The organism is Halosimplex rubrum, assembly GCF_013415885.1.
Classification (GTDB): Archaea; Halobacteriota; Halobacteria; order Halobacteriales; family Haloarculaceae; genus Halosimplex; species Halosimplex rubrum.
On sequence record NZ_CP058910.1, the window covers coordinates 1054525 to 1285210 of the forward strand.

Genomic DNA, 230686 nt, shown 5'->3' on the forward strand with positions numbered 1-230686 from the left:
GTCCCGGGGTCGGACGGAACGCCGTTGCGGGTCCTCCTCGGCCTCCCGTTCGTCCTCCTGGCCCCCGGGTACGCGCTCGTCGCGGCGGCGTTCCCCGCCGCTCGGCGCGAGCGGGCGACGACCGGCGGGCGGGACCGCCGCGGCCTCGACGGCCCGGAACGGCTCGCGCTCGCCGTCGGCGCCAGCGTCGCCCTCGTTCCGCTGGTCGGACTCGCACTGAGCGTCGCCGCGGTCGGGATCAGCCCCGTCCCGGTCGTCCTCTCGCTGAGCGCGGTCGCGCTCGGGGCGACCGCGGCGGGGGCGCGACGGCGCTCGGCGGTCCCGGTCGACGAGCGACCGGTCGGGTCGGTCGCCGACTGCGTCCGGGCGGCGCGGGCTCGGCTCGCCGGTCGGAGCGGCCGGTCGGGCGGGGCGGGCGACTCCGACGACCGGTCCGACGGGCCGTCCGACTCGGGGAGGCGCCCGGTCGCGACGCTCGACGTGGCCCTCGTCGCGGTCCTCGCGCTGGCGGTGACGGGCGGGGGGTACGCGGTCCTCGGACCGACCGGAGGCGGCGACTACACCGAACTGTCCCTCCTGACCGAGACCGAGTCGGGCGAACTCGTCGCGGACGACTACCCGCGGAACGCCACCGTGGGCGACGCCGAGCGGTTGACGCTCGGGGTCGGGAACCGCGAGGGCGAGCCGGTCGACTACACGGTCGTCGTCGAACTGCAGCGCGTCGCGTCGGGGGCCGACGGCGGCGCCCGGACCGTCGCGAACGCCACGGCTACGCCGGGCGCGGCGGGCGGCCTGACGGTGCTGGAGGAGGCCGAGCTCCGGCGGTTCTCCCCGCGGGTCGAGGCGGGCGAGACGCGGCTGGAACCGCACGCCGTGACGCCGACGCTGGCCGGCGAGCGCGTCCGGCTCGTCTACCTTCTGTACGTCGGCGAGGCGCCCGCCGACCCCTCGACGGCGAACGCCCACCGGGCCGTGTGGCTGTGGCTCTCCGTCTCGGAGTGAGCCGCCCGTTCGGCGCGGCGGGCGCGGGTCGCTCGCGGCGGCCCGTCCCGACGGTCAGCGCGGGTCCGGCTCCTCGCCCGACGCGGCCGCGTGCTCGCGCAGGTGACCGGCCGCCATCGACCACTTCTGAAGGCAGGCGATCAGGTACCAGCCGGCGGTCTCGGCGGGGTCGGCCGCGGCGTCGGCCAGCCGCGTCCGAAACGCGAGGGGGTTCACCGGGAGGAACTGCCGGAGCTCCAGCGGGTGGCGCACGTCGAAGCGGTCGCCGTGAGACGCCCGGAGCTCGGCGCGACCGCGTCCGATACGCGCGCTCTGGGAGAGCACGTCGCCGAGCGTCGACCGGGCGGGGTGGTACACCGTCACGTCGGGCGCGTAGTCGAGGTCGAACCCCGCCGCGTCCACGCGGCGGCCGAACTCCAGGTCGCCGTTCGACCGGAGTCGACCGTCGAAGCGGCCGACGGCGTCGAACACTCGCCGGCGAGTCACGAGACAGCAGGTCGGTGCGAACCGCTTCTCGCGGACGTACGTCTCCACGTCGAAGCCCGTCGCGCGCCGGTAGCGGGCGACGGTGCCGTCGTCGGCGACGAGTTCGACGCGACAGCCCGCGTAGTCGCGGTCGCGCTCGGTCATCAGCCGGGTTATCGACTCGACGTAGTCCGGATCGACCCACATGTCGGCGTCGAGGAAGCCGACGATATCGCCGTCGGCGGCTTCGACGCCGGCGTTGCGCGCGGCGTAGGAACTCTGGACCTCGTCCTCGACGACGTGACGGACCCGCTCGCGCTCGGCGAACCGCCGGGCGACCGCCGGCGTCCCGTCGGTCGACCCGTTGTCCGCGACGACGACCTCGTAGTCGGCGGCCGTCTGGTCGGTGAGCGACGCGAGCGTCTGCTCCAGCCCGCCGGGGTCGTTGTACACCGGCACGACGACGCTCGTCGCCGGGCTCACGCCCGGGTCACCGCCCTGCGAACGTGGTACGGCCGGGACCGAACCGCCTCCATGGTCCCGTCTTCGAGACCCGGGCGCTATCAACGCCCCGGTTCCGGCAGTTTTCCTTTGGCTGGCCTAAACAACGGCGTTCTGGCCCTTATTCGGCAGATGTGTGGAGATGAGTGGATTTATCCGCTCGAACGAGAACCGTCGTTGTACGAACGATCTCTCGGCACCCACAATGACAGATCCCGACACGCCGACCGCGTCCCGCGGCGAGAAGCTCGAGGCCCTGCGCAGCGTGCTCGACTACGACCCGCGGCTCACGGGACTGATCGTCGGCGTCGGCATGGTCGCGGCCGTGCTGGAGGGGGTCGGGCTGAGCTTCATCCTCCCGATCATCGAGCTGGTCCAGTCGGGCGGCGGGTCGCTCGAGGGCGACGGCGCCGCCGGGCTCTTCGCGACGGCCTACCGCGCGCTGAACGTGCCGCTGACGCTGGCGACGGCCGTCGTCGGCGTCGCGGTCGTGATGACCGTCCGCTTCGCGGCGAGTTTCCTCGTCGCGTGGCTCCGCGAGCGGCTCCGGATGGCCTACATCGAGCACCTCCAGACCGAGGCGTTCGCGAACGCCTTCCGCGCGGAGATCTCCTATCTCGACGAGACGGGCTCGGACGACGTGCTCAACGCGATCATCACCCAGACCTACCACGCGGGCCAGGTGATCCGCCGGCTCGTCCTGTTCATCGAGCAGACGTTCCTCGGCGCCGTCTACGGGCTCATCGCGCTGTTCATCTCGCCGCGACTCACGCTGCTGACCGCCGCGGTCCTCGGCGGCGTGACGCTGCTGTTGCGCGGATTCGTCGAGCCGGACGACGACCTCGGCGACCGCGTCGCCGACGCCAACGAGCGACGACAGGCCGCCGCCCAGGCCGGCACCCAGGGGATGCGCGAGAGCCGGATCTTCGGGCTCACCGACGAGCTGTACGGCGACTTCGTCGACGCCGTCGAGCAGTACACGAGCGCCCGCGTCGAGCTCCGTCGCAACCAGGCCGCGATCAACAACGCCTACCAGCTGACCGTGGCGGTGTCGGTGTTCGTGCTCGTCTACGTCTCGCTGACCTACGTCGAGCTGACGCTGAGCTCGCTGGGCCTGTTCCTGTTCGCCATGTTTCGGCTCGGGCCGAAGGCCAGCCGGGCCAACGAGCTGTACTACCGGATCGGCCAGGACCTGCCCCACCTGGTGCGGACCCGCAACTTCACGCGGGAGCTGGCCGACAACGCCGAGCCCGGGCGGGCCCGCCGCGAGGTCCCCGACCGGGTCGAGTCGGTCACCCTCGACGACGTGACCTTCTCCTACGACGGGGAGACGACCGTCCTCGACGGGATCGACCTCTCGGTCGAGCGCGGCGAGTTCGTGGCCTTCGTCGGCCAGTCGGGCGCCGGCAAGTCGACGGTGGTGTCGCTGCTCGCGCGCATGCACGAACCGACCGACGGCGAGATCCGCGCCGACGGCGTCCCCATCGGCGAGATGGACGTCGCCGGCTGGCGCGACCGCGTCGCGGTCGTCGGTCAGGACCCCTACGTCTTCGACGACACCCTCCGGTACAACCTCACGATCGCCGACCGGGAGGCCTCTCGCGAGGAACTCGAGCGGGTCTGTGCGATCGCCCGCGTCGACGAGTTCCTCGACGACCTCCCGAACGGGCTGGACACCCGCGTCGGCGACGACGGCGTCCGGCTCTCGGGCGGACAGAAACAGCGCGTCGCCATCGCCCGCGCGCTGCTGGACGACGCCGACGTGCTGTGTCTCGACGAGGCGACGAGCGACCTGGACGCGAACCTCGAACGGGAGGTCCAGCGCGGCATCGAGGGGATGGACCGGGAGTACATCACCGTCACCGTCGCCCACCGGCTGTCGACCGTCGAGAACGCCGACCGCATCTACACCCTGGACGAGGGCCGGATCTCCGAGGTCGGCGGCCACGACGAACTGCTGGAGCGCGACGGGGAGTACGCCGACCTCTACGCGATGCAGCGGCGGTGACCGCGACCGGACCGGCCGAGACGGCGCGCCTGACCGTCGCCCCTCGTCGCCGTCCCCATTCCGTCACCGAACATAACAACATTTTAGGTCGGCCAAAAACCATCTCGATCCATGCACGAGGACCGGAGCGGCGAGGGCGAGGGTGGCCACCGGAGACCGGCGAGCGGCCGCCGGACGACGCCGGGTCGACGGCGGTTCCTGAAAACGGTCGGTTCGACGGCGGGTCTGCTCGCGCTCGCGGGGTGCGGGAGCGACGGGAGCGGCGGTGGCGGGACCGCCACGCCCGCGCCGGGCTCGACCGACGACGGGACGGCCACGTCGGCCGGGACGGTCCCGGAGCCGCGGACCTACGCGGCCGACGAACTCTACAACATCGAGGAGTGGCGCGGGTCGGGCCCGCTGATCGAGAACCGGCCCGACGAGTACACGGGCATCTCGATGCTCGACCTGCCCGACCTGCGGGGCGAGCTGACGGTGTATCTCGGCGGCGGCGAGGGCGGCCTCTACGAGAACCTCATGTGGCGGATCCAGAACACCTACCGGGATTTCACCGTCACCCCCCGCAAGGCGTCCTCGTCGCAGCTCGCCAACACCATCATCGAGGAGGCGACCGCGGGGTCGAGCCCGGCGGACGTCTTCTGGGCCATCGACGCGGGGTCGATCGGCATCGTCGCGGAGAACGACGCGACCGTCGAGCTGCCCGAACGCGTCGTCCGGAGTATCCCGGACACGTTCCACCCCACCGACCAGTGGGTCGGGACCATGGGTCGCGCCCGCAGTGTCCCGTACAACACCGACGAGTTCTCGGCCGAGGACATCCCGAACGATATCTCGGCGTTCCCCGACGACGACCGCTTCGGGGACGCGATGGGGTGGGCGCCGACCTACGGCGCCTTCCAGTCGTTCGTCACCGCGATGCGGCTGCTCGAAGGCGAGGACGCGACGCGGCAGTGGCTCGAGGGGATGCAGGAACAGAACACCGGCACGTACGACAACGAGCTGGTGGTCGCCAACCAGGTCGCCAGCGGCGAGCTCGGCGCCGGCTTCGGGAACCACTACTACTCGCGGCTCGTCCGCGAGGAGCGGCCCGACGCCCCGCTGGAGCTGGCGTTCACGCAGGGCGACGCCGGCGCGCTCATCAACTGCTCGGGCACGGAGATCGTCAAGGGCACGGACAACGAGGAGCTGGCCGCCGACTTCATCCACCACCTGCTCAGCATCGAGGCCCAGGAGTTCCTCGGGACGCGGGGCTACGAGTACCCGCTGTTGCCGAGCGTCCCGCCGGTCGGCGACCTGCCGCGCATCGACGAGCTGAACCCGCCGGACCTGAACCTGGCGAAGCTGTCGGACCTGGAACCGACGCTGCGACTGCTCCGCGAGACCGGCGTGCTGTAAGATGTCCGTCGTCGACCGGCTCGTCGACCCGCTCGACCGCGAGGAGACCGACGGCCGCCCGGTCGGACTGGCGTTGCTCAGCGCCGCGATCGCCGCCGCGGTGCTCTCGCCGCTCGCGTGGATCGTCGTGCGCGTCCTCCAGGTCGACACCGACTACGCGCTGTCGATCCTCGCCCGGCCGGCGACCGTCGAGATCCTGCTGACCAGCCTCGGACTCGTCGCCGCCGTCACGGGCTTCTCGATACTCCTGGGCGTCCCGCTGGCCTTCCTGACCGTCCGGACCGACCTCCCGTTCCGCCGGTTCTGGACGGTCGCCGTGGCGCTGCCGCTGGTCGTCCCGAGCTACCTCGGCGCCTTCACGTTCATCATGGCGTTCGGCCCCAGCGGCGAACTCGCCGACGTGCTCGCGCCCCTCGGGATCGCGTCGATCCCCTCGATCTACGGGTTCCCCGGCACGGCGCTCGTGCTCACGCTGTACACCTACCCCTACGTCTTCATCACGACCCGCGCGTCGCTGCTGTCGTTCGACCAGCAGCTCGTCGAGGCCGCCCGCACGCTGGGGATCTCCCGCTGGGCGGCGTTCAAGCGGGTGACGCTTCCGCAGCTCCTCCCTGGGATCACCTCCGGCGCCCTGCTGGTCGCGCTGTACGCCCTTTCGGACTTCGGAACGCCGGCGCTGTTGCGGCTGGACGTGTTCACCCGGGTCATCATGGTCGAGTTCAACACGTTCGGCCGCGAGACCGCCGCCCTGCTGTCGCTGCAGCTGCTGGCGATCACGGCGGTCATCCTCGCCATCGAGTCGCGGGTCGGCGACTCGACGCAGGGCGCCTACGTCGGGGCGAGCCCGAACCAGGGGAGCGACACGACGGTCTCGCTCGGCGCCTGGAAGCTCCCGGCGCTTCTGTTCTGTGCCGTCGTCGTCGCCCTCTGTCTCGTCGTCCCGATCGGCGTCTTGGTGCTGTGGCTGGTCCGCAGCCCCGAGACGGCCGCGCGGATCGGCACCGAGTTCCAGTGGGGCTTCGCGCTCAACTCGACGAAGGTGTCGCTGGCGACGGCGCTGGTCTGTGCCGTCGCGGCGGTCCCGGTCGCCTACTTCGCGGCGCGTCACCGATCGCGGCTGGCCGAGCTGTTCGACCGGGCGACCTACGTCGGCTACGCGATGCCGGGGATCGTCCTCGGGCTGGCGCTCGTGTTCTTCGGCGTCTGGTACCAGTCGGCCGCCGGCGGGCTCTCGACGGACCTCTTCGGTGCGGACTACTCGCCCCAGCTCTACCAGGCGCTGCCGCTGTTGATATTCGCCTACGTCGTCCGCTTTCTCCCCCAGTCGGTCGGCGCGACCCGGTCGTCGGTGCGCCGCGTCGACCGGAGCCTCACCGAGGCCGCCCGCACCCTCGGCCGCACCCGCTCGGCCGCGTTCCGCCGGATCACGCTCCCGCTCATCGCGCCCGGCGTGATCGGCGGCGCCGCGCTCGTGTTCCTCACGACGATGAAGGAGCTGCCGGCGACGCTGTTGCTCCACCCGACGGGCTTCGAGACACTCGTCACGTATATCTGGGGCCTCCGCGAAAGTGCCAACTACGGAGCGGTCGCCGTCCCCGCCCTCGCGCTGATCGTCGTCTCCGGCCTCTCGATGGTCGTCATCCTCTCACAGGAGGACTAACGCATGTCACGTGATATCCACCGGAACCCGGCCGCCACGCCCGCGACGTCGACCGCCCCCGACGCGACCGACGGACCGGTCGGCGAGCCCGTGCTCGAACTCGACGGCGTCGTCCGGTCGTACGCCTCCGAGACCGCGGTCGAGGAGCTGTCGCTGACCGTCGGCGACGGCGAAGTGCTCACGCTGCTCGGCCCGTCGGGCTGTGGCAAGACGACGACGCTGCGGCTGGTCGGCGGCCTCGAACACCCCGACGCCGGGTCCATCGAACTGCGCGAGACGCCGATCGCCGACGCCGACAACGGGACGGTCGTCCCGCCGGAGGAGCGCGGTATCGGGCTCGTCTTCCAGGACTTCGCGCTGTTCCCGCACATGACCGCCGCGGAGAACGTCGGCTTCGGCCTCGACGACTGGGACGAGGCCGACCGCCGCGAGCGCGTCGCCGACCTGCTCGAACTGGTCGACCTCGCCGACCACGGCGAGGACTACCCCGGCGAGCTCTCGGGCGGGCAGAAACAGCGCGTCGCGCTCGCCCGCTCGCTCGCGCCCGAACCGGACGTGTTGCTGCTGGACGAGCCGCTCAGCAACCTCGACGTGAGCCTCCGCGTCTCGATGCGCGAGGAGATCCGCCGGATCATCGACGAGACGGGCGTCACCGCCATCTGGGTCACCCACGACCAGGAGGAGGCGCTGTCGGTCGCCGACCGCGTCGGCATCATGAACGACGGCCGGCTCCGGCAGGTCGGCCGCCCGGAGCGGATCTTCGAGCGCCCCGCCTCGCGGTTCGTCGCCTCCTTCCTCGGCCGCACGGGCTTTCTCTCGGGTGAGCGCCAGGCGGACACGGTCGCGACCGACCTGGGTCGGATCGACGCCGACCGGATCGCCGACCTCGACGCCGTGCAGGGGGAGACGGTCGACGTCCTCGTCCGCCCGGACGACCTGCGGGCGACGCCGACGACCGAGGGAGAGGCCCACGGCCGGATCACGAGCCGGCAGTACCAGGGCCCCTCGTTCGTCTACCGCGTCGAGACGGCCGGCGGCGACACGGTCCACTGCCTCCAGAACCACACCGAGGTGTTCGACGTGGGGCAGCCGGTCGCCGTCGACCTCGTCGCCGACCACCCGCTGCAGTGGTTCCCCCGGGACTGACGGGCCGCCACCGCGGCACGGCTCTCAGGCGCGAACCGTCTCTTCGTCTTCGACGGCCTCGCTATCGCCGTCGAGCACGCGCCGCGTGAGCGGCATCTCGAGGACGCTGACCAGCCGGTACAGCTCCTCGGCCGCGTTCGTCTCGCCCGCGCGATGGCGGCGGTACGTCTCGCGGGCGGCTGCGGCGTCGACCCCCGGGAGCCGGCGGAGCAGGGCGTCGTTGCGGTCGAGGGCGCGACCGACGAAGTCGTCGGTCCGGACGACCTCGTTCTTGTCCTGCCAGGGCCCGTCGGTCCGGTAGTCGGCCCCGCCGAGCTTGTCGAGCTGGTTCACCACGCGGTTGCCGACCGCGTGGGCCGCCTTCGGGTACGTCAGGGGCACTCGCGTCCCGGCGTGGGGGATCGCGGCCAGCGAACCGTCGAGCCGGTCGATCGCCCGGTGGAGCGGGTCCGCTCGCAGGCGGTACCGCAGCGGCATCGAGCAGTGTAACTCCACCAGCCGGCGGTCGAGGAACGGGTTGCGCGTCGGCGCGATCTGCACCGCGCTGTAGAGGTCGAACCCGATCCCGTTCGTGATGGGGTACAGCGTCGAACTGAGGCCGAGCTGTTCGACCGACTCGTACTCGACGCCGTGGTAGTCGACCCGGCCGTCCCGCGACGCGATGTTGTCGGCGAGGATCTCGCCCAGCGGCGTCGCGTCGAGGAAGGCCGGCCGGCGCGTCGGCCCCGCTGTCACCTGGCCGTCGACGAACGCGGCGGTCGTCGACGGCAGCCGCTCGACGGGGAGCCAGAACCGGACGCCCGCCGGGAGGTCGAGCGTGGCCTGGGGGACGCTCCAGGAGCCGAAGAGGTCGTCGCTGTACAGCCCCGTCAGCAGCGTGTCGGCTTCGCCGCGGATCTCGTCGGCGAACCCGAGCGCGTGGCCCGTGTGGAACGGGCCGACGAACTCCTGGATCGGGCCCGCCCGGTCGAGCAAGTCGGCGTGATACGCCGGCCCGCGGTCCAGCCGGTGAAAGTCCGCACCGGCGGCGTCGGCCGACCGCTCGGCGACTCGCGCCTCCCGGGTGTCGCCGTCGCTCAGGTGGAAGGCCGAGAGCGGCCCCTCGGCGGCGGCCAGCACCGCTCGGGAGTCGCTGCCGCCGCTCAGCAGGAGGCCGTGGTCGCGGTCGTCGCTCGTCCGGTCGGCGACCGCCCGCTCGAAGCGCTCGGCGAGTTCGTCCACGAAATACGACAGCGGCTCGTCGACCGGCCGGTGTCGCGGCTCCCAGTAGGTCCGCCGTTCCGTGTCGCCGGTGTCGACGTCGTAGGTCAGCGTCGTCGCCGGCGGGAGCTGTCGGACCCCCTCGATGGGCGTCGTCGTGCCGAGCGTCCGCCGGCTGTAGACGTACTCGGCGAGCGCCCGCTCGTCGAACCGGGGCTCGAACCCGGGAACGACCGGGACCGTCTGGACGTTCGTCGAGACGGCGATACCGTCGCCGGCGACCGCGTAGTACAGCGGCCGCGCCCCGAGTCGGTCGAGGAAGAGCGTGACCGTCCCCGCGGCCGGCTCGTACACGAAGCCGGCGAACTCCCCGTCGAGCCGCTCGACGAACCTCAGCCCGCGTTTCGCGTACTCTCGCGCGCACGTGCGAGCGGACTCGTTCGGGTCGACGGTCGTCCGGTCGCCGTCGCCGTCGGTGACGCTGTACACCTCGCCCCACAGCCACACGAGCGCGCCGTCGGCGGTCTCGGCCGGCTGGTCGGTCGCCGTCCCCGCGTGGAACGCCGACCGGACCCGAACGTCCCGGTCGCGGTAGCCGTCGGTGACCTCGTCGTCGACCGTCGGCGGCACCGTCGCCACCTCGCAGCTGCCGGCGCCCGCGCCGAACACTCCGGAGAGCCCGACCATCTCAGTCGTCGCCCCGGAGTCGCGGTCGCGACTCCGGGATACGGCGGGCCCCCCGCTCGGCGACGAACTCGTCGACGGCGAACTGCTGGAAGGTGTCGGCCCGCGAGGCGTCGTACACCTCCTCGCCGACGATCCCGTTGACGATCGTCGCGTTGCGGTACGGCCCGAGCCCGAGGTCGGGGGCGTTGATCCCGTGGGTGTGCAGCTCCGCGTTCTGGACGAAGATCTCGCCGGGCAGGTCCGTCTCCAGCCGGAAGTCCTTCGTGATCGCCAGGCGGCCCTGGCCGTCGCGGCGGATACGGTCCTCCAGCGGCGCGAGGAAGGGCGGCTCCGTCCGGGCGTAGCCCGTCGCGAGGACGACCACATCGCTCTCGTGGAGGAACCGCTCGTCCTCCTGCCAGTGGTGGCAGATCAACTGGTAGCGGTCACTGACCGAGCGGTCGGGCCCGACGTCGACGGTGCCGATGTCCGCGACCTCGGTCGCGGCGAGCATGCCGACGTCCGGGTCGCCGTCGCCGACGGAGCGCCGATACAGCGCGTCGTAGATCCGCCCGCTCGTCCGCTCGTCGATCCCCTTGTACAGCAGGTCCTGCCCGTCGAGCAGCTCGTCTTTCGTCCCCTGGTCGAGGTCGTAGAAGTACTCCGTGTAGTCGGGCGTGTAGATCATGTGGCCGAGCTTGGCGTCGGCCATCTGGAAGAAGCCGCGCGAGCGGGTGATCCAGTCGAGGCCGAACTCGCGGTCGGCCTGTCGTTCGAGGAGGTCGCGGAACACCTCCGCGGCGCTCTGGCCGGAGCCGACGATCGTGACGGAGTCGGCGTCGAGACAGCGCTCGCGGTTGTGGAGGTACGACGCCGAGTGGAACACGTCGCCGCCGAGGCAGTCCTCGAACTGCTCGGGGACGTGTCGCTGGGTGCCGATCCCCATCACCACGTCCTCGGCGGCGTAGCGGTCGCGCTCGCCCGTCGTCGGGTCGACCGTCTCGACGACGAACAGGTCCCCGTCGACGCGCACGTCGGTGACGCGGCTGTCGAATTCGAGCGACGGGAGCCGGTCGGCCACCCACCGGCAGTACTCGTTGTACTCGCGGCGCGGGATGAAAAACTCCTCGTAGAAGTAGAACTCGTAGAGCCGGTCCTCGGCCTGGAGGTAGTTGAGGTAGCTGTAGGGGTTCGACGGGTCCGCCATCGTGACCAGGTCGGCGAGGAACGGCACCTCCATCGTGGTCTCCTCGACGAGCATCCCCTCGTGCCAGTCGAACGCCGGCTCCTGTTCGAGGAACCGGACGTCCAGGTCGGCGTCGGCGCCGTCGAGCAGCGCCGCCAGCCCGAGGTTGAACGGCCCGACGCCGATCCCGACGACGTCGTGGACGCGGTCGGTCACGCGTACTCCTCCTCGAAGCGCTCGCGGTCGCAGACCATGAGCTGGCCCGTCTTGTCCGGCAGTTCGACCTCGCGGACGCGCTCGAAGCCGCTCTTCTCGAAGACGCGGATGGCTCGCTCGTTGCGGGCGTCCGGCTCGGTGACGATCCGGTCGGTCTCGGGGTGGCGGAACTGGAAGGCGACCATCGCCCGCACCAGCGGCGCCCCGTAGCCCTCGCCGAGGTACTCCTCCGGCCCGACGAGCAGGTGGATCCCCTGGTCGGCCGGGTCGGCGTCGTAGTAGCCGGCGATGCGGTCGTCGGCCGCCCAGTACGACTCCCAGTAGCTCATCGGCACGTGGTCGAGATAGCCGATGTACAGCGTCTGCCCGTTGTCGTTCGCCCGCCGTTCGATCGTCTCCCGGACCTCCGGCAGCGGGTCGTCCTGCGTCCAGTACGGCAGGACGTGCTCGCTGTTCAGCCAGGCGTGGAGCCGGCCGAGGTCGCGCTCGACGTCCACCTCGCGGAACCCGATCGTCTTCCCGACGGCCTCGTCGTTCGTGACGTAGCTGTAGCCCGAACCGACGACCTCTCGCGGCCCGGTCATGCCCGGACCAGCCCCGTCCCGGCGCTTCCCGGAGTCGCCGGATCCGCACGTTCGATTGATTGCCTCATTCGCGTTGCCCTCGTTGGATGAAGTAATTTTAGGCGACCCTCAAAACGATTCCGATTTTTAGGGTGGCCGAAAGTAGGGTGACGAGTCGGACTCGTCGCGGAACCGACGCGACCCGGTCCTCGTACCGGTGCGTTCGCGGACCGGGCGAACGGCCGAGAGCCGTTTCAGGCGCCCACGTCGACCACGGTCCCGTCGACGGCGACGGTCCGGAAGTCCAGCAGCACGTTCGAGCCCTCCCGGACCGGTCGGGTGCGAAAGCGGAGGCCGTCGTCGGTGCGGCGCACGCGCAGGTCGACGGTGAGGTACACGTCCTCGTTCCGCGGGTGCTCGCGCTCGTAGATGTTGCCGTCCTCGCTGGTGAGGACGACCGACGCCGGTTCCGACCGCACGTCGGTGATCTCGGCGAGGGTCGTCCCGTCGCGCCGCTCGACCATCCCCGCTTCGAGGCCGTCGGCGATGTCCGGCTCGACGCCGTCCAGCCGGACGACCGCGGTCGCGCTCGCCGGTTCGCCCGGCAGCGAGGCGTTGCCCCACCGCGTCACCGACCCGGACAGCGCGTAGCGTTCGGTGCGGAACGGGACGGTCTGGCCCACGAGGACCCGCCTGTCGCCGAAGTAGGTGCCACCGCCGTAGCGGACCGTCCGCAGCGAGAGGCCGAGCATGGCGGTCCGGTTGCCGCCCCCGGCGGAGGCGACGGTGGTCTCGGTGACCGTCGCGACCGTCCGGTCGTCGAGCCGGTAGCCGTCGCCGCGGTCGACGAGCGCGGCCGTCGCCGGCGGCACGCTCGCCTCGACGAGGACCGGTAGCCGTCCCGTCTCCAGGGTCGTGTTCGCGGCCCCGAGCTCGACCACCTCGCCCTCGGCGTCGTAGGCGGCCGTCTCCAGCGTCAGGTTGTCGCCCCGGCGCAGGGTCTCGCCGCCGAACTCGAAGACGGAAGCGTCCGCCGCCGGGTCGTCGACGAGCGTCCCGTTGACCCGGACGCGGACCACGACCGACGCCGTGTCGCCGTCGCCGGGGCCGACGTACGCGTCGGTGACGGCCAGCGCGCCGCCGGAGTCGTTGCCCTCGGCGATCCGTGCGGCCGTCGACAGCGGCTGCTGGCCCAGGTCGACCGTCGCGTAGCGCGCGGCCGGGTCGCCGCCCTCGGGGAACGGGTCGACGAACAGGACGCCGGCGCCGAGCGCGCCGACGAGGACGACCACCACGAGCGCGTCGTAGACGTTGACCCGTCCGAACAGGCGCCCGGACTCGTCGATGATCGTCACTGGAGCGCGCCTCCCGGGGGCGACCTGTCTGGCGTCGTTCGCATCGTTCGATTCAGCGTGCCCGCACCTCGTCGGTCGACGGTAAAAGGCTTTCACATATTGTTTGGCCGGCCTAAAGACGCGCGTTCGAGAGTCCTGCGTGCCGATCTGACGGGATGCACGCCGTCCCCGAACCGGCTCCGTCCCGAATCACGCCCGTCGCCGGACGTCGACCGCCGGCCGAGCGGGGCCGCTACCGCTCGACGGCGTCCGACCGCTCGACGGCTCGCTCGTACAGCGCCTCGAACTGCGGGACGACGGCGTCGGCCCGGTAGCGTTCGACCGTCCGGTTGGCCGCCGCGGAGGTGGCCGCGGCGTCGCCGTCGAACAGCGTCCGGACCGCGTCGACGAACCCTTCGACGGAGCCGTCGGTGGTCACTCCGCCGTCGCCGACGATCGCGGCGACGCTGCCCACGTCGCTGGCGACGACGGGCGTCCCGGCCGCCAGCGCTTCGAGGAACACCCGGCCGAACGGCTCGTCCCACCGACCGGGGTAGAGGAAACAGTCGTGGGCGGCGTACAGCGCCGGGAGGTCGTCGTTGTCGAGCCAGCCGGTGAACGTGACCGACTCGCCGAGGCCCCGCTCGTCGGCCGCCGCCTCCAGGTCGGTCCGGAGCCCGCCGTCGCCGACGACGGTCAGCCGGTACCGTTCGCCCGACCCGTTCAGCCGGTCGAGGACCGGCACCAGGCGGTCGACGCCTTTGTGTTCGTCGAGCGACCCGACGTACAGCAACTCGTAGGGCTCCTCGAAGTCGCTCCCGTGCGCTCGGTCGAACCGCTCGTCCAGGATGTTCGGGATCACCGTCAGCCGGTCGCGCGGGAACCCGAACTCGGCGTAGGTCTCGCGGATGTGCGGCGAGAGGGCGTGGTAGGCGTCGATCCGGTCGGCGACGCGCTCGCCCTCGCGGACCAGCTTCAGGTAGCCCAGCCGGCTGGCCGACCGATACAGGGGGCCGTCCTCGTCGTGGCCGCCGCTGGTCGCGACCGAACAGGCCGCGCACTTCGCGAGCCCGTTGCTGGTACAGGGCTCGCGGTCCATGTACCGGAGGTCGTTCTTCGGGCAGACCGCGCCGTAGGCGTTCAGCGTCAGCACCGTCGCCGCGCTCGTCTCGGCCGCGACCTCGCCCAGCGCCGGGAGGCTGTTCAGCACGTAGCTGTGGACGACGTCGAAGGCGTCGAACTCGGGGACGCGCTCGCGTAGCGCGGCGTCGAGTTGCAGCGCCGAGTGGTACGGGGAGCCGTCCGCGTCGAGCGAGCGCACCGAGATATCCCGCTCGAACGTCGCGTCGGCCGGCGGGTCCGCCCAGCAGTAGACCGTCACGTCGTGGCCGCGGTCGGCCAGCTCGAAGACGATCCGGGAGGCGCTGTGGGTCGCGCCCGTCCCCTCGCCCTGCGGATACGTCGGGTGGACGAAGCCGACCCGCACGATTACTCCGCGTACCCGAGGTCCCGCAGTCGGTCGGCGACCACGTCGTCGTCGAGCGATTCGCTCGCGGCGGCGGGCGCCGACGCGTCGACGGTCCGGCGCGGGCCGTCCTCGTGGACGAGCCACGGCACGTCGACGAGTTCGGGCGTGTAGACCCCACGCGGGTGACCCCACTCCCGGAACGGGATCGGGAACGCCCGCTCGCCGACCATGTTCCCGTGGTCGGCCGTGACGACCGTCTTCCCGTCGAACTCGCGCAGCAACCGCTCGACGTGGGGCAGCGCCCGGTCGAGGTTGGCGTCGTACAGCTCCCAGACCGCCTCGCGGTCGACGTCGAGCCGACCCTGCAGCAGCTGGACCCAGACGTTCTCCTCGGTGGCCTCGGGGTCGGTGAAATCGCCGCCGTCGAAGTCGGTCTCGCTGCCCACGAACGGGTAGTGCGGTTGCATGTAGTGGACGACGAGCCGCTTGTTCGGGTACTCCTCGTTCGCTCGTAGCGCCGCCTCGGTCATCGTCTCGGGGAGGACCGTCCCGTGTTCCTCGCTCCAGCCCTCGCCCGACCAGATGTCGACGATGTCGGCGAACTCAGCCCGGATCGACTCGCGATGTTGGTGCAGCTGCGGGTTCGCGGTCACGTACACCGTGTCGCGCAGGTCGCGGCCGTCGACGTTCGCTCGCAGGAACTCCACGGTCGTCGAGGCCCGGGACCGCCGGCGTTCGAGGTCGCCCGGGAGCGTCGACCGCCGCTCGAACATGTCGTACCGACAGGCGTCGAGCACGACCAGCGTGTCCCAGTCGGCCTCGAACGGGTCCGTCCCCGCGTCGTTGCACTCCCGGAGCCCGAGCCGTCGGTGATACAGCCGGTTCGCCTGCCGGCAGAACAGCACGGGCGTGGCGAGCGCGCGGACCAGTCGCGACCGCGTGTCCATACGCCCCCACTTCGCGCGACCCACGACATATTTGTTCCGACCCGCGCCCCTCGAAGGGGTGTCGACGGGACCCTGGGGCGGTCACCGGAGCGCCGAGAGCACGAGCGCGACGCCGACGAGGAGGACGACGACGGCGACGCCGTCGGTGGTGGTGTCGACGACGAGGTAGGAGGCGGTTCCGAGCAGGGCCGCCGCGGTCCCGACCGCCGCGGTCGCCGCCACGTGAGCGAGTTCGAGGCGCGTGGTCGACGCCTCGCGGCCGAGCTGCTCGCCGACGGTGATCCCGTAGCGGCCGGTGTCCCACGCGAGGAGTGCGCACAGCGTCGCGCCGACCAGCGCGAGCGGCGGCGCGCCGGCCAGCCCCGCCGACGCGACGCCGGCCACGAGCGCGACGGCGCCGGCGGTGACCCTCCTTCGACGGCCCCGCAGGGCACCGACCGCGACGAGGGCCGTTCCGACGAGGCCGAACGCCCGTCCGCCGATCGTCGGGAGCCACAGCGTGGCGACCGCCGCCAGCGCGACCGCGAGCCGGGCGCTCGTCCGCGCGGGCGAGCGGTCGACCGATGCGGCCGTCGCGCGCGTTCCGGCCGCCGACCCGCCCGTGCGCCGCTCGCTCGCTCCCGCTGTGGGGTCGGACCCCGCGGTTCCGCGCCCCGCGAGCCCGCCGTCGTCCGATCCGACCGATTCCGGGTCCGTTCCCGACTCGTCTTCGGGGGCGGCGACGGGGCGGTCCGCGGCGGGCGCCCGGTCGGTCGCGTCGCTCACGCCGACCACCGCCGTCGGGCCCGCGCCAGCGCGGCGTCGAACCGCTCGTCGTCCGTCCAGTCGACGACGCGGACGCCGGCCGACCGGAGCGCCGACAGCCGCTCGTCGCGCTCGTCGGCGGCGCGCTCGTGGGGGCCGGTGTCCCGGACGGTCGGGTCGGGGCTCACGACGGTCACGTCGCGGCCGTAGGCGGCGAGCCGGCGGGCGACCCGCCGCGGGTAGTCGTCGCAACAGGGCGAGACGAGCATGATCTGCGCGTCAGGGTCGAGCCGCCGGTGGATCCGGCGGATACGCCGCAGCCGGAGGGTCGTGCGCCGGTCGGGCGGGTAGCGCTCGTGGAGCTTCCGGGCGGGCGGGACCGGCGACAGCGCGGGGTGGACGTTCAGCAGCTCGCGGCCCAGAGCGCGGTGGTCGCCGCCGGCGCCGGGCGCGAGTCGACAGCCGTCGCGCTCGCGCCCGAACGTCTCGAAGCCGACGCGGTCGCCGGCGTCGAGGAGCGCGTCGAACACGCGGTGGGCGGCGTCGACGCCGCGCTCGACGGCGTGGTAGCCGTCGGGCGCCGACGCGCGGTAGGCGGCCCGCCGCGTGTCGACGACGAGCTGGACGACCGCCGACCGCTCCTCGCGGAACTCGACGGTCGCCAGCTCGCCCGTCTTGGCCAGCTGCCCCCAGTCGATCCGCGAGAGGGGGTCCGAGCGGCGGTACTCGCGGGTGGCGTGGAACTCGATGCCGGGGCCGCCCTCGTCGGTCTCGACGCGGCCGGCGAAGCCGGCGGTCGTCCCGCCGACCGGCACCCGCTCGCCGTCCAGCACGGGAAGCGTACATCGAAGGGTCGTCGACGCCGCGACGGTCGTCTCGTACTCGACGGCGCCGCTGGGGTCCGCGACCGTCAGTTCGGCGCGCGTCCAGTCGTGTTCGCCCCGCGTCGCCCGGACGGTGTAGGTGAACGTCGTCCGGCCGCCGGGGGCCAGCGGCGCGCCGTGGCGGGCCGAGCCGTCGATAACGGCCACCTCGTCGGGGACGCCGTCGACGACGCGCACGTCCGTCAGGTACTCGTCGCTCTCGTTTCGCAGTTCGACGCCGACGGTCACCGAGTCGCCCGGTTCGGGCGACTCGTCGGCGAGCCGCCGGCGGACGCTCACCGCCGGCTCGCCCGTCTCGGCGTCCCGGAGCGGCGGTTCGACCGCGCCCGCGTACCCCGCGACGGCGGCGCCGACCACCCCCGAGAGCACCAGCCCCGGCGCCCGCGAGACGACGCCGAGCCCGCCCAGCACGAGCGCGACCGCCACCGCGCCCGTCCAGTGCCCCGTCGCGTGAGCGAGGACCGCCGACCCCTCGCCCCCCTCACTGTCCTCGCCTTCTCCACCGTCTCCGTCGCGAGCGGCGGCCGCGTCGCCGCTCGGCCGGCTTCGGTCACGAGCCCCGGCGAACGCGGGGTCCTCGTCACCGGGGACGGGGACCAGGAAGCCCCGTTCGGGGTCCCGCGGGCGCCAGCGGTCGGGGTCGACGAAGCGGCGGCCCGCCGCAGCGGCCAGTCCCGCGACGACCACCGCACCGGCCCCGAGCGCCGCGAGCGCGGCCGCGACCCGGGACGTTCCGGGACCGCCGCCCCACGCGGCCAGCCCCAGGCCGACGACGACGGCGCCGACGCCGACCCAGCCACGGCGCTTCATCGGCGCCCCCCTGCGGCCCCGTCGCCGGCCGCTCCCGAGTCGTCGCTCTCGTCGCTCCCCACGCTCTCACCGCCAGCGCCGTCGCCGTCGTCGGCGTAGGCCGCCTCGATGCGGCGCATGGCGGCGACGGCGCGGTCGGCGCGGTCGGCGGGGTCGCGCCCGCCGTAGCGCACCTCCGCGAACAGCTCGGTGAGCTCGGCCACGTCGTCGGGGTCCATGCCGGCGGCGACGGCGGCGTCGGCGAACTCCGCCGGCGCGGTGGTCTCGGGGTCGGGCGGGTCGACCAGGGCGCGCATCTCGTCCCAGGCGCGGTACACCTCGTTGTCCACGTCGGCGTCGGCGTCGATCCGGTCGGCGGCCGCGCCGGCCGCCCGTCCGACCGCCGAGAGATCCACGTCGCCGCCGCCGACGCCGGTCTCGTCGTCGTCGCCGAGCCCCGCCAGCGACACGCCCGTCTCCGACCGATACCAGAGTGCCGCCAGTCCGGCGGCGAGCGCGGTGAGTACCAGCGCGGGCCCGGGGATCGGGACCGAGCTACCGCCGGGAACCGAGAAGGGGAGGTCGATGTAGAATCCGCTCCCGCCGCCGCCGGGGCCGACCAGGGGTTGGCGCTCGACGAACGTCCCGTTTCTTTCCCGGTCGACGCCCTCGGCCGGATTTCCGGGGTCGACGGCCGCGACCGCACCCATGCCGACGACGGCTGCCGCGATCAGCAGCGCGGTCCCGAGCGCCCGGCCGCTCATCGTCGCCTCGCCGCGGCCGAGTCCGCCTCGCTCGGCCGTGACCGCGCCGGAGTCGCGACGAAGCGTCCGCGGCCGGCCGACGTTCGGTCGCGTTCCGGTCCGGTTGTGTGTCCGATAGTCCGCATCTATCGACACGAAACGTCTCGACAGATATTGTTCTTTGGGTGACAGAGTCGCGGATCGGGGGGATCCGGCGCCGCTCGCGTCGGCGGGGCCGACGATCGGCTCCGATACCTGACAGACAATATAGTTATCTCGTCTACCAATAAGGTTTACATAACCCCGGTTCGATGTGGGAAGTGGAATGGCGTCAGGAGCGGTCACGGCCCCCGACACGGTCGCCGGGTAAGCAGCGGAACACGGAGCCGTCAGGCTCGCGAGCCCGCGGTCGACCGTGCCGGGGGAGTCCCGGCCGAGCGGTCGGGGCGCCCGCTCGGCACACACCATTCCACCGCGGTCCGAACGCTCACCCGTTCGGACTCGCACCCGAACCACCCACACCCACCCACCCGAACCCACGCCGTCCGGACATCGCGTCCGGATTTTCACGCCCGTGATCGCGGCCGACGCTCGGCCGCGGTCGCCCGTTCCACAAGAGACTTCCCACCGATAGGCGAACGTGTAGCCGAATGACGACAGCCCCGGACAGCGCCCGCGACGAGGTGACGCTCCGCGAGTCGGTCCCGCCGGTCCGCGAGTGGGCGAGAACGTTCGTCGTCGGTCTGTTCATGGGGACCGCCGACGGCGTCCCCGGCGTCTCCGGCGGCACCGTCGCGCTCATCGCCGGCATCTACGAGCGGCTCATCGCCGCGATCAACGCCGTCTCGCTCGGCCGCTTTCTCGACGGGCTCCGCGCGCTCACGCCCCTGGACGGCGGCGTCTCGCTCGACCGCGCCGCGGCCGTCCTCGAGGAGGTCGACGGGTGGTTCCTGCTCGCGCTACTCGGGGGCATCGGGACCGCCGTCGTCCTCGTGGGGCAGGCCGTCGAGTACGCCGACGAGCACGCGCCGGTCCTGATGTTCGGCTTCTTCTTCGGGCTGATCGGCGCCTCGGCGCTCGTGCTCCTGCGGGCGGTCGCTATCCGAACCCTCCCGGAGGCCGTCGCCGCCGTCGCCGGTGTGGTCGTCGCCTTCGTCGCCTCGGGCTACTCGGAGTCGCTGCTGGGCGGCGGCGGGCTCCCCGTCGTCTTCGTCGCCGGCGCGGTCGCCGTCAGCGCGATGATCCTCCCCGGCCTCTCGGGGTCGCTCTTGCTCGTGATCCTCGGGCAGTACACGTACATGTACGCACAGCTCGGGGACTTCCTGGACGGGATCGTGGCCGTCGCGACCCGGGGTGCGGTCGCCGAACTGACCGGTCCCGGCGTCGTCGTGACGGTGTTCATCTGCGGCGGCCTCGTCGGCCTGTTCACCATCGCTCGGGTCATCCACGCGGCGCTCGACGCCAACCGCGAGGTGACCTACGCGTTCCTCGTCGCGCTCGTGCTCGGGGCGCTCCGGGCGCCGATCACGGCCCTGAACGACCCCGTCGAGTACCCGTCGGTCGTCTGGGACGCTCCCACGACCGAAGCGTTCGCCGCGCTGGCGGTCGTCGGCGCCGCCGTCGTCTTCGTCCTCGACTACTACGCCGTCGACATCGACCTCGACTCGGTCTGAGCCGCGCCGTCGGACCCCGAATTTCGCCGCTCAGCTCAGGAACAGCCGCCGCTGGGCCCGCTCGTGCTCCGCGGAGCGCACGTCGACCAGCGGGGCGAACGGCGCCATGTCGTCGACGTCGCCCTCGGCGCTCGCCTCGACGGCGTCGACCATCGCCGGTCGCAACTCGTCGAGGACGCGTTGCACCTCGGTCGAACCCAGGCGCACGAGTCGCTGGGCCGCGCCGAGTTGCGCGGTGGCGAACTCGTGACAGGCCAGCAGACACGCCTCGCGCTCGGGCACGTCCGCCAGCGCCGCGACCGTCCCGAGGACGACCGCGTAGTTACCGGGCGCCTCCTCGGCATCGACCGCCGCGCCGTAGGACGCCAGCAGGTCACCGTCACGCAGGTCCCGCTGGAGCGTCAGCAGTCGGTCGCCCGTCCGCTCGGAGCTCTCGCGGAACTCCGCGGGGAGCGTCGCCGCGGTGAGCCGCCGGTCCGCGCGCTCGATGCCCGACAGGTCGCCCTCGTCGGCCGCGGCGTAAGCGGCCCGCAGGGCCACCAGATCGGCGCGGCCGTGCTGGCGACGGAGGACCGTCCCGACCAGTTCTCGCAACTCGTCGGCGCCGGTCACGGCGTCGTCGGCGACGAACTGCTCCAGGGCGTAGGAGACGCTGTCGGTCCCCACCGGGAGGAACGAGTCCGCGAGCCGCAGCGACTCCAGCGTCGCCTCGTCGCTCACGACTCCTCACCTCCGGCGTCGTCGCCCCCCGATTTCGGGTCGAGCGCGCGCACGCCGTGGTCGCCGTGGTCGTGGCCGTCCTCGCCGTGGTCGTGGCTGTGGTCGCCGTGGCCGTGGTCGTGGCCGCCGTCGCCGTGACCGTGGGAGTGGTCGCCGTCGCCCTGACCGTGGGAGTGACCACCGTCGACGCCCCTCTCGTCGAACAGCGTCGGCGGGACTGCCTCGTAGCCCACCGTGGCGCCGTCGGGCAGGTGCGGGTCGACCGTGCTCTCCATCCGATCGCGGGTATCCGCCAGCGGGAGGTACGCCCGCTCACCTTCGACGGCCAGATCCCAGTGACGGTTGCCGACGGCGTGGCCGAGTTCGAGCGCGGCCGTTACCGCCGCTCGGTCCGGGTCGGCGACGCCGCCGAAGTCGAGCACCATCGCGTCGACCGCTTCGAGCGAGACGACGACGAGCCGGTCGCCCGTCGAGAGCACGTCGCCGTCGCGCAGTTCGCGGGCGACGACGACCCCGAGGTCGGTGCCGTCCTCGGCGGTCGTGCGGAACCGGGAGCGACGCCGTTCGGTCTCGTCGACTTCGATACGGAGCGGGTCGCCCCGTTCGACGCGCTCGGCGACGGACTCGTCGTCGAGCCGTCCGACGAACGTCTCGGCGACCAGCATCAGGGCCTCCGCGAGTCGGGCGCGCCGGCGCCCAGCAGGTCGGTTCTCGCCTCGTCCCACGCCGCCCGGAGCGCCGCCGTCACGGTCTCCGCGCGGTGGCCCAGCGCCCGCACGACACAGCCCGCGTCGTTCGGGAGGCGCGTCGCGCCCGCGCGGACGGTGTCGTCGCGGCGGTCGTCGGCCGCGGAGGTACCGTCGGCCTCCGCGACACCCGTCGCGGCCGCGTGGAGCCGGTCGCTCAGGTCGTCGAGCGCGTCCGACTCCCCGACCGGAACGAGGACGTACAGCGTTCCCACGACCGCGAACTCCCCCATGACGCCAGCAGCGGAGGGGTCGGCGTCGGCCGGTCGCAGATGGGTCGCGTCGTCGACGAGCAGGGCGTCGTCGCGGCGGACGCGCAGCCGCGAGAGGTAGCGTTCGAAGTCGAAGCGTTCCCCGCGGGCCAGTCGGCCGGGCACGACCACGTCGCCGACGACGGCGCTCGCGTCGGCCGCGAGGTCGAGGTCGATCGCCTGGAAAAAGCGGGAGTCCTCGTGGAGGATCGCCGGCTCGGGCACGTAGTCGAGGTGGCCGCCCCGACCCACGGACAGCGACACGTCCGCGGCGGCGTAGTTGCGCTCCATCGAGAGCACCTTCTGGGAGCTCTGGGTGGAGACGTGCGCGACGGCGCCGGACCCGACCTCGACGTCGATCCGGTGGCGGTCGCCCTGGGCGACGCCGCCGGTCGGCGACTGGACGTAGACCGTCTCGGCCTCGGGGAGCGGGTCGTGGCCGAGCGTGCCGCTGACGTGGAAGGGCGCACGGGCCAGATCCCGCACGAGGTTCGTCTCGCCGCCCTCGTCGGCGGCGAAGCGGAGTTCGAGCCGACCGTCCTTGCCGGGCGAGCCGACCGCCGCGGCCGGGAGCGATTCGGTCGCGTAGTCGGCGAAGGCGGGGTGGGGCGGCTCGTCGGCCGCGTCGCCGTCGCGCCGGCTCGGTGGAACGGGCGGACCGTCGGGTGGTCCCGCCGGTTCCTCGGGCGTGTCGGCGGCCATTATGCGAACAGCACGCCCTCGCTGACGTACTCCTGTACCGCTTCGATCCCGTCGCCGGCCTTGCAGTTCGTGAAGACGAACGGACCGTCGCGCACGTCGTCGGCGTCGGCCTCCAACACGTCGAGATCCACGTCGACGTGAGGCGCCAGATCGGTCTTGTTGATCACGAGCAGGTCGCAGTCGACGACGCCCGGGCCGCGCTTGCGCGGGATGTCCTCGCCCTCGGCCACCGAGATGACGTACAGCGAGTAGTCGGCGAGTTCCGGGTTGAAGGTCGCGGCGAGGTTGTCGCCGCCGCTCTCGACGATGACGAGGTCGAGGTCGGGGTAGTCGGCGAGGAACTCGTCGATCTGCGCGAGGTTCATCGAGGGGTCCTCGCGGATGCCGGTGTGGGGGCAGGCGCCGGTCTCGACGCCCGCGACCAAGTCCTCGGGGACGACGCCCGAGAATCGCTCCCGGAGGGCGTCGGCGTCCTCCTGCGTGAGCACGTCGTTGGCGATGACGCCCACGTCCAGGCCGGCGTCTCGAAGCCGGGGAACGAGTTCGGTCACGAGCGCGGTCTTGCCCGAGCCCACGGGACCGCCGATACCGACCGTCGCCACGTCGCGGTGGGTGAGGCTCACGAGTCGGCCTCCGCCCCAGCGTCGCCGCCGTCCTCCGCGGTCCCGGTCCCGTCGTCGCTGCCGGGGTCCATCGCGCCCGAGGACCGGATCGGGTCGTGGACGGTGACGAGTTTCGTCCCGTCGGGGAAGACGGGCTCGACCTGGATCATGTCGACCATCTCGGGGACGCCGGGCATCACGTCGTCGGGGTCGAGCAGCTGGGAGGCCTCGGCGCGGATCTCGGCCACGTCCCAGCCGTCGCGGGCGCGCTCGACGCACCAGTCGGAGATGAACGCGACCGCCTCGGGGTGGTTCAGCCGGACGCCGCGCTCCTTGCGGCGCCGGGCGAGCTCCGCGGCCATGAAGACCGTCAATCGCTCCTGCTCTTTGGGTGTTAGATTCATTCTGGGGCTCCTAGAGCATGTACCGCTGCGCCAGCGGCAGCTCCTCGCTCGGTTCCGCCGAGACGACCTCGCCGTCGACGTTCACCTCGAAGGTCTCGGGGTCGATCTCGACGTCGTCCGGGCAGTAGTCGTTGTAGTGCATGTCGCTCTTCCCGGGCGTGCGGGCGCCCGAGACGGGAACGACCGGCGCGTCGAGACCGTACTCCTCGCCGACGCCGGCCTCGGCCGCGGCGGGGCTGACGAACGACAGCGAGAGGCCGTGTTTGGCCTTGCCCATCGCGCCGGCGCGGGGCCGCTGCTTGATGGGCTCGCAGGTCATCAGCGAGCCGTTGGCCTCGCCCATCTCCGAGTAGACGGGGAAGCCGCCCTTGAACGTCATCGCGGGCTTGATCCCGAAGAAGGCCGGATCCCACAGCACTACGTCGGCGAGCTTGCCGGGTTCGAGCGTCCCGACGTAGTCGTCGATGCCCGCCGAGATGGCGGGGTTGATCGTGTACTTCGAGAGGTAGCGCTTGACCCGGAAGTTGTCGGCGTCGTCGTGGGTGTCGGCCGCCTCGTCCTCCGGGAGGGGGCCGCGCTGGGCCTTCATCTTCGAGGCGGTCTGCCAGGTGCGACAGATCACCTCTGCCATCCGCCCCATCGCCTGGGAGTCGGAGGTCATCATCGAGATGGCGCCCTCGTCGTGGAGCACGTCCTCGGCGCCGATGGTCTCGGCGCGCACCCGCGACTCCGCGAAGGCCACGTCCTCCGGCACGTCGGGGTTGAGGTGGTGGCAGACCATCACCATGTCCAGGTGTTCGTCGAAGGTGTTGACCGTGTAGGGCATCGAGGGGTTCGTCGAGGAGGGGAGCATGTTGGGCTGGCCGACCATCTCCATGATGTCCGGGGCGTGGCCGCCGCCGGCGCCCTCGATGTGGAACAGGTGCATCGTCCGCCCGTCGACGGCGGCGAAGGTGTTCTCGACGAACCCGGCCTCGTTGAGCGTGTCCGTGTGCATGCACACCTGCACGTCCTCCTCCTCGGCCACGTCGAGGCAGGTGTCGATGGCCGCGGGCATCGATCCCCAGTCCTCGTGGAGCTTCAGCCCGCAGGCGCCCGCTTCGACCTGCTCGCGGAGGGGACCGGGCTTGGAGGCGTTGCCCTTGCCGTAGAAGCCGACGTTGACGGGCCACTCCTCGGCGGCCTGCAGGAACCGTTTGATGTTCTCGGGGCCGGTCGTCGTCGTGGTCGCGCCGCCGCCGTAGCCGCCACCGAGCATCGTCGTGATGCCGGAGGCCAGGGCGTGCTCGTGCAACTGCGCGGAGTTGAAGTGGATGTGGATGTCCAGCCCCCCAGCGGTGGCGATCTTCCCCTCGGCGGGGTAGACGTCGGTCGAGGGGCCGACGACCATGTCGACCCCGTCCATCGTGTCGGGGTTGCCGGCCTTCCCGACGCCGGCGATCTCGCCGTCGCGGATGCCGATGTCGGCGGCGACGATCCCGAGGATCGGGTCCATCACCAGGGCGTTCGTCAGCACCCAGTCGAGCGCGCCCTCGGCCTGGGTGGTGCCCGGCGACATCCCGAGGCCGTCGCGCAGCGTCTTCCCGCCGCCGAACACCGCCTCGTCGCCGGGCGTGCGGAGGTCTTCCTCGACTTCGACGAACAGTTCGGTGTCGCCCAGGCGCACGCGGTCGCCGGTGGTCGGGCCGTACAGTTCGGCGTAGGCCTCGCGGTCGACCTCGCGGGTCACGAGTCGCCCTCCGTCCCGTCGCCCGCCGCCGTTCCGTCCTCACTATCGAGCTTCCCGGCCTGGTCGGGGATGCCGCCGAAGCCCTGGCGCTCGGCCCGTTCGACGGCGGCCGCGGCGTCGCCGTCGACGCTGCCGTTCACGAGTCCGTTCATCCCGTGGGCGACGCGCTTGCCGCCGATGGCAACGAGTTCGACCGTCTGCTCGTCGCCGGGCTCGAACCGGACCGCGGTGCCCGCGGGGATGTTCAACCGCATCCCGAAGGCGGCCTCGCGGTCGAACGCCAGGGCGGCGTTGGCCTCGAAGAAGTGGAAATGGGACCCCACCTGCACCGGCCGGTCGCCCGCGTTGCCGACCGTCACCGCCGCCGTCTCGCGGCCCTCGTTGATGGTCACTGTCCCCTCCGCCGTCCGCACCTCGCCGGGGACGAGATCCTCGCTCATACAACCACGTCCGTCGACAGGATCGGCCGATAGTCGATCATCTGCGCGATTATTTGGATAGCCGTCCCAAGGCGGTTCGCTTCGGCGCAAATAGCACCGTCGGATCTCGAACTCTGCACGGAACGTTTCGTTTCGGTCGATTCTGCCGGACGATCGATCAGATATCGTCGTCGAGTCGGTCGCGAGCCGCGTCGACGGTCAGCGGCGGGTCGTCGGCCAGCCTGTCGAACAGTCGGACGACCTGCGGGGGCCGCAGGTCGCAGTCGGTCAGCAGGGCCGTGTCGGTTAGAATCTCTCGAGTCGAACCCCTCGCGACCACGCGGCCGTCCGCGTCGAGCAGGACCACGCGGTCGGCGACCCGGGGGACCAGCTCCGTGTCCGGCGTCGAGACGACGAGCGTGACGCCGGCGGCGGCCAGCTCGTCGAGCAGGGCGAGGACCGTCTCGCGGTTGGCCGCGTCGATATCGCTCACGGGTTCGTCCAGCAGGAGCGCGTCGGGCTCGACGGTGAGCGCGCTCGCGAGCGCCGCCCGGCGCTGCTGGCCGCCGCTGAGTCTGAAGGGCGGTTTCGACAGCAGTTCCGTCAGGTCGAGCCGGTCGGCGACGCGCTCGACGCGGGCCTCGGCCTCGCCGTCGGCGAGACCCTGCTGGGCCGGACCGTAGGCCAGGTCCTCCCGAACTGTGGGGTTGAACAGGTAGTCGGCGGGGTTCTGCGTGAGGACGCTCAGCCGGTCGCGGACGGCGTCGGCGTCGGTCGTCTCTCCGAAGTAGCGGACCCGCCCCTCGTCGGGGTCGATGAGGCCGCCGAGCAGCTGCAGGAGCGTCGACTTGCCGGCGCCGTTCGGACCGAGCAAGGCGACGCGTTCGCCCCGATCGACGGTCACGTCGACACCGTCGACCGCGGGCGTGCCGTCCGGGTAGGCGTAGCTGAGGCCGGTCGCCTCGATGGCCGGCGCGTCCGCCGCGTCGCTCGCTGGCGAGCCCGAGGGGTGTGCGGCGTCCTCGTCGCTCACGCCAGTCCCACCCCGACGACGGCGGCGAGGACGACCAGCGCGAAGACGGCGTCGGCCCGGCCGAACGGCGTCCGGCCGGCGGTCGGCCGCGGGCCGCCACCGCCGCCGCGGGCGCGGGCGGCCCGTTCGACGCGCTCGCCCCGTTCGACGCTGCGCAGGAGGAAGGTCCCCAGGAAGTTCCCGGAGTCGCGCCACGTGCGCCGCAGGTCCGGTTCGGCCACCGTCCGGCTGCGCCGGGCACGGGCCATCCGTTCGAGTTCCGCGAAGAAGAGCAGGAGGTACCGGTAGGTGATCGCCAGCAGCGAGACGGCGATGACCGGCGCGCGCAGGCGGGCGAGCCCGGCGAGCAGGTCCGAGAAGCGCGTCGTCAGCAACAGCAGCGAGAGGAAGGCGACGCAGACGCCGACGCGGGCGGAAAAGACCGCGACGTAGCCGACGCCCGCGGCGGAGAGGGGCGTCCCGGCGAGGGTGGGGCCGCCCATCAGAAGCGTCTGGGGGGCGACGGCGACGAGCGCGAACGCCGGCGGGCCGGCAACGCGACCGAGGAACGTCCGCGCGGGGACGCGGGAGGCGACCGCGAGGCCGCCGGCCAGCGCCGCCAGCGCCGCCACGGTCGGCAGGTCCCGTCGCGTGACGGTCAGCGCGACGAGCGCGACCAGGCCGACGAGCTTGACGCTCGGCGCGACGGCCTGCAGGAACCCGGCGCGGGCGGGGGTGTCCTCGGCGAGGAGGAACCACCGGGCGCGCTCGGAGAGCCCGGCGAGCGTGCGGTCGAGCAGATCGGTCCGACTCATTCGCGGTCGTCGGTCACCGCACCGCGTCGGTGTCGGCGTCGCCGTCGTTCCCGAGGACGCGACCGATACCGAACGCGAGGAGGAGGGTCAGGCCGGTCCCGACGAGCGCCGAGACGAGCGTGCCGGGAGCGGACCCGAGCCCGGGGACGCCGTAGTCGGGGAACGGCGCCGAATCGACGGGTTCGGCGTCGTCGGTCGCGCCGGTCGCCTCGGCGGCGTTCTCCAGGGGCTCGGCGTAGCCGACCTGCCCGGCGGCCCACCCGAAGACGGGCGCCAGCAGGGCGAGCGCGACGAGGACCGCGACCGCCTTCGGGAGCCAGTCGGGGGCCATCAGGCGCTCACCTCCGGTTCCGGCGCGGCGGCCGGCCGAAGGTCCGGCCGCGCCTGCGCGAGGTAGCGGTAGACGACGGCCGTGATGGCGCCCTCGACGAGCCCGAGGACGAGGTGGCCGACGCCCATGATCGCGAGCGTCGTCAGGAGCTCGTACTGGAACGCCGAGGAGAGGCCGAGCTGGAGCCCGGCGGTGACGGCCCCGGCGGTGATGCCGAGCCAGCCGGCGGCGAAGGCCGCACGGAACTCGCCGTAGGGCGCGACCAGCCGGTAGACGGCGTAGCCGACGTACACCTCGACGACGGCCATGTTGAACACGTTCGCGCCCAGCACCACGAGCCCGCCGTCGCCGAACACGAGCGCCTGGACCGCGACGACCGTCGCGACGGCGAGCGCGCCGAGGTGGGGACCGAGCAAGATCGCGGCGAAGGCGCCGCCGACGAAGTGGGCGCTCGTCCCGCCGGGGATCGGCCAGTTGAGCATCTGTGCGGCGAACACGCCCGCGGCGACGACGCCGAGCAGCGGCGCACGCGTGTCCGAGACCTCGCCGCCGACCCGCCGCGCGGCGTAACTCAGGACTGCCACCGACAGCGCGGCGAACAGCACGGCCAGCGGCAGGTCGACGTAGCCGTCCGGGATGTGCATACTCGGCGGTCGCCGTCGCACCGGATAATACTTTCTCATCGTGCAGTATTACTCGACCCCCGTCCGCGGTCGGCGACGGGTGACCAGTCATATTACGCCGAGCGTCGTAGGCGGGGGCATGAGCGACGACATCGACCGCATCAGTCTGACGCTCCCGGCGTCGATGGTCGAGCGGCTGGACGGAATCGTCGACGACTGGGAGTACGACAGTCGGTCCGAGGCGGTCCGGGACTCGCTGCGCGACTTCTTCGCGGACTACGAGTGGGAGACCGGCGGCGAGGGCCACCACCACGGGACCGTCGTGATCGTCCACGACCACCACGTCGACGGCATCGCCGACGACCTCCAGACGATCCAACACGAGATGGCCGAGGCGATCACCTCCGTCCAGCACATCCACCTCTCCCACGACACCTGCATGGAAACCTTGGTCGTCGAGGGGTCGGCCGGCGACATCACCGAACTCGCCAACCGCCTGCGCGCGCTCGGCGGCGTCCAGCAGGTGAAAGTCGTCGTCGTCGACGAGTAGGGCGCGCCGGCGTCTCACACTCACGTGGAAATCGGCCGTTCGTTCTGATCGTCCGGTCACTGTTCCGTTTCGACGGCGGGACCCGGACTGACGCGGAGATCGCGCTCAGCTGGCACACTCGATATAACTGCGGAACTGTGGTTTTCTCGTTGCTATCGTTCGAATGTACACCATTTGCGTGCCGTCCTAACATACCCTAATATTCAAGCGAGGGGTATTGGACATCTATAATACGCGAGTGCAAACCCTTATTTGCCGTCTGCGAAATCGAAGGTACGTACGCATATGATGGACGTTCATGCGGTGTCGAACGGGTATTGTGGTGGAAACAACGAAGTTTCGGACAGATTTAGTGACATTTCTGTATCGGAGGTCGCGGCATGAGCGACGACGGGATCAGCCGTCGTCAGTTCGTGACGGCGGGGGGTGCGGCGATGGTCGCCGGGCTCGCGGGGTGTTCGAGCACCGACGACGGCGGTGACGGCGGTGACGGCGGTGGCGGCAACGGCGCGACGGACACCATGAGCAGCGCCGACACGGTGAAGATCGGTGTGCTGGAGGACCAGTCGGGCAACTTCGCGCTGAACGGCACGCCGAAGTACCGGGCGTCGATGCTCGCCATCGAGGAGATCAACAACGACGGCGGCATCGGCGGCCGCCAGATCGAGCCGGTCACGCGGGACCCGCAGTCGGACAACCAGCGCTATCAGGAGCTGACGCGGGAGTTCATCAACGAGGAGGAGGTCGACGCCCTCTGGGCGGGCTACTCCTCGGCGACGCGGGAGGCCATCCGGCCGATCATCAACCGCAACGAGCAGCTGTACTTCTACACGACCCAGTACGAGGGCGGGGTCTGCGACGAGACGACCTTCGCGATGGGGCCGACCGCGCGACAGCAACTCGGCAGCGTCCTCCCGTACCTGCGCGAGGAGTTCGGGGAGGACATCTACATCATCGCGGCCGACTACAACTTCGGGCAGCTGTCGGCCGACTGGGTGCGCGTGCTGGCCGACGAGAACGACGCCAACATCGTCGGCGAGGAGTTCATCCCGCTTTCCGAGTCCAGTTTCGGCTCGGTCATCAACAACATCCAGGCGGCCGAGCCGGACTTCGTGATGTCGATGCTGGTCGGCGCCAACCACGCCTCCTTCTACGAGCAGAAGGCCTCGGCGGGGCTGGACGTGCCCATCGGTACGTCGACGGCGATGGCCCAGGGCTACGAACACAAGCGCCTGGACGCGCCGGCGCTGGCCAACGTCTACGCGGGCGTCAACTACATGGAAGAGGTCCCGACCGAGAGCAACGCCGGCGACGGCGGCCTCGTTGACCGCTACTACGAGAAGTACCCCGACGAGGGCGAGTACGTCAACGAGGAGGCCGAGACGAACTACTTCTCGACGTACATGTACAAGGAGGCCGTCGAGCAGGCCGGCACGGTCGAACAGCCGGAGGTCATCGAGGCGCTCGAATCCGGCATCAGCCTCGGCACCGAGCGCGCCCCCGAGGCGCCGGAGGGCGAGACGATCGAACTCGACGGCGCGACCCACCACGTCGACCACCACATGTGGGTCATGCGCGCCGACGAACAGCACAACCTCGAGGCGATCACCGACCGCAAGATCCCCGAGCAGTTCCTCTCGAACACGGTCGGCTGCGACCTGCGCGAGGAGTCCGAGCAGACCCAGTACACGCCGGTCGACTACTTCGAGGAGGCCCAGTAGGGATGGTCAACGGCCTGAACCTCGCGTTCCAGTTCCTCGATAGCTTCGCGTTCGTCGTGCTCGCGGCGGCGGGGTTGGCCGTCATCTTCGGGATCATGGGCGTCATCAACCTCGCGCACGGGGAGTTCATCCTCTTCGGCGCGTACGCGACGACCAAGTCGGTCACCGACCTGGGCCTGCCCCTGCCGGCCGCGATGGTCGTCGCGTCGCTGCTGACGGCCGGCTTCGGTGTCGTCGTCGAGCGGACGATCATCTCCGGGTTCGTCCCCAACTGGATCGGCCAGCGGACGGTCGGGCGGGACCTGATCGAACCGCTGTACGACCGGCTGGCCGACTCGATGGTCGCCACCTTCGGCCTGAGCCTCGTCATGGTCCAGAGCGCCCGGATCCTCTTCGGGAACTCCATCGACACGGTGGGGACGCCGTTCGGCAACGTCGCCTACGGCGCCTTCTCCTACTCGACCTACCGGCTCGTGCTCGCGGGGATCAGCATCCTCGTCCTCGTCGCGGCCTACTACCTGTTCACGCGCACGACCTTCGGCACGCGCGTCCGGGCGACCATGCAGGACGAACAGACGGCCAAAGCCCTGGGTATCGACACCGAGCGGACGTACATGCTCACCTTCGGAATCGGTTCGGGACTGGCCGGCCTGACGGGCGCGCTGTTCGCGCCGGTCCTGTCGATGCAGCCGACGCTGGGCGACCAGTTCCTCATCGAGGCGTTCGTCGCGGTCGTCGTCGGCGGCCCCAGCGTCGTCCTCGGGACGGCGCTGTCCGGCGGCGTCCTCGGCGCCGTCAGCGCGACCGTGACGAACCTCACCGACTCGACGACGTTCGGCCGGATCGCCCTGCTGGTCGCGGCGATACTGGCGCTTCGGTTCCTCCCCGGCGGGATCACCGGGCTCATCGAGCGGGTGCGCGCCCGCCGACAGGAGGCGACCGATGGCGACTGAACCGACCGGGTCCACCGGGACCGACGGCGGCGCAGTCGCGCGGATCCGCGGCCGACTGGAAGGTCCGAACACCGTCGGCAACTCGCGGGGCTTCTGGCTCGGCTTCGCCGTCGCCGTCCTCGCGCTGGCCGCGTTCCCGGTCGTCGGCAGCGGCGAGTCGTTCTCGCTGTTCCTCGTGCTCGCGCTGTTGGGCCTGTCGCTGTCGCTCGTCTGGGGCTACTCGGGCGTGCTCAGCTTCGGGCAGGTCGTCTTCTTCGGCGTCGGCGGCTACACCTTCGGCGTCGTCTCGATCAACTTCCCCGACGCGACGGGGATCACCGCGGCCGCCCTCGCGGGCGTCGTCGTCGGCGGCGGCGCGGCCGCGCTGCTGGGCTACTTCATGTTCTACGGCGGCGTCAGGAACGTCTACGTCACCATCATCACGCTCGTCACGACGATGGCGATGCACACGTTCATGGCCCAGACCGCCGGGTCGGAGTGGACCATCGGCGAGGCGCCGCTCGGCGGGTTCAACGGCATGCCCGGCATCCCGCTGCTCGAACTCGGTATCGAGGGCGTCGCCTCCTTCCAGTTCGTGTACAACGAGATGTCGTTGCTCGGGCTGTTCGCGTTCGACCCGTTCTACTACCTCGCGCTCGGACTGCTGTTAGTGACGTACCTCGGCCTGCGCGCGCTGGTCAACTCCGACTTCGGCCGCGTGATGGTCGCCGTCCGCGAGGACCAGGACCGCACCCGAATGTTCGGCTACGACGTCAAGCGGATCAAGCTGCTGACCTTCACCCTCGGCGGCGCGCTCGCGGCGCTGTCGGGCGTGCTCTACGCCGCGCGCAACGTCTACATCAGCCCGCCGGTGTTCGCGCTGTGGTTCGCGACGCTGCCCGTCATCTGGGTCAGCGTCGGCGGGCGCAAGAGCCTGCTCGGCGCCGTGATCGCCACGATCGCCATCGAGTACTTCCGCCTCTCGGTCGAGGGCGAGATGGCGCTGGTCGTCCTCGGCGCCATGCTGCTCGTCTTCATCCTCGCGCTGCCCGGCGGGATCGTCCCCTGGGTCGCCGGGAAGCTCTCGGGGAGCGCCGTCCCCGTCTCGGAGCTGGACGACGCCGACGCGCCCGCGGAGGTGAGCGAGTCGTGAGCAGCGAGACCGAACGAAGTGAGGTCTCGGGGAACGCGAGCGGGGAGGACCGACCCGCGAGCAGCGAGGCGCCGGTGAGCGACCCCGCTTCCGACCCCAACGTCCGCGAGACGCCCGCCGGCAAGGCCACGGGCGACCGCACGGACACCCTCCTCCAGACCGACGGCCTCGTCAAGCGCTTCGGCGGGTTCACCGCCACCGACTCCGTCGACTTCTCCGTCGACGAAGGGGAGCTGCGCTGTCTCATCGGCCCCAACGGCGCCGGCAAGTCCACGCTGCTGAAGCTGATCGTCGGGACGCTCGAACCCACCGCGGGACACGTCTACTACGACGGCCAGGAGATCACGGACATGGAGCCCAACGAACGGGTCCAAAGCGGGATCAGCATGAAGTTCCAGGTCCCGTCGGTGTACGGCGAGCTCTCGGTGCGCGAGAACGCGCGCCTGCCGGTCCAGCAGCTCGCCGACGGGGCCGAACGCCGCCGCCGCGTCGACGAGGCCATCGAGAACGCCGGCCTCGCCGGCTACGAGGACGTACAGGCCAGCACGCTCTCCCACGGCCAGCAACAGCAACTGGAGATCGGCATGGCCGCCTCGCTCGACCCGGATCTGCTCCTGCTCGACGAGCCGGTCGCCGGCCTCTCGGTCGACGAGCGGACGGAGATCGCCGAGCGGATCCGCCGACTCAACCGCGAGGAGGGCATCGCCTTCGTCGTCATCGAACACGACACCGACTTCGTCGGCGAGATCGCCGACTCGGTGACGGTGTTGCACCGCGGTGACGTGTTCCGCGAGGGCTCGATCGAGGAGATCGAGGACGACCCGGAGGTCCGCCGCATCTACCTGGGGGGCGAACAGTGACGCTCCTCGAACTTTCGGACGTGACGGTCGGCTACGACGCGCCGGTCCTCCGGGACGTGGACCTCTCCGTCGAGGAGGGCGAGATCGTCGGCGTCGTCGGCAAGAACGGCGTCGGCAAGACCACGCTCATGAAGACCGTCATCGGCCTCCTCGAACCCGATTCGGGGACCGTCGCCTACCGCGGGACCGACGTGACCGACCGGTCCGCCGACGAGCGCGCTCGCACCGGGATGGGGTACATCCCGCAGGGCCGGGACATCTTCCCCGGGCTGACCGTCGAGCAGAACCTCAAGATGGGCGAGCACGTCAACGCGGGCAGTTCGGAGACCCGGTACGAGGAGGTGTACGACCTGTTCCCCGTCCTCGAGGAGCGGGCCGACCAGGACGGCGAGACGCTCTCGGGCGGCCAGCAGCAGATGCTCGCCATCGCGCGGGCGCTGGTCGCCGACCCCGACCTGCTCCTGCTCGACGAGCCCAGCGAGGGCGTCCAGCCCTCCATCGTCGACCAGATCAGCGAGGACATGCGCGCCATCAACGAGGAACTCGGCACGACCATCCTCTTCGTCGAACAGAACCTCGGCGTCATCCGCTCGATGGCCGACCGCTGTTACGCCATGGAACGGGGCGAGATCGTCGACGAACTCGGCGAGTCCGCGCTCGAAGACGAGGACACCATCGCCGGCTACCTCGCTGTCTGATCCCCGCTATCAATCGCTAGCTATCGTCGAATTTGAGAGCGTTTGCACGGTCGACCGCACGACTGCGTGCGGTCGTCCGAGCGATGTCTTTCGAACGCTACGACACCTCGCAGTCCGCCCGCCGCCATCCCGTTCTCGGTACCGTTCGACCGTGTGTGTGTGCGAACCTATTTCACGGTTCTGGAGACGCTACCGATTGATAATGGGCAAAAGGGGTTTTCAGTATCGAGCGTCTATCCCCGGGTACGATGAGCGTACGCGCGCCGTCCACTCCCGATCGAGACCCGCCTCCGAAAGCGACGCTGTTCTGTCCCGACTGCGGCCACGAGAGCCCGCCGACCGGCGACTGGGTCGTCCGCAGTGCCGGTCCGGGATCGGACCGGGCCAGCGACGGTGACGCGGTCGTCTCCTGTCCCGACTGCGGGACGGAGATCGCGACCCGCGGCGGGTCCGAACTCCCGGCGTTCGCCTGACCGACCGCGACAGTTCTCCCTCGGTTCGCCGACCTCCCCGGCATCACGGCCCTTATCACGACGGGCGGCCGTAGCCACGGTATGAACATCGTTCCGGACACGAGCGTGGTCATCGACGGCCGCGTGTCCGAGCAGATCGAGGCCGACGCCGACCCCGACTCGGAAGCGGTCGGCGAGGGATTCGCCGGGGCGACCGTCTACGTCCCCGAGGCGGTCGTGGGCGAGCTCGAAGCCCAGGCCAACGACGGCCGCGAGAGCGGCTGGGACGGGCTGGGTGAGCTCCAGCGGCTCGCCGAACTCCACGACGAGGGCACCGTCACCGTCGAGTACGTCGGCCGCCGGCCCGCCGAGGTCGAGCAGCGCGAGGCCGGCGAGGGGAAGATCGACGCGATCATCCGCGATCTGGCCGACGATAACGACGCCACCCTCGTCACCAGCGACGTGGTTCAGAGCGAGGTCGCGAAGGCCAAGGGCCTCGACGTGGTGTACCTCGAACCCGTCGGCCGCGACACGGAGTCGCTCGACATCGAACAGTTCTTCGACGAGACGACGATGAGTCTCCACCTCAAAGTGGGGGTCGCGCCGATGGCCAAGCGCGGCGAGATCGGCGACATGCACTACGAGACCATCAGCGAGGAGGTCTCGACGGAGACCGACCTGAAGGAGTGGGCCCAGGACATCGAGAACTCCGCCCGCGCCAGCGCCGAGGGGTTCGTCGAACTCGACGAACCGGGCATGACTATCGTCCAGTTCGGCCAGTACCGCATCGCCATCGCGCGGCCGCCGTTCGCCGACAAACTGGAGATCACGGCGGTCCGCCCCATCGTCAAGACCGACCTCGACGACTACGACCACGCCGACGAACTGCGCGAGCGCCTGCTCGAACACCAGCGCGGCGTCCTGATCTCGGGCGCCCCCGGTGCGGGGAAATCGACGTTCGCCCAGGCCGTCGCGGAGTTCCTCGCCGATTCGGACTTCGCGGTCAAGACCATGGAGAAACCGCGCGACCTCCAGGTCGGCGACAACATCACTCAGTACACGGAACTGGGCGGGTCGATGGCCAAGACCGCCGACTCGCTGCTGATGGTCCGGCCGGACTACACCATCTACGACGAGGTCCGCAAGACCGACGACTTCGAGGTGTTCGCCGACATGCGCCTCGCGGGCGTCGGCATGGTCGGCGTCGTCCACGCGACGCGGGCCATCGACGCGCTCCAGCGCCTCGTCGGCCGCGTCGAACTCGGGATGATCCCGCAGGTCGTCGACACCGTCGTCTACATCGACGCCGGCGAGGTCGACACCGTCTACGACGTGACGACCGAGGTCAAGGTCCCCGAGGGCCTGATGGAGGAGGACCTGGCGCGGCCGGTCATCATGATCCGCGACTTCGAGACGGGCCAGCCCGCTTACGAGATCTACACGTTCAACCGCCAGGTCGTCACCGTGCCGCTGGGCGACAACGCCCAGAACGGCGGTGGCTCGGGCGCCGAGAGCGGCACCGAGCGCATCGCCAAGCAGGAGGTCGAACGGGAGATCCGGTCGATCGCCCACGGCCACGTCGAGGTGGAGATCAAGAACCCCAACACCGCCGTGGTGTACGTCGACGACGACGACATCTCCGCGGTCATCGGCAAGGGCGGCGGCCGCATCACCGACGTGGAGAACCGCCTGGGTATCGACATCGACGTGCGCACGTTCAGCGAGCGCCCCGAGGGCGCCGGCGGACCCGGTGGAAGCGGCGGCGGTGGCGGCGGTGGGTCGAGTGGTGCCGGCGGAGGCGGTTCGGGCGGCGGCGAGATCGTCACCCCCGAGATCACCTCGCGACACGTCCTCATCCCGATGGACGGCTACGAGGGCGACACCGTCGAGGTGCAGGCCGACGGCGAGTACCTCTTCACGGCGACGGTCTCCCGAGGCGGCGAGGTGCAGGTCTCCCGCGGCTCGGCCATCGCCGAGGAACTCGAACGAGCGATCGACCGCGGGAAGACGGTCACCGTCAGCCCGTCATAGCGGGCCGTCGACGCGTTCACTATAGTTGCGAAACCATCTTTTTCCGCCTCGGGTTTCCTCGCTCACTCCGTTCGCTGCGGGAACCACTCGGCGCAAAAACATGGGTGAAAAAGGCCGCCTCCGCCGTCTTCGACGGCTCCGGCGGTGAACCGCTCGCTTCGCTCGCGGACGATCGACTAGGGATCGACCACTAACTGCACCACCTGTACTGCGTATTTGAGCGGGGCCACCGGGCAAAAGACTTACCGGTCGTCTGGGTGACCGTTCGCTATGTCACCCGCGGACCGCCAGGCGCGACTGCGAGCGCGCCTCGCCGCGGCCGTCCCCGGCCGGGAAGCCGTGGTGTTCGGGAGTCTCGCGGGGTTCTGCGCGTTCGTCGCCGGCTCCGCGGTGACGGTTCTCTCGGAGCGCCACTGGGTTCGCGACCCGACGAGGCCGGTCCTCTCGTATTTCAGCTACGGGATCGACGCGGGCCGAGAGGTGAACGTCGGTCCCGACGGCGCGCTCCCGAGCGCGTGGCAGTTCGCGGTCTGGCAGTATCATCGGCTCCACGGCGTCCGGCTCGACCCGTGGTTCGGGGTCGTGGGTAACGTCGCCCCGCCGCGCCGCCTCCTCGTGATCGCGGTGCCGCTGCTGCTGGTGGCGGCGGGGTTCCTGCTGGTCGCTCGAACCCGGGCCGGCGGCCCCTGGGCGGCTGCCGGCCGCGGTGGCCTCGTCGCGCTCGGGTACTTCCCGCTGGCGGTGCTTTCCGCTCGGCTGTCCGCGTGGACGGCGCCCGACAGCGTCCGGGTCGTCGTCTCGGGGGTCGGTGCGACGACCCATCCGCTCGGCACCGTCCGGCTTCCGCTGGAGCCGGCAATCGTCCTGACCGGCGTCGCCGTCCCGCTCGCGTTCGGCGCCCTGGGCGGCTATCTCGCCTTCGCCTGGCGAACAAGCGAGTGGCCCCGTTCGCTCCTCGCTCGCGGCGCCGTCGCCGGCGCGGCGGCGTTCGCGGTCGGGTGGGCGGCGGTCCGGCACCTGACCGAGCGCCACCTCGCGACCGAGCGTCACCCGGACCTCGAGGCCGGCGGATTCGCCCGCGGCGAGTACGGGGGGATCGCACCGGGGAGTATCGACCCGGGCCTGGACACGCTCGCGACCTGGCAGTACCACCGGCTCCACGGCGGGTCGATGGAGGTGCGGTACCTGCGGGCGGTCACCGACGGTGTCGATCGCATCGATATCTTCGAACTGGCGGGGGTCGCGCCGCTCGTCCCGAGCGTCGTCCTCCTGCTGGCCGGCGCGGCGCTGGTCGCCCTGGTCGGCGCGTCGGGTCCCGGATCTGCGGCGCTCCGCGGCGCCGCCGTCGCGGTCGGCTACCTCCCGGTCGCGGCGGCGACGGCGCTGCTGTCGGCGTGGACGCCGCCCGCCGCGCCGGACCTGGTGCTCGCGGTGTCGTTCCTCGACGCCGTCCAGCGGACGGGGCTGGTGTACCCCGTGTCCTGTGGCGCCGTCGGTGGGATCGGCGGGTTCGCAGTGAGGGTCGCGACCGACCACGCCGGTCGTGCGCTATCGCGAATCGACCCGCGTGGAGCGTCATAGCGAGCGCGGCGTCGGTCGGCGGAGAAAGCGTATCAGTCGGCGGAGGCGGCGGCCTCGCAGTCGCCGTCACAGTCGGGTTTGTCGATCTCGTAGAGGTTCTGACGAGCGTCGGCGAAGTAGACATCCTCCTCGACGACGCCGACCTCTTCGAGGCGTTCGAGGGCGTAGCGGACGGTCCGCGCCGAAAGCATCGACTCCTCGACGATCCCCTTCTGGGTGAGCGGACCGTCGTACTCCAGTACTTTGAAGACGAGTTTCGCGCTCGGCGGCAGGTCGCTGAGGTCGTCCCCGTCTGTCTCGGGCATCGATAGATGGGTAGGGCGCGCGTACAATAAAGATTCACACTGGCGACGGCCGAGGCCCGGAGTATCGCCGGAACGCGAGCGAACGCGGTGGCTGGTCCGCCGCCCCGCGGGGCCGCGATCGGGAGCGGCAATCCCCCGCCCACCCCGGGCTCGCACGGGGGCAGGAACGAACGGCTTTTGGGGCCGCGCGGCCGAGACGAACGTATGGCTACCGAAACCGCCGAGGGGTGGGACGACCACCTGCGGGGGCTGACGGTGACGACGTTCGCCTCCGTGCTGGGGATCGGCGCCGGCGTGGCCGCCCAGGCGCTGGCCGCCGGCCCGAACGACCGGCTGGGCCTGTACCTGCTCGGTGCGGCGGTGCTCGTCCAGCTGCCCGTCTACATGGCGATCGGCATCGACGTGGACGACTTCGGCGTGAAGGAGTACCTCTACATCGCCTTCATCACCTTCTCGCTGTGGTTCGTCTCCTGGGGCATCCTCATGACTGCGGGGACCTCGCTGTAACGATGGCGGACGATTCGATCGCGGTCGTCGACCTCGACAGATGCCAGCCCGACCGCTGTAACTACGAGTGTGCGAACTTCTGCCCGCCCAACCGCTCGGGCAAGGAGTGCATCGTCACCCGGGAGGAGCGCTTCGAGGAGGGCGAACCGTTCGAGGGCGGCCCCGACCAGATCCACATCTCCGAGGAGATCTGCCTCGGCGAGAGCTGCGGCATCTGCGTCAACAAGTGCCCCTTCGACGCCATCGAGATCATCAACCTCCCCCAGGAACTCGACGACGAGCCCGTCCACCGCTACGGCGAGAACGCCTTCGCCCTCTACGGGTTGCCCGCCCCCCAGGAGGGGCAAGTGACGGGTATCCTCGGCCCGAACGGCATCGGGAAGACCACCGCCGTCCGCATCCTCGCCGACGAGATGTCGCCCAACCTCGGCCAGGTGTCGGGCGACCCGCCCGCCTGGGAGGCTATCATGGACGAGTACCGCGGGACGGAACTGCAGACCTACCTCGAAGCGCTCCGCCAGGGCGACGTGACCGTCGCGCGCAAACCGCAGTACGTCGACCAGATCCCCGACCAGTTCGACGGCACCACCCGCCAGCTGCTGGAGCGGACCGACGAACGCGGCGCGCTCGACGAGCTGATCGACCGGGTCGGCATCCGCCCGGTCGTCGACCAGGACATCGACACGCTCTCGGGCGGGGAACTCCAGCGGGTCGCGCTCGTCGCGTGTCTCGCCCGCGACGCCGACTTCTACTTCCTCGACGAACTCACCCCGTACCTCGACATCGGCCAGCGGATGACCGCCGCGCGACTGGTGCGGGAACTCGCCGACGAGGGCGGCCGCTCGATGCTCGTCGTCGAACACGACCTCGCGATTCTGGACCTGCTCGCCGACACCATCCACGTCGCCTACGGGACCTCTGGCGCGTTCGGCGTCATCACGAGCCCGAAATCCACGAAGAACGGTATCAACGAGTACCTCGGCGGCTATCTAGAGAACGAGAACATGCGGGTCCGCCAGGAGTCGATCACCTTCGAGGAACACGCCCCCCGCACGACCGCCGAGGGCGAGGTCGTCGTCGAGTACCCCGACCTCACGAAGTCCTACGGCGACGGGGAGTTCTCCCTCGAAGTGGAGGGCGGCGAGATCCAGGAGAACGAAGTCCTTGGCGTCGTCGGCCCGAACGGCATCGGGAAGTCGACGTTCGCCCAGATGCTCGCCGGCCGCCTCGAACCCGACGAGGGCGAGGTCGACGCGCGCCTCGACATCGCCTACAAGCCCCAGTACGTCGAGATCGACCAGCCGATGCGCGTCGATGCGTTCCTCTCCTCTATCACCGACGATTTCGGCACCTCCTACTGGAACACGGAGATCGCCGACCCCCTGCAACTGGACCGCATCATGGAGCAGAACCTCACCGATCTCTCCGGCGGGGAGCGCCAGCGCGTCGCCATCGCGGCCTGCCTCTCCGAGGACGCCGACCTGTACCTGCTCGACGAGCCGTCGGCCCACCTCGACGTGGAACAGCGGGTCCGGGCCACCTCGGCCATCCGTCGCTACGCCGAGAACCACGACGCGACCGCGCTCGTCATCGACCACGACATCTACATGATCGACCTGCTGGCCGACCGCCTGCTGGTCTTCGACGGCGAACCGGCCGCACACGGCCACGCCTCGCCGCCCGTGGGCATGCGCGACGGCATGAACGAGTTCCTCGCCAACCTCGACATCACCTTCCGCCGCGACGAGCGCACCGGCCGCCCGCGCATCAACAAGCCCGGCTCGCAACTGGACCGGGAGCAGAAGTCGGCCGGCGAGTACTACTACAGCGACTGACCCGAGTCACAGTCGCCGACTACCCGCTTCCCTCTGACGCCAGCACACGCGCGACGTAGCTCCCTCGCCAGACAAGCCACGCGCCGAACGACACCGAGAGCAGTCCGAGGGCGGTGATGGCGACCGCGTCCCAGTGAGTCACCGCGAGCGCGCAGGACAGCGTCTCCCGCGCACACGCCCCGAACAGCGGCCGTGCGACCGCCCCCAGATTGACCAGCCAACCCCCGACCGCCACGGCGGTGACGCCAGCGAGACTCTTTAGCGCCAGCACCCGCGCGCTCGGCGGATCGGCGACGATCGCCTCTCGAACGCCCTCGCGCGGACCCGAAACGTGCGAGAACCCCGCCGTCAGGACCAGCAGGAGCGCGACAGGGGCGACGAGGAGTCCGATCGACATCATCCCCACGACCGCCAGGCCCGTCGTCAGGAGAGCCGCCACCCAGACGAGCGGCGGCCGGTTCGTCCACGCGCCGACCGCGCCGGCGACGGCGAGGCCGACGAGCAGCAGCACCCACCCGGCGAAGAAGGCGTCGGCGAACGGGTCCGGGACGAGCAGGGCGACGGCGGCCGCGCTCGCGACGACGACGGCGAGCGCGCTCGTCAGGCGAGCCGCCCGCTCGGGCGACGGGACGCCGATCGCGGGGGTCACGGGCGCGGAACACCCCAGTACTCGCCGGTCGGTTCGAGGGCCCCCCTCGCGTTCGATGGGAGGGTCACGTCCGATCGTTGGCCGAGCGGGACCGTTACGTCACCGCCGGTCGCCGGCGACGACCCCTGTCGCGTCGCCGCCCCTGTCGGTCCCGGTCGCAGAGGTGTCGAACTCGATACAAAAACGGCGTTCAGCGATCGCTTTAGTGCTGTCCCGGCGTTCGATCGACCATGCTCCTCGCCGGCAGCGACGACGGCGTGTACCGGCTCCCCGATCTGGACGGCCCGGCCGACCGGACGGCCGAGCAGATCCTCGACAGCGGCCGCGTGATGCGACTGCGAACGTTCGACGCCGTCGACGGCGGTTCCGCGAGCGAGCGGAGCGAACCCTCGTCGGACTCGCCCGACGGCGCGTTCGCGGCGACGACGACCGGCCTCTTCCACTCGCCGGACGGCGAGACGTGGGTGGATCTGGGCGTCCCGACCGAAGCGGTCTACAGCGTCGGCGCGCTCCCGGACGGCCGCCTCTACGCCGGCACTCGCCCGGCTCGCGTCTACGTCGGCGAGTTCGAGTACGGGACCGACGCGGGCGAAACGGACGACATCGGCCCGGCCGTCGAGTGGCGCGAGTGCGAGGGGTTCCAGGCCCTCCCCTCGCGTGAGGAGTGGCGGCTCCCCCGCCACGACGACCTCGCGCAGGTCAAGGACCTCCACCGCGACCCCGCTGACCCCGACCGGCTCGTCGCCGGCGTCGAGGTCGGCGGCGTCCACGGCAGCGACGACGGGGGCGAGACGTGGGTCGAGCGGCGAGGAGACGACTCCGACGGCGAGGGCGTGGACGACGACATCCACGAGTTGCACGTCGTGGGACCCGGCGAGTACGTCGCCGCGACGGGCTTCGGCCTGTTTCGGACGACGGACGCGGGCGAGTCGTGGACCCGGCTGGACGAGGGGGTCGACCAGCGGTACTTCCGGACGGCGTTCTCGCTGGACGGCGTCGTCTACGCCGGCGGCGCGCTCGCGAACTCCTCGACCTGGGACGACCCCGACGCCGACCCGGTCCTGTTGGCCGTCCGCGACGGGTCGGTCGAACGAGTCGAGTTCCCGGCCGCCGACGAGACGGTCACCGGGATGACGGCGGTCGGCGGTGACCCGGTCGTCGCGACCCACCGCGGGTCCGTCCTCGTCCGCCGCGGCGGCGAGTGGGCGTCGGTCGGCGACCTGCCGGTGCCAGGGGAGCCGACGGGTCGGTACACGCCGCTGACTCGGCTGGCCTGACCGTCAGCCACCGATGGCCCGCCGGTCGGTCCGGCGCGAGACGCCGGCGGCACCGTCGTCGGCCCGCGGTAGCTCGACGACGACGGTCGTGCCGTCGCCCGCCCCGACGCCGCCGTCGTCGTCGATCCGGAGGTCGCCGCCGTAGCGCTCGACGAGCGTGGCGGCGATGCGGAGCCCGCCGCCGTCCGTCCCGTCGCCGTGGCGATAGGCGGCGGGGCGTTCCTCGGGCGGGATCCCGGGGCCGTCGTCGCTGACGGTCAGGCGGACCGTCTCCTCGCGGCGCTCGACGGTCAGCGCGACGCGGGGGTCGTCGCCCTCGTCGTGTTCGACGGCGTTCTCGACGAGGTTGTCGACGACCGACCGGAGGCCGGCGTTGGCGACGACCGGCGCCCGCTCGGGGAGGTCGGTCGTGACGGTCGCGGCCGTGGCCGACTCGACGCTCGCGGCCGCGTCGTCGGCGATCGCGACCAGATCGACGGGCTCGTAGTCGGCCTCGCCGGCGACGGTCTTGGCCAGCGAGCCCGCGGTGTCGATGCGCTCGAAGGCCTCGTCGGTCTTCTCCCGGACGACCGTCGCGTGGTCGGTCACCGCGGCGTCGGTCGGCGCGTCGGCGTCCTCGATCTCCTCCGCGTAGGCGCGGATCACCTGCATGTCGTTGCGAAGGTCGTGTCTGATGAGGCCGTTGACGAACGCCAGCGCGTCGCTCGCCCGCTCGGCCCGGGTGGCGTCGGCGACCGCCCGCGCCCGGTAGTAGCCCGCGAGCGCGCCCGCCAGCCCGCCGAACGACGCGGCGACCAGCAGCGTGAACGCCGGCTCCGTGACCACCCTGTCCTCCAGGAGTCGCACGGCGACGGTCAGCCCGACCGCGCTCGTGAAGACCGCGACGCCGCCGAGCGACCAGACGGCGACCACCCACCGGTACTCGGCGCCGAGGTCGGCGTTCCACAGCCGGTAGCCCGCGTAGGCCAGCACGACCGCCGGGACCCCGTCGATCAGCAGCGCGAGAAGCGGGCCTCCGAACGAGCCCAGCGCCGCCGCTTCCGCCCCGTGATAGACAAGCGCCGTCGCCGCGAGTACGAACCCCACGGCCCCGATCGCCAGCGGGCCCACCCCCCACCGGCGGTCCGTGTCCATGTCCATTGATTACGTCTACTCCTTTTTCAATCAGGTGCCTTACAGACCGAGAGCCGCGCCGCTACGGGCCCGTCCGTCCGCTCCGAAACTCCCGTCTCTCCGGTGTCGCGGCGACGGACCGCGCCGTCCCGAGAAGAGGTGACCGTCGGGCGTCGATGCGACTGCGCTCTCACCGGTCAGTTCGACGCGCCGTCCAGATCCGCGTCGATGGCGCCGTCGAGGCCGTCGTCGCCCATCGCGTACTCGTCGTCCTCCGAGTCCGAGACCTTCTCGCCGTCTTCCTCCTGGGACTCCGTCACGGTGTCGTCGCCCGTGACCGAGACGAACAGTTCGCCGAGCTCACGCGTACGCTCGCGGTTCTGGGATTCGCTCATCACCGTTGCTTCGCGGGGATTGGAAATAGCGCTGGTGCCTAACCACGTTGGTACGTCGCCGAGCGGGCGAAGAACGGACGGTAGCACCCGTCACGGACGGACACGGCGCGTCGCGGTCACATAACCTGGCGCTGACAGGTGCCACAGAGCGCCTCGTCTTTGATGTCGACCTCGCGGACGGTGGGCGAGAAGCTCATGACGCAGCGTTTGTTGTCGCAGTGTTCCAGGCCCATGGTGTGGCCGATCTCGTGGATGACCTCCTTGCGGACGCGGTCGGAGAACACGTCCTCGTCGGAGCGCCGCGAGATGCCGCCGTCGGAGGAGGTGTTCAGGCGATAGGTGGAGATGACCGACCCCTTGCCGTCGAGGTAGGCGAGCCCGAAGACGTAGTTGCGCCGGTGGTAGAACAGGTCCTTGGGGGTGATGGCGATGTTCTTGTCGCCGTCGCCCACGCGGGTGGCGAGTTTGATGAACGATTCCGCGCTGTACTGGTCGCGACTGCGGTCGTACGCGCCGGAGGGGATCGACTGCGTGTCGTGCATCGTCACGTCGCTCTCGTAGACGGCCCGGAGGCTCGCCGAGGATTCGCGTTTCACCTCGGCGCGGACGTCGCCCACCGGCACGATGTCGACGTGCATACGGGGTGTTTATGCGGGCGGGCATGATAAACTCCCCGACGTGATCCCCGAGACGCTGGACGCACTCGTCGCCCGCTTCGCCGAGTTCGACGCCGCCGTCGAGGTCGGGATCGGCCGCCGGCCCGTCGTCGCCGACGCGCTCGCCGAGACCGGTACCGACGTGGTCGCCACCGACCGCCGAGTCCGGACGGTCCCCGACTCCGTCCGGTTCGTCGTCGACGACGTGACCGACCCCGACCCGTCGGTGTACGCCGGCGCCGACCTGGTCTACGCGCTGAACCTCCCGCCGGAGCTCCACCGGCCGGCGCTGGCCGCCGCCCGCGAGGCCGACGCCGCGTTCATGTTCACGACCCTCGGCACCGACCAGCCGCTCGTCGCGACCGAACGCGAGACGCTGCCCGCCGAGACGCTGTTCGTCGCACGCGGCTGACCGCGGATCGACCGCTCGGGCTTCCGCGTCGCGCCACCCGCCGGGAACGGGCTACTCCGCTCGACCCGCCAGGAGCCGGCGCCTCTCCGCGACGCCGTTCGGTTCCCGTTTCGAACCCGGGCGGGAGACCGGTCTAGAAGTCGTCGAGCGTCGTCCGTCGGAGGCCGCTGCCGTCGGATCGGACCGTCGTCTCCTCCGCCGGCTCCGCCACGGCGCGGCCGCCGTCGGGCTCGAACTCGCCGAGCGAAGACTGCGAGACGGCGGCGAGGGCGTCCTTGCTGGTCTGCCAGGACGCGCGGGCGCAACCGGGCAGTTCCTCGTGGTCGGCGACGTAGGCTTCGAGGAACTCCCTCGTGGTCTCGTCGCCGGGGTAGCCGCTGCCCACGTCGCCGTACTCCTCGGCGAGCGCCTCGACGTGGGCGTCGCGGGCCACCTTCGCGACGATGCTGGCGGCGCCGACCACCGCGTAGGTCTCGTCGGCGCCGTGCTCGGCGCGGGCGTCGATCGCGGCCTCGGCGGCGTCCTCTACGCGGCGCTCGAAGCGGACGGCGTTGGTGTCGCCGGCGTCGACGTAGCCGTCGAGGGGGTCCTCGTCGGTCGGTGTCGCCCCGGCGGCGTCGGCCAGCGCGTCGACGGCCTCGGCGTGGGCGGCGACGGTCAGCGAGTTCATGTCCGTCTCCTCGTCGTCGATGCGCTCGACGGTGACCTCGGCGACGCCGACCGCCCCGACCTCGCGGATCGCCGCGTCGAGTTCGCGACGGCGCTCGGGGGCGATCCCCTTCGAGTCGCCGACGTCGTCGGGCAGATCGGCGGGGTCCACGGCGACCGCCGCCGCGAACATCGAGCCCAACACCGGCCCCTTGCCGGCCTCGTCGACGCCGAACTCGTGCATGGCGACGGCTTGTCTCTTCTCGTATTTAAACTGTCGCGGTCGAGACGCCGACCGTCTGACGCGCGTCTGCCGTCTCGGGGTCGCTCGGGGGCGTTCTGGGGGTTCGAGCCCCGAGACTGGTGGGTTCGGACGCGGTCGATAGGCTCAAAAAGCGGAGCGGACGCGTTCGCGCGCGGTCGCTGGGCGCCGTTAGGCGATCCGCTCGTCGAGTTCGCGGGCCAGATTTCGCCCGATCTCCTCCATGCCGGCGTCGCCGGGGTGGAGGATGTCCGCGGAGTAGCCGGACACGTCGGTCAGGTCCGTGCCCTCGACGACGGAGATGTCGGGGTGGTCGGTGTCGGCGACGATCTCCCGGAGCGTCGCGCGGTAGGCTTCGGCGCGCTCGCGGTCGCCGTCCTCGATCACGTCGGGGTAGTACGGGAACAGGGTGATACAGACGATCGGTTCGTCGGGGTGGGCTTCGGCGACGGTCTCGACGAACGCCCGGGCGCTCTCCTCGAACTCCTCGACGGGGAACTCCTGGTTGGCCATGTTGATCGACAGCGCGAGCGTGGCCACGTCCCAGTCGTCGCGCTCGGCGATGTACTCGCCCATCGGGGCGTCGGCGTAGGCCGACCCCGAGCAGCCGAAGTTCAGCACGTCCCACTCTAGGGCGCGAGCGACCCGCGAGACGTAGTTCAGGTGAGTCGCCGAGGAGGCGGCGCCCTCCGTGATCGAGGTGCCGTAGGCGAGATAGCGCGTGTCCGGCAGCTCGCCGGGTTCGGGCGGCCGGCAGTCGCCGGTCACGTCGTGGACGGCGACCGCCGGAGTGCGCTCGAACAGGATCCGACAGACGCGCGGGTCGAACCGGCCGTCGACCTCGGTGTCGAGTTTCCGCACTCGCTCGGGAACCGCGAGCGTGTGCGTCTCGGGCTCGGGGCCGATGTCGGTCGGTTTCCAGGGCTGGAACGGCCCCCAGAACACGCGGAACTGCCCCGATTCCTCGGCGGAGAGCGTGACCTCGATCTCCGCGTCGTCGGTCTCGGGCACGAAGCGGAGCTCGCTCCCGGACGGTTCGCGGACGCGGCCGTCGGCCATCTCGTTCAGTCGCGAGGCCACGTCGGCCGGGAGTCGGTGCAGACGGTCGCCGTCGTCCGCCCAGTCGGCGGGCACGAGCTCCGAGACGTTGTGCAGCGACACCGAGGGGTACTCGTCGATCGTCGGCATTCGCTCAGATCTCTCGAACCGTCCCCCTTGGCTTCGTCGGTGTCGGCGGCGTCCGCCGCCTGTTCGGTCAGTCGCCGTCCGCGCTCGCCGACTCCGCGTCCGAGTCGTCGCCACCGTCGCCGTCGCCGCCCTCCTCGCTGTCGGCCGCATCCGCCGGTTCGTCGCGGAAGAACGCCTCGTCGGCGAACGGCTCGCCCTCGCCCTCGACGTTCAGCACGTCCAGCGCGGTCACCACGCTCTCGACGCCCAGCAGGCCCGCGAGACTCGGTTCGGTGCGCCCCTCGTCGCTGGAGACGAGTTCCTTGACGTAGAGGCCGCCCTCGCCGTGGAGTTCGACGGTCGCCGTTCGCTCGCCGTCGAGTTCGCCCTCGATGTCGTACACCTCCCGGGTCCGCTCGATGTCCGCGCGTCGGTGGTCGACCCGCTGGGGCGTGCGCTGTTCGATCGTCGCACCCGCCAGTTCGTCGAGCGCCGCCTCGAAGTCGGCGGTCTCGACCGCTTCCGCGAACTCGATCTCCATCCGGTAGGTCTTGCTGGCCGCTAGTTCCTTGACGCGCTCGACCATCTCGTAGGTGGCCTGGCGCAGATCGAGCACCTCGACTTTCCCGTCGGCGAACTCGTTGATCGCCGGTTCGAGCGCCGCGGCGTCGACCGTCCGCTCGCGGGGCTCGTCGATCTCGATGACGAACGGCCGTCCCCCCTCCAGCATGAGCGCGTCCACGTCCTCGCGGCCGGCGCCGTGGAAGGTGGCCGACTCGCCGTCCATCGCCTCCTCCACGACGGGGGCGGTGAGCTGCTCGACGCTCTCGTCGTAGCGATACCCCGAGCCGTCGCAGCCCTCGCAGATCTCCCCGCGGTTCAGGCCGGTGCCGTTGCAGTCGCTGCAGGGCCACTTCGTCTGGGGGATGTCCCGTTCGAGCTTGCGGTAGCGGCCGTAGACGAACGCGGAGTTGACCCCCGCGTCGACGGTGTCGTCGCCGAGGTTGAGGGTGATCTGCACGTCCGGGCGCTGGAACTCCACCTCGCTGTCGGTCTCGCGGCCGAAGCGCTTGCCGACTTCGCGGTTGAGTTCGGACTTGAGCGCCTCGCCGGCGTCGTCGTCGAGGCCCAGGTCCGCCCGGAGCAGGGCGTCGTTCTCCTCGAACAGCGGCGGGACGCGCGTCCCGACCTGGAAGGTCTCGAAGTCGTAGTCGGAGACGGCGTAGGCGGCCCGTTCGGCCCACTCCTGGGCGCGCTCCTCGGTGGATTCGCCCTCGCAGACCCAGCAGGGCTCGTCCGGTTCGAGGTCGGCGACGGGGCGGTCGTCGGCGAGCGCGACGGCGACGCGGAGGCTCCGGCCCCGTTCGCGGTTGGTGAGGCCGAAGCTCCGCTCGGCGACGAGCCGGCCGAGACAGGGGTCACAGAGCGGCCCCGTCTCGACGGCCCGCCGGGCCAGATCGAGGACGTCGTTGGTCATGGCAGTGAGTGGGCGACGGGCGCGTAATTCCCTTTCGACACGGGGCCAGCGGCGGTGTCGTCAGATCTCTCGGAGCCCGAGGCTGTACTCCAGGGCGCGATCGACCGTGTCTGCGCCGTCGCGGTCGCGGGGTCGATCCAGCCGGGGTCGGTCGTCAGCAGTCTCGTCCCGAGATAGCCGCCGGCGGCCAGGACGGTCGCGTACAGCGCCGGGTGGACGCTCCGGAGGACGACCCGGTCCACGTCGCCCGGGATCGTCCGCGTGAGCCGGCGGATGGCCGCGTCGCCGCCGACCTGTATCAGCCGCGCGGCCAGCAGCGAGGCGCCGACCACGAGGCAGACGCTCCACCAGCGCGGCAGCGCCTGCGGGTCCGCCCACAGATCGGTCGCCAGTTGCGTTTGCGTGTGGCTCCTACGTCGGCAGTATTCATAACTATGCTGTCACCATCCGTGACACGGGCACACAGCGGGCACCGTCCGACGGAGTCGCTCTCGGAAACCCGAACGCCTTTGCCCGCGAAGCACGCCCCTGCCGCCATGGATCCGCGGGCGACGCTGCTGGCGCTGCTGGTCGGGCTCGTCCAGGGCGTCCTGGAGTGGCTCCCCGTCTCCAGCGAGGGCGGCGTCGCGCTCGTCGTCGCGCTATCGACCGGCGAGTCGGCGTTCGACGCGACGCAGTTCGCCCTCTTTCTCCACGCGGGGACGGCCGTCGCCGCGCTCGCGTTCTACCGCGAGGAGGCCGTCGGGCTCCTCGGGTCGGCCCCCGAGTGGCGCCCCCGCGACGCCTTCGGCGCCGACCGCGCCGACCTGACCTTCTACGGGGTCGCGTCGCTCGTCTCCGGCGTCGTCGGCCTCTCTATCTACGCCGCGCTCTCGGAGGCCGCCACGGAGCTGGCGGGGGGCGCGTTCGTCGCCGCCGTCGGCGTCCTGCTCGTGGCCACAGGGGTAGTCCAGCGGGCCGCCGACCGCTGGGGGCTTGGCGAGCGCGCGACGCCCGACGCCGTCGACGCCGTCGTCGTGGGAATCTGCCAGGGCCTGGCCCTCCTCCCGGGGGTCTCGCGGTCGGGCACGACCGTGAGCGCGCTGCTGTTGCGCGGCCACGAGGGCGAGCGCGCGCTGCAACTGTCGTTCCTGCTGTCGATCCCGGCCTCGCTCGGCGCGGGCCTGCTGGTCGCCCTCGACGAGGGCGTGCCGACCATTCCGGTCCCCCAGGCCGTGCTGGCGCTGGGCGTGAGCGCGGTCGTCGGCTATTTCACCGTCGGCGCGCTGGTGGCGCTGGTCCGCCGCGTCGCCTTCTGGGGCGTCTGCGTCGGCTTCGGCGCGCTGGCGGTCCTCGGCGGCGGGTTGCTCGTGGCCGCGGAGAACGGGTGGCTCGCGGTGGTATAACGAGGTTCGATGTTCGCGAGTTCGTGACCGACGCGAGTCACGAACGCGAGGGAGGGTGAAGCGCTTGCTCAGCGGGACCGCAGTCGTTCGCTCGCGTCAGTTCGCCGCGGGTCGCTCGGCGGTCAGCCGCTCGTGGGCGCGCCGCGCCACCGGAACGGTGACCACGCGCCGGTAGCGGACGACCGCCGCCGCGACCGCGACGCCGACGGCGACGGCGGGCTGAGCGACGACCGCGACCATCGCGACCGCAACCGCCACCGCGACCGCGCTGACCGCGGCGACCCGGGCGACGGAGTGGGACGCTACGGAAGCCGATACCGGGGCCGAACCGTGGATGGGTTGGCTCATACTCGATCGAAGGGCCGGGCCCACCATAAGCATAATCTGAAATACATTTCTGTAAGCCGGGATACCGAAACGCAGTCCAGTACGATGACTGTCACGATGCCGTCGCAGCGGGCTGGGCTTGTGGGCCCACCCAGACGAATTTATATGCGTCGCGCCGTCATCTGTCGATAGCTGCGTCATGAGCGGGGACGAAGCCAAACTCGTGGACACCTCGGGCGACTACGCGTTCGTCGTCAGGGACGGCGAGCCGGTCGCGGAGCCGCGCTGGCGCTCCTCGCGGGTCGTCCTCACTAGCGAGCGACTGGTGTTCGCCGACGCCGACGGCAACCAGTCGTTCCCCCACGGCGCCGTCGAACTCGTCGACGACCCCGAGAGCGTGGTCCCCGAGGGGTTCCCCGCCGACGGCGCGACCGCGCTCCGCGCGGGCGACCACGCGCTCCTCGTCGACGCGCCCGACATCGAGGCCTTCGACCGGGAGTACTGCCGCGCGGCGCTGGACACCGAGGTCATCCTCGTCAAACACCCCGCGGTTGTCGGCGGCGTCGTCCAGGACACCGAGTGGTCGAAGGCCCGCTTTCGCTTCGCCGACGACACCGTCAAGCTCGCGCTGCCGGGCGGCCGGAGCACCGCCTTCCCCGTCTCGGACGTGGGCACCGTCGAGACGACCAGCCAGGGCGTCATGGGCACCCGGCGCCAGGTCGTCCAGCTCGAACACACCGACGAGGAGGGTCGCAGCGTCGAGACGCACTTCTCGGGCACCGAGGCCCACTGCCACGCGCTCGCCCATCTGTTCGAGGCCGTCGTCTCCGACCGCGGGAGCGAAGAGCACGAACTCACCGAGACGGAGAATCAGGTGTTGATGGCGCTCTATTCGGGCGTCTCGCCGTTCGAGATGAGCGACTTCGTCGGCATCAGCGTCGAGGAGGTCGAAGAGATCTATCAGAAGCTGCTGGAGATGGACGCCGTCGACGAGGTGCGCGTCCGAACGGAGGTGTCGCTCAACGCCCACGGCCGGAACCTGGCGAGCGAAGCGATGAGCGAGCAGTAACTGCTATACTTCCGAGAGATAGTCGTCGACGACTTCGACGAACTCGACGTATCGTTCGAGACTGTTCTGGAGCGCGTCGAACACGATGTCGTCGTTGACGATCGGGCCGTACGTGTGCGAGAGTTACGTCTCGGAACTCGATATCCTCGACGGCGTCGGCGATCCGGGTCGCGCGCTCGGCCGGCATCTCGTCGGTATCGTCCATGCTGTTCAGACGGTCCTCGAATCCGCCCCGGCGTCGCGGCGGAGTCGCTCGACGGCCGCGGTCACGCGGTCTTTCGCCGCTTCCGTCGAAAGGGACCCCTCAGTGAGTTCCGACTCCAGCTCGGCCCGCTCGGCTTCCGACCCGAGGACCGTCACACCGTGGTCGAAGGCGCTCTCTGCGAAGGTTTCCGGCATCGTCCGGACATCGACGATGTCGACGTCGAACGGGACTGCATCGGCGATCGCCGAGCGGAGGCGGAGGTATGCGTCGCTGTATCCCTCGTCTTCGGGATCGAGGTCCTCGAACGAGACCGCGAGGTCGAGATCGCTGTTCGGGCGTGTCCCGCCGCGTGCGACAGACCCGAAGACCATCGCGAACGAGACGCGGTTTCGCGAGAACTCCTCCCGGATCCGGGATAGCTCCGCCTCGTCGAGCGCGAGATCGGTTTCGGCACCGTCCATCGTCCTTAGTTCGTTCCTGTCGGTGTATTAGTGTTGGGTGCAGCAGTCGGACGGATTCGTCCGAGTTCCGTCCCAGCTATCGTCGACGGGGTCCGCGCCCGCACCGAGGTGTCGCTCGACGCCCACGGGCGGAATCTGGCGAGCGAAGCGATGAGCGAGCAGTGACGGTTCGTCGCGAAATTAAACTGGGCAGTACAATTATTTACCGCGTGGCCGGATGATCGACTATGGCGAAGTCGGGTAATCCGGAACTGCCGGGTGTCGACCTTGACGGGATGCGCGAGTACCTCGCGCAGACGGACGTGATATTTGCCGTCCTGTTCGGTTCTCACGCGCGTGGCACGCCGACCGACTCCTCGGATATCGACATCGCACTCCGCTTCCCCGACGACATGGACGACTACGAACGATTCAAACGACGAAACCGGATCGATGCCACGCTTCAGCAGTACGCTTCGGGGTTCGTCGATGTGAGTAATATCGATGATCTGCCGAACCACGTGGCACACGCCGCGCTGCGCGACGGAATACCCATCGTCGGTGACGAACAGGCGATAGAGAACTACGAGGAACGAATCGCAGCCGAATACGAACGCGATCGGTCGGAGCGAGAACAGGAACGACGGGCATTCATCGACCGATTAGCACGAGGCGATGTCTGAATGGCCGACGAATCAGTCGTCACCGACAAACTCCAGCACGTCAACGAGTACACGTCTGATCTGAAGGAAATGCGGGGGATGTCGAAAGACGAGTACATGTCCGATGTTGTCGTTCAACGCGCTGTCGAGCGAACTTTCATGAACTTGATCCAGTCCTGCATCGATCTCGCACAACACATCCGGGCATCGGAGAACCTCGAACCGAGCGGGACGGCCAAACAGGAGATCGAGGCGCTCGGGAACGGCGATATCATATCACGCGGGACGCAAGAAAAGGTGGAAGAAGCTGTCGGGTTCCGGAACGTCCTTGCTCACCGCTATGGAGACGTTGACCACGATGTCGTCTACCGAACGCTCCACGACGATCTGCTGTGGTTCGAACGGTTCCAGCAGGAGGTCGCGCAGTGGTTCCAACAGTATCACAACTAACTCTCCCGTCGTCTATTTGGACGGTTCCAAAGCCGACACACTTCCGTGAACGTCCGCGGTCGCAGGTTCGTCAGTCCGCCCCGGCTGCCGGTTCCGACTGAGAGTGGCTCTGCTTTCACTCCGCGGCGTCGGAAGTCGCTGGCGGGTTCGAACGCTTTGCGCGACGACCGATTTCGCGAGGCGATAATCGGCCCGCAATGCCTATTGTCGACGGCCGAAAAGCCCCGACAATCGCGGTCGATCTCTCAGCATGAGTAACTCGGAGAAGAAGGTGACGGACATGCAGGGGCGGTACATGCAGGCCGTCGCCGACGGGCGCCAGCGCGACGACGCCGGCTGGCAGTCCTGTCGGATCGTCCTGACCACCGAGCGGCTGGTACTCGTCGCCGAGGAGAAGCTGACCGTCCCGCTCGCCGACATCGACGAGATCGGCGAGCGCTACGACGTGAACCAGCGCGCCGCCGGCGTGGCGAGCTACCTCGGCCTCCACGTCGGCGACGACGTGGTCCTCGTCTCCGGCGCCGACCACGACGAGTTCGAGACCGACTTCTACCACGCCTGTCTCAACGGGGAGGTACTGTTCGTCGACCACCCGGCCGTCGAGGGCGGCGTCGTCCAGGGCACCGACTGGACGAAGGCCCGTATCCGCATCACCGACGACGACATCCGACTGGCGCTGGCCGACGGCGAGCGCGTCGTCATCGAGCGCGACGACATCGGCGAGGTCGAGGAGGACGAACGCCAGGCCGCCGGCGAACGGCGCCGCGTCATCGAGGTCGAACACAGCCAGGACGAGATCAGCGTCGAGACCCACGTCACCGGCGGCGAGTACGATCTATCCGTCCTCTGGCAGGTGCTCGAAGAGGGCGTCGAGCGCAACCGCGCCGACCTGGATCTGGGCCCCGTCGAGGAGCAGGTCGTCATGGCCTTACACTCGGGCGTCTCCCCGTTCGAGATCCCCGAGTTCGTCGACAGCGAGGTCGAGGACATCGAGGCGATCTACGACCGGCTCATCGACCTCGACGTGATCGAGGTGGTCCGCGAGCGCACCGAAGTGGAGATGACCGCTCGCGGGCGCTCGGTGGCCGGCGACACGATGGGCGAAAACTGACGGCACTCAGGGCGGATTCTCGGCGTCGTTGACTCCCTCCAGACTCTCGCATTCGTACGCGTTTCGCCACAGTTGAACGACTGCACGAGTGACCAGCGACAGTTCGGAGACGCCGATACACGAGGGTTCGACCGGTCGACTCGCGGCGTCCGGGGGCGGATGGAAGTGCCGTGTCGGCGCGTCGGGTTTGGGGTGGCAGTCGAAGCGGAAATTCCGATCGAGAGCGTCCGTGTAGTGGAACGCGTAGTTGCTTGACTGGCTCCAGCGCACGTCGAACCTAGCAGTCGACGCCTCCCCGATGCCGTCGGCGAGCTCGATCGAGAGTGTCCGCGGATTGAGCGGGTCGTCCAGCGACGCGGTCTCGGCCAGCGGTTCACGATCGACGAACAGACCGCGGATCTCGCGCAGCGCACTGGCGTCGATCGGTCCGAATGCTTCGGAGCGGTCATCGGTATCGTCCCTCGTCGAACCGTCGTCAGTCATACGGGTAGCGACGAATCACGCTGGCCGCCGTCCTCGTCGTCCCTCCCCGTGAGGTGGCCGTCGCGTCGCGCATCGGCGATCGCGAGCGCCGCCTGTGCGAGCGCGAGGTTGCGACGGGTCGTCTGCCACTCGGTGAGTACGGAGCCGCGTTCGCTGTCGGCGTCGGCCACGGCGAGTTCGCGGGCGAACTCCTCGGGCGAGTCGACGCCGTACGCCTCGCGCCACTCCCGGATCGTCGCCTTCATGTCGGCGATCCCGGCGCTGATCTCCTCCGTCGAACGGTCCTCCAGGAGTGACTGGGCGTGTTCCGTCACGATGGCCGTCTCCGACCGCCGATACAGCGTCGTCCCCCCGTCTTCGGTCGTCGCGACCTCGCCGGCGTCGGCGAGCGTTCGCAAGTGCTTGCGTGCGGTCGTCGGCGACGTGCGAGCACGCTCGGCGATTTCGTCCGCGGATTCGTCGTCGTATGTCCGTCGAACGACCCCGTAGACCCGTTCGAACGGCGTCGTCTCGTCGACCCACTCTTCCTCGACGGCCTCGTTCACGTCCCGGAAGTCGCTGGCTCCGTCTCCCCGCGGTCGATCCAGTGGGTCGTCTTCGGTCATCTACCGTCCCGTTGTTCGCACAAATATAAGAATGCACGGACCAGTATACTGATCCCGATCGCGCCTTCGCCGGCAGACCCGTACCATAGGGTCGGTTTCGACGTGACCGAAATGGTCCGCGAGCGCACCGAGATGGAGATGACCGCCCGCGGGCGCTCGGTAACCGGCGAGACGATCGGCGAGCAGTAGAAGATAGCAACAGCGTACGCGGTATTGGATTCTGAACCGCTTCAATCATCGTCGGCAGTGTATGCACCGCTCCGATGTTCGATCCGGTGTACTTCCAGTATCTCCCCATCGCGATCGAGAACACAACCCAGCCGATACTGGCCGATTCGCAGTTTCGAAAAGGGACCACCGGTCAGTGGTTCCAGATGGTCGGCGGGACTTCGCCATTTCGATTCCACGATTTCGTCCAGTTTCGAGGAGATCCGATCCTGCGCGTGAGTATCGAGTTGCTGGAACTGGTCCGCGGCCGCTGCTGTGAACTTCCACGTCTAGTCGTCTTCAGTCGCCATCTTCGTCCATCATTGCGAGGACTTCCTCGCGGGAGACGAATTCGGTATCGTTCCGAAGTTCGTGTTCGCCCGCCGCGATCTGTTTCCAGCTCTCCCGCGTGAAGTCCGGGTGCTTCACGGCGTCGCGAGCGGCGTGTCTGAGGAACTCGCTACGGGAGTTGAACCCCTGTTCTTTCCACGTCGCGTCGATGTCCTCGAGGAACGTCTCGCTCAATCGGAGATTGACCTGCACCATCTCCGGGTCACTGGCCCCGTCGTTCGTGTCTGCGTCAGACATGCTATACAGATGCTTTACTCTCGTATATGCCTAAGGCTTTCCCCGACGGTAGTTCGTCGCTGCCAGCAGGGATTGGGCGCTCGAAACCGCCCGCGGGCGCTCTGTCGCCGGCGACACGATGGGAGAGCGGTAGAGGGCTACGAGGTCGACAGTAGTGTTTTGTGTGTGCGTGACCGACGTACGTGCGTATGTCAAAAGCCGATTCGGACGAGAACGATCCCGAGATCGACCGGATCAATCTCCGGATCTCCCGGTCGTTTCTCGACGTGGTCGACGAGACGTGGCGCGAGCGCGGGTTCAACAGCCGGAGCGAGTTCATCCGATACGCACTACGCGATTCGGTGAACCATCTCGAGGGCGCGGGCGTCTGGAAAGACTTGGCGATTAGCGAAGCGCAATTTGACGAGGGGGAGGGAATTTCGAGCGACGAGATGCGGGAGAAGTATGGGACAGACGAGTGACGACGAGTGGGACTGGACGTTCTCTCCACGGGGAGAATCTCAGTTCGCACAGATAGATCCGTCCACCCAAGAGCGGATAATGGACAAGCTCGACGAGGTTGTCTCGTCGGAGTGGCGAGAGCCAGAGGATTTTCTCGAACCGCTGACGGGTTCGCCCTACCGGAAACTTCGGGTTGGCGGATATCGAGTGGGCTGTCGCCTGCTTCACGAGACGAAGACGCTCCGCGTCGAGAGCGTCCGGAAACGCGAGGGCGCGTACAAAGGCGATGACGACTGAACATCGGTCACGGGAATCCGGACGTAGCAACCGGTCGATTCTGAACGAAACGGCCGAACGGGACCACGCGCGTCAGATCCGCCGCCCAGAAAGTTGAAAGTGGGCGACCACGACGATTACGTATGAGCATCGATACGGCGGTGGTCCTCGCGGCGGGTGAGGGGACGCGGCTGCGGCCGCTGACGCGCAACCGGCCCAAGCCGATGTTGCCGGCGGCCAACCGGCCGATCCTGGAGTACGTCTTCGACGCGCTGGTCGCGGCGGACGTACGGCGGATCGTGGTCGTGGTGGGGTACAAACGCGGGCGAGTGCAGGACCACTTCGGGCCGACCTACGAGGGGGTCGACGTGGAGTACGTCACCCAGCACAAGCAACTCGGCAGCGGGCACGCCCTCCTGCAGGCCCGCGGGGCCGTCGACGGGCCGGCGCTGGTCGTCAACGGCGACCGCGTCATCGACGACAACATCGTCCGCGACGTGGTCCGGGAGTTCGAGGCCAGCGGCGAGCCCTCGATGGCCGTCCTCGAACGGCCCGAGACCAGCCAGTACGGCGCGGTCGTCCTCCACGAGGGCGACGTGTCCGAACTCGTCGAGAAGCCCGAGACCGACGAGTACCGACTGATCAACGCCGGCGTCTACGCCTTCGAGTCGTCGGTGTTCGACGCCATCGACGCGACCGACCGCTCGGACGGCGAACTCGCGCTGACCGACACGATCGGCCGGCTCATGGACGACGGCCGGGTTCGCGGGGTCAGGACCGAGGGGATGTGGGTCGACGCGACCTACCCCTGGGACCTGCTGACCGTCGCCGACGAGGTGCTCGCACGCGGGCACGTCGACGAGCCCGCTCGCGCCAGCGGCGGCAACGACGCCGACGTGTGGGTCGACCCGGCCGCGAACGTCCACGACGCCGCCGTTCTGCAGGGCCCGACCGTGGTCGGTCCGGACTGTGAGGTCGGTCCCGGCTCCGTCGTCGGCCCCAACGCGGCCCTGGGCCAGAACGTCACGGTCGGTGCGAACGCGACGGTCAGGAACTCCGTGCTCGACACCGACACCCGGGTCGAGTCGGGGTCGACGCTCATCGACGCGGTGACCGGCGAAGACGTGACCCTCGGCGCCGGGACGGTCGTGCCGGGCGGGCCCGCCGACGTGCGCGTCGGCCGGGAGGTATTCCGGGACCAGCGCCTCGGCGCCGTCGTCGCCGACCGCGTGACCGCCGAGGGCGACGCGAGTTTCTCACCGGGGACGCTCGTCGGCCCCGGCGCCCACATCGGGACCAGCGTCCGCGCGAGCGGACGCATCGCCGGCGGCGCGGAGGTGGTTCGCTAATGTGTGGCATCATCGGCTGTGTGGGTCGCGAGGACGAGACGCTCGACGTGCTCGTCCACGGCCTCTCGAAACTGGAGTACCGTGGCTACGACTCGGCGGGCGTCGCCCTCTCGGGCGACCGCGTCGACGTCTGCAAGAAATCCGGGAAGATCGAGGACCTCAAAGGCGCGCTCGAACCGCGCTCGATCGGCGGCGCGGCCGGCATCGGCCACACTCGGTGGTCGACTCACGGCCCGCCGACCGACGCCAACGCACACCCCCACCTCGACTGTTCCGGCGACGTGGCCGTCGTCCACAACGGCATCATCGAGAACTACCAGTCGCTCCGGGACGAACTCGTCTCCGCCGGTCACACCTTCAAGAGCGACACCGATACCGAAGTCGTCCCCCACCTCGTCGAGGACGCGCTGGTCGACGGGGCTGACAACGAGGCCGCCGTTCGCGAGGCGATCTCGCGGCTTGAGGGAAGCTACGCCGTCGCCGTCGTCGTCTCGGGCGACGACACCATCTACGCCGCGCGCAACGACTCGCCGCTCGTGCTCGGGATCGACGAGAGCGAGGCGCGCAGCCCCTCGGAAGACTCGAGCGGACGGAGTCCGCGAGAGAGCAACGACGAGCGTGGCCCCGCCTACTACCTCGCCAGCGACGTGCCCGCCTTCCGTGATTTCACCGACCGGGTGGTCTACCTCGCAGACGGCGAGTTCGCGACCCTCTCGGCCGATGGCTGGCGGGTATCGGACGTCGACGGGAACACGGTCGACAAGGACGTCGATACCGTCGACTGGGACCCCGAGGAGACCGGCAAGAGCGGCTACGACCACTTCATGCTCAAGGAGATCAACGAGCAACCGCGGGCCATCCGCCAGTGTTTGCGGGGGCGCGTCGACGAGATGGCCGCCCAGGTCGACATCGGCGATCTCGGGGACCTGGCGCCCACGGGCGTCCAGTTCGTCGCCTGCGGGACCTCCTACCACGCCGCGCTCTACGGCGCGCAGTTGCTGCGCAGCGCCGGGATTCCGGCCCAGGCGTTCCTCGCCAGCGAGTACGCCACCTCGCCGCCGCCGATCGGTGATGCGTTAGTGGTCGGTGTGACCCAGAGCGGCGAGACCGCCGACACGCTGTCGGCGCTCCGGGAGGCGCGCAAGCGCGGCGCGCGGACGCTGGCCGTGACGAACACGGTTGGATCGACCGCGGCGCGGGAGTGCGACCACGCGCTGTATATCAGAGCCGGCCCCGAGATCGGCGTGGCCGCGTCGAAGACCTTCGCGTCGCAACTGGCCGCGCTGAATCTCTTTACCCTGGGGACGACGCGCGTCGACGGGAAGCGCGACATCATCGGCGCGCTGCGTGACCTGCCCAGCAACATCCAGGCGATCCTCGACGAGTCGCGAGCCGAAGCCGTGGCGGAGACCTACGTCGACAGCGGCGCCTACTTCTTCATCGGCCGCGGCCTGCAGTACCCGGTCGCGCTGGAGGGGGCGCTGAAGATGAAGGAGATCACCTACAAGCACGCCGAAGGCTTCGCTGCGGGTGAGTTGAAACACGGGCCGCTGGCGCTGGTGACCGAGGACACGCCCGTGTTCGCCGTCGTTACGGGTGACGGCGAGATGGCGCGCAAGACCATCGGGAACGTGAAGGAGGTTGAGGCTCGTGACGCGCCCGTGGTTGCGGTTACTGATGGGCAGTCCGACGTGGAACGGTATGCGGATCACGTGTTGGAGGTGCCCGAGACCCGCCCGCAGGCCGCTGCGGTGTTAGCGAACGTGCAGTTGCAACTGGTGTCGTACTATGTGGCCGACGAGCTGGGGCGATCGATCGACAAGCCGCGGAATCTGGCGAAGAGCGTGACGGTGGAGTAACCGTCAACTCTCGGCAGCGATAATTCGACCGCGTTTGTTTTATATCGTCGTTCGCGACTACAGATCAGCACCCGTGCGCAGGTCGATCCAGCGATGAGCGACGAGATATCCCTCGACGAAAAAATCCGGGCGCTTGTCCAGGTTGCACGGTTCCGGCCGCTGTTCACCACCGGGATCATCGGGCTGAGCGTATTCGCTGCGTTGTTGGAGGGGATCGGACTGAGTTTCCTCTATCCGATCATTCAGCTGGCTCGTGGCGGGGCCGGTGAGGCGGACGGCCAGTATCTGGAACTGTTCGTCACCGTCTACGAGGCGACAGGCGTCCCGTTCACGCTGGAGTCTGTGGTCGTCGGCGTCGCGGTCGTGATGACAGTACGGTACACGTCGAGCTTCCTCGTCGACTGGCTCAAGGCCGCGTTGCGGACGAACTACGTTCGACACCTACAGGTCGAGTCGTTTGACCATGCGTTGGACGCTGAAGTAGCGTACTTTGACGAAGAGGGGTCAGACGATATCTTGAACGCGATCGTGACGCAGGCAAGCTATGCAGGCCGGACGATCGATCGCGTGGTCAAGCTCGTTGAGCAGGGGTTCCTGACGGTGATGTATGGCCTTGTTGCGCTGGTAATGGCGCCGGGCTTGACTGTCGCATCGGTCGCCATCCTCGGTGCATTCGTTTTCGTCTCGCGAACGGTTCTTGAGTCCGGATACTCGGTCGGTGACCGCGTTGCGGAAGCCAACGAGACCGTTCAGATGGCTGCCCAGGCTGGCACGCAGGGGATCCGGGATGTCAAGCTGTTCGGCCTGAAGACCGAGTTGTTCGACCAGTTCCAGGACGCGACGGGTCAGCGCGTGACCGCCAAAGTGAAACTCCGACGAAACGAGGCGATACTCGACAACTTCTATCAGCTCGCGACGGCGATCGTCGTCTTCCTCCTGATCTACGTCGCGCTCCGGATATCGAACCTCTCGCTGGCGAGCCTCAGTGTATTCTTGTTCGCGATGTTTCGGCTCGCGCCGCGTGCGAGCACGCTCAACAACTATTTGTACCAACTCGAAAGCGATCTCCCACATCTCGTCCGAACACAAGAGTTCATCGACGAACTCGCAACCCGTGCCGAACCGTCGACGGGAGTCGAAGCGGTTCCCGACCGGATCGACCGAGTTGCCTTCGAGGATGTCTCGTTCAGTTACGACGGTGACGAACTGACGGTTCGGGACTTATCATTCGCGGTGGACCGCGACGAGTTCGTCGCCTTTGTGGGACCCTCTGGTGCCGGGAAGTCGACGATCGTCTCGCTGTTGGCGCGACTGTACGAACCTGACGAGGGGGCGATCACCGCTGACGGAATCCCAATAGACTCGTTCGACCTCAGAGAGTGGCGTGAGAACGTCGCCGTGGTCCGGCAGCAGCCGTTCGTCTTCAACGATACGCTCCGATACAACGTGACTCTCGGCAATAGAGACGCATCCCGGACGGAGGTCGAACGAGCTTGCGAGATTGCGCAGGTAACCGAGTTTCTCGAGGAGTTGCCGAACGGATACGATACTGTCCTCGGTGACGACGGCGTTCGGCTGTCGGGTGGCCAGCGCCAGCGGATCGCCATCGCTCGCGCACTGCTGAAAGACGCGGACCTGCTCGTGTTGGACGAGGCGACGAGCGACCTCGATACCGCACTGGAGGAGCGTGTCCACGACGGTATCGAGTCGATGGATCGGGACTGCCTGATGTTCGTCGTCGCGCATCGGCTCTCGACAGTTCGGGATGCAGACCGAATCTACGCGATGGATGACAGCGAGATCGTTGAAACCGGTTCCCACGCAGAACTGATCGAGGAGGATGGGACGTACGCCGATCTCTATCAGCGGCAACTCCAACAGCACTAACCACCACTCCGACAGATTGATACCATAGATGGGACACGCCAGGACAATGATCGACGGTAGAAACGTGCTACTCACGGGCGGCGCCGGTTCCGTGGGGCGGATACTGATCCCTCGATTGCTCGACCAAGGCCCGGAGGTATTGAGAATCTTCGATAACAATGAACCGGGACTTGCGTCACTCAAGGCCGAGTTCGGTGACGACCGGAGATGCCGGTTCCTCTCGGGCGATGTCCGGGAGAAAGATCGTCTGGAACGGGCGATGGAAGGCATTGATGTCGTCATCCACACGGCGGCGATGAAACACGTCGATGTCTGTGAGTACAACCCCTTTGAGGCGGTCAAGACGAATACCCTGGGATTGCAGAACGTCGTTGACACCGCAATCGATGCGACTGTTCAGCGTGTTGTCTTCACTAGCAGCGACAAGGCGGTCAACCCTGCGAACACGATGGGGACGACGAAACTGCTCGGCGAGCGGTTGATCACGGCCGGGAACAAACACCGCGGTCGCTCCGATCTCCGACTCGCGTCGGTCCGATTCGGGAACGTCCTCAACTCCTCGCACTCGGTCGTGCCGCTGTTCGAACGCCAGATCCGCGACGGGGGGCCGGTGGAGTTAACGGACCGACGGATGACTCGATTTTTCCTGACACATGACGATCTCTTCGAACTGGTCACCGGTGCGCTCGAACTGACGAACGGCGGTGAGGTGTTCCTCGCGAAGATGTCCGCGATCCGTATCGAAGACCTCGCGACCGCCATGGTCGAGACTGCCGCTCCGAAGTACGGTCAGGATCCCGAGGACATTGAGATCGATATCGTCGGAAAGCGACCTGGAGAAACGTTCCACGAGGAGATCATGACTCCCAGAGAGAGAGACCGAGTCATCGAGAACGAGAACCTGTATGCGATCCCACCTGAGAGCGGGGGGTATTTCTCCTACGAGAAGATCGAATCGTTTGAGCCGGCAAGCGACGTGGTCAGATCCTCAGAGGACGCGGAGACGCTCCCGAAAGACGAGATCGTCGACCTGCTCAAAGCGAACGGAGGTCTCAGAGCATGAGTGAGGTGCTCGTGACCGGTGGTGCAGGGTTTATCGGCCGCTGGGTCGTCGCCGAGTTCCTTGATCGTGGATACGATGTCCACGTGCTCGACGACCTCTCGAACGGGTCGCGGCGAAATATCGCCGCTTTTGAATCCAATGACGGATTTCGCCTGACTGAGGGGAGTGTTCGCGACTCTGATATCGTTTCGGAGTGTTTCCACGATGACCTTGAGGCTTGTCTCCATCTCGCCGCGGAGATTGATGTTCAGGAGAGTCTCGACGACCCTGAATCGCACTATGGGGCAAACGTCGCCGGCACGCAGAACGTACTGGAGTACTGCCGGCGATGGGATACGCGACTCGGCCTCGTCGGGACCTGTATGGTGTACGATGTTGCGAGTGCAGTCGACGACGCGGACGGGATCGACGAGTCCCACCCCGTCAAACCGGCGTCGCCGTACGCGGCGACGAAACTCGCTGCCGAGAACCTTGCCGAGGGGTACTATCACGGCTACGACCTCCCGGTGGTGACGCTCCGTCCGTTCAACACGTACGGTCCCTTCCAGCAGACAGGGATGGCCGGTGGTGTCGTCTCCATCTTCACCGACCGTGACCTGCGAGACGAACCGCTGAAAATCTTCGGCGATGGCACCCAAACACGTGACCTCTTGTATGCAACCGATTGCGCGCGGTTCGCCGTTGAGGGAACCCTCCACGACGACGCCGTCGGTGAAGTGATCAACGCTGGAACCGGCGAGGATGTCTCGATCAATGAACTCGCGGAATTGATCGCGAGTGAAGGGTCCGATATCGAACACATTGAACACCATCACCCGCAGAGTGAGGTACAGAAACTCCAGTGTGACCCGAGCAAGGCCCGCGACCTGCTCGGGTGGGAACCGGAAGTGAGTCTGGAGGACGGTGTCGACCGCTTACGGACGTGGCTACGCAAGAACGAGGCGGACGGAGAGAACCAGTGACAGACATGGGCAAACATGTACCAGCCCGTTACGGTGGCGATCCGATCCGAGAAGAGGTACTGGGCTACGGTGGACAAAGCATTGGTGACGGGGAGAAACAGCGGGTTCTAGATGTCCTAAACGGAGACTACATCACTCGTGGACCGACGGTCGATGAATTCGAGAACCGGGTCGCCGACTTTCTGAACGTCGAACACGCCGTCGCGACGACTTCCGGGACAACGGCGTTACACCTCGCAGGCGAAGCGGCCGGGTTCGGCCCTGGCGACGAGGTAATCACGACGCCGCTGACGTTCGTGTCGACAGCTCACACGGCGACGTATGCGGGCGCTGAACCTGTGTTCGCTGACATCGATCCTCACCGGCGAGCGTTGGACCCCGACGCAGTCCGCAAACAGATCACCGACGACACTGCGGGGCTAGTCCCGATGCACTACGCGGGCCACCCGGCCGATATCGAGGGACTGCTCGAAGTCGCCGATGAGCACGACCTTACGGTGCTGTGGGATGCTTGTCACGGGTTCGGCGGCACTTGGCGGGGCGAGCCGCTCGGATCCCAGCGGGATCTGGCAGCGTTCAGTTTCCATCCCGTAAAGAACATTACGACCGGTGAGGGTGGAATGGTCGTTACCGACGACGACGAGATCGCAGAGCGCGCACGGCAACTGCGCTCGTTCGATATGGACTATGACCCGCCAGGCCACGAGGACGAACCTTGGTACCAGATCGTTGAGGGCGTCGGTTACAACTACAACGTCACCGACATCCAGGCGGCACTTGGTCTGGAGCAACTTGATCGACTCGAGGAATTCAAACAGCGCCGGGACGAGATCATCGCTCGCTACGACGAGGCCTTTGCGGAGATTTCGGGGATACGGACTCCGCCCGACCCTGTAGAGTCGGACCCGATGTACCACCTCTACGCGGTTGAGATCCGAGACGGCTTCGGCTGTGACCGCAGTGAGTTCGTCAACGCGATGCACGACGAGAACATTGGAGTGCAGGTACACTACGTCCCGCTACACTACCATCCCCTGTTTCAAGAGGAGTACGGGTACGAGCGTGGTGACTTCTCCGATGCCGAGCGGGTCTACGAGGGGCTGGCGAGCCTCCCGCTGTTCCCCGGAATGAACGACAGAGACGTGTCCGATGTGGTCCACACGGTCGATCGCCTCTATTCATATCACTCGTGAACCGCAACTGTCTCGGTTATGTGGGTCGATTTCTGCACCAGCGAGTCAATTGAAATTCTTGGTGATTCCCCGAATAAGATTATTCAATAGAAAGATAGATTACATACTGGGAGAAGACGACGCAACCTCGCTTCATTCGGCAGTCGCAAACAGTGTACAATTGCGCCCGAGGCCCACACTAGCCAAACTGCTGTAGAACATTCGCCGGTGGTCATCATCAATGGCGAGTTCAAATCGAACCCGTTGGTCGTGGCAATCGCGGCCCATTTCGTCGTTTTCGACGTAGTTGTGGCCCATTAGGAGGAACTGAGACATCGGGAAGTCGGCAAACCGTGCCTGGACCTCGAAGCCAAGATCCGATAGCAGTTTAGCTAGCGAGTCAAAATTAAAGTAGAAGATGTGCGTCGGTGGGTCGACCCACCAAGTGCCGAGGTTGAGGGCCGCGCGGGCAGCCATCTGAAACGGATTGAATTCATTCGGCACTTTGACGATGAGCATCCCATCGTCTATAAGAAGTTCCCGACACGCTTCGAGTACTTCGATCGGGTTCGGAACATGTTCGAGTACATTAAACATAGTGATCAGGTCAAAGTTAGTGTTTTGTGACTCTGCATACTTCTCTACGGTTGTCTCGTGGACATCGAACCCTTTCTCCCGGGCGGTGTCCCCGATTCGGCCTGAAGGCTCGATACCGACCGCGTCGTACCCCTGATCCATTACAAAAGATATGAACTCGCCAGTACCACATCCTACGTCAAGTATCCGGTGACAATTTGGAAACTCTCGTTCGATGATGTCCATGTGATCGGCATACCATGTGGAACGTCGCCAGATTCGCTCACGCTTCGCTTCGTCATCGTCTCGGAGCAACCGCGAGACATCCGCAGCGAGTTCGCCGTTCTCGAGGAGTTCTGGATACTCGCTTTGGTAGAACTCAGAGAGTGTTTCGTCAGACGGGATTGGATCGAGTCGGAAAAATCCGTACTCGTTGTCTTCGATTAGATCGTACCGTTCGGCGTCCATCATACACAGGTGCTCAGGTTATGAATAAAAATGCTCTGTACTTGCTATACAGATTATCATCGGTTTCTGACTAGAGGAAGCGTTTTGTACTGTCGCCCGTAGGTTCGCGCTATATGCTCACTGTTCTAGTGACCGGTGCTGGAGGCAATATTGGTGCGAGTATGATACGGGGACTTTGCGACTGGAACCGGTCAGTACATATTGTCGGAACAGACGTTAGCAGGTACTACTGCTTTCTTTCCCAGGCAGATGCTACATATCGCGTGCCACCGGCGTCTGACGAAGCGTATTTTGACCGCCTCTCCGAGATAGTTGAACGAGAATCCGTTGACGTAATAGTACCATCGAACGGGTGGGAAGTGAGAGCCCTCAGTCAGCACTCGGAGACCGTTCCTGCAGTGACAGCGCTCCCTCAGGGTGGTGCAGTCGCCCAATTTCAGGACAAGTGGAGGCTGTCACAGGCGTTCGCGGATAAGAACGTCCAGACGCCGAAGACAATTCTTGTCGAAGACCCATCAGATGTCAAGAGAGCTGTGGACAATATCCCGACGGACTATATATGGGTTCGCGGTATCGGTATCAAAGATTACCCTGGTCGAAAGATGCGCGACCTGAGTCGGATCGTCGATTGGATTGACTATCACGACGGGTGGGGGAGCAGTACGGTGTCGACATATCTGCCTGGCGACGATCTTACTTGGCTTGGTGTATACGACGACGGCACGCTCGTATGCAGTCAGGGACGCAAACGCCTTGAGTACGGTGAATCGCGATCGTGGGGAACTGGCGCACCGACCGTTTCGCGGACTATCCACCGAGAGGACGTGAACGAACTAGGGAAGCGGTCGATCGAGACAGTTGATAATGCCCCTCACGGCGTCTATTTCGCCGACTTCAGAGCAGACGAAGACGAGGTGCCTCACTTGACGGAAGTGAATCCTGGCCGTCTTGGAACGACTTCGTCCGCATTCTACCTGCACATGGGACTCAATCTGACCGCTTTACTTGTCCAAATCGCGCTGGAAGAAAGCTACGATGCACCGCCAACTTTCAATGCTCTTCCAGCGGGCTTCCACTATATCTCGAAGGCGAATTGCGATCCAGTCGTGGTAACCGACGAAGAGATTGAGTCCGAAGGGTTCGAGCCATGACGTTGGATCTGGTTATCTTCGATCTTGACGGAACACTTGTTCAACTTGACTTTACAGGCAACGGGATGCAAAACGTCCGAACGAATCTTCAGTCGGTATTCGCAGAGGAAGGCATTAATCGAGAGTTTAGTCCACTACTCGTAGATCTAGAGGATGCACTTGAAACCGTTTCGGAGGTCGCCGACGAGAACACAGCGGCCCGTATCCACCAAGAAGCTTTCCAAGTGGTGGCAGAAATGGAGTGCGACGCAGTCTCGAGACAAGAGGTATACAACGACGCAAAGACAGTCCTGAAACGGGTCGCCACCAGTGATTCGACGCTCGCCGTCGCGACAAACAATACCCGTGGGGCGGCGGAAGCGGCGATGGATGCAGCGGGATTTCCGGAGCCAGATTATCTAATCACGGTTGACGATGTGAATAAGCCCAAACCAGATTCCGCCATGATCGATGCGCTCTTAAAGCAGGTTGACCATTCACCAACAACCCTGGCCATCGTCGGAGACAGGATAAGTGACGCCGAGAGCGTCCGTCGATCATGTGTAGATACTGATATTACCACTCATACGGTACTCGTCGACCGGTCAGGTGAGAATCCTGAGGATTCGGAGATAGTAGATCACGTTGTTACGTCACTCACAGACGCGTTGGACATACTCCCGATTGAGTCGTCAAAAACGAAATAACGTGCTTTCACCCGGTCTACGAGGGACCCTGGCCACCAGCAGTGTCGGTAACATCATCTAGCGTAATGCCGGCGTCTTTTTCGATTGCTTCTACTACCGTTTTTCCGAGCAAATCGTCGTAGACCGACGGAGGCGCTCCTTTATCTCGCATTCCGGAACGGAGTACAGCGATGTTTTCCTCTGTTAGCTGTTCGCCCGCAATGATATCTCTCGTTGCGTGGATGGAGCGACGTGCTACCTCGTAGGTATGGCTTTCAATATCCTGAACCCCAACTTCTCCGTCACCCAGTGCGCTCTCGGTCTGGCGTACCGCTGTTACCATGTCGGCGAGTTCGTCCGGTTCAAGGGCGAAAGGATGATCGGGGCCCTCCATCTCTCTGTCGAGCGTGAAGTGTTTCTCCACAACCGTCGCTCCACGGCTGACCGCGGCGCAAGGGGCAATGATGGGGTCCATCGTGTGGTCGGAAAGGCCGACTGGCAAAGAGAATGATTCGCGGAGAGTGTCGATAGCTTTGACGTTAATCTGGTCGATCGGCGTGGGATAAGATGAGACGCAGTGAAACAACGCAAGGTCAGAAACGCCTGCCTCTCGGAGGGTTCGAATCCCTGCTTCTATCTCCGGTAGTTCGTGAGCACCGGTGGACATGAGTATCGGCTTCCCAGTTTTGGCGACACATTCAAGGAACGGGAGGTGAGTGATACTCGAAGATGCGATTTTATATGCAGGCACGTATTCGTCAAGCACATCGATAGCCCGTTCGTCGAACGGGGTTGAGAGGAAGACGATGTCTCGGCGTTCACAGTGGGACTTTAGTTCAGGGATCCACTCCCGTGGCAGTTCAAGTGTGCTGATTATATCATGAATTGACTGGTTCTCGTCGAGACTTTCGTCGGTGCCGCTATCTTCGACATAAAGGCTGTCTGCCTCGAACACTTGGAACTTCACCGCATCGACTCCTGCCTCGGTCGCCACGTCGATAAGTTCCTTCGCTGTCTCTAAGTCGCCGTTGTGGTTCGATCCCGCCTCGGCAATGACGAATGTATCCTCATCCGGACCGATCCGGTGGTTCCCAATTTTCATTGCCTGAGTGTTCCGTACCTGAATAATTAAAACTCTCTGGGTTCAGGAGAGATCGCATCCAAACATGAAAACTAATTCTAGGGGGGAGTTCTATAGGCATTCAATGAATATCGTCACCATAATTCAGGCCCGTATGGGTTCAACGAGACTTCCTGGCAAGACTATGCTGCCCTTAGACGGCAAACATGTCTTGGAGAGAGATATCAAACGCGTATCTCGAGCGGACTCTATTTCCGAGACTATCGTCGCAACCAGCGGCTCGACAGCCGATGATATTATTGAACGCTACGCTGGCCGGGCCGGTGCCACGGTGTTTCGAGGGTCCGAATCTGACGTGCTTGGACGGATGCACAAGGCCGCTACTGCGGCGTCAGCTGACGTAGTTGTTCGCATCACAGGTGATTGTCCCCTTATTTCGCCGAGAGGAATTGACGCTGTCGTCAAACGCCTTCGGAAAACAAATAATGATTACGTAACAAATACACTTGAGCAAACACTCCCACGCGGCCTTGATGTGGAGGCGTTCACGTACGAGACATTTACCGAGGTAGAGAATCGTGCAACGGTGAACGACGAACGAGAACACGTCACTCTCCACTATCGACGAAACCAGAACCGCTTTGATCTCGCCAATGTGACCGACAGAGAGACGTTCGATACTGAAATCCTCCATGGTCGTGACGATTTGCGCCTGACTCTAGATGAGGCAGACGATTACGAACTCCTCCGCCGAGTCTACGAGGGCTTGGAACCAGACGGGCATCTAGACATTGAAGACGCTATTGCCTATATCGATCAAGAGGACTTAGGGTGTCTCAACCAGGATATCCAGCAAAAACATACGGAGGACTAGAAGAATGACGAGTTTAATTTTTTTCCGACGGTTCGTATTCTCAATTGACTGGAGTAAATTATTCTTTGAGGAACAGAGTAAAACAGTGGACCGAAACGGGAGTCGAACATGACTGGGACTCTCCTCATTCGTACTGATGGGAGCGCTGAAATAGGGACTGGCCATGTGATGCGTTGCTTGACACTAGCCCAGTCGTGGCATCGGAACGGTGGCAGCGTCAAATTTGTCGGAGCTAACATCCCCGATGGCCTCAGAGACCGGATTGACGAATACACCGAAGCAGTACACGTTCTTGATTCGCCCCCCGGTACACAATACGACGCATCTCGTACTACGTCTCTAGCGGTGAATCATGACGCCGAGTGGATTGTCGTGGATGGTCCGCACTTCGGTGAAGAATTCCTCGCGGAACTCATTACAGGCCCTGCCAGAGTACTACTAATCGACGATATGGGGAAACTCGATTATTACGGGACTGATATAGTACTCAACCAGAACCTCCACGCCGATCAAGAGATGTATGCGAACCGAGGCACGGGGACAGAACTACTGCTCGGTCCCGAATACGTCTTGCTCAGGGACGAATTTATCGAGTGGCTTGACTGGACTCCGGATGCCGTTAAAAAACCGGAGTCCTTGCTTGTTACACTCGGAGGGAGTGATCCCAACGACGCTACAAAAACAGTTGTCAATGCACTCGACCAGGTCAGTACTGACCTTGAGACGGTAGTGATTGTCGGTGTAGCGAACGAATCGCTGCCGGATTTAGCCGATAAGGCGGCAAACGTGAGACAAGAAATTACTTTAAAATCTAATGTGAGAAATATGTCAACACAGATGGCTCGGGCCGACTTAGCTGTCTCTTCGGGTGGAACTACCTGTTGGGAACTCGCTTTTATGGGAGTGCCGACGGTTGTGGGGACGATTGCGCCTATCGAAGAGCATCTTGTTTCCGGGCTGAAAGACGCTGAACTGTTCAATCATGTTGGTGACTTCGCTAGCGTCTCCGAAGCCGAAGTCGCAGCTGCAGTCACCAAATTAGTGCAAGAGACTGAGTATCGAGTACAGATGAGTACTCATGGACAGGAGATTATTGATGGCTATGGTCGGCAACGAACGATTGAGGCCATGCGTGACTACTAACCGTGGTCGCCTGGAGATAGTGATCATATGAGCCATTTGAGTGGTAAACGAGTACTCGTTACTGGCGGTAGTGGTGTCATCGGACAGGAATTGCTCCAAATTCTCATTGACAAGGGCGCGATCGTGAGGTCAGTTGATAAACGGCCGTATTCCGGTGCCGGTGTCGACGATGTCGAGGCCGTAAAACTTGACCTCGCTGAAGATGACCTAAACACAGTTACCGAGTTCGAACCAGAGGTGGTCTTCCACCTCGCTGCGTCTTTTGAACGGACAGATGAATCCACGTCGTTTTGGACTGATAACTGGGCGGACAATATATTGGCAAGCCATCGATTAATCGACGCTCTTCACGGACTCTCTTCATTGGAAACTGTGGTCTTCGCGTCAAGCTATCTTGTGTACGACTCTGACGTGTACCTTTCGCCTGTCGAGCCCGATAGACCAACACTCATCGACGAGCAGACGGCGATAGCCCCACGTAACCTATGTGGTGCTGCGAAGTATTACACTGAAAAGGAACTGTCATTTATGGCAGAGAGTGAAGAAGACCTCCGCGTTATTTCGCCCAGGATCTTTCGTGTGTATGGTCAAGGGTCAAAAGATATCATCTCGCGCTGGGTTCGTGCAGCCCTCCGTGGAGAACCGATCACGGTCTACAATAAGCAAAACATGTTCGACTTCATTCATGCCCGTGATGTCGCACAAGGCCTATCTCGACTTGTGTCAACGGATGCGGCCAGCGGCCCAGTCAACCTTGGTCGGGGTACACAATGTCAGGTTTCGGAGGTCATCTCGATTCTTGAAAACGAGATACCCGGAACGGGGGAGAATATTACGAGTGATGGCGTCAAAGACCTCTATGAAACCAGTTGTGCAGATATTTCTCGACTAATTGACCTAGTCAACTGGCGCCCAGCCCTCGGCATCGAGTCGGGAATTCGCGATGTCGTCAAGTATGAACGGTCACGTATGAATGATAACTGAAACGATATCAGAAAATTCCTTCTGAGTGGCCGTCTGCTCAACCTGATCTGTGAGGTGCGCAGATAATGAATGTGGAACCCATGTATTTGACCAGAGAACCACTATATACCATATTTGACTGAATTTAGCGAACAACGCATAACCACCTCTGATTTCTTATTTACAGTGGTTCAAAATCCAATTATTATTTAGATTTCGTCTCTTCCAAATTTTGGATTATGGTTCTATGCATGAAAGAAATTCATACAGTAATATAAACCGCGCTCGAACCTGTTCGGTTGACGGTCATAAGTTATATGAGAGCCAATCTCAGCATTGTTCCAGTGGGCGTACCGAGGGCCTTGTAATAATTGCTTCAACAATCGTGGATCAACACTGAATTTCACATATGGCTCAGACTGAGTCGCAATCTCTTGAGGGACAAATTCAAACCCCTCCCCTTCCATTGAAATTCTTGCACAGTGATCACCTACAAGTTCAATTATCACATCCATATCTGATTTAAACCCGACCTGCTGTCGAGTCTCTTCCATCCGTTCATATGCGTTTGGAATATACTGTTTTAGTTCATCTACTGTTGGCTGTTCAGTGGACTCATAGGGGAATTCCCTGTCACAAAGTTCGGTCGAAATGTACTTTTGAAGCCAATCTTCATCTATAGGAGTGAATGACTCCGTTTGAATTCCCGTTTCTAAATTGAAAGTCGTTTGGCTGTTCAGGAGGACACACTCATGTTCATCTGAATCAACCTTAGAACTTTTTCGTAGATATTCTGCCGCCTCACTCCGTGTAGGTACACCTCTGTATTCGTTGAGATCAGCAAGATCGCCAGTAAGGACATATGTACCTGCAAAAGGGGTATAATAGGTTGGCTCGAATAAATTTATATAATTTTCCGCCTGCTTATAATAATTTTGTTTTTTCACTTTGGCTTCCTGGCGTTTTTCATCGATAGAGAGATTTTCGAAACACTGAGGGTACGGTCCTGCACCAGTATACGGCAGCAGAAGGTGGTCTATGTCTTCATATTGATCAATAACATCTCTTGCTGCGGATTGTGATAGTTCATAAGGACAATCATTAATATTTACCAGTGACGTGTCGCCGTTGTCAAAGACTGCCATCGTATCTATCTGTGAAGACCCGTATCCATCGGTTGAATCATCAAGCCAATCGCAACCGAAAAATGAACCACAGGCGTCTGGATTACAGTTGTCTGCAGCTAGAATATTGATATGAAGGGCCCCTCCGAGATGGGTTCTATGATTATGTTTGAGTTCTATAACATCAAACCCCATGTTTTCTAGGTTATTCTTTAGGAAATCGAATTGAAAATCGTGTATAAGTATTGGTATATCTGTATTAAATCTTTCAAATGTTTTATTATGGACGTGATCTGGGTGGATATGACTAACATAGATATAATCCACGTCATTATATTCCTCGATGTCGAAATCAACCGGAGGATAATGTCCCCAAGACCCGTAATATGCACCGTCAATTAACCATGGGTCACATAATACTTCAGTTTCTCCTTCCTCCACGCGGACTGTGGCAGATTTAATGAATTCCAATTCCATACGATAACGTGAGAGGGTGATACGATTTATATCCTATTCCCTTACTATCAGCCTTGATTGTGGCTGGTCAATCATAAACCCCCACTCATCTACTGCCAGTTAGGGGGGTTAGGAAGTAAGACAGTTGTATCGAAAGGCCTCTGTGACATCCGCAAATCGGCACAAGAGCAATACCTATCTTTTTGAGATTTGTTTGGAAACTATATTGATCCTGATACCCATGCGCTGCTTCTTACTCCCCACCAATTTATAGATTTGTCTTACGTGAACTCAGAGCTGTCTCAATTGACCAAGTACTACTTGTTGATTTTTAGCGGTCTGGAATCTAGTAGTGAAATATTCCCCGCTCAGAGTATTCCGCCGAGATCGATTCCGTCGGTGGGTCACATTGGTGGGAAACAAATCAAGACAGACGTAAAATGAATTATTCCATGCCTCCTCTGATTCAGAGCCGCAAATTAATCTAAACGCTCTGGTGAAACACGTTGCTGATTTTTAGAGTGCGGCGTCGAGAGAATGTTTGAACGCTTCGTTATCTGGTTTTCTATAGAGTTCACGGCGGAGTTCGAAGGCTCTGAGATGGGGTATTGGTTTGTCTTTTGACGCTCCTCGGTGAGGCGAGAGTCATCGTCGCGCCAGCGACGCATAGCTCTCGCAGCCGTTGACGTGTTCTCGCTATCAGCGTATTTATTGTCGTCGCGGACGACGTATTTACGGGTAAATGAGTCGTCGTCCTCTAGCGGAGCGTACGCTCGAAATCCTCTGTATGGACGGTCAGCGACTCCTATTCGTGATCAGCGAGCAGAAATCACAGGTCGATTCGTCGGCGGATTTCGCTGGCACGACCTACCGCTCGTCCAAGCCGCGATCAACCAGCGTGAACACCGGCGGTTTGCCGCTGCCGTACGATCCTCGGCTACGCGTGAATACCACGCGAGCGCGACTTCTGGTCGCGCTCGCAGCCTTTGAGGGCGACAGAGACGTACACTTCGGCAATTTTGACCGGACCGGTCAGCGTGGCCGAAAACGCTATCTCGGTCATCCAGCGTTGCCCGTACAGCTCGCTGTCCAACCGTGCGTTGTGAGCGTGGCCGTAGTGTGCGAAAAGCCGGTGTTTGATCAGGGGTCGGACATCCTCTAAACGAAGGGTGTCCCGCAGCGATTGGTCGTCGTAACCTTTGTCATCAGGGAGGCTCTTGAGTTTCTCAGAGTTACGTAGCGCTATCTGACGGCCCACTTGTGTATCGTGAGATCAGTGTGCCGAACAGTGGATGTCGAGGATGGCACACGGGTTTGTATCGACCAGGGCCGTCGTTTTCAACGTCCGTCAATGGCAATCCGAGCGATCGGCGTAGTGGCTGGATGCCGCTTGGCGGTCGAAAAATATAGCATCCACAGCGCCGTGGTCGCTAGGATCGCAGGCGGTTGCAGCCCGATTGAGCAGTTGACGCCAGACACGAGTGGACACCCGTTCGAACGACCGCCACAGCGTTGAGGGTGCCGGAAGTCTGAACGGGCCAACCTGCAAAACAGCACGAACTTAGTCCATCTCACTCGCCCAATCAACGATCTCCGCGTAGCTCGCGTCCATTTGAATCCGCAAAAAGTGTATCGTCAGGCGCTTCCAGCTGTCAAAACCGTTGCCAACCGGGTCGCTTACCACCGCCATGGGACTGGCGGCACAGCGCTTTTGAGTGATCTATGCGGCTTGTTTAACGAAGTAGAAGAGGAGCTTAGTCACATTCACTTCTTCCGCTTCGCTCAACCATTATAGCGACGCCATCCCACCGCCGCATTCGAATTCAATAGAGGAGGTTAGTCGGAAATAATGCGTGTTTCGGTTCAAGAATCGCCACAACCAAAATCGGTAGAAGTAGAAATGATGACTATATCTCTGTCCGTGATATTCTGAATTAGAGTTGATCTTTTAAATTCATACAGTTTGGCGATAATATCTCTTCACCGTCAATAGCTTGATTCACGATCTCACTATACGGTCCTTTTTCACGTGCTATTTTATCATGTTCCACTATAACACCACTATTCGATCCATTTTTATTTGAGATGTATGGGAATTTTAAATGTTTGCATTCAAATAGGAAGTGCGCAAATCGTTCTGCACGCAATTTCATCTGATTGTGGCATTTTAGATCATCGATTTCGCGGATCTTTTTCCTAAATTCTGCCTGACTAGATGGGTCATAAGTGAGCCCAAATCCATGATACGGAGGGAATCCGCCAGTAATAACAGGAACCCCATTGAAGGCCATTTCCAATCCAACAGTTGATGCGTACACTATCCCTGCATCTAGTTTCCGGATCAATGCATACGTGTTCACATTTGTATCCGGTTGAAGGACTACAAAGTTATCCGGAAGCGGATGGTGATTTTCGTCTAGCCAGTCAAGTACACTCTCGTTAGTGCCTCTGAAGCTCTCAGCCGGATGGATTTTGATTACGAATTGGACATCATCCATCTCAGCGCCTACTCTTATCGTGTCATCAAGCCAGTCGTACAAATTCCCGTAGATCGCCTGATCTGGTTCCAGCGCCCCATCCCAAAGGAGGTGAGAAAACACACCTACCATCTTTTTCCTTTGTGTATCCATGGAGTTGCCGTCTTCCGGTGTGTATTGTACTTCTGTAATATCGCCAGATTCCCTCTTCTCCATAATCTTCTGTATGTGTTCCCTCTCTTTATCCGTGAGATCAGTCTCGACTGCTTTAGTGGTCAGACGTTCATCCGCATACTGGCCCATTGGATGTCTGTTTGTGCTTCTACCAAACAACATCTCCCCTTCATGGTACCCTCTTTTTTGAGTATAGACTTTGGTTCCTGCCGCCTGACAAAGTTCGAGTGGAACTCCTCCTTGAATATAACATGGTTCGTTTACGATTGTATAGTCCGGGTCGTATCTGTCGATAACCTCACAAACTGCGTCTGCAAGGATCATCCCACTTCGAAGGAATCTCTCGTACGTGGTCCGAGTATCCTGGTTAGTGAGATCAAGACTATATCTCTTCAGATATTTTCTTGTGGAAGCTGCGGCATATCCGGAAATATCGATACCACGGTATGTGTATGGCTCTATCTGTTCTGATTCGATCGTTTTCGCTGGCTGCTGATAGTCATTGTCAAGAGCGGTACTCACACTCACGCTTTTCAGTCCAAATTTTTCACAATATTTCTTAGCTCGATACCTATGTATCTCCCTTTTCGCCCGTTCATTCTCTGCTTGTATTGTTGTCCCAGTTCCGACAGGTAACGACAAGTCATCATACATCATGACGGGTTCGAAGCCGTATATTTTGAATGCGTGCCCTAGAACACCGAAACGAAGGCATAATGTGCGATATGCGGGTATCAGCGGAAAGAACACATACCCCCTACGCTCCTGTTTTCTCAGACGGAATCGCTGAACCTTATCATCAACTTCAATACTATAACCTGCTGGATTTTTACCGGAAATAGACTCGTACGCGGTCAACAGATTCTGAGCTTGGCCCGCTCTAGAAGCTAATTTTAGAATATCTCTTTTGAGACCCACTGTTGTTCTTAGTATAATTGGTGATGTGAATATCTTTATCGATTCTATCCCATCGCGTTAAACATATGCGGATCAGCCATTATGCGTTTGGGTAAATCACTGGAACCAATGTCTCTCTCACTGAGATTGAAAGCGGCCGTCAACTACACGATAATCCTAATGAGGCCCCGTGTTCGGTTCGATCGACAGCGAAATCTTTGGGATAAAGGTAGTGTACTGGCGCTTCTGGAATTCGTACGACGATAGTACATCGACGGTCACCTCATGTTCATAGCAGAGACCGAACTTGGGGATATCTCCTGTAACGAGGACCACGAACGGGGTCCGTGGTCGGTATTCATGTCCCTGATCCCGCCGGGAGACACCATCGCAGATGTAGGAGTTAACTCTGTAATGATACTTTTCCCGCGGTATCCGCCGTTGGTCCGAAAGGAGAGGGTTTGCGTTCGAGCCATCGGACCGGGTTGAGACGCTCGCACGGAACTTTGAAGTGAACGGTTACGAGGACGTGTGGATCGAAAACTGCGCCGTCTCCGATTCTTCCGGTGAGACGGCATTCATTGAACGGAACGGCCCCGACAGAGAAGCGGTCCGTATCGATCGACGAGTCCTTTGAGCGGCCTCCTGATGTCGTGAAGATAAATGTCGGGGGTCACGAAGTGAGCACTCTCTGTGGTATGAGAGAGATCCTCGAACGGCGGACTACGGACGTGTCTGTGAGACCCACCCAGAGAAATGCGGAGTGTTCAGTGACGACCTTGTCGAGGTCAACGACATCCTGTCCGAGTACGGGTACGAGATGTACGCCGTCTCGGACGACGGAGAACTGACCCCGATGACATCAGCGGTAGCAAACAGTGCTGTCTGTTCACTCCCGTGTCGGATGAGGGGCGTCCAAGTGATTACGTGCGTCTTGCCCGGCATGACTACGGGCCTTCCCGGGCGACTCGTCCGGACCGACACGGCTCCGGGACCTCGGGTCACAGATATCCCAGGTCCTCGAGGTGGGACTCGGCTCCTGAAGGGACGCGGTCGGTCTCTCCACCCGCCCGTGGTAGCCGCGCTCTGTGGCGATCGAGCCGTTCCGAGAGGTTCTCGACCGTCGTCGAGCCGCGCTCCTCGAAGCCGTCAACCGTGTCGTACCCATAGTAGCCAGGGGGGGCCGCGACACCGCACAGCGGCTTGCTGATGTCGGTCATCCGGTCCCCCGTCTCCAGCCGCTCCAATCGGTCCTGTGCGACCCCGTGACACTCAGTGAACGTCGGATCGTCCGGCGACAAGGTGCGGAGGTCGCGGCCGGCGGTCTCCGTCGAGACACCGGCCATCTCGGCGACCGTCGCGTGGATGTCGAGCAGACTGACGGTATCGGTGCTTGTCTCCGTTCCCCGCTCCCCGGACCAGACGACGAGCGGGACGTTCGTCAGTTCAGGGTCCAGACCGTAGAAGTGGCCCCACAGTCCGCGTTCGGCGAACAGTTCGCCGTGGTCTGCGCAGGTGATGACGTGGTCGAACTTCGTCCGCAGTTCCGAGAAGATGGGGCGGTATACGTCGGAGAGATACTCGACGCAGTCGTCGTAGCACGAGCGGATCCGTTCTGGGTCGAACGATTCGGCGGTCAATGATGCCTCGACGGTCGACGGGAACTCCCCTAGGTCTACCGATCGATACTCTGACGGCGCGACGTACGGTTCGTGCGCCTCCATGAGATTGACGAAGAGGAACCGGTCATCCCTATCGTTGAGGCTGCGGACCAACGACAACACCTCGCTGGCGCCGTCCCCTCTCGAATTCGAGGTTATGCGCCCATCAAGCCACATGTCGAGGCCGACCCTGAGCGATTCCAGCGACCGAGAGTCGCTCCGAAGACAGGCAGCGACCGCTCGCAGGTACTTCGAGACGCCTTCGTCGTCGGTCCGTTCGACGAACGCTCCCCAGTCGAAGATATCGTCGCGGAGTGTCGCCAGGTCCGAAGAGAGATGAAACCGGTCGAATCCCCTGTCGTACCCGAAAGACGGCGAAATGTAGGGATTAGCACTGAATCCGACTGTCTCGTATCCTGTGGCTCCAAGCGCCTCGGCGATGGTCTCTCTGCCCGTATCGAGGGCGTCGCTGTTGCTGTACACACCGAGCGAACTCGGATAATCACCACAGAACAGCGAGGCGTGCACGGGCGGCGTCCGGTGGCTCGGTGACCAGGCCCGCTGGAAATGGACGCCCGGAAGCCAGTCGAAGTGCTCGTCAAACGCGTCCTTCCTGACGGTGTCGAGTACAACGACCGCGACCCGTGCCATAGCTAACGTTGCGGACTCGATCACATAAACCCTTCAGCGATACGCTCACTGCAACGATCGCGATGGCCCCGTCGTCCAGTCGAAGATAGTCGTTCACGCTCGGGTAACGGCGTCGTACAGTTCGGCTGTCTGTTCGGCGACATCCGACCAAGAGAGCGACTCTGCTCGCCGCCGGTTGTCTACACCGATCGCGTCGAGATTATCCGATTTGAGCCCGTTCTGGAGTGCATCTTCAAGCTCATCGGCGTCTTCCGAGTCATACAACAGCCCGCCCTCCCTCTGGACGACTGCCGGGACACAGCCCATCGCGGGGGCGACGACCGGCCGACCAAATGAAGCGGCCAGCAACGCCGACCCGGAGGTGAGGATGTCACGATACGGCAGCGCCACGATGTCGGCTGCGTTCATGTACAGCTGTACCTCGTCGTTTGGGATGAACTGTAGATCACTTGTGATATCTGGTTCCATATTGGTCCGCCGGAGTACATCTTGTCGTATCTCCTCGTCCATTGGTGATCCAGCGATCAGGAGGTGGCTGTCCACTGTTCGGACCGTCTTGTACGCCTTCACGAGCTGTGGGACCCCCTTGTAAGGACGTATCCGTCCGAAGTTGACAATCACCGTCGCGTCGCTCGGGAGCCCGAGCCGCTTGCGCGCTTCTCCGCGAGTCACGTCGTTCGGGTACGCGTCGATGTAGTTCCCTTCTGGAATAACCGATATCTTCCCTGCCTGAACACCAAACGCGTCGCTGACGATGGTCTTAGCATGTTCACACTCGACGGTGAGCGCATCACAGGCTGTTGCGAATAGCTTGTTTACCGCAAGGTTGATCGTTACGTGATCCTTCTCGTGGTTATACTTGTTATGTACCGTCCAGACGATGCGGATACCGAAGAGCCGGAGAACGTATGCGTTGAGTATCAGTATCGTACCACGGACGATGGAGAGCGCTCTATTGACTGTCTTTGACGGCGTATAGCCCGCCTGGAGGAACAGGGGGCCTGTCCAGACGACGTGAACGATGTCGATGTCTACCTCTGGATCGAACGCGAACCGTACAAGCGGAAACAACAGCCCAAGGAGTTCCTCGCGCGAGCCGAATCCGGCGCGAGTGGTTCCCTTGTGGGTCTGGACATCGTGATCGGCCAGCGCAGCGGTCAGGAGATTATGGTATTCATTTTGTTCGCTGTACGGAACGAACACGACGTCACGCATGGGTCAGTCGTTCGTACTCGGTCTCGATCAACTGCTTGAGGCCCGCTCGTACCTCGTACGACGGCGACCAGCCGAATTCCTCCTGGATACGTCGTATGTCAGCACAAAGATACGGGCGGTCGGATTCGCGGAGTCGTTCGTCATCCTGGTCAATCCCGAAGTCCGTCGAAACAAGGTCACGAATCACCTCTACCAGTTCGGCGACGGAGTGTGCGGTCCCCGTCCCGACGTTGTACCGGTCGAACGATCGGGTGGCCGAATCAAGCGGGAGTAACAGGGCATCAACCACGTCCGAAACGTGGACAAAGTCGCGTTTCGGTCGGAGGTTCCCAAGCGAGATCGATCCCTCTTCGTCGTCGATCTGGTCTAGTATCGCCGGGATGACGTGCGGGTTCGTCTCTCCCGGGCCATAGACATTGAACAATCGATACATCACCGACTCGAAATCGTATCTAGTTGCGAACCGCTCGACAATATCCTCACCGACGAGTTTTGTCTGGCCGTAGATGTCGGTCGGTCGCGGCCGCTCGGACTCTACGTGTGGTTCTTTGGCTGGCCCATAGACCGCTGCGGAAGAGGCATAGACGACCGTCTCGACGCTCGCCCGCCGGACCGCCTCCAGAACGCGTCGCGTCCCGATGACGTTCACGTTGAACGTTTCTCTCGGGTTCTCGTTGCAGTACGGGATGTAATGGCGAGCCGCGAGATGGTAAAGAGTATCGGGATCGAACTCTGTGATGGTCTCGGCAGTCTCCGGGGCACAGATATCTCGTTGGGTGTACGAGATTCTCTCGTGCTGTGGCGTGTGCGACCCCGACGAGCAGTCGTCGACGATCAGCAGCCTGTGGCCGCGGTCGGAGAGTGCCCGCGCTAGGTGAGATCCGATGAACCCTGCACCACCGGTTACGGCGATCCGTCGTCCTGAATCACTCATCACCGGAGAATGAGCAACTAAAGTCAAGAAGGTTTCTCCCCGATACCGGGGGCGATACGCGATGCCGATCGCAGAGAGGAGCCGTTCGGCGACGCTCGAGCACGTATGGTTCCAGCTAACGTACACCCGTCCGTGCCGGTCTATCTCCAGACGCGCCGCCCGCCATCGGTCACGCAACGAAGCGATGGAGTCCGAAACTACCGGGATCTCTCGCATAAAATCTCAAACGCGTGTCGCTGCCGCGGGGACTCCTAAACAAACACCGCTTCGCGGTAGTCCGGAGTGACACGGCCATAGGCCGAGTTCAGGATTGCGCGTGCGTCCGACGAACCCCATCGCATACTGCCGGATTTTGCGGCCTGGGTAATAGAAGTGGCCACTGTTCCAGGGGCTGGCCAGACAGGTTACTTCACGGATACGGCATTCATCAAGTACTGTCCTCAACCTGTGATAGTGGTTATTCTGGATATATTGAATACGCCAGATTATCGTCGTCATATCCCGCGAGCAAGTCTTCAGCGTGCGATGCCTGCCGGGCAACCGTCAGGACAACGGAACCGCTGTCGGTATATCTCCGTGATTGTACTTGATGACGATAACTAACCAATCCAGATAGATCGGTAACGATATCTCGGAAACGAACCGTCGCGATCCTATGTTATAAGTAGCCCATATCCTCGAGCTGGCGCTGCAAACGCTCATCTGAGACCGTCTCATCGTATATGCGGTCGCCGAGCGGAGTCACTGACGACTCTAGGACCGATGCCAGACGGTCCACTTCGGACGATGTCGCGGCAAGATCTGTAGTCTCGTCTGTGTCCTCTCGCCAATTATACAGCTCCTGGGTATCGTCCGCGCGACGGATAAGTTTCCAACTGTCGTCGCGAACACTTTGAAGGGGGCCGTTCTGCGGCGTGTCTGTAAACTCCGTGTGATGACGACGGACCGGACTAGCGGGCTTGCGGCCGACTTCGGCGAACAGGTATTCGTGATCAGTGGCTGAAAACAGATCTTCTGCGAACCGTGGGCACTCGAATTCGGCTTTAGCTAGGTTGACTATTGTCGGGAACAAGTCGATGAGCGATACCATCTCCGAGCGACGTGTTACGGACTTCCCCACTGGCGTTCCATCTTTGGACTGGCCTTCGGCTGACGCCTGGATGTCGGTCCTCTCAGGCAGGCGGACAACCAATGGGACACGCAGCAGTTCGTCATACAGCGAGTAGCGGTGTTTGCCGAGACCGTGGTCGCCGAACTGCTCGCCGTGGTCTGCCGTGACGACGACACAAGTGTTCTCGAGTAGTCCGTGTTCTCGCAGATGGCCGACGATGTCTGCAACGCGATCGTCCATGTAGCGGATCGCACCGTCGTACCAGGCTTTCACGGTCGCGAGTTCTTCGTCGGTTGGGTCTATGGTATCCGCGATGAGCGGGTACTCTTGGGAGATCCGTCGAACACGGTCGATGTCGCCCTCCGGGAGGGACTGTGGTTCACGCCCTAACTTCTCCGCTAGTAGTTCGATTACGTCGATAGGCGGCCGATCAACATCTGAAAACAGTGATTTGTACGGCCGCGGCGGATCATAAGGATGGTGTGCTGTCTTGAAATTCACGAAGGCAAAAAACGGATCGTCCCCGGGGTCAGTTCCGATCCACCGCTTCAGACGCTCGGTCTTATAATAGGTATAGTTATCGTGGCCACGAACGAGCGAATAGACCAACTGTTTTACCGCTTCCGAGTCGGCGAGTGCACGGCGAAGAAATCGCGCTGAAGGACGGATACGAAACGTCTCGTGGAAGGCATCGAATCCGCGTTCGAACCCGCGGCCACTGCGAATATGTACTCCTGCTGCCGTGCCGAAGGTTCGATAGCCTGCCGACGAGAGACGCTCCGGAATGGTCGGGTAGTTTTCGGGGATCGTGAGGGTGTCACCGTAGACACCCGTTTCGGAGGGGAGGCGGCCGGTGAAAAGCGCTGCATGGGACGTCGGCGTCCAGTTGGAGTTAGCAAAGGCGTTCTCGAAGACGAGCGAGTTTTCGGCCAATGTGGAGAGAAACGGGTCCGTTTTGCGGCCGTAGCCGTACGTTGAGAGGTGGTCGGGCCGAACGGCGTCGAGGACGACAAGCAAGACGTTCGGCCGGTCCATACCCACAGATGAGTCCGGTACGGTTGTTTGTTTTTTGGTCACTCCGATCACTCCTCGGCCTCTTCAACGTGTGCTCTCGGTCGCTGGAGCGTGTCAGGGAGGACGCGTCGGGCCACCGTCGCCCAGGTATGGTTTGCGAGGACGTACTCGCGGCCGCGGACCCCCATCTCGCGGCGTCGGTTCGGGGTGGAATCGCGGAGTTCGCGAACGGCATCGGCAACGGCAGCGGGCGTTACCTCTTCGATGACGACACCGGCGTTCTTGTGTTCGACGAAGGTCATTTCCGGGGAACGACTTGTTAAAACGGGTCGCTCGCAGGCCAGATACTCGTATACCTTGATCGGGTTCGATGGGCGCTTCGGATTGACGACACCGTATGCAGCATCACAGGCCCCGATGTAGGTCGGTACCGCGTTGTATGGGACCTGCCCGACGAACGTAACCTGTGACTCGATAGTCAGGTCTGCCGTGAGCGTACGTAGGCGGTCACCAACGGGACCGCTTCCGACGACCAAGAGATGCACGTCCGGTACGTCCGAGAGGGCCCGAAACAACGCCGGGAGCATCTGGCGCTCAGCGAGTGTCCCAACGAACCCGAGAACAAATGTATCCGGCGGCAGGTCCGCTTCGCACGCGACGCGTGCTTCTTCCCGGTTAACGGGGGTGAACCGCTCTGGATCGACGGCGTTCGGAACGATTTCGATGTGCGATTGGTCGAGACGGCGGTAGTCTCCGATGGCCTCACGAACGGCCTCGAAGGCAACGGTTACCTCGTCGGCCAATGAAACGTTGAGGCGCACCACCTGTTCGACGATGGCCGAGAGTTTCGTCCGATCGTATTCGTCGTCGCGGTTGACGACACCGCGGACCATGAGAAGATACGGGATACTAAGCGCCCGGCAGATGGGCGCAGGAAACAGAGTGCTCTGGGCGAGGCGCGTGACGACCGCTGCCGGGCGTTCGACACGGATAGCGGCCAGTAGATGCCAACCCAATGCCGTTTCGATTTTTGCGTGCCAGAGTGGATGGCCAGGATTAGTTTCGGCCGGTAGGAAGCGAAACCGGTCGACGACTGCCCGCAGGTCCGTGGATAACGTCTCAGCGGGGTCGGGACAGATGACACAGAGGTCGGCCGTCGTCACCGAACCGATGGCGCGGACTATCTCTCGGGTGGCGACGCCGCTACCGCTTGTTTTCGAAAGGTCGTTCGTGCTGACGAAGATGAGCGAAGTCATAGGTAGCCGAGCTGTTCGAGACGGTCCGCGACGACATCGTCAGTTGTCTCATCGTCTCTGCTGGTCGGCGCTTCGGCTACGATGTCCCGTCGCTCGCCCTCGACAACCAACCATGGGACGGTGACGAGTTGGTCTGTGTAGATACCACGTGGGTGTCCCCACTCGCGGATGGGGAACGGTCGGGCACGTTCACCCACCATGTTGCCGTGGTCAGAACTAACGACCGAGCGGCCATCGAGATCTGCCAACAGGTCGACGACGTGCGGGAGCGAGCGGTCGAGGTTGTTGCGGTAGGCGCACCAGACTGTTTCGGTCGACGCCTGTAGGTCCCCAGTGAGCAGCTGGTTCCAGCTTCCCGCCTCGTCGGGCTTGAGAAATGCCTGGTCAGGGTCGAACGGCTGTGATCCGTCCCCGTCGATGATGAATGGATAGTGTGGTTGGATGTAGTGGACGAGCAGTCGCTTGTCCGGGTACTTTTCGGCAGCTCGCAGGGCCGCGGTTGTCGTCGTCTCAGGGAGGACCGTCATGTGCTCGTTGTCCCATCCCTCCTCCATCCAGACGTGATCGACGGCGTGGAAGGAGGTGTTGAGCCAGTCCCGGTGGCGGTATAACTGTGGATTTGCGGTGACGTACACCGTATCATGGAGTTCTCGACCCTGGAAGTTCCCCTTGAGAAACTCTCGTGTGCTGGACCCGCGTGAAACACGACTTTCTAGACGCCCGCCAAGGTCCGCTTGTTCCGCGAACATGTCGTACCGGCATGCGTCCAGAATCAGGAGATTGTCCCAGTCCTCCGCGAAGATGTCGACGCCGTCGGTGTTGTAGTCTCGACTGTTGAGTCGCCGGTGATACAGCCGGTTTGCCTCCCGAAGAAACAGCGCGGGCGTCGCGAACCCGCGCTTCAGCTGCGAGAGGGAATACATGGCCGCACAAAGATGCTGATGGGTTTATACCCTTTCGGTGGCGCAGTAGGACACGTCGATGGAGGTCTGTTATCTCATCAATCAACTGGCACCCGGCGGCGCGCCGACGCTCCTTCTCGATCTCGTCAGGCGGACCGACGACCCCGCCGTCTCATACACAGTCTGTTTCATCGAAGGCGACGACAGCCTCGTCGAAGACCTGCGCGAGGCCGGCGCCGAAGTGGTCGACTTCGGTGCATCGTTCAAGTTCGATCCCCGGGCACTAGTCCGGACTGTATGCTTTTTCCGCCGTCACGAGTTCGACGTTCTCCACGCGCATCTCCCCTACTCACAGACGCTCGGACGGATCTCTGCGCTCCTCGGAACCGTCGACGCAGTCGTCAGCACACAACACAACGTCCCGGAGAACTACCACCCGATAACCCGGGTCCTCGAACGCGCGACGCGACCGCTCGACGACGCGACGGTCGCTGTTTCGACGGGCGTCGAGCGAGCGTTCCGTGGCGCGGCCCACCGCTACGACGGGACCCTCGATGACGGCTGGTGTACGATCTACAACGGCGTCGACGTCGGCGAGTTTGAGGTTGCGGTCGAGGCGGCCGACCCCGGATCGCTGGATATCGCGGTTGACGACGACGCGCTTGTCTATCTGAACGTCTCGCGGTATGTCCCGGCCAAGGATCAAGGGACACTCGTCGATGCGATGGCGACCGTTGTCGACCGCGAACCGGCGGCACGGCTGTTCATCGTCGGGTGGGGGCCCAAAGGGCATTCGCTCCGGGAGCGTGTCCGTCAGCGCGGACTCGACGATGCCGTGACCGTCACTGGCCGCGTCCCGTCCGTCCACCCGTACTACGCGCTGGCGGACGTGTTCGTCTCCTCATCAGTGTTCGAGGGGCTACCGATCGCCCATCTTGAGGCGATGGCTGCCGGGCTTCCAGTGGTTGCGACCGACATCCCCGGTGTTGACGAAGTCGTCGTTGACGGCGAGACGGGACGGCTCGTTCCGCCAGAGTCGCCCGACGCGCTCGCGTCGGCGATGTGCGAACTGACTGACGTGAACCGCCGAACTGACTTTAGCCGCGCGAGTCGCCAGCGAGTCAGCGAGGAGTTCGACATTGCTAGTACCGTCGAAGCCCACCGCCGGCTATACGAGTCTCTTTCTACTGGGGGCGGCGACGGATGAATTCACGATACGTCTGTCTGGATAATCGAACACGGGCTAACTGTTTTGTCGACGGACGTGAGTCACAGGAACGATGACCCGTCGACGACGGTCCCGAGTCGGTGTGGCGGTCTTCCTCGTGGCGCTCGCGGTACGACTGGCCGGCGTCGCAATTACGAGTCTGACGGCGCTGAATCCGTACGCCAAGGCGGATGCCGGTCGATTCGCGGCCAGTGCCGCCGAAACTGCCGCAACGCTGGCCGCCGGCGGTTTTCCGGTGATCCCGACGAACCCGAATCGAGTCGTCACACTCTGGGGGCTGTTCCTCTCGCCGCTTTGGCTGTTGCCGGGACCGAACAGATTGTACGGGCGGCTGTTCGCCGCACTCCTCGGTACAGTCGCCGTCTACGGACTATTTCGACTGGGTGAGGCCCTTCACTCCCAGGAGGCCGGCCTTGTAGCTGCGCTCCCGCTCGTCTGTTATCCGAGTTTTGTCTTCGTCCACAGCACCGTCCTCCGTGAGTCGTTTGTCCTTGCCGGGCTCGTATGGGCCACGATACTGTTGGGTGGCACCGAAGCGGTGCCCTCGCGGCTCCCGGAGCGGTTGGGGCCCGCGTGGGTCCCTGACGGGAGTATTCGGTTGATCGCCGGATTCGTCACGTTGGGGCTTATATCGGTGGTCCGATGGGAGAACCTGCCGTTGTACACGGTCGCGGTAGGCACGGGTTTCGCGGTCGGCCACCGTGAGGAGTTCACGCGCCTTCGTCTCGCCGCTGTCGGGAGCGTGGCCACAATTTCCGGCCTGATCGTCGGCCGTCCGCTGGTCCGGTCGGCGCTCGACTTTCTGGTCACCAAGCGCCGGCGTCGAAGCGAGGGGCGGACGGTGTACCTTCCCGAATTCCGATCCGATACGATCCCTAAAGCTGTCGCATTCGCACCGGTCGGAGTTCTTTACTTCCTGTTCACGCCGTTCCCCTGGATGGTCGAGACGGTGGCCGACGCGGTCGTGTTTCCACAGGCGATCGGGAATCTCGTTGCGGCTGTCTTCGCGGTCGCGGGCGTCCCGTTCCTGTGGCGACGCGCCGAGCGAACGACCGGCGCGCTCGTCGCTGCCTTCCTCCTCGGGACGATGCTGTACGGGCTCGTCAACGCGAACGTGGGTACGAACGTCCGACAGCGACAGATGTTCCTTTGGGTGCTCTTCCTGTTCGCCGGTGTTGGCATCGCGGCACGGTTCGATCTCGCCGACCGCCTTGACCAGCTCGGATGACTGTCCGCGCGCTGATTCGGGGCGACCTGACCGACATCGTTAGGGGTCTGAACAGTCGTATGGTGAACGATGACCGCGGGCCTGCTTGGTCGTGATGATAGGCCACCTAATTCCTCGGGCCGGCGAGCGCCACGGCGGTGTCCTCGCGGCGACGGACCGATACGTGACCGCAACGCCAGAACGGGTGGCCGCCGATGACCCAGAACGTCGTCGTGGTGATGGACACCGTCTGCTACCGGGACGTGTTCCCCGACAATGAGACCGCCACGCCGACGCTCGAACCGTTGGCAAGCGAGGGCACCAGCTTCGACCGTGCGATCGCACCGGTACCGTGGACACTCCCCTCCACGCCTCGCTGTTCATCGGCACGTATCCGTCGAAACACGGCGCCCACGCCGGCCACAAGCACCCCGGCGACGACCTCGCGACGCTCGCCGAGGCGATTCCGGGGGAGTCGTTTCGTCTCGTCGGACCACCCGGACAGGACGAGATGTGCAACGAGCAGGTGCGATCACGCGTCGGCAACCTGGACAACGTTGAGCACTGCGGTCACGTCCCGCCGACGGAGATCCATTCCTACTACCTAGAGGCCAAGGCACTCGTCAATACCTCGGCCTACGAGGGATTCCCGAGCACGTTTCTCGAAGCGTGGCGGTACGATCCACCAGTTGTGGCACTCGACGTACCGCCGAGTCGGTTCGCCACCGATTCAGCCGATGCGGGTTACGCCGAGGGGGATTTCAACACGCTGGTGGAGTTGGTCTCGGCACTTTCGGACGAACCTCACGCTTGACGCGGTCGCCGGTCAGTATCGGACGCTCTTCGACGAGATTCTCTTGGAGGGGTGAGTCGAATTACCAGCGTTCGACACGAGCATTGGAGGGCGATCGGAGACCGATCTGTGAGCGGTCAGTAGCCACTCAGGCTAGGGTTTCGACGTATTTATTTCAGGCTGCACAACATCGACGACAGGGGATGTCACGGGCTCGTCGACGAAAACTGTCGGGACAGCTGTCGGCGCTCGATGACCGTCTGGACGACAATCTCCCCGCGGTGTACATCGCACTGTTCAGTATCGCGATTCTGGCGCGATGGAGCTACTGGCTTCAGGATCGCACTCGGATCAACCCATCCTCGGAGGTCTTTCTCGGGATCTGCCGTGGTCTCTCCACGTCGCCACTCGAAGCCCACCATACAATCCTCGCACAGGGCAGCGGCGGTTACTGGTATTTCTTTTCCGGATACTGGGTCCCGATGTGCGGAATCCATTCGGTTAGCGGGCCGGACGCGGTCGTCATCGCCCAGATTCTCCTCTCCTCGGGGACGGTCCTGCTCGTGGCGGATACGGCCCGCCGCTACCTCGACGTTCGCACGGCGATCGTCGCTGGACTGCCTATGTCGGCGCTCGCTGACACGTTCGCCTGGACGACGCGGTTGCTCTCCGACACGGCGTTCACGTTCGCGGTCGTGGCCGCGGTCTGGCAACTGACGCGGTACGACGAGCGACCAACCAACCGAAATCGCTTTCTCGTGTATGCCGCGCTCGGCTACTTGGCGGTCGTGAAGGTGCAGGGACTTCCCATCGTGCTCGCGTACTTGGCGTGGGATCTCCTGCCCGACCGATACGACCTCTCCTACGGGCTGTATCCGTATCAGCGCGCGGCGCTCGTGATCGCTGCGTTGGCCGTCCCGCTCGTAGCGATTATCGCCGTCCCGGCCTGGGTGAACTACGTCTCTCACCACCTCTACTCGGGGACTGTCGTCCAGTTCGACGACACGTTCCGGTACGCGTACACTCCTCGTGGGACTGGATCGGAGTTTCGATTCGTCGCGCAGAATCTCGACCATCTGTTCGTCCTATTCGTGTTGAAAGTCACGTTCCTCTGGTTACCCGTCATCGACCGTTTCTCGCTGCTCCACAACGCCGTGAACGTGGTGACGCTCGCCCCGACGATCGGGCTGGGATGGACCGGTTTAGTACTCGCTGCCCGCGAGCGACCTGCTCTGGCCAGAACGGCCGGTACGCCGCTCGTCGTGCTCACGCTGCTGGTCGGAGCGACGTTCGTCGACTTTAGCTGGGGATACCGGGCACCGATGACTCCTCCACTGGTCGTACTTGGGTCGTACGCCCTCCACCGAGCCGCTCGTGAAGTTCGCGTTCGAATGCTCTCAACTGGCACGACGTGAGAAATTGGATCAGACGTATCCGAGCTGTTCGAGACGCTCGCTCACTATCTCGTCCGCTGTCTGCTCCTGTTCCTCTCGGGGTGTTCGTCGGCGATTTCGCGACGCTCACTGGGGACGATTAGCCACGGTACTTTCACTAACTGCTCCGTGTAAATCCCGCGTGGATGCCCCCACTCGCGGATCGGGAAGGGGGGCGCGCGATCACCGACCATATTTCCGTGGCCGGCGCTGACGACGGACTTCCCGTTCAAATCCGTTAACAGGTCGGCAACGTGGGGAACTGCTCGATCCAAATTATCGCGATACGCTTGCCAGACAGCTTCGGCGGGGACTCGAAGATTGCCGGTGAGTAGCTGGTTCCAGCTACCAGCCTCATCGGGCTTGAAAAATGCCTGGTCAGGGTCGAAGGGCTTCGATCCATGGTCGTCGATGATAAACGGATAGTGTGGTTGGATGTAGTGGACGAGCAGTCGCTTGTCCGGGTACTTCTCGGCAGCCTCCATCGCGGCAGTCGTCGTCTTCTCGGGGAGAACGGTCATGCGCTCCTCGTCCCACCCTTCTTTCATCTAGACGTGCTCAACAGCGTGGAAGGAGACATCAAGCCGGTCGCGGTGCCGGTATAACTATGGATTGGCGGTGACGTATACTGTGTCGTGGAGGTTACGGTCACGGAAGTTTCCCTTCAGGAACTCCCGCGTGCTCGACCCCCGAGAGCTTCGACTTTCCAGGTCACCATTGAGCGTCGACTGCTCAGCGAACATATCGTACCGGCACGCGTCCAGAATCAGGAGGTTGTCCCAGTCTTCGGCGAAGATGTCGACGCTGTCGGTATTCCCGCGAGTTCAATCATGAGCCGAATGCCCGACTGTTCATCGTCGGTTGGGGGCCTCGTGAAGATCGACTCCGCGATCGGATCCGCCAACGCGGGCTGGGTGACGCCGTAACCGTCACCGGTCGCGTTCCGTCGGTCCACGAATACTATGCACTGGCCGACGTGTTCGTCTCTTCGTCGGTGTTCGAGGGATTGCCGATCGCTCACCTGGAGGGGATGGCCGCAGGGCTTCCGATAGTTGCGACCGACATCCCTGGTGTCGTCGAGGTCGTCGTCGACGGCGAGACGGGGTTGCTCATCCCACCGGAAGACCCAGGGGCGCTGGCGTCGGGAATGTGCGAACTTGCGGACGCTACCCGCCGGACCGAATTCGGTCACGAAGGGCGCCAACGGGTCGAAAGCAAATTCGACATCGGTGCGAACGTCCGGCAGCGCCAGATGTTTCTCTGGGTCTTCTTCCTGTTCGGTGGTGTCGGCGTCGCCGAGCGCGTCGACCTCACCGAGTGGTTCGACTGGCTCCGGTGACCGCACCACCACCCTATCCGGTCCGTTCCGACCGACATTGTTAGGGGCCTGAGCGGACGTGTGGCTAACGATGGCTGCCGAACCCTCCGTTCGCGAAACAGTCTACCCTCGGCTCTTCGGTCGAGTTCGGGCGGGGGAGTCCGACAGCGATGTCGCGACGACACTCACAATGGGGGAGCGGCAGTGACACGAAACGTCGTCGTCGTGGTGATGGATACGGCCCGCTACCAAGACGTCTTCCCTGAGGACGAGACCGTCGCACCGACGCTCGAATCGCTCGCCGCAGAGGGAGCCAGTTTCGACCGCGCGATCGCCTCAGCCCCGTGGACGCTCCCCTCACACGCCTCGCTGTTTACCGGTACCTATCCGTCGAAACATGGCGCCCACGCCGGCCACAAGCACCTCGGCGACGACCTCGCGACGCTCGCCGAGGCGTTCGCGGGCGCCGACTACGAGACCGTCGCCGTCTCGAACAACACCTGGATCAGCGACGAGTTCGGCTTCGCCCGCGGGTTCGAGCGCTTCCGCAAGACCTGGCAGTACCTCCAGGCTGACACTGACCTCGGTCGGGTCGCTCGCACGAACGAGGGACGAGAGAAACTTCGCGAGGTCACCCGGGCGCTGTTCGACGGCAACCCCGTCGTCAACGCGCTCAACGCGGTGTACGGGCAGTTCGTCCGTAAGCGTGAGGACAGCGGCGCGCATCGGACCAACGAGTGGATCCGGGAGTGGCTCGCCGACCGCGACGGCGAGCGGCCGTTCTTCTGTTTCGTGAACTACCTCGAACCCCACCTAGAGTACCGGCCGTCCCGCGAAACCACCGAGCGGTTCCTTCCGGAGGGGACGAGCTACGACGAAGCGATGGCCGTCCCGCAGGACGCGTGGTCGTACGTCGCGGGCGATCTGGACCTTTCCGGCGGGGACTTCGAAGCGTTGCGCACGCTCTACCGCGGCGAGATTGCCTACCTCGACGACCGGATCGCCGAGCTGCGCGACGCGCTCGAAGCGGCCGACGAGTGGGAGAACACGGTGTTCGTCGTTACGGGCGACCACGGAGAGAATATCGGCGATCACGGGCTGATGGACCACCAGTACGCCCTCTACGAGACGCTGCTCCACGTCCCGCTGGTGATCCACGGTGGCCCGTTTGCAGGTGGAGCCGACGACCGGTTGGTGTCGCTGACCGATCTCGCGCCGACGCTGCTCGATGCCGTCGATGTCGACGCGCCGGCGTTCCGAGAACAAGCACAGGGAGAGTCGCTGCTTGACGACGACCGCGAGGAGCGCGAGCACGTCTTCGCCGAGTACCTCGCACCGCAACCGTCGATGGAAGCGCTCTCCGAGCGCGTGGGCGGCCTCTCCGAGGACGTGTCCCGATACGACCGGCGGCTGCGCGCCGTCCGGGGCGACGATTGGAAGCTCATTCGGGGGTCCGACGGCTCACGGGAGTGTTATCACCTCGGCACGGACCCGACGGAGACAGTAAACCGTCTTTCGACCGACGACGAGGAGGGAGCCGACGACGGGCTGAACGAGAGATCGATCGACGCCACGAAGCAGGCGGAAACCCTCGACGGCGCGCTCGACGACTGGCTCGACTCCTTCGACCATGCCGACCCCGAGAGTGAGGCGACGATGTCCGACGGGGCGGCCGAACGACTCGAAGATCTCGGATACCTGCAGGAGTGACCGTCGGATCCGGTCGTCCGCGTCCATCGTCTCTCCAGTTCTTTTCCAACCGACCGCTTGCAGTGTCAGTACCACTCCGAAGTTACCGGTTTCTCGGCCGTCTTGGCCGTCTCGACCGGGATCGACTGCCGACGTTTCGACTGCACTGGCCGTCTCGATCCCAGACCGATGAAAAAACATATAATCGAGCGCAGTTACTCACAATCTGAGTAACTCAATGACGATCCTCGTCACCGGCGCCGATGGGTACATCGGCTGGCCGACCGCCCTGCGTATCGCGAACCGGACGGACGACCGCGTGCTGCTCGTCGACAACTTCGCCCGTCGCGAGTGGGTCGAAGAGGTCGGTTCGAAGAGCGCGACGCCCATCACGGGTATCGACCAGCGAATCGAGGCCGCGGAGGACGTGTTCGGCATCGGGAACATGTCCTTCGTCGAGGGCGACCTCGTCGAGAAGGACTTCGTGGACGAGCTGCTGGCGGTCCACGAACCGGAAGTCGTCGTCCACGCGGCCGCCCAGCCCTCCGCGCCGTATTCGCAGATCAACGGCGAGCGGGCCAACTACACCCAGCACAACAACATGCAGGCGACGCGGAACCTGCTGTGGGGGCTGGAGGAACACGACCTGACGGACACGCACTTCATCGAGACGACGACGACGGGCGTCTACGGCGCGCCGGAGTTCCCCATCCCCGAGGGCGGCGCGACGATGGAGAATCAGGGTGACAGCGACGAGGTGCCGTTCCCGGCGATGGCGGGTTCGTGGTACCACCTCACCAAGAGCCACGACGCGGCGAACATGCGGCTGGCCCACCAGCAGTTCGACATCCCGATTTCGGACGTGCGCACGGCCATCACGTACGGCACCGAGACCGAGGAAACCCGCGAAGATGACCGCCTCAAGACCCGCTTCGACTTCGACTACTACTTCGGCACGGTTGCCCACCGCTTCGCCGCCCAGGCCGTCGCGGGCTATCCCGTTACCGTCTACGGCAAGGGCGAGCAGCGCAAGCCGTTCATCTCGCTGGAGGACGCCGTCGAGGGCCTCGCGAACCTCGCCCTGCAGGACCACGCGGAGCGCCCGGACGACCTCACGGTGTACAACCAGGTCACCCGCGCTATCTCCATCGTCGAGATCGCCGAAACCATCGCGGGCGTCGGCTCGGAGTTCGACCTCGACGTCGCCGTCGAGCACTTCGAGAACCCCCGCGACGAGGACGAGACCCACAAGATGGAGATCGAGGACGACAACTACGCCGCCCTCATCGGCGACCAGGCCCAGGACTTCGAGAGTGGTATCCGCGACGTGTTCGAGTCGCTGACCGCGCAGGCAGACACGATCAAGGCACACGAGGATCGGTTCCTCCCGGGCGTCCTCGAAGACTGGGACAGCGAGGAGTAAGCCGTGGACGTGCTCGTCACCGGCGGGTGTGGCTACATCGGCAGCCACCTCGTCCCGAAGCTGCAGACCGACGACGACGTCGACCGCGTGGTCGTCCTCGACAGCCTCGTCTCCGGCTCACCCCGGGCGCTCTTTGGCTGCTTCGACGACGGCCTGGACTTCCGCCGGGGCGACGTGCGCGAGTACGGCGACGTTGAGAGCGCGATGCGAGACGTCGATCGCGTGGTCCACCTCGCGGCTATCACGGGCGCGGCGAGCACCCACGACCGCCGCGACGAGACCTTCGCGGTCAACTACGACGGCACCGAGAACGTCCTCACCGCGGCGGGCAAACTCGGCGTCGACCACGTCGTCTTCGCTTCCTCGTGCAATATCTACGGTCGCGCGACGAGCACGGACATCGACGAGTCCGTCGACCCCGACCCGATCAACCCCTACGCCGAGACGAAGTACCAGTCCGAGGACCTACTCGCCGAGCACTGCGAGGAGTACGACATGACCGGCACCGCCCTGCGGATGGCCACGAACTTCGGCTACTCGCCGGCGGTCCGGTTCAACCTCGTCGTCAACCACTTCGTCTTCCGCGCGGTGACGGGCCGGCCGCTCACCGTGTACGGCGACGGCTCGAACTGGCGTCCGTTCGTCCACGTCGACGACGCCGCCCGCGCCTACGAGCGGGCCGTTTGCGAGCCCGACGCCTGGGACGAGTTAGTTTATAACGTCGGCTCCAACGACGGCAACTACCGCATCGAGGAGATCGCCGAGGTCGTCCGCGACGAGGTCGGCCCCGTCGACATCACCTATCTCGAAGACGAACATCCCGGCCCATCCTACCACGTCAACTTCGACCGACTCGACGAGACGAACTTCGAGACCGAACACACCCTCCGCGAAGGCGTCCGCGACCTGGCCGCGCGGTTCCGGGACCCCGAGGCGGCCGCTGGCAATTCGGTTGGGGTGGGGGACTCGGAACAATGACCGACGGAATCCGCGTGATCGACCAGACCGGGCGGACAGCAGCACGGAGCTATACACCCCCCATTACGTCGGTACTGATACGACGTAATGTGGGGCGACTCACGATCGCTGTGGACGCTGGCGAGCGCGAGACAATTCACGACCGTACTTCGGGGAAACGGAACAGCGTGCAGAGTTGCGTCCCGAGTGCGAAGGCAAGTTTATCCGTGAAACCGACGAATCAGAACGTATGAGCGATATCGTCCATACCGACGGAGTACTCGGTGGAAAACCGCGCCTGGAAGGCCACCGTATCTCAGTGCTCCAGATCGCCGACATGGTTCTGGATGCGGGCCACTCTCCGGAGTACGTCGCGGATCAACTCGGTATCTCGCTGTCTGATGTTCACATGGCGCTCTCATACTACTACGACAACCCCGACGAGATGGACGAGATCCGGGACCGGAACGAACGACTTGAAGACCAACTCCGCGAACAGGCGATAACGCCCGATCACGTGGAGCAGTAATGGCTCGCTTGGAGTTCTGCACCGACGAGAACGTTCCGAGAGCCTTCGTGAGTGCATTAGAATCGAACGGGTTCGACGTTGTACACGCAACCGAGGAACGCGGCGAAGACACTGTCGACGAGTCGCTTCTTCAATGGGTGGCTTCGGATGACCGGGTTCTAGTCACAAACGATCGGGATTTCGCGGACCTGCACACGGAACACGATCACGCGGGAATCGCAGTGTACTCGAATCAATCGCTTACCCCAGGTGAGTTCGTCACGGCGATCCGACGGGTTGACCGACAGCTCTCCCCAGAATCCGCCCGAAACGAACTCGTCTGGCTCGATAGCTGGACACAATAATACACATGACAGACCAACGCACCGTCGCCGTCACAGGCGCGGCGGGATTCATCGGCAGTCGCGTCGTCTCCGAACTACAGCAGGCCCACCCCGACTGGGAGATAACCGCGCTCGACAACTTCTACCTCGGCGACGTTCGCGAGATCGGCGACGTGACCGTCGAACACGTCGACGTACGTGACCGCGACCGGTTGGAGGAGGCGCTGTCGGGTGCCGACATCGTAATGCACCTCGCGGCGATTTCGGGCGTCGACGACTGCGAGGAGAACCAGGACCAGGCCTACGAGGTCAACGTCCAGGGGACGAACAACGTCGCGTGGTTCTGCCGGAAGACCGGCGCGGCGCTCGTGTTCCCGTACTCGATGGCGGTGCTGGGCGACCCCGTCGAGTTCCCGATCACCGCCGACCACCCGCGCGACCCGATGAACTGGTACGGTCGGACGAAACTGCTCAGCGAGCGCGCCATCGAGACGTTCGCCGAGGGGGAGTTCCCGGCCCACCTGTTCCTCAAGTCGAATCTGTACGGCGAACACGAGATCGACGGTCAGACCGTCTCGAAGGGCACGGTCATCAACTTCTTCGTCGGCCGCGCGAAGGCCGGCGAGAACCTGACCGTCTACGAGCCCGGCGACCAGGCGCGCAACTACATCCACGTCGTGGACGTGGCTCGCGCGTACGTCCGCAGCGCCGAGCGACTCGACGACCAGCTCGACGCGGGCGAGACCGGCGTCGAGAAGTACGAGATCGCCAGTCAGGAAGACCCCGGCATCACGACCGTCGCCGAGCTGGTCCGGGACATCTCGGCCGAGGAGCTCGACTTCGAACCGGAGATCGAACTGCTGGAGAACCCGCGCGACGAGACGCTCGTCAGCGAGTTCGAGGTTGACACAACCCGTGCCCGCGAAGAGCTGGGCTGGCGTGTCGAACACTCTGTCGAGGAGAGCATCCGCGAGTTACTGCGTCGCTGAACTCGAGTTTGGATCCGCCTCGTACGGGACTCCCGCCGTTACCGCGGAACTATCACTTTGTCGAACTGTCGTACATTGCTTCGAACGTCTGCTCGCCGCGGATCAACTCGTCGACACCGTCGGTAAGCGTCACCTCGCCGAATACAGTTGCTCGATAATATGTGTACAGGCCATCCTGTCCGCGCTCGGTACGCTGGCGTTTCTCGACGAGGCCGACATCGACGAGCTCGTTGAGGTGGTAGTGAAGGGTGCTATCGTCTATATCGAGGGCCTTCTCGAGTTCCTTCGGACTCATCTCGCCGTTGTGGACGAGCCGATAGAGGATCTCGTAGCGAGTGCGATGGCCGACGGCAGCGTGCATCGCGAGATACTCGTCGAGGTCGAACACGCTCTTCTCGGGCAGCAGGTCCTCCGGGTCGTCCGGGGAGTTTCTGTCGACCGTCCGCGTTTGATCCGTCGGCATCGTACGTCGCGCTACGAACTTGGTACGCTTAGTCGCTTTCGAGCCGAAAGTTCTCGAAGATACGCCTTTTTATCTGATGGTGCTGGACGTGACACCGATGATTCGTTCGGCGCCAGTTCGGTGGGAACTGCGCGTCGAGACCTACGAGATCGAGGACGAACTCGTGGCCAAACTACGCCGGTTCTCTGGGGATCATTCTGTATTGGTTTGAGAACCAATACACCTATTGCATTGGTCTCCATACCAATGAAGTGAGGATGGCCTCACCGACTGGTGATGACTTGGACGGTGTGAGTGAGAGCGCGACGTACTCCGATGGGACTGTCGTTCGCGTGTTCTGCATGCGAACTGACCGTAACGCATACCCGTCCGGATGGGCCTACAAACTTCACTACGGTACGACGGAACCCGACCCACCGGACACGCTCGACGATGGCACGATTCGTCGGTACGACAACTCACATGAGGATACGAAAGGCCACGAACTGCACGCCGCACCGGAACCAAGACCAAAGACAGTCGAGTTCCCAGGGATGGTCGAACTGTGGGAACGATTCTGGAGCGAGATACCGAAAACCGAATTCGAGGTTGAGTGACCCTCACGACGTTACTACCAATGGATACTACGCCACCACTGCATCCGATGGAGCGGGAACAGCTGCGGACCGAATCGACGCTCGTCGTAACCGTAAAATCATCCGAAGAGTTCCACGATGATGTCTCCGCTGGCATCGAAGCGCTCGAACGAGACGAGACGGTCGATTCCACGCCGACGCTTTCGTTCGCGAGTTACGACGACCTCATGGACACACTGACGCCGCGCGTTCTCGATCTCATCGAGGCCATCCAGCGGGAAGAACCGACTAGCATCAACGAGACCGCCAGGGTTGTCGACCGGGACGTGAAGAACGTCCACGAGGAACTCGGCCGACTGGCCCGGCTAGGTATCGTTTTCTTCGACGAAGACGGCCAGAGCAAGCGGCCGATCGTCTGGTTCGACGAGATGCTCATCAATCTCCCGTTCGACCCCGACCTCGACGAGACAACAGCTGCTGCACCGTGAGGAACTACCGTGGCTCCTGAAAGACTACAGCCCCGAGATTCATGCTGCTGGGCCTCCGGAGGATATCTATGACAGGCATCGTCGATTCGCTTCCCGACCGGCCGCTGAATATGAAAGACTACGAGGCACTCGACGAGTCGTCGGCCCCCATTCAAGCGTTACCGGTGAGTTGGTTCGACGAGGAACTGATCTACTCGCTGGCCGTGTTTCTGACTCGCGGCGAGGAGCCGACCTCTGTGATCGTGGCATTCGACGAGGCCAACGAAGCGTGGGTCGTCGTCGACAGACCCGACCCGGATCGCGGCTTCGACGAACTCGGCGAACTGCTCTACCCGTGGTTCGAAGAGACGTACGAGGAGATACCCGACGAACTCGCCATCGTTCCGCCGGACTACGACCGCTTCGACGAGTTCGCGTAGCCGTCGGATCTCTCGTCACCCGGCTGAAGCAGTCGGCGCTCAGACGGGCAGGCTGACGACTGCGATGGCGGCGCAGAGGCCCGCAAACGTGAGCGCCCTCTCCGGTCGAGGCCGTATTGCACGATATCCCCGTGTTCCACAGCGTGCAAAATCCTGCACCGCTCGTCCGCTGAATGCACTCATCGTCCTGCCGCGATCCGCTGGAACTGCTCGGTCGTCTGCTCGACGGTCGTCGCCCAGTCGTAGCCGTCTTCGACGACCGCACGCGGCGAGTACGCCGCTCGTTCCTCTGTGACGGCCGCCAGCGCGTCCGCGAACCTATCGACATCGCCGACGGGGACCGTCTCACCGCCGCCGTCGACGACGCCGGTGAGCTGGTCGAGCGCGCTCGTGACGACGGGCACGTCGGTCGCCATCGCTTCTAACACAGTCCGTGGCAGCCCCTCGGCCTCGCTCGGCAATACGAGCGCGTCTGCGGCCCGGTAGACCGCTGGCATCGTCTCGTAGGAGAGATGGCCCAAGAACCGAACCGCCTCGTCCAGTCCACGGTCGCGGACCCGCTCTTCGAGTTTCTCGCGCAGCGGCCCGTCACCGCAGATCGTGAGCCCCGCATTCGGTGCCCGTTCTCGAAGGCGTTCGAACGCCGCGAGCGCGTCGCCCGGCCGTTTCCCGTCGACGAGACGGCCGACGAAGAGGATCGCGGGATCGCCGGCCAGGTCGTCGCTCCGGGGGCCGTCCGGGGTGAACCGCGCCGTATCGATCCCGTTGGCGACGACTTCGACCGGGACGGAAACACCTAGGTCGCGGAGCCGGTCGCGGTCCTCGTCGGTGTAGCAGAAGGCCACGTCCGCGCTGTCGAAGGTCCAGCGCCCGACGGTTCGGAGGTAGGCGTCGAAGACCCACTTGGGGGCCGTCTGGGAGTACAGGCCGTGGTTCGTGACCGCCAGCGGCGTCCCCGACAGCCGGCGGGCGAGCGCCGCGAGATTCGTCGAGAAATAGAGGTGCGAGTGGGCGTGGACCACGTCGTACTCGTCCGTTCGCCGGAGAAACTGCGCGACGCCCGCGGAGACGGCGTTGCCGAGCGGCTCCGCGGTCGGGGGATAGCGGACGACCGTGTAGCCGTCGCGCTGCTCGACGTGCGGTCGGTCTCCGTCGCCGTCGGGTGCGACCGCCAGCACCGTCACGTCGTGGCCCATCGCGGCCTGGTCGCGACTCAGCGCGTGGACGTGGTAGGCGCCCCCGCCCGCCACGTCGGGGTAGACCTTCTGTGCGACCCGCAGGATCCGGAGCGAGCGCGGCGTCGCTTCCGACGCCTTCGATCCTGTGCCCGCCGCCCCGCGATGGTCGTCGGTCATCGAGTACGAGGACTCATCGGTCGGTCTTAGGCCGGACGGTTCGAACCGCGTCGGCGCCGACGTCCCACAGCTGGCGGATCACGATCTTCAGGTCGAACCAAAAGGACTGCCGGCGGATATACTCCACGTCGTAGCGGAGCTTCTCCTCGGGGTCGTGGCCGGTGGCGTCGTTGATCTGGGCGAGGCCGGTCAGCCCGGGTCGGACGAACCAGCGTCGGCGCCACGTGTCGGCGGTCGTCTCCATCTCCGTGTCGAGTTCCGGCCGCTCCGGGCGCGGGCCGACGACGCTCATGTCGCCGACGAGGATCGACCACAGCTGGGGGATCTCGTCGAGGTGGGTCCGCCGGAGGAACCGACCCACGCGAGTGACCCTGGGGTCGATCTCGCCCGCGTCTTCCTCGCTCAGTTTCGGTCCCGTGGCGGATTCGGCGTCGACGACCATACTCCGGAACTTGTAGACCGGGAAGCGGTCGCCAAACTCGGCGGTACGCTCCTGGCGGTACAGGACGGGCCCGGGGCTGTCGAGTTTGACGGCGACGGCGACGGCCGCGATCACCGGCGCGAGGGCGACCAGTCCCGTCGCGGCGAAGGCGATGTCGAACGCGCGCTTGACGACGTAGTCCTGGGTGTCCCACGGTTCCAGGTCGATGTCGAGGAGGTCGCTCTCGGAGACGCCGCTGGTCAGCACGCTGTCGGCGTGGTCGCGGTGGACCTTCGCGACGACCCCGTGTTCGTAGCAGGTGTCGAGCGCGCCGAAAAACTCCATGCGGTCGGCGTCGCCGAACGCCAGCACGGCCGTGTCCACGTCGTAGGCGACGAGTATCTCCTCCAGCCGGGAGAGGCCGCCGAGACACTCCAGCTCGGCGAGGGGGTCCTCCTCGAGGACGACGCCCCCGTCCGTGACGCCCGGCCCGCCCGGGCCGGTCCCGCTCTCCCGGCCCGCGAACGGCGAGACGTAGCCGACCACGTCGGGTTCGGCCGTCGCGAGCACGTCCGCCATCGCGGCCGGGTCGTCGCCGACGATGACGGCCCGTTCGGTGCCCGGCGGCCGACGGCGGATCGCCGCCATCGTCACCGGCAGGCCGACGAAGAGCAGTCCGGTCACGATCATCAGCGTCGACCGCGGGAGCCTGTAGGTGTAGTTGTAGTAGCCCAGCGCGGCCAGCCCGACCATCGCCAGAAGGACCCGCTTCTGGGTCAGGAGGATGGTGTCGAGGATCCGTCGCGGACGCGGCTTGAAGACAGGCCACATCGCCGCGCTCACGACGCCGATCGTCGTCGCGATGGCGACCGCGAACTGCCCGCCCGTCAGGACCGACGGCGCCGGCCCCCCGAAGTAGGGGACCAACGCGAACAGGTTCTGGACGAACGGGTGGTTCGCGACGACGAGCACGAGGAGCGTCAGGACGACGGTCGCCCCCACGCTCGCGACTCGATACTGCCACCGCGAGTTCATCGTCCTGTATTCTCGAACAAACTGATATAAACGCTGTGTCGTAATTATCGGCGGTGAATACAGCCAGGGACCGGTGACGACCGATCTACTGCCGTAGGAGGCGTTCACTCTCGAATTGACAACTAACACACTTGTAACGATACCTGCTAAGAGCGTGGAGATAGATTCGGGCTCGTCTATCGCCATCGTTTAGCTAATGGAATTGTCATGTCGAAAGATAGTTTAAAGCCGTGAATCGACGGTACCTGGTTCGACGTGATTGAAGCAGTTCGAGAACGACGACATTCGACGCTTGAGTTCTCGAAAGACGCGTTCGATAGCGGTTCGATTTCCGTGGCGACGCATCTGAAATCGGCGTCCAACTCGTTGGAGTACGGTTGGTGGTGTTGAACGCCGTCAACGAGAAAGGCAGCGTTTTCGACATCGTGTTTCTGTCACAGTTTGTGGAGGAAGATTTCGGTGAGTACTGTCGCGGTCGTTAAAATGAGCCGGCCGTGAAGCAGATTGTTGGTCTCGGTGTCTGGAGCGTTCACAAGAGCGACGCTCTTGTGCAGCCAATCAGAACGCCACAGCCGTTCTGAAGGCGGCGTACAGCCGGAGTTGCTGGTCGTTGATCCGAATCACCGTTTCGTCGAGAGAGGTCTGATTCGGTGATTGACCAAATTCGGGCTGTAGATCAGATCTCTGGACCAGATCATGGATCTCTTTTCGACTTCGCTCGACGCAGACCTCCGAGTAATTCGACGGTATTCGACAGGAACAGCCCCGAAACGTGCGACTAAATACCTAGCGCCATCGCCGGTTCGGATGTCCGCTTGCGCTCCACAAAACTCAGATCAAGCCAGTATATACACCCCACTGAAGCGGCTGATCTCTGGCATGAACACAAAGAAATCCGTCGGCCTCACGATTCATGCTTAACTGACCGGAATTATGAAGAATGTTCACGAGCGCGTAGATAGCCAGCGGTTCTCAGTAAGTAGATATCCGGTTGCGAGTGCCAGTGAGGGGATTACTGGTGGCCGATATCCCCACGAATAGTCAATAAATGTCGCAGCGACGATAGCTGTCAGAACTATTACCGGAACGCCAAGATCACGTGCAACATGTTTCCGGTTCCGGATCAATTTTACAAACCCAGCGAACCCGAACAGTGTAACTGGGAGTAATGTCACCATATTGATCGCGTTGTGAAGTAGTGAAAAGCGGCCGACAACGGGAAGATAGAATAAAATCGTCTTGAGCGCAGCCATTATTATCATATAATCAATGTTCACGAGAAGAAATTCAACTGCACCCGTAGCAGCACGGGGAACGTACTCGTAGGTGAAAGTCGGATCGAACTGAACGAGTAGCCCGTCTCGCCAAGATTTAATGCCTTGTTCAAGGCCCCATGGAATCGTAATTGCGAGTAATGGTACCATGAGAACACCAGCTAAGAGGGCTGAAACACGCCGGTACGGAATAATATCGTACCCAAGGTCGTACCGACGAGGCAAAAGATCAAAGGTCAACCAGACCACCACGACGGGCAGCCCCTGTGGCTTCGTAAGTGCAAGCCACAAGAGTATTCCAGCGAGGATGAACTGATTCGCCCGTGAGCGGTGAGTCCTATATCGGTGGAGTTGCCAGAGAGAAAGCGTAATCAAGAAGGTAAACATCACGTCGCTGAGAAGCCGGGTCGTCCAAGCAAAGTTATCGAGCATCCCGGCCATGAATAGCCCAGCGATGAGCCCGGCAAGTGGTGTGAAGTAGCGCCGTCCGAGATCAAAGATTAGCACACACGTGGCTGCAGAGAGAAAGATCTGCCATAAGACAACAGCGGTGACCGATCCACCGGCTACTTTGTAGACACCACACATCGGAACCCAATAGCCCGAAAACAGTGTCCAGTATGGTCCGAAATCAGAGAGTATTGCGAAAAATCCGCTAAAATCGGCCGGTAACGGTTCACAGAGGCTGAGAAAAGTTTCCGAACTGGGTACGATTTTATCACCACTCATCTGCCAATAGGTGGCTCTGATAGCGGTTGCTATTACAAATAGCGCCCCATAGGCAGCACCCGTATGCGTTAAGAGCTCGGCGTTCGCTCGGCCAACGACATCGTCGATAGACATATTCCCCACTCTCATTCTGCTGGTAATTCAATCTGCTGGCAGCTGGTTTCCGTTGTAGTTTCTCATGTAACAGACGAAAGTGTTACAGAGACGATCTGCTACATAAGACTACGGACTACTGCCGGATTCATGAGGACCTGACTACGCGGGATTTACGCCTCGTCACCGTCGCGGTCGTCGCCGCCGTCGCTGACGGCGGGCGCCCGCTGGGCGGCCTCGCGACTCGGGGGTTCGACCTGCTCGACGATGTCTTCGACCACGTCCTCGGGCGTCACGTCGCTCAGGTCAGCCTCGGTCGAGAGGACGAGCCGGTGGGCGAGGATCGGTTCGACCAGCGCCTTCACGTCGTCGGGGATGACGTAATCGCGACCGTGGATGGCGGCCCGAGCCTTCGAGGTGTTGAGGAAGGCCAGCGACGCGCGCGGCGAGGCGCCGTGAGTGGTGTCCGGCGACTCCCGGGAGGCCGCCACCAGATCGAGGATGTAGTCGTTGACGCTCTCGTCGATGTACACGTCCTCGACGACCGCCTGCGCAGAGAGGATGTCGTCGCGGTCGACGACCTGCTCGGCGGAGTCGGGGCCCATCTCGGGCTCGGAGTCGAAGCGATTCAGGAGCTCGGACTCCTCGTCGCGGTCGGGCAGCCCCACGGTGAGTTTCAGGTCGAAGCGGTCGCGCTGGGCCTCGGGGAGCTCGAAGGTGCCCTCCATCTCGATGGGGTTCTGCGTCGCGATGACGATAAACGGCGTCGGGAGTTCGAGGGTGTCGCCCTCGACGGTGACGTGACGTTCCTGCATCGCCTCCAGGAGGGCCGACTGGGTCTTGGCGGTCGCGCGGTTGATCTCGTCGGCGACGACGACGTTGGCGAAGACGGGGCCGCGCCGGAGTTCGAACTCGCCGGACTGCTCGCGGTAGACGTAGGTGCCGGTGATGTCTGCGGGGAGGATGTCCGGCGTCATCTGGACGCGGTTGTAGTTGAGCCCGGTCGCCCGCGCGAAGAGGTTCGCGACCGTCGTCTTCGCGACGCCGGGGACGCCTTCGAGGAGGACGTGCCCGCGGGTGAGCATCGCGATGGTCAACCCCTCGACGGCGTGGTCGTTGCCGATGAGGACGGATCCGGCCTCCTCACGGATGGCCTCGTAGAGGGCGGCGGGCTCAGTCATCGTTCCGTGGTCCCTCCCGCTGGCGTATAATCGCTTCTGTTACGCGGTCGGCGTACTCCTCGTCCCAGTCGGGGTGACGGTCCTCGATGAGCGCCTTGACAGCGGCCTCGTCGAGCGTGATATCGTCGATATCGAACTCGTCGCCGTCGCGACCGAGCGCGGACTCCGCGGCCGCGAACAGCCGCCCGCGGTTGACGTACGTGCCGAAGGCGCCGAAGGCGAGGACGCTGACCAGTAGCTGGAGCGGCGCGTTGGTGCGGACGGTGATCAGGGCGTAGACGAGCGGCGGCAGCGACGAGTGCTGGGAGTAGTCCAGCAGGACGTGTTCCCGGCCGTCGAGCAGCGCCGCGAGGAAGGCCTGATTCCCCTCGCGGTCGAGCATCGCGTTCGTGAAGGCGCTCGGGTCACTGACGGCGACGATGTGGCCCTCGCCTTCCGGTTCGACGGTCGCGACCGGGAGCGACCCGAACGGTTCGCCGGTGTCGTAGGTCTCGTTGCCGTTCGAATCGAGGTACGCGACGGTCGAACTGTTGATCAGCGGCGTCACGTCGCTCTCGTTGAACGAGGGTGCGTCGCTCGGTTCGAGAGCCGTCCCGTCGTTGAGCGTGACCGACTCGACACCCTCGGTCAGGTTGTGGTCGGAGACGTTGTTCGCGACCGGCAACTGGGGTCCGCGGTAGTTGTTCTGGTCGTCGCGGAGCTGGGTGCCGTTCACGCGGACGCTCGACCCGACGGCATCGAGATAGGGGTCGGTCGCGTTCGGGCTCTCGCCGGCGACGACGAGCGTCCCGCCCCGGGAGACGAACGATTGGACCTGCGCGGCTTCCCCGTCGGTCGGTTCGCTCGGCGCGAGGACGACGGCGAGCGACTCACCGGCCGAGAGTTCGCCGTAGCGGTCGGTCGTCGTCGCCAGGTCGACCTCGGCCGACTCGCTCGCGCTCGTCCGGAGCGTGTCGGCGCCGTCCCACTCGCCATTGTACGGGCCGTACGCGGCTGACGAGGTGGTCATCGCGCCGACTAAGGCGAGGTTCACCGCGACCAGGAGCACGAGTACGGCCACCCGCGGGTAGTCGTAGTCGTCGAACGCCATCGGTCAGTCGCTCCCTCCCGGGGTGGTTCCCGTGGACTCGTCGACGAACGAGTCGACGGTTTCGATCGTCGACCGCGCTGCGTCGGTTCCGACCCCCTCGGCGGCGTATGCGACCTGCTCGTAGCGTTCGGTCACCGCCCGGAGCGTCTCCAGCGTCTCCTCGTCCACGTCGGCGGCCTCGCAGTCGCGGTAGAACTCCCAGTGGGTGCGGCCGTCGCCCGGGACGGCGTTGCGCCGTTCGATCCGGTCTCTGAGTGCCGCGTATCCGACGCGGATCGCGGTCTCGGGGTCGGATCCCAGTTGCTCGCGTGCCGCCGCGAGAAGCGATGTCGTGTCTTCGTCGCTACGTCCGACCTGCCCCGTCGAGACCATCGGTTCGTCCAACCCGTCGCCTCCCGCTTCGCCGCCGCCGGCTTCCCAGGGGCGGCGACGCGCGAGGAGCGCACCGCCGCCGAGCGCGATGACCAGAGCTGCGAGTCCGCCGAGCAGGACGGGCTGGCCGCTCGTCCGCACGGTGAGAGAGTCGGTGGCCCGCGAGGGGGCGAGGTTGCTGCCGGTGTCTTGGTACGACGCTTCGACGCCGATCGTTCGCGATCCACCGAGGAGCCCCCCGTCGAGTTGTGCGCTCGGCACGGCGACCGCCGTCGCGAACGACCCGTTCGCGGTCGTCTCCGTCGTCGCGACCGACGTGCCGTTGACCGCGATGTCGGCGGTCTGGTTGGGGATCCCGCCGCCGTTCAGCCGCGAGAACCGCCCGGACACGCGCACCGTCTGTCCGTCAACGTCGGTCGCTGCCGCCGACAGGTTCGTCCCGAGTTCGACGATGTCTACCGTCGTGTTCGCGCTCGTGCTGGCCAGTGTCCTGTCTTCGAGCGGCACGAGCACGCGGACCGTCCGTTCGCCGTCGGCGACCGAACTCGAAAGTGGCTCGGAGGCGTCGAATCGACCTGTTTCGTCGGTCTCGTTGCGCGCGAACACCTGTCCGCCGACGAGGATCACGTAGGGGGCGTCCGGAACACCCGTCCCCTCGACGCTCACCCAGCCGCTCACCATGAGTCGGTCGTCGTAGCTGAGCGACTCCGGCTCGGCGGTCACTTCCGCGTGCGGCGTTTCCCGCGTGAATTTCACGTTCAGCCGCTCGCTCACGGGGGCGTGTGCGGAGTCGTTTTCGGGAACGTACGCCACGGTCACGCTACTGGTGTTCGCCGAGACCAGCGCCGGTCGGTAGCTGACAGCGAACGAGCCGTTCGGCCCGGTCGTCGCTTCGAGAGTTTGGTTGCCCGCGGTGACGTTGAGCGTTCCGTTCTCGACTCCCGACCCGTTCGCGGTGACCGAGCCCCTGATCGACAGCGGGTCCGAGAACGACGCCGTCCGCGAGTGCTCCGCGACGGTCAGGTCGGTCGAGACGAACGTCTGATCGCGGACGGTTTCCTGTCTCGTCGTGACGTTCCCGACGCTCTCGTTGATCGAAGCACGTGTCGTCGTGAAGTTCCGGTTCGAGAGGTTGCTGAGCCGCTGGTACCGTCGGTTGAGCCGGGTCCCGCTCTCGTTGACTGCGCCGGCGAGCCGCGAGAGCCGGTGGGCGCTTCGGTAGATCTGCGTCTCGTCGACCGGCGACGGTTTGTCGCTGCCCGCCTCGTACTCGCTCAGGTCTGGCCGCGTCCGGGCATCGGCCAACTCCACCGCGGTGTACTCCGCGTCCCGAAACGCTTCGTAGCGGTCGTGGACCCGATTGTATCGGTCCAGCGAGTCGATAAACGTGGCCTGCGCTTCGAGCATCCGTCGGTAGGCGATCGTTTGTTCCGTGTTACCGGTCTGGTTGGCGACCGACGAATACTGCTGCAGGAGCGACTGGTACTCCGTTCCGTTGACCCGTTCGCGGGCCTGTTCGATGTCGCCGCTGCTGAGATTGACGGCGCCGCTTCGGGCCCGTTCGGCGAGGCGCTGGGCAAGTTGTTGCTCGACCGCGCTCAGGCTCCCCTCGCTCCCGACTTCGGCGGGGTCAACCTGTTTCGGCTCGCCGACACTTCCCGTCGATCCGAGGCCGGAGATGCCGGCTACGGGAGCGATAGCCCCAACCACCAGTCCGACGACGAGTATCGCGACCCCGAGGGCCACGAGCGCCCGCGAGAGCCCGTCGTCTGGGAGGAGGGCGGGGCGGTTCATACCCCGGTGTATCCCGCCGGCGGATTTAATCCCTTCCTCTCTGGCTGAAACGCCCTGTGATCTCGCTGGACAACAGTAGCTTGAATGTGGTCGGTCCGCTCGCTCCGGTATGGATCCGACGCCCCGGTTCTGGTCGATGGCCGGTATCGGTGCTCTGCTGGCGGTGTTGGGCGTGGTCTTCGCCCGGCCGGAGCCCGTCGTCGGTGCCGCCGGGGTCGGGGCGATCGTTCTTTCGCGCCAGTATGCGTTTCTGCGGGATATCCGGCAGCTCGACGACGACATCTCGGTCGAGATGACGACCGATGCGCGGTTCGTCAATCGCGACGACCGAATGGAGATCACACTCACGGTCTCCGTCCCATCGAGAACTCCGATACCGCTGTCGGTCACGGCTGGGATGCCCGTTATCGCTGGGAGCGTCGACCGCGACGATCGGACGGTTATACTCGATGCCGGCGATGAGTCGGCAACGACCACGTTTTCGGCGGAGTGGCCAGTAGTTGGTCGAACAACGATTCCGGAACCGACTGTCTCCGTCGTCGATACGTACGGGATGTTCACCGAGTCGGTCCAGCGTGGGTCAGAGACCGGGGTACAGGTCGAACCACGACAGCCGCGGAACATCCACGTCGGCGAGGGTGGTGACGCGGTGGCAGCGCCGTTCGGTGGACATCGAACGGACCAGTACGGGCAGGGGACCGACCCCGCGGAACTGCGTGAGTACATGCCCGGTGACTCCGTGAGCAACATTGACTGGAAGGCGACTGCGAGGTTGGCGTACCCGCATGTTCGACAGTACGAAGTCGAAAGCGACCGACAGACCGTGCTGGTGATGGATCATCGGAGTCGGATGGGCGAAGGTCCCGAGGGCGAGACAAAGTTCGACTACCTCCGAGAGGTTGCGCTGACAATCGCAACTGCCGCGGAATCAGCCGACGATCCGCTCGGTTTCTATGCCGTGGGTGACAAGGGCCTGACCGTTGAAGAGCGACCGTCGACCGCATCGGACCACTACCGAGACGTTCAAACGTTGTTACACGATCTCGAACCGACTACGAGTAGTGCAGTGAGCCGGGGTCAACTACAGACAGGGAGAATGCTTGCAGCGAGGCGTACAGCGACTACTATTGAGAATGACGACTCGGCTTTCGGTCGGATGCTTCGGCCATATCTCAGTACGGCGGAGCAATATGTTCGCAAGATAGACGATAATCCGCTGTTTGGCACGATGCACACCTATATTAACCGGCTTGGAAGCGATCACTGGGTGCTACTGTTTACTGATGATAGTGATCGGGCAGGCCTTCGAGAGACAATCCGGGTAGCCCGGTCGAATGGCAATCATGTCGTCTGTTTCCTTTCGCCCACTGTCCTCTACGAGACTGGGAGTCTAGCCGACCTGGACGATGCTTATGACCAGTACAGCAATTTCGAATCGTTCCGGCGGGAACTCGCTCGGATGGAGCAGGTGGCCGCCTACGAGGTCGGACCCGGCAGGCGGTTGTCGGCATTGCTCTCGGATGATCGACGGCGGTAATTCCAGAAAGTTGAAATCCGACGGGTGTCGAGTTACGTCGATGACAGCGTCCACCGGGCCCTCTCCTCGCCGTCGCGCCGCCGGCGAGGGCAGGTCCGACCCCGCTCCGGTTGCCGGTGCGGCAGAGATGTGGTCGGCCGTTGCCGCCGTCTTCGTCGCCCACTTCGCCTTACTCATCGCCAACCCTTTTGACGGCCTGAGTCTCCTGGCTGTCGAAGGAGGGTTGGTTATTCTTGTCGCCGCCGTCACGTTCCTCTCTGGGGACCGTTCGACCGGCCCCGTCGCCGCCCTGTGTCTAACCTGGGTTGCCGCAGTTAGCGGAACGTGGGCACTGACCCGTCTCTGGGACCTGTGGCTTGCCACCCTCGGAATCACCGCGCTCGTCGTGCTCGCTGTTTACGCGCTCCACCGCATTGAACTCGTCGCGCTTGGACTCGTGGAGGTAGCCGATGAGCATGAGTGAGATTGCCGAAGAGACAGTGTCGACCGATGTCTCCGAGACCGAGCGATTACGGGGCGAACTCGCAGTCCTCCGTGAGGAGAACGAACGGCTGCGCGCGGAGTACGTTCGCGCGCGACAGTCCCAGTACCGCCAGAGTGCCACGACGCTGGTTCTCGTTGGCGTCTTGGTACTCGCGGCAGGGGCGGTTGTCGCGAGCGCGCGGACGGTGCTGGTCGCGCTCGGCGGGACCGGCGTCTTTCTGGGAGTGCTGATCTACTTCCTGACGCCCGAGCAGTTCATCTCTGCGTCCGTAGGCGAGGCCGTCTATGCCTCGCTGGCGCGCAATGAGTCACAGGCTGTGACGGAGCTGGGGCTGACCGACGAGCGTGTCTATGTGCCTCGTGGGGCCGGCGAAAGCGGCGGGGTCTCGGACGTGCGCCTGTTCGTTCCACAGCATCCCGAGTACGAGGTGCCCGCGGAGGCGGCGCTGGACGACCGGTTTGTCGTGGTCGACGATCCCAAGGGTCGCGGGATGGCACTGCGGCCGAGTGCCGCAGATCTGTATGCCGATCTCGAAGACGCGGTGAGCGGCGAGCCCAGCGAGGAGGTCGGGGAGCTGGCGCGGGAACTGAGTGACGCGCTGGTCGAGGAGTTCGAGCTCGTCGAGAGTGCGTGGGCCGAGACGGTCGGCGAGAGCCGGGTCGCGGTACGCGTCTCCGGGAGTGCAATGGGCGGAGTCGACCGATTCGACCATCCCGTCGCGTCGTTGCTGGGCGTGAGTGTCGCGCGGGCCGTCGAAGAAGCGACGGCGGCCGAGACCGTAGAAGATGGGGACGAGTTCGTGGTAACGTGCTCGTGGATGGTGGACGAAACCGATTGAGGCGGATGACCAAAGAGATCTGGGCGAATGAACTGCGTGACCGATACTTCTTAACGTGCAGGTCGACAACCCGGCAGTAGTGGCGATGGCGCACCGACAGCAATTCATCCTCGGGCAAGCCGTGTGGATGCTCGCGACGCTGGTGATTCTCGTCGTCTTCTCGGCACTATCCTTTGACCTGTACTTCGTCGTATCGCTGATCGGCTTTCTGATCGTCGTCGAACTTACCGCTCCGTTCAACGTCACCCCGCAGTGGCGTCGGCGGCTGAAGTGGATCATTCTGGTCAGCCTCGTCGGATTCGCGTACGTCGTTGTCCGGCGGATACTGGCGATTCTCCCCCCCGGCGTGTTCTGAACGGTCAAGCGCCGATTCATGGCCACGGCGACCTGGGCGCTCGACTCCGGTATCAATAGGCTTTTACCCGCCTCGGATCGTCTCCGTTTATATGGCGCATGAGGACCAACCGGCCCGCTCATGGCTGTTGCTCCTCCCAAGGCAGGTACGGGACCTCCCCGGCGACTTGGCCGCCGTCTTCTCGTTCGTCGCGCTGGCGAACCTCGCGGTTGTCCTCCCGGTCGTTCGGAACTCGCCGGTCCGCGTCGCGCTCGGTCTGCCGTTCGTTCTGTTCGTTCCCGGGTATGCCCTAATCGCGGCGCTCTTTCCCGAGGCGGGCGGATCGCCGGCCGAATCCGCCGGCGAAAACGGTGACATCGAAGAGAAATCGGCCAATGACTGGTCGGAGATAGACGGCATTGAGCGTATCACGCTCTCGTTCGGCCTCAGCATTGTCGTTGTTCCGCTGGTCGGACTCGTGTTGAACTTCACGCCGTGGGGGACCCGGATGGTCCCGGTTATGCTGAGCGTCAACGGCGTTACCGCAGTTGCGGCGGCGGCGGCCGCGCGACGTCGCTGGGCGCTCCCCAAAGACGAGCGGTTCACCGTCCCTTACCGGACCTGGGTCGCGGCCGGCCGCCGGGAACTGTTCGAACCCGACTCGCGGGCCGACGCGGCGTTGAACGTCCTGCTAGTCGCAAGCGTCCTCCTGGCTGCTGGGAGTGTCACTTACGCCGTCGGCGTCCCAAAACAGGGCGAGTCGTTCACCGAGTTCTACCTCCTCACCGAAGACGAGGAGGGCGACCTGATCGCTGACGAGTACCCCACGAACGTCACGGTCGGGGAGTCGGCACCAGTCGCTGTCGGCGTCCGCAACCGCGAACACCGGTCACAGAACTACACTGTCGTGGTCGAAATCCAGCAAATCCAGCACACGAACAACGAAACTATCGTCCAGGGGGCCAGAGAGATAGAGCGGTTCGGCGTCGCCCTGGACCACAACGAGACCAGCCAGCGGTCAGTCCGGATCACACCGATGACGGCGGGTCAACGAGTTCGCGTAGCGTTCATGTTGTACCGGGGCAGCCCGCCGGCCGACCCGGGTCTCGACAGCGCCTATCGCTGGACATCATTGTACGTGAACGGCAACGGTTAGCTCGTCCCGTTTCCGGCGAGCCGCTCGACTTCGGCAGCCGAGAGTGCCCGGTCGTAAAGTCTGACCTCGTCGATCGTGCCCGTGAAGTCGCCGTCGCGGTTCGTTTCACCACCGATCGACAACGGCGGCGTCCACTTGGCTGGTCCCCCTGACGGCCTGTCGCTGGCGACCTCCGTGCCGTTGACGTACAGGGTTCGTTGCGCCCCGTCATAGGTGACGGCCACCTGTGTCCACGTACCGTTTGGAACCTTCCCACCCCTGAGCGGTTCGTCCGACACACCAGGCAGGTCCACGACGAGGTTCCCATCGTTGAGCAGCACGAAAACACCTTCACGTCCCCGCAGGAGACTCTGGAAGCCGTCGGCCTCAGTCCCCGCCGGCTTGACCCACATACTCACGGTGAATTGATCGACGGGATCGACATCCGTCACGATGTAGCCGTCCCCGTCGAACTGAACCGCTCTTCCGCGGTAGCCATCAACAACAGTCGTCACGTTAGTGCTGACACCGCGGTGTCCGCCAACCCGATCGTACACAATCGTGTCATTAGCCTCGTCAAACGGCCAGTGGGCCAGGCCAGTCCGGCTGTGGAGCACCTCGCGCCTCCCGTCGACTATCGCGCGCTTGGTCACTGTCACCTCGGTATCAGCGACTGTGTACGTCCCTGAATAGGGTACCCTCACCGAGTACACGCCATCTGGATTGACCCGTACCTCCCGCTGGTACGTCCGAGTTTCGCTTCCGACGCTCGCTTGCGTCCCAGCGGTCACAGTCCCAGAACTGTTCGCGACGCCCACGATGGTCGCCCCCTCGACGAGCTGGAACACCTTCTGTGGCCCGTCGTTGGCGTCGTACACCAGCCGGTAGTGACCGAAGCTCGGTAACTGTCCCTCGCCCATCATTCGGTTCTCTATAGTCGGCCCCTCGGTATCGTTGCGCTGGCCGGCGTAGAGGACGAACCCATAGCGGCCGCGCAACCGCTCGTACCAGCCGCCCGGATCGGTCGATCCAAGGAACGGGCTGTAGAAATTCCGTTCATAGAAGTACGAATCCGACTGTCCATTGACGAAGTAGTTGTAAAAGCGGGTGGTGTCCCACTGGCTGAACACCCCATTGTCGGGGTAGTCAAGACCATTGTCCTCGGCGTACTGGTCGATCCATCGAGCCGTATCGTAGGTGTCGTCGCCGATGGCTAGCTGGTCCTGTTTGATCGGGGTCTGTATGAGAGCGAGGCTGGCGACCAGTAGAAACAAGACGGCGACTGAGGCGACTTGCCGACCGGATAGACTGGGGAGGTTGTCGATTCCGGTCTGCTCGCCGAACGCCTGAACGGGCCGGGCCAGATCGACCAAGGCGGCCAGACGGAGGAAGCCGACGCCCGCGAACACCGCGGTGAACAGCGACAGTGGCCCCGCAAACCTGACCTTCACGAGCGACCAGAACAGGAAGTAAACGCCGTAGACGGCCGGGATTGCCCATGTCGGGTCATTATCGGTGAGCGCGCGGTACAGCCCGACTGCGACGAACGGGAGCGCGAGAAAGAGGATGAACCCGAAAAACGGCAACGGCCCACCCAACACACCAAGCTCTGTAGTGAACAGGCTGGCTGACTCGGCGATCGTCTGCTCCTGGAACAGTCCGCTGGCCTGCTTGAGCGCCGTCGCCATCCCGGGGACGAATGTGACGGCGAGGACACCAGCCAGCAGCGTCGTCGCGGCTCCGCTGGTGAGCGCGGCCCGCGGCGATAGCGACGACCGGCGGGTCGCTTCCAAGTAGCCGACCCCGACGGTAGCGACGACCACTGCGACCAGCGGAAACAGCGCTCGAAACCCAGGCAGCCATCCCAAGCTGGCGTGGACTAGAAGAACCAGCACACCCGCGAACAGGCCGCCGCCTATGTACGGGAGAGTCGCGACCAGCGGCGACGTCCCACCGCGCAGCGCGAACGCACCACGGAGGACGGTGTAGAGGACGAACGGGACGAGTAGCATCGGGGCGCCGACCCAGGACAGCGACTGGATTGCGAGCAAAACGCCAAGGGCGACGGTCGTCAGCTGGAAACGCCACTCACCCAGCCGGTCGCGGGTCGGCGGGGTAGTCCCAGCGACGAGCCGTTCCCAGCGGACCATCACCAGCACCGTCAATCCCAGCCAGATGTAGTCAAACGCGTGGTGATCGCCAAACCCGAGTACCGTCCGATAGGCGTGGACCGGCGTGACTGCCAGCATGAGGACGCTCGCAAGCGCAACGCGGATGTCGTCGGTCAGTTGTCGGGTAATCTCGAATACCGTCACCGCCGTCACCACCGCGGCGAGGACGGGGTACCACGCCAGCACGGTCCGGGCACTCGTGACGGTTCCGCCAAGCAGTTCCGAGGCCCACCACGCTGCGACTAGCATGAGCGTGTCGCCATCGAGACTGACCCCCTCGGGAAGCGAATCGAGCGCCACCGGGCTGTACTCCGCCTGGAGCTGTTCGATCCAGTACAGCCGCTTGTAGGGATCGTTTCCGACCAGGGTTATCGTCTCCCGATAGACCGAGTCGTAGACGAACACGACCCGCAGGACCACGACGAACGCCAGCAGGCCCGCCAGCGACAGGGTCGTCCGCTTCGACAGAGGCCAGGTGAAATCCGGAACTCCGAGCGCAAGCGCACTGCTCACCCCGTCTCCGGTATCACTGCTCTCAACCGCCGCTTCCGGCGAGTCTAGCACCGCACCGAGCGCTTCCGGGTCGGCGACCCGGTAGCCGTCGCCGGTTTTCTCGACGACCCCGCTGGCGACGATCTTACCGAACTGACCCGTGTCGACCGGCACGTCGTCGAACTCCCAGGGACCGTCGGCGTCTACCTCCAACATCTGCCCGAGTGGCCCCTCTAGCTCCGGGTACTCCTCTAATAATCGCTCGGCGTCGTCTCGTGCCGTCGGCATCCAGGTTCTCAGACCACCGCTTCGGGTTAAGTTCTGTTGGATCGAGCAGCCACAGCTATGATATAAAACCGGTCACTCATCCCCAACAGCTACAGATTGGATCGATAGATACAGTGATCCCACGGAGCAACGGATGTGTGAATTGTGTATGCGTCGAACAAAAAGGTCACAATCTCCGACCCGAAAGTGAACGGCAATGTGGCCATGGGGGCACTTGGCTGTCGCATATCTATCATACGTCGCGATTGTACGACTGCGCGGACACCGGCAGCGACTGTGGCCGTTGGTCGCCGTTGCAGTCGGGAGCCAACTTCCGGATCTCGTCGATAAGCCTTTGGCGTGGACGTTTGCGGTATTACCGTCGGGACGGACGTTGATGCACTCGTTCTTCGCAGCTTTGGTGATGGTGACAGTCACCTATTGGGTCAGTCGGCGTATCCAGCGGCAAGAGGTCACCGTCGGACTAGGCGTCGGGATGGTGTCGCACAGCCTGGTAGATCTCGGGCCGGGCGTGGTGTTCGGGCTGTTGCAGGGACAATGGGACCAGTTGCAGTGGACGACGTACCTGTTGTGGCCACTGCTGGCCGCGCCGCCGTATCCAAACGATAGTTCGTTCATGGAACATTTAACGACGTTTACGTTGAACTCGTACCTGATATTCCAGTTCGGATTGCTCGTGGTGGCGGTCGTCGTCTGGCTTCGGTCGGACACCCTCGGACTCAAAACTATTAGGCGTAGTATTCGATAGTCGGTTGAATCTCACGCCGTTTCACCGGGGTCGGCAAGAGCCACGTGTAAAATAGAAGATTATGCATCTACAAGAGACGAAACAGAGGACCGACGAAAACAAAGGAATTATCCATTCGTCGAACGCACGAGGGGATAACTTGAACCGAGTCCGCCCCTGGACGCAAGCTGGTCCCGAGAGAGGCCACGACGAATGACCGACGCTATTCCCCGAAACGAGTGGTCCAGAGTGGAGGCATAACACGCATGGTAACTACGACCGAACTGCTGTTCCTTGGTGTGGCGGCGTTCGTCCTGCTGTGGGGATTCGAGCGTTACCGGGTCCGTTTCGTACGGACGGACCTGGTCATCGCGTCGGTCGTCGCTGGGGGTCTGGCGGCATTCGTGCTGGTTCCGGGGCTGTTCTACTCGATTGGGAACGTCTTCGACATCCGGAAGCGATTCGTCGTGGCGTCGCTGATAGGGAGCCTCACGCTGCTGGCGATCCTGCTGTACGTGATCGGACGGCTGCGACTCCTCCGAACGGAGATGACCGAACTCAACCGCGCCCTATCGGTCGATCAGGCCCCGGAGACCGACGGCGGGACCGAGCAACTGTACGTCGTTATTCCAGCGTACAACGAGGGCGATACCATCCGCTCGGTAGTCGACTCCCTGCCCGAGCGGGTCTGCGGGTACGAGGTCCAGCCGTTGGTCGTCTGTGACGGCTGTGTCGACGATACCGCCGAACAGGCTCAATACAGCGGCGCGACCGTCGTCGAACACCACGTCAACCAGGGCCAGGGTGGGGCGCTCAAGACTGGCTTCGAGATTGCCATCGAGAACGATGCCGCCATCGTCGTGACGATGGACGCCGACGGCCAGCACCCCGCCGACGAACTGGACCGACTGGTCCGACCGATCGTTGAGGATCGCGCCGACTACGTGATGGGATCGCGCTACCTCGGCATCGACGAGTCCGGCAACGGCACCGTCCGTGAAGCCGGTATCCAGTTTTTCACTCGGGTGATCAACGTTCTCACGAAGTCCGATATCACTGACTGCACCAATGGCTACCGGGCGATCCGCGGGTTGATGCTTGAAGACCTGACGCTGACTGAAGAGCGGTTCAGCGCCCCCGAACTGATCATCGAAGCCCGCAAGAACGGCCTCCGGATCGAGGAGATTCCAGTGACTATCGAAGAACGTGAGGCCGGCGAGACCAAGAAGCCACAGGTCGGGTACGCACTCGGGCTCTCGCGGACGATACTGGCGACGTGGATCCGGTGATTGCGGACGCGTCGACGCTCCCTTTAGCAGGGGCCACGCGCCGAAGAGACAGATTTGTATAGCAGTCCGCACCTGAAATCGACAAACAATGAGTCAACCGACGTTCTCCGTTGTCTTTCTCACCTGGAACCCCGGGGACCGGATCGCTAACTCTATTCGGTCCGTTTTTTCCCAGTCGTACGAGGATCTGGAGGTCATCGTCGTCGATAACGACAGCGAAGACGGGACGGTCGACCGCCTCAACACCGAGTTCGACGACGACCGGCTCCGGGTCTACGAAAACGACCGGAACCTTGGGTTCGCTGACGGTATCGAAGTCGGCATTGAGCACGCTAGAGGAGAGTATATCTGCTGTTACAACCACGACACGACTTTCGCCGACGGATATTTTGAGACGCTGTCGAAGCACGTCAGCGATGACGTGGTGTTGACAACTGCCAGAGAGAACCACCGGGTTTCGTCGACAGCTAAATGTGTCCGTCTCATCTCAATATACGGGTTTACTGTTCCCTACGATGTTACAGGACTGTCCGGACGGGCTAGGGTAAATTACGTTCCGGGTGACGGTGCGATCGTTCCCCGTCAGATCTATCAAAAGGTCCTGAACAGGACTGTCTTTGACGCACGGTACCACCCGCGGTGTGAGGATGTCAACCTCTCACTGACCCTTGAGAACGCCGATGTGGACATCTATGCCGTCCTAGATACGTATTCCGTCCACCCGGACAAAGCGGAGTTCTACGCGCCGACTGTCGCGAACTTCCTCACTCTGGCGGGGACCACACGGGCCAGAATGCGAACATTCTGGGCCAATGACCGCCCCGTGCAAGCAACTATCGCCGCGATGAGTATCTTCACGCATCCGCTTTTTATCTATTCGCTTTCGTTCCCACGACCAACAGCCGCATTCCGCGAGCGTACTGGTTACTAAGACTTGGCCGTCTCTTCGAGGATCGACTGGTACTGATCGATTGCTGCGCCCCACCGGAATCGTTGTGCTCGCTCTCTTCCCGAAGTTGTCCTTGTTCTGTATAGTTCGTTATCGTCAAGCAGCGAGTCAATAGCGTCTGCGATCGCCCGTGTCGAATCCGGGTCAACGTACTCGGCCGCATCCCCAAGTACCTCTGGTAGTGCCGCACGGTCGGAAGCGACCACTGGCGTACCACACGCCATCGCCTCCAGCGGTGGGATTCCGAATCCCTCGTAGTACGAGGGAAAGACGAAGACGTCCGCGTGCTCGTAGATGTATTTCAACTCCTGCTGATCGACGTAGCCTGGCGTGACGATGTCCGGGTCGTCACGGATATCCGTCCAGTCGATGCCCGTATCATCGTAGGTAGAGCGTGGCCCGGGGCCGACCAGTAGTAGTTTCTGCGGAAGGTCCGTGTGCCGTTTCAGCAACTTAAACCCCTCGACAACACCGTCGATGTTCTTTCGCTTGTGCGCTCCTCCGACGAATAGTACGTACTCATCGGGTACGGCTGTCTCAGTGCCCATCCCGGGGTCGAAGAACACGTCGTCGACACCGTTATAGACAACCTGTATCTTATCCTGGGCGATGTCAAACCGGTCGACGAGTTCCCCTTTGGTGAACTCCGAGACGGTCACGATTGTCTCCGCAGTTCTGAGACTGAGGGGGACACGGACCCGCTGTATGGCGGTGTAGTACCACGGAGCGTAGCCGAGATAGTTGAGGATGTCGTGGACACAGATAACTCTGGGTGCGGCCGGCCGGACGAACGGATTGTTGGCGTTCGGGCAGAACAGGACATCGACATCCGACTGCGCGGCCGAGAGCGGTAGGATCGACTGTTCCCAGAGCAGGCCGAACAGTTGTGACTTCACGGCGAACCCGGCCGATTTGACGGTCGTATTCGGATAGGCTTCCTCGATGTTCCTGTGTCCGAACAGTGTGATTCCGTCGTTGCGTCTCGCGAGCCTGGTCGTGATTTCGTGTGCGACCTGTATCGCACCGCCCGGTTGATCATGCATCAGGGTACGCGCATTGACGCCAATATGGACGGAGGTTTCGTCGTGGGTCATCGCTTTTCAGGGGTACCTCCCTTTTCCTGTCCGTCCCAGGATCCCGTCGTACGCACCCAGACTAAGCGCCTTGAAAGAACTAAACCGACGAGTGACAGCCGTATATACGAGTTTGACTAAGACCCACCAGACGTACACGAACACGCCCATTGGGCCATACTCGGTCCGTTCACGGACGAAAATGAGACGGTTGCGTGCTGTGTAGTATTCGGCAAGCGGTGACTGGTCACCATCGGAACTTCCGGATACTCTGTGATAGACTGCCGACGACGCATCAGTCACGATCCGATAGCCGCGTTCTCTGACCTGTTTTGCGAACTCGATATCCTCGTAGTACATGAAATACTGTTCGGGGAGGAGACCCACCTCCTCAAATATCTCTGCCTCTATGAACGCGAAGCACAGGGGAACATAATCGTTCGATAGCAGTGTGGGTCGTTGCGACAAGGGGCTCTCGTCGACGACTGGATGCATTCGAAGGTTTGGCACCCTACGATGGGAGTGTAAGTGACTCGCGTTACCGTTTCGTTCGTCCACGTATCCCTGCTCGAACCAAAGTGAATTCGTTTCCGGGTACTCTATGATTCTCGGAGACACGATCCCGATGTCATCTGCTGATTCGATGGTAGACCTCAGACTCGAGATTAGATCGCTGTCGTCGACGACGATATCACTGTTGACGATCGTGACGTAGTCTGCGTCGTGACGAATAGCCTCCGAGATTCCCGCGTTCATCCCGGCACCGAAACCGAGGTTCGTCTCGTTCCGGATTACGGTCGCCGACGGGAACGCGTCCGCGAGCCGGTCGGCCGAGCCGTCAGTCGAACCGTTGTCGACGACGATGATGTTAAGATTGTCGTAAGAGAGTCCGAATAGCGAGCCGAGACAGTCTGCCGTATCATCGTAGGTGTTCCAATTTAATACAACGCAGGCGACCGTCGGTATCTCATCGGTCATATCGTCGGATGTCTGTATCGTTCTGAGTCGTGTATTTATATTATGCGCTCTTTGGTAGGAGATTGTTGAAACTGCCAAACGGGCGTTATGGGGAGAAGGAGACATAGATATCTATCATCTGTTGATATCAACCCGGCCGTTAGTGTACACTTGTGACTGGTTCGTCTGTATCGGACGAACCATCTCATCCATGGAGATCGCGTACCGGCCCGTTGAGAAGTGTGAACCGAAAAATAACTGATCGTTGTAATCAAACAGCAATAGTACACTGTTCGGTGGAACAGTCCCGTTAACGATCGGATAGGGAGAGTTGCCGGCTTGCCGGCCGGCAGTCGAAATAAGGACGTGTTCGGCGTTTTCGTCGCCGATTACGCCGGTAGACTCAGTGACGTGATTCGCAACGAACTCACCGCTGGCGAAATACTGCGCCGGGAACCGCTGATCCGTTTCACCCTGTTCGTATCTGGGTTCACCGAAACCGACCACATACGGCGGGACCAAGCACAATCCGAGGACCGCCATAACAAAAACGAAAATTCGTGTCGGCGTCACGCTTGATTCCCCCATACGCTTCGCGACGAGGGAGACTCCCGCCGGCGCGAGCCAGCCACTGACCAGCACGAAGAATGTCATGATCCGATTGATGCCGCCGATGCCTGTCACCCACGACAGTGCAGCACCAGTCCCGATTATCACACCGGACAGCACGCTGATTGACGCCCAATCGTCGGTGAGTATTCGCCGTCGATAGAGAACGACCGCTAGCGCCAGGCATCCGAACGCAAGTAGTCCTTGGTATATCCAGAGGCCGAAAAATGACTGAAAACGGATGAAAAGACCTCGCTTGATCAGCGGGAGCGCCGACTGTTGCTGCACGCTCTCACCAAGTATGAACGTGACGATCTTTCCGAGCTTTCCGCCGGAGATTACGACTGTCGCCAGCAAGCGTGTGAACAGCGACCCCCCTTCGGTGAAAACGAACTGCCATGCGAGAAACAGCAACACCGTCGTCAGGTACAGAACGAGAACAGTTGATCCCGTAAGCTGACGGCCGGGCAGATCGACGCGACTTCTGCGCTGAAGAATGACACCAGCAACGACCACGGCGACCAAGACGTTCAGGATGAAGCTAGTGAGGTGATGGGCCGAGATGAGGGAGAACAACAAAAACAGCGAGAGCCCGACGAACCGATACGAGGCACGCTTGTAGAGGCGAAAGAGAACGTACACCGCGATGGCGAACAGCGCGATACCCATGCTTTGACGGGTGAATCCTGTCTTGGTGTTGTACAGCGGAATCCACAGTACTACAGGAATGAGGAGGTAGCTCACGCGGGGCAGGGCAGTTGACAGAGCGTGTGTTTGTTTGTACTGCCGTACCGTGATGCCACAGGCCAATAGCGTGACGGACACATACCAGAGTGGGAGAAGCCAGGTCGCGAGTATGTGTGGCTGTGTTGATGGCTTCACCCTCAACCCTGTGACGAGGTGCACGGCGATCGCGTGGAAGTGGACCAGCGGCGTCTCCGGGAAGCCACGTGCGATGTCAAGTGCCGGGAGCGGCCAGCCGGAGACGAGAATCTGCTGTGTCACGTGGACGCCCACGTGAGAGCCGCGGCGATAAATCCACCCCGCCTGTGAGCCCGGATACAGGAACACAAGTGTGGCTGCCAGAACAGCTAGGATAGCCGTCCGACCGGTCCAAAGAGACACAAAAACTAATCCCAGAATTGCCCCGACTGTTACCGACGATACCTGAGATCGAATCGAAATGATGGCCACCGAAAAGAGCACTGCGGTTACGGTAAAATCCCGCTTCTGTGCGGCGTCCATGTGACCCGATAATCAACGCCGCAACTCTTGAAAGGTTCTATCTCGCGCCGGTACACCGCACTGCGTGCTGCTCCTCGAATATAGACCGATCCCGGTCGTGCCACACTTCGGCGACTGCGTCTATTACCGATAGATGTCCGAGATATTCATCACCACCGTCTCGATCGGTTGACGCGTCGCGGGGATCGAGACACATGTGAGGAAATAAGTTACTCCACCGAGGACGATAACGGTGGCGAGTTCGTATACCGTGTTGACAGCAAGTACTGTCTGCAACCCCCACGTCACGCCGGTCATCACTATCGCAGCCACGAAGAGTCCAATTACCTGACCGACAGGGAATACGAGATCGATTTCTGAGGTTACGAAATTGAGGATGATGACCGTCGAGATACTGAACGCCAGTGTGGTGGCTATCGCGGCGCCGGCGATACCAAACCGGGGGATCAGAAGGGCGTTCATGAGTATATTTGCGATCCCGCTGGTGATTGCAGCTATCGCCCGCAATCGGGGTTTGTCCACACCAGAGAGTAGATTCTTGTACGTTCCGTCTACAGCTTCGACAATTTTTCCCACGAGCAAGATCAGTAACGGAGTCAGGGCGATACCGTATTCCGTTCCGAACACGATTTCAAGAAGCGGGCTGCCCACGACGAAGGCACCGAAAACAATCGGAAGCACCAGCAGCAGCGACAGAAACAGCCCCGTAGAGAGTCTCTTAGTTATCTCGTCAGTTCGCCCAGCGGCATCAAACGAACTGATCTGGGGCAGGAGCGTTTCCTGAACGGCTCTGCTGAGCAGGACTGAAAAGTTGCTGATCCGCCACGCGATTTCGTAGGCAGCAACCACTGCAGGTCCGAGGAAGTATCCGAGAAGTGCGATATCCGCCCAGCTGTATAGGTAACTGTCAAGATGATTCGCTGCGGCCCACTTCCAGTACTGGTAGAGTGAGCGGAAGTGTGTAAACGACGGCGTACCGGGTCGAGTAGATACTCCATGGAAAGCGACAGCAGCCCCAGCGAGATTCCCGAGGACGAACGCGACGACAAGAGCGAGCAATGAGAGTCCCTGTGTAATGAGTAACGCGCCGCCGACTACCCAGATTAGCTTCCGTACAAAGAGTATTACCCCGACATCTCCAGTTCGTACCTCTCCTTTTAGAGTACTTATACCCATCCTCTGGAACTGAAATACGATGGTTCCCACGATCAGCCAGAGAGTGAGTCCATCCCCTAAATACGAATCAACGAAGGGACGAACGAGCCATAGAATGAGCGCGATGCCGACCGAAGAAACTGCCCACAGTACGAACGCAGTGCCGAGATACTGAGATTGGTCACGCCCCTCGCTCAGACGCTTGATGAGTGCACCACCCCGACCAAAACTGGTCGGGATTGAGACGAACTGAACCACCGCTTGATAAAGAAAGAAGGTCCCAAGAGCCGCCTGAGGGACGGTGCGGGTGAAGTAGGCGAGTCCGACGATAGTCAGCACCGCGTCTCCGACCTGTCCCACGAACAGGCGTAGCGTGGACGATTCGAATTTCATCAGTCGTGTAGGCCAGACGTGGAAAGTATCTGAACCGGTTTCATGCTTGTGATATCAACCACCTATGAGGGGAGCGCAAGGGACTGCCTCATGCGAAACAGTTTCATCGGCCTCGACTAGTACCTATACTTGAATATTAATGACTACCCCAAACGTCGCTGTTCTTGTTCTGGACTCTGTCAGACGTGACCACTGTTCGACGTACGGGTACCAGAGAGAGACTACTAGCGGACTTACCGAAATCGGAAAGGAAGGGTACGTGTTCGAGAACGCTTATGCCACGGGGTCTTGGACAGTCCCATCCCACGGATCGCTGTTCACCGGACAGCTCCCCACGGTGCATGGAGCCCACGCCCGCAAGCGATACTTCGATGTCGAACCCGAGCGAACTCTATCGGGAAAATTATCCGAACGTGGGTACGAGACAGCCTGTTTCACTGCGAACCCCTGGCTCACCCATGACTTCGGGTTCGATACGGGTTTCGAGACGGTGTCAGACTTCACCACCGATGTCCCATATCCGGACGCAGGTGACCCCCGACAGTTAGAGGTTGACGCAGGGAGCATCAGCGGTATTGTCGATGTCATCAAGTGGATAACGGCAGAGAAATCACTTCAACGTCTTCGAAACAGTGTGCATCTCAAGCGCACGGATCTCTCATCCACTGACGCTGAAGAAATAATTGCGGGTATTGAACAGTGGCTCGGTGAGCACGACGACGATCCGTTCTTTTTGTTCGCGAACTTCATGGATGCACATGACCCCTACAGTGTTGATCAGCGACACGACGAGTTCTGGCACGGAAACGACGGGACTATCGACGTGGACTGGAATCTCCGCTCGTTGAATAGATCTCCGGAAGAGAGCCAACAACGGATCAACGATGCCTACGACTCCGCACTGCACTATCTTGATACGCAGATAGGGAAGTTGGTTGAGATACTAGACCACCACGACAGGCTAGAGGACACACTTCTACTCGTACTCGGTGACCACGGCCAGTGTCTGGGCGAACACGGCTACTGGGGACACGGAACATTTCTTTACGAAGAACTTCTTCAGGTTCCGCTAATCGTGCGGCCGCCTAATGGATGTAATTCAGTTGATATAAATAAACTGGTCTCAATTCGGGATCTTTACGACCTTGTCCTGGACTTTACAAGCGGCACGACCCTGCCAGAGTGTATCGGGACATTGCCGGATCCCGGTGACGGCAGAGTTGTTGCAGAATCGCTGGGAAAACATCAAAATATTGGAATACCGTCCGGTGTGTATTCTGCGGAGGGTTTCCGTGGGGTTGTCGCCGAAGGGCGTCTCGGTATCCGGAAATACGAGGAAGACTGGACAGACGTGGGAACTGGGGATTGGGTATCCTTACTGGAAAAAGTTGAACAGCAGGCGCTCCGACAGGGGGAGATCGGCTCTCTCAACGCAGCCAACGATGAACAAATAGAATTCGGAGAAACTACAAAACAGCAATTAGAGGACCTCGGATACATGTAGACGCTTTTGAGAAGCAGATTGTTGATGCCGCGGTTCGGATCTCTGTGAAATCTTCAGACTGCCACTTCAGCCGACGAGAGCGTGTTTGGAACAACCTTGTCTCGACTAAGCAATTCAAGATCTTGTTTGGACGCCGAATTTCGGGCCGTTGAGTACCTGTACTCCGATCAAGGATGAACAGGCGCCGTCAGTTCAGCTCGGCCGATCGCTTCGACGGCTCAAATTGGACAGTTACTGCAACCAATTCGAACAGATCAGACCGATCTCGGCTCGAAAACTATCGAGACTTGTCAACGATTCTTTTTCGGACGGTCGGAAAGCAGCACTTTCAACCACTCTACCTAGCATTTAAACACGGCCCAACTCAAAAAATCGCAAGATTGCGCTCAATCAACAATGTTCTTCAGAAGAGCGCATGTAGAAACAATTCTTCACTACAACTTCAGACATGTACTTCGAAACTCTCTGCCCTTTTCGACCCCTATTTAAATACAAAAGCATAAGGCAGGGGATATCGATCCCACAATTAATCACCAGCGGGGTACGCTGTGTGAGCAAATTTCAAAAACCATGACCAATCAAAAAGATGCAGCGAACGAATGGTCGAAGGATTCGCCAGATACAGGTGAAAAAGAGGAAAAAAGTTCGAGTAGTCTAGCTGCTACTACTCGACGTGGTGCGTTAGTTTCACTGGCTGGGCTCGGTCTGTTAGGCGCAAGCAGCGGCACGGCGAGTGCAGCAAGCGGTGACCATTTAGGAGAGGCATGGCAAGGTGACCCAAGCGGGAGTCGGGGCCTCCTGGTCAGTGTTGGGGATAACACTACAAAAGCGATTGAGGGTACTTCCTCCGCCTCTAATGCCAGAGCTTTTGTTGGCTACGCATCGTCGTCCTCCGGATTCACCCGCGGATTCAAAGGTCGGGTCGATTCCCCGGACGGGATCGGTGTGTACGGTGTAGGTACCGCAAGTTCGGGCAGCGCGGTCGGTGTCAGAGGTAAAACAGAGTCAAACGAGGGGACAGCAATACTTGGACAGGCAACATCCAGTAGCGGGTCTGCGAAAGGGGTTGTAGGTAAGACCCAAGCTCCTAACGGCTACGGTCTCTACACTCCCAACGACGCCAAAATCGATGGTGACCTGGATCTAGGTGGTCAGATTAACCAGACGACGCAGATTAATGGCGACCTTCAGGTGACGGGGACAAAGAACTTCGTCCAAGCGGTCGACACGGCCGCCGGACCCAGGGAAGTTGCCTACACCGCAGTTGAGGCTGGCAAGGTTCGTACTGAGGCGAGCGATGTCACGGAGATGACCGACGGTGTCGCGGTCGTGGATCTGCCCGACCACTTCTCGATGGTCACCAGTGACGACGAACCGCTCAGCGTCCAGGTGACGCCCTATTGCGGCGAGAAGGTCCACGCCCAGGTCACCGACCAGTCAACCGAGCGTATCGTCGTCAAGGACTTCGGCGACGGCCCCAACGAGTACACCTTCTCGTATACCGTGAAGGGGATCCGCGCGGGCTTCGAAGACGAAGACATCGTTCGGGACGTATAGGCTCTCCTCTACTACGTTCCCATGAGGTGGAATGGGATGCCTGCTCTGGGTTTTTGATTATAGGTGTCTTGCTGTACCCACGGAAAGCGTAGCGATCATTCTTTGATGCAACATGTAATAGAAATTTTACAAAAAAGGAGTCAGCCCATTCAAATCGGCAACTGTAGTAGGTACAGTTCTTGAGGACACTATGGAGGACGAATGAACTGAGACGCGATCGGTAGTGTTTAGTTAGCAGCATTGTGCCAGCGAACGAATGTTTGAAGCCATGATTCGGCTGTTTCTGGTTCGACGTGGCTGAAGCAGTTCAAGAACGACGACGTTCGGTGCTTTAGCTCCCGAAAAATTCGTTCGATGGTGTTCCGATTTCCGTGACAATTCATTTGAAATCGGAGTCCAGCTCGTTGGAGTGCTGTTTGAAGGTGTTGAGCGCCTTCAACAGAAACACAGCAGTTTCGATACCGTGTTTCTGCCGCAGTTCGCGGATGAAGATCTCGATGAGGGCTGTCGTGGTCGTGGAAAACAGCCGGACGTGAAGCAGACCGTTGGTTTCGGGATCTGCAGCGGCGTACAGCCAGAACTGCTGGTCGTTGATCCGAATCACTGTCTCGTCAAGCGCGGCTTGATTCGGAGATTGGCCAGATTCAGGCTGTAGATCGGCCTTCTGGACCCAATCATGGACTGCTTTGCGACTTCGATCGACACCCAGTGCGTCAAGTAATTCGACGGTATTCGACAGTGGCAGCCCCGAAACGTGCGATTGAATACCGAGGGCTATCGCCGGCTCGGGTGTCCGCTCGCGCTCCACAAAATCCAAATCGATCCAGTCTCTACGACCGGTGAGGCGGCTGATTTCCGGCATGGACACCAAGAAATCACACCCCCCACCTTTCACGCTTAACTAAACACGACCTGGCTTACACCCATAAAAGATAAGTTCTGGACAAGAAAAGTTGAGCCATCATGGGAAACCTGATTCTGATCACAGCAGACTCTCTGCGGGCCGATCATATGCCGCTATACGGGTACGACCGGAATATAACTCCAAACCTTGATTCGTTGGCCGAGTTGGTATTTAAGCAGTCCTATTCGAACGGCCCCGTGACACCTATCTCTATTCCATCTCTTCTGACGAGCAAATACCCACTGGAAGACGGTCACATTACGGTTGATACGAAACCTACGTTCATTGACGACTTACACTCCTCATCGTACACCACGGGATTAGTTACTTCGAATATCCAGTTTGAGCGGTTCGAATACACTGACCGCTTCGACTACGTCGCGAATGGCACGAAAGCAAAGCAGAACACAGATGGCAAAAACGAAACAGACCCACTTATTCGACTCGCTAAGTGGGGACTTCATCAAGGAGGGGTAATCGGTAAAGCTGCTGCGGTTGCGAAAGAAACGTTCCATCGTTTTCGTGGACCTATCGTCTCACGGCAGCCAGATTCCGACCTGTTTATGAAATCTGAAGAATGGATCTCGACTGTCGAAGAGCCCTATCTCCTCTGGCTTCACGGCATGGATACACATACGCCGTTCGTCTTTTCACCGGAACATTTCGAGCAGGTGTCCGAGTTCGAGTACGATCCGAACCGATTTGCCCGGATTCTCGAACGTGCAATGACGCACATGAGAAAGGGTGATTTCGTCTGGTCGCTTGATACAGACCAGCGCCAGTATCTCGTTGATGCATACGACGCTTCAATCCTTAACTTCGACCAGCAACTCGGAGAGTTCATCAATAGATTGGATCTGGAAGAGACGACGGTTATCGTCTCTTCTGATCACGGCGAAGAATTTTGGGAACGTGGTCACTTTAGCCATCCCGGACGGGATACGATCCCTCGGCCGATGACACTCTATGAGGAGATCGTGAAGATACCACTGGTTATGTTTGGAAAAGACGTACCTAATCGCAAGATCAAAACTCCGGTTTCCCTCATTGATGTATTTCCCACAATTCTGGACCTTGCCGACGTTGAGACGGATACCAAGCCTCGGGGCGAGTCGTTACTCAGGATCGCCGAGGCAAATGAGGATCTGTCTCGACCAGTTATCACCCAGACAACCTCTCCAGGTGATCCGAATCATTATGCTCAATCTGAGGGAGCGTACCGGATGGGATCAATTCGTCGAGGGGATCTAAAATACATATATAACGAAAAACATGATCACGAACTGTATGATCTCTCTACCGACCCCGAAGAACAAAATAACATCATTGCTGCCAGGGCGCATGAAGCGGACCAACTCAGGGGCGAACTACTGAGATACTTTGGAGAGGTCACAGACTCAGAGCTGGAGACATCAAGCAGTGTCGAAGACCGGCTAAAAGAACTTGGATACCTAGGTTAATCCACCATCTATAGATGAACGCTCTTGGGTAGAAGATTGTTGGTCAGCTCGCAGCAGTAGCTGAAAGTCCCAGCGGGCAAGGGTGGCACGAACGCGCCACCCGACGAAGCATGATTCCACTCAAGACGTTCGTCTCGGAGCGTCGCGCCGCGAACCTGCACCAACAGGTTCGCTGGCGCGACGGCGTCTATTGCCCGCGCTACCGTACCGAATCCATGATTCGGTACAGAAGCTACCGAGTGTTTCAACGGTATCGCTGTAAAAATTATGACCGCATGTTCAACGACAAGACCGGTACGGTCTTCGAGGATTTCTCGCTCGGACTCAGGAAGTGGCTTCTCGCTGTCTACGCCTACATCCGGTTCAACACCAGTCTTCAACAACTGGACGTAGAGATCGATGTCTCCTACAAGACGGTGTGCCGCCGTATCCAGCGCTCGCGGGAAGCGCTGGACCCGCCTCGACCACAGCTGGAAGGACCGGTCGAACTCGACGAATTGTACGTTAAAGCCGGCCCGAAAGACCGCGATCGCGACGATCTGTCGTCCTTGCGTGGCCTGTCCACACGCGGACGTGAAACGTATGCCAAGGACAAGCCACCCGTGTTCGTGCTGGTTGACTGAGGAACGGGAGATCAGTACGTACTACCAGCGAAATCCGCCGAGGAATCGATCGTGCGACTCCTGCTTGCCAACCACGATGAAGAGTCGCTAGCCGTCTATATGGATAGATTTCAGGCGTACGATCCACTTGAAGACGACAAGGAGTTCAACCGCGAACACGTCGTCCACGGTGGCGGTGAATACGTTGATGGAGATGTTCACGTGAACACCAGCGAGAGCCACGCGTCGCTGGCGTGACGGTGGCTCTCACCGCATCGAGACGTCTCCAAAGACAAGCCCACACCCTACTTCAGAGCGTTTCAGCTTCGCAAACGTGTCCATCGTAAACCAAGCGAAGAAGCACTCAAAACCATCCTTCAAACCGCTCTATGACGCCACCAACAATCGCTTACCCATGAGCGTAAATGAAAATACGGGTTTGCTGAAACCGGAGACTGTCTTGGACCGCTGTATCGCGCTTGACTTTACTGTTTGACGGGACGATTAATGTTGTCGACCACATATATCAGGTCAACTTCGTGAAACACACGAAATCAGGTATGCGCTAGCACGGCGAAGCCGAACGGTCCTTAACAGTTAGATCGACAATCTTTGTCATCAGGCACTGGGTATCCCTCTTCGTTGATTCCAGCGTTGTGGGCGTAGTCGTGCGGTACGAAGATTTGGTGTTTGATCAGGGGCCTTATGCTGAAGTCATGCAGTGCTTCACGGAACGCTTCGTTGTCATAGCACATATTTGGGACCAGACTCTCAGTCTCATCGCTATTGTGCAGCGTCATCTGACGGCCTGCTAGTATATCTTTGAGGCAGTATGCAAATATGAGAATGTCGCGCATGGATACAAGTTTGTATTAAACAGGAGCGTTGCTTTCAGTGGAATGTGGCGATCCGAACAGTCTCTGTAGTGGCTGGATGCTGTTTGCGGTCGAAAATGGCATCACCGTACTCGGCGGGATCGCAGGCTGCCGACAACCGATCAAGCAGTTAATGCCAGATACAAGTGGATGCCTGTTCGAACGACCGCTATAGAGTCGATGGGTCCGAGAACGCACCACGAACCAACCGTATGAGAGCACGAACTCCTTCCATTTCACTGGTCCAATCAACGATTTTTGCGTAACTCTCGTCCACGTGAACGCGCAGAAAATATAGCGTGAGATACTTTCAGCCGGCAAATCCGTTGCTAGTCGGTCACCCACTAACGCTGTGAGCTTGCAGCACAGCGTTTTTGAGCGACCGATGTGGGTTGCTTAACGAAGGGAGGAGAATTTTAGGCACGCTTCCGTGGTGATCCAGCATTTCTATTAATATGAGTGGCCAGTAACTAAGCATGATGAAGAGTTTTGCGAGACGGGGGCTCAATACGCTTCGACGTATCCGTAGCCGGATAGCACACGAATCTCGTATGCGTGATGTACCGGAGCTTCCGATTGGGTCTCGACGAAACGTTCTTGTTGTGACCATCGACTGCTTGCGGAACGACCGCATTTCTCGGACCGGGTACGAGCGTGAGACGACTCCGTTTATAGATAGCCTGGAATCGTATACGTCTTCAATTGCTGCTGCACCATGGACATTCAGTTCGGTACCGTCTATTCTCACGGGACGGTATCCGCATGAACACGGTGCCGTCTACTCAGACGACTCTTCGCGGAATCAGGACCTGAACAACCCACCTAACAGTGTCCGTGAGGATGTGCATACACTGTCCGAACTATTCGCCGCGAGCGGATACGAAACTCGCTTCGACACGGCGATTACAACTGCCGCACTTCCGATACGTGGTCGGTTCAAAACCATGAATATACGGAACCAAGCTACAGCAGGCGACCTGTTGTCGGGGATGGAAGAGTGGTGGAACAGTACCAGTGAGGCAAAGTTTGGTTACGTACAGTTGGGTGATCTTCACGAACCGCTCCAGCGACCGGAAGCCGTTCCATTTGGAGATGTTCCGGATATCGATGGGATCGAGCGCTGGCGGTTCGAAGATGGAAAGGTAGAACACCCCGACTTTGCCCAGTACCGAGATGCACGAGTTCTTTTGTACGATACGCTTGTGAGATACATCGACGGCGAGATTGAACAGACTCTGAACAATCTGAACGGAATAGAGGACACGATCGTCGTTGTGACCAGCGATCACGGAGAGGAGTTTTGGGAGTACGTTGAGTTCGAGCAGGAGCATTTCGAGGACCCTCGAGGGACTGCCGGGGTCGGCCACGGACATGCACTCGTGCCACCTGTGATCGAGGTCCCTATCGCAACGAACATCGGAAATATAGACGACAGTCGACGCGCGAGTACGGTCGATATCGCACCCACTATCCTCCACGAACTTGGCGTGGACGATGAGTATTCGACTACTGGCGTTCCACTCCAGCGGGACCAGTACTCAGAGACCGTATTATCTCAAGAGATCGCATATGGACCGAATCAGATCAGTGTCACAAAGGAAGAAGACCATCTGATATACGTTCCCGAGAGAGAGAAATCGATCCTCATCGACTTCTCGACTGGCGAGGAATGTTCCGATCCTGACCGACGGGACGAATTATTAGAGTATATCCCTGACGAGAAAGTCGTGGGGTCCGAGATGGATCTCTCACAGGATGTGCAGGAGCAACTGTCTGACCTCGGTTACGCAGAGTAGACGACGAAATCCGAACTGTCATAGATTCACGAAGACGTTCTGCTGGACGATTGGCACAGCGAGGCCGTCTCCGGGGTGTGGTTCTGTCTCACAGCGACGGCGTACAGTCGACAGACATCACCCCGACGCTCCCGCTAAATGGGTGGTTTTCCGAAATATTGACAGAACTGTCTCGTTTCGAGTGAATAAACCCCTGCCTGGATGGGAGATCTTCCACACCGCAGTTGAGGCCGGCAAGGTTCGTACTGAGGCGAGCGATGTCACGGAGATGACCGACGGTGTCGCGGTCGTGGATCTGCCCGACCACTTCTCGATGGTCACCAGTGACGACGAACCGCTCAGCGTCCAGGTGACGCCCTATTGCGGCGAGAAGGTCCACGCCCAGGTCACCGACCAGTCAACCGAGCGTATCGTCGTCAAGGACTTCGGCGACGGCCCCAACGAGTACACCTTCTCGTATACCGTGAAGGGGATCCGCGCGGGCTTCGAAGACGAAGACATCGTTCGAGGCCTGTAAGTCGCGATCGCCGCGGTGGATCTGTTTTTCCTTCTCTACGAACGGCTTTCGACGACTGACAGTGGAAAAGCCGCGGGTCCTCGGAGTGCCCGGGCTCCGTTCGCTGCCCGTCGGCCGCCCGTTCCTCGACCCGACGGTCCCTAGACCTCCATGTAGTACCGGACTGTCCGCTTTAGAGCCTTCTCGAATGACCACTCCGGCTCCCAACCGAGCGACCGTATCTTCCCGGTGTCGAGCGCGTAGCGCTGGTCGTGACCCGGCCTATCTTCGACAAACTCGATCTGGTCCTCAGATGCGCCGACCGCGTCGACAATCTTCTCCGTGACTTCGATGTTCTGGAGTTCGTGGCCGCTTCCGACGTTGTATACTTCCCCGAGTTCTCCCTCTCTGAGAACGAGTTCGATCGCCCGACAGTTGTCAACGACGTACGTCCACTCTCGAACGTTGGTCCCATCCCCATAAACTGGCAGAGATTCGCCATCGGCCGCCCGCCGGATGAACTTCGGAATGAGTTTCTCGGAATGCTGTCGCGGGCCGAAGTTATTTGACGATCGTGTGATGATGATGGGGAGATCGTGTGTGACTTGATAGCTCTGAGCGAGCAAGTCCGCACTGGCTTTCGAGGCCGCGTACGGGTTGCGCGGGTCGAGTGGACTGTCTTCGGTGAACTTACCGTCGCGGATCTCTCCGTATACTTCGTCGGTCGAGATCTGGACGACCCGTTCGACGTCTGCGTGGCGGGCAGCGTCCAGTATCGTCTGCGTGCCCTGCACATTGGTCGAGACGAATGGCTTGGCTCCCTCTATCGAACGATCGACGTGGGATTCGGCAGCGAAGTTGACAACTGCGTCGGTGTCCGCGAGGAGTTTGTCCATCAAATCTCTGTCTCGAATATCTCCTTCTACGAACTCATGGTTCGGGTCCGAGAGAACCCCGTCGAGGTTCGACTTGCCGCCCGCGTACGTGAGTGCGTCAAGCGTCAATACGGTGTGGTCGGTTCCTTCGAGAAGATAGCGAACAAAGTTCGACCCGATAAATCCAGCACCCCCGGTGATGAGAACGCGCATACAACCTGAATCTGTAGCAACGCCTTTGTAGCTTTCTGTGTTACGCGTAGCCGATGGAACTGATGGTGGCCGGGGCCAGTGGCCTGTTGGGCAGTAACGTCGTCGCTACCGCTCGAGAGCGGGGGATCGAAACAGTCGGGACGTACCACTCGGATCGTCCATCGTTCGCCGGTCCGCTGGAATCACTCGACATCCGGGATGCCGACCGGACCCGCGAATTGGTAGAAGAGTATCGACCAGATGCTGTAGTCAACTGTGCCGCGATGACCGACGTTGACGGCTGTGAGTCGGAACCAAACCATGCGATGGAGGTCAACGCCGACGCTCCGGGAGACCTAGCGGCGGTCTGTACGGATTATGACACCGACCTCGTTCACGTCTCCACTGACTATGTCTTCGACGGCGAAGAGGCGAGTCCGTACAATGAGTCCGCCGAGATGAACCCGAGACAGGTGTATGGCGAAACGAAACGAGCGGGCGAGCGAGCCGTACTGCAGGAGGGCTCGGATCCACTCGTGACTCGCCTTTCCTTCGTGTACGGGAGCCACGAGTCGAGTGGTCAGCTGACCGGCTTCCCGGCCTGGATTCGCGACCAACTCGCGACCGACGAACCGATCACGCTGTTCACCGACCAGTACGTGACCCCTACCCGAGCGGGACACGCCGCAGCGGTACTGCTCGACCTGATAGAGGAAGGGGAAAGCGGTCTCGTTCACGTCGCATCCCGGTCGTGTGTAACTCCCTACACGTTTGGCGACGAGATCCGCCGGCGAATGGACGCGTCCGAGGGATTGCTCGCGAGGGGGACGATGGACGACCTCGACCGACCGGCACCGCGCCCGGAATACACCTGCCTCGACGTGAGTCGTGTTGAAGACGTTCTCGGACGGCCGCAACCGGAGTTAGCGGACGACCTTTCTGCTCTTGCGACCACCGTAGACGGCTGGTGACCGCTCGAGAACCATCACAAAGGCTACCCGGTTCATCCGTCACAGAAAGCAGTTCCGACTGGGAGAGACAGCCGCTCGGTCGGTCAGAGACGGTACTGTTCCCTGTTCTCTAGGAAGAACTGTCGCTCCTCATCCGGGAGATCGTCGAAGGCGAGCACGGTCTTGCATCCGAGACTCGGACACTTCATGACTCGGTTGGCTTCGAGTTCGTTGGCGGAGACGATAGTGCCACAGTCCGGACACGTGCTGGTAATGACTCGCATGGTTACAGTTTGAGGTCGGAGTTCTCGCCGACGACAAGACGCCGGCCATCGGGCAGGAGTTCGTCCGCGTTGCCGATGTCTGCTCCCCGGCCGAGGAGGCTATCGACGACCTTTCCGCTAGTCCTGATGTCGCTTTCGCCGATGACCACGCTGTTCTCGATGTGGACGCCTGCGATAGTCGAATCGGGTCCGATCGACGTGTACGGGCCGACGTACGTGTCGTCTTCGATCGTCGTTCCAGGTCCGATAGATACCGGCCCCCGAACCACTGCGCCCGATTCGATCGTGGCGGTCTCATGGAGGTCGACATGTCCCCGTACTTCGGCACCCTCCTGAACGGTTCCCGCTTTCATCCCAGGGTTGTCTTCCAGAACGAGATGGTTCGCCTCGAGGATATCTTCGGGCTTGCCCGTGTCTTTCCACCAGCCCTCGATGACGTGAGAGTCGATCGAGTATCCTGCGTCAAGGAGTGACTGGATCGCGTCGGTGATCTCGAGTTCACCGCGCCAAGACGGGTCGATCTCCTCGATTGCATCGAAGATCGCGTCAGAGAAGACATAGATACCGATGAGGGCCAGGTTCGTCGGTGGGTCGTCGGGCTTCTCGACCAGTCGTGTGATCGTGCCATCGTCGTCTACGTCCGCAATTCCGAACTCACGAGGATTGTCGACTGCTTGAAGAGCGATTCCCGCGCCGTAATCGCCTTCTTGGTAACTCTCGACGAGGTCGCCGATCCCTTGTTTGAGGATGTTGTCACCAAGGTACATCACAAAGTTGTCTCCGTCGACGAAGTCGCGAGCACACCCGGCTGCGTGAGCGAGACCGAGTGGGTTCCCTTGGATGATGTAGGTGATATCGACACCGTAGTCCGAGCCATCACCGAGGAATTTCTGGATCTCCCCGCGCCCTTTGTTGCCGAGTACGACTCCTATTTCGGTGATGCCGGCCTCCCGCATGTCATCGATAGCGTATTCGATAACCGGTTTGTTTCCGACGGGTACGAGCTGTTTCGGGCCGGTATGTGTTATCGGACGGAGTCGCGACCCCGTTCCCCCGGCAAGAAGCACACCTTTCATGATTAGTGTGACTGTTCATCCCAGTTCAAAGGGATTTCGTCCGTGTCCGGAGGGAGCCGCTCCTCGTCCGGGTCCTCGTAGTCGTAGAGGTTCGTGGGGAAGTTGATCAGCGTCGCACGCTCGTCGCCGAGGACTTTGAATCCGTGCCAGCAGTCTCCGGGAACCCGGACGGCTTGCATGTTCCCCTTGCCGATGACGTACGTGTCGAGTTCGCCCTCGGTCGGTGAGCCGTCACGGTCGTCGTAGATGCCGACTTTCACTCTCCCGTGCGGGACGACGAAGTGGTCGATTTGACCCCGTTCGTGCCGGTGCCACGCCCGAACGACCCCCGGATACGACACCGAGAAATACGACATCTCCGGGTCGTCTTCATCGTCGAAGAGATCCCAATCGGACCGGTAAATCTCGGTCAGAGAACCGCGCTCGTCCGCGTTTATCTGTAGGTCTCTCAATGAGACGTCGTGGATCATCTACCAGAACATCCAGACCACCGCGGCAAATCTCTTTTGTTCGAGCCGACAGCAACGAGCGCCAATCAAGGCCGGTAGCGACTGGTCGGACGCGATCGATCGAACAGTGCCAGCGGAAGTTAGCCGGCGACTAGCGGCTATGGGTCACGCGACGCTTACTCGGTAATCTGTTGATACTGGCCCGATTATTCGAGCGCGTACAGTGTCCCCTCGTGGCCGGCCACGATTACCTCGCCGTCCGTGATAACTGGTGACGACTGTATCTCACACGACAGCGAGACACTGTCGAGCGCGGCTCCTGAGCCAGTGTCGAGCACGTACAGGTTCCCATCGATCGTCGCGGCAAATAGCTCGCTCTCGACGAGCGTGGGATCGGACGCGATCGACACGTCCCACGTCTGGAATTCCCAGGCCGGTGAGTTGACGAGCACGCTTGAGGAAGCAGAGATAGCGTACACCTTCCCATTGCCGCCCCCGACGTACACCGCTTCGTCGTCGAACACCGGCGAAGAACCCGCGCTCGCGCCGAAAAACGAGGTTCCCCATGCTGTTGCCCCGTCGCTCGCATTGAGCGCGACGAGTTCGCTCGACGCGAAATACACGAGGCCGCGCTCGTCGTCGACAATCGGTGACGAGGAGTTGATGTCAGTACTGAAACTAGTCGACCAGACAACACGGCCACCGTCAGTTATGTCGCACGCACAGATACGTTCACTCGTACTGGCGTACACCGTCTTCTCGACAGCCGAATAGCTCGGATCGGTGGAGATCGGTGCACCCAGGTCAACGTTCCACAGCACTGACCCGTCGTCTTCGGCCAGCGCGATCAAGACGCCGTCGTTTCGCGCTGCGTAGACGATCCCGTCTGCGACTACCGGCGTCGATGTCACTGCGCTCGGGCCGCTGTACCGCCAGTGTTCCGACCCGTCGGTCGCATCGTACGCATGCACCGACCCGCCCCCGCTTCCCACGTACACCGTCCCATCGTGAACACAGGCCGATGAGTCTGACAGCGATCCGTCCCGCTCTCGCACCCACACCACACTCCCGTCGTCTCGTGAAAGAGCATAAAATTCCTCTCCCAGGCCACCGACGTAGACGTGGTCGTCGTCGACCGCTGGTGTACTTGCCTGCAGTGACGTCTCGATGGCGTCCGTCTGTCGCCACTTCTCCGCGAGACCCTCCGACCCCATTCTACTGTCAATTGCTACTTTCCGTATATTAATCCCCTCTTTTGTCCCAGTTGATTGATCATATCCCCGAAAGCACGCCTCGGTCCAAACCGGTCCTATTCGAAACGGCGACGTTTTAGCCCACCCGCTACAATTGATGAGCGATCAATGACACAGACGGTCGTGATAGGGCTCGACGGCGCCAACTGGCCGCTGATCGAGCCATGGATTGACGAGGGGCACCTCCCGAACCTCGCACGGCTCCGCGAGGAGGGTGCTCACGGCGTTTCCCGCAGTCGACTGCCCCCCGTCACGTGTCCGAACTGGAAGTGCTACGCTTCGGGCAAGAATCCCGGGAAGCTGGGCGTCTACTGGTGGGAGCGTATCGACACTGACGACCGATCGATCGAACTCCCGAACTCACGGAGTTTCACGAGCCCGGAAATATGGGACTACCTGAATGACGCCGACCGTTCGGCAGGCGTGATCAATCTCCCGATGTCGTACCCTCCCCGCGAGATTGACGAGTTCATGATCGCAGGTGGGCCACGCTCACGCGAAGTTGATTACACCGACCCTCCGGAACTCCAGGCGGACCTCGAAGACCGGTTCGACTACCGCGTCCACCCCGAAAATGTTCTCACCAGCAACAAGGATGCCGACGCTGCCGTTGAGATGGCTCACCAGTTGCTGCGGACGCGTCTCCGGACTGCCCGAGATCTTCTGGGGGAACGCGATATCGACTTCCTGCACGTCACTCTTTTCCACCTGAACGTCCTCCAACACTACTTCTGGGACGGGCCGGAAACCCGGCGAGCCTGGGAAATAATCGACGAGGAACTCGAACCGTTCGTCAAGGGCGACTATGACCTCGTCATCATGTCCGACCACGGCTGTACGGAGATCGACACTGTATTTTACATCAACCGGTGGCTCGAAGAGGAGGGATACCTCTCGACAGAGACGACACTGGCCTCGCGCTTTCACGATGTCGGGATCACCCAAGAGCGCATCGCCGGTATCGTCCGCTCGGTCGGATTAGAGAAGTACATCCGGCCGGTGGTGCCCCGACAAATAATTGAGCGGTTCCCGACCGACGAGGGTGTCGTCCGCGAGGAGAAACTCGACATGGTTGACTGGGAGAAGACGACGGCTATCGGGAGCGGCCAAGGGCTTATTTACGTTGTCGCTGATGACGAATCTGAGCGAGCGGCGATACGCGAGTCGCTGCGGTCGGACCTCGCCGGGGTGATAGGCACCAACGGCGAACCGGTCGCTCGCGAGATTCACAACCGCGAAGACCTCTACGACGGCGACCAGGTCGAGAAGGCGCCGGACATCGTATTCGATCAGCGGCCGGGCGTCCACACCAGCGAAGCGATCGGGCCCGACGAGGTGGTCTCGACACCCGACGACTGGCGCGGTGAGAACGTCCCCGAGGGACTAGTCCTGTTCCACGGCGACGGCATCCAACCGACCGACATCGGGGAGATTCGGATCACCGACATCGCGCCGACGGTGTTGCACTGGATGGACGAGCCCGTTCCCGACGACGTTGACGGCGAACCGGCCACTGGTGCCTTCGCGCCCGACAGCGATCCCGCTCAACGAGCGGTCAAGTGGCGTTCCCCACTCCCAGACCAGGGGGCGGATCAGAGAGCGGATCTCGATGAGGACGTACAGGACCGTCTCGAAGACATAGGGTATCTGGAATGAACTTCCCAGTTCATCGACCGGCGAGGTGTGTTCATGTCTGATCCGGGCCGCGCTCCGGTATCGATATCGAGGGGGACTGGTCTGCTGATTTAGTACGGGGTTACGGAGAGTGAAACACGACTTCGGGTGGCTGACCGAGCGGACCATCTTTCTCACGATGGACTTCGAGTGCGACTTCGGAGCCGCAATTAAGAAGAACGTCTACTAGCCGATCTAGCACGTCAAACGGTTCGGCCCTCCTAGAGCGATACGACGTGCCGGCCAAGACGTTCATCCAGACAAAGATCCTACGTTCACATCGAGAAACTGTCGAGCGACGATAATTCCCGCCCCCGAATCAGCGGAACCTGGTGACGAAATTGAGTTTATTGTTAGGGCACAAGGCGCTCATGAGTACCCGACCACCTCGGAATCAGTCCTCTGGCCCGTCAATATAATAACTCTATCAGTCAGCGCTGCCAACGAGACTATCGCCGTTGGTGGCCAAATAGGATTTAAAATCGACGCTACGCTCGCGACAAGAGTTGTGCTTGATGGCCTGTGGGCAGACTGGGAAGTGGTGGACTATAATGGGAACTCCCCCAGCAAGCCAGTGGCAATTGACGACCGAAAAACCGTGCTCCACTACGATGAGAATGAAGGATCCGTTTCCCCGTGGTTTTCGATTCGGTTCCCTGATCAATACCGAGGAGGAGACTACCTTCTAGAAGTCGTTGCCGAGAACTCGCAAGGGTCGACGGAATCAGAAGTGATCCTCTCCTTTCAGGAGGAGTAAGGTCCCCTCTCCTCGTCTGGGCGCTTCAGTCGTAAAGTAGGACCTGCTGACCTATTGATCCATGGACCACGTAGTGATCGCTCTCTGATGGCCTGTTCAAGATTGTAGATGGCAATGGTGAGTGGTAGTTCACGGAACTCACGGTATCACGTACTCAACCCGAGAGTGAGGTCATATCGGCGCCTGATAGCCGAAACGCCGTCTCAGCGATCTAGCGTGCCCATATAGATCGTTGTCCAACCGTACGTTATGAGCGTGATTGTAGTGAGCGAACGACCGGTATCTGATGACTGGTCAAACTCCTTCAGAACGGAGTGCGTCTCGTAGCGATTGGTCGTCGTAGCCTTTTCGCCGGCAAGACTTTCGATTTCTTCGGTATTGTGGAGCGTCACCTGACGGCCTACGCCTGTATTATGGGACCAGTGTGCCAAATAGTGTACGTTGAGGACGACACACGAGCTTGTATCGACGAGGGCCGTCGTTTTTAGCGTCCTGATGTGGCGATCTGGAGTTTCTGTAGTGGCTAGATCCACTTGGCGGTTGAAGAACTCACATCCGGGGTATCGTGCTTTTCGGGACCGCAGATGGCCACAGATCGCTTGAGCAGCCGGCGCTATATTCGGGTGGGACCCCTCTTGAATGACCGCCACAGCGTCAAGGCGCTGGAAACGCTGTGCGGATCAACTGCAAGACCGCGCAAACTCGACCCATCTCGCTGGCCTAATATGGGAATCTTCAACCATCTCTGAAGATGGTGGTTTGTCAGTAGGGCACTTGCGGTCATTCACGTTCTTTGCCAGGTGGTCAGATATTTCGGCATGTCTGATCAGTGGCCCTCCTGCATTCTGTTGATCGGGTCTTTATTAATACAGGCATACACAATGTCATTAGCATGCGCCTACGTCCGAGACTCATTGCCCTCCTGATTGGGGTGATTCTGGTTATGATCGCGTCGGCCCCGGTACTTGGGACAAATCACTTCCAGATATCCTCCGAAGATGCAGAATCAGTACCTGAGCGGTCGTTTGAGTTCCAGGATACGACTCACCAGTTGGATTCGGTTATTCAAGCAAACTCGGGTGACGAGATCACCGTTAGCGTCGGTGGGCCTGATGAAGTTTATCGAGTATACATATACAACAGCGAGGAACAGATTGTTGATTCAAAACGGGGTGACGGTAACGGGACGTTCACATTTGAACTCACCGACTACGAACCTGGATCGTATTCTGTAACAGTTTATCAAGACGGTGATTACGAGGCGATTGAGCCACTGATCGTCCAGGGATACGATGTGACCATTGATGCTCCCGAACAGGTAACAGCCGATGATGATATGTCCCTCCAGATCAGTGTTGAACAGACTACTGCCGAAAGCACTCCCCACACGGTCAAAGCTATCATAGCAACTGACGAGGACGAAGTCGTCGTGAACGCTACGGACTCAAACCGCGGATACACTGCCGAGGTTCCGGGAGGAACGCTTGACAGCGGCAGTTACACTGTATATGGGCTTGTCCAGGGCGACAACCAAGCCTTCGGCCGGAATGAGGGGCTCGGAATGAGTGACCGGGTTTCACTTTCAGTACAGGACGTGACCGATACGCCGACTGTCGATAGCACGGAGGAGACAGAGACTTCAGAGTCGATGTCGACCCCAAGTCAAACTGTGACGGCTACACAGCCAGATACGGAGGCAACCGATACACCGACCGATAGTGGGGAGGGAGCGATTACGCCAAACGAGGAACAAACGGAGACTACAACCGGCTCTGGCCCCGGATTTACCGGAATCGCTGCCGCAATTGGGTTTGTTGTTGCGGTTGCACTACTCGTCCGTCGACCCTGACTCCGCTTGTTACCTATCCGACTCTTGATTGATCCGACTGGTCTTTTATCGACACCGCTTTGTCACACGACCGGTTTCGTCAGTACAACAGTCAGGTGTTTTGACTTCCAATGAGTCTCCGTCGGCGACAACAGTTTGTGTCGGCCACGCTCGCATGGATGCTCGCAGCCACGCTGGCACTTGTAGTACTCGATGCTTTCTCCGTCGATCTGTTCATTTCGGTCTCTCTTATCGGATTTTTCGTTGTCACAGAGCTGACTTCCCCACAGGCAGTCTCCCCCACTTGGCGCCGGCGGTTGTACGTGATTAGCGCACTCGGCCTTGCTCTGTTCGCATATATTGTCGTCAAACGGATACTTGCAATCTTACCACAAGGGGTGATCTCATGACGGCACCGTGGGAACGAGTCTCCTATCCTCGTGTGCTCTTAGTCGTACTGATGTTGGCAGTCAGTATCGCCATCTTGGTCGGTGGCGTGTCCTCAGCGGCTGTTTTCGGCACGTACAACCCTACTTGGGAAGGGACCTCTGAGCTTCGGACAATAGCTGATGGCCAAGGGGCCGAACCCGTTATTATTCAGAATACGACCAGCTATGACGTGGTAAACGAGAGCGCTACAGTCGGAGTTATCCTGTCCCCGGAGTCTCAGTATACCCAGAGTGAAGCCACACGCATTGGACAGTTTATCCGCAGTGGAGGTACACTCATCATAGCTGAGGACTTCGGAGATGAATCCAATCAACTCCTCTCACGAATTGGTGTTGATGCGCGCGTTGATGGCAGGTTGCTCCGAGATGAGCGATTCCACGACGCTTCCCCATCAATGCCTGTCGTGAGCGATACTCAGGAAAGCTCGTATACTGAGGGAGTCACCCAAATGACACTAAACCGTGGGACATCAGTCCGTCCAAACGGCGCTGACGTACTCGCGTATTCCTCGAATTACTCTTATCTCGATGAGAACCGCAATGGCGAACTCGATGATTCAGAGGTACTAGAACAGCGCGCCGTTGCAACTGTTGAATCACTCGGTTCTGGGGAAGTGGTTCTCATCAGTGACCCGAGCATCTTTATTAACGCCATGCTGGAGCGGGATGGCAATCGAGCATTCGCCCGCAACCTGATGGACGCCCATGAGACGGCCTTGTTTGACCTCTCACATACTGCGGGTGTTCCCCCGTTGGTGGCAGTTCGTCTGGCCCTTCAGCAGTCGATACTGCTTCAGAGCGTCATCGGCGTCTCGCTCGTGGTTGCAATCTCCTACTGGCAAAATCTTCTCACCGCCGGTCGTCGCCTCGCTGACCAGTTTAGTGGGGGATCCCCGCCTGATCATGAGACTGATACCGAGGTCGTTGAACAGTTTGTAGCCGAGCAGTTCCCTGAGTGGGACCGAGATCGCATCCGTCACGTAACAAAAGAGATTATGAGCAAACAACAGCAAAAAGGCACAGATGACCGAGATTGATGAACGATATCGTCTTCCGGGGAGTCGTCGGAGATTGCTTGATTCCGTGTTGAGGTGGACATTCACGGCCCAGTATAGCCGTGTCCTCTTTCGGTCTTGCATGCCGTACCCATCCCCCAGTCTAATTTCCAGCTACTCGATGACAGACCGGAAACTGATCGGTTCCAATGACACCGATCGGATTACGCGAACAGTCCGAACATCACGTAATCGCCAGGAGGGACAAGCGTGACTGATACCGGAAATGACCCATCTGGAGATATTTCACCCCCAGAGCCTGAGGGAGACAGCCCTGTAGAGATCCATCGGAAACTCTCCGAGGAGATCGGCAACTTGCTTATCGGGCTTGACGACCAGATTAGCCTCTTGACAATCTCACTGCTTACTCGGGGACATCTCCTACTTGAAGGTGTCCCGGGTGTCGCAAAAACGTCGTTGGCCAATGGATTTGCTCGAACAACTGGCCTCGACTACACTCGGATTCAAATGACGCCAGATATTCTTCCAGCGGATATTACCGGCACAAAGGTATATCGCGAGAAAACTGGCGAGTTCGAACTTCAGAAGGGTCCTGTATTCGCGAATGTAGTCGTTGCCGACGAAATCAACCGTGCGACACCGAAAACACAGAGCGCGCTATTAGAGGCCATGGAAGAGCGGACAGTCTCCATCGAGGGTGAGACACTTGATCTTCCGGAACCGTTCATTGTCATCGCGACGCAGAACCCCATCGAGATGGAAGGTACGTTCGAGCTCCCCGAGGCTCAACGCGACCGCTTCCAGTTGAAGGTCTCAGTGGGTCTTCCCTCTCGAAAGAACGAACTCGAGATGGTGGACCGCTTCCACGAAATGCCCCGTTCTGGTCCGGAAACTATCTCTCAGCAGATCAATACTAAGGACATCCATCACGCTCAGCAGGTCGTCGATAACACCCACATTGATCAGAGCGTCCGAGAGTATATCGTGGATGTAGTTGAGGCAACGCGTGAACACTCCGCGACTGCCCATGGTGGTTCACCACGGGCGACCCTCGCATTTCTGGAGACGACTAAAGCTCGTGCCGCTATCAACGGGCGCGAGTATGTGATCCCCGACGATGTGAAGGCGCTAGCAGAACCGATCCTCGTCCATCGGCTAGTTCTGAACACAGAGGCAGAACTTGGGGACGTCGCCCGCCCCGATGTCGTCGCCGACGTACTGGAGTCGGTCATTCCTCCTGGCGGTGGGGGAGAAGACGCTACCAACGAATTCACCACAGATTGATTTCTACCTCCAACAGAGCAGGGGTAATCTTGGCCGTTGAAATATTTGGGTTGGTAGATCCCTGCGAGCAGACCGACTGTTGCTCCCCTACCATTGAATCGCGTAGTACCATAATAGACAAGAACCGCGGATCGCGGTACATGTGATATTCTGTCCTTCAGAAGAACGTATAGTGAATGCACTAGCGCCTCAATTGATGTCGATTCGGTGCAAGTTCCCTGCCCACGTACCCACATATGCCGCGTCAGATGCGTCCGTAATCGAGGTAGTCAACTTCCCCTCTATCGACGTCGACAGAACGGTCGTACCGCGGGCTTTGTCGACTCCGATGAAGTCGCCGCTCTCGTTGGCTACGTACACGTAGTTCGACGACAAGGCCGGCGTGGCGGTAACGAGTGATCCCGTGAAGGTGTACCAACCAGTGGAGCCAGAACCGGCGTATACACTGTAGAGGGCGTTTCCATGAGGAAGGTAGAGCCGACCGTTCTCCGCGGCCGGTGATGCTCCTTCCGGGATGTCGAACGATTCGCGCCAGGCCTGACTACCGTCGTCCACGTTCAATCCTCTAAGTCCGTCACCCGCGATGACGAGCGTGCCCTCCGTCACCACGGGGTCGCGGTACCCGATCTCGATTTCGAACTCTCGTGACCACCGAAGGTCACCTGTTGCTGCGTCTCGGGCAACGACCGTGGCGTCAGTTGTCGCCGCGAATACTGTATCGTCGGCGACAACCGGTCCAATTACCGGATTTCCACCGATTTCGTGGTGCCACTGTTCCGACCCACTTGCCGCATCAACGGCGTAGAGTTGGCCAGCGTTGGTTCCAAAATAGACCATTTCATTAGCAACTACTGGTGAAGAGTCAATCGCGCTCCCGACCTCCAGGGACCACGTGCCCTCTCCGGATGCCTCATTAATCGCGTACAGTTTCCCGCCGCCGCTGCCAACGTATACCAACCCATTTGCGACGGTCGGTGATGAGTCAACGAGTTCGCCGTCTCGGTCATACGTCCAATCGACTAACCCCGTCGTAGCATTCAGCGCACACAACTCGGACTGAAGTCCTGCGAGAAACACCCGATCACCGGAGATGGCGACTGACGAGTACTGCAAACGTGCACCGGTGCCATATGACCACCCGGGCGAAGCGGTTACGTCCTCAACATTGACTGTGATCGTGCCGGTGTCACTGTTACCGTCATCGTTTGTGACTTCGTACTGGAACGTATCAGTACCAGTATACCCGTTGGCCGGGTTGTAGTACACCTCGTCGTCGACGAATGTCGCAGCTCCATTGGAGGGTTGGGAGTCGACCGTATATGACAGTTCGGAATCATTAGGATCGGTGGCCGTGATCGTCCGTTTAAGACCTGTTTGCTCGGGAATACTGAAGGTGTAGTCCGGCGCTGTCGGTGGGTCGTTGACGCCAGATGCGTATCTCATATATACTTGGCTTTCTCTGCCCGCGTGGTTGCCAATAGTGTTACTCGCAACCCCGCACTCACGAATCCGTTACTCTGAGCTGTTATTTCAGTCAAAAATGTGCCAATCCCCATATTTCTGTATGTGCCGTCCCCGCTTTGCCAAGACACGTAGATGTCGACATCTTTGGCTGATATCTTCTTGAGCGTCGCGGTTACTGGATCTCCCTTGTGGCCGAGAATTTCAGGAGATTCTGTGCCGGCTAGTGAATTGGTAGCTCTATTCCGACATTTATCAGACAATGCTGTCATATTTTAATTATTGACTGGTATATAATCCATCATTCCTATAATTCTACTAAATAACTTTGCACTCCTCTCACCCATAGGATTCCACACTAACTGGAATTGTATATAATTTGCCTTTATAGAAGTGGTCGTAGTCAGTTTAACACAAATTGTGGCGGGTGACCTCTGAGACGGGCACTAAGAAATTCGCAGGCACATTTTTATAATTAAATATAGGTGGTGGATGACGATATTGGATTAATTGAATATGTATGCTGCGCCAGCATCCTCACCGTTCTGATTTGAGTTGTTACGGGCACCGATAATCGCAGTACTACCGGCGTCTGCTATCGATACTGTATCACCAAAGCTATTACCGGAATCACCGGTATCGTCATAGAGTACCGTCTCCTGTTGCCAGTCCCCCTCGGGTTTGGTGAAAACGAAAGCCGAGCCGGACACAGTATTATTGACGGGGACGTCACTCTGGGCCCCCACCAGTGCAATGGTGCCATCGTTCGACAACGAGACTGCAGATCCAAACCGATCGTTCGTATCACCATCACCGGACACAAATTGTTTCTCCTCTTGCCAACTTCCAGTAACGTTCGAGAAAAGGTAGGCCGCGCCAGGATTGCTCGGACCCTTTCCGTCTGCTCCGACAAGAACGAGACTGCCGTCGTCAGACATCGCGACAGAGGTACCGAATTGATCTTCTTGACCTGCATCGCTGGCTTCTAGTTTTGTCTCCTCTTGCCAACTGCCACTCGTATTGGAGAATACATACGCCGACCCAGCGTTATTCCCGTCCGAGGAATTGTGTCTTCTGGCTCCAACGACAGCAGTACTACCGTCGTCCGAGATCGCGACGGCGGAACCGAAGAGATCACCCTGTTCACTATCCGAGGCAGCGAGTTGATCTTCGGCACCCCAACTTCCATTTGTACGAGAAAACACGTATGCTGCACCAGCGGCGGTATCCTTTCGTCTAGCCCCGACGATCGCAGTGGTACCGTCTCCCGTGAGAGCGACCGAATTACCCAACTCTTCCTCCTCTTCGTCGCCGGTTATGAAGAGATTGTCCTGCTGTTGCCAACTCCCGTTCGATCGTATAAATACGTACGTAGAGCCACTATAAAGACCATCTGACCCCGGGTAGCCAGTGGCCCCTACAAGAGCGGTACTACCGTCCTCGGATATTGCAACTGATCCGCCAAAGAGATGGCCCGCATCCCCGTCATCAGCTAGGATCTTTTGTTCTTCTTGCCAACTGCCGCTCGAACGTGAAAAGAGGTAGGCTGCACCAGTATCTACCCCGTCCGAATCTGTGTCATAAATTGATCCGACGATGGCGGTACTGCCGTCGCCAGATATTGCGACGGAAGAACCAAACTCTTCATAATCGTCGCCGTTGCTGGCAATAAGTTTCGTCTGCTGGTTGATTGGAGGAGAAGTCCCGGTCACCGTCAGCTCCCCTGATGCTTCCAGAGTTTGGCTACCGTCTGTCGCAACGGCATTGATTTTGTAGGTTCCTCCAATATAATATGGAGGGAGGTCGACTGTGATTGATGGTTTACTCACGCCCTGCGTGCTTTGCCACTCAAATTTGATCGACCCAGTATCGGACGTTTCTCCCGCTGAGGTACTAGTTGTCCCTCCATCTGGATCGATCGAACTGATTTGCCAGTCTGTCCAGAGCTTGTCTATCTCGAGACTCGTATGACCACTGGCATCGATCGTTACTGTTGTAGATCCACCGATAGGGATTTCACCGGGATCGACCGTTGTAGAAATAGACAGAGTCTCTTGAGGTGACTGTGCCTCTGATGCGTCCGTCTGGATATCGTCTCGCATGTTAGATGTTCAATATGCAATTGGGTGGTAAATAATTGTAACGACAAATATACTATATTTGGGGGTTTGGATCTCCGTATCATAACAGAGCTACATCAAAACCTACGCATCGAGCGGTATCCTACGGAACAAATGATTAGGGGATCTAATATGCTAGTTTTGAGATGAGGTCATAGGGCCCTAAAATCGATGCCCCTATTAAATGAGGTGTATAGACCAACGCCTGCACTACATACCGTTCCTCTCCCTCCAATCCCGTCTGTCGTGAACTACTCCGATCTATTCGCACCCTTCAGGCGTTCCTTGCGGTTGAAGTCTCTTACTTCGGTGTCGGAACTTGCACCCGTGGACACAGCGGTTCCAGACTCCACAAATGTATGCCTCACTGGGTGGTTCGGAGTGTCCCACTCCTACCAGTTCGACACTCAGCCACAACCACCGATGCACGCTTTTTGTCGCGTTTGAACACCGTGGAAACGTGGTGAGTATCTTACTATCCCATTCGACCGCAAACGCAGTAAGAGTGATAGGGAACGTGCAAGCTCCTCGTGTGGGTGCTGTATCCCTTCTCTATTCGTTCGCTTTGTTCATCCGTATGGAAGGAGGTTAGCGCCCTCCCGCGGAGGATCGTAATCCACGATACCCTTCGTAGGTATCACAGTGGTAGTATCGCGGTGGGTTCAACTAATCAACGGGAAACCTCAGGGCCTGGCCCTAAGGCGGTTTACTACTGTTCGCGGAAGTAGTACGTGACACCGGCGATGATAGCCAGCACCACGACGATACCGACGATGATGAGCGGTAGATTACCGCCGCCACTATCGTCGCCAGCGGTCGTAGTCGTCATATCTCCATCACCGGGTTCGCCGTCACTACCATCGCTGTCATCGGGCGTGTCTGTGCCGTCGTCAGGGCCATCAGTGCCGTCCGCGGGCGTATCAGTCCCGGTATCGGGCGTGTCGGTTCCATCAGTGGGTGTCTCAGTACCGTCGGTAGGGGTATCCGTGTCTTCCTGCGAGACGACGACCGTACCACCCGCAACTTCACCGGCGCTAATGTCGTACTCACCAGCGGAATCGAACGTAATCTGAATCGCCTCACTCGTTGACTCACCGGCGCCTAGAGTCACATTAGTCGAACCCGCTTCTCCACCATTCGAAGTAACGGAAATAGACTCCGTTCCTTCAGAGTTACCAGTGTTTTCGACACTCACCGAGACATCAACAGTATCACCGACGGAGACCTCCGTCGACGAGAGTTGCACGTCAGTCACCTCCAGCGAGGCATACTCTGTGCCCACCGCGAACATCGAGAAGCCGGGAGTAGTCGCTCTGTAGCGATCTCCACCAAGATACGTTGTTTCGACTGTCTTCCACTCCTCATCGTTGAACCGGTAGAGGGTAATGTCTTCAGGGGAGATACCGCGTTCGTCAAGTCGGGATTGAGGGACCTGGAAGGTGAAGGTTCCCGGACTGGCATCCGACCCATTCAGGTTACTCAGATCAACACTGATGTACTGAAGGAGATTCGCCTTTTCAGGGAGTTCGGTTGCTTCTCCCGGATTCTCCCGTACTGCGGCCTCGATATTCACGTTCGATGAATCGAGGATCGTCGTGATGTTCAGATCGTTTAGGGTGACACCGGAGCTCCCCGAAATATCAAGGTTCCGAAGGCTGATCTCCGTACCTGCACTTACACTGTCGATACTTGCGGACGCTTGGGAATCGGATTTGAAGACGGTTGGCGTGACGACACTACCGTCACCACCACCGCCACCGCCGCCGCCGCCGCCACCGCCGCCACCACCGCCACCACCGCCACCACCGCCACCACCGCCACCGCCGTCGCGGGCGGAGCGGACGCGGAGTTCGCCGCTATCGGAGAGCATCTCCTGGCTGCTCTCACCGACTGCTACGTAGGCGTAACTGTAATCACCGGTCGTCCAGTTGGCGAACGTCTCGACATCGATCTCTGTGTTCCCATCGGTGCGGTTGACCGCCGTCATCGACGCGTTCAGCACGACGGTTCCCGCGGACATATCGACCGTTTCGGGCGACCCGGGGCCAGCCTCTTCACCGACGAAGTCAACGAGTGATTCGATGCCGGCCGACCGCGCGACCTGGCCGTCACCAACGGTCATCCCGAACATACCGAACGAGTCTTCCACATTGGCCACACCGTTGACTTCGTCGATCGTTGTCTCGAGTTCGCTGTCCGTCTCGATATCGAAGCCCGAAGAGATGTCATCAGTGATGTCGATGACGAAGCTCTCGCTGACGAATTTATCCTCATCGTAGAGGACGATCGCTTGTTCGATATGCTCGCCTTGTAGCGAACTCGCGTCGACATCGAAAGTCGCGGTGTTTCCGCGCTTGACCGTGTCGGGTGCTGATACCGAGCCCGACCCCTTCCGGACCGCGACCTGTTCCATCCCGACGACGGTGACTCCGCCGTCGATACTCAGATCTCCGCCGGCACCGTTAGCGTTGGTGTTCGTCACTGAGAATCCATCTCCGGACTCAGGGAACGCAAGCACGTAGATGTAGTGACCACTCTCGGGGACAGTATCGCTGAAGGTTACGTCACCGTCGGCGTCAAGCGCCGTTGACGCGCTGACCTCCTTGTAGGAGGCGTTGTCGTTCGCGTTCTCCTCTGTTACTAGATCGAGCGCCCCGGAGAACGTGTCCGGCACGGACCCTTCGCCGGATTCCTCAACGTGTACGCGGAGTACCTCCGCATCCTCGTTGGCGAAGTTGTTCGAGTTCCCGTTCGCGTCCGAGAGGTCGAAGGTCAAGCCGACCTCCGTTCCCGATTCGTAGACCGCGATTGGGTCTTTGTTAAGATTCGTCTCGTCACCCTCGTTCGAACTGGCTCGCCAGTCCGCGTTGGGGATCGTTTCTGCTGCGTTGTCCGTATCCGCGCGCAACGGCAGGAACGAGCGCTCCCACGCATCGACGTTATCAGACACCTCGAATGTCTCGTCTGCTGGTGGCTGCGTGGAGAGCACGTCCGCCGCACTTAACGGAACATGCAATACTGAAAGGATAACGAAGCCCACGACAAGGATCGTTTGGATCCGTTGTCGTGTCTCTGATGGCACCATATGGTCCCGTTTATGTAACAGTGACTTAGTTTTTCGGATGCCGGTGTATCTTCAAGTACTCCGGTATTCCCCACAATGAATTTCGGGTTCGTAACACTCGTTGACATCCTCCTTCGCGTAAGCACGGAGGGAATCCCGAGCGGTGGAAGTTTCAGGTTTGCAGCCTAATCACGGACTACCAGTCCTTTCGGGCGCAGGTAGTCCCACAGCATCGGACTGGTAGACTCCTGGCCATGCCAAATGGTCGTTACCCCTATCTCCGACCGTATACGGCGTCCCGGTGTTGTTTGTGTCACGGAGACGCTACCAAGCGTCAGCAGAGTCGGGGTAGCGTGTTGCTTGCTTTCAGCAGTCGGCATATGATCACACTCTTCTAGAATATGGCGTTTACCGACTGGTCTTTCGGATACTGTCATCCGAGAGACTCCGTCCCTCGTGATCACGAAAATCTCCGATTTTCGAACGACCTCGTTACGTGGGCGGACAGGCCGCCTCCGCAGGACGGTTCGGAATCCGCCCCGTTCCGACCGATTCCTACCGCTAATCTGGCTGCCTGTCACTAAAACGCCGGTATTCGACACTCAGGGGAGGTCCTCAAACGTGAATACTTTCCCCACGTGACGGCCCGTATCCACGGCCTGAACGCTGTGGTATTGCGCCTGCTCAACCTATAAGTGGTGTGTAACAAACGCCATGCGGCTGGCTCATTCGATCATGGCGCACCAACGGTTCGAGTTCCCGAATGAGATCTCGCCAAGAGGACTATATTTGTGTCCGAGGGTGTCATGAGACAACTCCTTGCCACTATCGCGACATTTGTCACGTTCGCACTTTCGCTGCTGGTTATCACTGTGTGGTTTCTGGCGTCTGCAAGCGACGCTGGAATGACCATCACAGTCAACTCGTACGGTGAACGATGGGTTGAGTATCTGCTGTGGCTTGTGATCACACCAATTCTTGTTTTAGGGATGCACTACACGCTCAGGTCGATAGATTCTGCCAGTATCGAATAGCGGATAGAGAACAATATCAGACTCGGGAACAAACCTAATTTCGTGCTCAGCTGGTTACGTTGACCCAGAGATGGGTTTCTCGGTACGCCGTCTCGGGTGTCGTCCGCGCCGGCGGCTCACTCTTGTAGAGCAGATACGTGAGTCTCAGATCCCGTCCCTCGAGAGTCGGTGCAACACTGTGTGCTCGGTGGTCCGTTTCGTTGTGTGCCAGCGAAAGGTCGAACCGGCGGAGCGACTCCGACTCGGTTATCGTGGTCGTGTTGTCGTCTGTCCGGACGCGGTGTGTCTGGACCAGTAGCGTGTAGTTGGTCCGTCGATGTTCCTGATTGGTGACACCGACGATGAGTTCCTGACTCCCACCGCGCGTGAATTCTGTTGGGTAGCCGTCTGCGACGAGTTCGCCGTCGTCGTCCTCTGTGAGTAGGTAGAACTCGGTGAACTGCTCGCCCTGTTGTGGGACCGCCACTGCGTAGCCAACGCTCGACACCGCGGCGACGACGCTGATGACGAGCAGGATGTTGAGCGCTGCGTCGGCCCGGTCGTCCGGTTCGAACAGTTCCGTTCGGGCGCTGGCAGTCCACTGTCGGTAGGGGACTTCGAATCGCTCGTCGGTCGGCAGTTCCCACCGTCGGAGCACCGCGATGGCCGTCGTTATCAGGACGAATCCGCTGACGCTTACCAGGATCGGGATCAGCCGGATGCCCCACGGTGTGAAGTTCAGCACAAGCCCGATCAGCGGAACGACCGCGATGCTGAGTCCGAAAGAGAGCGCAACCCGCTCGATACCGTCGATCCCTCGGTCGCCGACGCGCTCGGTTAGTCCCGCCTCGGAGTCCGTCTCCGCGGACTCGCTGGGTGGTTCGCCGGCCTCCGGGAACAGCGCCGCGATAAACGCATACCCAGGAACGAATAGGACGAACGGCAGGCCGACCACGATCCGGACCGGCGTATCCCGAATGAGCGGGGCGAGGACCACGAAGTCCGTCAGGAGCACGAACGCGGCGACCGCAGCGAGGTCTGCTGGCAGGTCACGGACTCCCCGGAGTAGACGGAGGGTGTAGACCGTCACCAGATTGAGGTCGGCGTCCCTGTGATCGCTGGCCACAGTATCGGTACAGGGGTTCTCTCTCATAAAGGCATCCCTCTTCCCAACCGGCCCGACAGTGGCACCGAGACAGCGTGACAGGTAGCAGGAGGTTCCGGTCGCGAAAAGTGTATACGACGGGCCCGTTGAGTTGGAGTAACTGATGGCCGGGAGTGGATTGCGCGCCGACGAGCGCCAGGCGGCCGATGCCGTCGTGCGAGGATCGGACCTCGTTCGCGAGTACGACCGCGGTAGCTCCGGCCTGTTTGGAGGAGACTCGACGCCGGCCGTTCGCGCCGTCGACGGCGTCTCGGTCGCCGTTCACGCCGGCGAACTGGTGGGGATCGCCGGTCCGAGCGGCAGCGGCAAGTCGACGCTGTTGCATCTACTGGCCGGGCTCGACGTGCCGACATTGGGCACTGTCACGCTCGCCGGCGAAAACGTCGCCGACTACGGCGAACGTGGACGCGCTCGCTTGCGACTCGACCACGTCGGCATCGTTTTTCAGCGGTTCCATCTGTTGCCGTCGCTGTCGGCGCGTGCGAACGTCGCGCTGCCGCTGATCGAACTCGGCATCTCGAAGGTCGAGCGTCGCAAACATGCGGGCGAACTGCTCGAATCCGTGGGGCTCGGTGATCGGATCACCCACAAACCTGGCCAGCTCTCTGGCGGCGAGCAACAGCGGGTCGCCATTGCACGCGCGCTGGCGACGGAGCCGGACATAGTCGTCGCCGACGAACCAACCGGCGAGCTGGATTCGGAAACAAGCGAGCGGGTCCTCTCCGTGCTCTCCGACCTTGCCGAGGACCGGGCAGTCGTCCTCGCCTCTCACGACAGACAGGCCTTGGAGGTCTGTGACCGTCGAATCTCGCTCCGAGACGGTGAACGCATGGCGACCCAGCAAGCCTCGGAGCCCGAATAGTATGCGTCGACTCCGACGATTCGGTGCGCTGGTCGGTTTGGCGTCTCGCCGCGTCGCCGGCCGGGTACGGACTTCGCCACAGCGCGTCGTGTTGAGCGTCGTCGGCGTCGCTCTTGCGATCGGATTGATGGTCGCCGTCACGGGCGTCTCGTTCGGTCTCGCCTCGGAGTCGGTCATCTCCAGTCCAGAGACGGACTACTGGATCGTTCCCGAGGACGCGAACGTCCAGTCGCTCGTCGTCTCGGCCGGCGGCGTACAGTTGAGTAATGTCCACGAGACGAGTGCGCAGATCGGAACTGATGATCGAGTCGAGTATGCCGTTCCAGTTCTGCTCGAACTGGTCCCCGTCGAGGACACAGTCACTGGCGAACGGGAGTACATCTTCGCGGCCGGGGTTATTGCCCGTCCGAACGCAAACCTCCTCGGACTGTCTCTCGCACCCCTCAGCCCCGGTGATCCCTACTACGCGAACGGGAGTTACGACGGAACCTGGACCGGCGAGACGATGCTGAATGATGCCGCTGCGGAGACGATCAACGCCTCGACTGGCAGTCGGCTCGTCTCAGACCGGATCCCGGACGACCGGTCGCTTTCGGTCGTGAACGTGTCCACGGGCGAGGCGTCGACCGCGTTCGGATCTATCCCGATGGCCGTCGTCCAACTGAGCGAGCTGCAGGCGATGACGGACGCGACAACCGGCGACCAGGCCGACCAGATCCTCGTGAGTACCAACGATCCCGGTGTCGAGGAGTCGCTGGCGACATTGTACCCGCGGACGACGGTTGTCGAACGGAGTGGGCTGGCTGCCCAGCGCGTTTCAACGTCGAATCTGCCGCTCGCCATCGCAGTCAGCGGGGCAGCTACTGCGGTCGTCGTCGGCGTGCTGTTCGTCGCAACGCTCATGGGGCTCATGGTGAGTTCCGACCGCGAATCGCTGGGGACACTTGCCGCAGTTGGACTGTCGCGGCGCTCGCGGTCGGTGCTCGTCGCGGCCGAAACCGTCACGGTCGCACTTCTCGGTGGGGGCTTCGGGATCGGTCTCGGCGCGCTCGGTATCGTCGCGATCAATGTCGCCGGCCGGGAGATCTTCGCCGAGTCGACCGTCGCGCGGTTCGATCCGCTGCTCGTCGGCTACGCATTGGTTGTCGCCTTCGTGATCGGGCTTCTGGGCGCCATCTATCCGGTTCTACTAAGTCAGCGGACGAACCCGATGGAGGTACTTTCGCGATGAGTCCGTTCGCACGACTGCGTGCGGTGGTCGGCGTCGCCGTTGCGCAACTTCGCCACGAGCGAGTGCGAACGGTGATCGCCGTGGCCGGCGTCGCGATGGCCGTTCTCGCCGCCGTGTTGCTCGCCAGCGTCGGGGTTGGCGTCCTCGAGTTCGGTCAGCAGAAGTTCGAACAGTCCGGGCAGGATCTGTGGGTGACCGGTGGCCCCATTGAGCTGCGCCCGGGGACCGTCGGTGGGTTCCAGAACTCACTGGTCGACTCCCACAAGGTTGCAACGGAGATCGAGGAACGCGAGGCGGTGGCGACGGCTGTTCCGATGATATTCCAGACCGTCTACGCTGGTCGGAATTCGTCGGAGTTCCAGACGTTGGTGGGGGTCGGAGCACCGACCAATGGGAACCTCGTGACGATGAGTGAAGGACGCGAATTTTCGCCGGAAGATGCTCATTACGCCAACGGAACGTACGAGGGGCCGATGAGCCACGAGGTGGTTATCGACCCGCGAACTGCGGACCTTCTGGATATCAGCGTGAACGACACGATGTATCTCGGCGGGACCATCGGAACCGCCCGACAGAACGAATTCACCGTCGTCGGTATTTCGCCGACATACTCGCAGTTCGTCGGCGCGCCCAGCGTTGTCATCCCACCTAGCGAGCTACAGGAGATAACGGGAACAACTGCGAGCGATAGGGCCTCGTTCGTGCTCGTTCGAGCGGAGGACGGTGCGGATGTCGCGGCGTTGGAGGCAAACCTGACGGAGAGCTATTCCCAGTACACGATCCGGACCAACGAGGAACAGCTGCGAGCGACGCTGGAAAACCAGGCTGTCGTACTGCTCAGCGGCGGGAGCCTCTTCGTGTTGGCAGTCGTCGCGGGCGTGCTTTTGGTGCTGAATCTGCAACTCTCATTTGTCTTTCGCCACCGCGAGATGTTCGCAGCGGTCACCGCTATTGGTCTCTCGCGCTCGGCGCTTGCCGGGCTCATCCTAGTCTACACGCTCCTCATTGGGATCATCGGCGGACTCCTCGGTATTGGACTCGCTATCCCAGGGGTTGAAGCGGTGAACGCGGTCACCGCGGTGGTGACCGGATTCGAAGGCGTCGCTCGGCTCTCCCACCGGATCCTTCTCGGTGGTTTCGGGTTGGCCATCTTCGTGAGTCTCGTCGGTGGCCTCGCAGCGAGTCTGTATCTCGCGCGTTCGAACCCGCTCGATAGCCTCTACTGACGAATACTCGGACTTGTCGGACAGCGGTAGTGAACTGGTTCGGGGTCAAGCCCCGAGGCACTCGCCCTGTTCCGCCTGTCGATACTAGATAGGGTGTCCGGCTTCCCCCCCAACTAGGGTGGGTCGAGGGATTCGGCCTCCAGACCGCAGATTCGGCGACTGTGATACTTTTCAAGAAATGTTATGGGGGTTGGTTGGCTCACAGCAGTACAGCGCGGAAGTCCACGGCTTCAGTCGTGGGAGGAAGCGCGTAAACTCCTAACATTGACCACTGATACCAGAAGGACCGACCCCCAAAGTAGTCGCCATTCATATAAATAACCATCGTAAATGTACGAGTTTCGTCGCCTATCGCGTATTATCTGAGATGTCACTATAATTTGTTCATATATAATATATATTATGAAACTCCTATATTTGTAATCTGAGAAGGTATGTCTGCAATTTCTTTATTATCTAACACTATATTCGTCGGCCCGTGCATACCCAAAACAGAGACGTACAGGATTCTCTCTGGCGGGTTATCGGTCGAGGCCACGTCTGGAATATTGTCCAAGTCGGCTGGCCGATCCGCCGGAACAGGCCACCCAAGGCGGAGGAACAGAAGCAGTCAGGACCAGGTCGACTCGATCCGGTCCATGAGCGAGTCGATATCCTGATCTCTACCGTCGCCGTAGAATCGGCTGCGCTCGTACGTCTGGACGAGCTCTTCGAGTACCACCGTCTGGTCTTCGGGGAGACCGCTCCGTCTGCACTTCGCGAGAAATTCCCAGTGGGTGTCGGAGTGGCGCACCGACACTTCGCTCGTCAGGTGCTCCCGAAGCTGCTGATAGGTGTACCGGACTGCGGTGTCCGGCCGATCCGCTTCGAGTAGCGACCAACTGGTCGAGAAGTCAGGCTGGTCCTGAGCCGCGTCCGGCGTCTCGATGTCCGATTCGGAGATGTAATCCGCTCCATCGGGGGGTCGTTCGTCGTCGTCGTCTGACCTCGAATAGCGGACGACCCCGGCCCCGAGCCCGGCCAGAACGAGACAGACCACGACGACTGCCACGGGACCCAGCGGTAGCCCGCCCGAGGGTTGGGTGGCTGTGGAACCGAACGTCTCGAACTGGATCCGTTCGCTGGTCGAGACCGACCCAAGGTTCGTCCCGCCGCCGTCGAATCTCGCCGTGACGGCGAGACTCCCGTTCACCCCGTCGGACAGTTCCGAACCGGACAGTGTCACCGAATACGTGCCGTTGCCCCCCGTTTGTACCGTGTGGTCACCGCCCTCTGGAATCGTCAGCCGTACGGTTCGATCGTCAAGTGGATCTCCGTCCGTAGTGGTGAGCCGCCCCGAGAGTGTCATCGTTTCGCCGACTCGCTCACCGGCGATGCTGAGGGTCGTCGCTGTCTCCGTAACGGTGAGGGGAGTGGTAGCGGGATCGGCGGTAACGGCACGGCCTGCTACCGCGATCGAGACGGTCGACTGATATTTACCCGTGGGGATCGTCGAAGGCAATCGGCCGGTCATCGCTGCGTTCCCATCGGCTGTCGTCCTCGCGTTTGGGAGTTCATACCCGTTGATGTCCGCGGTCAGTGGAATGCCCGACACCGGTTCGCCGTTGTGGACGAGCCGGGCGGCCACCTCGACCTGGTCGTCGTAGCCGATCCGCTTGGGCGTTGCGCGGAGCTCTATCGTCGCTTCGACTTGTTCGACGGTGACCGCCACCGTCGAATTCGCCGGGAGGAAGGCGGACTCCGCTTCGGGCACGTATTCGACGCGAAGCATCGATGTGTTCGCGGGAAGCGTCCGCGGGCGATAGCGAAGCGTGAACCTCCCATCGGCGTCAGTTTCCACTTCCTGCGTCTGGGTGTGGATCCGTAGCGTGATCGACCGGTCGGCTAGCGCCGACCCGTTCTCCCGAGTCAACTGCCCTCGGATCGTAAGCGGGTCGTCGTAGGCCACCGTCGCCGAATCCGCTCGGATCTGGAGCCGCGTCGGAGTGAACAGTTCGCCCTCTAGTTGACGCTGTTGAGTCGTAATGTTCTCCGTGGTCGACCCGATACTTCGGGTGACCGTGGAGAGGTCGGCGCCCGTGAGATTCTCCACCTGCTCGTAGTTCCTGATGAGGGTCCGATTGAGCTGTTCCACGTCCTGTTCGATTTCGCGCAGCTCGCGGGCGTACCTGCGAGCGGCTGTCTCGTTGCTTGCCTCTCTGGCTTCTTGATACTCTCGATACGTTTCGTTGTACTCGCTGGCAGCGGCCGAGTAGTTGCGCTGGGCACGCTGGATTATGGATAATCGATCGGCCGCTTCGTCGTCACTGTCACCCTCGGTTTCGCCTGCAACGTCGATGAGTTGCTCGAGCCGCGAGTCGTAGTCGTCACCGATGATGGACTGTGCTTGTTCGTACTGTCCCTGACTGATCTGCACGGCACTGTCGCCGAGCCGGTTTGCCAACCGGTCGGTTAGCCACCCCTCTACCTCCGAAATATCGCCGCCTTCTGAAACCGCATTGGGGTCATCGTGGTGTTTTGTCGAATTGTTGGCCGTCTGTATCTGTGGGACCGACGAACCATCATTGGGATTCTGTTCCGGTCGGTTGTCACTGTCCGAGATTTCCGCGGAGACTGGAATCGCGATACTGCTCACCAGCAACAGCACCGCAACCAGCGCCGCCCCTCGCGTAGACAGATCCATCACGGAGTTTGGTCCTACCATCGAAATGAGTGTGCTCCTAAATCTATGCTTTGGTGATCGGTCGTCCGTAGTGGTTGTCGACTCCGTTTCCCGTGACTTCGGGATCCCCTAGTTGTGGCTCTGTCGTGGCTCCCCGGAGCACGTCACCAGCGACAGGTGACCTGAACGGCCATCCGTTCGTCGGCCGACGCGCGCGTTTCCACCGTTACCGGCTGTCCGAGTTGCCTCGCGAGCCCAACGGCGAGCACGGAGGCCACAGGATGGTCGAGACGGGTTACGGAGCCGTAGACAGCGTCGTCGACACCGATCGTCAGGCGTCCATTGTTCGCGTCGAGATCGACGCTGGTCTCGGTGACGAGGTCGAACTGTTCGACGAGTGCATCCGTGAGTTGGGGCACGAGTTCGGCGGGCGTCTCAGCGACCGACCCGGTGACTGTATCCTCGAAGGACTGATACAGCGGCTCGCCGGTTGGGCGGAAGGCGACGCCGCGTTCTCCGGGCGATTCCGGGACGACGTGGAACGAATCGAGTTCGTCGTCCGATGGGATCTCGTATTCGGCCGACTGGGGGACGAACAGTCTGACGCGACTGTTGCGCTCTCCCACGGGTGTGTATACACGTTCGTCGGCCAGGCCGAGTTCGTCGAGAATCGCTTCCCGGTCGTCGGCCATCGCGCTGTAGAGTGCGTTACTGACATCCGCTGCGACGAACCGTTCAGGGGTCAGGTAGTAGGTGAGGAGTCCGCCGAAGAGGCCGATCGCACCGAGTACGAACAGGAGTTCCCGAACGTCGGGAAGGATGAGACCGCTCGCGCCGGCCAACGATCCCAGCCCGGCAAGGCCGAGCGCGGTTCGTCGATACTGTGTCTGCTTGGCCTGGACGTACGAGTCGCGAAGCGTCGCGTTCTGTTCGCGGAGCAACGCAAGCTCGGCGTGGATCTCGTCGCGGGTGCTGCCGACCTGCTCCGGGTCGTCTTCGTCCACGGATTGGCTCACTGTTCGTTCGACCCCCTCCTTACTCATATTCGTCTCCGACCTGCCGATAGCTGTGAATAGCGAGGGATATAAACCCGGCCATCGCGACGGCAAGGGAGACGGCCGCCGCCACCCAGACCGCCGCTGTCCAGAGATATATCACGGCGACGATGACAGCGATCCCGACCCAGAGGACGTACAGCAAGCCGGCGTTGCGGACGATCCCATCCGAAATACCGGTCGTGGTGAGCAGGCCGCCGAGCGTGGCGACCGGAACGAGAGTCCCGATCGAGAGCGCCTCACCTCCGAGGAGCGCGGTGATAATGATCTGCCCTATCGCGAAGACAGCCACGTTCGGCAGTACGGACCACAGTCCAACGAGCACGACTCCCGCGACGATTCCTGTCGGACCGGCCGCCCACGTGAGCATGCTAGTGACTGCTCCGATCACGAGAAGGTCAGTTCGTGCTTCCTTAGTAGCGGGCCAAGAGAGCAACCTGGACAGTCGCTGTTCACCGTCGCCGTCGTCGTCTCGGGGGAGGTGTGTACCCGCCATCAGTTCCTCCGTGTCCTCGACCATTGTTCTCGCCCTCTGGCGAGGACGGCCGACACGCGGTCGGCCGGACCGACCTCGAAGGCGGTCACGCGATCCATCGACGCCAGCGACTGGCGGAACCGTTCGAAGTCCATGTACTGGTCGTGAGCGTCGTCGAGGGTTCCGAGGCCCCCCGGTTCGTAGAGGACCGTCGGTGCGATGAAGACCAGCGCGCGCCCCTGATTCCGTCGCGCCAGTTTCACCGCCTCTCGCAGCTCAGTCCGGTTCTGGTCGTCGGTGAGTATCACCGACCAGATCGATCCATCGAGTCCCGCCGTCGCAGATTTGACCGCACCCACGAGTGGTCGTTCGAGCACCGATTCCACGTACGCGTTCGGTCGATCGAAGTACGGCGCGAGCCGTGTCCCGAAAGCCGTCTCGTCATCAGCGAGTCGCCCGCGGAGTTGCTGGGCGCGCGCTGGTGCGGTCGGGCTTGTCGACCGGTCTGGCTCGTCGGCTCGTTCGGTCGGTGCAAGCGACTGTAGCTGGTGACGGATCGATAGCTGCTGGTCGGTGTCCGCACTCGGCGTGAACGATCCGGTGATGCCCTCGTCGCCCACCGTGTAACAACCGAGCGGGTCAGTGTGTTCGCGAGCGTTCTCGACGAACGCAAGCCCGACCTGCCTGAGATAGTCGAGTTTCGTCTCGCCCGGCTGGCCGGTTTCGAGTGACTCGCGATGGTCGACGAACAAGACCGTCTCGCGGTCGGTCTCCGTCTCGAACTCCCTGACGTGTGGTTCACCGAGCCGTGCCGTCGCTTTCCAGTCGATATTCCGGATGGTGTCGCCAGGGACGTACTTGCGGACTTCCTCCGGTTCGAGTCCACTGCCGGATTGGCCAGTCTCGTGGTCACCGAGTCCTGCAGCGATCGGGTCGCCTCCCTCACCGACGTGGAGATTCTGAGTCCCACGGGGCTGCACGCTGACAGTTGTAGCCGTTCCGACGGTGATCGATTGTTCGAACAGCCCGAGCCGATCACGCAGTGTCAGCTCGGGTGGTTCGATGGTGTGGGTCCCCGCAACTGGCCACATTACTTCGACTGTGTGTGTTGACCTGTTCTCCCCTCGTTCGAGTGCGAACCCGGTAGAATCCGACTCTGAACCAGGTGGGAATCTGGGTGTCACCGAACAATGGAGCGCGAGCGGATCTGTCGCTTCCATAGTGACGCTCAGGACTGTGGTCTCCCCGGTGGGTACCTGCGATCGAGATGGTGTCTGCGTGACTGAGAGACTTTGTGTCGTCTCCGTAGTCAATCGAGTGAATCGATACTGCTGAGTGAGCAACCACGCGGCGATCCCCGCTGTACCGAATAGTACGACGATCTGCCCCAGAACGACCGCCCAGAGAGAGAGCAGGCCCGCCACACCAGCAATAGTCCAGAACCGCACCCGCGCTTGCATTATAGCCTACATTCTGGGTTGGGTAGTTGAAAATGTCGGTCAGTTACTGCACTTGATAGCATAGGCCCCATAGAGCGTCCAATCCCTGTAAATTGTTAATTCAGCAAGCTCAGCATTCGATCTCGTTGCAGGCCTTGTTCGTTTCCAACGATGGATCGTATGTTGCTGGTTAGTTTGATAGACCCGTAAAGTATAGGTGAGTATAGTAGAGTAGGCTTCGTATAAGCAGATGTCAAACGGGTCATTGTTTGGGGCTAGTCAAAACTGGGTTTCCCAAACCGAGGGTCGAATCCAGTCAGTAACGGAGGTCTGTCAGTAGTGACAACGAAATCAATGAGTAGCGACATTCGAATTCGAGGTACATAGATCACAATTACCATGGATGGGAAGATCTGCGTCATCGGGCTCGGATATGTCGGGCTACCACTAGCGATTCATTTCGATCGGGCGGGGCATACAGTCATCGGGTACGATGTGGATCAACAGAAGATCGAATCACTTCAACGGGGAACAGACCCGACAGCGGAACTTCGTGACGAATTAGTTGAAGAGAGCCAGATTTCGTATACGGCAGATGAAACGGCGATAGAAGAATCAGAATACATCATTGTCACCGTCCCCACGCCGGTTGACGATCTCAAGAACCCGAATCTGAAGTTCGTCGAAAGCGCTGGCGAGACTATCGGACAAAATATCCAAGAAGGTGCGACAGTCATTTTGGAATCGACAGTTTACCCCGGTGCAACACGCGAAATTCTGGCACCAGCTATCGAACGGACTTCAGGGTTCACCGTGGGCGAGGATTTCTATGTCGGCTACTCACCGGAACGAATGGTTCCAGGAGATAGCCAGCACGGGCTCCGTGATGTCATAAAGATAGTCAGTGGACAAAACGACGACGTTCTCGCTGATCTCGCCGCTCTCTACGAAACAATCGTCGATGCAGGCGTTCATCGGGCTCCAGATATTGAGGCCGCCGAGGCTGCGAAATGCATTGAAAATATCCAGCGCGACCTGAATATCGCCTTGGTTAACGAGCTGGCGATTGCCTGTAACAATCTCGGCCTGGATACACACGCTGTCCTCGAAGCCGCAGGCACGAAGTGGAACTTCCACGACTACCAACCTGGACTTGTCGGGGGGCACTGTATTCCCGTTGATCCCTTCTTCATGATTTACGAGTCAGAGCGGAATGGATACACGCCGCAACTCATGGAACAAGCGCGGGAGGTGAACGAGTACATGCCGAAGCACGTTGCCGAAATGATGCTCAGAGGCCTGAATGATTGCGGGAAGGTCCTTCAAGACAGTACTGTCCTCGTGCTCGGACTTGCGTACAAACCCGGTGTAGGAGACATCCGAACTTCCCCAGTTGAAGACACCATCGAAAAACTACAATCATACGATGTGGAGGTTATCGGTCACGATCCCCGTGCGGACGCTCAGATAGTGAGAGACCGATTTGGGATCGAGGTTCAGGATATCCCCTCCTTCGATGGTGTCGATGCAATCCTACTGGCGACTCCCCACGAGGAATATCTTGACCTCGAATATACGGATCTGATGCATAGGATGTCTGAGAACCCGCTGGTTATCGACGTAATGGGTGACCTTAACGGACGGCTCGCAGATTCAGATTCCGTGGACTACAGGCGGGTCTAATCATGTACCGCGACCATACAGTCGGCGTCGTCATGCCCGCTTATAATGAAGAGGGGCTGATCGGGGATGTCATTCTAACCATACCGGAGTACGTGGATGTCATCTACGTCATTGACGATTGCTCGACCGACGGCACTTGGGAGGAGATCTATGAGGCCGCCAAGCAAGACGAAGCTACTGAATTAGAAGATCAACAGGGAAAGACTTCGAAAACAGTGTTTGCAGACGGCGGTGGGCTATTGTCCAACCGAGCAGAGGTCTACGACCAAATCGAGCGGGTTGTCCCGATACAACACCGGGAGAATATGGGTGCTGGTGGAGCTATCAAGACTGGGTATTTAGCCGCATTAGAGGACAAAATAGATATTACAGTCACGATGGATGGTGACGGGCAGATGGACCCTGATTATATGCCGCGATTACTTGACCCAATTGTTGAAGACGAAGCCGACTATGCGAAGGCAAATCGGCTCTTGTACCGAGAGTTCCGTGAAGATATGCCTATATTTCGTTTTCTCGGGAATTCTATCCTGACCTTTCTGACGAAAGTCGCCAGCGGATACTGGAAGACGATGGATCCCCAGAACGGCTACACTGCCATCTCCAACTACGCATTGGAGAACGTCGGCATTGAGATGATGTACGAGTACTACGGCTACTGCAACGACCTCCTAGTGAAACTCAACGCGAAAGGGATGCGGGTCGCCGACGTAGCCGTGCCTGCCATCTACGGGGACGAGGAGTCTTCAATTGACTATACGACCTACATTCGGAAGGTTTCCGTGATGTTACTCCAGAATTTCCTTTGGCGCCTGAAGGTGAAGTACCTCGTGCTTGACTTTCATCCACTCGCACTGTTCTACGTCTTTGGGGCACTGATGACGACGCTTGGGATGATGGGACTTGGGTGGTCGCTATACGCGAAGTTCATGCTGGGAAACTCACTGTTCGTTCGTGGGTCTACGAGTATCCTCGTATTTTCGATCGGAAGTATGTTTATGATGTTCGCTATGCTGTTCGATATGCAGGTCAACGAAAGCAAGGAAATACAGGTGCGAGCGTAATTAAATTTAGTACCTCATGAAGATTATATTCACTGTGCAGCACCCCGCAAATGTGCACATATTCAAAAACCCAGCCAGGATTTTAGAGCAGATGGGGCATGATATCTGGATCTTCGGCCGGTCATCGGACGTTACGAAAGATCTACTGGAACAATACTCCTTGAATTCAGAGGTTCTGGTAGAAAAGGAACCGACCAATATTATCAATCTATGTAAAATACAGGCAAAGTATGAGTATAAAATGATTAATAAGTTTCGAAAAATTCGACCCGACATTGTAATCTCTCAAAGTGGGGTTGCAGCATCTCATGCAGCCAAACTTACTGACGCAAAAAATATACTATTCATTGATAACGATCATGCAACTATCGAAAACAGATTAAGTAAGCCATTTGCTGATAAGATCTACAGCCCAAATGGGTTTAAAAAACACTTCGGAAAAAAACATGAATTTTACGATAGTTATGATTACCTCGCATATACACACCCTGACTATTTTGAGCCAAATACAGAGGTATTCAAACATCTAAATATCAATTCAGACGCCAATTATGTATTATTCAGGCTAATTGCATGGAATGCAGCACATGACTTTAGAGCGGAAAGAAGTACAGATTTTAAAAAGTTGATTAAAAAGTTTGATGAATTAGGATACAATATTTTAATCTCATCTGAAGAGACTGCTCCTGGAGAATTTCAGGAGTTCATTATAGATGTCCCCCCGCATCTATTCCATGACTTACTCTATTACTCAAATTTATATGTGGGGGAAGGGGCAGCTACTGCACTAGAAGCTGCGCTGTTGGGAACCCCTGCCATATATCTTAATGAACTCAATCTGGGGTATTTGACTGAATTTGAGAACCGGTATGGTTCTGTTAAAGATCTCCATGGGCACTCTACAGACGACATAATGAAAAATGCAAAATTAATGCTTTCTAATGACTTTAATGCTAATAGTATACGGAAACAAGTAGCAGAGGAAAAAAGGGATATGACTAAGCTCATAGTTGATAGTGTATCCGAGGTCCATGACCGGTAATCAATTAAAATGTTATAGCTGTTTAAAAATAACCGCTTGTAGTAGTGATAGGCCGATAAATTTATATTTAGGTGAGGTTGAGCTAATCAGAAACCATGTCTAAACAAACCCCTCTGGTGAGTATCGTCATCCCTGTATATAATAGAGAAGATACAATAGTTCGTTGTATAGATAGTGCGCTGTCTCAAACTTATGACAACATTGAAATAATTGTAGTAGATGATGCTTCCACAGATAGAACTGTAGAATGTATTCGTTCGACATACTCTGATGATCTCTACCTTATCGAGCATACTCGAAATAGAGGTGGTAGCGCTGCAAGAAACACAGGAATCGATGAAGCAAGTGGCGAATATATTGCTTTATTAGATTCGGACGATGCTTGGAGACCGGAAAAAGTAGAACACCAAGTCAAAATTCTATCGTCAAGGAGCGACAAATATGCGGGAATTTACTGTGGCACTGAATATGTTTCGCAGGATCCGTTCACAACCTTGATAAAAAATCTCGCAATAAGTCCTTCAACAGACAAGAGCTGTACCATCGAAGAGATATTGTCTCTCCAGACAACACTCGGTGGAGCATCAACCATATTAGTCCGCAGATCTGTAGTAAACAAAATTAATGGATTCGATGAAGATTTCACGCGTCACCAAGATCTCGAGTTTTTGATTCGTTGTTTAAAAGAAGGCGAAATGATATATATGCATAAACCATACGTGATTAAATTCGAAACTAATTATCCGTCTGCAAATTCCGTATCTCAAGCTAAAGAGTTGTTTTTCCATAAATTTTCTGATGAAATATCAGTGCAAGAACAAAATGGCGTACCAATTTCAGAATACCATAATTTTGATTTAGCACGATGTCATATTAGAAACGGAGATCTGATCGAGGCTATCGAATTACTGAAGGAATCTAAGCCACCATCCACTACTGATGTACTATCTTTTGCAAAGGCAGTATTTGACCGCCTAAGTTGATATTTGATCGAAATTCATTGTTCGATCGAGAATCTCCGACTATTGCCGATATCCAAGTGCTCTTAATTGATCTTCTACCCCACTCCGACTATCTTGCTTAGGCCCTTTATTTTCATTTTTCTCAGCCACTATTTTTCTTCGAGTAGAATGGGGGAGAATAAACCAGGGAACATGACGAATTCCTGGAAGATCAAGTCCCGCTGGATGGCCGTATCCACGAACCGGGAGTATGTTCTGTCTATTACCTATAAGGTTTCCATGATCCGCAGTCATGACAATTTTTCCAGTTAAATCATCTACAAGCTGTGAAACATCATCAAGGACGATTCTGAGATTTTCTCGGTACGCTTCTAAGACCTCATTACGGGAAATTGGGGTCACCCCAAACTGTAACTGTTTCCATATAGATAACGTAGCAAAACTCTCCCAATTGCTATCCTTGGCATAACCTCGGTGGTCAATTTCTTGCCCCTGCGCACCTATAAATGGATAATGTGGTTGCATATAATGCCCGACAATACGTTTATTCGGATACTTGTCGTGAGCTTTCCGAACTGCCTCTGAGACTGTCTGTGGGTGAACTGTTTCTAAGTCTTCATCCCACTCTTCATATATGGGTATATGTTTATGGAATGAATGTTCTGCAATTTTGGAACTAAATGGATTAGCGGAAACATAGACTATGTCCTCAAACTGGTTGTTGGCATAATTACGTTGGAAATAGGTCTTTGATGTACTTGCTAGGGTTTTTCGCAATTCTAAATCACCCTCCATTAATATTTCCTCTTTAAATATGTCATAGCGACAGCCATCAAGGATGAATAATGTATCCCAATCAGCTTCAGGTATGGGGCGATCGGGTTCATTGCTGAACTTCTGGTTGACCTTTCCATTTATATTTGTACATACATGCTGAGAATACCCGATCGCGGCTGATGGATTATGTAAAATTCTTTTAAAATGATTCGTTATTTTGGCCGTCATCGGATCACATATAGACATCTAGAGTATTGTAATTTATGATTCGTTGGCCGCTATTTAGTTAGTCAATTTGAAAAAGAAGTGCTCTAAGAGAGTATCCGCGTCTCTCCAAGAATCCCCCGTGAAAGCTTAGCGGCAGAATGATGTTTAGGAGCGAGAGTAGGTACTCCGCATCATCTACAAGAAACAGCACGTCGTCAACTTGATAGCGGCAGTGTAAATCGCCCAGAAACCACTGTGTCGTTCGTTTCACCGTGGTGGGAAACAGCTCATGTAGAGAATTTCGTTTGTCTAAGGACGACAGCGCTGTACAGCCAGTGTTCTTGCCCATAGAGGCAGATCATCTTCTCGTTGACCACAAGTTGATCCGCAGTCACTGTCGAGCTCGGCTGTAGATCCGCCATATGAACCCAGTTCTGGATTGTAATGTGACTGCGTTGGACTCCCAATTTCGAGATTCTAACTTGCATTTTGTGTTCATCTGTCATCTAAATTATGGCGGGTGCCTACTTGAATCGCCCACTCGGGAGTTTGCTCACCTCCACAACCGCAAGTCTATCCACACGATAAAGCCGTTGAGACGTCCGGAATAGGGCATAGACGCTTCGAGATCGAACGCTTCATCCTCTAACTCAACGCGGTACTACACCACGCCCTATATTACCTATATTTGGAATTTGCTTTTCGATCGGCGCGGTGTTCAGATAAGGTTTGAAAGGTGAGCGTAGCGTTTTCTGGGTGATTCATGCCCGAAAACGCTATGATCGTTTGAAGTAATTGCCCACTTCTGGAATTGAAAGTTGGCCGAGAGCGGGATCGATCGCGATAGTCATTGCTCAAGCGAGTCAAAGAACCGGTTGCTGAGAGCGTCTTGGAGTTGCCGCCAGCACTCCTTGACAGGGTTGAGTTCCGGCGAATACGACAGTAACGTGACGAAACCGAGGTCGTCACGGGCCGCCAGGTCCGTGACGGCCGACGCCTGGAAATACGGCGCACCATCCAGCACGACGATCAAGTTTTTTCGAATTTTTTCATAACACAGGAATGAAATGTTTCGCGTGATCGGCGGTAACATACTCGGTGGATCGTGAGAAAAAGTGTTCACCGTCTTCGGTGATCGCGCCGAGCAGACACGTCCAGTCGCGTTGTCCGGACAGTTCGACGCTCGGTCGCGTGCCGCGCGGAAACCACGCGGCACGCGGCTCGACCTGAACAGATCTCTTCGTCTGATCGATACAGACTATTTTGGCGTCCCTCTCCGCTCGCTTTTTTGATCTCGTCATGGAACGCTTCTTGCTCGAATTGTTCGGATCTGGCGGCTGTACGGCGGGTTGTTAATAGCTTAATCTAGCTTCTTTCAACAACCGCCGGCAACTCGGCCCGTCGAAGCGATCGTCCGGGTCGAGCTGACAACGTCCACTCAGACCTGATCGGGAGACAGGATCTCAATGGCCCGTAATTCGGCGTCTAAACAAGATCATAAACATGGAAATCGGAACGCTGTTGAACGTGTCTTCAGAGAAGTAAAGCGACGAACTATCTGTTTCTCAAACTGTTTCAGCAACGCCGAAGCGGAAACAGCCAATGATTCGCTCAGATCGTTCAGTTTCGCATGGAATCAGCTTATCTGAACACTACCTCAATCGGTATCTTTAGGCGTTTAAATCTACCACTTTATAGCGACACATGCCCCACGATCCTCTTCGGACCCTCTTACCATCGATACTCCCAGTAGATCTGGAGAATTTCCTCTTCAATCACCTCCCCGGCCTTTTCTTTCTTGGCGTAATACTCGGATCTTTAACGGGCTTATTGATTGGTGGTGTGGAGTTGGCTTTGGCAGGGCTGTTGATTACAGGTATCCCATTTCTTGTGGCTAGCTTCTATCTGATGCTTCGGAACGATGTGAGTACCTACCCTATAATAAGAAATGTACCTAAATCAGTAACAAGCATACGAACGTTTTCGATAGCATATCTGGTTGGGATTAGCTATTTAGCAATTGTCCCAGATCGAGGCTACGAATTCTTCATCCTTCTGACTGGAATGTTCTTATTAGCATTTCTATCGACGTTTCAGCACTATCCAGAACGAGGAATTGGATATGCTATTGCGACACTTTTGATTTCTACCTACAGCGTCACTCTTCGAGAACCACTATTCATCGGCGGGACTGATATCTTACCTCACCTTAGTTACACATTACATATAGTTAACACAGGAACCGTTATTCCTGACTGGGTTAGTAACTATGCTAATTTTCCATTATATCATATCTTTGGTGCTATCTTCATCCAAATTTCGGGAAGACTACCAGAGAAGTCATATTTCATCATCATCGGTGCGGTAGTCGCTACCACGCCCTTGCTAATCTATGGGATTTCTTCACGCATTACCAAAAATAGGCGCCTATCGTGTCAGGTATCCATTGTTTATGCTACCCTTCCGACTGTGGTGTATGCGGGCCTATATAGTATCACGAGGACGTTTGCGTTCATTGGATTCTTACTTCTTCTCTGGATTTTTCTGGTGGAAAATAGGTATCAAAATTGGGCTTGGTCTATCCTATTAGGCGTTTCAGTACTTTTCACGCTCTTAGTTCATCAAGTGTCATACTTGCAGATACTCTTTGTGTTAGTACTCTTGTGGGGTGTGTCCAAGGCTATGACGAGCGGGCGACCGCTCATCACAGTATTCGAGATCCTTTTTTTTGTAACGCCATTTTGCGCATATTGGATCTACAACGCCGAAGGGCTTATCGGTCGACTCATTGTTAGACAGGTCCTTGGAACGAGTGCCACTCCAACTTCTGGTGGCATTGACACTTCTTTGCCTATATTCCACATTTTTGAATACCTAAACACCTATCTATTGGGCTTATTCCTACTTGTCGGGATCGTCATCAGTTTCCGGTCCAACAACGAGAGAATTCGGATAGTCGCTCTGTTCACATTGATTTGCACGCCGTTTATAATGTATAGTCCTATTCATGTCATTAACCGACTCAGTGCCTTTAGGTTAGACCGCCTTATTTTGCTCCTAAGTCTGTTCACTGCCCTTTTTGTCACTCTGGGAATGAAGGACATAATCGACCAACTATCGGGAATAAAATATAATTATTCCATGTATTTTATTGTGGTTTTGTTCAGTATATTTGCTTTTACTAGCCTACTTGGTGGGATTTATCAAGACACTGCAGCAGACTCTAACAAGATCGGCTGGCAAGGCCCTACAGAACATTTAGAGGCGGAAGAACAAGCCGCTCTGGAACATACACTATTGATCCCGTCAGGCCGTCAGATTCGAACAGATGGCATCTCATATAAGTACCTGACATCTAGACTGCCAATGGGTGAATTCACCGAGAGGCAACAAACACTATACGATATTAAGACAATACGAAATCCAAATGACGTTATGGGAGAATATCTTATCCGACATGAAGCACGAGAAAAACGTGGAGAACTTGTTTTAGGATATTATGGCGGCGACTACATCTATGAGGGGACACTGAATATTGGAGAGCATGACCGGGTTTATACTTCAGGCGACTCAGCTATATTGCACCGTGTGAACGCTTCCTCTATGGGAAAACCAGCTAGTACTACTCAATGAGTTCCCGAAACGCTAGTGGGTAAGCGATTGCTGATAGCGTTATAGAGCGACTTCGAGATTGATTTTGAGTGTCTCAACGCCAAGTTTACGACGGCGTATTGGCGAAGGAGGATACATAATTAAAGACGGTGTGCCAGCGCGCCTAGCGCTCGCAGGAAGCGCTGGGTGCGCCTTGGCTACAGTTAGAAGGGCCGGACGAGCTCAACGAATTGTACGTTAGAGCCGGTCTGAAAGGCCGCGAGCGAGATCAACCATCGGGCCTCATAGCCTGTTCACACGCAGGCGTGGGACGTATGCTGAAGACAAGCCACCGATGTTCTCGTTCTGGTTGACCGAGGAACGGGTGATCACTACCTCGTGCCAGCGAAATCCGCCGGGGAAGATCGTGCGTCACTTGCTTGCCGACCACGACGAGGGGTCGCTAACCGTCTATACGGACGTATTTCGAGCCTATGATCCGCCAGAAGCGGATGAAACGTTCGACTGTGAGTACGTTGTTCACGATGATGGTGAATATGCGGATAGAGACGTTCACGTCAGCACCTGCGAGAGATACACATCCTGGCGCGACGGTGGTTCTTGCCCCATCGCGGTGTCTCGAAAACCAAGCTGACGCCGTATCTCAGAGCCTTCGAACTCCGGCGTGAACTCTACAGAAAACTAGGTGATGAAGCACTCAAATATTCTCTTGACGCCGCGCTCTGAAATCAACAACGTGCTTCACAAGAGCGAATTGCCATTGAGCGTGAGGTACGATATGTTTCGGATCTCAATATCCTGAATTCTGTCCCCTTCGGTAGAGGTGTTCTTCAATGTCACGGAGACCGAGACACTAGCTTGTTTGAACATCTCTCCTTCGAGTTGCTCGAAGAGTTTGACGTGTTCTCCCCGGCAAAGATGGGGCGAACACGAGAGCACGAACCACTAGAGGTGATACGTGGGTTCCTCTATTGCTACTACCACGACATCTACGGCGTTTGTCCGGTTGAGTGAAAGCATCGGAACACGATTATCTGGCTGAGCTGTGGGTTCGATCGACCGCCATCCAGAGACGAGGTCGATCGCTTTCTCACTGACCTCAAACACGCCGTTGACGATGTCTTCGATCGACTCGTCGAGCAGGCTGCCCACCGCGGCCTGCTCGACTTGACTTACTGCATTGATTCAACCGACGTGAGAGCGATGCCCACCGATCAAGGCGCCTCGAAGTGCTACCCAACCGCCGATTGGTATACTACGGATACGGTTACACGATTTCCCGACCGGATCAAAGATCGATTGTAGCCGAGTTCACCGAGAGCAAACAAGCGCCAGGGGAGACAATGATGTGCGTCACACGTAACGCGCTCGCTGCCGCTCAGCCGATATGGATGGCTTACGACATGCCCGACTGGCAGACCCCTGCGGCTAGTAGGGTGATCGTGCCAGTCGCCCCGTACAACGCGCGAAATACCAACGATCCAAAAGACGTCTACTAATGTGACAATTCTCCCATCACCGATCACAGCGAAGGCGTTCAGCTGAAGCAATCGACCTTAGACGAGACGTACAACCGCCGGACCGGTGTCAAACGAACCAACGAATCAGTCAAGAACTGCAGCCTCGAGCGAACGCACGCCTGAGGCTGCGTCCACACGTGAGCACAGGTGTTTCTCTCCCTGTGTCTTCGTCTTGTCGTCGTAATCATCAACTACAAACGCAGAGACAATCCGGGAAGTACGGTCATCACGGTGTGAGAAGAGGTTCTATGGCACCCTCAACTACTGTTATGGTCACAAATACAATATGGAATAATGGGGAAATGATTATACAGAGCGATTTATGATATAGTCATTCAAAATTTTGCTAAAGAATTCTTTATCTGATTGTTCGATACCAAGTACATATAGTGTACTCAGGAACACTATTCCTCCCCCAGTTGAACCAAGAATTAATAGCACATAACCTTCCAAAATAAACGAGAAAGTAATTAGAGTGCATACGGTTGTGAAGCCAGCAATAATCGGCTTTAAAAATGACCAAGAATATGGCATCAAGCGCTCAGTATACCAGACCTGACCGATTCGTACTAAGTTGATTATTGAAAGAACACTTGCTGTGGCGAGAGCCGCACCGGCAATTCCATATCTTTGGATTAGAACGTAATTCAATATTGCATTTAAGATGCCGAGTATCCACTGGTTGAGTAAATTCAGATACTGGTGATCAGTCATCATTAATAGGAATCCACTGGGTCCGATTAGACAATTTGTTAATTGCCCGATTGTTAAGATAGAAAGAACAAGCGCTCCTTTGGTGAACTTTGGTCCAAATATCAATAGTATTTCTTGTCCATAGACTATTGCCACAAGCGCAGGCAGAATCGAAAGGGTAAATGTCCACCGGGTAACTCTTTCGTAAAGGGAACCTAATTCCTCCAGATCTCCATTGGAATATAGTCTTGATGCGATCGGAGGAAACAATTGGTTGAACCCGGAAAGTGGTAAGGATAGAAACATAGCAAGTAGCGTACTAATCCGGTAGATACCAACGGAAGAATTTGTGAGGAAAATACCAACCATCAGAATATCAATACGAGTATACAGCAGTGATCCTATATCCTTAAACGTTAATGGGATGCTGTAACCGAAAAATTCATCATAATTCTTGTGGGTCTGTTGCAGATCAAACGAGGGACGGAGGTCTGTTGAATGGATGATCATAATAATCCCTATGAAGAAGGTGAACACGCCAACAAGTAATAGAGTTGTAACAACACCAAGTAGGGAATATCCAACTGCCAGAACAATTCCAGTGAATACAACTTTTGATAATGGGGAGAGTATGTCAATCAGAACTATTTTGTATTTAATCTTTTCGACACTTCTGAATACCTCACCAGTAAGTCGAATTAGCGTATAGAATGGAAGTGCAAAAGCGAAGATCCGCAGTGCTTGAACTAGTAACGGGGACTCTAATGTTTGTGATGATATGGTTGGTGCTGCTACATAAAAAACCACCCCAATTACTGAACTGCCGGTAACTGCAGTGAATAAAGCAAGACTGAAAAAGTTATTACGCTTTGCGAGATCATCACTATAATCTGGAATAAAACGAAGCAAGGATTTTCCAGTTCCTAACCTACCTAGGACTATTGCTAGTGATGTCAGTGTCCATGCATAGGTGTAGATACCAAATAATGTAGCACCGAGACCACGAGTGAGAATTAGATTAAATAGTGCCGTTAACCCATTTTTCAAAATTCGACCAATAAAAAACAGAGTTGCCCCTTGAGTTAGTGCCAATAATGATGATGAATAACTGTCCTCACTACTGTCAGGCATTCATCTTGACTAGCTTACCCCTATATTATTAGTTTTCGCTTCTAAAAGGGATCAGCGCCGATTTTCGGGTTTTCTAAATGCCAAATCAGCACCCGGAATAACCGCGGGAGGTAGAAGCTAAACGATCTCTGCTGATCCCAAGAAAACCAGGTAACGAAGTGCTCAAATATGCTCTTGATGCCGCGCTCTGAAATCAACAACGTGCTTCACAAGAGCGTATTAAATTATCAGCCGTACAAATGAACAGATGGACTTACCGGAAAGGTGTTAGGTTTTGTATCCTAAACTTCGGAGCAGGCCATCAACATCTCGATCCTGATCTTGTGTACGGTCGATAGATGGTTCGCGGGTCCACTCATCACTGGCGGTTGTATAGAACCAGGGGACCTTTTTGACGACCGGATGCGGCCAACCAGTCGGGTGGCGGTGGACCCCAAATTCACCGAAGGACTCGCCGTGATCAGCTGTGATGAGGACCCGATCAGCATCGAAGTTCTCTAGTAACATCTCCACCTCGTCGAGAACAAACCGCAGGTTGTCAAGGTACATTTCCCATGCCTCGGCCCGTGTAATCTCGCCACGTTTGAGCATCTTCAGTGGTTTTCGCTCGACATCCGTCGCCGGTCGATCCTCATTGATGGGGTCTGGGATGTATGGGTCGTGTGGCTGATTGTAATGGAGGATGTATCGGCTATTATCTGATTCTCGGCCGATTGTTATTGCCTCGTTTGTCGCTGGCTCTGGTGGCGTGGTGCCAATATCATCATCATGGTGGTATTTCCAGAGGGTTTCTAACCGGCCGAAGTCACTTTCTGTCACAACGTTGTCTTTTGGCCAGCCGAATGGAACCGACACACTCGGCGCATACGTCTCGTTTATGAACGCTTTTTCGACGAATGCGTTCCCGGACAAGTATGCAGTGTCATTGATCTCGTCAAGGTATTCTGTCGTGAACGTCTTGCACATGAACTCAAACGAGCCGCTAGCGAGGCTATATTTTGCATCGATCTCCTCAGCCTCTAACCACTCGTATTCACTGGCAACCTCTCGAAGAGCATCAACTCGGCACGCATCTAATATTACTAAGAGATCCCAGTCATGATCGAAAATGTTCTCCCCGATTTCTACTCGTGACGTAACGGTGAACCACATCCCAAGATAGATGCAGTATAGAAACTGCATCATTGCGATCGATGGACTCTCTTTAAGATTCTCACCGAATTCTGAGACCCATCCTTTGAAACTGACTGGCATACTATTTGAGAGTAACTGATCTCAGATAAGGATGTCTATTAGTGGGGCATTGTCTAGTTCAGCACCTCCTCGACCGACATCTTTCCATCGAGAGCTTGATTCGGTCTCTGACGGTTGTAGCAATGCATGAAATATAAATTCACTTATGAATGTGGGCCGACTGCCCACCCACGAGTTATGGAAGCGGTCGATCCGCATCTTGAGCGTGTGAAACCACTTTTCGATGAGATTTCGGCCGGTATCGTTGACCCGGTTGCTCAATCCTAATCGAGCAAGTGCAGTCTGATATACCTGAGATTCTGGGGTCCACCATCGTGAGTGGTCAATTACACTCGTTGCCTGGTGTGTCTCTTCGCCTCTGTATTCCAGTCACAGCAGTGGGGCCACCATCGATAGCAAAGCAGCGGTCACTCGGTGCCCGGTGTGTGTCTCCCAGCCCGGTAACGTCCACTGGGAATTCCTGGTCGTCGATCTCGAACCGCATCGACGAGAGTGTCTCCACCAGCCATCGGTACCGGTCAAGCGTAACTGGTTGAACGGCCGTCCCTGGTCATCGGACTTCGATCTTATGTAACAAAGTGCATCGAAGGCGGTGCAAGTGTTACATAAGAACCCGCAGTAACTACTGACACAGCAGCGCTGAAAATTTGGGGACGGTCATAGCAGATCAATGGCTCCCTCCGCGCCGTGAACGGAGAGGGAACAAAAGAACATTCAGCAGGTGCGTGCCGTCTGGAACGGCGACGAGTGGGAACTCCACCTCGTCTGCAAGAAAGAGATTCCGGTCGAAAACGCACCCGGAGACAAGACAGCGGGTATTGACCTCGGGATCAGCAACTACCTCGCTATCAACTACGAAGACGGCCCCTCGGAGTTGTATCCGGGGAACACGCTGAAAGAGGACAAGCACTACTTCACCTGCGAGGAGTACCAGACCGAAGGCGAGAACGCCCCGTCGAAGCGTGCGTTGAAGGCTCGACGGAAACTCTCCCGACGCAAAGACCACTTCCTCCACACCCTCAGCAAACACATCGTTGAGCGGTGTGTGGAAGAAGGCGTGGAGCGGATCGCGGTTGGCGACCTCAGCGACATCCGCGAGGACGAGACCGGTGATTCACGGAATTGGGGTCAGTCGGGGAACAAGAAGTTGCACGGATGGGAGTTTAACCGATTCGCTCGTCTGCTCGAATACAAGGCTGAGAAGTACGGTATCCTCGTTGACCGAGTGGACGAGGAGAACACGAGCAAGACGTGTTCGTGTTGCGGGCAGATCCGAGACAGTAACCGTGTGGAGCGTGGGTTGTACGTCTGTGAGTCGTGTAACACGACGATGAACGTAGACATGAACGGTGCGGTGAACATCCGCAGAAAGATAACTCAGAGTCCCCCGACCGGGGATATGAGTAACGGCTGGTTGGCACAGCCCGGAGTCTACCTGTTCGACCGCGAGAGCGGACGGTTCATACCGAGAGAACAGGGAGACTGCAAACCCTAATATCCCAACGCTCGGGATTCCTCCGCCTTCAGGCGGAGGAGGATGTCAATGATAGCGCTCCACCCCTGGTGGCGCCGATAAAATCTCCGGCGGTGCGTCGCTCCAGTCCCCCATTTCGAGCACGGCAATGCTTATACTATCGGATATTGAAGATACATCTGTATAAGATGCCGGTCGATTTCGACGAGTACACTGAATCAGAAGAGTACGACCACTGGCTTCGACCGGGATCAAACGCACACACGATACTTTCGTTCCTGGCCGAATACCCAGATCAAGGATTCACTCCGACAGAGATTCAAGCAGAAGTGGATATTCCCATGGGGAGTATCGGACCGACGCTCCAGCGACTCGAAGAGCGTGACCTCGTGCGACACAAAGACACCTATTGGGCGATCGCCGAGGATGACCGTATCACGGGCTTCGAAAGCACGATCAACAGTGTGAGAGCGGTTTCGGAACACGACGATGAGTGGGGGGATATCGACTGGGATACGGAGGCCGCTGACAAGTCGGAGATCGAATCGTGGCGCGAGTCCCAAACTGATGAGTGAGCACCTCCGTTGCGAGGTGGTTACTCATCCGGCGATCTTCCAATCGTACAACCGCCCCTACGTGATCGTCAGCCAGAGTGCAAATCCAGACTATCCGGACCAGCAGATCGCACTCGGAATATCGACTACCAATGCCCAAGATAGCATCCCGATTAGTGCAGACGATTGGGAGGTCGGCCAGCTGTCGAAACAGAGTTATATTGTGCCCAGATATCCGACCGTACTCTCGGCGACGAACATCAACCACACTGTCGGCGCACTCTCACAGCAAGTCGTCGACGAGGCCGTCGAAGCACTATCCGAAACAATCGGTTATAGCTGACGGCACAGAAGCTTGCAATTGACGAGTCGTGGCTCGCTCGACACGAGCAATAGCGTGGGTATCGACCTCGGCATCCTGAACTACATCCACACCAGTGACGGCAAGACTGTGGACTGGCTTGACCTCGAAGACGAGTACGAACGACTCCACCGTGAGCAACGCAAACTCTCACGAAAGGAGAAGGGGTCGAACAACTACGAGGATCAACGTCGGGAAGTGGCGACGGTGAAGCGACACATTCGGCGGATGGTGCTGAACTACCAGCACAAGCTATCGACGTGGCTCGTCCGAGAGTACGACGCCGTGTTCGTCGAAGACTTGGACGTGACGGGGATGCTAGACCAGTCCCACAACGCTCGAAACAAGCAGGATGTGGCGTGGCGACAGTTCATCACCTTGCTTGAAAACAAGGCCGACCTGTATGGCTGTCACGTCGTGCAGGTGACAGCCGCTGGGACGACCAAAGAGTGTGCGTCGTGTGGTGTGGAGACGGCGAAGCCCATCTGGGTCAGGGAACACCCCTATCGGATAACTGATGTTCTGGGGTCCACCATTATGAGTGGTTCCTTTCACTCGTTGCTTGGTGTGTGTCTTCGCCTCCAGATCCCAGCCACAGCAGTGGAGCCACCACCGATAGCAAAGCAGCGGTCACTCGGTGCCCGGTGTGTGTCTCCCAGCCCGGCAACGTCCCAACTGGGAATTCCTGGTCGTCGATCTCGAACCGCATCGACGAGCGCGTTTCCACTAGCCATCGGTACCGGTCGAGCGTACTGGCTGAACGCCGCTCCTTGGTCATCGGACTTCGATCTTGTGTAACAAAGTCCATCGAAGGCGGTGCAGTTGTTACATAAGAACCCGCAGTAACTACTGACACAGCAACGCTGAAAATTTGGGAACGGCCATGGTAGATCAATGACCTCCTCCGCGCCGTGAACGGAGAGGGAGCAAAGCTCCCTCAGGCAGTCGGGCGTAGCCCGACGACGGCGCGGTTTCCCGAGCGTTGGGATATTAGCCGCTCTTGATGCTGTGTCGGTTCTTCACTCCGGAAGTGGCTTGTTCCCGGTTGAACGCACTCCCAGCAGGGGAAGTCGTCGAGACACCCGGAACACGCTTCGTCGGCAGTTCGCTCTTCATTGTTCGAATCGGTGGCCGTCTCGATCCGACCCCCGTCCGGGGCGACTGTCTTGCCAGTCGCTCTGTCTGCGATTGCATCGATGAGTGGTCGTCGGATCGCCACCGCGACGCGGTGCTTGCACGCGCCATCGTCGTGTTCGTCGGCGGGGCAGGTACACGAGACCGGGACCCCATCGTCGCTGCGGACGAGGTATTCGTGCTCGCTCGGATGTTCGTGACTGCCGTTGCGGACCTGGACGCCTCCGTGGGAGAGCGTGAATTCGAAGGCCTCGTACTGGGCTCGCTTGGCGACGCCACTCGAAAATTCGAGTTGGTTGAGTGGATGCATGCTGCTTTCCAGAGCACCCTATCGAGAGCGCTCCACCGCAGGTGGCGCCGATAAAATTGCCTGCGTGCGTCTCGTTTTCACACACCCCGATCAAAGAGTAATATCCCGTATATGAAAAGGATTATTCCGTGAGGGCCCCGTACCACTAGTATGGAAGAACCACGTCCCGAACTGAAGGCCGATCCCGACGAGCGTCGGAATTCCCCGGATTTCGACGAACTCGTGCCTCCGGAAGAACTCGTCGCCGGTGATCGCACACGTGACGACTTCTTCGACGCCGTTCTCGGTTTGGATAGTCCCGCAACGGCTAATGAAGTCGCTGACCGTGCGGGTCACGGAGTAGACGCTGCTCGGGAATATCTGGGGTGGTTTGAGCGTCTCGGAGTTGTCGCGCAGGTTACTGACTCTCCAGCGACGTACGAACGCAATCAGGAGTACCTGAATTGGCGGCGTGTGCAACGTCTTCGAGATCAGTACACCGAGGATGAACTTATCGACCTCCTGGAAAAGACGGCTAAACGTGACGAAGCGTTCGCGGAGGAGTTCGGTGCCGAATCTCCAGATGCGGTAACTATCACTGCACACGCAGCCCACACCGACCGATCTATTGAGGAGGTATGGAGGGACGTATCTGCATGGAGGACGGTTCGCCGTCGGATTTCGCTCCTTGAACGGGCATTGCAGACTGACTCAAATGGCACCGCTGGCCAGCGAACTATCGCATGAGTGGTAGACGAGACGACATTCCGTCATCGGACGACGAGAATGGGGCTCCAATTGATCTGGATCGTCTGGATGCCATCGTGGAACGGTTCTCCACGGATGAGCGCTTCTCGGATGTTGAAGTCCAACCGAAATATGCACCAGACCGACTCGTGTGTCGCTACGACCTCGGATTCTATCCGCAGAGTGTCCAGAGCGCTCGTTTCACGATTGCGTGGTTCGAGAATGGTGACTTTTCGTTACACTATCACGAAGAACACAGAGACTGCACGTTCGACTACCGATGGGATCGCCATCCCTCAACACACAATGGGCGTGACCATATCACCCAGGCCCGAACGCGCTGACACCTGGCGATGACACATCGCATCCAGAAGAGTGGCGTGACGTGCTGTCGATGATTCTGGGCGAGGCCAAAGACCGCCAGCGGACCTTTTGGTTCGGGTAAGTACGGTATCTGGGAAGATTGGCGAAATCGCTACCCAGCCAGCAAAACAGATATTCCGTGAAGACACATCAATAGTTTGATCTAGAGGTACAATTATATTTGTTGGCTGTGTCCCTTGCAGTATGGACGAGGACAGTCGACCAACAGGAGCCCCTGGAGATGCGACTTGGAAAAAGCACACGAGCGGGTTCGATCGCGTCCAAAGCGTTGCGCTCACACTCACCGAACCGCGTACTGCCGGATGGATTGCCGACGAGGCGTTGGTCGCAGAGAATACTGCCCGCCGACACCTCCAGCGGTTAGTCGACCTGAACATTCTGACAGCAGCGACCGACAGTGATGCGGTGACCTACTATCCCGATCCGGTCTACGTTCGGACGCGAGAAGTCCGAGCGCTGATCGGCGAGTACGACCAGGACGGGCTGACTGCGCTTGCCGCAGACCTCAAGGCTGACATCGAAACGTGGCGTGAGGAGTACGATACTGCCGGTCCCGAAACACTGCGCCAACAGGCGGTTGACGGTACCGTCTCGGCCAACGAGGCTCGTGAGCGACGCCAGATCGCTAGCGACTGGGAGCATACTCGGTACCGGCTTTCGCTTATCGAAGATGCACTGGATCGATACGGGGAGTTCACGAGCCGTCCCGCTCCGGCATGAGACGCCATCGGAGGGAGACCCTGCCGGCGATCCGTTCGGATGGCGGGCGCGACAGATCCCGCAATCGCGGCCAAGAGCGCCACCGGATCCTTCGTGAACTGCACCATCAGCTAGAGGATCATCCAGTTGTGACTGGCGTACAGGGTATCCCCGAGGGGAAGTTTCGGGAACTCCGGGCAGCGATCGACCCCGCGGCATTCGATCGTGAGGCCGACCACGCCTCACTGCGTGTCTCGTGGTGGCCCGAGCCGGACGACCCCGAGTTCGTGTTTCACTACAGCGAGAGTGCGGGATTTGACTGCGGTTGGCATCGAGAACCCAATCCCCACGTAGATGGGAAAACACACTACCAAGAGCGCACCAATCCTGACGAGCCCTACGAGTACGACGCTGTTTCGCTCCCCATTGAGGCCCCGACTCGGCTGCTCTGGACGGTGCTTGCACTGTTGGCCGACCGACTTCAGTCACCAACCCGCCGCTGAAACCGTGGAATCCAGCGTAGACTTTAACCCTGAGTATACCAGTCAGCGGTGTCCGATGTGTGGACATACGGAGCGAGCGAACCGCAACAAAAAGCGGTTCAAGTGCCGGGACTGTGGGCATCAAGACCACAGCGACCGCAGTGCAAGCGTCAATATCGCTGTGAAAGGCATCAAGAAACTCGATAGGAATGTGCCTGCTCTCAACAGCCTTCCCGTTGTTCGGAAGGTGCGACGGCAGGCATCGGGGGCTGTGGACGCCCCGACCGTGACCCATCCGACCGCACGAGGCTACCCTGCCGATGGTCGGATGGGAGTGTCCGACTAACCCACGGGAAGCCTCGGGGCTTGACCCCGAGGCGGTTTACTCCACAGAACTGACCGCCAGTTCTGTGATGAGCGACCGTGTCGCTTGTCGCACCGCGTCGTCGCTGGAGTCGTCGGGTTCCCAGCCCAGCGCGGCAAGTTTCTCGATGGAGAGGCGCATGCGTGGGACATCGCCAACCCACCCACGGTCGCCACCCGTATACTCGTAGTCTGGATCGAGGCCCATCTCGTCGCTGACGATGTCGGCAATCATGGTGACGGACGTTGTCGTACGGGTCCCGAGGTTGTAGACGTTGAAGTCGTCGGTGGCGTGTTCGACGACGTGGCACATCGCGTCGACACACTCAGCGACATTCATGTAGGATTTCTCCTGGCGGCCGTCACCAAGGATAGTGAGCGATTCCGGATCGTCACTGAGCTTCTCGATGAAATCAGGGATGACCGCGCCTGGTTGCAGACGTGGTCCGACGATGTTGGCGAAGCGGTAGACCCACACGGTGAAATCGTGGCAGTGGGCGTACACCGACAGCAGGCTCTCCTCGCCGAGCTTGCTCGCGCCGTAGATGCTGATTGGCTCCAGCGGCGCGTAGTCTTCTGGGGTGGGCCGCGGCGCCTCGCCGTAGACAGTCGAGGAGGAGGTGAAGGCGATGTTGTCAACGCCAACCTCGTCCATCCGTTCGAGGACGGTCTCGGTCAAGGCGTTGTTCGTGCGGTACTGGTCGATGTCGTCGGCAGCGGCGTTCTTGTTCGCGGCGAAGTGGAAGACGCCGTCGACATCTGCGGTGATCGCCTCGGCGACCACGTCGGGGTCGGTCAGGTCGCCCTCGACGAGTTCGACGCCGTCGGGCAGCCACTCCCGGTTGCCGTTCGAGAGGTCGTCAACCGCGACTACTTCGTTGTCAGCGACCAGTCGTTCACAGAGGTGCGACCCCACGAAGCCCGCCCCACCCGTCACGACTAGTCGCTTCTCAGAGAGTTCCATGTCCCGCAATGGGACACAACGGATATGGCTGTTTTGGGCAACACTTTTGCACACCGTATTCGCGGGAGAATATCAAAGAAACACTTAGAGCACAACTGTGGACGACCCAGGAGATACCGCTGGATCGCTATTTTGATTCAGCGAGAGAATCCCAGCGTTTACGCCGGGGAGGATGTCATCTCTGGGCGTCTGTATCGGTGTCACACCGTATTGTGGTGGGAGATCCTGTTCGTAAGTGAACGGTCTTACGCTTGCTACGGTTCACGACGTGTTTCGGTTGGCGGCCACGCCTTCACACACAGTTGCGACCGTTCCGCGGACACTAGATTGAAATTGGTGTAGCTGAAAGTATGAATTCGATGACTGAAGAACCGCTCCAAGCGACAATCTCGCTTCGCGGAGTCATATTTGACGCCAAAAACGCCGTGCTCGTTGTCAAACGGACGAGCGACGGTGGATGGGAACTCCCGGGCGGGAGACTCGACACACACGAGGACTGCGTCGCGGGTCTCAAACGTGAAATCCGCGAGGAAACGGACCTCGACCCCACGGTCAAAGAGCCGGTACACTCCGTTTCATGGCGGAACAGTAGCGATAACGGTCGGTTCGCGGTGTACTACCGCTGTCATAGTGCCGACCGGGCGGTCTCGCTCTCCGACGAGCACACCGATTACGAGTGGCTTCCAAGAGGGGCCGCTCGCGACCGACTCAGCGAGCCACAGGAGAGGGGAGTCTACCGAGCTGTGAAGCAAACTGCATCGTCGCTCGAAGCGAACCCCTCTATCACATTGGAGTGACACCGGTCCGCGGGAGAACGGACCGGAGCGGAAACGGTGGGGTTGGGGGGAGATGGAAGCCCGCAAGGCGGGCAAGCAGACGGTAGAACTCTTCCGGTGTCAGTGTTCTGGTTTGTGACCGTGTGGCTGTGCTAATATTCACAAATTTGTTAATACACAGAGCTTTATACGAGATACAGGAGAAAACTCACGGCTTTAGCCGTGGGATGAATCCGTCACTGCTGACTCAAACCACGGTCTTGTAGCAGGCCGACTCCCCAGTGGTTAAGAAATACCAGTGCTACATATAAGATATGGAGGTGCGGCGTACTGTCCCCGTTGCGCTCGACGTGGACAGCGACGACGCCGCACTCCTCGAAGACACCGTAGACACGTTCCGCTGGTCGGCACAGTACGTCGTAAACCATGCTTTCAAGGGCGAGTACGTCACCACCAGCAAAACCACACTCGACGACGAAACCTACAACGACGTGCGCGAAGCCACGGACGGCTTCAACGGCGGACTCGTGCAAGCCGCTCGAAACAAAGCCGCAGAAGCCTGCAAAAGCGTCGTCGCACGCTGGAAGCAAGGCAAGAAAGCGTCGAAACCCGAGTTCACCAGTCCACACGTCGTCTATGACCACCGCACCGCCACATTCCACGACGACTACGTGAGCCTCGCTACCACCGACGGGCGTATCGAAGCCGACTACGTACTGCCTGACGGGGCTAGTGACACACCGCATTCCGAGTACCTGTTTTCAGACGAGTACGAGACGACGGGTGCGGAACTACACTCCCACGACGGCAACTGGGCACTTCACATCCACTGCAAGACGGATGTGGAGTCTGACACGTCGGAACAGGCGACACCCGAGAACGGAACGGTTCTCGGGGTTGACCTCGGCGTGAACAACCTCGCAGTCACGAGCACGGGCAGGTTCTGGACGGGCGACGAGTTCGACCACTGGCGACGAGAATACGAAAAACGTCGTGGGTCGCTCCAGCAGTGCGGAACGCGCTGGGCACACGAGAACATCCAGTCCGTCGGACGGAAAGAGGAAGGGCGGTTCAAACTGCTGTTGCATCGCATTAGCAACGAACTCGTCGCGGAAGCCCGCGAGCACGACTGTTCGGTGATTGCGTTCGAGGATTTGACCGACATCCGCGAGCGGACTGGTGCGTCGTGGGGGCACAAGTGGGCGTTCGACCGCTTGTACGAGTACGTCGAGTACAAGGCTGAAGAACACGGCACTGCAGTCGAGCAGGTTGCCCCAGAGAACACGTCACGGCGCTGCTCACACTGCGGGTTCACGCATCCTGACAACCGTGAGGACGAGGTATTCGAGTGCCTGAAATGCGGGTACGAGAACCACGCCGATTACAACGCGGCGAAAAACATCGGCGTACGGTTTCTCCGTCGCAACCAAACTGGGGGTGACGGAGGCGCACCCTTGGGCGTGCGCTTGAACAGCGGGACGCTGAACGTGAACGGAGGCTATTCTCCTGCCTCGCCAGGGGCCAGAACGGGAGTCCATGCTGAATCCCACGACTTCAGTCGTGGGTAGCTCAATGATACCGAGATCGATACCCGCAGTGTCGTCGCCGGGTGCGTCCTCAACGGGTACCTCTTTCTTGCAGGCAAGGTGGAGTTCCCACTCGTCACCAGTCCAGACGGCACGCACCTGCTGGATGTTCTCGACTTCCACGTCGGGCCGAGTTTCGTACTCGGCGAGATGAGCGGCTGTTTCAGACTCTTTATGGCTGAAGAAGAGGGGTTCAACAGAACCAGACTTCCATATTCGAAGCGCCTTTCAACTCGAAGAGTATCAGAAAGCCCCCGAACAGGCAGACCACGTACAGACGAACGGATCCGGATCCGTCGCTACGTCACTTCGGACTCACGACTGTCTCGCAGCTGGGACACTCGGCGTAGATATCTGTCTCGCCGTCGCCCGTCTCGTACTCGATCAACAGCCATGCCTCGGGGACAGGTTCGCCACAGTCCGGGCAACGGCCAAGAGACGATTCGTCGGCGCTCATGCAAAGGGGGGAAGGGGAGCGTGTGACAACCCTTCCAGTCGGAATTGGGCCGCCATTGAAGGTAAATCTTCGGCGGATTGGCAGCCTGAGCGCACCGGATTTCCGATGGAACTGACTGTCCACCAAGACTAACTCGATGCTCCTGGTAGCCAGAGACATGGGTATCCGTGGGGCCTTTGCTCGACTAATCCCTGGTGACGGGACTGTGGTCATTATCGAGTGCCGTCAGTGCGGGGCCGCTGTCGATCCCGAAACGGATCAGTGTCCCGAGTGTGGGGGCGAAGAGTTCTGTCGGTACGAATTACCAAAGTAGCTGTAGTGCCAGTCAGCGCTGTAATTGTCGTGGTATACCCTGTCTAAAGCAGGGTCTCATAGAACCCACAACTTTGGAAAAATCTCCCGCTCAATTCGCAGGTTCACGCTGGTTTGGCCCGGAAACGGGTAATCGGGACATCGGTGACAGCGTCGTAATCATCATCAGCATCGACAAGGAGCATCCCGTCGACGTGTGCTGCGGTCCCGAGCGCGAAGGCATCACCAAGCGCCGGAGCGTAGCGAAATTTGAAGTCGGCGGCTGACGGCCAGGTCCCTTCGGTGTCGACGCGACGGATGCTGCTTTCCTTGAGGACGTCGACGACAGCATCAGCGCGTTCCTCGCCGTCGATCGCACGGACGATGTAGTGGACTTCGGCGAGATTGATAGCCGAGATGTAGCCGTCTGCGGCGCCTTCAACGGCGTCAACGTACGTCTCGACGGTGTCGCTCCCCGGTTCGTTACAGAAATACGCGATGAGTGGTTCGGCATCGAAGACGATCGTCTCGGGAATCTCAGTCTCACCTGTCATGCGTCGGCTTCATCGTCGCCGCCGTAGCGCTGGCGCAACTCTTCTTCGCTGGCTTTGTCCACTGCGCGTTCCTCCCGGAGACGTTCGGTTGCCGAGCGACCTTGCTCGTCGGTTTTCCCGTCCAGAATCCCACGTAATTCCGTAACCGATCGGATGGGGCGAACAACGATTTCATCCTTGTCGGTCCGAACGAATTTCACACGACCAGGCGTATCGATACCTAACTCCTCGCGGAACTCCTTCGGGATAGTGGCTTGCCCGCGCGACGAGACAGATACCACTTTTTCAGACTCTGTCTCACTCATACTTTCTCTGATCAATACTCCATGACGAACATACATAAGTATGTCCCGGTTGGGAAACCGAATGCCACTACATCGGAACATCGCTGGAGAACATCTCAGTGAGAGGGGCCGTGGTCGTGGAAAAGAGCCCACGGTGAAGCAGGCCGTTCGTTTCGGGGTCTGCGGCGGCAGACAGCCAGAATTGTTGGTCGTCGATCCGAATCACTGTTTTGTCGAGCGCGATCTGATTCGGAGAGTGACCGGGCATGAACGGCGACTGGTCAGTACTCAGGGAGGTCATACCGATCGTTGGCCCGGTCCCACCCGCGAGTTCTACTCGGGACGCACTCGTGTTCGCCTTCCAGTACGACCCCTTCGAATTCTCGCTGCTCGTCGCGGCCGTGTTGTTGGACATCGCCGTCGCAATCGAGATGCTCGCGTTCCTCGAGCACGCCCGCGACCACGAAAACGATCTCCGACCGCTTGCTTGGGTCCGCTACGTCGTGTACGGATTCGCACTTATCGAGAGCGGGTCGTTGAAGCGCGAGAAGATTCCCTTCCCCGGGTCGCTCTGTCGATATCTTGGTGGGATTGTCTTCTTCGGGGCGGTTGCAAGCCTCGTCTACTACGATCTGGCCATTGCCACCGTGGCTGGCGGAAAATGGGGGATCGTCCTCCTGCACCTGTTCGGGGCGATGTTTCTCGGGCTTGCGCTCTGCGGGGCACTGTTGCCCGTCGTCGCCGCGCCGATCATCTATCTGAGCACGCTCAAACGCGCCGCGTCCGCCTTCTAGAGACGGCCGTTCTGGGATTCTGCGTATCGTTCGTGCCTCCTCGTTTTCGGATCACGGCTCTCGAACTCCGAGAAGGACCGTTGTCGGACCGAGGCCTCCTCAGTTCCGAGACCTCTGGCTGAACGGTACTAGTTTCGGTCTCGAACAGGCGACCGGACGTGCTCGCTACGCGGGTTGTAGGTTCGATGACCGTAGCGAGCGGAAGCCCATCCCTTCAGGAGTGGGTCTGAGCGACAGCATATCGTAGCAAACCACGCACTACGACTCATTAGATGGCCGCACTCCCGCCGCGGAGATGCTGAACTAGACAGTGCTTCAGAATAGCCTGATCAACCATGCCTCGGTCCCGATACCGGCAGTCACGTGCCCCTGCGCAGGGTCCGTGCCGACCGCACGGCCGTCCCGGACGCGACCTACGAACTGCGGACGAGGGGTTCGTACCACTCGCGGTTGTCGCGGTACCACTCGACGAACGCTTCGACGCCCTCGCGGATAGTGTAGGTCGGCTCGTAGCCGATCAGCTCGCTGGCCTTGGACACGTCGGCGTGGCTGTGGTCGGCGTCGACCTCGTAGGCGTCGGTGTACTCGATGTCGAGCTCGGGCGCCAACTGGTCGCGGATCTCCTCGGCGAGGGTCTCGATGTCGATGTTGTCCGTACTCCCGACGTTCATCACCTCGCCGTCGGCGGCGTCCGTGTCGAGCAGCGCCCGGTTCGCACTCAAGATGTCCGCGACGTAGGTCATGTCGCGGGTCTGGGAGCCGTCGCCGTAGACGACCGGCGGCTCGTCGTTCAGACAGCGCGAGACGAAGTTCGAGACGGCCATGTTCGGCCGCATCCGCGGGCCGTACACCGTGAAGTAGCGCAGCGCGACCGCGGGGACGCCGTAGCGCTCGGCGTACACCATCGCGTAGCGCTCGCCGGCCAGCTTCGAGGCGCCGTAGGGGCTGATCGGCGTCGTGAGGTGGTCCTCGTCGTAGGGGAGATAGCGCGGCTTGCCGTACACCGAGGAGGAACTGGCGAACACCAGCCGTTCGATGTCGTGGTCGCGGGCGGCGTCCAGGACGTTGAGCGTGCCATCGACGTTGACCTCGTCGTACTTGCGAGGGCTGTAATCCGTGCGGACGCCGGCCTGAGCGGCCTGGTGGTAGACGTAGTCGGCGTCGGCGACTAACTCGTCGACCAGCTCGGCGTCCCGGATGTCCCCTTCGACGAGTTCGTAGCTGCCGTCCCCCTCGTCGGCGGCCGCGCGACCGGCCTTGACGTTGTGGTCTTTGATCCGCGTGTCGTAGTAGGGATCGAAGTTGTCGAGGACGACCACGTCGTGGCCGTCGCGGGCGAACGCTTCGGCGAGGTGGCCACCGATGAAGCCGGCGCCTCCGGCGACGAGGATACTCATTGTCGTATCGCCAACCCGGCCGGAAAAAAAGCCATCGTCATGGCGGCAGTCGGGGACGAGTTAGGCCCGGTGTTTCGCTGATCACTCGGCAGTCGCGTCGGCCTGCTCGCCGTCGTCGTCGGTGTCGACGACGCCGGCCTCCTGCAGCCGTTGCTCGGCGGCGTCGCGGTCCTCGGGGTAGCCGACGTCGGTGCGCCAGCCGTCCATACGGATGGCGTCGATGGTCCGCCCGGAGTGGATGAGCAGGTCGATGGCGTCGCTGATCTCGTACTCGCCGCGGTTGGAGGGCTGGACGAGGTGACAGGCGTGGAGAATGGCAGGCGTGAACGTGTAGAAGCCGGTCATCACGAGGTTCGAGGGCGGGTCCTCCGGTTTCTCGACGACGTCGGTTATCTCGCCGTACTTGTTGGTGTCACAGACGCCGTAGCGGCTGGCCTCCTCCCAGGGCACCTCTTCGACGAGGAAGGCGGCGTCGGCGCGCGATTCGGACTGCCGGTTGACGACGTCCTCGAGGTTGGCCTGGAAGATGTTATCGCCGAGCATCAGCATGAAGTCGTCGTCGATGTGCTCTTCGACCGTGAGCAGGGCGTGGGCCAGCCCCTTCTGCTCGCGTTGGTGGGCGTAGGTGATCGGGATGCCCTCGAACGCGTCCTCGTAGTGGTCGATGATGGCCTGTTTCTTGTAGCCGACGACGACCAGCAACTCGTCGGCGCCGAGTTCGACCAGCTGCTCGAAACAGTGGGTGAGGATCGGCTTGCCCGCGACCTCGACCATCCCTTTGGGCTTGTCCTCGGTCAGCGGACGCAGCCGCGTTCCCTCACCGGCGGCCAGCACGACGGCTTGCATGATACAGTAGTAATTTAGGACTTCTCAGATAACGCTTGCTCTTTTTGGCCGGATGATAGCTGATAGGGTATACCGGTCTTGCGAAGCGGCTGCTGAATCGCTCGAAGTATCTTATGTAACAGTCAGCTCGTAACGCTCCTTCTTTGTTACCTAAGAGATAATCTTCGCTACTGGTCGAGCCTTCGCGTAGGGGATCAGTTGCAGGCGCGATCCACTAACGTAGCGACAGGAGTTTGATGGCGACAGCACTGAAACGGTGAGTCACAGATTGGAGCGGCTACTGGGATATCCGAGTGTCCTCGTCGACCCGAGCGTGCTCGCCGAAATGATTGAATGGGGCTGTATCCACTATGGTATCACTCACGTTCGAGTTGCCGGTGACTCACGAACTCGAGGTATCACCCGTCGATGTTCAACTCTAGGGGAGATTCCCCTGCACGACATGATAAATTGAGGTGTCAAGTGCGCTTACTGAGGTGTTCTCAAGTGCCTCCTAGAGTACCTGATCATCCGGATATCCGTGTTGATACCACGGACACCAACCCGACATTTCTCTTCGAGAGGCTCCCGGCTATCCTCCAGATCCTCGATAGTATGTCCGACATGTCCAAGTCACAGTCATACCCCGCGGCGGAGTATAGAGGCCGCTCTCTTCGCCGTGTCTGAGCCATCGAATACAGTGTCTTTCGGAGGGTATCGGCACGAATGTCAGTAGACGACAAGCGATCGCAACTCCATATGTGGCGTCGGTTTGCTCATAGATTTCCCGCCGACCTCGTTTGCTTGCATCTGCATCGGGACCTATCGTTCCCCATCAATTCCGAACCGCGCTGCAGGGAACCCGTTTGCATCGGTCCTATTCCTGACTGTACGAACCCGTCCACACACTCAATGAAGTATGTCGTGTTCTATACCATTCTTGTCAAACACGCCGTGATCTACAATCTGCCGAAATTCCCGAATCGGGCGGAACACCCGGTGTATCGCCTTTGGTCCGCACATACATCGTAGTTCGTTCCCCGCTAGTATACGGTTTTCACTCCGATCTGCGTCTAGATACTCCTGAAATCCCCTGGTCGTAGTCGCCAGACGGCAGACCATATCGCTCATCTTCGCCCCACAGTGGCGTTTTCACGGCGACTACGCCGTATTCACAAGCGTCTGAAAAATATCAACACCCCCTGTTCGTCGCATCCCTGAAATCGGAAAACCTTAGCAGTAGAAGGGGTGTTCCGCTATGTATGAAACAATTCAAAATTTTCTCATTTATCGACTCCCAGGCAATCGCCAACCGCGATCCGTGGGGATTTCGACCGGCTGAGCACCCCCTGGGGGGTGGGGTCACCGTCTCACTCCGTCGCCTAACTGGGATCCTCGCTTCACTTCCGTAGATTTGCCACTATACTAGCAGGGAATTCCCAACCTTGTATTCCGGTATTCTACAGGGAACAGTCGATATTGACGAGCAAATGCCGATCTCAGGGGGTTGCAGATTCGACTGACTGGGACTGAACGAACCCCCCATGGGCTAGGGAGTCATAGATGCTTGCAAAGTGAACTGCTGTACGACACCCTCTTTCACGGACATCTGGTGTCGCTGGTGAAAAAGTAACTGTTTTATTACATTGAACACTACCGTTTCAGCGTCCGCTTCCGTTATCTCCCCCGGTATCCCGCTCACGATCAATCGTGACTTCGACATCCGACACCGGTTCCCGGCCGACGGGGCGCCACGTGCATCCAGTCCACTCGTCCGTGACGCGCCACCAACCGGATCCATCACACCGATCTACGAACCGAATTCGGTGGCGGCTCTCCTTCGACGGCGTGTACGCCACCGTGATCTCTCGGGGTCGGTTGAGGGGCTCACGGCCAGTGCTACCAGTGCTTACTTCATCATCCACCGACTCCCGATCTGTAGCGCTCTGTTCGTGTCGGAGATACTTTAAACTCTCTGGCGTACCGCCCTCGTCACCGAATCGCCGGTCGGCTGCTGCCCGCGTCAGCCGCGGGCCCTCGTAGTACTCTTTGTGGTGTTCGTTCCACGCGTGGCGATGTTCGAGCGGGAGCTGCCGGTGCCATTTCCGGTATGGCGGCTCGTCGACGCGATGGATATGGACGTGACAGCTCTGACAGACCGGGATAACGTTCTCGACGCGGTCGTCCGTCTCATCGCCGTTGATGTGGTGGAGCGAGAGCTTTTCTTGCCTTCTGGTACCGGCCGTCGTATCGAGCCAGCTGTCTGGCGACCGCCCACAGACCACACATTCGTCGCCCCACCTGTCGTATACTGCCACTCGGAAGTCGTCGCTCATCGATTCCCCTCCTGCTCGATCGAGTCCTGTCCCGGCCAGTCGTCACACCGTCGACAGAGTTCCCGACGGCTCCACAGGGGGCCACATGGCGACCTCTGTCCCGCGGACACCGACTTGGTATTCGTAGCCTGTACAATCGAATATGCCACGCACCGGGGGGTGACAGGAGCGGCCAGCAGACTGACCAACCGCTTGTCGCCCTCGTGCGTGGCTCGGCTGTTCGGTTGCATCATTACTTCGAGAGGGTGTACTCGGGAGCCGCACTGCTGCTCTCCCGAGTCCCTCTCACCCCAACCGAGGGATACAAACGGATCTATAGCGCCGGACCAAGAACGGCGACCTCAGTCATCGGTTTCTATATCGGCCACATTGAGGAACGGCAGATCTGGCGCATATATGCCTTCTGAGAACCGGAACGTGCGACCCACCAGGCGTTTATCGAGAAGTACGACGAGCGCACTGCCCAGGAGAACATGGAACAGCGACGAGGGCATCTGGAGGACGTCTAGGCGGTTCTCGCCAATGTGACGAACGCCTGCGCTGTGCTCACGGCGCAGCGGTCGACGTGTCGCCCGCTTCCGGAGTAAATGGAAGATTGATAACGAGCTCGTCGAACCAGACGACCGGGCGCTTACTCTGGCCGTCTTCCTCGAAGAAGATGATGCCCAGCTGGGCGAGCTGACTGAGTTCCTCGTGGACGTTCTTCACGTCCCGGTCGACAACCCGTGCGGTTTCGTTGATGCTGGATGGCTCTTCCTGGCGGATGGCTTCGATGAGATCGAGGACGCGCGGCGTCAGCGTCTCCATGAGGTCGTCGTAGCTGGTGAACGAGAGCGTTAGCGTGGAATTCACCTCATCACCCCGTTCAAATGCCTCAATCCCGTTGGTGACATCATCATGGAACTCGTCGTCCGACTTCACGGTTACGACAAGGGTTGATTCGGCCCGAAGCTGTTCGCGTTCCATCGGGTGCAGTGGCGGCGTGGTATCATTCATGCTATCACCGTCGTGTGATGGCCTCACTTGACATCGAACTCGGATTTTGGGATTTCGCTCCAGAACCGTTCCCACAATTCGACCATCCCGTGGAATGTGATGATTTCTGGATCGGGCTCCGGTGCGACGTGCAGTTCGTGCCCCTTCGTGTCTTCGTGTGAGTTGTCGTACCGACGAATCGTCCCGTCGTTAAGCGTGCGGGGCGGATCCGGCTCAGTCGCGCCGTAGTGGAGCTTGTAGGCCCATCCAGACGGGTACGCATCCCGGTCCGTCCGCATGCAAAACACGCGGACGACTGTCCCGTCAGGATACTTTCGTCCCTCGCTTACGCCATCGAGGTCGTCGGTCGATGCGGCCATCCTCATCTATTGGTACACAGACCAATGAAATAAGTCTATTGGTCGCGAGAACAATAGCAGCCTTCCATTCCCAATACGAATACGATACCGCTTCACCGATCCATTTCACCACGTCGTATTCCACCCGTTCACCAGTCTGTTACCGTCTCAAGCCAGCCACCACACTCTTCGACCCAGGCATGAATGTGCTGAACCATTCTCGAATCCCTGAATTGTCGCCGAAGGTACTTCGATATATTGTCACTTCCACGGCCACGATTCGGCAAAGTCCGAGGAGAATCGAAGCGACTGAAACTCTCTTCGCCAGAAGATAGAAATTCTGTAGACAGTGTCGGCCAGAGCGGGAGTCCATGCTGAAAGCCCACGGCTGTAGCCGTGGGAGAATATCAGTCGATCGTGAGTTGTGTCGTCTTCGTGGCAGAATCGCCTTCGGAGTTCGATACGGTGAGTTGGAGCTGATACGTTCCACCTACGTATCTGTTCGGGGGAGTGATGGTTATCACGGGAGAGACAGAATACTGGATACTATCCCACTTCAGCGTGACTTTGCCGGTTTCGGCGATCAAGTCGATGAATACGTCGTCTGAAACGGATGAATTAACGGTCCAGTCGGCCCACAGATCCTCGAGAATGATACTGTCTACGTACGTTGCGGAGATATTTATCTTAGCTTGCTGATTTATGCCAATTGTATCACCAGTTACATCTATAGATAGTTCGGTGGGGGCAGTCGGATCGTACAGTGGCGTCACGAGGTCTGTAACCGTGTCTCCGACTGCTGTGATCGCCCGTAACCGCTGAAACTCGTCCTCAGCACCGCTCTGAGCACTCAAGGTCACTTGTGCATCTTCGGACGTAGAGGCTGGGATACTATTCCATGTCCAGGTCTGGTCAATAACATCCCAACTGTCGGCCGTTGACTCTTCCGACTCGATAGACCAACCAGCAAAGTCGTTGTTGATGTTCAGTGTCACGTTCGAGACAGTCTTACTCTCCTCGTTCGTGATCTGGTACTTGAACGTCACTTGGTTCCCATTGATGGTGACACTCCCGTCAACAGATGGGGTTCCGATGACATCCGCAGTAACAGACATAGTATAGTCGTTCTTGGTACGGATGTCGTCAGTGCCCTGTATCTTGATGTAATGAGTGCCAGTCTGGGACGCAGTTGCTGCCACATTGGCTCCACCGTCAGTCGTTGTGTCTGATTCGAGAAAATCCTCATTAGGGTCATACAGATCGACATCGAGGTGGTCCTCCTCGTAGTTCGTCTCGTCGAACTGAACATCTACATCGATTGTGCCACCGCTATTTACGGCGATTGCGTAGTAGTCGTGGTCGGACGGGACGATGCTGGCGCTATACGATCCCTCAGTGACTGACACGGCCGTGTTGAAATTGTAGTTGGGTTGGAACGCGTCGTTCTCGGCAGGTTGGATTCGATTGATAGAGAGCGTGTAGTTGTTCTCGGTGAGGATGTTGTCCGTACCCTGCACCTCGATATAGTAGGTCCCGGTTTGGGTGGCAGTCGCTGCCGTTTTCGCTCCGGCATCGGTCGTCGTATCTGATTCGAGGAAGTCCTCGTTGGGATCATACAGATCGATGTCGAGGTGATATTCCTCGTAGTTCGTCTCGTCGAAATGGATCTCCACCTCAAGAACGTCACCATCAGTCAAGTCGATCGCGTAATAGTCGTGGTCGGACGGGACGATGCTGGCGCTATACGATCCCTCAGTGACTGACACGGCCGTGTTGAAATTGTAGTTGGGTTGGAACGCGTCGTTCTCGGTAGGTTCGATTCGGTTGACGGATAGCGTATAACTGTTCTCGGTGAGGATATTGTCGGTCCCCTGGACCTCGATATAGTAGGTCCCGGTTTGGGTGGCAGTCGCTGCTGTTCTCGCTCCGGCATCGGTCATCGTATCTGATTCGAGGAAGTCCTCGTTGGGATCATACAGATCGACGTCGAGGTGATCTTCCTCGTAGTTCGTCTCGTCGAAGTGGATCGCTACGTCGAGGACATCGCCGTCGTTGAGATCGATCGCGTAGTAATCGTGGTCGGATGGAACGATATTCCCGTCATACGACCCTTCAGTGACTGACGCGGCCGTGTTGAAATTGTAGTTGGGTTGGAACGCGTCGTTCTCGGCGGGTTGGATCCGGTTGACAAACAGTGAATAGTCGTTCTCAGTGAGGATGTTGTCCGTACCCTGCACTTCGATATAGTAGGTCCCAGTTTGGGTGGCAGTCGCTGCTGTTTTTGCTCCGGCGTCGATCGTCGTGTCTGACTCGAGGAAGTCTTCGTTGGGGTCATAGAGGTCGACATCGAGGTGGTCCTCTTCATAGTTTGATTCCTGGAACTGAAGCTCAACTTCGAGAACGTCACCGTCGTTGAGATCGATCGCGTAGTAGTCGTGGTCGGACGGGACGATGCTGGCGCTATAGGACCCCTCAGTTACTGACGCGGCCGTATTGAAATTGTAGTTGGGCTGGAACACGTCGTTCTCGGCAGGCTCGATTCGGTTGACGAACAGTGAGTAATCGTTCTCGGTAAGATCGTCGTCAGCCCCGTCGATCTTGATGTAGTGGGTGCCGGTTTGGGTGGCAGTCGCTGCTGTTTTTGCTCCGGCGTCGATCGTCGTGTCTGACTCGAGGAAGTCCTCGTTAGGATCATACAGGTCGACGTCGAGGTGATCCTCCTCGTAATTTGATTCTTGGAATTGAACCTCCACCTCGAGAACGTCACCGTCAGTCAGGTCGATCGCATAATAGTCCTCATCACTCTGTGAGATACGCCCGTCGTACTCGCCCTCTGTGATCGACTCGGCAGTGCCAAATGTATCGCCAGGTTCGTCGATTACTTTCGAGATACCATGCTTAGTGATGTCTTGCTTCCGCATCCCTGTGGATTTGATACTGTCTCACATATTTATAACCAGCGAAATGTCGGATCAGGACCTCGAGCATCATGCACGCCTCACGATATCCGATTTTGATCAACGAATGTGATCGAGACTGTCCAATATCATGCCGGATAATGCAACGACCCGAAATGTATACTTTGGTTATATAGCTCTTTCTGTCAACCACACGATTCCAAGATCGGCTGGCAGATGGTCAAGCGCAATCTCGACAAACTGAATATTCTTGTCGCCGACAAAGTATACGACTGGTGGTTACTTCGCCAAATATTACGAGCTGAAGATGTAAAATCGGTGCTCAAGCACCGCGAATTTGGCTGGCACGGCATCGCTAATAATCTATTGCCTGATGACACGATCTACCATCAACGCTTGAACGCCGAATCCACATTTTTCGCGCTTCGTCGAAAATACGGCGAGACCGTTCGTGCGCGAACGTGGTTCAGTCAGTTTTGCGAACTCGTCTTGAAATGCGCCGTTAGAAACATCAAAATTAGTGTTAGCCACTCACGACCCTGAAATTACGCGTCTAAACAAGGCCGAGATTTGGATTTACAGATCAGATTTGTCCCACCAGAAAATCATGATAAGGGAAATAAAGAACTCACAGTGGCTGAATGCCACAGTTCCGGCGAATACAAAGAGTGGTTTGAATAGATATGACCGCGGGTGGGAAGTCGCCTGTCTGATAGTCACCCCTTCGTTTCCACTCGAAGGTTAGCCATCTGTCGTTATTTTGTTCCATGTGTCAGCACAGTTCTCGCAGAGATAGCCAGTGAACCCGTCAACTTCGTATCGAGTGACTGTAGTGTCCTCCCTACACCGTTCACATTTCATCGTACAGTATCCCCGGCTTTCAAGCAAAATATTATTTTATAATACCATACAATTCGGGGAATGAGTCGACGATGACGAAACCGCTCGTGTAAGTGGCATTTCCATGGCGTTCTTGTGCCCCGATACATCCTAGTTCCGCAAGACACCGTCTCAGTTGGCGACTTCTCGAATGCCGCTGAGGTTGCCAATAGCGGTCTGCTTCACGCCTTCTTTGACAACCGTTGGACGATGTGGCTTTGAGAGAGTACAGAGGAAGTGATCCTTGGACTGAGAGAGTTTCTTCTGAGTCTTCACTGCCCGCTTCGACAGCCTGTTCTCGGGATCGGTCGGTATCCCACGGGGTGAAGTAGTGTTTCCCTCTTACAGTACGTTTCTTGGATGTTCTCGCCTTCGACGTTGGGTAGGATTCATCCTCGCAGAGGATGAAGTCAGATCGACGGTCGTAATCTGTCGTTGCCCCCTTTGAAGAGTTCATAGACAGTGTATAACACCTTTCTGAGGGTCACGAAATGTGTATCTAGGGTCGATCCCTCCAGAACAGAACTGTCGAGGGCAGCTGCATGTTTTATTTGACAGTCCTGCAGCCAAAATACGGTGTTTTCAGACTCTGAAGTCACCTCCACATTTTTTCAACCAGCTAATCTAACATCGGATTGCCTGCCACTGTTACCCTTGTGCAGGCTTCGTTCCCCGGGAAACTCTTCTCCCTACCCCCCAGCTTCCCCCCCCCCCATCTTTCTTGCTTCAGTCTCATTCGAGGGGCTGAACTAGAAGAGTGTGGGACTATTAACCAATACGCAATTGGCCTACAAACAGTTCCGAGGATTGTGGCACGGCGCTCACGCGATTCACTCCCGCCCTGTTCGCTCCTCGGTTCCGACAGCGCGTCGGAACCTCGTACTCACGGGAAGGGCGGGATTCTCTCGCTGAATCAAGACATCTCTCTATGTCGTAGCTTTTATTCTGAGAAATACAATACGAAGTGGTAAGTATGGGTAACCGATGGATGGCAGTCTTCTTTGTATGGATTCTTCTCCTTGGATCGGCCGGAGCAGGAGTTACAGTAGGAGAACTGGCATCTCAGTCGCCGGCTACCGGGAATCTCTCCACAACAGGTAATTCTGAACCGACAGCTGGACACCCAGTGGAAAGTTCAAACGCCAGTACGAGGCAAACAATAGACCTCGCAGATCGAATATTCAGCAACACGAGACTTAATTCCGGAACATCTGGTGTACCCCATCGTCAGTTGCAATCTACTAGGAATCGAGTACCCCACCTGCGAAGTCCATCGAATCTCGATACCGTTTCTGGCCTCCATGTACCACGGGAGACGATACTAGCTGATTTAGGGCAGACAGTCACGCTGTCCCCACCACCCACCGACCAATCGTTTGCCCCCGGTGGTACCTATCCGATCATCGTGAGTGTCAGGACGGCTAGTGGAGGGATACTAACCGACGATAAGGTAACACAACCGGGGTTGACAGTTACCGTCTCGGGGAATGGGGCCACTATTTCCCGGGCAGTTACTTCGAATACGGATTATCCGACTGTAGCCCGGCCTTCAGAAACAACCGCCGAATTCAGTTCAGAGACGTTCTTCCGGCAGCAGACGAAACACTCCGCGATCGTCTGGGTGAACGTACCCGACGATACAACTGCAAGCAGTATTGATGTTACTGCGACGGCCACCGACGGCGGAACGACTGACGATACAACGACCGGCTCGTATACGATCTCAGAGAGCGGAACCTCTTGGGCGGCACTGGCACGAGGTGCTGAGCGCCGCGCGACGCTTGCCAGCGGGTACCAAGATACGTACCATACTGTTGTTGATCATGAACCCTGGAATCAGACGGTTGGAACCGCCATGCAAGATGCATTCTCAACGGTCGCGGCTGAACAGACGAAGTCGCTGGCGATGAGTGCAGTCCCCTATGCAGGTACGCTGGATAATGCCAAGACTGCCTACGAGATGGCCTCCGGAGACTACCGAGGTGGTGCCGTTGGCAAGACTGGTCGTGTCGCACTCAAACTTGAGGAAAACCTCTTTTCTCGAGTCGATACCGACTACGTGAAACGTGGTGGTAATGCCTCGAAACCACTGAGCCATCTTGAGCGGCTCTACCGAAAGGAGGCAAAAGCGTGGCGAAATCACAACCGTGAGAAGGCGCTTGAGTATATCCAGAAAGAGTACGCGATTATCCGCGGGACGTGCCAGCGGATTGGTCCCTACAAATACTACCCGTCGCTGTCATATGATGCCTGTCTAGCGAACGAGGCGCTTGACCAGAAACAACGGGCTGGAGGAACGGATGTACAGTCGTACTTCAGCGCTCTCTACCAGTGGTCGCTCTCAGAGGAGCGCCATATTACTGAGGACCTGCGACCGCTTGCCAAAGACCCCGACCCACACGTCACGACTGAGCGTGATCTTTCAGCTGTCCGCACTGATCTGGCCGCTCTTGATGTCGGGCAGCAACTTGATGTCGCTTTCGTCGTCTCAAATGGTGACAATTCGGGGCTGACCGGTAGGCAGGGCTACCTCTCATTTTCACACGCCGACAGCTTAACAGTCACCAATGTCGCGAATACTTCTGGTGATACAGAGGCTGCAGGGGTCACGAAGACAGCACCAGGGGAGACCTTGTTTACCAGCACTGGGGACACGATGACGGCGAAATATCCACTTGTTGATATTTATGAATCCTACGAACCGGGTGAACAGAATGTTTACACAGTTACCATTGAGAAAACAGATGCCGACGAGAATCCATGGCTTGCCTATCGCGCTGCATTCAAGCCTGCAATCAGTGAGGACGCGCAGGATGTCTTCGCCCGTTATCCAACTGACAGTGCTTATCCGACCGATCAACAAGGGTGGAGCGCAGTCAATCTCACCACCGGGTCAGTCTCAGTAAATACGCCACCAGTTCCATCGCTGTCGACTTCAAACACACAAGTTCGTCCGAGTGAGACAATCACGATAGATGTAAGCAATTCGTCCGATGATAGTGCTATCGCATCAACATCCATCGAGATCGACACTGACGATGATGGAAACTACGAGCAGAGTTATACAAAACAAACCTTCCAGACAAGTTTCGACGACTCCGGCGTCAAGCGGGTGCGGGTAACAGTCACTGATGACGCCGGTCTGTCAGCAACCACTACGACGAACATCACTGTAATCGAGCGGCCACCCCTGACGGCTTCATTCAGGCTGAACCGAAGTTATGTGACGACTGGCAACGCGACGAAGTTCATTGCAACAACGGCCGCCGATACGTATGAGTGGGATCTTGACGCTGACGGAACCATTGAGAAGACAGGACAGCAGGTAGTCCACACATTTGAGTCCGACGGCAACTACGATGTTACGCTGACTGTCTCGAACGTGTCTGGCCGGTCTGCCTCGACAACAGCGACAGTAGCCGTCGAAGCGCTACAGACTCGTGTTGAACAGCCTGAACCAGTTATCGAGGCACCACAGGCGGTCCCGCCAGGGACGAGTGTCACGTTTGATGCGGGGAACTCGACTGACCAACGGGTACAAAGTGATGGGACCGTTGTTGACGGCTCTATCACGAGGTATGAGTGGGACTTCGGTGGCGATGGGACGGTCGACGCCACTGGTGAGACTACAACACGTACGTTCGAAACTGCCGGTAGCTACATCATCAATCTAACCGTAGCCGACAGTGACGGCAACACAGCGGCCGCAGAGCGCACTCTCAACGTGAGTGTTGATAACCGACCGCCAGTGACAGAGACGGGCATAGACCGAACAGTCAATGAGGGAACTTCGGTTGAACTGGATGGCAGCGGTTCGTCGGATCCTGATGGGGATTCGCTTACCTATCAATGGACTCAGACCAGTGGGACAGCCGTCTCTTTAGCAGATGTATCGACCGCAACACCGACGTTCGCCGCACCGACTGTCGATAGCACGACAACCCTGACGTTCGAACTCGTCGCCTCGGATGGGAGGGCAACCGACAGGGATGTCGTGAATATCACGGTCTCGCCAAATGCGCCGCCGGAGGCAGATGCTGGCCCGTACCGAACCGTTGACGAACGGACATCGGTCGAACTGGACGGAACAGGTTCATTCGACCCTGATAGAGACGGCCTCTCCTATGAGTGGACCCAGACCTTCGGACCGAATGTTACGCTATCTGATCCATCAACCGCGACACCATCATTTACCGCACCAGATGTTGATGGCTGGACGCAGCTACGGTTTGAACTTACGGTCTCGGATGGGATGGCAACGAACACTGATGGCACTGTCGTCAACGTGGAGGAAACAGATCCAACGCCAACAATTTCGTCGAAAGACCTCTGGATTGGCTCAACGGCACAATTCAATGCTAGCAAGTCAGTTGACCCGGATGGTACCATCGCGAGCTATGAGTGGGATTTCGGCAATGACGGGACTATTGATGCCACTGGAGTAACTACTTCACGACAGTTCACGACTGAAGGAGAACGGAAACTATCGTTGACAGTTACTGATGCAGATGGGAACACTGAGACGGTCGTACGGACCTTTGATGTCAATCGGGTCATCGATTCTCAAACATACGACTACACAGTTAATGAGGAGTTTAAGGACGTTCGTCGGACGAGTGATGGATACGTTTTTGTTGGTCGGACAGACCGGCCTACTGGTAGACTATCGGATGCTTGGTTGCTGGTACTTGACCAGTCAGGTAATGAAATACTGAATGAGACCTATGGGACCGCAGGGTACTCAGATATCCCATTCAGCGTCGCGACGCCGAAAAACGGGTATGCGTTTCTTGGCTATCATGGAAATGTTACGAGGGTCAAAGACGATGGGACCGAACAGTGGACTGTGCGGACGGAGATGGAAAACAATGAGCAGATCCGAGCGACAGTTGACGGTGGATTTGTCGCCGTCGGAAGTCATGTGGTGAAATTAGACGAGAACGGCGAGGTAGAATGGTCGGCTCTTGAGACGGTCGACACTACTGAGGATGTAATCCAGTTACCGGATGGTGATCTCGCTGTCACCGGCCGATACGAGAGTTATGATGAGAATCAGACCTACCTCGCAAGGATCACGCCCAACGGTACAGTCAGGTGGCTCGAACGGTACGGAGGGTCGGCCTATACTAGGGGCACCGCGATTACTCGGGCATCGGATGGGGGATTCGCAATCGCTGGTGTCTCCGAGACGAGTAACATGGTGACCCAATATCGTGTGTTCAAAACGGATGTCAAGGGTAATCTTGCGTGGTCAAGATCGCACGGTGGTTCCGAATATGAATTTACGACCGATATAGTTCGAGCAGTCGGCGGTGGATACGTTGTTGCAGGGGAGAGCCAATCTGTCGGTAGCGGGTTACGATCAGGCCTTCTTGTTAAGTACCGGCGCGATGGGACGAAACAGTGGAATACAACGATAGATGGCGGCGACCTCCCAGCAATTACCGCACTGACGCATACCCGGAACGGCAACTACACCGTTGTTGGTGCCCGTGACAATGCTTGGGTCGTGACAGTCCTGGATGATGCCACTGACCAAAATCGACCTCCGCAGCTCAGATACAGCGACTGGCGGGAGATGGTTTCGCCTGAATCCGCTATCACGTTCGATGTGTCGCCTTCGTTTGACTCCGACGGGACAGTCGCTTCTGTTGAATGGGACTTCGGTGATGGAACGACCAAGACCGGTATGACTGTCTCTCATACCTATGATACGACCGGCGAGTACACGGTCACGATCACTGTCACTGACGATGACGGAGCAGTAACTGAAACAACACGCACGGTTACTGTCAGCAGGGATGGGGATACCCCACCAGTTGCCGATGCCGGCCCCGACAGGTTTGTTGACGAGCGGATGATGGTCACGTTAGATGGGTCTGAGTCCTATGACCCAAACAAAGATGATATTCTTGAGTATCAGTGGACGCAAGTTAGTGGCTCCTCAGTCACACTCTCAGACTTTGCGACAGCGTCCCCGACGTTCGTCGCCCCGAACGTCGACGCCCGACAGACACTCACGTTTGAATTAGCCGTTTCTGATGGCAAGACGACAACGACCGATCGCGTGAATATTACTGTCAAACCCGAAATTAATCGCCCTGTCTGGCGGAGCTACGGTGCTGGGACTCGGAATGTGGGGTGGCGGCCCAGAGCGGGTGGGGTCCAAGGGCCTGTCGAGCCAGCGTGGACCCGTGCAACCGATGGAGCAATCCACCTTTCATCACCGGTCATCTGGAATGAGACGGTCTACGTTGGGAGTCGGGATGGTACGGTCTATGCCTTTGATGCGGATTCGGGTGCGACAGAGTGGCGATTCGAGACAGGGAGTTTTGTTGACTCAACGCCCGCTATAGCAAACGGTACCGTCTATCTTGGCAGCGGTGACCATTCCGTCTACGCTCTCGACGCAGCCACTGGCGACAAGCAATGGACCTATGAGACAGAAAGCTTCGTTGATTCTCCGGCCACGATAACTGACGGGACTGTCTACATCGGGAGCGACGATGGCACTGTTTACGCGCTGGACGCCGAAACTGGCAACGAGCAGTGGACCTATAAAACTGGAAACTGGGTCAATACTGCGCCGGCTGTCACGGCTGGGACTGTCTACGTTGGGAGCCACGATGGAACTATTTACGCTCTGGATGAGGAGACTGGTGGCCTCCAGTGGCAGTACGACACCGGAAGTGCAGTTGCCTCATCGCCTGCTGTACTCAACCGGACAGTATATGTAGGGAACAATGATGGCATCCTCACAGCGCTGGACGCTGGATCTGGCGACCCGCTATGGACCTACGAGACTGACAGCGCCATCGCCGCTTCACCAGCAGTAACTGAAGAATTCGTCTATGTCGGTAGCGAGGACAATGCTATCTATGCTGTTGATGCCAATACTGGTGATAATGAGTGGTCATTTGCGACTGGTGACGATGTGACCTCATCACCAGCAGTCGTCAACGACACGGTTTACATCGGTAGCCACGATTCAGAGGTCTATGCTATCGATGCCGATCGCGGTACCGAGCAATGGAGCTATACTACGGGCGGTGCCGTGTGGTCCTCACCGGCCGTTATTGACGGGGTCGTCTACATCGGTAGTACTGACCGGCGTATGTACGCGATCCACGAACAGTAGCCCCTACGGCAGTGGCCACCATGATCCTACGCTTCGTGGATTCAAGAACGCAAACCAAACAGAATTTTTGATCTCAAACAGCCCCGATTTTATTCGAATAGGTGATGAATTACCCTGTCGGTACCAGTGAACTACCCTACCCTACCCTACCCTACCCTACCCTACCCTACCCTACCCTACCCTACCCTACCCTACCCTACCCTACCCTACCCTACCCTACCCTACCCTACCCTACCCTACTCACTCGCCGCTGACGCGGCTCGTCGTTGAGGGTAGGGCTTCCTGCTTCCAAGACGCGCTTTGCAGGAACCGTAGTAGTTCCCGTAGGGAGCACAGTCTTCACAGGCGTTGATTCGGAGCGTCCCTCTCCTACTTGTTTCGCTCCGCGAGAAAGAATGTTCCACGCCGCGTTCCAATCCCTGTCGACGGTGAATCCGCACGACGGACAGGAATGTTCGCGGACCCACAACGGCTTGTCTGTCGAGACACCGCACGCCGCGCACTCCTTGGTCGTCCCCGCTGGTTCGACCGCCACGAAGTGCGTCCCCTCCCGTTCGCACTTGTATTCGAGCAACGAGAGGAACGTCCGCCACGCGGCAGACGCCGTGTTGCGACTGTTCGACGGCGACTCCATCATCCCCTTCACGTTCAAGTCCTCGACCGCCACGAGGTCGTACTCCCGAGCGTAGTAGTTCGAGAGCTTGTGTAGGAAGTCGCGGCGCTTCCGTTGGAAGTCGGCGTGACACTCCGCGACCCGACGCCGTTGCTCCTTCCAGTTGTTCGACCCATGTTGTTTCCGCGAGAGCTTCCGTTGTTCGCGTTCCAAGCGGTCACGTTCGTCCGAGAGGTCGAGCGACCCCACCGCCGTGCCGTCGGTGTCGTGGGCGTACTTGAGAATCCCCACGTCGATACCGACGCACTTCTCGGGATTCTCAGGGCGTTTGGGTGGCTCGCGGTCCATTTGGACGCCGAAGGTGGCGAACCATTCGCCCGTCGGTTCCTTCTTGACCGTGACCTGTTTGAGTGTGCCGCCGTCGGGGATAGCGCGGTGAAGCCGAATCGGTATGTCCGCGAGTTTCGCCCTGTGTTGCTCCTTGAGGACGGGGGCTTAGCGCCTGTGTTCAGCTAACCAGTATTTCATACTGTGTTGAATAGCGGTCTAATCGGTGGTTATCACGGAGTAAAAGGACGAAGCCGAGGAATTCGACTCTGGCTATGGAGGTCAATCTCCTTGGCTTCGTTGAGCAGTGTCGGCAGCTAGTCAAACAAGGTTGGGGATCGCGCGCGCCCGCCAGCGGTGGGTTCGCCCGCTAGAAGCATGTCGTTCTCCACTGTCTTCTGCTCGAAGACGGCCACAGCTACCGTGAAACACCGAATCGGCTGAAGTACATGGCCGAGGTTCGTGACGCACTCGGCTTAGATTGGGACGACCTCCCAGGCTACAGTACGATCTACAAGTCGTTCGACCGACTGAAAATATGGGTGTGACGGGCGCTGCTGCGCGCTTCGGCGCAGCAGCACCCGCAGTCTGGCCATGTAGCACTCGGCAACACATTCTTCGACCGCCGCTCAGCTTCATCGTACTCCTGCCAGCGGCCAGGAAGCAACGTTCAAACGTTGAAAGTCATGACACTCTCCGATAGAGAGTCGCTCGTGGTTCTTGACGTACACATCTCTGCCCGATGGAAACACGATACGAAGACCGGGCCGTAGGTCGTCCGCCGGAACGCGGACGACCTGCTGTCTGTCGCCACTGACAAAGCCTTCCACAACTGGATCACGAGATACGAATTCTACGCGCTCGGTATCGAGCCACTCATCTTACAGCGTGGATCGAGACCGGTGACGCCTGGCAACAACGCACACATCCGGGTAAACATCACTCTCAGCGCTGGATGGCCGAAACATCGTACTTGACGACAAAGCACTCGCTCGGCGACGCCGTGCGAGCGCTCGGCTGGTATCGACAGTTCCATGAGAGCGTCCTCATGTTCGCCATCTCCAACATAGAACCGCTCTGTGAATCACTCTAACCGGGACTCAGCATCTATTCAACACGGCACTAATTTGTTATACTAAACGTCGCTGTGGATTCGGCGGCCATAGTTTCATTCGTCACGATAGCGTCAATCTGGTACTCACCCCCGATGTACCGCTGTGGCAGACTGAACTCGAGAGTTGGTTGAGCGAGAGATTGCTCGCCGTCCCACGTGATAGTTACAGTACTAGTATCCAAAGTTTCGCCCTCAGAGACATCAACTGTTCCTCCGGCAGTCTCAACCGTATTGACCTCCCAGTCTGCCCAGAGCTTGCTAATTTCGATGCTGGTGTGGTCGCTGGCATCCACCGCGATTGTTATAACTCCTCCTGGAGAGATCTCCTTCGAATCAACTGAGGCAGTGATTGATGGAACGGTACCCTGGAATTGTAATTGTGGATAATCATCAGGGTCGGTCAGGACTATCCATGTCTGCTCAAAATCGAGCGCAGGCATGTTTTGTTTCGGTGTCTGGCCTTGCATCTCAGCAGTTTGTAACCCAGTCACATCGCCATTACCCTCGCCGATACCTGTCTGTTGGCCTGTTGACTCAGTATCCCAATACGAACTTCCGATTTCCGAATTGAACCCATTTCCAACGAGACCGCCAATTCTCGTGTTTCCACTTGGAGTACCGGTGGCGTAGCTTGTTTTCACTGTCCCGTTGTAATTGTTTCCAATCAGTCCACCAACATCCATATCACCGCTTGGGGCACCCGTAGCATAGCTCGACTTCACTGTCCCATCATAATTGTTCCCAACTAGTCCTCCAATATTTGTCTCACCGCTTGCAGCGCCCGTGGCATAGTTTGTACTCACTGTCCCCGAGTTCTCTCCGACAAGCCCGCCGACACTTCTAAAACCGTTTACAGGGCCATCAGCATGGCTTGTGCGTACGGTCCCCAGATTCTGCCCAATTAGACCCCCGATCGTACCACCGCCTGCGGCTTCTTGATCTCCCGTCGTGAAATCACCAGTTACGTTAGTATTCGCTGAACATGCACGCACAGTCCCGTTCCTGTTAGCGCCCATGAGTCCACCGGCACGCTCAAACCCAGTGACAGTCCCCTCAACATGGAGATCCGTGACCTCCCCGCCAGCATTATATCCGATGAATCCGATATTACTCATTTCTGGCTGGGAGATATCAACGGTAATCGTGTGTCCATTGCCGTCAAACGCCCCCGCGAGATGCGGTATGTAGAGGCCGTAGGTGACGTTAGTGAGGTCTATGTCTGCAGTCAACTGCCAGTTATTGTCTTGCTGCTGTGTAAACCCAAGTGCGTCCTTGATTCCCTGAACGTCTGCAATCTCAATGTAGGTGTCGACGACGTTCAAACTCTCATAATCTGCTACATTTAGACTCTTTCCAGAGGATTTCCAGTCCTGGTACTGCTCAGAAAATAGTCCACCGGCACTGAGCCGTTGCTCACCGTTGATATTGACTGCTGTAACGTCGTAGTGACTGTTATCCAGTGTTACGTCTCCCTCATACGCCCCAATAATCCCCCCGATAGGATTCCCGCCACTGATGTCGCCACTGACCGAACAATCACTTACTGTCCCATTACGAATTGATCCAATAAGGCCACCAACGTTTCTGCCGCCGCTGACAGTGACGCTGCCAGAACAGCCAGATATTATCCCACCGCTATTGGAGCCGATAAGCCCTCCCGTAGTACCATTACTGTTCACAGTACCATCAATAGAACAATTGGTTACTGTTCCGGAATTCAACCCAACGAGGCCCCCTATATGACCATTACCTGTCACATTGTGGTTTGCGAGCGTGACTCCGTCAATTTTGCCGTCATTCGATTCAATCAAACCGATATCTGATTCATCTGGTCGATCAATAACGAGATCGGCTATCTTGTACCCATTTCCACTAAGTGAACCTGCAAATTCACCAATAGAGGCGCCAAGTGGTTCCCACCCGGCATCGGGGTTTCCAACCTGCTGGTCGTAGCCAGGTGTATTCCGATCTAAATCTCTTGCCAGACGGAAGTCACCCTCAAGATACTCCTGTACATACCGCAACTCGTTCCAGTCCTCGATTTCAATTACTTGGTGGGCCAATCGCAACCGCGGATAATTTTCCGGACCTGTGACTACCCACACATTCTCGAAATCGAATGCCCCCATTGATTGCTTGGCCGTTTTGCCCTTCATCTCGGCAGTTTGCAATCCAGTCACGTCGCCATCACCATCCCCAACCCCCGATTGCTGGCCAGTCGATTCAATGTCCCAATACGATGAGCTCTGCTCACCGCGGACATGAGAACCGACGACGCCCCCGACATAGCTGTCCCCGCTTACTGGACCCGTAGCGTAGCCTGTGTCGCCAGATCCATCGAAATTCTGGCCGATAAGTCCTCCTACATTCTGAGTCCCGCTTGCGCCACCTGTCGCATATGCCTGACTAACTGTTCCGGTGTTTGTCCCAACGAGGCCCCCAGTACTCAATGTTCCATCTACTGTACCGGTCGCATAGCATTTGGTCACTGTCCCATTGTAATTATAGCCAAGAAGCCCCCCAGTGCTTTCGCCGCCACTGATAGTGTTAGCGGCATCGCTTGCGCTCACCTCCCCACCGTTGTTAGACCCAATGAGGCCCCCAACATACTCATTAGCACTGACGCTGCCAGTCGCAGAACAACTACTAATTATTCCATTGGATTCGTTGATTCCAATAAGACTTCCGACAGCACTATCTCCAGTAATATCGCAATCTACCACACTTAACTGCTTAACTGTCCCATCGTTTTCAGCAAACAAGCCGATCTCTCCTTGTTCTGGACGGTTTATAACGAGATCAGAGATTTCGTGACCATTTCCATCGAGTGTTCCACTGAAGGTGCCTCCAATTGGGTCCCACCCGTTGTCAGGATCAGTAACATGCGTGTCGTAGCCTGCGATATTGGCATCTAAATCGTTTACTAGCACGTAATCTCCAGACATCTCGTTCCGTATCTCATCCAGATCGTCCCAATCTGTGATCTCAGTTGCTGTTCTCATATTTGCCTACTTATGATCATAAAGACGTATAGAACCCTGTGTTTTTGTGTCTCATTTCCCCCGTTCACTAGTCGAGTAATTTAGAGCTTGACACCGGAGAGGAAAGCCATACGCCCCACTAAACGGAGTCCGTTTACGTGGTATACTGTTCAACTGGTTGGTCGATACGTCGCTTATCACCAATCGTACGAGATTACCCTGAATTCACCGCCACAGATGGCTCTCCAAGAACAGTTTATACTATTCGGATATCTCCCGCATTGTCAGGGATCTTCTTTCTTTTCGACGATCGTCTCCAATACTGCGGATTGAACCCCAGCGCTGCCTCAGTGCCGTCCCAGGTTGTCCCCGAACTTGTAGCCCCATCAGCGACCCACCGCTGAAGCGGTGTGCTTGTCGGTGGACTCCCGTTCAAACTCTAGGCTGGAGTGGACGTTGGAGACATCGCTCACGTTCAACGTCCCGGCTTCAGGGCAAGCTGACCGTTGTCCAACCCACCGGGACATTTGCTCGATGGGAAAGCTAAGAGCCGCAAATCGATGTTCTTTGCCGTTATAGTCGCTATTACTCTCATACCCACACTCGAGACAAGAGAACCAGCTTGTCTTCTTGTCGCGGTTCGTGCTGGATTGATAGCCGCACTTCGAGCAGGTCTGGGAATAAAAAGCGGGGCTGACCTGATCGACGCGGATATCGTACTCGGCGGCCTTGTACGCGATCTGCTCTTGGAGTTCGCGGAACGCCCAACTATGCATCTGGCGTTTCAGTTGGTCGTCGTGGGCGTCCATCCGCTCGCAGATGTGTCTGGTCTTCGATGGGAATCAACTCAGGGGCGAACGAATCGTCCCTGCAAGCAGACACTAATGAGGGAGACTTACTCTCGTAGGGGATGTGGGAGAATCCGTCCATGGCCATTAATCACCGGTTCTCTCCCCAATGCTGTTGTAGGCTTCAATAACGGGATAGATCCATTGATTCGTGATTCAATCCGGTTGCTGCCTGTTGTAGATGCCGTTTTTGTCTAGTACACTATCAAAAGTACCGCTGTCGGTGACGAACTCCTGAATGGATGCTCATAGCTAAGGGACCCAAGAAGGGGGAGCGGTGCCTCTGACGAGAACACATTTCTATCGATCACACTTAGTGGTATGTCTACGGATAGCTTTCTCCGCCTACCACCCTTCCCTGGACCACCTGCTGGCGTGTACGCGACAACGAGTTCGTTGTCAACTCTAATCACACTTCGTACGCTGGTTGGCGATAGTAGTGACATCTCGACGATACTTACGCAGTGGCCTCTCCAGAGATTGCGCTTTGTCTTGACGTGAGTTAATCAGTCGATCAGTGTCGATAGTGTCGAAGGTTCTTGTTAGACATCGAATTTCGGGCCGTTGAGAGCCTATACTCCGATCAAGGCTGGACAGGCGCCGTCAGTTCAGCTCGGCCGATCGCTTCGACGGCTCAAATTGGACAGTTGCTGCAACCAATCCTAGCAGATTAGACCGATCTCGCCTCGAAAATTATGGGATGAACAGGCGCAAAACCTCGCGCTTTAGCGCGGGGATACGCGCCGTCACTGGATGGCACAAACCACGGACAGTAGCTTTGCTGGATATTCCACGCCAACCGACACTATTAACAAAACAACGTTCATAACCAGTTATGAAGCCAGAAAATGAGTCGGACTATCCGAACGTTCGAGGCGACGATTACGAACCAGCAACAGGTTCGTGACGACCTCGACCAACTCGGATGGGCCGCCTCAAAGCTCTGGAACGTCGGTCGCTACTACGCACAACAACAGTGGGACGAAACGGGCGAGATCCCCGATGACGGGGAACTCAAAGCCGAACTCAAAAGCCACGAACGCTACACGGACTTGCATTCTCAGTCCAGTCAGCGCGTTCTCGAAGAACTCGCTGAAGCGTTCACCGGCTGGTTCGAAAAACGTCGGAACGGCGACGACCGTGCCCGACCGCCCGGCTACCGCAAACACGGAGACTCCCATCCACGTTCAACCGTGTCGTTCAAAGCGGCTGGCTTCAAGCACGACGCACAGTTCAATCGCGTTCGCCTCTCGAAAGGCCGCAACCTCAAAGAACACCGGTCGGACTTCATCCTCTGCGAGTACCAGACTCGCCCGGATGTTGACCTGACTGCGTGGGACATTCAACAGGTTCGAGCGGTCTACAAACGCGACGAGTGGCGACTCCAGTTCGTCTGTCGTACCACCATCGATCCGAAACCGCCGGGTGACGAAGTGGCCGGTGTTGATCTCGGGATTTGCAACATCGCCACTGTCTCGTTCGGCGGCGAGTCGGTGTTGTATCCGGGTGGCGCACTCAAAGAAGACGAATACTACTTCACGAAAAAGAAAGCCACCTGTGACGATTCATCGTCCCGAGAGGCAACTCGACTTGACCGGAAGCGAACGGGTCGCCGGACACACTTCTTGCACGCACTCTCGAAAGCAATCGTGAAGGAGTGTGTCGAACGGGATGTCGGGAGACTTGTCGTTGGCGACCTCGGTGGTATTCGAGAGGACGACGAGAACGGCGACCCACGGAATTGGGGCGATCACGGCAATCTCGACTTGCATGGGTGGGCGTTCGACCGCTTCACGACGCTTCTCGACTACAAGGCGGAAGCCGAGGGTATCGACCTGGAATTGGTTTCGGAACGCGATACGTCGAAGTCGTGTTCAGCGTGCGGCCATACCGACGATAGTCAGCGCGTTGAACGTGGACTGTACGTGTGTGAGAAGTGTGATACGGTTGCGAACGCGGATGTGAATGGCGCGGAAAATATTCGACAGAAGGTACTCCCGAGTCTCGCCACGGATGGCGGCGATAGGGATAACGGCTGGTTGGCACAGCCAGCGGTTCACCTGTTCGACCGTAGTGAGGGCTGTTTCGCCCCACGAGAACAGGTTGCTAACCGCGAACCGTAATATCCCAACGCGGTCGGGAATCCTCGCCCTTCAGGGCGGGGAGGATGTCAACGTTGCCAGACGGAGTCCCGATCAATTTCACTCTCAAGCGAACACACTGCCGGTGAGTGGGTATCCGTGGACGAAGCACGCGCCCGCCTCAGCGATCCCCAAGCACTGGCCGTGAAACACGCCTGTAATCCTCGTTAGGAGGTCGAAGTAGAATTGCAAATTGTTCTTCGCCAGATCAACCCGTGAAAGGGCGCGCTGAGACGGAACAAACACGTTGAAAGAGCGTATACTCATGGCAGGCACGGGACGGAATTCTCCGTAGAATGTGATTCTTGAGACACTACTTATATAATTTAGTTTTTCTGGAATCGAATATACAACATAAAAATAACGGATACGAGCGCATGCATCATCTGAAGTCAAGATCAAGCGTAGGGTGAGGTGAGAGGTCATGGTCTACGACAGTCGCGGGTAGAAGCCATGGTAAAAGTAGTAGCAGGTGGATAATTATCACCGGTTACTGCGACGACAACAGTATGACCGTCCGTGAAGCGGCTCAATTCATCTCGGATCTAACCACGATCGTTGTCCTTGGGTGCCTATATGTGGTCACCCTGGCTGTGGGGGCACTCTATTACGAGATGAAGGAGTTCGTCAACTACCCCACCCTACTTCGCTCACCCTGACGGGTTCGCTTGTGGAGGGTGGGGCTTGTCCGTGAACTCGGCCTCGAACCCGTCCGGGTGGGCATTGAACTTACGGACACGGAGAGGTTCGGAAGCCCGTCATGGTAGATGATGACCTGCGTTTCGGGCTGGGCCAGTACAGTTTCACCTCTGACCGCGGTTTCGGAAACTTACCTAAGACCCGTTTTCTTCCACATCTTGTTGGAATGAGCAAATCATTGGTTTGAATCGCGGAACCGCTCCATGATCTGCAGTGACTGTCGGAGATGCTGTTTTGTATCGTCGTTTTCCGCAGACTGAAGTGCGATCTGGAGATGTGATTCAATTGCTTGAACAGATTCCCTTTCAGAACGTTTCATAGAACGGTCACCTGCCTCATTGTTCTCACCCATCAATATATGAAAGGATCTGGCCCCCAGTACATATCTTTCGGGGAGAGTTTTCAGGAGGTGAAAAGACTTCACGTTGCGGTTTCTTCCTATACGGTATTTTATTTAATTCTGGATTCGTCTCCCTATCTCTTCTCACTTTGGCTTTTCCTGAATACGGGAGAGATACACTGTTAATTCACAAAAGCGCTGGTTTCATTGAGGTGCTAATCGTATTCTGACAAATTGAGGACCACGGACCTGCCGTCGTACATTCAACTGCTTGCACCGCTCACCACTTTCAATTGCCCCGCTAATATACAGGCCGGGCTCTATAAAATCAGGAAACCTTGATTGTTGCCGTTGTACTGATTGTCCCGTCTGTCCTGTCCCAGTTACTGTCACCTCATAGATGCCACCAATATAGCGTGCTGGGAGATTAACGGTGGGTGACGGAGAGACAGAAATTTGGGCTCTCTCCCAGGAATAGTTGCTACGACCATGACTACTGGTATTGTTTGTGAAGGTACTACCATCAGATTGTGCAGAATCAACCGTCCAATCTGTCCAAAGACCGTCAACTATTATTTGGTCAATATCTACTGCTGAGATAGAGAGATCTACGGTGCCGCCACCAGCCGTTGTGTCGCCAGTTGCAGAAACGGATATCGGGATATCCAGTTCATTGCGGGCGGCTTCTGCGTCGAGATATCCGTAACCAATTTTTCTGTTTACTGGGGCCCCAACACTGCCGTCATCAATATCACGAGCAGTCGAAAAGAGCGCGTCTCTAATGTCTGCATTAGAGAGCTTTCGAATATCCGCGAGCAATCCAACGACCCCAGCAACATGCGGGCAAGCTGACGAAGTGCCATAGAACTCTCCAAAATAGGCATCCGACTGAGTTCCACATGAGTCCATTTCTAGGCCACGCCCTCCAAATATATATTGGCGATTTACACACTCTGCACGTACAGATACTACAGCTCAACTGATAAGGAGAAGAGATGCGAGCACGGCGGGATATTGGATTGCAATCTCTGTACACCCACTCAATGCTATCAGTTCACTTGATCTGAATGAGTGCTGTATCGGTTACTGATGTATCGCTACTTGTGCCGGTGATCGTGACTTCATAGGTTCCTCCAACGTAAGGTGGATCAGGTAATTCTACCGTTATTGAGGGCGAAGCACTGTCTATCGGTTCTGGCCAAGTGAGCTCGTACCGACCCTCTTGAGAGAGCTGTGAATCTGGTGATCCATCGCCTGGGTTTTCGCTTACAATTTTCCAATCAGTCCAAAGTTTTTCAAAGACAATTTGTTCCACATCGTGTGCTGAGACTGTGATATCTGCTTGACCGCCTCTTGTTATCGATGCACCGGATGCGCTCACAGAGGGAGATCGTGAGACAGCTGCATTTGCCCAAATACGATTATGTCCGAGTGACCCTAATTCTACACGTGAACCATCACTTAGGTCGTTTCCGTCTATACGGACCGCGTACAAAGCGTTATCCGCTGATCCAACGTAGAGTGTGCCATCTACAACGGTTGGCGCAGACACAAGAACATCATAGGTCACAGCCTCCCAAACGATAGAGCCATCAGTTACGTCTAGTCCATAGATCTTGTTGTCTGCACCTCCCACGTAAACGGTCCCACCGGCAACTGTTGGCGAACTTTCTCCGCCTACACCGATATTAAAAGACCAGACCAAATCTCCATTAGTCGCATCAACTGCGTATACATAACCGTCGCTAGACTGGAAATAGACCGTTCCATTTGCTACCGTCGACGAACTCCAGATCATCCCGCTCGTCTCAAATCGCCAAAGAACATCGCCGTTTGCAGCATCTATGCTATAGAGGTAATTGTCAGAAGATCCGACATAGGCCGTTCCATTAACTACCGTTGGTGAACTCCCGACTCTACCACCTGTTGGTACCTCCCAATTTTTCTCTCCACTCGCTGCATCTATAGCATATATCGAGTTATCGTTGGATCCGATATAGACCGTTCCATTAGCTACTGTTGGTGAGGATCGGACTTCACCATCTGTTGAGAACTCCCACTCTTTATTGCCGGTTGCTGTATCCAAGGCGTAGAGGTGGTTGTCGAAACTTCCGACATAGACGGTGCCATCATACACTGTCGGAGATGATTGAACAATTCCTCCAGTCGAGAATCCCCACTGTTTATCGCCAGTATCAGCATCTAGCGCATATACCATCGTCTCAGCGCTAGATTCCTGTGTAGTTTGCTGTTCAATATTCGTTGCGCCCTCTGGCCCATCTCCCGCCGATTCTTCGACCTGGGCTGAATCACTCGTAGTAGTAGACCAGTGGCCCGCACCCACGTAGACATTCCCGCCGACAACAGTCGGTGATGAGAATACTCTTGCTCCAGCATCAAATTCCCACTCTTGGGAACCGGTCTCAGTATCTATCGCATAGACCTTCTCATCCGCACTTCCGGCATATGCTGTCCCATTCACAACGGTTGGTGATGAAGATACCCAATGATTTGTTTCATACCGCCAGCGTCTGTCCTTGGTGAATGCAGCTGCCTCAGCATCGAGGTATCCCCATCCAATCCTCGTATTGAATTCGCTTGGATCGACAACAGCTGAGTCGCTGATCGAATGCCCGGAGACTGTTAATTTCTCTCGTGCAGTAGCAACGGAAGCATTGACCTGATCACCGAAAAGAAGTCCAATTGCACCACCAATATGCGGTGAAGCAGCTGAGGTGCCATTGAATCCACCATCGTCCTCAAGTGCACCATATCCGCCATATTCTCCTACTGCAGTTGTTGACACCATTGATGGGCCCGCAATATCTATTCCTCGTCGGCCATCCTGTGTTGGGCCTCGTGAAGAGTAGGGTTTGAGGTTCTCTTTGTCTGTAATGCCAGTGCTTGTGGCCTGCACTGCTGCTACGGCAAGCAAATTCTCGTCGGGGCTTGTCGCGGGGATACCGATACTTCGAGACGCCGTTGTAGGACCGTCGAAGAAAGCACGACCCCAATAGAACATATCAAAGTGTTCGTCACCAGTCGCGTTAATTTTCTCAATCTCTAAATAGTACGTTGAAAGCCCACCTCCACCATGCTGGCTCGGCGACAACGAAACAATCTCGATAGGATCGTATGTTTGCTGTGTTATGATTGGGTCCGTCGCATCTTCTGTTTCATAGAGTCGTGCCTCATAGCGTTGGTTATCTTGAGCCCAATCCGCGTCCCAATGGATGTGAATCTCTGCTGGAGTATACATTGGATCCATTTGAACAGGATATCGAGTTGGCGTTGAAAGCGAGGTGTCAAATACCAGGAGGTTCTCGCCGTTGTTCTCAAATTGCCCATCCCAGTGACCGCCGTCCGCTTCATTTCCAGCTGAATTCGCAAATAGTCGACCGCCATCCGTGAACTCGTCAATACGACTACTTATTGGATCTTCTCCATCAATTCGGAGCGATGTAGAATAACCGAGAGACATTGTCGCTCCATCTGGATCGTACGTTTCAATCGCATCAAAGAGTTCGCTGGGTGTTCGAGGCCCGAGTGCAGAAGCGAGAATCAGCTCAGCATCAGGAGCTATATCTGCAACAATCTCTGCACAAGCAGTGCCGTGCTGTTTCGATGTTCCGTCATATTCAGAATCACTCGTGAACTGGCTATCTGGGCCGATGGTCGCAATGATCTGGTCTGCGTATTTCGGGTTGCCAGTATGGAATGTATGATCGATGATTGCAATTCGGGCGCCGTCTCCTGTGATTCCCTCATTTTGAAGGGTGTCGGTGTTCATAACCTCGATACCTTCCGAGATATACTTATCTGCTACTGCGTGCGCCTTTGGAGCACTTCGTTCCTGAAGGTGGCGGACTGACTTTTCATTTGCGAGATTCAATACCTTCTTCGCAGGAACATCCACACCGATATATCCGGCGTCTTCTGACCGGATATCAATTCTATGATCTTCAATAGCATCCTTAACATCCTCTACTTGCCCAGGCTCTGCTCTCACATAGAGTGGCAACTTTTCTTCGGCGTCCACTTTTGCCCCTTCCAGCCCGCTATCTGTCACTTTCTGCGCTAGTCCGCCTGCGATCTTTGATGGGTTACTTTCGCTCATATTTCCCGGATGTTAGATGTCTATGACCGCCCGCTTGCCCACGCTACTATCAGAACCGTTTGCTGACACACCCACCGTTTGTTATTGTCTGCTAAATTATTTTTGATGGAACCTATATCTGCAGATGTCTCCATTCGGTCTCTTGAACTGTACTCTATTCGTGTGTCAAAAATATATAGAACCGGGTTCAAACACCTTGTTTAGACGGTGAATTTCGGCTCGTTGAGGGGCTGTACTTCGATCAATGATGAGCAGACGCCGTCAGTTCAGCCTGTCCGATTGCTTCGACGGCCCAAATTGCCCAGTTGCTGCAATCAATCCAAGCTGATCAGACCGATCTCAGATCGAAAATTATCGATGTTCGTCAACGATTCCTCCTCGGACGTTCGAAAGCAGCACTCTCAACCGCCCTGACTAGCGTTTAAACACGGCCGGGTTCAAATGAAGTGAATAGTCGTCTCTAAGATCTAGTTTTACTCCAAGAAACTACTCCTCTAGTCCACGGCGTTGCCCTTCGATTCATTGAAAATTCTATCAGACGTGTTCTAAGGCAGAATATACGTCATCTTGAGAATCTCTCTCTACCCGTTGGTAGTATTCGTTTTCGTTTCACGGGTGCCGTTAAATTCTCCGTCGTTGTGCGTTTTCGATTCTAGTGGTTTTTGGACTTTTCTCACGTCCTCTTCCATCGACAGAGGCACTAAGTCATCGATGTGGACGTACGCCGTCACATGATCTTGATATTGGCTAATGACCTCAATCTGATAGCATTGCGGGAGCTCCACATCCGATTGTAGCATAATCATGACTTTGACTGAGTGATCCGCTGGCCGATACTCCACTCTTCGTTCTTTTGCAGCCGATTTCCGATCTGAGGCTGCGACGATTTCTTCCAGATCTCCGGTTAATGGACTTGGTACCGGAAGCCTCTCAACAAGGTCATCTCGTGCTGCTGGTGGTACTGGAGTGCGTTCGTCTGTTTGGGTTTTGTCGTCCGTTGGCATCATCGTTTCTGTGGCTGGTGTCTTCGGTCTCGTTTCTGGATTTGGTGACCCAGTATTCGCTCCTGTAGCGCTCTCCTGATCCTTGGGTTCTGCCTTCGTTGAAGTTCCAGTTCCTAGACAGCCACCAACGAACACAGAACTGAGTACTGCAAGTATTGCGCGCCTCGTTCTCATCTTTATCACTGGGGCACACTATGGCGGCTACAGGTTTAAAACATCCTGAAATGTTGGCAATAGAGGTGATTGGATCTTCAGAAGTAGTCTAATGGAGAAAGTGCAAGAAGGGAGGCGACAATCCTCTCTACAAAATTGAATTGGGAATATATCTATCCAATAATGAATGTTGCCGTTGTTGTCCCTGTCTGGCCGTCAGAATTGGTCCCAATGATCTTGAATTGGTATTCACCACCGATATACCGGCCAGGCAACGAAAGAGTGATTGACGGGGAGGTAGAGTTTTGTCTCGATCCATAGCTAATTGTCAGATTTCCACTGTTAGCGATCGAATCAGAGATAGTTCCACCGTCAGGATTTGTCGCCGTTAGTGTCCAGTCTAGCCAGAGCTTCTCGATTGAAATTTCATCTATCTGATTTGCAGAGATTGAGATTGTTCCTTCGCCCCCAGACGGGATACCGGTTTCACCGCTTGCCTCAATAGAGAATGTTGTCGTAGCTTCGTCGTCAATTGTGAAGTGCTGACGATCTCTGTAGATACTTCCCTGATCATCAACCGCCCAGACGGTAAGTGAGAACGAATCTCCTGTCGAGAATTCTGAGGGGAGTGCTATGTTGAATGTCCCTTGACCTTGGAACTGTGTTCCAAACGATTTTTCTTTGGGGTAGGAGGTCTCGCTGAAGGCCATCCCAGTGAGGTTTGCGCCACTGGGCACATCAAATGAGAATTCGGTAGTTTCTCCCGCGACAAGGGTGTCTGATGTTGACAGGGTCCCCGGATGGTTGGGATACAGTATCCACGCAACGGAATCACTATCGTACCGTGAGAGGTTGTTAGCTAGTGTCCGGAAACCAACGTCAGATGGTATTTGAATTGTTGCGCTGTCTGTCCCATCACTGCCAGAAACCATCTTTGCAGTTCCGAACGTTCCTGCTTGGCCATCAGCGTATACAGCGTCGAAGTGATAGGGAACTCCTCCCGCGGGATCTCCCGTTTCGACATCAGTAACACTGATAGAATATGTTCCTGACTCACCGGGTGCAGCATTTGGAACATCAAAATCGAAATCATACTGCACTATATCCGTAGAGACTGAGTCAGTATATGTCGTACCGTTATACTGCATGCCGATGGTTCCCTCAAGATCGAACCCATCAGGTGCATTGTTAGGGAGTGACGTTGAGATTGTTGCGGTTCCGTTGCTATCGGTTGTTACCGTTGAGGAGTAAACTGGTGGGCCATCATAGCCAAATCGAAGAAAAACCTCAACAGTTTGTCCGCCAATAGCATTCCCGTCATCAGTGGCCTCAATATCCACTGAAACAGTCTGACCTGGCGCGTGCTGATAAGAGGTATTGGCCGACAGTTGGACGGTAGAAGTTTCCCCCCCTCCGTCAGATGGATTATTTACTGGGAGCCAGTCATATTCTAGTGGGATTGTTTCTCCATTGGCAGTCTGGGCCTCTGCATTCAGATCCTCGCCACTGTAATCGGACGGAAGACCATATTCCATGAAGAAGAACCCATGCTCGTCTGTCGTCGCTGACTGCTCTGCGACGAGATTGTTCTGTGAGTAGTCCGAATAGATACTTACCACGATATCTGTATTCGCTTTCGGACCGTTAGAGGTATAGAGATACCCACCATATGCGTTCGTTGCACCTATAAGTGCTGACCGGAGATCATAGTCACCAGCGGCGATCATATCTACGGCCTGCACATATTCTGTCGCTAAAACAGAACCATTCCGTTCAGCTTCAATTCTATAGTCTCCCATTTGTGAGGGAGTGAACGAAATCGTAGCAAACCCGTCCGATTCCGTTGTTTTTATTGTTTCAGTAAGTTTCGACCCGTTTCGCAAAATGCGCAGTGTGAGATCAATATTTGAAGTTCCCTCGTCGCCATCGTGAGCAAAGAATGCAAAGGTAGATTCTTCACCCACGAATATATTCTCTCCACCGCGACCGCTTGTGGAGATAACATCGACCCCCACACTTACCTGAGTAGATGTCCTCACATCGTTTTGGTCAGACACCGTGATATCGTAGACGCCCGTATTCCGGGTTGATTGCGAGAGGTCATAATTAATTGACCCACCACCCTGTGAATTCGTCGTCGTAGAAAATGATTCAGTCGCCCCATCTGGGCGAGTGATAGCGATATCGAGCGTTTTATTCGCGAGTCCTGCTGGGATTGTCCCGCTATCATCGTAGGCGCCAACCCAAATCGTCGCAGAGGCCCCCGATGGAAGTGGCCCCCGATTAAATTGGCCAGGGCCCGAGACGAGCACGGCAACTGTTGTCCCGTTGCTTTCGCTTATACTCGCCGTCGTCGCATTGGTTTTGATCCCGCCAGAATCTGAATCCGGCTTTTTCGAGATTACTTGCTCGTTGCCGTCTTCATCCTGCACTGCATACTCAACGCGATCCTGTTCTTGTGTGTCGAACCCAAGATTTGCCCGCAATTTTTCACCCATGTGGAAACCCTACACCACACTATCATGACTACAACTATTAATAAATTGGCTAGTTGCAGATGGTTGCTCGTTTTCATCGTCCCAGATACAAGATAAGGAGAACGCGCCGTCGTTGATATCACAGGGGTCGATAACAATGTCGCTTTCGCCAACGCTCTTGTGAAGTACATTGTTGATGGGTCGCTGTCTTGCGATTTTGTCGAGTTGCCAGGACGGGACGAGTCTGTTTCAAACCACGCTCTCATTAGCTTGAGTGGCAGTCTGCGAATCTCACAGAGATCCGAATCACGATATCAACAATCTGCTTCCTAAGAGCGATCATCGATACTCCTCGACGATTCCTTCTCCGACATTCGGAAAATACTGCTCTTAACTCCTCTGACTAGCATCTAAATACGGCCCTTATTTGCGGTCGTGCTTTGTTCACGGCACCCTCTATTTGAATTCACTCGCTTGGATTGAGATGGGAATTGCCCCCTTCATCGACCCGAGTCGCACCACAAGGACCCCGTCCGCATCGACTCCGCTCCCGGCTGTCCGAACCCGGTTCACACACCCGGCGAAGTATGTCGAGTTCGATACCATTTCTGCCGAACCCCCCGTGATCTCCAACCCCCCGAAATTCCCGAATCGCGCGGAACACCCCTATGTATTGGCTTTGATCCGCACATACACCCTGGGTCGTTCCCCGCTAGTATACCAGTTTCACCCCCCAATCCGCGCCTAGACACACCCGAAATCCCAGGATCGTAGTCGCCCGACGACAGGCCCGATTCGGCTATATTCGTCATACAACAGCGCTCTCGCGGCGATTCCGTCGAACACACCAATGGCCGAAACATGTCAACACTCCCTATTCGTCGCACCCCCACAATCGGAAATACCTAGCCGTAGAGCGGGTGTTCCGCTAAGTATGCAACAATTCAAAATTGTGGCATCTATCGCGTTCCGAGTCTCCCACGGTCGCGCTCCGTGGGGATTTCGGCCGACTGAGAACCCTCGGGGGTACCACAGTCTTTCGCTCCGGCGCCCAGCCGGGATTCGCGCTTCGATCCCGTGGATTTTCCACTATACTAGCGGGGAATTCCTAACCTTACATTCCGGTATTCCACGGGTATCAGCCGGTATCGGCGGATAAATACCGATATCTGGGGGTTGCAGATTCGGCTAACCGGGACTGAACGAACCCTCCCGCGGACAACTGGTGTCCCCGGTGAACACAGCAACAGTGTCCTGATACTAACCGACGACTATCGATCGAGACGTGATACGACAGACTACCGACGCCAGATAAACACCCGCGTTCGCTCCATTCGTTCGTGTCTGTCAACCAGTTCGTGCCCGGTTAGGCATCTCTGCTACCCCGCCGACGCTAGTCACCGGCGACACCAGCTGTCGCCGGCGTCGACCCTTCGGGCTCCGCTGACTCAGTCTCCAAACGCGCCTCTCCAGGTATTTCCGCGTCCGCTGGCAACACCACCCGGCGCTCTTTGTATTGCAGCCCATCAGCACGGCGCGACCGCAACTCGTCGTACAGCCGGTGGTTCGACAAGTCCAGCAGCGCATCGATCGTTCGCCGGGCGAGCTTCGTCGCGTAGTCGCGACTCACGTTTCCCTCCTGAATTCGAATCCACGTCGCTAACTCACCGGCGTCGAGGTATTCACGGACACCATTGCAGCCTTCGTTCCAGAGGTCCGCAGTTGGTTTCTGACGGGCTTGCCAGACGCGTGCGGCCAACCGGTCAGGACGAGCGTCCGCGACGGACTGGAGCGTCGCCTCGTCCAGCTGTGCGAGTTGCTGGATGGGGAGCAGGTCTCCATGAGCGAGTGCCACATTCCCATCACGATCGAGCGGATCGGATTCTGCGGGCAGGCGGATGTATTTCCCGTCGTCTTTGCTGATCCGTTCGACAGCGTCCTCGTGAAGGTCGAGCAAATCGTCCTCCAGTATCGGTTTGACGTGCTCCCAGCGGAGGTGTGCGCCCTTCTCGAGTTCACGCGACTGGAGTTCCCCGATCATACTCCGACTTGATTTCATGCGTTTCCGGAGCGCATCGAGGAGGGCATCCTGGCGCTCGACGGTCGCTTCGAGATCGTCGACTTGCTCCTCAGCTGCGTTGCGCGCTTGGCGCTCGGATTCGAGATCGGTTTCGAGGTCGTCGATGCGGGCAGCCTGCTGTTCGACAGTCGCTTCGAGGGCGGCGACGCGTGCTTCGAGCGACTCACTGTCGGTCATTGACGATCCCTCCGGGAAGGTAATGTGGTGAACGAGCAGCGGTAGCTACTACACAGGCCACAGCAGTCTTGCAGAGCGATGCGACTCGTCGTGCGGGATGTTGAAGTACCCGCAGTTCGATTGCGAACATGTCGGTCGTTGCGACTCCACGCGGTGGCCGTGCCCTCACACGGTCGCCGATTTTCCGACGAGATTCCCACCGCGTCGAGTTGTTATTCACTGTCTTCCCTATCGACTTAATAATTGCTAATGGTAAACAAAGCGAGCCGGAATCAATAATTCGGCGGTTGTGTAAGTAGCTCTGTGAGTCGAGGTCCTGACCCCTCCGTCACGACGCGAGAGATCCTGCAGTTCTTCGTCGAGTCGCCGGACCCTGGGTTTACTGCGGCTGAAGTCGGAGAGGAATTCGAGAAGAGCCGGCAATGGGCAGACAACCAGCTCAAATCCCTCGTGAGCGAAGGATACCTGAAAAGCAAGAATCCCGGTGGCCGCGCTCGGTTCTTCTGGATCTCCACGGCTGGGAAACAATTCCTCGCTGAGACGCGCGATAGCTAATTCTCGATCCACCAAATCACGTTCCGCGGGCCGGATTTCTTCCGATGAATTCGATCGCCGTCGTTGAGGTCTTGGAGCCGATTATGTGCCCACTGGCGCGTCATGCCAAACAGTTCGGCTACCTCTCCAGCTGTTACGAACGGATCCTCTTGACTACGAATCGCCCTCAGAATTTCTTCATCTGAAACAGTTCGCTTCCCTTGCGCCATACAGCAGCAATTAGTTTACCAAAAGCAAAAGCATTATGGTGGGAACAGCTTATACAATTAGATAGGAACACCGGCTCTCTAGGGCGATATCTTACAGAAAGCGCCCGCCTGCTGAGACAGGCGAGCCGGGTTCCGAGAAACCCATGCCAAGCAACGATCCAACCCTTCAAGAAGGTATTGCTGCGCAACTCGCCCACGACGCCCACTACCTCGGAACTGACGGCGACGGTGCGAACCACTATTGGAGCCAATACGAGCGAACAGTCTACGTCGTCAACGACGACACCGTCGAGTCGTGGGCGTTCACGGAGACGCCGATGACGACCCTGACCGACTGGTTGACCCACGTTGAAAGCAAGCGCGGTGCCTGGGAAGATCACCGTGTGGGCACCGGTGGAGTGGCTGCGATTATCGCCGGCCACGACTCGACGGAGTGTCCCTGAGATGGCCGACGAACTCGTGGTCGCGTACTCGCCGGTGAGTGGCCCACGTCGGCGAGTCCGATTCGTACAGGCATCGTCGGGATCGGATTGCTGGCGAGTGACGGAGGTCTATGCAGGCTGTCACTGGCGCGAGACTGGTCGTGAACAGGTAACCGATATGGAGATGATCAGGACCGATTGACAGCTTTGGCGGTTAATACAAACGCTCAAGACTGGCAGTCGCAGAGCACCATCAGCCAGCAAAACAGATATTCCGTGAAGGCACATCAATAGTTGGACTTGGAGACACAATTCTCGAAGATGCACTGGATCGATACGGGGAGTTCACGAGCCGTCCCGCTCCGGCATGAGACGCCATCGGAGGGAGACTCTGCCGGCGATCCGTTCGGATGGCGGGCGCGACAGATCCCGCGATCGCGGCCAAGAACGTCATCGGACCCTTCGTGAACTGCACCATCAGCTAGAGGGTCATCCAGTTGTGACTGGCGTACAGGGTATCCCCGAGGGGAAGTTTCGGGAACTCCGGGCAGCGATCGACCCCGCGGCATTCGATCGTGAGGCCGACCACGCCTCACTGCGTGTCTCGTGGTGGCTCGAGCCGGACGACCCCGAGTTCGTGTTTCACTACAGCGAGAGTACGGGATTTGACTGCGGTTGGCATCGAGAGCCCAATCCCCACGTAGATGGGAAAACACTCTACCAAGAGCGCACCAATCCTGACGAGCCCTACGAGTACGAAGCTGTTTCGCTCCCGACTGAAGCCCCGGCTCGGCTGCTCTGGACGGTGCTTGCACTGTTGGCCGACCGACTTCAGTCAGCGACCCGCGGCTAAACTATCGCTGTTTGAACTACGATAGTTTAAACTATAATAGTTTGAGCTATAATAGTCTCTGCCCTAATAGGGAGGTCATCAGTCGATCCATCTCGTACGTCAACTGTATCACACCGAATGTGGGAGAAGATGAGCCACAGCGCCGTCGCGCTCCTCGCTGCTGGACCGAACTGGCGACGGATCGTCCGCTGCGCTCGAGCGGACGAGACGTGGTGGGACTGACCTCGTCGCTCGCGTTCACTCGCCGGTCCGCACCTCGAAGCGCGCGCCGCCCTCGTCGCTCTCGGTGACGGAGAGCCGCCAGCCATGGGCCTCGACCGTCGTTCTGACGATCGCCAGCCCGTACCCGCCCTCGTCGTCCTCGGTTCCGTACGCGAGCGCGCGCTCCCGACGCTCCGGCGGGATACCCGGGCCGTCGTCTTCGACGAAGAAACCGGCGTCGTCGTCGAGCGTCCCGACGCGAACCGTCGTCGCCGATTCGTCGGCCTTCCGATCGGTTTCGCTGTCCGGGTCGCGGTCGGAACCGGACGCCGACTCGGAGTCGGAGTCACGGTCGAAGTCGGGACCATCGGACCCGCCGCGGAGCAGCGGTTCCGACCGAGCCTGTCCGTCGGTCGCCGACTCCGAGGGGCCTCCCGCATCCTCGGGTCTCGGGCGAGCGGAGCGGTCGGCGGAACCGGGGCGGGTCGCCCGCGGATCCGCCGATCCGAACGGTTCGACGCCGTGGACAGCCGCGTTCTCGAAGAGGTTCTCCAGCGCCTGCTGGACCCGCGAGGGCTGGCCGCGAAGCGTCGTGGTCTCCTCCACGACGAGCGACAGCGGTCCGGTGTCGACGACGGTCCAGGCGTCCTCGGCTATCGCCGTCAGGTCGAACGGCGTTTCGCTCTCGACGGCCGTGCTCTCACGGGCGAGGTCGGGGATCTGGTCGGAGAACTCGCGGATCCGCGCGTGGACGGTCTCCAGGTCCGACAGCGACTGCTGGACCGATAGGTTGGGGTCGTCGATGTCGGCGCGGAGCAGTTCGACCAGCGCCTCCGCTGTCGCCACCGGCGTGCGGAGGTCGTGAGCGATGATGTCCGCGAGCCGTTCGAGCTGGTCGTTCTTCCGGCGGAGCTGCGCGGTCGTCCGTTCGAGCTCTTGGTTCTTCGTCGCGAGCTCGCACTCGCGGCGCCTGTGTTCGGTCACGTCGCGGGCGACGACGACCCAGCCGGTCCGAGCGGGACCCAGCGGTAGCGGCGAGACGTTCAGGCTGTAGTTGCGGGTCGTCCGGGTCCCGTCGTCGCCGTTCTCGCGGGCAACGAGTTCGACGGTCCGGGACTCCTCCGGGTCCTCGGGGAGCGCCCGTTCGACGGCCGGCCAGTACTCTGCGATGGGGTTCCCGAGGGCCGGCTCGGTTCCCAACAGGACGCTCGCCCGGCTGTTGGCGTCGATGACTCGCGCTTCGTCGTCGAGGGCGATGAACGGGTCGCGCATCCGCTCGACAGCGGTCCGGCGCGCGACTGGCACCAGTTCCAGGAACCGGTAGCGGAACAGCGCCCACGCCGCGACCAGCCCACCGAAGACGAAACTCAGCGGTGTCAGGTCCACGCGCGGACCGAGGATCGATAGAGTGACGTGGCCGATGTCGGCGAGCAGCGGGCCGACGCCGGCCAGCGCCATCGCGCCGGCTTGCCTCCGGAAGACCCCGCGCCGACGCAGCGTATGGCGAAAGAACAGCGCGGTCGCCGCGGCGACAAGCAGGTAA

Annotated in this window: 185 protein-coding genes and 20 pseudogenes (2 of these 205 running past the window's edge); 101 read left to right on the forward strand and 104 right to left on the reverse strand. The window is 59.9% G+C overall.

Features of this window, described 5'->3' with window-relative positions; translation table 11 throughout:
- A protein-coding gene (locus HZS55_RS05335) for a DUF1616 domain-containing protein (RefSeq protein ID WP_179910696.1) crosses the window boundary here: on the forward strand, nucleotides 1–1002 show its 3' portion. 96 nt of this gene lie to the left of the window's left edge; 1002 of the gene's 1098 nt are visible here — the last part of the coding sequence; its start codon lies off the left edge, out of view; its stop codon occupies nucleotides 1000–1002.
- Between the two features lie 54 nt (nucleotides 1003–1056).
- Here HZS55_RS05335 and HZS55_RS05340 read toward each other — a convergent pair whose 3' ends face one another.
- Nucleotides 1057–1950 carry a glycosyltransferase gene (locus HZS55_RS05340; RefSeq protein WP_179910697.1) on the reverse strand — a complete coding sequence of 298 codons (894 nt, stop codon included), beginning with the start codon at nucleotides 1948–1950 and terminating at the stop codon, nucleotides 1057–1059.
- Nucleotides 1951–2173: 223 nt separating this feature from the next.
- Between HZS55_RS05340 and HZS55_RS05345 the strand changes: the two genes are divergently transcribed.
- The 4 genes from HZS55_RS05345 to HZS55_RS05360 all read left to right on the forward strand — a co-directional run bounded on the left by HZS55_RS05345 (nucleotide 2174) and on the right by HZS55_RS05360 (nucleotide 8177).
- Entirely contained in the window at nucleotides 2174–3976 is a 1803-nt protein-coding gene (locus HZS55_RS05345) for an ABC transporter ATP-binding protein (protein WP_179910698.1), read from the forward strand.
- Between the two features lie 111 nt (nucleotides 3977–4087).
- Nucleotides 4088–5371, forward strand: coding sequence for an extracellular solute-binding protein (locus tag HZS55_RS05350; RefSeq protein ID WP_179910699.1), 1284 nt, complete (start codon nucleotides 4088–4090; stop codon nucleotides 5369–5371).
- 1 nt (nucleotide 5372) lies between these two features.
- Complete coding sequence (locus HZS55_RS05355) at nucleotides 5373–7031, forward strand: ABC transporter permease (RefSeq protein ID WP_179910700.1); 1659 nt, start codon at nucleotides 5373–5375, stop codon at nucleotides 7029–7031.
- A 3-nt stretch (nucleotides 7032–7034) separates the two neighbouring features.
- A complete protein-coding gene (locus tag HZS55_RS05360; RefSeq protein ID WP_179910701.1) occupies nucleotides 7035–8177 on the forward strand; it encodes an ABC transporter ATP-binding protein in 1143 nt (380 codons plus the stop codon).
- Nucleotides 8178–8201: 24 nt separating this feature from the next.
- Here the strand turns inward: HZS55_RS05360 and HZS55_RS05365 are convergent, their stop codons facing one another.
- The 9 genes from HZS55_RS05365 to HZS55_RS05405 form a co-directional block, all read right to left on the reverse strand.
- Entirely contained in the window at nucleotides 8202–10064 is a 1863-nt protein-coding gene (locus HZS55_RS05365) for an asparagine synthase-related protein (protein WP_179910702.1), read from the reverse strand.
- Nucleotide 10065: 1 nt separating this feature from the next.
- A complete protein-coding gene (locus tag HZS55_RS05370) occupies nucleotides 10066–11445 on the reverse strand; it encodes a lysine N(6)-hydroxylase/L-ornithine N(5)-oxygenase family protein (protein WP_179910703.1) in 1380 nt (459 codons plus the stop codon).
- A complete protein-coding gene (locus HZS55_RS05375; protein ID WP_179910704.1) occupies nucleotides 11442–12029 on the reverse strand; it encodes a GNAT family N-acetyltransferase in 588 nt (195 codons plus the stop codon). Before HZS55_RS05375 ends, HZS55_RS05370 begins: the two co-directional genes overlap by 4 nt.
- A gap of 233 nt (nucleotides 12030–12262) precedes the next feature.
- Nucleotides 12263–13363 (reverse strand): DUF4330 domain-containing protein, encoded by a 1101-nt coding sequence (locus tag HZS55_RS05380; protein ID WP_179910705.1) that lies wholly within the window; start codon nucleotides 13361–13363, stop codon nucleotides 12263–12265.
- A gap of 232 nt (nucleotides 13364–13595) precedes the next feature.
- Nucleotides 13596–14828, reverse strand: coding sequence for a glycosyltransferase family 4 protein (locus tag HZS55_RS05385; RefSeq protein WP_179910706.1), 1233 nt, complete (start codon nucleotides 14826–14828; stop codon nucleotides 13596–13598).
- A gap of 2 nt (nucleotides 14829–14830) precedes the next feature.
- Nucleotides 14831–15757 (reverse strand): alkaline phosphatase family protein, encoded by a 927-nt coding sequence (locus HZS55_RS05390; RefSeq protein WP_179910707.1) that lies wholly within the window; start codon nucleotides 15755–15757, stop codon nucleotides 14831–14833.
- 81 nt (nucleotides 15758–15838) lie between these two features.
- Nucleotides 15839–16522 (reverse strand): DUF7519 family protein, encoded by a 684-nt coding sequence (locus HZS55_RS05395; protein WP_179910708.1) that lies wholly within the window; start codon nucleotides 16520–16522, stop codon nucleotides 15839–15841.
- A complete protein-coding gene (locus HZS55_RS05400) occupies nucleotides 16519–18195 on the reverse strand; it encodes a DUF58 domain-containing protein (RefSeq protein WP_179910709.1) in 1677 nt (558 codons plus the stop codon). The genes HZS55_RS05395 and HZS55_RS05400 overlap by 4 nt, the downstream gene beginning before the upstream one ends.
- A complete protein-coding gene (locus HZS55_RS05405; RefSeq protein ID WP_179910710.1) occupies nucleotides 18192–18938 on the reverse strand; it encodes a DUF4129 domain-containing protein in 747 nt (248 codons plus the stop codon). Before HZS55_RS05405 ends, HZS55_RS05400 begins: the two co-directional genes overlap by 4 nt.
- A gap of 629 nt (nucleotides 18939–19567) precedes the next feature.
- Here HZS55_RS05405 and HZS55_RS05410 point away from each other — a divergent pair.
- Nucleotides 19568–20590, forward strand: a complete 1023-nt coding sequence (locus tag HZS55_RS05410; protein ID WP_179910711.1) for a DUF368 domain-containing protein — start codon at nucleotides 19568–19570, stop codon at nucleotides 20588–20590.
- Nucleotides 20591–20620: 30 nt separating this feature from the next.
- On the opposite strand, the gene HZS55_RS05415 is transcribed toward HZS55_RS05410, so the two are convergent.
- From HZS55_RS05415 to HZS55_RS05465, 11 genes are all read right to left on the reverse strand, one after another.
- On the reverse strand, nucleotides 20621–21310 hold the full coding sequence (locus tag HZS55_RS05415; RefSeq protein WP_179910712.1) for an urease accessory protein UreF: 690 nt from the start codon (nucleotides 21308–21310) through the stop codon (nucleotides 20621–20623).
- On the reverse strand, nucleotides 21307–21975 hold the full coding sequence (locus HZS55_RS05420; protein WP_179910713.1) for an urease accessory protein UreE: 669 nt from the start codon (nucleotides 21973–21975) through the stop codon (nucleotides 21307–21309). Before HZS55_RS05420 ends, HZS55_RS05415 begins: the two co-directional genes overlap by 4 nt.
- A complete protein-coding gene (locus HZS55_RS05425; protein WP_179910714.1) occupies nucleotides 21975–23009 on the reverse strand; it encodes an urease accessory protein UreD in 1035 nt (344 codons plus the stop codon). Before HZS55_RS05425 ends, HZS55_RS05420 begins: the two co-directional genes overlap by 1 nt.
- Complete coding sequence (gene ureG, locus HZS55_RS05430; protein ID WP_179910715.1) at nucleotides 23009–23632, reverse strand: urease accessory protein UreG; 624 nt, start codon at nucleotides 23630–23632, stop codon at nucleotides 23009–23011. Before ureG ends, HZS55_RS05425 begins: the two co-directional genes overlap by 1 nt.
- Complete coding sequence (locus HZS55_RS05435; protein ID WP_179910716.1) at nucleotides 23629–24015, reverse strand: urease subunit gamma; 387 nt, start codon at nucleotides 24013–24015, stop codon at nucleotides 23629–23631. The genes ureG and HZS55_RS05435 overlap by 4 nt, the downstream gene beginning before the upstream one ends.
- 10 nt (nucleotides 24016–24025) lie before the next feature.
- Entirely contained in the window at nucleotides 24026–25744 is a 1719-nt protein-coding gene (gene ureC, locus HZS55_RS05440; RefSeq protein WP_179910717.1) for an urease subunit alpha, read from the reverse strand.
- Nucleotides 25741–26184: an urease subunit beta gene (locus tag HZS55_RS05445; protein ID WP_179910718.1), complete on the reverse strand. Its 444-nt coding sequence runs from the start codon at nucleotides 26182–26184 to the stop codon at nucleotides 25741–25743. The genes ureC and HZS55_RS05445 overlap by 4 nt, the downstream gene beginning before the upstream one ends.
- Before the next feature lie 157 nt (nucleotides 26185–26341).
- Nucleotides 26342–27130: an energy-coupling factor ABC transporter ATP-binding protein gene (locus HZS55_RS05450; RefSeq protein WP_179911797.1), complete on the reverse strand. Its 789-nt coding sequence runs from the start codon at nucleotides 27128–27130 to the stop codon at nucleotides 26342–26344.
- Nucleotides 27131–27192: 62 nt separating this feature from the next.
- Nucleotides 27193–27990, reverse strand: a complete 798-nt coding sequence (gene cbiQ, locus HZS55_RS05455; RefSeq protein ID WP_179910719.1) for a cobalt ECF transporter T component CbiQ — start codon at nucleotides 27988–27990, stop codon at nucleotides 27193–27195.
- Between the two features lie 13 nt (nucleotides 27991–28003).
- Nucleotides 28004–28321 carry a PDGLE domain-containing protein gene (locus HZS55_RS05460; RefSeq protein WP_179910720.1) on the reverse strand — a complete coding sequence of 106 codons (318 nt, stop codon included), beginning with the start codon at nucleotides 28319–28321 and terminating at the stop codon, nucleotides 28004–28006.
- Nucleotides 28321–28965 (reverse strand): energy-coupling factor ABC transporter permease, encoded by a 645-nt coding sequence (locus tag HZS55_RS05465; RefSeq protein WP_179910721.1) that lies wholly within the window; start codon nucleotides 28963–28965, stop codon nucleotides 28321–28323. The genes HZS55_RS05460 and HZS55_RS05465 overlap by 1 nt, the downstream gene beginning before the upstream one ends.
- A 118-nt stretch (nucleotides 28966–29083) precedes the next feature.
- Between HZS55_RS05465 and nikR the strand changes: the two genes are divergently transcribed.
- From nikR to HZS55_RS05510, 9 genes are all read left to right on the forward strand, one after another.
- Nucleotides 29084–29494 (forward strand): nickel-responsive transcriptional regulator NikR, encoded by a 411-nt coding sequence (gene nikR, locus HZS55_RS05470; protein ID WP_179910722.1) that lies wholly within the window; start codon nucleotides 29084–29086, stop codon nucleotides 29492–29494.
- Nucleotides 29495–29874: 380 nt separating this feature from the next.
- Nucleotides 29875–31215 carry an urea ABC transporter substrate-binding protein gene (locus tag HZS55_RS05475; protein ID WP_179910723.1) on the forward strand — a complete coding sequence of 447 codons (1341 nt, stop codon included), beginning with the start codon at nucleotides 29875–29877 and terminating at the stop codon, nucleotides 31213–31215.
- Between the two features lie 2 nt (nucleotides 31216–31217).
- Nucleotides 31218–32168, forward strand: coding sequence for an urea ABC transporter, permease protein UrtB (gene urtB / locus HZS55_RS05480; RefSeq protein WP_179910724.1), 951 nt, complete (start codon nucleotides 31218–31220; stop codon nucleotides 32166–32168).
- The gene (locus HZS55_RS05485) at nucleotides 32158–33300 is read left to right on the forward strand and encodes an ABC transporter permease subunit (protein WP_179910725.1); all 1143 of its coding nucleotides are present in this window, start codon (nucleotides 32158–32160) and stop codon (nucleotides 33298–33300) included. Before urtB ends, HZS55_RS05485 begins: the two co-directional genes overlap by 11 nt.
- 74 nt (nucleotides 33301–33374) lie before the next feature.
- Complete coding sequence (locus HZS55_RS05490) at nucleotides 33375–34160, forward strand: ABC transporter ATP-binding protein (RefSeq protein ID WP_179911798.1); 786 nt, start codon at nucleotides 33375–33377, stop codon at nucleotides 34158–34160.
- Nucleotides 34157–34858, forward strand: a complete 702-nt coding sequence (locus tag HZS55_RS05495; protein ID WP_179910726.1) for an ABC transporter ATP-binding protein — start codon at nucleotides 34157–34159, stop codon at nucleotides 34856–34858. The genes HZS55_RS05490 and HZS55_RS05495 overlap by 4 nt, the downstream gene beginning before the upstream one ends.
- Nucleotides 34859–35106: 248 nt before the next feature.
- The gene (locus tag HZS55_RS05500) at nucleotides 35107–35331 is read left to right on the forward strand and encodes a hypothetical protein (RefSeq protein ID WP_179910727.1); all 225 of its coding nucleotides are present in this window, start codon (nucleotides 35107–35109) and stop codon (nucleotides 35329–35331) included.
- An 81-nt stretch (nucleotides 35332–35412) separates the two neighbouring features.
- Nucleotides 35413–37341: a PINc/VapC family ATPase gene (locus tag HZS55_RS05505; protein ID WP_179910728.1), complete on the forward strand. Its 1929-nt coding sequence runs from the start codon at nucleotides 35413–35415 to the stop codon at nucleotides 37339–37341.
- Nucleotides 37342–37611: 270 nt separating this feature from the next.
- Nucleotides 37612–38922 carry a hypothetical protein gene (locus HZS55_RS05510; RefSeq protein WP_179910729.1) on the forward strand — a complete coding sequence of 437 codons (1311 nt, stop codon included), beginning with the start codon at nucleotides 37612–37614 and terminating at the stop codon, nucleotides 38920–38922.
- Between the two features lie 32 nt (nucleotides 38923–38954).
- Here the strand turns inward: HZS55_RS05510 and HZS55_RS05515 are convergent, their stop codons facing one another.
- On the reverse strand, nucleotides 38955–39227 hold the full coding sequence (locus tag HZS55_RS05515; RefSeq protein ID WP_135366170.1) for an ArsR family transcriptional regulator: 273 nt from the start codon (nucleotides 39225–39227) through the stop codon (nucleotides 38955–38957).
- Between the two features lie 204 nt (nucleotides 39228–39431).
- Between HZS55_RS05515 and HZS55_RS05520 the strand changes: the two genes are divergently transcribed.
- The gene (locus HZS55_RS05520; RefSeq protein ID WP_179910730.1) at nucleotides 39432–39734 is read left to right on the forward strand and encodes an EMC6-like membrane protein; all 303 of its coding nucleotides are present in this window, start codon (nucleotides 39432–39434) and stop codon (nucleotides 39732–39734) included.
- Between the two features lie 2 nt (nucleotides 39735–39736).
- Complete coding sequence (locus tag HZS55_RS05525; protein ID WP_179910731.1) at nucleotides 39737–41569, forward strand: ribosome biogenesis/translation initiation ATPase RLI; 1833 nt, start codon at nucleotides 39737–39739, stop codon at nucleotides 41567–41569.
- 19 nt (nucleotides 41570–41588) lie between these two features.
- Here HZS55_RS05525 and HZS55_RS05530 read toward each other — a convergent pair whose 3' ends face one another.
- Nucleotides 41589–42218 carry a hypothetical protein gene (locus HZS55_RS05530; RefSeq protein ID WP_179910732.1) on the reverse strand — a complete coding sequence of 210 codons (630 nt, stop codon included), beginning with the start codon at nucleotides 42216–42218 and terminating at the stop codon, nucleotides 41589–41591.
- Between the two features lie 230 nt (nucleotides 42219–42448).
- On the opposite strand from HZS55_RS05530, the gene HZS55_RS05535 reads away from it, so the two are divergent.
- Nucleotides 42449–43495, forward strand: coding sequence for a beta propeller repeat protein (locus HZS55_RS05535; RefSeq protein ID WP_179910733.1), 1047 nt, complete (start codon nucleotides 42449–42451; stop codon nucleotides 43493–43495).
- A 3-nt stretch (nucleotides 43496–43498) separates the two neighbouring features.
- On the opposite strand, the gene HZS55_RS05540 is transcribed toward HZS55_RS05535, so the two are convergent.
- The 3 genes from HZS55_RS05540 to HZS55_RS05550 all read right to left on the reverse strand — a co-directional run bounded on the left by HZS55_RS05540 (nucleotide 43499) and on the right by HZS55_RS05550 (nucleotide 45641).
- Nucleotides 43499–44635: an ATP-binding protein gene (locus tag HZS55_RS05540; RefSeq protein ID WP_179910734.1), complete on the reverse strand. Its 1137-nt coding sequence runs from the start codon at nucleotides 44633–44635 to the stop codon at nucleotides 43499–43501.
- A gap of 170 nt (nucleotides 44636–44805) precedes the next feature.
- Nucleotides 44806–45003, reverse strand: coding sequence for a hypothetical protein (locus HZS55_RS05545; protein WP_179910735.1), 198 nt, complete (start codon nucleotides 45001–45003; stop codon nucleotides 44806–44808).
- 116 nt (nucleotides 45004–45119) lie between these two features.
- Nucleotides 45120–45641, reverse strand: coding sequence for an archaemetzincin family Zn-dependent metalloprotease (locus HZS55_RS05550; protein ID WP_179910736.1), 522 nt, complete (start codon nucleotides 45639–45641; stop codon nucleotides 45120–45122).
- Between the two features lie 40 nt (nucleotides 45642–45681).
- Here HZS55_RS05550 and HZS55_RS05555 point away from each other — a divergent pair, with 40 nt between their 5' ends.
- On the forward strand, nucleotides 45682–46071 hold the full coding sequence (locus HZS55_RS05555) for a UPF0146 family protein (protein WP_179910737.1): 390 nt from the start codon (nucleotides 45682–45684) through the stop codon (nucleotides 46069–46071).
- 133 nt (nucleotides 46072–46204) lie between these two features.
- Here the strand turns inward: HZS55_RS05555 and rnhB are convergent, their stop codons facing one another.
- The 4 genes from rnhB to HZS55_RS05575 all read right to left on the reverse strand — a co-directional run bounded on the left by rnhB (nucleotide 46205) and on the right by HZS55_RS05575 (nucleotide 49957).
- The gene (rnhB, locus tag HZS55_RS05560; protein ID WP_179910738.1) at nucleotides 46205–46963 is read right to left on the reverse strand and encodes a ribonuclease HII; all 759 of its coding nucleotides are present in this window, start codon (nucleotides 46961–46963) and stop codon (nucleotides 46205–46207) included.
- 189 nt (nucleotides 46964–47152) lie between these two features.
- Nucleotides 47153–48169: a GDSL-type esterase/lipase family protein gene (locus HZS55_RS05565; RefSeq protein WP_179910739.1), complete on the reverse strand. Its 1017-nt coding sequence runs from the start codon at nucleotides 48167–48169 to the stop codon at nucleotides 47153–47155.
- Nucleotides 48170–48236: 67 nt separating this feature from the next.
- The gene (locus HZS55_RS05570) at nucleotides 48237–49625 is read right to left on the reverse strand and encodes a tRNA pseudouridine(54/55) synthase Pus10 (protein ID WP_179910740.1); all 1389 of its coding nucleotides are present in this window, start codon (nucleotides 49623–49625) and stop codon (nucleotides 48237–48239) included.
- A complete protein-coding gene (locus tag HZS55_RS05575) occupies nucleotides 49622–49957 on the reverse strand; it encodes a hypothetical protein (protein WP_179910741.1) in 336 nt (111 codons plus the stop codon). Before HZS55_RS05575 ends, HZS55_RS05570 begins: the two co-directional genes overlap by 4 nt.
- A gap of 204 nt (nucleotides 49958–50161) precedes the next feature.
- Here HZS55_RS05575 and HZS55_RS05580 point away from each other — a divergent pair, with 204 nt between their 5' ends.
- Nucleotides 50162–51010, forward strand: coding sequence for an undecaprenyl-diphosphate phosphatase (locus HZS55_RS05580; protein WP_179910742.1), 849 nt, complete (start codon nucleotides 50162–50164; stop codon nucleotides 51008–51010).
- Between the two features lie 96 nt (nucleotides 51011–51106).
- On the opposite strand, the gene HZS55_RS05585 is transcribed toward HZS55_RS05580, so the two are convergent.
- Entirely contained in the window at nucleotides 51107–51358 is a 252-nt protein-coding gene (locus tag HZS55_RS05585; RefSeq protein WP_179910743.1) for a hypothetical protein, read from the reverse strand.
- A 178-nt stretch (nucleotides 51359–51536) separates the two neighbouring features.
- Between HZS55_RS05585 and HZS55_RS05590 the strand changes: the two genes are divergently transcribed.
- A complete protein-coding gene (locus tag HZS55_RS05590) occupies nucleotides 51537–52406 on the forward strand; it encodes a CheF family chemotaxis protein (RefSeq protein ID WP_179910744.1) in 870 nt (289 codons plus the stop codon).
- A 210-nt stretch (nucleotides 52407–52616) separates the two neighbouring features.
- Here the strand turns inward: HZS55_RS05590 and mntA (HZS55_RS05595) are convergent, their stop codons facing one another.
- Nucleotides 52617–53072, reverse strand: coding sequence for a type VII toxin-antitoxin system MntA family adenylyltransferase antitoxin (gene mntA, locus HZS55_RS05595; RefSeq protein WP_179910745.1), 456 nt, complete (start codon nucleotides 53070–53072; stop codon nucleotides 52617–52619).
- 33 nt (nucleotides 53073–53105) lie between these two features.
- Between mntA (HZS55_RS05595) and HZS55_RS22785 the strand changes: the two genes are divergently transcribed.
- The 4 genes from HZS55_RS22785 (at nucleotide 53106) to HZS55_RS05610 (ending at nucleotide 55274) form a co-directional block, all read left to right on the forward strand.
- A complete protein-coding gene (locus tag HZS55_RS22785) occupies nucleotides 53106–53237 on the forward strand; it encodes a hypothetical protein (protein ID WP_281372991.1) in 132 nt (43 codons plus the stop codon).
- Nucleotides 53238–53299: 62 nt separating this feature from the next.
- Nucleotides 53300–53734, forward strand: a complete 435-nt coding sequence (mntA, locus tag HZS55_RS05600; RefSeq protein ID WP_179910746.1) for a type VII toxin-antitoxin system MntA family adenylyltransferase antitoxin — start codon at nucleotides 53300–53302, stop codon at nucleotides 53732–53734.
- Nucleotides 53735–54163 carry a type VII toxin-antitoxin system HepT family RNase toxin gene (gene hepT, locus HZS55_RS05605; protein ID WP_179910747.1) on the forward strand — a complete coding sequence of 143 codons (429 nt, stop codon included), beginning with the start codon at nucleotides 53735–53737 and terminating at the stop codon, nucleotides 54161–54163.
- A 250-nt stretch (nucleotides 54164–54413) separates the two neighbouring features.
- A complete protein-coding gene (locus HZS55_RS05610) occupies nucleotides 54414–55274 on the forward strand; it encodes a CheF family chemotaxis protein (protein ID WP_179910748.1) in 861 nt (286 codons plus the stop codon).
- Nucleotides 55275–55280: 6 nt separating this feature from the next.
- Here the strand turns inward: HZS55_RS05610 and HZS55_RS05615 are convergent, their stop codons facing one another.
- The 4 genes and pseudogenes from HZS55_RS05615 to HZS55_RS05630 all read right to left on the reverse strand — a co-directional run bounded on the left by HZS55_RS05615 (nucleotide 55281) and on the right by HZS55_RS05630 (nucleotide 57157).
- Complete coding sequence (locus HZS55_RS05615; RefSeq protein WP_179910749.1) at nucleotides 55281–55757, reverse strand: hypothetical protein; 477 nt, start codon at nucleotides 55755–55757, stop codon at nucleotides 55281–55283.
- Nucleotides 55754–56362 carry a winged helix-turn-helix domain-containing protein gene (locus HZS55_RS05620; protein ID WP_218927276.1) on the reverse strand — a complete coding sequence of 203 codons (609 nt, stop codon included), beginning with the start codon at nucleotides 56360–56362 and terminating at the stop codon, nucleotides 55754–55756. The genes HZS55_RS05615 and HZS55_RS05620 overlap by 4 nt, the downstream gene beginning before the upstream one ends.
- A gap of 230 nt (nucleotides 56363–56592) precedes the next feature.
- Nucleotides 56593–56859, reverse strand: a pseudogene (locus tag HZS55_RS05625) (type II toxin-antitoxin system RelE family toxin); the annotation flags it as partial.
- A gap of 10 nt (nucleotides 56860–56869) precedes the next feature.
- Complete coding sequence (locus tag HZS55_RS05630; RefSeq protein WP_179910750.1) at nucleotides 56870–57157, reverse strand: ribbon-helix-helix domain-containing protein; 288 nt, start codon at nucleotides 57155–57157, stop codon at nucleotides 56870–56872.
- Between the two features lie 188 nt (nucleotides 57158–57345).
- Between HZS55_RS05630 and HZS55_RS05635 the strand changes: the two genes are divergently transcribed.
- The 8 genes from HZS55_RS05635 to HZS55_RS05670 all read left to right on the forward strand — a co-directional run bounded on the left by HZS55_RS05635 (nucleotide 57346) and on the right by HZS55_RS05670 (nucleotide 66187).
- A complete protein-coding gene (locus HZS55_RS05635) occupies nucleotides 57346–57618 on the forward strand; it encodes a ribbon-helix-helix domain-containing protein (RefSeq protein ID WP_179910751.1) in 273 nt (90 codons plus the stop codon).
- Nucleotides 57602–57895, forward strand: a complete 294-nt coding sequence (locus HZS55_RS05640) for a type II toxin-antitoxin system RelE family toxin (RefSeq protein ID WP_179910752.1) — start codon at nucleotides 57602–57604, stop codon at nucleotides 57893–57895. Before HZS55_RS05635 ends, HZS55_RS05640 begins: the two co-directional genes overlap by 17 nt.
- Before the next feature lie 122 nt (nucleotides 57896–58017).
- Entirely contained in the window at nucleotides 58018–59223 is a 1206-nt protein-coding gene (gene glmU / locus HZS55_RS05645; RefSeq protein ID WP_179910753.1) for a bifunctional sugar-1-phosphate nucleotidylyltransferase/acetyltransferase, read from the forward strand.
- Nucleotides 59223–61082, forward strand: a complete 1860-nt coding sequence (glmS, locus tag HZS55_RS05650; RefSeq protein WP_179910754.1) for a glutamine--fructose-6-phosphate transaminase (isomerizing) — start codon at nucleotides 59223–59225, stop codon at nucleotides 61080–61082. The genes glmU and glmS overlap by 1 nt, the downstream gene beginning before the upstream one ends.
- Before the next feature lie 93 nt (nucleotides 61083–61175).
- Nucleotides 61176–62969, forward strand: coding sequence for an ABC transporter ATP-binding protein (locus tag HZS55_RS05655; protein ID WP_179910755.1), 1794 nt, complete (start codon nucleotides 61176–61178; stop codon nucleotides 62967–62969).
- A 46-nt stretch (nucleotides 62970–63015) separates the two neighbouring features.
- Nucleotides 63016–64032: an SDR family NAD(P)-dependent oxidoreductase gene (locus HZS55_RS05660; RefSeq protein WP_179910756.1), complete on the forward strand. Its 1017-nt coding sequence runs from the start codon at nucleotides 63016–63018 to the stop codon at nucleotides 64030–64032.
- Nucleotides 64029–64994 carry a dTDP-glucose 4,6-dehydratase gene (locus tag HZS55_RS05665; protein WP_179910757.1) on the forward strand — a complete coding sequence of 322 codons (966 nt, stop codon included), beginning with the start codon at nucleotides 64029–64031 and terminating at the stop codon, nucleotides 64992–64994. The genes HZS55_RS05660 and HZS55_RS05665 overlap by 4 nt, the downstream gene beginning before the upstream one ends.
- A gap of 5 nt (nucleotides 64995–64999) precedes the next feature.
- The gene (locus tag HZS55_RS05670) at nucleotides 65000–66187 is read left to right on the forward strand and encodes a DegT/DnrJ/EryC1/StrS family aminotransferase (protein ID WP_179911800.1); all 1188 of its coding nucleotides are present in this window, start codon (nucleotides 65000–65002) and stop codon (nucleotides 66185–66187) included.
- Between the two features lie 132 nt (nucleotides 66188–66319).
- On the opposite strand, the gene HZS55_RS05675 is transcribed toward HZS55_RS05670, so the two are convergent.
- Nucleotides 66320–67213, reverse strand: a complete 894-nt coding sequence (locus HZS55_RS05675) for a class I SAM-dependent methyltransferase (RefSeq protein ID WP_179910758.1) — start codon at nucleotides 67211–67213, stop codon at nucleotides 66320–66322.
- 110 nt (nucleotides 67214–67323) lie between these two features.
- Between HZS55_RS05675 and HZS55_RS05680 the strand changes: the two genes are divergently transcribed.
- Both HZS55_RS05680 and HZS55_RS05685 read left to right on the forward strand, forming a co-directional pair.
- Nucleotides 67324–68361: an ATP-grasp domain-containing protein gene (locus HZS55_RS05680; protein ID WP_179910759.1), complete on the forward strand. Its 1038-nt coding sequence runs from the start codon at nucleotides 67324–67326 to the stop codon at nucleotides 68359–68361.
- Entirely contained in the window at nucleotides 68358–69047 is a 690-nt protein-coding gene (locus HZS55_RS05685; RefSeq protein ID WP_179910760.1) for an HAD family hydrolase, read from the forward strand. The genes HZS55_RS05680 and HZS55_RS05685 overlap by 4 nt, the downstream gene beginning before the upstream one ends.
- 16 nt (nucleotides 69048–69063) lie before the next feature.
- Here the strand turns inward: HZS55_RS05685 and HZS55_RS05690 are convergent, their stop codons facing one another.
- The gene (locus HZS55_RS05690; RefSeq protein ID WP_179910761.1) at nucleotides 69064–70128 is read right to left on the reverse strand and encodes an N-acetylneuraminate synthase family protein; all 1065 of its coding nucleotides are present in this window, start codon (nucleotides 70126–70128) and stop codon (nucleotides 69064–69066) included.
- Nucleotides 70129–70231: 103 nt separating this feature from the next.
- Here HZS55_RS05690 and HZS55_RS05695 point away from each other — a divergent pair, with 103 nt between their 5' ends.
- The 3 genes from HZS55_RS05695 (at nucleotide 70232) to HZS55_RS05705 (ending at nucleotide 73108) form a co-directional block, all read left to right on the forward strand.
- Nucleotides 70232–70981, forward strand: a complete 750-nt coding sequence (locus HZS55_RS05695; protein WP_179910762.1) for a cytidylyltransferase domain-containing protein — start codon at nucleotides 70232–70234, stop codon at nucleotides 70979–70981.
- A 108-nt stretch (nucleotides 70982–71089) separates the two neighbouring features.
- Nucleotides 71090–72124 (forward strand): UDP-2,4-diacetamido-2,4,6-trideoxy-beta-L-altropyranose hydrolase, encoded by a 1035-nt coding sequence (gene pseG / locus HZS55_RS05700; RefSeq protein ID WP_179910763.1) that lies wholly within the window; start codon nucleotides 71090–71092, stop codon nucleotides 72122–72124.
- 27 nt (nucleotides 72125–72151) lie between these two features.
- Nucleotides 72152–73108 carry an NAD-dependent epimerase/dehydratase family protein gene (locus tag HZS55_RS05705; RefSeq protein WP_179910764.1) on the forward strand — a complete coding sequence of 319 codons (957 nt, stop codon included), beginning with the start codon at nucleotides 72152–72154 and terminating at the stop codon, nucleotides 73106–73108.
- A 224-nt stretch (nucleotides 73109–73332) separates the two neighbouring features.
- Here the strand turns inward: HZS55_RS05705 and HZS55_RS05710 are convergent, their stop codons facing one another.
- The 9 genes and pseudogenes from HZS55_RS05710 to HZS55_RS05750 all read right to left on the reverse strand — a co-directional run bounded on the left by HZS55_RS05710 (nucleotide 73333) and on the right by HZS55_RS05750 (nucleotide 86980).
- Nucleotides 73333–74688, reverse strand: a complete 1356-nt coding sequence (locus HZS55_RS05710) for an MBL fold metallo-hydrolase (RefSeq protein WP_179910765.1) — start codon at nucleotides 74686–74688, stop codon at nucleotides 73333–73335.
- Between the two features lie 495 nt (nucleotides 74689–75183).
- A pseudogene (locus HZS55_RS05715) lies at nucleotides 75184–75712 on the reverse strand (transposase); the annotation flags it as partial.
- Nucleotides 75713–76601: 889 nt separating this feature from the next.
- Entirely contained in the window at nucleotides 76602–78236 is a 1635-nt protein-coding gene (locus HZS55_RS05720) for a capsular polysaccharide export protein, LipB/KpsS family (RefSeq protein WP_218927278.1), read from the reverse strand.
- Between the two features lie 980 nt (nucleotides 78237–79216).
- Nucleotides 79217–80527 (reverse strand): sulfatase-like hydrolase/transferase, encoded by a 1311-nt coding sequence (locus HZS55_RS05725; protein WP_179910767.1) that lies wholly within the window; start codon nucleotides 80525–80527, stop codon nucleotides 79217–79219.
- 93 nt (nucleotides 80528–80620) lie between these two features.
- Nucleotides 80621–81742: a glycosyltransferase gene (locus HZS55_RS05730; RefSeq protein ID WP_179910768.1), complete on the reverse strand. Its 1122-nt coding sequence runs from the start codon at nucleotides 81740–81742 to the stop codon at nucleotides 80621–80623.
- A complete protein-coding gene (locus HZS55_RS05735) occupies nucleotides 81735–82676 on the reverse strand; it encodes an NAD-dependent epimerase/dehydratase family protein (protein WP_179910769.1) in 942 nt (313 codons plus the stop codon). Before HZS55_RS05735 ends, HZS55_RS05730 begins: the two co-directional genes overlap by 8 nt.
- A 658-nt stretch (nucleotides 82677–83334) precedes the next feature.
- The gene (locus HZS55_RS05740) at nucleotides 83335–84822 is read right to left on the reverse strand and encodes a sulfatase (protein ID WP_218927279.1); all 1488 of its coding nucleotides are present in this window, start codon (nucleotides 84820–84822) and stop codon (nucleotides 83335–83337) included.
- A gap of 47 nt (nucleotides 84823–84869) precedes the next feature.
- Nucleotides 84870–86057, reverse strand: a complete 1188-nt coding sequence (locus tag HZS55_RS05745) for a glycosyltransferase family 4 protein (RefSeq protein WP_179910771.1) — start codon at nucleotides 86055–86057, stop codon at nucleotides 84870–84872.
- A complete protein-coding gene (locus tag HZS55_RS05750) occupies nucleotides 86054–86980 on the reverse strand; it encodes a hypothetical protein (protein ID WP_179910772.1) in 927 nt (308 codons plus the stop codon). Before HZS55_RS05750 ends, HZS55_RS05745 begins: the two co-directional genes overlap by 4 nt.
- A gap of 58 nt (nucleotides 86981–87038) precedes the next feature.
- On the opposite strand from HZS55_RS05750, the gene HZS55_RS05755 reads away from it, so the two are divergent.
- The 4 genes from HZS55_RS05755 (at nucleotide 87039) to HZS55_RS05770 (ending at nucleotide 91602) form a co-directional block, all read left to right on the forward strand.
- The gene (locus tag HZS55_RS05755; protein WP_179910773.1) at nucleotides 87039–88166 is read left to right on the forward strand and encodes a glycosyltransferase; all 1128 of its coding nucleotides are present in this window, start codon (nucleotides 87039–87041) and stop codon (nucleotides 88164–88166) included.
- A 103-nt stretch (nucleotides 88167–88269) separates the two neighbouring features.
- Nucleotides 88270–89415, forward strand: coding sequence for a hypothetical protein (locus HZS55_RS05760; protein ID WP_179910774.1), 1146 nt, complete (start codon nucleotides 88270–88272; stop codon nucleotides 89413–89415).
- 331 nt (nucleotides 89416–89746) lie between these two features.
- Nucleotides 89747–90208 (forward strand): glycosyltransferase, encoded by a 462-nt coding sequence (locus tag HZS55_RS05765; protein WP_179910775.1) that lies wholly within the window; start codon nucleotides 89747–89749, stop codon nucleotides 90206–90208.
- Between the two features lie 260 nt (nucleotides 90209–90468).
- The gene (locus tag HZS55_RS05770; RefSeq protein ID WP_179910776.1) at nucleotides 90469–91602 is read left to right on the forward strand and encodes a glycosyltransferase family 39 protein; all 1134 of its coding nucleotides are present in this window, start codon (nucleotides 90469–90471) and stop codon (nucleotides 91600–91602) included.
- A gap of 44 nt (nucleotides 91603–91646) precedes the next feature.
- Here the strand turns inward: HZS55_RS05770 and HZS55_RS05775 are convergent, their stop codons facing one another.
- The gene (locus tag HZS55_RS05775; RefSeq protein ID WP_179910777.1) at nucleotides 91647–92168 is read right to left on the reverse strand and encodes a hypothetical protein; all 522 of its coding nucleotides are present in this window, start codon (nucleotides 92166–92168) and stop codon (nucleotides 91647–91649) included.
- Nucleotides 92169–92473: 305 nt separating this feature from the next.
- Between HZS55_RS05775 and HZS55_RS22965 the strand changes: the two genes are divergently transcribed.
- The 7 genes from HZS55_RS22965 to HZS55_RS05810 all read left to right on the forward strand — a co-directional run bounded on the left by HZS55_RS22965 (nucleotide 92474) and on the right by HZS55_RS05810 (nucleotide 98848).
- The gene (locus tag HZS55_RS22965; protein WP_394353563.1) at nucleotides 92474–92959 is read left to right on the forward strand and encodes a glycosyltransferase; all 486 of its coding nucleotides are present in this window, start codon (nucleotides 92474–92476) and stop codon (nucleotides 92957–92959) included.
- Nucleotides 92960–93142: 183 nt separating this feature from the next.
- Entirely contained in the window at nucleotides 93143–94648 is a 1506-nt protein-coding gene (locus tag HZS55_RS05785) for a sulfatase (RefSeq protein WP_179910778.1), read from the forward strand.
- Nucleotides 94649–94865: 217 nt separating this feature from the next.
- On the forward strand, nucleotides 94866–96050 hold the full coding sequence (locus HZS55_RS05790; protein ID WP_179910779.1) for an NAD-dependent epimerase/dehydratase family protein: 1185 nt from the start codon (nucleotides 94866–94868) through the stop codon (nucleotides 96048–96050).
- Nucleotides 96051–96053: 3 nt separating this feature from the next.
- Nucleotides 96054–97028 (forward strand): NAD-dependent epimerase/dehydratase family protein, encoded by a 975-nt coding sequence (locus HZS55_RS05795; RefSeq protein WP_179910780.1) that lies wholly within the window; start codon nucleotides 96054–96056, stop codon nucleotides 97026–97028.
- A gap of 229 nt (nucleotides 97029–97257) precedes the next feature.
- Complete coding sequence (locus HZS55_RS05800; RefSeq protein ID WP_179910781.1) at nucleotides 97258–97536, forward strand: DUF433 domain-containing protein; 279 nt, start codon at nucleotides 97258–97260, stop codon at nucleotides 97534–97536.
- On the forward strand, nucleotides 97536–97880 hold the full coding sequence (locus HZS55_RS05805; RefSeq protein ID WP_179910782.1) for a DUF5615 family PIN-like protein: 345 nt from the start codon (nucleotides 97536–97538) through the stop codon (nucleotides 97878–97880). Before HZS55_RS05800 ends, HZS55_RS05805 begins: the two co-directional genes overlap by 1 nt.
- A 5-nt stretch (nucleotides 97881–97885) precedes the next feature.
- On the forward strand, nucleotides 97886–98848 hold the full coding sequence (locus HZS55_RS05810; RefSeq protein ID WP_179910783.1) for an NAD-dependent epimerase/dehydratase family protein: 963 nt from the start codon (nucleotides 97886–97888) through the stop codon (nucleotides 98846–98848).
- 52 nt (nucleotides 98849–98900) lie between these two features.
- Here HZS55_RS05810 and HZS55_RS05815 read toward each other — a convergent pair whose 3' ends face one another.
- Nucleotides 98901–99311 (reverse strand): ArsR/SmtB family transcription factor, encoded by a 411-nt coding sequence (locus HZS55_RS05815; protein WP_179910784.1) that lies wholly within the window; start codon nucleotides 99309–99311, stop codon nucleotides 98901–98903.
- A gap of 97 nt (nucleotides 99312–99408) precedes the next feature.
- Here HZS55_RS05815 and HZS55_RS23105 point away from each other — a divergent pair, with 97 nt between their 5' ends.
- Genes HZS55_RS23105 through HZS55_RS05830 form a run of 4 tightly spaced genes read left to right on the forward strand, consistent with a single transcriptional unit; the run spans nucleotide 99409 to nucleotide 100793 of the window.
- Nucleotides 99409–99522, forward strand: a complete 114-nt coding sequence (locus HZS55_RS23105; protein WP_449405183.1) for a DUF7509 family protein — start codon at nucleotides 99409–99411, stop codon at nucleotides 99520–99522.
- Nucleotides 99523–99568: 46 nt separating this feature from the next.
- Nucleotides 99569–99907: a toxin-antitoxin system TumE family protein gene (locus tag HZS55_RS05820; protein ID WP_179910785.1), complete on the forward strand. Its 339-nt coding sequence runs from the start codon at nucleotides 99569–99571 to the stop codon at nucleotides 99905–99907.
- Between the two features lie 47 nt (nucleotides 99908–99954).
- Nucleotides 99955–100374 carry an HVO_A0114 family putative DNA-binding protein gene (locus tag HZS55_RS05825; RefSeq protein ID WP_179911802.1) on the forward strand — a complete coding sequence of 140 codons (420 nt, stop codon included), beginning with the start codon at nucleotides 99955–99957 and terminating at the stop codon, nucleotides 100372–100374.
- Nucleotides 100375–100415: 41 nt separating this feature from the next.
- Nucleotides 100416–100793 carry a hypothetical protein gene (locus HZS55_RS05830; protein ID WP_179910786.1) on the forward strand — a complete coding sequence of 126 codons (378 nt, stop codon included), beginning with the start codon at nucleotides 100416–100418 and terminating at the stop codon, nucleotides 100791–100793.
- Nucleotides 100794–100972: 179 nt separating this feature from the next.
- On the opposite strand, the gene HZS55_RS05835 is transcribed toward HZS55_RS05830, so the two are convergent.
- The 7 genes and pseudogenes from HZS55_RS05835 to HZS55_RS05865 all read right to left on the reverse strand — a co-directional run bounded on the left by HZS55_RS05835 (nucleotide 100973) and on the right by HZS55_RS05865 (nucleotide 110137).
- A complete protein-coding gene (locus tag HZS55_RS05835) occupies nucleotides 100973–102148 on the reverse strand; it encodes a glycosyltransferase family 4 protein (RefSeq protein WP_179910787.1) in 1176 nt (391 codons plus the stop codon).
- A 13-nt stretch (nucleotides 102149–102161) separates the two neighbouring features.
- Nucleotides 102162–103604 (reverse strand): sugar transferase, encoded by a 1443-nt coding sequence (locus HZS55_RS05840; RefSeq protein ID WP_179910788.1) that lies wholly within the window; start codon nucleotides 103602–103604, stop codon nucleotides 102162–102164.
- 222 nt (nucleotides 103605–103826) lie between these two features.
- Nucleotides 103827–104485 (reverse strand): annotated as a pseudogene (locus tag HZS55_RS05845) (IS6 family transposase).
- 63 nt (nucleotides 104486–104548) lie between these two features.
- Nucleotides 104549–105721, reverse strand: a complete 1173-nt coding sequence (locus HZS55_RS05850) for an ArnT family glycosyltransferase (RefSeq protein WP_179910789.1) — start codon at nucleotides 105719–105721, stop codon at nucleotides 104549–104551.
- A 152-nt stretch (nucleotides 105722–105873) separates the two neighbouring features.
- A complete protein-coding gene (locus HZS55_RS05855) occupies nucleotides 105874–106881 on the reverse strand; it encodes an AAA family ATPase (protein WP_179910790.1) in 1008 nt (335 codons plus the stop codon).
- A complete protein-coding gene (locus tag HZS55_RS05860; RefSeq protein ID WP_179910791.1) occupies nucleotides 106874–107971 on the reverse strand; it encodes a DUF4350 domain-containing protein in 1098 nt (365 codons plus the stop codon). Before HZS55_RS05860 ends, HZS55_RS05855 begins: the two co-directional genes overlap by 8 nt.
- Before the next feature lie 3 nt (nucleotides 107972–107974).
- Nucleotides 107975–110137, reverse strand: a complete 2163-nt coding sequence (locus HZS55_RS05865) for a DUF4129 domain-containing protein (protein ID WP_179910792.1) — start codon at nucleotides 110135–110137, stop codon at nucleotides 107975–107977.
- 109 nt (nucleotides 110138–110246) lie between these two features.
- Here HZS55_RS05865 and HZS55_RS05870 point away from each other — a divergent pair, with 109 nt between their 5' ends.
- From HZS55_RS05870 to HZS55_RS05890, 5 genes are all read left to right on the forward strand, one after another.
- On the forward strand, nucleotides 110247–111674 hold the full coding sequence (locus HZS55_RS05870; RefSeq protein ID WP_179910793.1) for a DUF58 domain-containing protein: 1428 nt from the start codon (nucleotides 110247–110249) through the stop codon (nucleotides 111672–111674).
- A 40-nt stretch (nucleotides 111675–111714) separates the two neighbouring features.
- Nucleotides 111715–112137, forward strand: coding sequence for a hypothetical protein (locus HZS55_RS05875; protein ID WP_179910794.1), 423 nt, complete (start codon nucleotides 111715–111717; stop codon nucleotides 112135–112137).
- The gene (locus tag HZS55_RS05880) at nucleotides 112124–112996 is read left to right on the forward strand and encodes a hypothetical protein (RefSeq protein WP_179910795.1); all 873 of its coding nucleotides are present in this window, start codon (nucleotides 112124–112126) and stop codon (nucleotides 112994–112996) included. The genes HZS55_RS05875 and HZS55_RS05880 overlap by 14 nt, the downstream gene beginning before the upstream one ends.
- A 79-nt stretch (nucleotides 112997–113075) precedes the next feature.
- Entirely contained in the window at nucleotides 113076–113351 is a 276-nt protein-coding gene (locus HZS55_RS05885) for a hypothetical protein (protein WP_179911803.1), read from the forward strand.
- 91 nt (nucleotides 113352–113442) lie between these two features.
- Nucleotides 113443–114486 (forward strand): DUF1616 domain-containing protein, encoded by a 1044-nt coding sequence (locus HZS55_RS05890; RefSeq protein ID WP_179910796.1) that lies wholly within the window; start codon nucleotides 113443–113445, stop codon nucleotides 114484–114486.
- On the opposite strand, the gene HZS55_RS05895 is transcribed toward HZS55_RS05890, so the two are convergent.
- On the reverse strand, nucleotides 114483–117416 hold the full coding sequence (locus HZS55_RS05895; RefSeq protein ID WP_179910797.1) for a LamG-like jellyroll fold domain-containing protein: 2934 nt from the start codon (nucleotides 117414–117416) through the stop codon (nucleotides 114483–114485). The two genes, HZS55_RS05890 and HZS55_RS05895, sit on opposite strands and share 4 nt — an antisense overlap.
- 196 nt (nucleotides 117417–117612) lie before the next feature.
- Between HZS55_RS05895 and HZS55_RS05900 the strand changes: the two genes are divergently transcribed.
- From HZS55_RS05900 to HZS55_RS05910, 3 genes are all read left to right on the forward strand, one after another.
- Nucleotides 117613–118164, forward strand: a complete 552-nt coding sequence (locus HZS55_RS05900) for a metal-dependent hydrolase (RefSeq protein ID WP_179910798.1) — start codon at nucleotides 117613–117615, stop codon at nucleotides 118162–118164.
- Nucleotides 118165–118409: 245 nt separating this feature from the next.
- Complete coding sequence (locus HZS55_RS05905; RefSeq protein WP_179910799.1) at nucleotides 118410–119432, forward strand: glycosyltransferase family 2 protein; 1023 nt, start codon at nucleotides 118410–118412, stop codon at nucleotides 119430–119432.
- 88 nt (nucleotides 119433–119520) lie between these two features.
- Nucleotides 119521–120363 (forward strand): glycosyltransferase family 2 protein, encoded by an 843-nt coding sequence (locus HZS55_RS05910; RefSeq protein WP_179910800.1) that lies wholly within the window; start codon nucleotides 119521–119523, stop codon nucleotides 120361–120363.
- Here the strand turns inward: HZS55_RS05910 and HZS55_RS05915 are convergent.
- The 4 genes from HZS55_RS05915 to HZS55_RS05930 all read right to left on the reverse strand — a co-directional run bounded on the left by HZS55_RS05915 (nucleotide 120360) and on the right by HZS55_RS05930 (nucleotide 125813).
- Nucleotides 120360–121475, reverse strand: a complete 1116-nt coding sequence (locus HZS55_RS05915; RefSeq protein ID WP_179910801.1) for a glycosyltransferase family 4 protein — start codon at nucleotides 121473–121475, stop codon at nucleotides 120360–120362. The two genes, HZS55_RS05910 and HZS55_RS05915, sit on opposite strands and share 4 nt — an antisense overlap.
- 6 nt (nucleotides 121476–121481) lie before the next feature.
- Nucleotides 121482–122432: a glycosyltransferase family 2 protein gene (locus HZS55_RS05920; protein ID WP_179910802.1), complete on the reverse strand. Its 951-nt coding sequence runs from the start codon at nucleotides 122430–122432 to the stop codon at nucleotides 121482–121484.
- A 114-nt stretch (nucleotides 122433–122546) separates the two neighbouring features.
- A complete protein-coding gene (locus tag HZS55_RS05925; RefSeq protein WP_179910803.1) occupies nucleotides 122547–124265 on the reverse strand; it encodes a hypothetical protein in 1719 nt (572 codons plus the stop codon).
- 123 nt (nucleotides 124266–124388) lie between these two features.
- Nucleotides 124389–125813 carry an oligosaccharide flippase family protein gene (locus HZS55_RS05930; protein WP_179910804.1) on the reverse strand — a complete coding sequence of 475 codons (1425 nt, stop codon included), beginning with the start codon at nucleotides 125811–125813 and terminating at the stop codon, nucleotides 124389–124391.
- 139 nt (nucleotides 125814–125952) lie between these two features.
- Here HZS55_RS05930 and HZS55_RS05935 point away from each other — a divergent pair, with 139 nt between their 5' ends.
- Nucleotides 125953–127317: a sulfatase gene (locus HZS55_RS05935; RefSeq protein ID WP_179910805.1), complete on the forward strand. Its 1365-nt coding sequence runs from the start codon at nucleotides 125953–125955 to the stop codon at nucleotides 127315–127317.
- Between the two features lie 945 nt (nucleotides 127318–128262).
- Entirely contained in the window at nucleotides 128263–128874 is a 612-nt protein-coding gene (locus HZS55_RS05940) for a hypothetical protein (protein WP_179910806.1), read from the forward strand.
- Between the two features lie 227 nt (nucleotides 128875–129101).
- Here the strand turns inward: HZS55_RS05940 and HZS55_RS05945 are convergent.
- A pseudogene (locus tag HZS55_RS05945) lies at nucleotides 129102–129736 on the reverse strand (IS6 family transposase).
- 101 nt (nucleotides 129737–129837) lie between these two features.
- Here HZS55_RS05945 and HZS55_RS05950 point away from each other — a divergent pair.
- The 4 genes and pseudogenes from HZS55_RS05950 (at nucleotide 129838) to HZS55_RS05965 (ending at nucleotide 135028) form a co-directional block, all read left to right on the forward strand.
- Nucleotides 129838–131238, forward strand: coding sequence for a sulfatase family protein (locus tag HZS55_RS05950; RefSeq protein WP_179910807.1), 1401 nt, complete (start codon nucleotides 129838–129840; stop codon nucleotides 131236–131238).
- Between the two features lie 110 nt (nucleotides 131239–131348).
- Nucleotides 131349–132233 (forward strand): annotated as a pseudogene (locus HZS55_RS05955) (IS1595 family transposase).
- Between the two features lie 1033 nt (nucleotides 132234–133266).
- Nucleotides 133267–134511, forward strand: coding sequence for a sulfatase-like hydrolase/transferase (locus HZS55_RS05960; protein ID WP_246308364.1), 1245 nt, complete (start codon nucleotides 133267–133269; stop codon nucleotides 134509–134511).
- Nucleotides 134512–134779: 268 nt separating this feature from the next.
- The gene (locus tag HZS55_RS05965) at nucleotides 134780–135028 is read left to right on the forward strand and encodes a hypothetical protein (RefSeq protein WP_179910809.1); all 249 of its coding nucleotides are present in this window, start codon (nucleotides 134780–134782) and stop codon (nucleotides 135026–135028) included.
- Nucleotides 135029–135168: 140 nt separating this feature from the next.
- Here HZS55_RS05965 and rfbB read toward each other — a convergent pair whose 3' ends face one another.
- Nucleotides 135169–136095: a dTDP-glucose 4,6-dehydratase gene (gene rfbB / locus HZS55_RS05970; protein ID WP_179910810.1), complete on the reverse strand. Its 927-nt coding sequence runs from the start codon at nucleotides 136093–136095 to the stop codon at nucleotides 135169–135171.
- A gap of 53 nt (nucleotides 136096–136148) precedes the next feature.
- Between rfbB and rfbD the strand changes: the two genes are divergently transcribed.
- Nucleotides 136149–137045, forward strand: a complete 897-nt coding sequence (gene rfbD, locus HZS55_RS05975) for a dTDP-4-dehydrorhamnose reductase (RefSeq protein ID WP_179910811.1) — start codon at nucleotides 136149–136151, stop codon at nucleotides 137043–137045.
- An 83-nt stretch (nucleotides 137046–137128) separates the two neighbouring features.
- Here rfbD and HZS55_RS05980 read toward each other — a convergent pair whose 3' ends face one another.
- From HZS55_RS05980 to HZS55_RS05995, 4 genes are all read right to left on the reverse strand, one after another.
- On the reverse strand, nucleotides 137129–137308 hold the full coding sequence (locus tag HZS55_RS05980; RefSeq protein WP_179910812.1) for a hypothetical protein: 180 nt from the start codon (nucleotides 137306–137308) through the stop codon (nucleotides 137129–137131).
- A gap of 2 nt (nucleotides 137309–137310) precedes the next feature.
- Nucleotides 137311–138384, reverse strand: coding sequence for a glucose-1-phosphate thymidylyltransferase (locus HZS55_RS05985; RefSeq protein WP_179910813.1), 1074 nt, complete (start codon nucleotides 138382–138384; stop codon nucleotides 137311–137313).
- 2 nt (nucleotides 138385–138386) lie between these two features.
- Entirely contained in the window at nucleotides 138387–138854 is a 468-nt protein-coding gene (locus HZS55_RS05990; RefSeq protein ID WP_179910814.1) for a dTDP-4-dehydrorhamnose 3,5-epimerase family protein, read from the reverse strand.
- A gap of 185 nt (nucleotides 138855–139039) precedes the next feature.
- On the reverse strand, nucleotides 139040–140047 hold the full coding sequence (locus HZS55_RS05995) for an outer membrane protein assembly factor BamB family protein (RefSeq protein ID WP_179910815.1): 1008 nt from the start codon (nucleotides 140045–140047) through the stop codon (nucleotides 139040–139042).
- Nucleotides 140048–140194: 147 nt separating this feature from the next.
- Here HZS55_RS05995 and HZS55_RS06000 point away from each other — a divergent pair, with 147 nt between their 5' ends.
- The 5 genes from HZS55_RS06000 (at nucleotide 140195) to HZS55_RS06015 (ending at nucleotide 147094) form a co-directional block, all read left to right on the forward strand.
- Nucleotides 140195–141742, forward strand: coding sequence for an alkaline phosphatase family protein (locus tag HZS55_RS06000; RefSeq protein ID WP_179910816.1), 1548 nt, complete (start codon nucleotides 140195–140197; stop codon nucleotides 141740–141742).
- A 1667-nt stretch (nucleotides 141743–143409) separates the two neighbouring features.
- Complete coding sequence (locus tag HZS55_RS06005; RefSeq protein WP_179910817.1) at nucleotides 143410–144366, forward strand: hypothetical protein; 957 nt, start codon at nucleotides 143410–143412, stop codon at nucleotides 144364–144366.
- A 110-nt stretch (nucleotides 144367–144476) separates the two neighbouring features.
- On the forward strand, nucleotides 144477–144755 hold the full coding sequence (locus HZS55_RS22565; protein ID WP_246308365.1) for a hypothetical protein: 279 nt from the start codon (nucleotides 144477–144479) through the stop codon (nucleotides 144753–144755).
- Nucleotides 144756–144805: 50 nt separating this feature from the next.
- Nucleotides 144806–145831, forward strand: a complete 1026-nt coding sequence (locus HZS55_RS06010) for a DUF4350 domain-containing protein (protein ID WP_179910818.1) — start codon at nucleotides 144806–144808, stop codon at nucleotides 145829–145831.
- 261 nt (nucleotides 145832–146092) lie between these two features.
- Nucleotides 146093–147094, forward strand: a complete 1002-nt coding sequence (locus HZS55_RS06015; protein WP_179911804.1) for an AAA family ATPase — start codon at nucleotides 146093–146095, stop codon at nucleotides 147092–147094.
- A gap of 189 nt (nucleotides 147095–147283) precedes the next feature.
- Here the strand turns inward: HZS55_RS06015 and HZS55_RS06020 are convergent, their stop codons facing one another.
- The 4 genes from HZS55_RS06020 to HZS55_RS06035 form a co-directional block, all read right to left on the reverse strand.
- Nucleotides 147284–148537 (reverse strand): outer membrane protein assembly factor BamB family protein, encoded by a 1254-nt coding sequence (locus HZS55_RS06020; protein WP_179910819.1) that lies wholly within the window; start codon nucleotides 148535–148537, stop codon nucleotides 147284–147286.
- A gap of 524 nt (nucleotides 148538–149061) precedes the next feature.
- A complete protein-coding gene (locus HZS55_RS06025) occupies nucleotides 149062–150657 on the reverse strand; it encodes an FG-GAP repeat protein (protein WP_179910820.1) in 1596 nt (531 codons plus the stop codon).
- Between the two features lie 727 nt (nucleotides 150658–151384).
- A complete protein-coding gene (locus HZS55_RS06030; protein WP_179910821.1) occupies nucleotides 151385–153760 on the reverse strand; it encodes a PGF-pre-PGF domain-containing protein in 2376 nt (791 codons plus the stop codon).
- A 1059-nt stretch (nucleotides 153761–154819) separates the two neighbouring features.
- Nucleotides 154820–155878 carry a DUF1616 domain-containing protein gene (locus HZS55_RS06035; protein WP_394353552.1) on the reverse strand — a complete coding sequence of 353 codons (1059 nt, stop codon included), beginning with the start codon at nucleotides 155876–155878 and terminating at the stop codon, nucleotides 154820–154822.
- A gap of 142 nt (nucleotides 155879–156020) precedes the next feature.
- On the opposite strand from HZS55_RS06035, the gene HZS55_RS06040 reads away from it, so the two are divergent.
- From HZS55_RS06040 to HZS55_RS06050, 3 genes are read left to right on the forward strand one after another with little or no spacing between them, the layout of a single operon-like run.
- Nucleotides 156021–156779 carry an ABC transporter ATP-binding protein gene (locus tag HZS55_RS06040; protein ID WP_179910823.1) on the forward strand — a complete coding sequence of 253 codons (759 nt, stop codon included), beginning with the start codon at nucleotides 156021–156023 and terminating at the stop codon, nucleotides 156777–156779.
- On the forward strand, nucleotides 156712–158010 hold the full coding sequence (locus HZS55_RS06045) for an FtsX-like permease family protein (protein ID WP_218927281.1): 1299 nt from the start codon (nucleotides 156712–156714) through the stop codon (nucleotides 158008–158010). Before HZS55_RS06040 ends, HZS55_RS06045 begins: the two co-directional genes overlap by 68 nt.
- Nucleotides 158007–159236, forward strand: a complete 1230-nt coding sequence (locus HZS55_RS06050) for an ABC transporter permease (RefSeq protein ID WP_179910824.1) — start codon at nucleotides 158007–158009, stop codon at nucleotides 159234–159236. Before HZS55_RS06045 ends, HZS55_RS06050 begins: the two co-directional genes overlap by 4 nt.
- A gap of 610 nt (nucleotides 159237–159846) precedes the next feature.
- Here HZS55_RS06050 and HZS55_RS06055 read toward each other — a convergent pair.
- From HZS55_RS06055 to HZS55_RS06070, 4 genes are all read right to left on the reverse strand, one after another.
- The gene (locus HZS55_RS06055) at nucleotides 159847–161919 is read right to left on the reverse strand and encodes a hypothetical protein (RefSeq protein ID WP_179910825.1); all 2073 of its coding nucleotides are present in this window, start codon (nucleotides 161917–161919) and stop codon (nucleotides 159847–159849) included.
- Between the two features lie 143 nt (nucleotides 161920–162062).
- Complete coding sequence (locus HZS55_RS06060; RefSeq protein WP_179910826.1) at nucleotides 162063–163007, reverse strand: hypothetical protein; 945 nt, start codon at nucleotides 163005–163007, stop codon at nucleotides 162063–162065.
- Nucleotides 162934–163473, reverse strand: coding sequence for a hypothetical protein (locus tag HZS55_RS06065; RefSeq protein ID WP_179910827.1), 540 nt, complete (start codon nucleotides 163471–163473; stop codon nucleotides 162934–162936). Before HZS55_RS06065 ends, HZS55_RS06060 begins: the two co-directional genes overlap by 74 nt.
- The gene (locus HZS55_RS06070) at nucleotides 163449–164888 is read right to left on the reverse strand and encodes a DUF58 domain-containing protein (protein WP_218927282.1); all 1440 of its coding nucleotides are present in this window, start codon (nucleotides 164886–164888) and stop codon (nucleotides 163449–163451) included. Before HZS55_RS06070 ends, HZS55_RS06065 begins: the two co-directional genes overlap by 25 nt.
- A gap of 378 nt (nucleotides 164889–165266) precedes the next feature.
- Here HZS55_RS06070 and HZS55_RS06075 point away from each other — a divergent pair, with 378 nt between their 5' ends.
- From HZS55_RS06075 to HZS55_RS06090, 4 genes are all read left to right on the forward strand, one after another.
- A complete protein-coding gene (locus HZS55_RS06075; protein ID WP_179910829.1) occupies nucleotides 165267–166550 on the forward strand; it encodes a nucleotide sugar dehydrogenase in 1284 nt (427 codons plus the stop codon).
- A 2-nt stretch (nucleotides 166551–166552) separates the two neighbouring features.
- On the forward strand, nucleotides 166553–167614 hold the full coding sequence (locus HZS55_RS06080) for a glycosyltransferase family 2 protein (protein WP_179910830.1): 1062 nt from the start codon (nucleotides 166553–166555) through the stop codon (nucleotides 167612–167614).
- A gap of 16 nt (nucleotides 167615–167630) precedes the next feature.
- Complete coding sequence (locus HZS55_RS06085; protein WP_281373007.1) at nucleotides 167631–168656, forward strand: DUF354 domain-containing protein; 1026 nt, start codon at nucleotides 167631–167633, stop codon at nucleotides 168654–168656.
- A gap of 95 nt (nucleotides 168657–168751) precedes the next feature.
- The gene (locus tag HZS55_RS06090) at nucleotides 168752–169639 is read left to right on the forward strand and encodes a glycosyltransferase family 2 protein (protein ID WP_179910832.1); all 888 of its coding nucleotides are present in this window, start codon (nucleotides 168752–168754) and stop codon (nucleotides 169637–169639) included.
- A 39-nt stretch (nucleotides 169640–169678) separates the two neighbouring features.
- On the opposite strand, the gene HZS55_RS06095 is transcribed toward HZS55_RS06090, so the two are convergent.
- Together HZS55_RS06095 and HZS55_RS06100 are read right to left on the reverse strand one after the other, a co-directional pair.
- Nucleotides 169679–170623 (reverse strand): hypothetical protein, encoded by a 945-nt coding sequence (locus HZS55_RS06095; RefSeq protein WP_179910833.1) that lies wholly within the window; start codon nucleotides 170621–170623, stop codon nucleotides 169679–169681.
- A gap of 755 nt (nucleotides 170624–171378) precedes the next feature.
- Nucleotides 171379–171999: pseudogene (locus HZS55_RS06100) on the reverse strand (IS630 family transposase); the annotation flags it as partial.
- A 102-nt stretch (nucleotides 172000–172101) separates the two neighbouring features.
- On the opposite strand from HZS55_RS06100, the pseudogene HZS55_RS06105 reads away from it, so the two are divergent.
- The 4 genes and pseudogenes from HZS55_RS06105 to HZS55_RS06115 form a co-directional block, all read left to right on the forward strand.
- Nucleotides 172102–172251: pseudogene (locus HZS55_RS06105) on the forward strand (IS6 family transposase); the annotation flags it as partial.
- A gap of 55 nt (nucleotides 172252–172306) precedes the next feature.
- The gene (locus tag HZS55_RS06110) at nucleotides 172307–174235 is read left to right on the forward strand and encodes a glycosyltransferase family protein (protein ID WP_179910834.1); all 1929 of its coding nucleotides are present in this window, start codon (nucleotides 172307–172309) and stop codon (nucleotides 174233–174235) included.
- A gap of 146 nt (nucleotides 174236–174381) precedes the next feature.
- Nucleotides 174382–174940: pseudogene (locus tag HZS55_RS22570) on the forward strand (transposase); the annotation flags it as partial.
- A 76-nt stretch (nucleotides 174941–175016) separates the two neighbouring features.
- A pseudogene (locus tag HZS55_RS06115) lies at nucleotides 175017–175971 on the forward strand (IS5/IS1182 family transposase).
- Nucleotides 175972–176040: 69 nt separating this feature from the next.
- Here the strand turns inward: HZS55_RS06115 and HZS55_RS06120 are convergent.
- The 3 genes and pseudogenes from HZS55_RS06120 to HZS55_RS06130 all read right to left on the reverse strand — a co-directional run.
- Nucleotides 176041–177558, reverse strand: coding sequence for a flippase (locus HZS55_RS06120; RefSeq protein ID WP_179910835.1), 1518 nt, complete (start codon nucleotides 177556–177558; stop codon nucleotides 176041–176043).
- 267 nt (nucleotides 177559–177825) lie between these two features.
- Complete coding sequence (locus HZS55_RS06125) at nucleotides 177826–178812, reverse strand: alkaline phosphatase family protein (RefSeq protein ID WP_179910836.1); 987 nt, start codon at nucleotides 178810–178812, stop codon at nucleotides 177826–177828.
- 53 nt (nucleotides 178813–178865) lie between these two features.
- Nucleotides 178866–179100, reverse strand: a pseudogene (locus HZS55_RS06130) (IS6 family transposase); the annotation flags it as partial.
- A gap of 412 nt (nucleotides 179101–179512) precedes the next feature.
- Here HZS55_RS06130 and HZS55_RS06135 point away from each other — a divergent pair.
- The 4 genes and pseudogenes from HZS55_RS06135 to HZS55_RS06150 form a co-directional block, all read left to right on the forward strand.
- A pseudogene (locus HZS55_RS06135) lies at nucleotides 179513–180307 on the forward strand (RNA-guided endonuclease InsQ/TnpB family protein); the annotation flags it as partial.
- 167 nt (nucleotides 180308–180474) lie between these two features.
- On the forward strand, nucleotides 180475–180861 hold the full coding sequence (locus tag HZS55_RS06140; protein ID WP_179910837.1) for a helix-turn-helix transcriptional regulator: 387 nt from the start codon (nucleotides 180475–180477) through the stop codon (nucleotides 180859–180861).
- Nucleotides 180854–181183, forward strand: a complete 330-nt coding sequence (locus HZS55_RS06145; RefSeq protein ID WP_179910838.1) for a type II toxin-antitoxin system PemK/MazF family toxin — start codon at nucleotides 180854–180856, stop codon at nucleotides 181181–181183. Before HZS55_RS06140 ends, HZS55_RS06145 begins: the two co-directional genes overlap by 8 nt.
- A 33-nt stretch (nucleotides 181184–181216) precedes the next feature.
- Nucleotides 181217–181702: pseudogene (locus tag HZS55_RS06150) on the forward strand (RNA-guided endonuclease InsQ/TnpB family protein); the annotation flags it as partial.
- Between the two features lie 436 nt (nucleotides 181703–182138).
- On the opposite strand, the gene HZS55_RS06155 reads toward HZS55_RS06150, so the two are convergent.
- The gene (locus HZS55_RS06155) at nucleotides 182139–182645 is read right to left on the reverse strand and encodes an SWIM zinc finger family protein (protein ID WP_179910839.1); all 507 of its coding nucleotides are present in this window, start codon (nucleotides 182643–182645) and stop codon (nucleotides 182139–182141) included.
- 150 nt (nucleotides 182646–182795) lie between these two features.
- Between HZS55_RS06155 and HZS55_RS06160 the strand changes: the two genes are divergently transcribed.
- The 4 genes and pseudogenes from HZS55_RS06160 to HZS55_RS06170 form a co-directional block, all read left to right on the forward strand.
- On the forward strand, nucleotides 182796–183371 hold the full coding sequence (locus HZS55_RS06160) for a DUF7342 family protein (RefSeq protein WP_179910840.1): 576 nt from the start codon (nucleotides 182796–182798) through the stop codon (nucleotides 183369–183371).
- A pseudogene (locus HZS55_RS22970) lies at nucleotides 183368–183816 on the forward strand (hypothetical protein). The gene HZS55_RS06160 and the pseudogene HZS55_RS22970 overlap by 4 nt, the downstream one beginning before the upstream one ends.
- A 122-nt stretch (nucleotides 183817–183938) precedes the next feature.
- Entirely contained in the window at nucleotides 183939–184475 is a 537-nt protein-coding gene (locus tag HZS55_RS06165; RefSeq protein ID WP_179910841.1) for a DUF7342 family protein, read from the forward strand.
- Between the two features lie 507 nt (nucleotides 184476–184982).
- A pseudogene (locus tag HZS55_RS06170) lies at nucleotides 184983–185282 on the forward strand (zinc ribbon domain-containing protein); the annotation flags it as partial.
- A gap of 36 nt (nucleotides 185283–185318) precedes the next feature.
- Here the strand turns inward: HZS55_RS06170 and HZS55_RS06175 are convergent.
- Nucleotides 185319–186263, reverse strand: a complete 945-nt coding sequence (locus HZS55_RS06175; RefSeq protein ID WP_179910843.1) for an NAD-dependent epimerase/dehydratase family protein — start codon at nucleotides 186261–186263, stop codon at nucleotides 185319–185321.
- A gap of 359 nt (nucleotides 186264–186622) precedes the next feature.
- Between HZS55_RS06175 and HZS55_RS06180 the strand changes: the two genes are divergently transcribed.
- Together HZS55_RS06180 and HZS55_RS06185 are read left to right on the forward strand one after the other, a co-directional pair.
- On the forward strand, nucleotides 186623–187060 hold the full coding sequence (locus HZS55_RS06180) for an NUDIX hydrolase (protein WP_179910844.1): 438 nt from the start codon (nucleotides 186623–186625) through the stop codon (nucleotides 187058–187060).
- Between the two features lie 293 nt (nucleotides 187061–187353).
- Complete coding sequence (locus HZS55_RS06185) at nucleotides 187354–188607, forward strand: RNA-guided endonuclease InsQ/TnpB family protein (RefSeq protein ID WP_179910845.1); 1254 nt, start codon at nucleotides 187354–187356, stop codon at nucleotides 188605–188607.
- 6 nt (nucleotides 188608–188613) lie between these two features.
- On the opposite strand, the pseudogene HZS55_RS22575 reads toward HZS55_RS06185, so the two are convergent.
- The 5 genes and pseudogenes from HZS55_RS22575 to HZS55_RS06210 all read right to left on the reverse strand — a co-directional run.
- Nucleotides 188614–188808, reverse strand: a pseudogene (locus HZS55_RS22575) (RNA-guided endonuclease TnpB family protein); the annotation flags it as partial.
- Between the two features lie 121 nt (nucleotides 188809–188929).
- Nucleotides 188930–189082, reverse strand: coding sequence for a DUF7837 family putative zinc-binding protein (locus HZS55_RS06195; RefSeq protein WP_179910846.1), 153 nt, complete (start codon nucleotides 189080–189082; stop codon nucleotides 188930–188932).
- Between the two features lie 416 nt (nucleotides 189083–189498).
- Entirely contained in the window at nucleotides 189499–189927 is a 429-nt protein-coding gene (locus HZS55_RS06200) for a PIN domain-containing protein (RefSeq protein WP_179910847.1), read from the reverse strand.
- A complete protein-coding gene (locus HZS55_RS06205) occupies nucleotides 189924–190232 on the reverse strand; it encodes an AbrB/MazE/SpoVT family DNA-binding domain-containing protein (RefSeq protein ID WP_179910848.1) in 309 nt (102 codons plus the stop codon). Before HZS55_RS06205 ends, HZS55_RS06200 begins: the two co-directional genes overlap by 4 nt.
- An 88-nt stretch (nucleotides 190233–190320) precedes the next feature.
- A pseudogene (locus HZS55_RS06210) lies at nucleotides 190321–190473 on the reverse strand (IS6 family transposase); the annotation flags it as partial.
- 4 nt (nucleotides 190474–190477) lie between these two features.
- Here HZS55_RS06210 and HZS55_RS06215 point away from each other — a divergent pair.
- Entirely contained in the window at nucleotides 190478–191005 is a 528-nt protein-coding gene (locus HZS55_RS06215; RefSeq protein WP_179910849.1) for a hypothetical protein, read from the forward strand.
- Nucleotides 191006–191418: 413 nt separating this feature from the next.
- Here HZS55_RS06215 and HZS55_RS06220 read toward each other — a convergent pair whose 3' ends face one another.
- The 6 genes from HZS55_RS06220 to HZS55_RS06245 form a co-directional block, all read right to left on the reverse strand.
- Nucleotides 191419–192402, reverse strand: a complete 984-nt coding sequence (locus HZS55_RS06220) for an NAD-dependent epimerase/dehydratase family protein (RefSeq protein ID WP_179910850.1) — start codon at nucleotides 192400–192402, stop codon at nucleotides 191419–191421.
- Nucleotides 192403–192483: 81 nt separating this feature from the next.
- Entirely contained in the window at nucleotides 192484–193248 is a 765-nt protein-coding gene (aglF, locus tag HZS55_RS06225) for a UTP--glucose-1-phosphate uridylyltransferase AglF (protein ID WP_179910851.1), read from the reverse strand.
- A gap of 1640 nt (nucleotides 193249–194888) precedes the next feature.
- A complete protein-coding gene (locus HZS55_RS06230) occupies nucleotides 194889–195563 on the reverse strand; it encodes an HNH endonuclease signature motif containing protein (RefSeq protein WP_179910852.1) in 675 nt (224 codons plus the stop codon).
- A 546-nt stretch (nucleotides 195564–196109) separates the two neighbouring features.
- Nucleotides 196110–196559, reverse strand: coding sequence for an HVO_A0114 family putative DNA-binding protein (locus tag HZS55_RS06235; protein ID WP_179910853.1), 450 nt, complete (start codon nucleotides 196557–196559; stop codon nucleotides 196110–196112).
- Between the two features lie 23 nt (nucleotides 196560–196582).
- Complete coding sequence (locus HZS55_RS06240; protein ID WP_179910854.1) at nucleotides 196583–196918, reverse strand: toxin-antitoxin system TumE family protein; 336 nt, start codon at nucleotides 196916–196918, stop codon at nucleotides 196583–196585.
- 386 nt (nucleotides 196919–197304) lie between these two features.
- Nucleotides 197305–199818 carry a hypothetical protein gene (locus tag HZS55_RS06245; protein WP_179910855.1) on the reverse strand — a complete coding sequence of 838 codons (2514 nt, stop codon included), beginning with the start codon at nucleotides 199816–199818 and terminating at the stop codon, nucleotides 197305–197307.
- A 174-nt stretch (nucleotides 199819–199992) separates the two neighbouring features.
- Here HZS55_RS06245 and HZS55_RS06250 point away from each other — a divergent pair.
- Together HZS55_RS06250 and HZS55_RS06255 are read left to right on the forward strand one after the other, a co-directional pair.
- Nucleotides 199993–200358: pseudogene (locus HZS55_RS06250) on the forward strand (IS5/IS1182 family transposase); the annotation flags it as partial.
- A gap of 1741 nt (nucleotides 200359–202099) precedes the next feature.
- Nucleotides 202100–207832 carry a PKD domain-containing protein gene (locus HZS55_RS06255; RefSeq protein ID WP_179910856.1) on the forward strand — a complete coding sequence of 1911 codons (5733 nt, stop codon included), beginning with the start codon at nucleotides 202100–202102 and terminating at the stop codon, nucleotides 207830–207832.
- Between the two features lie 236 nt (nucleotides 207833–208068).
- On the opposite strand, the pseudogene HZS55_RS06260 reads toward HZS55_RS06255, so the two are convergent.
- Nucleotides 208069–208913, reverse strand: a pseudogene (locus HZS55_RS06260) (RNA-guided endonuclease InsQ/TnpB family protein); the annotation flags it as partial.
- 134 nt (nucleotides 208914–209047) lie between these two features.
- Here HZS55_RS06260 and HZS55_RS06265 point away from each other — a divergent pair.
- Nucleotides 209048–209865: pseudogene (locus HZS55_RS06265) on the forward strand (transposase).
- A 29-nt stretch (nucleotides 209866–209894) separates the two neighbouring features.
- Here HZS55_RS06265 and HZS55_RS06270 read toward each other — a convergent pair.
- Nucleotides 209895–212888, reverse strand: a complete 2994-nt coding sequence (locus HZS55_RS06270; RefSeq protein ID WP_179910857.1) for a GLUG motif-containing protein — start codon at nucleotides 212886–212888, stop codon at nucleotides 209895–209897.
- A 365-nt stretch (nucleotides 212889–213253) separates the two neighbouring features.
- Nucleotides 213254–213676 carry a transposase gene (locus tag HZS55_RS06275; RefSeq protein ID WP_246308367.1) on the reverse strand — a complete coding sequence of 141 codons (423 nt, stop codon included), beginning with the start codon at nucleotides 213674–213676 and terminating at the stop codon, nucleotides 213254–213256.
- Between the two features lie 887 nt (nucleotides 213677–214563).
- Here HZS55_RS06275 and HZS55_RS06280 point away from each other — a divergent pair.
- Nucleotides 214564–215838: an RNA-guided endonuclease InsQ/TnpB family protein gene (locus tag HZS55_RS06280; RefSeq protein WP_179910858.1), complete on the forward strand. Its 1275-nt coding sequence runs from the start codon at nucleotides 214564–214566 to the stop codon at nucleotides 215836–215838.
- A gap of 527 nt (nucleotides 215839–216365) precedes the next feature.
- Nucleotides 216366–216515 carry a hypothetical protein gene (locus tag HZS55_RS06285; RefSeq protein WP_179910859.1) on the forward strand — a complete coding sequence of 50 codons (150 nt, stop codon included), beginning with the start codon at nucleotides 216366–216368 and terminating at the stop codon, nucleotides 216513–216515.
- Here the strand turns inward: HZS55_RS06285 and HZS55_RS22975 are convergent.
- The 7 genes and pseudogenes from HZS55_RS22975 to HZS55_RS06315 form a co-directional block, all read right to left on the reverse strand.
- A pseudogene (locus tag HZS55_RS22975) lies at nucleotides 216507–216584 on the reverse strand (zinc ribbon domain-containing protein); the annotation flags it as partial. The gene HZS55_RS06285 and the pseudogene HZS55_RS22975 overlap by 9 nt on opposite strands.
- Nucleotides 216585–217099: 515 nt before the next feature.
- On the reverse strand, nucleotides 217100–217804 hold the full coding sequence (locus HZS55_RS06290) for a S8 family serine peptidase (protein WP_179910860.1): 705 nt from the start codon (nucleotides 217802–217804) through the stop codon (nucleotides 217100–217102).
- A gap of 145 nt (nucleotides 217805–217949) precedes the next feature.
- The gene (locus HZS55_RS06295; protein ID WP_179910861.1) at nucleotides 217950–221012 is read right to left on the reverse strand and encodes an outer membrane protein assembly factor BamB family protein; all 3063 of its coding nucleotides are present in this window, start codon (nucleotides 221010–221012) and stop codon (nucleotides 217950–217952) included.
- 581 nt (nucleotides 221013–221593) lie between these two features.
- Entirely contained in the window at nucleotides 221594–222199 is a 606-nt protein-coding gene (locus HZS55_RS06300) for a hypothetical protein (RefSeq protein ID WP_179910862.1), read from the reverse strand.
- Between the two features lie 143 nt (nucleotides 222200–222342).
- The gene (locus HZS55_RS06305) at nucleotides 222343–224601 is read right to left on the reverse strand and encodes a hypothetical protein (RefSeq protein WP_179910863.1); all 2259 of its coding nucleotides are present in this window, start codon (nucleotides 224599–224601) and stop codon (nucleotides 222343–222345) included.
- A gap of 1438 nt (nucleotides 224602–226039) precedes the next feature.
- The gene (locus tag HZS55_RS06310) at nucleotides 226040–226903 is read right to left on the reverse strand and encodes a hypothetical protein (protein WP_218927283.1); all 864 of its coding nucleotides are present in this window, start codon (nucleotides 226901–226903) and stop codon (nucleotides 226040–226042) included.
- 551 nt (nucleotides 226904–227454) lie between these two features.
- Nucleotides 227455–227667, reverse strand: coding sequence for an HTH domain-containing protein (locus tag HZS55_RS06315; protein WP_179910864.1), 213 nt, complete (start codon nucleotides 227665–227667; stop codon nucleotides 227455–227457).
- 143 nt (nucleotides 227668–227810) lie between these two features.
- On the opposite strand from HZS55_RS06315, the gene HZS55_RS06320 reads away from it, so the two are divergent.
- Nucleotides 227811–228110 carry a hypothetical protein gene (locus HZS55_RS06320; protein WP_179910865.1) on the forward strand — a complete coding sequence of 100 codons (300 nt, stop codon included), beginning with the start codon at nucleotides 227811–227813 and terminating at the stop codon, nucleotides 228108–228110.
- A 1069-nt stretch (nucleotides 228111–229179) separates the two neighbouring features.
- On the opposite strand, the gene HZS55_RS06325 is transcribed toward HZS55_RS06320, so the two are convergent.
- On the reverse strand, nucleotides 229180–230686 hold the 3' portion of the coding sequence (locus HZS55_RS06325) for a histidine kinase N-terminal 7TM domain-containing protein (RefSeq protein WP_179910866.1). Its footprint extends 467 nt past the window's final position; the window shows 1507 of its 1974 coding nt (coding positions 468–1974); its start codon lies off the right edge, out of view; its stop codon occupies nucleotides 229180–229182.

Coding starts and splice junctions, on each gene's coding strand:
- HZS55_RS05435 (WP_179910716.1), bottom strand. CDS start 24,015: ATGAATCTAACACCCAAAGAGCAGGAGCGATTGACGGTCTTCATGGCC.
- HZS55_RS05680 (WP_179910759.1), top strand. CDS start 67,324: ATGCTCACTGTTCTAGTGACCGGTGCTGGAGGCAATATTGGTGCGAGT.
- HZS55_RS06275 (WP_246308367.1), bottom strand. CDS start 213,676: ATGGACGCCCACGACGACCAACTGAAACGCCAGATGCATAGTTGGGCG.
- HZS55_RS06020 (WP_179910819.1), bottom strand. CDS start 148,537: ATGAGATACGCATCTGGCGTCAACGACCCACCGACAGCGCCGGACTAC.
- HZS55_RS05375 (WP_179910704.1), bottom strand. CDS start 12,029: ATGACCGGGCCGCGAGAGGTCGTCGGTTCGGGCTACAGCTACGTCACG.
- HZS55_RS06160 (WP_179910840.1), top strand. CDS start 182,796: ATGGAAGAACCACGTCCCGAACTGAAGGCCGATCCCGACGAGCGTCGG.
- HZS55_RS05830 (WP_179910786.1), top strand. CDS start 100,416: ATGCTGCTGGGCCTCCGGAGGATATCTATGACAGGCATCGTCGATTCG.
- HZS55_RS06310 (WP_218927283.1), bottom strand. CDS start 226,903: ATGACCGACAGTGAGTCGCTCGAAGCACGCGTCGCCGCCCTCGAAGCG.
- HZS55_RS06090 (WP_179910832.1), top strand. CDS start 168,752: ATGTCTAAACAAACCCCTCTGGTGAGTATCGTCATCCCTGTATATAAT.
- HZS55_RS06280 (WP_179910858.1), top strand. CDS start 214,564: ATGAGTCGGACTATCCGAACGTTCGAGGCGACGATTACGAACCAGCAA.
- HZS55_RS06085 (WP_281373007.1), top strand. CDS start 167,631: ATGAAGATTATATTCACTGTGCAGCACCCCGCAAATGTGCACATATTC.
- HZS55_RS05655 (WP_179910755.1), top strand. CDS start 61,176: ATGAGCGACGAGATATCCCTCGACGAAAAAATCCGGGCGCTTGTCCAG.
- HZS55_RS06295 (WP_179910861.1), bottom strand. CDS start 221,012: ATGAGCGAAAGTAACCCATCAAAGATCGCAGGCGGACTAGCGCAGAAA.
- HZS55_RS05665 (WP_179910757.1), top strand. CDS start 64,029: ATGAGTGAGGTGCTCGTGACCGGTGGTGCAGGGTTTATCGGCCGCTGG.
- HZS55_RS05710 (WP_179910765.1), bottom strand. CDS start 74,688: ATGGAATTGGAATTCATTAAATCTGCCACAGTCCGCGTGGAGGAAGGA.
- HZS55_RS06315 (WP_179910864.1), bottom strand. CDS start 227,667: ATGGCGCAAGGGAAGCGAACTGTTTCAGATGAAGAAATTCTGAGGGCG.
- HZS55_RS05735 (WP_179910769.1), bottom strand. CDS start 82,676: ATGAGTGATTCAGGACGACGGATCGCCGTAACCGGTGGTGCAGGGTTC.
- HZS55_RS06125 (WP_179910836.1), bottom strand. CDS start 178,812: ATGCCAGTCAGTTTCAAAGGATGGGTCTCAGAATTCGGTGAGAATCTT.
- HZS55_RS06320 (WP_179910865.1), top strand. CDS start 227,811: ATGCCAAGCAACGATCCAACCCTTCAAGAAGGTATTGCTGCGCAACTC.
- HZS55_RS06270 (WP_179910857.1), bottom strand. CDS start 212,888: ATGAGAACAGCAACTGAGATCACAGATTGGGACGATCTGGATGAGATA.
- HZS55_RS05865 (WP_179910792.1), bottom strand. CDS start 110,137: ATGAACCGCCCCGCCCTCCTCCCAGACGACGGGCTCTCGCGGGCGCTC.
- HZS55_RS06005 (WP_179910817.1), top strand. CDS start 143,410: ATGCGCCTACGTCCGAGACTCATTGCCCTCCTGATTGGGGTGATTCTG.
- HZS55_RS05460 (WP_179910720.1), bottom strand. CDS start 28,321: ATGGCCCCCGACTGGCTCCCGAAGGCGGTCGCGGTCCTCGTCGCGCTC.
- HZS55_RS06235 (WP_179910853.1), bottom strand. CDS start 196,559: ATGAATGATACCACGCCGCCACTGCACCCGATGGAACGCGAACAGCTT.
- HZS55_RS05345 (WP_179910698.1), top strand. CDS start 2,174: ATGACAGATCCCGACACGCCGACCGCGTCCCGCGGCGAGAAGCTCGAG.
- pseG (WP_179910763.1), top strand. CDS start 71,090: ATGACTGGGACTCTCCTCATTCGTACTGATGGGAGCGCTGAAATAGGG.
- HZS55_RS06055 (WP_179910825.1), bottom strand. CDS start 161,919: ATGGATCTGTCTACGCGAGGGGCGGCGCTGGTTGCGGTGCTGTTGCTG.
- HZS55_RS05535 (WP_179910733.1), top strand. CDS start 42,449: ATGCTCCTCGCCGGCAGCGACGACGGCGTGTACCGGCTCCCCGATCTG.
- cbiQ (WP_179910719.1), bottom strand. CDS start 27,990: ATGAGTCGGACCGATCTGCTCGACCGCACGCTCGCCGGGCTCTCCGAG.
- HZS55_RS05900 (WP_179910798.1), top strand. CDS start 117,613: ATGTGGCCATGGGGGCACTTGGCTGTCGCATATCTATCATACGTCGCG.
- HZS55_RS22565 (WP_246308365.1), top strand. CDS start 144,477: ATGAGTCTCCGTCGGCGACAACAGTTTGTGTCGGCCACGCTCGCATGG.
- HZS55_RS06040 (WP_179910823.1), top strand. CDS start 156,021: ATGGCCGGGAGTGGATTGCGCGCCGACGAGCGCCAGGCGGCCGATGCC.
- HZS55_RS05855 (WP_179910790.1), bottom strand. CDS start 106,881: ATGACTGAGCCCGCCGCCCTCTACGAGGCCATCCGTGAGGAGGCCGGA.
- HZS55_RS05505 (WP_179910728.1), top strand. CDS start 35,413: ATGAACATCGTTCCGGACACGAGCGTGGTCATCGACGGCCGCGTGTCC.
- HZS55_RS05515 (WP_135366170.1), bottom strand. CDS start 39,227: ATGCCCGAGACAGACGGGGACGACCTCAGCGACCTGCCGCCGAGCGCG.
- HZS55_RS06245 (WP_179910855.1), bottom strand. CDS start 199,818: ATGCGGAAGCAAGACATCACTAAGCATGGTATCTCGAAAGTAATCGAC.
- HZS55_RS06205 (WP_179910848.1), bottom strand. CDS start 190,232: ATGAGTGAGACAGAGTCTGAAAAAGTGGTATCTGTCTCGTCGCGCGGG.
- glmS (WP_179910754.1), top strand. CDS start 59,223: ATGTGTGGCATCATCGGCTGTGTGGGTCGCGAGGACGAGACGCTCGAC.
- HZS55_RS05590 (WP_179910744.1), top strand. CDS start 51,537: ATGAGCGGGGACGAAGCCAAACTCGTGGACACCTCGGGCGACTACGCG.
- HZS55_RS05425 (WP_179910714.1), bottom strand. CDS start 23,009: ATGGCCGCCGACACGCCCGAGGAACCGGCGGGACCACCCGACGGTCCG.
- HZS55_RS05685 (WP_179910760.1), top strand. CDS start 68,358: ATGACGTTGGATCTGGTTATCTTCGATCTTGACGGAACACTTGTTCAA.
- HZS55_RS05745 (WP_179910771.1), bottom strand. CDS start 86,057: ATGACTTCGCTCATCTTCGTCAGCACGAACGACCTTTCGAAAACAAGC.
- HZS55_RS05660 (WP_179910756.1), top strand. CDS start 63,016: ATGATCGACGGTAGAAACGTGCTACTCACGGGCGGCGCCGGTTCCGTG.
- HZS55_RS05815 (WP_179910784.1), bottom strand. CDS start 99,311: ATGCCGACGGATCAAACGCGGACGGTCGACAGAAACTCCCCGGACGAC.
- HZS55_RS06075 (WP_179910829.1), top strand. CDS start 165,267: ATGGATGGGAAGATCTGCGTCATCGGGCTCGGATATGTCGGGCTACCA.
- HZS55_RS05565 (WP_179910739.1), bottom strand. CDS start 48,169: ATGCCGACGATCGACGAGTACCCCTCGGTGTCGCTGCACAACGTCTCG.
- HZS55_RS06025 (WP_179910820.1), bottom strand. CDS start 150,657: ATGCGAGACGATATCCAGACGGACGCATCAGAGGCACAGTCACCTCAA.
- HZS55_RS06165 (WP_179910841.1), top strand. CDS start 183,939: ATGGACGAGGACAGTCGACCAACAGGAGCCCCTGGAGATGCGACTTGG.
- HZS55_RS05695 (WP_179910762.1), top strand. CDS start 70,232: ATGAATATCGTCACCATAATTCAGGCCCGTATGGGTTCAACGAGACTT.
- HZS55_RS05835 (WP_179910787.1), bottom strand. CDS start 102,148: ATGACCGACGACCATCGCGGGGCGGCGGGCACAGGATCGAAGGCGTCG.
- HZS55_RS05635 (WP_179910751.1), top strand. CDS start 57,346: ATGTCAAAAGCCGATTCGGACGAGAACGATCCCGAGATCGACCGGATC.
- HZS55_RS05580 (WP_179910742.1), top strand. CDS start 50,162: ATGGATCCGCGGGCGACGCTGCTGGCGCTGCTGGTCGGGCTCGTCCAG.
- glmU (WP_179910753.1), top strand. CDS start 58,018: ATGAGCATCGATACGGCGGTGGTCCTCGCGGCGGGTGAGGGGACGCGG.
- HZS55_RS05705 (WP_179910764.1), top strand. CDS start 72,152: ATGAGCCATTTGAGTGGTAAACGAGTACTCGTTACTGGCGGTAGTGGT.
- urtB (WP_179910724.1), top strand. CDS start 31,218: ATGGTCAACGGCCTGAACCTCGCGTTCCAGTTCCTCGATAGCTTCGCG.
- HZS55_RS06240 (WP_179910854.1), bottom strand. CDS start 196,918: ATGGCCGCATCGACCGACGACCTCGATGGCGTAAGCGAGGGACGAAAG.
- HZS55_RS06230 (WP_179910852.1), bottom strand. CDS start 195,563: ATGAGCGACGACTTCCGAGTGGCAGTATACGACAGGTGGGGCGACGAA.
- HZS55_RS05985 (WP_179910813.1), bottom strand. CDS start 138,384: ATGAAAGGTGTGCTTCTTGCCGGGGGAACGGGGTCGCGACTCCGTCCG.
- HZS55_RS05360 (WP_179910701.1), top strand. CDS start 7,035: ATGTCACGTGATATCCACCGGAACCCGGCCGCCACGCCCGCGACGTCG.
- HZS55_RS06070 (WP_218927282.1), bottom strand. CDS start 164,888: ATGCAAGCGCGGGTGCGGTTCTGGACTATTGCTGGTGTGGCGGGCCTG.
- HZS55_RS05755 (WP_179910773.1), top strand. CDS start 87,039: ATGGAGGTCTGTTATCTCATCAATCAACTGGCACCCGGCGGCGCGCCG.
- HZS55_RS06290 (WP_179910860.1), bottom strand. CDS start 217,804: ATGGACTCATGTGGAACTCAGTCGGATGCCTATTTTGGAGAGTTCTAT.
- HZS55_RS05485 (WP_179910725.1), top strand. CDS start 32,158: ATGGCGACTGAACCGACCGGGTCCACCGGGACCGACGGCGGCGCAGTC.
- hepT (WP_179910747.1), top strand. CDS start 53,735: ATGGCCGACGAATCAGTCGTCACCGACAAACTCCAGCACGTCAACGAG.
- HZS55_RS05980 (WP_179910812.1), bottom strand. CDS start 137,308: ATGCGAGTCATTACCAGCACGTGTCCGGACTGTGGCACTATCGTCTCC.
- HZS55_RS05910 (WP_179910800.1), top strand. CDS start 119,521: ATGAGTCAACCGACGTTCTCCGTTGTCTTTCTCACCTGGAACCCCGGG.
- HZS55_RS05920 (WP_179910802.1), bottom strand. CDS start 122,432: ATGACCGATGAGATACCGACGGTCGCCTGCGTTGTATTAAATTGGAAC.
- HZS55_RS05475 (WP_179910723.1), top strand. CDS start 29,875: ATGAGCGACGACGGGATCAGCCGTCGTCAGTTCGTGACGGCGGGGGGT.
- HZS55_RS05640 (WP_179910752.1), top strand. CDS start 57,602: ATGGGACAGACGAGTGACGACGAGTGGGACTGGACGTTCTCTCCACGG.
- HZS55_RS05870 (WP_179910793.1), top strand. CDS start 110,247: ATGGATCCGACGCCCCGGTTCTGGTCGATGGCCGGTATCGGTGCTCTG.
- HZS55_RS06155 (WP_179910839.1), bottom strand. CDS start 182,645: ATGCATCCACTCAACCAACTCGAATTTTCGAGTGGCGTCGCCAAGCGA.
- HZS55_RS05400 (WP_179910709.1), bottom strand. CDS start 18,195: ATGAAGCGCCGTGGCTGGGTCGGCGTCGGCGCCGTCGTCGTCGGCCTG.
- HZS55_RS06030 (WP_179910821.1), bottom strand. CDS start 153,760: ATGGTGCCATCAGAGACACGACAACGGATCCAAACGATCCTTGTCGTG.
- HZS55_RS05740 (WP_218927279.1), bottom strand. CDS start 84,822: ATGGACCGGCCGAACGTCTTGCTTGTCGTCCTCGACGCCGTTCGGCCC.
- HZS55_RS05960 (WP_246308364.1), top strand. CDS start 133,267: ATGCGTGATGTACCGGAGCTTCCGATTGGGTCTCGACGAAACGTTCTT.
- HZS55_RS06195 (WP_179910846.1), bottom strand. CDS start 189,082: ATGAGCGCCGACGAATCGTCTCTTGGCCGTTGCCCGGACTGTGGCGAA.
- HZS55_RS06080 (WP_179910830.1), top strand. CDS start 166,553: ATGTACCGCGACCATACAGTCGGCGTCGTCATGCCCGCTTATAATGAA.
- HZS55_RS05805 (WP_179910782.1), top strand. CDS start 97,536: ATGGCTCGCTTGGAGTTCTGCACCGACGAGAACGTTCCGAGAGCCTTC.
- HZS55_RS05790 (WP_179910779.1), top strand. CDS start 94,866: ATGACGATCCTCGTCACCGGCGCCGATGGGTACATCGGCTGGCCGACC.
- HZS55_RS05775 (WP_179910777.1), bottom strand. CDS start 92,168: ATGAAAGAAGGGTGGGACGAGGAGCGCATGACCGTTCTCCCCGAGAAG.
- HZS55_RS06215 (WP_179910849.1), top strand. CDS start 190,478: ATGAACGGCGACTGGTCAGTACTCAGGGAGGTCATACCGATCGTTGGC.
- HZS55_RS05570 (WP_179910740.1), bottom strand. CDS start 49,625: ATGACCAACGACGTCCTCGATCTGGCCCGGCGGGCCGTCGAGACGGGG.
- HZS55_RS05620 (WP_218927276.1), bottom strand. CDS start 56,362: ATGACCGAAGACGACCCACTGGATCGACCGCGGGGAGACGGAGCCAGC.
- HZS55_RS06000 (WP_179910816.1), top strand. CDS start 140,195: ATGACACAGACGGTCGTGATAGGGCTCGACGGCGCCAACTGGCCGCTG.
- HZS55_RS05520 (WP_179910730.1), top strand. CDS start 39,432: ATGGCTACCGAAACCGCCGAGGGGTGGGACGACCACCTGCGGGGGCTG.
- HZS55_RS06050 (WP_179910824.1), top strand. CDS start 158,007: ATGAGTCCGTTCGCACGACTGCGTGCGGTGGTCGGCGTCGCCGTTGCG.
- mntA (WP_179910746.1), top strand. CDS start 53,300: ATGGCGAAGTCGGGTAATCCGGAACTGCCGGGTGTCGACCTTGACGGG.
- HZS55_RS05905 (WP_179910799.1), top strand. CDS start 118,410: ATGGTAACTACGACCGAACTGCTGTTCCTTGGTGTGGCGGCGTTCGTC.
- HZS55_RS05525 (WP_179910731.1), top strand. CDS start 39,737: ATGGCGGACGATTCGATCGCGGTCGTCGACCTCGACAGATGCCAGCCC.
- HZS55_RS05840 (WP_179910788.1), bottom strand. CDS start 103,604: ATGAACTCGCGGTGGCAGTATCGAGTCGCGAGCGTGGGGGCGACCGTC.
- HZS55_RS06145 (WP_179910838.1), top strand. CDS start 180,854: ATGAGTGAGCACCTCCGTTGCGAGGTGGTTACTCATCCGGCGATCTTC.
- HZS55_RS05990 (WP_179910814.1), bottom strand. CDS start 138,854: ATGATCCACGACGTCTCATTGAGAGACCTACAGATAAACGCGGACGAG.
- HZS55_RS05405 (WP_179910710.1), bottom strand. CDS start 18,938: ATGAGCGGCCGGGCGCTCGGGACCGCGCTGCTGATCGCGGCAGCCGTC.
- HZS55_RS05670 (WP_179911800.1), top strand. CDS start 65,000: ATGGGCAAACATGTACCAGCCCGTTACGGTGGCGATCCGATCCGAGAA.
- HZS55_RS23105 (WP_449405183.1), top strand. CDS start 99,409: ATGATTCGTTCGGCGCCAGTTCGGTGGGAACTGCGCGTCGAGACCTAC.
- HZS55_RS05895 (WP_179910797.1), bottom strand. CDS start 117,416: ATGCCGACGGCACGAGACGACGCCGAGCGATTATTAGAGGAGTACCCG.
- HZS55_RS05750 (WP_179910772.1), bottom strand. CDS start 86,980: ATGTATTCCCTCTCGCAGCTGAAGCGCGGGTTCGCGACGCCCGCGCTG.
- HZS55_RS05355 (WP_179910700.1), top strand. CDS start 5,373: ATGTCCGTCGTCGACCGGCTCGTCGACCCGCTCGACCGCGAGGAGACC.
- HZS55_RS05675 (WP_179910758.1), bottom strand. CDS start 67,213: ATGATGGACGCCGAACGGTACGATCTAATCGAAGACAACGAGTACGGA.
- HZS55_RS05950 (WP_179910807.1), top strand. CDS start 129,838: ATGGGAAACCTGATTCTGATCACAGCAGACTCTCTGCGGGCCGATCAT.
- HZS55_RS05725 (WP_179910767.1), bottom strand. CDS start 80,527: ATGGCACGGGTCGCGGTCGTTGTACTCGACACCGTCAGGAAGGACGCG.
- HZS55_RS05420 (WP_179910713.1), bottom strand. CDS start 21,975: ATGCTGGTCGCCGAGACGTTCGTCGGACGGCTCGACGACGAGTCCGTC.
- mntA (WP_179910745.1), bottom strand. CDS start 53,072: ATGGACGGTGCCGAAACCGATCTCGCGCTCGACGAGGCGGAGCTATCC.
- HZS55_RS05545 (WP_179910735.1), bottom strand. CDS start 45,003: ATGAGCGAATCCCAGAACCGCGAGCGTACGCGTGAGCTCGGCGAACTG.
- HZS55_RS05510 (WP_179910729.1), top strand. CDS start 37,612: ATGTCACCCGCGGACCGCCAGGCGCGACTGCGAGCGCGCCTCGCCGCG.
- HZS55_RS06110 (WP_179910834.1), top strand. CDS start 172,307: ATGCCCCACGATCCTCTTCGGACCCTCTTACCATCGATACTCCCAGTA.
- HZS55_RS05915 (WP_179910801.1), bottom strand. CDS start 121,475: ATGACCCACGACGAAACCTCCGTCCATATTGGCGTCAATGCGCGTACC.
- HZS55_RS05875 (WP_179910794.1), top strand. CDS start 111,715: ATGACAGCGTCCACCGGGCCCTCTCCTCGCCGTCGCGCCGCCGGCGAG.
- HZS55_RS05465 (WP_179910721.1), bottom strand. CDS start 28,965: ATGCACATCCCGGACGGCTACGTCGACCTGCCGCTGGCCGTGCTGTTC.
- HZS55_RS05690 (WP_179910761.1), bottom strand. CDS start 70,128: ATGAAAATTGGGAACCACCGGATCGGTCCGGATGAGGATACATTCGTC.
- HZS55_RS05935 (WP_179910805.1), top strand. CDS start 125,953: ATGACTACCCCAAACGTCGCTGTTCTTGTTCTGGACTCTGTCAGACGT.
- aglF (WP_179910851.1), bottom strand. CDS start 193,248: ATGCAAGCCGTCGTGCTGGCCGCCGGTGAGGGAACGCGGCTGCGTCCG.
- HZS55_RS05500 (WP_179910727.1), top strand. CDS start 35,107: ATGAGCGTACGCGCGCCGTCCACTCCCGATCGAGACCCGCCTCCGAAA.
- HZS55_RS05850 (WP_179910789.1), bottom strand. CDS start 105,721: ATGTCTATCGACGATGTCGTTGGCCGAGCGAACGCCGAGCTCTTAACG.
- HZS55_RS05730 (WP_179910768.1), bottom strand. CDS start 81,742: ATGCGTGACGTCGTGTTCGTTCCGTACAGCGAACAAAATGAATACCAT.
- HZS55_RS05860 (WP_179910791.1), bottom strand. CDS start 107,971: ATGGCGTTCGACGACTACGACTACCCGCGGGTGGCCGTACTCGTGCTC.
- HZS55_RS06065 (WP_179910827.1), bottom strand. CDS start 163,473: ATGGTCGAGGACACGGAGGAACTGATGGCGGGTACACACCTCCCCCGA.
- HZS55_RS06095 (WP_179910833.1), bottom strand. CDS start 170,623: ATGACGGCCAAAATAACGAATCATTTTAAAAGAATTTTACATAATCCA.
- HZS55_RS05550 (WP_179910736.1), bottom strand. CDS start 45,641: ATGCACGTCGACATCGTGCCGGTGGGCGACGTCCGCGCCGAGGTGAAA.
- HZS55_RS05445 (WP_179910718.1), bottom strand. CDS start 26,184: ATGAGCGAGGATCTCGTCCCCGGCGAGGTGCGGACGGCGGAGGGGACA.
- HZS55_RS05825 (WP_179911802.1), top strand. CDS start 99,955: ATGGAGCGGGAACAGCTGCGGACCGAATCGACGCTCGTCGTAACCGTA.
- HZS55_RS05820 (WP_179910785.1), top strand. CDS start 99,569: ATGGCCTCACCGACTGGTGATGACTTGGACGGTGTGAGTGAGAGCGCG.
- HZS55_RS06175 (WP_179910843.1), bottom strand. CDS start 186,263: ATGGAACTCTCTGAGAAGCGACTAGTCGTGACGGGTGGGGCGGGCTTC.
- HZS55_RS05365 (WP_179910702.1), bottom strand. CDS start 10,064: ATGGTCGGGCTCTCCGGAGTGTTCGGCGCGGGCGCCGGCAGCTGCGAG.
- HZS55_RS05615 (WP_179910749.1), bottom strand. CDS start 55,757: ATGACTGACGACGGTTCGACGAGGGACGATACCGATGACCGCTCCGAA.
- HZS55_RS05390 (WP_179910707.1), bottom strand. CDS start 15,757: ATGGACACGCGGTCGCGACTGGTCCGCGCGCTCGCCACGCCCGTGCTG.
- nikR (WP_179910722.1), top strand. CDS start 29,084: ATGAGCGACGACATCGACCGCATCAGTCTGACGCTCCCGGCGTCGATG.
- rfbD (WP_179910811.1), top strand. CDS start 136,149: ATGGAACTGATGGTGGCCGGGGCCAGTGGCCTGTTGGGCAGTAACGTC.
- HZS55_RS06180 (WP_179910844.1), top strand. CDS start 186,623: ATGACTGAAGAACCGCTCCAAGCGACAATCTCGCTTCGCGGAGTCATA.
- HZS55_RS05930 (WP_179910804.1), bottom strand. CDS start 125,813: ATGAAATTCGAATCGTCCACGCTACGCCTGTTCGTGGGACAGGTCGGA.
- HZS55_RS05585 (WP_179910743.1), bottom strand. CDS start 51,358: ATGAGCCAACCCATCCACGGTTCGGCCCCGGTATCGGCTTCCGTAGCG.
- HZS55_RS05890 (WP_179910796.1), top strand. CDS start 113,443: ATGGCGCATGAGGACCAACCGGCCCGCTCATGGCTGTTGCTCCTCCCA.
- HZS55_RS05810 (WP_179910783.1), top strand. CDS start 97,886: ATGACAGACCAACGCACCGTCGCCGTCACAGGCGCGGCGGGATTCATC.
- HZS55_RS05995 (WP_179910815.1), bottom strand. CDS start 140,047: ATGGGGTCGGAGGGTCTCGCGGAGAAGTGGCGACAGACGGACGCCATC.
- HZS55_RS06185 (WP_179910845.1), top strand. CDS start 187,354: ATGGAGGTGCGGCGTACTGTCCCCGTTGCGCTCGACGTGGACAGCGAC.
- HZS55_RS05965 (WP_179910809.1), top strand. CDS start 134,780: ATGACCGACGGTGTCGCGGTCGTGGATCTGCCCGACCACTTCTCGATG.
- HZS55_RS06200 (WP_179910847.1), bottom strand. CDS start 189,927: ATGACAGGTGAGACTGAGATTCCCGAGACGATCGTCTTCGATGCCGAA.
- HZS55_RS06120 (WP_179910835.1), bottom strand. CDS start 177,558: ATGCCTGACAGTAGTGAGGACAGTTATTCATCATCATTATTGGCACTA.
- rfbB (WP_179910810.1), bottom strand. CDS start 136,095: ATGCGCGTTCTCATCACCGGGGGTGCTGGATTTATCGGGTCGAACTTT.
- HZS55_RS05350 (WP_179910699.1), top strand. CDS start 4,088: ATGCACGAGGACCGGAGCGGCGAGGGCGAGGGTGGCCACCGGAGACCG.
- HZS55_RS06140 (WP_179910837.1), top strand. CDS start 180,475: ATGCCGGTCGATTTCGACGAGTACACTGAATCAGAAGAGTACGACCAC.
- rnhB (WP_179910738.1), bottom strand. CDS start 46,963: ATGCACGAGTTCGGCGTCGACGAGGCCGGCAAGGGGCCGGTGTTGGGC.
- HZS55_RS05800 (WP_179910781.1), top strand. CDS start 97,258: ATGAGCGATATCGTCCATACCGACGGAGTACTCGGTGGAAAACCGCGC.
- HZS55_RS06010 (WP_179910818.1), top strand. CDS start 144,806: ATGTTGGCAGTCAGTATCGCCATCTTGGTCGGTGGCGTGTCCTCAGCG.
- HZS55_RS05630 (WP_179910750.1), bottom strand. CDS start 57,157: ATGTCTGACGCAGACACGAACGACGGGGCCAGTGACCCGGAGATGGTG.
- HZS55_RS05610 (WP_179910748.1), top strand. CDS start 54,414: ATGAGTAACTCGGAGAAGAAGGTGACGGACATGCAGGGGCGGTACATG.
- HZS55_RS06220 (WP_179910850.1), bottom strand. CDS start 192,402: ATGAGTATCCTCGTCGCCGGAGGCGCCGGCTTCATCGGTGGCCACCTC.
- HZS55_RS06285 (WP_179910859.1), top strand. CDS start 216,366: ATGACCGTCCGTGAAGCGGCTCAATTCATCTCGGATCTAACCACGATC.
- HZS55_RS05880 (WP_179910795.1), top strand. CDS start 112,124: ATGAGCATGAGTGAGATTGCCGAAGAGACAGTGTCGACCGATGTCTCC.
- HZS55_RS05925 (WP_179910803.1), bottom strand. CDS start 124,265: ATGGACGCCGCACAGAAGCGGGATTTTACCGTAACCGCAGTGCTCTTT.
- HZS55_RS05540 (WP_179910734.1), bottom strand. CDS start 44,635: ATGGACATGGACACGGACCGCCGGTGGGGGGTGGGCCCGCTGGCGATC.
- HZS55_RS05410 (WP_179910711.1), top strand. CDS start 19,568: ATGACGACAGCCCCGGACAGCGCCCGCGACGAGGTGACGCTCCGCGAG.